This is a genomic window from Dactylosporangium sp. CA-233914 (assembly GCF_050942935.1).
In the GTDB taxonomy this organism is placed as follows: Bacteria; Actinomycetota; Actinomycetes; order Mycobacteriales; family Micromonosporaceae; genus Dactylosporangium.
The window spans coordinates 56,798-287,483 of record NZ_CP192030.1 but is presented as its reverse complement, the minus strand read 5'-3'; the positions used below and the strand labels follow the sequence as shown (position 1 = coordinate 287,483).

The following is a 230,686-nucleotide window of genomic DNA, read 5'->3' as shown; positions in this document are numbered from 1 at the left end:
CCGTTGGGGTCGCGGTACGGCGACCAGCGGCCGTACGTCGTGGTGGCGAACCTGGTGGAGCTTCGTGGTCCGACGAGTGGCGAGGTGCGGCTCGATCGGCGGTTGAACTGGTCCGGACGGGGCGTCTACGACCTCGGTAATCCGCGCCGGTTGGCCAGCATGTACGAGACGGTGCTGCGGGAGGCGGTACGAGCCGAGCAACTGCGGATGTGGCTGGACGGCCCGACGCTGGTGCGACTTTGGTCGTCGTTGGTGCTGCCGCCGCAGGTCAGGCAGCTGTGGGAGCATCGGTTCCCGCAGTTGGCACGTGAGAGTCGACCTGCTGCCTAGTGATGCGCGACCAGGCACCGATGATCTCTTCGCCGACTGGCAGCAGCGGGCAGATTTTCCGGCCGCCGTCGATGAGGTGATCGCCGCCTACATGGCAGCGGACTATGCAGTCGAGATCGACCACCGTGCCGAGACGTTCGCGCGGCTGTACCTTACCGATCCGGCCACCCCGACCGAACAGCATCGTGTCGAGCTGGTGGCGAACTGGCGCCTGCTGCCGCCGATCCAGATGGACATCGGTCCGGTTCTACACCCGGACGATGTCATGGCCGGCAAGGTGGATGCCTTGTACAACCGGGCCGCCGCTCGTGACTTCCTGGACATCGATGCTGCGATCACCGCAGGCCGGTACACGCTGGAACGCTTATGTCAGCTCGCCGAGGCGGTCGACGCGGGATTCGATCGCTCGATGTTCGAGCAGATGCTGCGCCATCTCCAACGCTTCGACGACGAAGACTTCGCTGAATACGGCATCAGTTCCGACCAGGTCGCGGCTCTGCGCGTCCGTGTCGACGGATGGCGAGACCAGTTGGTGACCGGTGGAGATGCTGGACCATTAGCGGGCCATTAGCCCAGGCAACCGCTGGCCGTTCAAGGCCGCTCGTAGCCCCGCCTGACCTGGTGGTCGGCGCGTGTGGCGAGCGAGACTTGTACGGTTCCCAAGTTGACAGTGAGGGTTCGATTCCCTTCACCCGCTCCAAGCCTTCCAAGGCCGTTGACCTGCTCATACAGGGTTGACGGCCTTGATCATTTCTCGGCCAGAGCGCATCTGCGGGAACACCGCGGGAACACTGGATGATCTTGGTGCCTGGCATGTGGCACTGGTTGTCCTCTCCCGCCGCCTCCCGCGGAGGCGTGATCTGGATCCCAGGAAGATCATCGTCGTCCTGGGCGGGAGGAACGCTCGTGGCATCTATCGAGCCGAGAAAGCTGAAGAGCAATCGGACCAGCTACCGCGTGAAGTGGCGCAAGGGCGGCACTCGTGATGGTAAATGGGATGGTGAAACGTTCCCGGACCTGACCGAAGCAAAGCGCTTCAAGGGCCTGGTCGATGCTAACGGGGATTGGTATCCGTCGGAGGACCAACTGCGCGACTACCGGTTCGAGTACCTTCTGCCAAACTCCGTGTCGGCTGAAGCGGATTCGAGTAGCGCGCTCTCCGTTGCGCTCGAACAGCCCGCCGACGTTCTGCTGCAGCCGCACGCTGTCCAATACGTCGAGAATCTAATCAAGCCAAACCGCGAGACGAAGCGCTTCTACCTGCAACGCCTCGAGAATCATGTCTTTCCGATTCTCGGTCAACTTCCCCTGCCAGTGATCACCCGAGGTCAGATGCGAGCTTGGCAGAGCGGGCTTGTTGAAAAGGGACTGTCCGGCAAAACGATCGCGAATGTACGTGGTGAGGTTCTCGCGCCGATGTTCAACGCGTCATGCTTGCCCGGCGAAAACGGGGAGCCGCCGCTACGGACGTACAACCCGCTGCACGGCCTTGATCTCCCGCCTCACGTGAAGCCTGAGCGCGACATCATCGAACTTGAGCGGGAAGCCCAGATCTTCCTCAGTGCGGCATATGAGATCGACCCGGAGGCAGGGGATTTGTGTGCAACCAAACTCGCAACAGGCCTGCGGTGGGGTGAGATCACCGGCCTGCCCGTGCGCTCGGTTCACACCGAAGCCGGTGAGATCGACATCCGACAGGTTATTCGCCGTGAATACGGGACGTACGTGCTGGTGCCGCGGCCGAAGACAGAGAGCGGGTTCCGGCGAGTGCCGACGGCCGGGCCCATCACGCAACTGCTGGAGCGGCGGTCGGTCGGCAAGGGGCCGAGGGACTTCATCTTCACCGCGCCCGGCGGGAACTTCTGGCGCTACTCGCAGTTCTACGAGCGGCGCTGGGTGCCGATCCGGAAGCTGGCAGAGCAGCGGGGGCTCAACAAGCACCTCACCCCGCACGGCTTGCGGCACTCGCTGCTAACCCTGCTGGCATCAGAGGGAGTCGACTTGGAGGCACTTCGCAATATTGCGGGTCACAAGCGGATCCAGACGACCTATGACCTGTACGTGCACGTCACCCGGAAACACCACCCGGCCGTACGGGCAGCTGTCACGTCATTTGTGCAGGCGCCAGGACGCGGGGGTACGCCGCTAGAGTTGACCGTCGCTTAAGCGACGATGGCCCGGTGCGCTGGCCGGTTGGCGGCACCGGGCCGAGGATCTTGCTTCAACGAGTTCGCCGTCGCGGCGCCCGACGGCGACTCGTCGATCCGTCCGCCGGCATCGCGGGCACAGGCTTGAATGCGGTCCGGAGGTCGTCCTCGGTGAATCGCACCAGGCGACCTCCGGCAACGCGGTGGAAGGACATCTGTCCTCCCGCGACGGCCTTGTGGAGCTTCGACTCGGAAATGCCGAGTAGTGCTGCCGCTTCCTTGTACGTATAGAACTTGAGGCTTTCGGTCACGTTCTCCCCCATCGCTGTCCGCGCCCCGCCGGTCATTGCAATGTATGAACACGCTCGTGTCAGGTGCTACATGACGGAACGTATTGCTACCTGCTGGCCCCTGATGGCACGCGATGGCACCTGTTTCAAGGCACTGTTGTTCGCCCAGAATCGCGAAGTTGGACTGGCCCGCGGCCGAACGTCGTGACCGTGTCGCCATGCGCATTCTGTCGGCGGACATCGAGCCCTTTGGACGGAGGTGCGCTATCCCGTACCTCCATCCGGCTCCGTGCTCGCGGACCTACCTGAGCGGGGTGGCTACAGGTGAGCGAACACGATGAAGCTGCTGCACGACCGCCGCACGCCTGGGGTGCCACGGAGGACGGCCTGGCGCAGGCGCTGGCGCACATCCATGGACATGAGCTGCGGTTCTGTCCCCAGCGCGGCACGTGGTTGCGTTGGACCGGGCACCGATGGGTCTGGGATGAGGCTGAACGGCACCGAGAGCTCATTCGGGCGTTGGCTCGCGAACTGCCGACATCGTCGCGGTGGCGGCAGTTCCGCCAAGGTGCGCTGTCCGCAGGTGGCGTATCCGGTGTGGCACGGCTCGCACGGTCTGATTCACGCCTAGTCGTGGAGCTCGGCCAGCTCGACGCGCATCCATACGAACTAAACACACCCGGCGGCGTCGTCAACCTGCAGACCGGTGACCTCCGCGCGGCGGATCCTCAACGCCTACACACGAGATCTAGCGCCGTGGCACCGGACTTCGAGCGAAGAGCCGAGGCATGGGAAAGATTTCTCGCAGACACCTTCGGCGAAGACGACACGCTGCGTACCTACGTGCAGCGGCTGCTTGGCATCTCCGCGCTGGGCGCGGTCCTCGAGCAGATCCTTCCATTCGCGCTCGGTGCCGGCGCCAACGGCAAGTCGACGCTGCTCGAGGCGTCGATGCATGCGCTCGGCCTGGGTGGCTCCGGCTACGCGATCGCGGCGTCGTCGGACCTGCTCATGCAGCGGCAGTTCACCGATCACCCGACCGAGCTGGCCCAGCTACACGGCTCCCGACTGGTCGTGTGTTCGGAGCTCAACGAGGGCGCGCGGTTCTCCGAGGGCAGGGTGAAGCAACTGACCGGCCGGGATTCGATTCCGGCCCGATACATGCGCGGAAACTGGTTCAGTTTCTCGCCGTCGCACACGTTGTGGCTGCTCGGCAATCACCGGCCTGAAGTGCGGAGCGGCGGCCTGGCGTTCTGGCGCCGGGTTCGGCTGATCCCCTTCACCCGGACGCTGCCAGAGGACCGGCAGGACCGCAGGCTCGGCGAGCGGCTGGCCGAGGAAGCACCAGCGGTCCTGGCGTGGATCATCCGCGGCGCGGTCGACTACCACCGCAACGGCCTGCCGGAACCGCCGACTGTGCGGGCGGCCACGGCGGCGTACGCCCGCGACGAGGACACTGTGGCGAGGTTCGTCGCCGAGTGCTGTCACCTTGCGGCCGACCAGCCGCTGGTCCGGGTCGCGACGACCCGGTTTCGGCGGGCGTATGAGCATTGGTGTCAGCAGACCGGCGACGCGCCGGTCTCGGCGAAGCGCTTGACGCAGGATCTAGAACGGCAAGGTGTCCGCACTGGCCGCGGCACGGGCGGCGCCCGGCACTATGTCGGCGTCAGTCTGCTGCTGACCGAAGATGACGATGAGAACACCGACGACCGCCCCGGGACCGTCTAACATCCGATCGTTCTGCTGCGTCTGCCGGGGTAAGAGCTGCCAACCGTTGATGGCGGGTTGGCCCGCGGTCGTCTCGGGATGGCACGCCGGCATGCGGCGATGAAGTGTTACGGGGTTCGGCGGCGCAGCACGCCGGTGGCGAGCCACTGGACCAGCGTGCCGGCCAGGTGGACGGCTGCTTCGGCTTCGGCCTGGGTCTGCGGACGGGAGGTTGCCGTGCCCGCGTGCCGGGACCGCTGGCCCTCCCAGAGCGCGGTCAGCATCTCGACCATCGGTGTGACCGACCCGGGGTTGCCGTCCTTGCCGGGCAGGACGAGTTCCCACTTCGTGGGGGCGTCACGCAGGTGCGTGCGTACGGTGCCCAGGGTGGCGTTGCCGTTGGTGGGCAAGACCAGCGTGCAGGCAACCGCTTCGACGGCCTTGACCGCCTCGGCGTACGCCTTGTCCGGATCTGGGGCGCGGCCGTACGCAGCGTCCCACGCGGCGGCGAGGTGACGGCTGGACTCGGCCGGCGCGCTGACAATCGTGGTGGTCACGGCGGCGGTGGCGGTGGGATCGATCCGGCGTTCCAACCCTCGCCAGTCGGCGTTGACCCGCCAGGCGAAGTTCGCGGCCGCGAGGATCCGTTCCAGGCTGTCCGGCTCGCCGAACGTAAAGCGCACGCCCGAATAGCCTGGCGAGATCGGCGCCGGCCACGGACGCCAGCGGATCGTGGCGTCCATTGCATCGAGCAGCACCGGGTCGTCAGCCGATAGGAGCCACGGCTGAGTGGAGCTGCGGATCCTGAGCATGATGTTGCGGGTGTCGTCGGTGAGGCCGTGGCCCGGGCGCAGCACCTTGATCGGTTCCTCGGTGCACTGCAGGACGTGGTACAGCCATTCGACGAGTTGCGGGTACAACCAGTCGGGAATGTGCTCCAGTGGCTCGGCCAACAGGTCAGCCGCGCGACGGCTAAGTGGCGCCCAGGCGGTGTCGGTCACGGCGGAACGGTACGCCTCTAGGGGCCGACGCCCTATCTCAATATTCCGCACGATCGGGTCCATCGTGGCTTCGGACGGCACCCGCCAGCGGTTGCCGCCAGTGGTAGCGGCGGTGCCGGCGGGGTCCCGGCCGCCGCGGCGTCGACCAGCTCGCGGAGCACTGTGAGCCATCGGGCTCTTGGGATGGGTTCGGGAGTAGTATGTGGTACTCGACCACGACCATGCCGATTGCAGGAGCTAGTCCGGAACGCATACCAGGTGAACACGCCTCGCGGAGCACGATGGTCGACCGTTGACGAACTGGCGCTGGTCGCCCGGCGGTCCATCCGCCGTTTCGAGCCGAGCAGCTGCATCAATGCCCTGTACGACGTGTCATGGGCTTCAGCGCGGCTGCTTCCGAGCCTTTCGTTTCTCCTCGGGCAGGCCCTTGCCGGGGAGGCGGCCGGCGAGTGTGACGCCCAGCCCAGTGATGTTGCCGACTGGCTTCAGGCCATTCGGCGTCGGGTCCCGATCGTCGAGGAGTATCAGCAAGCGGAACGACTCGACCCGGACCTACCCGTGCACGTCTTGTGGGACGACCGAATGTGGCCGCTGCATCCTGGCATGCTGGACGATCCGGAGCAGGTGATCGAGCAGCTTCGCCGCTATGCCGTTGCGGCTGACCCTGTGCTCGTGCGTATGCTCGGGTTCGGCATCGCTGATGTGGTGATGATCGGTCTGCGTGCCGTGGCGGTGCAGCGAGCCTTCCGGCGTGGTTGGCGCGACGGTCCGTCGAACGGCCAGGACGGAGCGCGTGCCCAGCCTTCGTCGGGGTCGTTGATCGAGTTCTATCGGCAGGTCGATGCGGAAGGCGTGCCAGCCTGGCTGCGGTCTCCGGGGGATCTGCCGGTCGATGAACGGCTGCGAGCAGCGGTAGCGTGGTGCACCCGGGACGCGAGCGATGTCGCCCGCAGCACGTGGCTGCTGGACGGCGTGTTGCTCGTCCGTGCTGAGGACGCGGTGTTCCCGGTCCCGGCGGCGCTGGTGCTCGATGCGCTGGCCACCATAGGTGTACAGCTGCTGGGCCTCGCGGGCAGGACGAGCGGAGCTACGGCGTCGAACCTGCTGGATGCGGCTGAGCAGGCCTTCGCGACCAGCGTGCGTGGCCTGGCAACGCATTTCGCCGGACCGGTGCGGTGCGCCCCGTCGGGCCGGCTGACTGGGGCGATGTTTCCTGCAGGGCGGCGGCTCATTGCCGTCCAGGTCGTCGTCGGCACGAACGAGCGGGAAACCGCGCGTGAGGCCGACCGGGCGCGGCGCCGGTTGGCCGCTGTCAAGGTCGGCCAAGCCCTGACGATGGACATCAGCGCCGCGAACGCCGAGCGGCTGGCCCCCTTGGTGGGTCCCGACGGCCCGCTCACGCCCGGAACGGCGGCGACGACCGCGGTGATCGCCGAGAGTACGGTGATTCGCCGGGTGGTCATCGTCGACGGACCATGGAACGCCCCGGACAAGGTCCGACCCGGCACGCTCTTTATCACGCTGGATGCCTGGCGGCAGATCGCCGCCATCGCTGCAGACGATCACGAAGAGTTCTGGGCGTTCCTGGACGAGCTCGCGGAGCTGCCCGGGCTCCGAATGATCGAAGGCGCAACGCCCCTGACGCTCTGGGACACATTCCAGCGCCAAGGCGTGCTGTTCAAACCCGCGATGAGCCTGAACCAGCCCGGACCCGACCCCGCCGGCCGGTGGGCACACCGCGCAGCATGCGACCCTTACGAGATCGTGCTGCGGTACGTCGGCCTTCCGGGACTACGTGATTGGCCATTTGCGGCGACCCCGACTGACGGTTGCTTAACTGTCGGCCAGACCACCCCCTACGAGCACGCGGTCATCAACGCCGATCCGCCCCTCGTGTTCGTAGTGAATGCGGACCGCGCCGAGGATCGCCAGTGGACCCAGCTGCTCGGCGACGCGATTCGCGCCGGGCTGACCGGGCTGGCCTCCGCGGCAACTGGCGACCTTGCCGCCGGGTGGCTGGCCTGGAACAGCGCAATCCCCGAACCGATCTGCATCACCTTCTACGCCTTGCCGGCGGGGGCGGAGGAGGCGGTGAAGCTGCTCGCGTTCGACGGGAACACCATGCATCTCGGCTACACACCTCCCGCACATCTGACCGCCACCCCGTCGATGCTGCACCGGCAGCTCGGCGACGCGTTCTGGTGCCTGCTCGTCACCACGCTCGCCGCCCGGGACGAGCAGACCACCGGCAGCCGCATCGTCAACGCCGTCACGGCGGCGGCCGACAACGACGGCGCTCGTCAGGCCGGCGAGGCGTTCCAGCAGGCGTGGGGGCAGCTGCCCCTCACCGTGACGTTCCGCAGAACATCGTCCGCGCCACGCCCGCCCACCCAGGCCGCCGGTGCCACGCTGAGCGAAGGCGCCCGCGCACGGGTGCAGCGGTCCATCACCAAACACCTGGCCACCCGCATCAGCCTGAACACACCGGTTGTCGACCTCGACCAGGCCCTCCGCGACCAGGTAGCCGCCGGAGCCGTGGAGCTCCTGCACAGGGAGGTCGCGCAGTTCGGCGCTGCCTCGGCGCTGCGTACGGCAGCGGTTGCCGTCGAGCGCATCTGGGCGACCAGGATCCGGACCGACGACGACCGGGTTCTGCGACGTGCCTTGGGCTATCCCACGGATGTTGCCGTTGACGACGTCGCGTTCACGAACGTCGTGGCCAGTCGCGCGGCCGACCTGCTGACCGAGGCGATCGCCGGGCACTGCCCCGAAGTCGGACTGCCCATGGATCACCGTGACTGGCACCGGCTTTTCAACCTCGCGGCCGCGCTGGTCCACCTGGTTGGCAGCCGGGACCAGGCACGGGCCGGCGTCAGTTCCGACGGCCACGCTGACGCCTCGGACCGCGACCTGCCGTTCTACGCCGAGCGCTACACCGCCGACATCCGCCTCACCCTTGACGCTCACCATGGCCGAACGCTGCTCAGCACGTCTGAGCTAAGCGTGGCACCCCTGACGGAGCATGATGACGGGCGCTTTGTGTCGTGGACCGACATCATGCGTGAGCGTTTGCGGGCGTCGCGGAGGTCGCCGTTGCACCAGCAGGCGGCCCGAGCAGCGCTGGCCGCCGATGCCACGCTCACCGCCGCGTTCGGGATTGGCTTCGATGACGTCTTCGCCGTTCTCGCCATCGCGGCTGACTGGGAAACCGGGAGTGAAGTCGCCGAAGTCCGCGTTGTGGAGCTCGTCGAGGCTGTTCGCAGCTGGTCCGGCCTGCAGCCTGATCGGCTCCGCCGGGCGGTCGACCTGCTGACCCTGCATACCGGCATCGCCGCCCGGATCACGATCGGCGGACCGCCGCCCCCGCTCGGCGAGCGTCTTTCCGGCAGACCCCTTCTCCCCGTACTCGGCAGGCCAGCCGTGCTGGTGATGCCCCGGCGCGTCGCCCGTGCAGGCGAGCTCTTCCTCGCGCGCGTCCAGGCGGCCGACCTGCCCTGGCCGGACGCACCCACCGAGGTGGTCCGGGCCTTTAAGGACTGGGAGCAGTGCGAGCAGAAGGCGTTCGAAGCAGACGTCGAACGCGAAGCCACCGCACCCAGCCGAATCCTGATTCCTCGGCTCAGGAAAGAACGTGCAGCGAAGTTCGGCATGGCCATCCCCGGCGAAATCGACCTCATCGTGATCGACGCCGACCACCGGCGCGTCTTCATCCTGGAGGCGAAGGCCGGACACGTCCCCACCGACATCGAACGGGTGCTGTACGACATCATCGACTATCACGGCGCGCCCGACTCGGGCCATGCACGCTGGGATGGCTTCCGCCCCAAGCGGAGTACTCCGTACCTCCCCAAGCTCCTCGCGAAGGCCAATGCCGTCAGAGGCCAGCTTGATGTACTCCTCCGCGAGCACGGCGTGGACGCCGAGCCGGACGGCTGGTGCGTGATCGAGATGTTCGTGACCCCCTCACCAGTCCCAGCCGCGTACGTGCCGAACCCACAAGTCCCGTTCGCCACCATCGACCGCCTGTCGCAGATCCTGGCCAGTCCAGCTCTGCCACGTCCCGGACCGCAGCTCCAATACGAACCGCCTATACAACAGGACGACGCCCGCTGAACCTGTGAAAGGAAACGCTGACCCTGGCGGCCACCGGTATGGCGAACTGCTGACAGGGCCGTGGCGAATCGCGGCCAGCAAGTGACAAGTGACAGATGTCGCCGACTTCCAGGTTTCGCTTCCACACGCGATACCTTGCATCGGCATCACCGTCAAGAGTCAAAACCGGGTTGTGGCGATCACCAGGTGGGCTGGAGCCTGGCGGTGGGGCCGCAGGCACGGTGAGCGCCACTGCCGGCCGCTGTACGCGCGTCACGCGCGCGAAGCACGCTAACCCGGTTGCGGAGTGAATCCGTCACCTGCCACCGCTCGCCCCACATTTGGCTGTTGGCCGATCGAGGTCACTGCGGCACGCCCCTGCTGCCGTGCCAGGTTGGTACGTGCCGGAACGTTTTCGTGTTGGTTGATGTCTGGCCGGTTTGCCTGTGACGGCCCGGATGCCTTGGTGCTTGCCGAGCCTCGGTGCCATGTTGGCGCGTTGTACCTGCTGACCGTTGGTGCCGCTCCGCAGAGGTGCCCCGCACTTCGAACGAGGACCGTAGATATCGCGCTCCCGCGGTCGACAGCGACGGCGTGCTGGGCCGTACCCATCGTTCGTCATTGATCTTGACGCTAGTTGGCTCCTCGTGGTTACGTCCGGCGAAGGGCGACTCGTGGGCGGATGATCACTGTCCGCAAACCCGTTGCCGCCTGTACAAGGTCAACAGGAAGCGATGTGCGGGGGCATCGCAGACGCTGCCGGAGCTGGGTCAATCACCGTGCCGTGCGGTGGCCACGGTAGGGGTGCGCGCCGATGGGCGACGGCATGATCCACGTGATGGGCGTCAGGGTGTTTCCCGTCCACCAACGGGGAGGGGCGCAGACCGGTGCTGCGTAAGGCAGGTAAAGATCGGGCAACCCAGAGACGGCGACGTGCCGGGATGCCAGCGGCGAGGACCAGGACCAGTGGCGTCCGGTCTTGTCCGCGATCGAGCGCCGCGGAGGTGCCGTGTGAGTGAGCTGCCGGATCGTCTGCCAACGGCCGAGGACATTGCCCGGATGACTCCTGGTGAGCGGATCTTCCACTACCGAAATGTACTGAACTACTCGCAGTCTGACCTGGTCGGCCACATGCGGTTGATCGCCGCGAATTACCGCGGGACCGGTGTGGATCGTCGGCAGATCTCACGCTGGGAGACCGGTCGGCACACCCCGGATCCGTACAGCCGGCACCTGTTGGCGATGGCGTTGCGCGTGACGGTTGCGGACCTCGGTCTGCCACCGAATCCGTATTTCAGGTAGCCCCCGGGTGGCCTCGTATCGGTGCGGAGCGCAGACGGTTGTGCGGCACTGCTGGGCGCGCGGGACCACTCACATCGGAGTCCGGACGCCGTGTAGGCCTTCGCCGGGCGCGCGGACCAGGTGGATGAGATCCGCGGCGTAGGCGTGCAACGCCGCAGCCAGGTCGGTCGGGCGTTCGATCTCGTACACCGCACCCGGCTCCGTGAACACGTTGCCGGGCGCCTCGGGATCACTGGGCGGCTCTTCGACGTGTTTGGCGTCGGGATCGTCGTACCCGTCGAGGCGCTCACGCCCGGTCCGATATTCATCGACAGCATCGAGGACTGCCTGGTACGCCGCTCGTGGCAGCCGGTCCTGCGGTGGGCCGGCATCCCGGATGTCGGCGAGGTACGCCGTGGGGTCCGTCAGGAACTGCTCCACCGTCGGCAGGGGCCGCACCGCGGCGGGACTGGTGTGCTCTGGCCGTGAGCGTGGCGTGATCGCCGCGTCGGCCTGGACGGCGTACTGCAACGCGACGCGGGTATACAGCACCGTCAACCGGTCCGCGTGCACGGCGGCGGCGCCGGCCAGCTGCTGGTACACGTGCAGTTCAGCCGGCCCGGGCTGCACGCCGCGGCCGAATTGCAGCCGGTGCGAGCGATAGTCGGCGGTGTGCTCGTCAGCGGCGGCCGTGAACAGCGCCGCAGCTGCTTCGTTGGCCGCGTGACCGAGGTCAGTCAGTAGGCGTTCGTGTTCTGCCGGCAGGGTGCTGCGGCCCAGCACCTCGTGCCAATGCTGACTCGACCTCACGTGCCGTGGCCCCCTCGTTCTGCCTGCCGCTCGCGGTGCGGCCGGTTCAATCGTCGCGGTTCGGTGAGGCCGTGCATACCCATCACTGCCCCGCTTGGCACCCCTTGGCACGTTCCGCTCGCCTGAGCGAACGGCCAGTGTCGTTGGCGTGACCAGCTCAACCAGACCACGACGCACGCATCCCGCAGCCACGCCGCCGGTCATCGGCGGCGCGCAGCGAGATGCATGTGGCTGACGCATCACGGTTCCAGGCGTCGGTTGCGGACCGGCGTCCGGAAACCGGCTGGAGCGCCGCCGTCCTTGGCGGACACCTGCCCAGCGGTCAGCCGGAGGTTTGGTGCAGCACCACGAGCTGGTCGTCCATGACCACCGTCGCGGCATCGGCCGAGCCGGCGCACCGGTGACCTGAGCGTCACCGTATCAGCCCCTCTGCGCCCTCTCGCCGACAACCCGATGGCGGTGTCGTCGATCCCTGCGGCGTAAGCCAGTAAGGAGAACAACCCCTCATGCGCCTTGCACGCATCGTGCTGGCCGTCACCGGCAGCGCGCTCGCCACGCTGCTGATCGCGGCCGGTCCCGCGCACGGCACACCCATCCCGCCTGGCGGCGGCGGTGCCCTCGCCGCCGACCAGCCGGTAACGGTCACCCTGACGTTGGCCGCCGCGGACCCCTCCGCTGTCCAGGCGTACGCCGCGGCCGTCACCTCACCCGGCAGCGCCGCCTTCGGCAAGCACCTCACCCGCCAGCAGCTGCGTGAGCAGCTCGGCGCCGACCGGGCCCGGATCGCCCGCGTCACCGCCTGGGCCAACCGGTCCGGGTTCACCGTGCAGGGCCTCGACGACACCGGGACCCGACTCACCCTCACCGGGACCGCCCGCGCGGCCCGGGCCGCGTTCGGCGTCCAGCTGTCCACGCAGACCCGGCACGGGGTCCGGGCGCTGACCGCGTCGGGTCCGGCGCGGCTGCCGGCGAAGGTGGCGCCCGACGTGCAGGCCGTGACCGGTCTGACGCAGCGGGTCGCGCAGCCGCTGTCGGTGCGCCCGGCGGCCAGCGTCAAGCCGCTCGCCGACGGCCAGTATTGCTCGACGTACTTCGGCGAGTGGAACAAGGGCTCGGTGCCGCAGAAGTATCCGGCCGGCCGGCAGTCGAACCCGATCTGCGGCTACAACGGCGCCCAGCTGCGTGGTCTCTACGGCCTCGGCGGCAGCGACCGCGGCGCCGGGCAGACGATCGTCATCGTCGGTGCCTACCACCAGGCGTCGACCCTGGTCGACGCGAACCGGACGTTCGCGGCCAACGGCATCCCGGCACTGCCGGCGGACCGGTTCGTGGTCAAGTCCTACGCGCCGCCGTCGACCGTGCAGGGCTGCAACGTGCCGCTGTGGAACATCGAAGAGGCCCTCGATGTGCAGGCGGCACACACCATCGCCCCCGACGCGAAGATCGTCTACGCGGCCGCACCCGACTGCACCCAGCTGGACGAGACCGTCGCCAAGGTGATCGCTGACAGCACCATCGACACGACGATCATCTCCGCGTCGTGGGGCATCGCCGGTGAACCTAACGACCCGAGCTACCTGCAGGCGGTCAACGCCATCCTGGCCCGGGCCGCGATCCTCGGCGTCGGCGTCTACGCCGCGTCCGGAGACACCGGCGACAACAGCGCCGTCGAAGGCGCCAACGGCACCAGCGTGCTGTTCCCGGCGGCCAGCCCCTGGGTGACCGCGGTCGGTGGCACCTCCACCGGCATCGGCGCGAACAACAAGCCGACCTTCCAGACCGGCTGGGAGTCCGCCGCGAACCGGCTGCAGGGCACCACCTGGCAGCGGCTCAGCCCGCCCTTCATCGGCGGCGCCGGCGGCGGCACGTCGAGCTACTTCGACAAGCCATCATGGCAGGCTGGCCTCCCCGGCACCCGCCGGTCCGTCCCGGACGTGGCCGCGCTCGCCGACCCCTACACCGGCTTCCTGATCGGGTGGAGCTCCGGCGGGCAGTACCGCACCAGCCCGATCGGCGGCACCTCCCTGGCCGCGCCGATCGTGGCGTCCCTCGCCGCGGTCGCGCAGAGCCGCGCCGGCGGCGACACCGTCATCGGCCTGGCCGCACCGATCCTCTACGCCCGGGCCGGCACCGGCGCCATCACCGACGTCGGGCACGTCGACGCCGGCATCTGGACGCCGGCGATCAACGACAGCCTGCCGGCCGGTGACTACCTCATCGACCTCGACGGCGGGCCGCAGAGCCTGCGCACCGGGCCCGGATACGACCACGTCACCGGCCTCGGCACCCCCGGCCCGAACTACCTGACCGCCCTGGTCTCATGACCCGCCACGACAGCGACCCCAACGGTCGCCCCGACACCGCGAGGCGCCGGGCCAAGCACTCGGTATGGCCCACGACCGCCGTCGTCGCTGTCGTGGCCGGCCTGCTCACCGCCGCGACGGTGCTGGCCACCCACGGGCAACGCCCACCGGCGGGCACCTCGACGACGTCGCCACAGCCCGCGCGCAGCGAGGTCCTCGAGGACACCACCGGGCCGGTCATCCAGCCGACCGCGGTGCCACACATCACCCCGGTCGTGCTCGCGCAACTGCCCGAGGCGACCACCGACACCGCCATCCCGGCCGCACCTTTGGACACCGACCGGACGGCCGGCACCGACGGTGCCGTCGTGCACAACCGCGCACCCATCGCGGTCTTCGACGCACCCGGCGGCAAACCGATCGCACGGCTGCCAGCCGTCCAGGCGGGCAGCAGCACCTGGTTGCCGGTCGTCGACCGGCAACCAGGCTGGGTCCGGGTCCTGCTCCCCAGCCGGCCCAACGGCGCCAGCGGCTGGCTCGACGCCACCGCCGTCGACGTGGCCCGCACCCCGTACGAAGTCCAGGCCAGCATCCGCACCAGGACCCTGACGCTGATCCGTGACGGAGCAGAGATCGGCCGGTGGAGCGTCGCGGTCGGCGCAACGGCCACACCGACACCGACCGGGCGGACGTTCCTGCTCGCCCAGATCACCGACCCGACCCAGACCTTCTCCCCGGTGATTCTGGCCCTCGGCACACACAGTCCCGTGCTGGCCACCTACCACGGCGGACCAGCAACAACGGCCCTGCACACCTGGCCGGACCGCACCGTGTACGGCCACGCCGTCAGCAACGGCTGCCTGCGGGTGCCCACCGCGGCGCTGCATGCCCTGACCCAGGTTCCGCTCGGCACCCTCGTCCGCATCGACCCGTGATCACACGGGTCGGCGCGGGCTGCACCACCGCAAGGGTCGGCCTGCGCCGGCCACGTCGACCGGCCGACCGGCCCGGTTCCGCGACACACCCATTCACCGACAGGAGCAACTGCTCGTGCAGACCAGAACCGTTCGACGTCTTGCCGCGCTCGGCGTCACCATTGCCGGAGGAACGCTGGGGTTGGCCATGTGGGCAACTTCAGCCGGTGCCGCCGCCACCTACCACGACGCCGCGTACGGCATCTCGGCCAGCGGCGCCGCACCGATCGGCGCCAAGCCGTCGGTGTCGTCCACCGACGGCACCACACACAGCGCCAGCGGCGGTGCACGCTCCTCCGACGGCACCATCACCCTGAGCGCCGCCACCGTGAAGGCCGGCGGCGGCAAGGCCAGCGCCACCGTCACCGGCTTCTCCGCCTTTGACGGTCTCGTCTCGGCGTCCTCGGCGTCGGCGTCCTGCACCAACGGCGAGACCACGTCCAGCGTCAGCGGCACCGCCGCCGGCCCACTGGGCAAGAAGGGATCGGTCGCACACGGCGTCAAGATCCGCAACGGTGACGGGTCGGTGACCATCATCGCGATGCAGGTCACCATCAAGGCCGGCGCCGGGACCGAAGCGGCCACCATCAACCTCGCGGTTGCCACGTGCGGCGCCACCGGTAGCAACCCCACGCCTTCCGCGACCACCGGCAAGCCGAGTTCGGCGCCGCCGAGCAGCAGCCCGACCACGTCGCCCACGGTGAGGCCGACGACCGGTGGCCCCAGCACCGGTCCGAGCACCGCGCCGCCCACGACCGGTCCCACCGGCAGCCCGACCACGAACCCCACGGTCGCGCCGCCGGGCGGTGGAGCTCCGACCTCGGCGGCGCCGGTGCCGACCCCCGGCCAGACGCACGCCCCCGTCACCGGGTAGCCGGGACCGTTCCCTGTCAACACCGCGGCGGCCGAGTCACCGGCTCGGCCGCCGCGACACGTACCGGCCGACGATGTTGTGTGACGCCGCGGCCCCGCCAGACCCCGGCCAGGGCAACCGCACCCCGGCTGAGGCGGAGCGGCGTCGAACCTCGTCGGCGCAGTACACGACCCGGCCAGCGCCCGGTCGTGGGCCACCACGCACCGCCGCGGTGGCGCAGGTAAGCCCCTCCACGAGCCGCGCACCGTCCGCCGTGCGCGGCGTTTCCATGCCCTCCTGCTGGCGGCTCATGTGCCACCAGACCGCACGACCGTCCCTTGTGGACGATGGCACCGGACGGCACCGGTTGTCCCGTTCCGGCGGCCGACCGTGGCGGGCAGGGTCGAACCGTGATCGTGGTGCGTTCGTCCGTGGCGCGGCAGCCGCCCGGCTGTTACGGGGGTTCGCGGCCGAGCGGCCACCACGACACGGCGGCGCACGCCTGCGTGCGTCGTGGCAATCGCTCCACGCCGATGTCCGGCCGGAGCGCCGCTGCTTCTGCGGGCCGTGCTTCCCCGGCGGCTCACGGGGGCGGCTGACCGGCGCGACCTGTTTCCACCGCCCCGGGCAGGTCAGCGCCCCACTGTGCGGCCGCGGCGAGCACTCACCCCGATCGCCGCGGCCCCACCCCACGAACCCTGCCGAGGCTGCGGCATCCCGGGCGGGGACCGCACCCGGTCGCGTTGACCGCCCCACGAAGACCTGCTGCCCGACAAAGGAGGAACCGGTGCCAGATGTCGTTGCCCACGCCGGCGCAACCGGCCGTCTCGGCGCGCACCCCGCGCCGTCCGGCGCCGACGCCCGACGGCATCCCGGCATGGTGCTGGCGGGGCGGCGCACGACCGCCGTCCCGCCAGCCGGGGTCATCGCACCGGTGGTGCCCCGCGAGTTCGGCGGCGGCCCCATCGTGGAACGACTGTGGCAGGCGGCGGCACGCCTCCCGGTGGGCGGCGCGTTGATCGGCGTCTCCTCCGCCGACGGCGGGGTCGGCCGGTCCACCACCACCGCAGCGCTCGGCGGCGTCCTGGCCTGCGCTGTTTCCGGTCTGGTCCTCGCGGTCGACGCGACCGGACGCAGCTGGGGCGGTCTGACCGAACGCGTCGCCGACGGCGACGGCACCGTCTGGGATGCCGTTGCCGGCCTCAACGCTGCCGACACCAACGACGGGCAAAACCGGCCGCGGGTGCACACCGACCTGGACATCGACCTGGACACGGTGCTTGGCTGGACGCGGCGCACCCCGGCCGGGTTGCACGCACTGGTCGCCGAGCCGCAGCGAACCGCGCAGCGACGCCCGCCCGTGCTGCGCGAGACCCGCACCGCCGTGGACCGGCTGCACCAGCACTTTTCCGTCGCACTGCTGGACCTGCCGGCAGCTGACACCCGGCCAGCATGGCAGTCCTTGCGGGACGTGACCGTGCCGATCCTGGTGGCCCGCGCCGCAGCGGACAGTCTCCGGCACACCCAGCGCCTGCTGGCGCAACTGCGCGCCGCCGGACTCGGCGACGTCGTCGACCGCACGTTGCTCGCGGTCGTAGCGACGGTGCCGAACCCGCCACGTGAAGCCACGGCGCTGGGCCGGCAGACCGCCGAGCTGGTCCGACGTGTCGTCGAGGTGCCGTATGACCCGCATCTGGCCCGGCCCGAGCCGGTCGATCCGCGCCGTACCCGCCGCGCCACCCGACAAGCACTGCTGGAGCTGGCCGCCGCGTGCCTGACGCGCAGCAAGCCCAGCGCGGGCCCGTCACGGGCCAGCGCCGACGCCACCGACGCCGACGCGCCGCCCGCCTCAGCGGCCGGCCGCACAGCGACGGCGTAGCCGACAAAGGAGTCCACCTGATGTTGTCCTACGCGGGGGCGTGGATCACTACAACGCTGACCCACACCGGTCCACAACTCCTGCTCGCCCCCACACCAACCCCGACCGGCGCCGACCCCGGCGGCGGATTCGAATGGAACAAGGTCCACCCCGACCCCGCCGCCGTTCCCAAGAGCGACCTGTTCTACCAACTGTGCAACGCCGCGCTGTTCCTGGGCATCGTCGCCGCGGTGTGCGGCATCGCCGCCGGCGCCATCGCGTTCTCCGTCGGACCGATCTTCGGGTCACACATCATCAGCGACCGCGGCAAGTCCATGATGTGGAAGGCCGGTCTCGTCGCCCTCATCGTCGGGTCCGCGACCAGCGTCATCGCCTGGTTGCTCACGGCGGCGGCGTGATGGGCGCCGCCTACAAACCGGCCCATGCCGGCCCGTCGACCGGCCGCCGGTTCGGCGCCGCGCTGCTGCTGATCGTGCTGATGTTCGGCCTCGGCGCCGCGACCGACCGGTTGATCCTGGCTCCAGGCGCGGCAGGCGGCGACGGCCCGGCAGCAGGCGCCGGAGGACCTGGCGTACGGCTGGTCGACGGCGTCCCCGTCGGCTATCCGATGACCGCACGCGGCGCGGGCGAGGCCGCCGCACGGTTCGAGACCGTGCTGAGCGCCGCCGGAGCGCTCGAACACGGTGCGGCTCTCGCGCTCGCCGGTCGCCTGTGCACCGCCGACGCGGCTGGCCTCGCCGACCAGCTCGTCCCGTCGGTGCCCCGCGACGCCGTGAGCGCGATCCAGCAGAGCACGACCGTCCGGGTCTGGGCCGCGCACGCCGCCGACGCCACAGCATTGCCGGTCGGTGCGAAGGTCGACGTGCAGACGTACGTGCTGGTCCTGCTCGGGACCGCCCCCGACGTGGACGGGAAACCCGGTGGCGGCACCGGAACCGAGACGCCACCGATCACGACGCCTGGCGCTACCCTGCCGCCGAGCCCGACCGGCAAACCCAACCCGGGCCCTACCAGCGCCGGCAACGCATCCGGGCCGGTGCTCGCCCCAGGGTGGATGCTGCACGACCTGACCATGCAGCTCACCGCCGATGGATGGCGCATCGCGGACATCGCCGCTCCCGTGCCAGCCTCCCCGCCCGGCGCACTGGACACCGCCGCGACCCAGCAGGACGCGCGACTGCTCGCGAAGGTCTTCGGCCCGGACAGCTGGGTCCCGCTGTCATGACCGCGTCCAGCCGACCGGCTCCGGTGCGTCACTGGACGTCGACCGCCGGCCCGCGGTCGCACGGCTTCGTCGTGGTGGTTGCAGCTGTCGTCGCGGTCGCGGTGCTGGCCATGGTGATGATCCACCACGGCGCCAGCCGCTGGCCCACGCGACCGGTTACGGCGAGCAGGGACTCGGCAACGCCGCAGGCACAACACCGCACCCGGGACCATCTGCCGACCCGAGCCCGGGTTCGGCTGGCCCGGACCCGTCGCCGCCCGGCGATGCCGAGCCGGCAGCGGCCGCCGGCAAAGGCCGATGCGTCTGGCGACCCGGCACCGCCAGTCACACCGCCGGTCAAGGCTGCGGCATCGCATGTCCGCACGAGCGACCGTCCGCAACCCGCACGCCGCACCACCCGCCGCGCAGCACGAGGCGGAGCCAGCTGGGCCAGGCTGCTGAGCATCCTCACCGGCGGAGCGCTCTCCGCGGCGGTGCTGCTCGCGCTGCTCACCCCTGGCGTGGCGGCGGCCGAACCGTCCAGTCCGGCCGCCCCACCCACAACGTCGCCGACCGTATCGCCGTCCGCGCCCGGCCAGGCACCGGACACGTCGGACTGCATCGGTGAGGCGCCGGTCGGCGAGCAGCGCTGGTGCCTGCGATGGGTCCGCTACACGGCCACACCCCCACAGGGGTCGCCGTCACACTGGACGACCGCCTGCAGCGTCACCCGCACCGCCGACGAATACGCCGTCTGCCAGGCCGTCACCCTGACCCTCAACACCAGGCCGCCCACTGGGACACCATCCGTCCTGGCCGACGTCCCGAGCGGCGCTGCGCCCAGCGCCGATCTGGTGCGATGTGCCCTGTTCACCGACCAGGCAACCGCGCACCCAGACCAGGCCGACGCATGGACCGCCCTGCACGACCGGTGCGTCGCCGCCGCGCCAAGTCTGCTGCAGGCGCTGCGCCCGCAGAAGATCGTCGGTGCCGCCGGCGACAGCTGCGACTCCCTGGACCAGCAGTGCCGCATCGAGAAGGCGCTCAAAGACGCGGTCGCCGCCGGGATCCGCACCGGCATCTCCGGCCTCACCGACTTCTTCGTCCAAGCCGTCGGCTACATGCTGTCGCTGCTGGCGAAACTGGTCCTGACCAAGACCAGCATCGGCTCACCGGACGAGGCGTTCTTCTTCAGCTACAACGCCGCCGCCGGCATCCTCATCGTCCTGGTCTTCATCTACTTCATCTGGGCCACGATCATCAACGGGCTGCGGGTGCAGGGACCCGGCCCGGTCGCCACCCTCGGCGGGCTCGTGCGGGCCATCCTGGGCATCACCCTCGCCGGAGGGATCGCCTGGACCGTCGTCGCCGCATGGGACGAGGCAACCAACGCCCTGATCGACTACAACGCCGACACGGGCTGGGACGCGTCCCTGTGGCTGACGGCGTTCACCGCGCTGTCCGGGCAGGCGGGCGCCGGCGCGCTGGTGCTCGTCGTGGCGATCTTCGCACTGATCGGGCTCGCGCTGCTGTTCATCATGATGACCTTCCGCGGGCTGCTCACCACAGGCGCAGCCCTGCTCGGTGCGATGGCCATGTCAGGCCAGGTCAAGGAAGAGACCCGGCCGTGGGCCCGCACCTGGTTCTGGACCGTCAACGCCCTCGCGGCGAGCAAGTTCTTCATCACCCTGTTCTGGATCTACGGCACGCGCGCCGCCTACGGCAGCGACGACTTCACCACCGTGCTGCAGGCTGTCCTGCTGATCTGGCTGATGGTCCTGTGCCCCGGCATCATGCTGCGCCTGACGTCGATCTTCGACGCGTACCTGTCCGACGTGAACAGCCGCGGCCTGGTCGCGGCCGCCGCGGCCGGGATCGGGGACCTGGCAACCCGCGGAGCCGACGCCGCCATGCAGCGCCTCGGCGGCCGCGACGGCGGCGGCGACGCGACGGAGCTCATGGACGCCAACATCGCCGAGATGCCCACCGACCCCAGCCAGACGGGCGGCGACGGAGGCGGCGATGAGGATCCGGGCAGCGGGCTCAAGCAGGTAGCTGGCCTCGAGGACGGGCCGGTCGACGATGCCACCAAGGCCGTGGAGACCGGCCAGGACGGCGGCCGTCCTGGTGATCCGAGCCAGGCCGGCGGCCCGGCGACCGGCAGCACGTCGGGCGGCACCGACGGTGGGGAGCCCGAGACTGCCGAGACGGCCGGCCAGCCGCACGCCGGGGAGGCCGCAGACGTCGAAGACGCCGCCCGCAGCGCCCGGCGCGACCTCGGCTCCGGTGAGCTCACTGCACCGGGGCAGACCGGAGACAGCGGCGCCGTGCCGCTGCGCCCGGACGCCATGGCCGCGTCAGCGAACGGCACCGGCGCTGACCCGACGGGTGTCGACCCCGCAGCGGCAGACCGGTCCGGCGCCGGATCGACCGGCGCCAACCAGGCTGACGGCGATCAGACCGGTGCTGCCACGCAGTCGGGCGGGGACAGCGCCGCCGACTCAGGCGCACTGCCGGGCGGCCCGGACTCGGTCGGGCTTGGCCCCGCCGGTGGGCCGCCCGGCGGACCGGACACCGGCGGTGACCCAGGCCAATCCAACGGTGGAGACCCACCACCCGACCCTCCTGAGCCTGGCCCCGGCGGTGGCGCCCCGTCCGGCGGCGGCGGTCCCAGCCCGGGCCCGTCCGGCGGAGGCGGCGGCGCGGCGGCCGGTTCAGCGGAGGAACTCGCGGCGGTCGCGGTGTAGCCGCCGTCGAGTCACGGGCGTTGGGGCCGCAGGCCCGCGGCGCCTCCCAGCGATCCACGACAGCAGTTTCGGTACGGCCTTGAGACGACGGGGGATCGATGTCAGCGAGGTTCACGTTTCCGCCCCGCAGCACCCGCGGTGCGGTGCTCGGGTTCACCTGGTCGCAGATCGGCGGCGTCGTCGTCGGCCTGATCTGCGCCATGATCGGCATCAACCTGCTCGCCGCCGGGCACACATGGCCGGCCATCGCCATGTTCGGCGCGGCGGTGCTGCTCATCGTCCTGGCGCTGCTGCGGCTGAAAGGCCGCAGGGTCACTGAGTGGCTGCCGGTCATCGCCGGTGCCCTGGTGCAGAAGGCGACCCGGCAGGACCGCTACCGCGGCGGGATCTTCGCCGCGAACGGCGGTGACCTGCTCGACCTGCCCGGCGCGGCAGCCGGGTACCGATGGCTGACCGCCGTCGCCGCCGACGGTGTGACCCAGGTCGGGTTGCTGCACCACCGGACGGAGAAGACCGTCACCGCGGCCCTGGCGTGCACCGGCGGCAACTTCGTCCTCGCCGATCCGGACGACCAGACCCGCCGCCTCACCGACTGGGCTCAGGCGCTGAACATCCTGGGCTCGGAATACGCCGACTCCGGGCTGGTGCGGTGGTCGCTGTCGACTCGCACGGTGCCCGACACCGGCAACCGCGCCCAGCGCTACCTCGCCACCCGGGCCGTCGAGACGGGCAGCACCGCCTACCGGTCCCTCGCCGAACTGACCGCGGCCGCGGCGCCGAGCGGGCAGCGGCACGACACGTTCCTCGTCGTCGTGTTCGACATCGCCCGGATTTCCGGGGAGATCGAGGCAGCCGGCGGCACCGACACCGCGATCGGCGTGGTGATCCTGGAACGCCTTGCCGGGATAGCCGCCACCGTCGAAGAGGCCGGGGTGAGCACCCACGGCTGGCTCAGCCCTCGCCGGTATGCGGCAGTGTTGCGCACCCAGTGGGATCCGGCCGATCAGGAGGCCGTCGACCTGCGGGGCGGCACCACGACCGGCCACGCCGGGACGCCCGCCGAGACTGGCGTTGCGCCTGGCGCCGAACCGCGGCTTGCCGGGCCGCTCGCCGCGGAGACGGTCGGCTGGGACGCCTACCGGCACGACTCCGGACTGTCCCGCACGCTGTGGGTGGCGCAGATGCCCCGGCAGCCGGTCGGCGGGACCTGGCTCACCCCGCTCTACACCCGTGGCAGTGGCCGGCGGACCGTCACCCTGACCGCCCAGCCCGTCCCCGCCGCCCTCGCGCAGCTCGCCGCCCGCCGCGACCAGGTCGCCACCGCCGGCGACGAGGTCACCAAACGGAAATTGCGGCTCGTGCGTACCGCGCGGGAGGACGAAGAGGCGAAGGCGGTGCTCCAGATCGACCGGGAGCAGGCCGCCGGTCACGTCCGCTACCGCTACCAGCTGTTGATCACCGTGACCGCCGACAGCCCCGACGAGCTCGACCGGCACACCCGGGCCGCGAAACGCGTGCTGTCCCGCGCCGGCTGCGAAGCCGTCACCCTGTATGGCGAGCAGGACCAGGCCTTCGCCGCGGGTGCGCTGCCGCTCGGCCGAGGGCTGAAGCCGCTGCGCGGGTGGTCGGCATGACCCGCCACCGGCAGGAACGCCCACGGGTGCGCCGGGAGGGTTCGCTGCGCGACCTTATCGCCGATGGGGCCCGCAGCCGGGACGCCGCCCGCGCCCTCGCCGCCCTGCGCCGGGAACAGGAGACGCTCGCCGCGCAAGAGGCCAAGCTGACCGGCCCGCCGCCGGTCGGGCGCCGCGGCGGTTACGGACCTGCGGCCGGGCGGCCCGGATCACTGCTGCGGCTGCCGCCCTTGGTCACGACCTCGGCGCAGCTCTGCAGCGTGTTTCCGTTCGTCACCGACGGCGGCCTGCCCGTCGACGGCCCCCTCATCGGCACCGAGGTCTACTCCCGCTCCGGGTTCACCTTCTCGTTGCACGAGCTGTACCGGGCGAAACTGCTCAGCGCCCCGAACATGGTCGTCACCGGCCGGATCGGCACCGCGAAGTCCTCGCTGCTCAAGACCCTCGCCTTCAGAGGGGTGCCGTTCGGGCAGCGGTTCTACGTCACCGACATCCGCTCCGAGTACGCCGAGCTCGCGAAACTGTGCGGGATCACCCCGCTGCGAATCGGGCCCGGCAGCGGAGTCGTCATGAACCCCCTCGCCGGCATCGGCCGCGACCCGGGCATGTCGGTGCCGCAGTGGCTGCAGGTCCAACGCACCCGCCGGCTGCTGCTGCTGGAAGGGCTGCTGGAGATCCAGCTCGGCGGGCCGCTGAGCGAGGCGGAACGCTCCCTCGTCGAGTACGCCGTCGACACCGTCGTGCGCGCCGACGACGGCACCAGCCCGGACCGGCAGGGCACACCGACCCTGTCCCGGGTCCTCGCCGCGATGGGCGAACCCGAGCATTGGCAGCACCGCCTCCAGGACCTCGCCTACCCCCTCGACACGTTCATCGCCGACTCAAGGCGGGTCCGGCTCGCCCTGGAACGGCTCATCCGCGGTGCGATCGGCGGCGTCTTCGACGGCGACGACACCACCGCCTTCACCCGCCTGGACTTCAACGAGCCCGGCGCCGTGCTCGACCTGCGCGACATCCGCGCCTCCGACCAGCTCACCGCCATGGCCATGACCTGCGCCCAGAGCTGGCTGGAAGCCGAACTGTCCCGCCCCGACGCCGGACCCAGACTGTGCATCTACGACGAATTTGCCCTGATCGCGCGCCACTTGCCGCTGATCCGGCGGATGCGTGAGCAGCTCAAACTCGCCCGCGCCTTGGGCATCGGCAACGTCCTGGCGTTCCATCGTTTCTCCGACCTTGCCGCGATCGGCGACGGTGACAGCGAGGCCGTGCGCATCGCCCGTGGCCTGATCGAGGACTCCGGTGTCCGAATCTCCTACGGGCAGGAACCCGGCTCCCTGGAGCCGGCCCGCGAGTTCCTCGGGGCGACCAACGTCGAAACTGATGTGCTGCGGTTCCTGCGCCAAGGCGTGGGGCTGTGGAAGATCGGCACCCGCTCCTACGTCGTGCGACACCAACTGTCCTCCATCGAACGCGGCATGGTGCACACCGACAGCCAGATGGAAGCAATCGCCGACACCGATGAGCGCACCGACGACGCCGAAGCTCGCATCGAGGCCGCGTTCACCGGTCACGTCTCCCCGAAGGCCGACCGCGAGCCGGCAAGCCGGACCACTGGCGCAGCGCAGCTGCCGACGGCGGGGCGGGGGTCCGACTGATGCAACGCCCACCGCTGTCCGCACCCGGGCACGGGATGCCCCGCCAGGGCCTGCCCCGCGCCGACCTCGTGGTCCGGCTCGGCATGCTCGCCTTCCTCGCCGTGGTCACCGGCACCACCATGTGGACGCTGTGGCTGGCCGGGCAGATCGGCGGCGTCCTCACCCACGCCACCTGGCCAGACAGTACCCCCGCCGACGCGCCGGGCATCGCGCTGCGCCTCGCCGGCCATCTGCACCACCCGGCCGACGCGTGGCCCGTCCGGGCCCGGCTCGACCAGCCGCCACCGTGGGCGCTCTACCCGATCTGGATGGTGCTGCTCGCGCACCATCTGTCGAGCCTCGCCGGCGTGACATGGCTGCTGCTGCGGCATCGCCGCCGTCCCGGATTCGCCCGCAACAGCGACGCCCGCAAACTCCTGTCCGCCAGCGCGGTCCTCGCCCGGACCGACATCGTCCGGCCCGGCCTGACCATCCGCGAGCGCGACACCGCAGCTGCTGCCGCTGCCAAGACCGCCCGCAGGCAAGACCCGCTCGAGGTCGGGCGGTTCCTCGGCAACGACGCCGTCGACGGAAGCCCGCTCTATCTCGCCAACGAGTACACGTTGCTCGCCACGGCGGTCGCGAGATTCGGGAACAAGACCACAAGGTTCGTCATCCCCAGGGTGCTCGACGCGCGCGGCGCGGTCATCTCTACCAGCACCCGCCTCGACGTCGCCGCCGTCACCTTCGAACACCGGGCCCGGATCGGCCCGACGCACATCTTCGAACCGCAGGGCGAGATCCCCGGCGTGCCGAGGATCCGCTGGTCACCGATCGAAGGCGCCGACGACCCGATCGTCGCGATGCTCCGCGCGCAGGGCTTTGCCAGCGGCTCCGGCGTCGGCGCCGACAACGTCGAAAACGGCAAATACTTCCAGGACCAGGCTGCAAGTCTCATCCGCGCGTTCCTGCGCGCCGCAGCCCTCGACGAACACGCGACCATGGTCGACGTCCTGGCCTGGAGCCAGAACCCGTCCAACGCACGGCCCGAACGGATCCTGCGCCACCACGGCATCCACAGCTGGGCCGACCGCCTCGCCCGGCACCGCGAAACCACCGGCCGGGCCCGCGACACGATCCAAAGCGTCGTCTCCGGCGCCCTCGACGCGTTCAACGACCCGCGGGTACTCGCCGCGTGCAGCCCACCGCGCGGGCAACAGTTCCACGCCGCCGACTGGCTCGCCCAATCCGGCACGCTCTACCTGGTCGGCACCCGCGACGCGCAGGCCCTCATCGCGCCGCTGCTGACCGCCGTCACAGAAGATCTCCTCTACCAGGCCAAACGCATCGCGCTCACCTCCCCCGGCGGGCGTATCGAACCGTGCCTGTACTTCGTCGGTGACGAGATCGCGAACGTGGCCCCCCTCGGATCGCTGCCGTCGCTGATGACCGAAGGCGGCGGCTCCGGCATCGCCGTGGACATCTACAGCCAGAACACCCAGCAGCTCATCGAACGCTGGGGCGACAAGGCCGGCCGGTCCATCGACGCGTCCGCGAACGCCCGCCTGCTGATCGGCGGATCCACCGACGTGCAGGGCCTCCGCGACGCCCAAGCCCTCGCCGGGCAGGTCCAGGAAGTCTCCTCTTCCCACTCGTGGGGCGGTGGACGCGCGTCGGTCTCGGAGAGCGTCCGCCGCGAAAACCTCGTCGACCTCGCCGAACTGCGCAGCCTGCCCGAAGGCCGGGCCCTCGCCCTCGTCGGCAACCTCCGCCCGGTCGAACTTGCCGTACCGGCCTGGTACGAGCGCCCCGACGCCGCTGAACGCACCGCCGACCGCGACGCGTTCCAAGCCCGACTCGCCAAGGCGGCCACACCATGACCACACCCTCGACCAACCCGGGCAACCCGGGCCAGCCACAGTCCAACGAACGCGTGGCCTCGGATCCGATGGACGACGCACTGCAGACCGTCGCGCTGCTCACCGGCGGCCTCGCCGAGCTCCACGACACCGTGGCAGCACTGGCCGAAGACCACTTCAAACTCCGCGAAGAGGTCCGCGCCGCCGGGGGCCCGGCCAGCCGGTCCGGCGCCCCGGCCGACCTGCGCTGGCAGCTGCTCGACCGTCCCACCGCCGCCAACGTCTGGGTCTGGCTGATCGACTGGGTCGCCTGGATCAGCGACCGCTACCAGCTGACCGAAGAACTCCCCGCCTGCTGGCACCGCCACCCGGCACTCGTCGACGAACTCGCCGCGCTCGCCTCCGCCTGGTATGTCGCCTACGACCCACGCGCCACCGGCGACGCCCCGCTGCGCTGGCTCGAAGCGTTCGCCCGCGCCCGCACCCGCATCCGCGACTGGGACGAACCCACCCGCTGCCGCAACGGCGAACACACCGACCGGCGGGTCGACCTGCACTGGCCACCCGGCTGGCGCGACACCGCACTCGACACCGCCGAAGCAGACGGCCGCGAACGCCCACTCCCGCCCGACCCGGCCGACGCCGTCCCCGCGGCCGGCGCCAGCGGCGAAGCGGACCCAGACCGACCCGAGACCCCACCCGCCGGAGGTGATCAGCGGTGACCCGGCCCGCCCTCGTCACCACAGAGTCCGGATGGGCAGCCCTTGAGCACGACGTCCGCGATCTCAGCAACGGAATCACAGATACCAGGAAGTGGGTCAACAACCGGATCGAGACCTACCGCGACGCCCGCGATGAAGCCGAGCTGCGCAGCGACAACCAACCCGACCAACGGAAGGACACCGCCTTGAGCGAAGAGGAACTGCGCGAGCAACGGGACAACGCGCTCATCGAACAACTCGCAGCCGACGACCGCGAGCTCGAAGAAGAGTACGCGGCGCGAGAGCGTGACCGCGCCGCAGAGCTGGACACCTGATGGGCCACGCCACGGTTGCACGAGCACAGCTGCGCTACCCAGATGGCCCGGTGACGCATGTCGCGACGGCGCGCAACGACGAGCCGGCTATCGATCTCCGCGCGCTGGCCGACCAGGTCGACCCGCTCGCTGCGGACATCACTCAGCAGATACGGCGCATCCGCACCATCGGATCGCACCAGCAGGACACCGCGCTCACCGACCTGCAACGTGCCGTCTACCAACTGGGTCGCATCGTCGATCAGGCGGCAGGCGGCTGGCCGCCGGCCGCAGCGCCGGACGAGGCACCATGAGGAGCGCACGCGGGGTAGCGCTGCTGCTTGCACTCGCCGTCACGGCTGTCGCAGGGTGCAGCCCGACCGCGCCCAACGGCCGGACCCCCGCTCCGGGAGCTTCCGGCCAGCGCACCGACCTGACTCGCTCTGCCAGCGCCACCACCTCGGCTCCCGCAGCACCGGTCGATCCGGCGGCCATCGACGCGGCGGTCCGCTTCATTCAGCTCTGGGGCCGGCCGACTATCGACCCCCGCACGTGGCTGGCTGACGTCGTCCCGCTCGCAACTCCACGCTATGGACAGGCCCTTGCCACCGTCGATCCCGCACGTGTGCCGGCTGCTCTTCCGGACACGCCGCCCGGCACGGCGACCTCGATCGGATCGACGGCGCCGAGAGCGCTCTCCGCGACACCGGACGGTGCCGTCGTGCTCGTGTCCATCACCGGCGGCACCGTCAAGGTCACCGTCCTTCACACCAGCAGCAGCTGGCTCGTCGACGACGTCGAACCCGGAACCACACCATGAAGCGCCGCACCAGCACCCGATGGGTCCTTGTCGTCCTCGGCGTCGTTGCGGCCGTGGTCATCGGCTGCGGCGCGCTCGCGGCCATCCTGACCCCGGACAACGCCTACGCCTGCACCACCAACGCGGCAGCCACCATCTCCATCCAAGACCCGAACCCCACCACCGACACGTCCGGTGCCCCGACCGGCGCCGCCGGCAGCGGCCGACAGGTCGGCCGGTGGAACGCTGAACAAGTCCGCAATGCCGCCGTCATCGTCGCGGTCGGCGCCGAACGCAATATCCCGACCCGCGGCAAAGTCATCGCCGTCGCCACGGCGATGACGGAATCCTCGCTGGTCAACACCTCGAAGGTCACCGACCACGACTCGGTCGGGTTGTTCCAGCAACGCCCAAGTCAGGGCTGGGGCACCACCGCGCAACTGCTCGATCCCCGCTACGCGGCCGGCAAGTTCTACGACAAACTCCTCACGATCCCGAACTGGGAACAGCTGCCCCTCGCGGAAGCCGCGCAGGCCGTCCAGCGCTCCGCCTACCCCGACCGATACGCCCAATTCGAAGACGATGCCGTCCAGGTCGTCGCCGCAGTCGGCGGCGATCCCGGCGGCCAACTCGGCGTCACCGACCTCAACTGCCCCATCGACGGCGGCGACGGCAGTATCGACGTCGACGGCGCCGGTCTCCCCGACGGGTTCACCCTCCCGGCCGGCACCCCGGCGGCAGTGGTCACCGCGATCGGCTGGGCCCTGCAGCAACTCGGCACCCCATACCACTACGGCGGTGACTGCACCGCCGCCCACTCAGGAATCCCGGCCCACCAATGCGACTGCTCTTCCCTGATGCAGGGCGCCTACCGGGCGGCCGGGATCAGCATCCCCCGCACCACCGGCGGCCAGGTCAGCGCAGGCACCGTCGTGGCATCCCTCAACGACATCCGCGCCGGCGACCTCGTCCTCATCCCCGGCAGCCAAGGCACTCGGACCCGCCCTGGCCACGTCGGCATGTACATCGGACAAGGGCTCATCGTCCAGGCGCCCCACACCGGCGACGTCGTCAAGATCAGCAAGCTCAGTTCGTGGAGTTCTCAGGTGGCGGCCGTTCGTCGCATCGTTACGTGACTGTGAGTGACCGGGCTCGCCGCAACCGACAAGGGGCTGCGCTTGTGGGACGAGTGGAGGCATCGCGCCCCGAAGCCTGCCTGCACGCCTGCAACGCGCCGGATCTGGCCGGTGCTGCGGTGACCTGCAACGGCGGGGATCGTAGTGGCGGCGTCCTGGCCGGAGACGCCACCGCCTGGGGAGGGCATCGAGCTGCCGATGCGCACGCCGCCTTCACTGCTGCGGGCTCTGGACTATCCGGGCGATGCGCAATTCGTCGCCTTGTATCAGGACGGACGGGTGGGCAGAGCCACCGACGGCGTTGATGCGGTCGACGCCGAACCGTACGGCTGGCAGCTGTTCCGGGACCACGCCATGACCCAGCGGCTGATCGCGCCATACGACATCGGCGATCGCGGCGGCGGCGCGCAGCACTGGCTCGTGGTCGATCGCGGCAGCGGCAAGATCGCGGTCATGCGACCGGACGACGCAGCGCAGCTGCTCAACGCCCAGCCGCGTACCCGTGATGCGCAGCTGGACGGCCTCAATCCGGAAGAGCGTGCCATCTACCTCGACGCCGTGCAGCGCAGAGCGATCGCACGACCCGACACCGACGCCGGGTGGTTTGGAGCGTGGATGGAATACGCACGGCCACTCGCCGGCGCCCAGCGCGAACTCGTGCGCGACCTCAACGGCCAGGCAGGTCGAAGCCTGCTCCATCGCATCCACGGCCTGAACGCCTCAGTTCACCAGACCGTCAGCGACCTCACGGACCCCGAGCGGTCGGAACCCGCAGATCGGCCAAGTCGTCCTCTGCAACCCGACCGAGATGCCTCGCCTCCGTCGGCGGCGCGGGCCCCTGACGACCTGTCGGCCGACAAGCCGCCCGACGCTGCGCACGGTGACCTGAGCCTCGACTAGCTACCGGCTACGCCGTGCGCTCGAACGTTTGTGTTTTCCACAGCTCGGCAAGGCGTGGCTGTCTGGCTCGGCGAAGGTCCGCATCGAGCCACTCGGGCTCGTTCCCGTAGGCGTGGCTCCACCAAGCCCTTCGTTCGTCTACGCCGGCCCGCAACGGCACGATGAAGGACTCCCGGATGAGGTTCGGAGCGATGACGCGGCGAAGGAACGTGCAAGCTGACGTTGTGATCGTGGTAGCGGCCATCGCCGGATCATCGCCGCCGGTGAAGACGGCTGGCCCGCTAGAGAGCACGATGCCCTCGGCGTTGTCGGACCAGGCCACTCGGTCCCGAATTTCCGCGGCGATGGCGTCGAGGCGGCTCTCTGCCTCCATCCTGGCCCAGCCGGTGAACTGAAACAGGCCGTCCAAGCAGTCAACCCGGATCCAGGCCGGCAGGGGACCGGCAACCTGCTGCGACTTGGCGGCGAGCGTACGGCCCAGGCGATGCCATTCGTCCCGCTCCTGGACCGCACCAGCAAACAGTGCGGTACCTGCCGGGATCAGACCGCGACAGATCGTGATCGTGCCGATTTCACTTGGAACCACTTGGTTTCCGGGCTCGCCGTCGGTGTGTGCCGCGATGAGCCTGACGGCGTCCAGCCACGCTTGCGTCTCGTCTTCGACCATGTGACTCGTGAGGTCGATCAGGCAGGTGACGTCAAACTCGAGCTCGATCCGTCGTACCGCTGCCCGCAATGCTTCTTCGTACTCCTCCCACGCCGTATCGATCGCGGCACGAGGGATCGTTGTCGTCTCCACCACTGCTGGTCGTCGTCGCCGGAGATGAGCAGGTCTGCCTTTCGCGCCGATCCGGGTATCGTCGGCTCGAACGTCGCAGCTGAGCCGAGATCCACGGCTGCTCGGGCCACTCCCTGGGCGGCGCACCGGGCGTGAACCGCGGGTCTCCGGGCACCATTGCGCGGACGACAGTGCTGGCGCAGACAGGAGTCTGGTGGCACGGGGTGGCACTGGCTGCCGCCTACACTCTGCCGGCGCTTCACGCCAACGATCGGATGGTGAGTGACCTTCCGCGATCGTGGGCCGGCCGGTGACCGCGCGCATCGGTCCCGTCCAGGCAACCGCCCTCTACGTTGGTGCGCTGCTTGGTCCGGGCGTGCTCACGCTGCCGGCCCTCGCCGCCGCAGTGGCCGGCGCTGGGTCCTTGATTGCCTGGGCGGCGCTCGTCGCTGCGAGCGTGCCGCTGGCAGCAACGTTCACCGCGCTGGCGGTGCGGTACCGGCAGGCCGGTGGCATTGCGGGACTGGCAGAGCTGGCGTTCGGGACTCGCATGTTCGCTGTCATTGGGTGGTGCTTTTACTGCGCGGCGCCGCTTGCTGCCTGCGCTGCGGCCTTGATCGGCGGCCAGTACGCGGCGGCGGCGCTTGGCGCCGGTCATGGCACTGCACTCGGCGTCGCCAGCGGCATCCTGGTCGTGGTCTTCACCGCCAACGCCTTCGGTCTGCACGCTTCGGGACGGCTGCAGTTGGGTCTGGTCGGTGCGCTGGTGGTGCTGTTGACCGTGGCGGTCGTCAGCGCTGCCCCGCATGTGAACCCCGCGAACTTCCACCCTCTGCTGCCGGGCAGCCCGGTGCCGGTCGGTCGGGCGATGGCGGTGTTGTTCATCGCGTTTTCCGGCTGGGAGGCGTGCGGGCACCTGACCGACGGCGTGGCACGGCCGGAGCGGACCCTGCCGAAGGTCGCCGCCGCCGCTGTCGCCATCGTCGGCGTGCTCTACCTCGCGCTGGCCACGGTCACCATCGGCGTGCTGGGCCCAGACGCCGCGAACACCCCTGCACCGTTCATCGCTCTCTTGCATCGGGGAATCGGTGATGCTGCCGGACCTGCGGCCGCGCTCGTCGCGCTCCTGCTGACCTGCGGGGCCGGGATCACGTTCGTCGCCGGCGCGGTACGGCTCGGGGACGCCCTGGCACGCCGCGGCGCACTGCCCGCGCTCCTGACTCATCCCGGTGATCCGGCTGGCCGGCCGCGGCGCAATCTGCTGATCCAGGCCGGGTTCACCCTCTCCGCGGCGGCCATCTGCGTCAGCACCAACATCGGTGTCGGCCCGCTGCTGCGTGTACTGTCCGTGCTCCTCGCCGCCGTAACCCTGGCCGGCACCATGGCCGGCGTGGTGCTGCTGCCCACCTGGCGGCGCACAGCACCGGCTGTGATCTCGACGGCCGTCACCGCCGTCGTGCTCGGGGCAGCCGGCCCGCTCCTGGTCGCGCCCGCCGTGCTCGGCGCGGGAGGCGCCACATTTGCAGCCCTTCGTCGCGCTCGGCCGGCACGCGACGCCGCGCACCGCCCGTCATACCCCGCACCCGCGGAGCACTGGCGGCGCCGGCCAGCGCATCGATCCAGGCGACGGCGACCCCTGCCGCCGCGGCGGTCGGCGGCTACGCCGGTGAGCGCGTCCCCGGCTGCCCGACCGGGCCGGTCTCGGTGATGGCGCCGTTCAGCGTGCCCGCGCCTGTGCCCGGTGAGCCGGTCGTCCTGCCCGCCGAGGCTCCGCCGGTGCTCGGCGATTTCCTCGGCTACCGCGGCGGCGACCGGTACGTGGCGATCTACTTCGAGCAGGGTCTGCTGCGCCTGGACGACGGCGGCGTGCGTGATCAGGCCGACCAGACCGCGTGGCGCCACTACGCTGCAAGCCCGATCGCGCAACTGATGCTGGCGGCGATTCGTCTGGGCAGCCCAGCGGAGGATGCGACGCACTGGCTGCTGCTCGATCGGCAGACCGACCGGCTCACCGCAGGGCGTGCCGCCGACATTGCCGCTGTCATTGCCGCGCAGCCACACACTCGGGATCGTTTCAATCCCCTCGTGGCGCCGGGCGCGGACGTCGTGCGCCGGACCGATCCGGAGCTGCTGGCCGCCAACCGGCCGACCGATGGGCCGTTCTGGCGCAGGTCCCTGCAGCGCGAGCGCGCGCTGTACACCGCCCTGGATCGACACGTGGAACGGCAGCACGCCGCCGTCGTCCGTGACGGCATCGCTGGTCTGCGCGCCGAGGTCGCAGACCGCACGGCAGCGGTGGGCACGGGCCCCGCTGATGCAGCCCCGCCGCGGCCGTTCACCGACGCCGGATGGCTCACGTCGCCGTCCCGCGCCCAGGAGGCGGCGCCGGCGGATCCCGCAACGGCTGCGGTGGAACTCGCCTGACACAGCCGCCCACTGCGAAGAAGGAGTCTGCAGATGCACGGTGCTCAGGTCGTTGACGGCAAGACACGCCCTCCCGCGTGGCGCTGGCTGCGCGGTTCGCTGGTCGTCCTGCCGCTGCTCGTCGCCGCAATGCTGGTGTGCATACCCGACGCAGCGCAGGCGCACGGTACGGCTTGCCAGCGGCGCGACTCGTGGGTGGCGCTCACCCCAGATGCTGACGTCCAATACCGGGTGGCGGGCTGGCTCTGCCGGCCGTCGCGGCCCACTGCCACGGTGCAGGTGCTGCTGTCCGGGTTCACCTACGACCACACCTACTGGGACGGCCTGCCGAGCGATGGCCGCTCGTACCTGCGCGCCGCATTGACGGCCGGCATCGCCGTCTACAACGTCGACCGGGTCGGCGTCGGGCGCAGCGACCGGCCACCGGCCGAGCAGGGAGCAGGTCACCGCCGAGACCGAGGCGTACGTGGCGCACCAGCTGGTGCAGCGACTGCGGCAGCAACCCTTCGGATACACGCACATCGTCGGCGTCGGGCATTCCTATGGCTCCGCCGTGTGGATGGTCGAGGCAGCCACGCAGCACGACGTCGACGCCCTGGTCCTGACCGGGTATCTGCATGAGCCCAACACAACGCAGCAGGCCGTCATCGCCGCCGGGCTCCACGCCGCCGGCGACGATCCGGCGCTCGCCGGCGACCCGATGCCCGTCGGATACGTCACGACGAAGCCCGGAACACGTGGCCTCGACTTCTACCATCTGCCCGGCGCCGACCGCTCCACCATCGATCGTGACGAGCGGACCAAGGCGACCGGAACCACGGGTGAGCGAGCCACGATGGGCCTCGCCCGTGACCCGTTCTACAGCCAGCACATCACCGCCCCGGTCCTGCTGATCGTCGGGGAACACGACGCGCTGTCGTGCGACGACGACGATCTTCCCTGCCACACCGAGGCGCAGGTATGCGCCCGAGAACGGCCGTACTATCCGGCGATCAGCCGAGTGTCCGCGGTGGTCATCCCCGGCGCCGGCCATTCGATTCACGGCCATCGAACGGCACCGATGGAGTTAGCGGTGAGCAACGCGTGGAGCCAGACGGCAACCTCCGCACCCGACCGCGCCGCGCACTGGGCCAGCCGCTGCGGCTGAGTGGTTGTGACGGAGTAAACCGGTTCTTGTCCGCCATCGCCAGCTGAGCGCTACTCCCGAAGCGGTCAGCTCGGGTCGGGCTCGTGGTCTCCCAGCCGCGATGCGCTGGCCGCTCGTCCACGGACTCCTTCGTGAGCGTGTCGGAGATTACCCAAGGCGAATGCCCACGGCAGGCCGCCGCCTGCGCCAGGCGGTCCCTCTGTGGTCACGGGAAGATACCGCCGCGGCCTGCCTCGGAGTGACCGGCAAGGGGCAACAGCTCACCGACCCTACACCGAACCGGGCCCGGTGGGTTCGGCGTCGGCACCGAACCCACCAACGACTACAGCCGAAATCAACTAAAAGTCGTCCTCGTCCTCAACTTTTACCACGGCACCTGGCACTGATTTGGCCTTGTCCGCCAACTGCTGCGTCTCGCCCGAACGAGTCGTGATTGTAATGTCGAATCCGAGCATTTGAATGTCGACGTTAACCTTGGCCGGATCGATAAGTGACGCCAACTCACGGATGACGCCCCAAACCGCTTCTCGCTTAGCGTCATCCGTCATGGACGAGAGTGGCATTCGAACACTAGCTACTTCGTACGTAGTGTCGCCAGCAGAGTCTTTGCCGGCAGAATCGGTACCGCCGGCGCCGGCGCCCTCAGGCTTGGTTGCTGCCTGGCCGCCGGCTGTTTGGCCATTCCCGGCGCTGCCGTTGCCTGAACTATCGCCGCTTCCGCCGGACGGACCGGGTTCCGGCTGCGCCTCGACCGTGGGGCGTGGCCGCAGGACTTGCTGTACGGATGCCGGCTGGATCTGCCCGGCATCGGCTGGGCGAATCTCATTGCCGTCGCTGTCGGCAAGCATCCAGTCCTCGCCGGTCGCGAGTTGGAAGAGTGCTTGACGCAAGTCGTCGACGGTTGCGATCAACGGCCACGTTGGATTGCTGTAAGGAAGCGCGAACAGTTCCTTCGGCGTCAGGTTGCGTCCGTAGTTGCCGCTGGTGATGAGTTGACCGACATAGTGCGGCGAAAGGTTGCCGGAGGCGACAGCCCGGCGTGCCGCGACGAGGTCGAGCCAAACATCCTGGCCGGCCAACGAGGTCTTGCCGTCTGGCACAGTCTTGTACTGCGCCGCGAGTCCTGCATTCGTCCGAAGCAGGTATACGTAGTGCTGGTATGCCCAGCGGGTGTCGTCGTCGAGGTTCTTGCGGGCGGCGTCTCGGCGGGATCGGGCCTCGGCGTACTCCTCGTCGGCGGGATCGAGATGGTCGACGACGATCTCCCACGCGAGGAAGTCCTTGGCGCGGTCTCTGGCTCGGGTCCGACGCTGCGTGTTGACGAGTGCGATCACCATGGATGCGGCGTAGGTGGTGGTGATGCCTGGTGTAATGCCGAACGCGACGTCGAGATCGGCCCGGGTAGCGGCGTCTTTACCGTTCAGCAGGGTCCATCGGCGGGGGTCGAGCAGCACCAGCCGGTTTTCTTGTCCATCGACACGGTCAAAGCATTCCGCTGCGGTTGCCTTCGCGTAGGGTGGCTCCACCGGGTGAGGCGCGCTGAAGGGACCCCTGCTCGCCAGTTCCTGGGCGCGCTTCCACACCTGTTCCAACGCCTGGTCGTTGCTGACCATGGTCATGGCGTTGGCGTGGTACATGTTGAGCGTTTGCTTGATTGATAGGTAGAAGCGTTCGGCGCCTTTGCTGTTGGCCGGCCGGGTCCGCTCCAGCGCCCCGAGGCCACCTTGAACGGGTCCCGCTACGAGCGCGTTGAAGATCTCCTCGGCCGCGGCGTATGGAACACCGGGTCCGGCGATGGCGGCGAGGAGTTCCATTTTTGTGGCGCCACGTGCGGCTTGCGCTCGTGGTACGAGGCTGTACGCGAAGCATGCGGTTGCCATCCGCTGCGCTGGCGTCGGTTGGCCGGCGGTAACCCCGCTAGCTCGCAGCGTGGCGTCCAGATTGAAGGCGGTGCCGCCACCACCGCCCGAGCGGATGATGTCGGTGTTGGCGACGGCGCGGAATCCCTGGATGGCGCGGTCGTTGCCGGCCAGCACGCCGGAGGAGAGCAGTGCCTCAAGCGCATCGGTGTGCAGCGGGATATCGCCGGGACCGATGAGATCAGGAGCCCAGCGGCTCGCTTCGCGCTCACGCACCCAGTACAGGACGGAGCGGGCGAAGATGGCGACGGTTGATCGGACGCGCTGAAACGCTTGTACAACCGACCATTCCTTCGACACGAGCTCGAACAGATCCGGATGGAAGGGATACGTTTCGATGATGCGATCGGCGAGTCGTGCGAGGGTGCGACCTGATCCGAGCTTGGCGTATACCTGCGTGGCCCAGGCATCGTTCATGGCCAGGTAGGCGTCTGCGAGAGCTTTCGCGGTGTCGTCAACCTCGGCGTGATTGAACAGTCGTCGTCGGATGATCTGGGCGAAGTCCGCAGGGTCGGTGACGGTGACCGTCTCGCCGTTGCGTTGCAGGCGAGCAGCGAGGTACTCACGCATCTCCTCGGCGGCCGGGTGGTAGCCGGAGTGGTCTTCGTCGCTGCGGATCATCACGATGATCAGTGCTACCTGTGGTTGGTCGTCCACAGCGTCGGTCAAGGCGTTCAGGAACGCCTGTTCACCTGGCAGGCCGCCAATGGCGCTCTGGTCGGTGAGCGCCATTGCGTAGTCCATCAGCTCGTCGATGACGACGAGCACCGGTCGGTCGAGCTCGGCGAAGGCGGCCTGCAGGGTGGCCTTGTTCGCGCCCAGGCTGGTGTAGTGCTGCCAACGCCCGATCCGATCCTGATGATCTTGGAAAAGCATCCACAGGAATCGGCCGAATAGATCTGTGGCGGGCCCGAATCTCGGATCGGTCTTGCCTGGCGACATGGAATCGCCGATGAGTACCACGGGTGCGACATCGCTGAGGTCCAGCTTATGTCCACCGGCCCCTGCTTCGGCTGCGACAGCACGGCCGAGGTCCGAGGCGAAAAACGCATCCGGACTGTTGATCATGTGCCAGATGCCGACCAGGGCATGGCTCTTGCCGCCGCCCATGCCCTGGTCGAGGTGAAAGCACGCTTGCGCATCGACGCCATCGATGCCCAGGCGGCGGGCCACTCGGCCGAGGAAGCCGACGAGCAATGGCGTCGGCTGCGTGATGTCGGTGTAGTAGTCGCACTTCGCGTACGGCACGAGCACGGTTTGGTAGACGGCTTTTGCCAGGCTCATTTGCAGCTCGCCGACAGATCCGTCCGTGAGACGAACCTCGTCGCGAAGCGCCAATGCGGTGGTCCAGTGGCTTCCGTACAGGGGTGCGGTCACGAGGTCTCCTTGAACAGGCTGGGTTGAGCTCCTTCAGCGCCAACGTTGCGGGTCGCCGCGGTTGCTTGCACCGACCCCCGGTTCCGCTTGACCGCTGCGAGAGCCAGTGCGACTGGGTCTGGCGTCGGCAGCTTGGTGGTGAGCCAGTCGACGAGCGCCCAGATGTGCGCGTCGGTCGGTGACCGGTCTGCTGTCACCAGGCAGGCTGCGACGGCGTCCGTGCCGGCCGGCCATGCCGCCGCCATGCCGCGCACAATCTCGTAGACGCTCGATGCGGGTGTAAGCCGTTCGGGGGCGTCATGCCGCAGACGGAAACCGGCCTTGGTCTCGGCGAGGATCGGTCCGCGTAGCTCTTCGATGCGCAGCCCGTCTGACTGGGCGAAAAACCGGGCCTCACCCTTGGGGACGTCGATGCGGCCGTAGACCTCGTGCCAGAAGATTGCGAGTCGGGTACGCGGGTCGAAGGTCTCCAACGGCAGCTCGTCCAACCGCAGAGCGACCGCGTCGCGAACAGCGCGTCGCGCTAGCTCCATGTAGTGCTGGAGCGCTACGGTGCCGCCGTCGGGGGTGATGACAGTGCGGTACCGGCCGACGATCTGCAAGGCTGCGCCGTACGAGGCCATGAGCTGGTCCTCGAGCGCCAGTCCGTCGGCGTCCCATCCGCGGCTGCGTCCCTTCACCTCGGCGACGACCTCGGCGTCGACTTGCGCCGCGATGCCGATCGGCCGGTTGGCAGGTGCGACCCTGGCGCCGATCGACACCGTCACCGAGATGGTGGCCACACCGGTGACGGCGGTCTCCGTGCGCGAAGGCCATGACGATGTCACAACGAAGCCGGCGTCAGTCAGCGCGGCCAGCAGCCGCCGCCACGCAGTTGGGTCGGCGTGACCGAAGATGACGGTCAGGTGCCCGTCGACTTTCAGGACGCGTCGAGCCTCACCGAATGCACGCTCGAGCATCGTCTCGTAGAACTCTTCGGTTCGGTGGTCGCCGTGTCCTTTGGCGCCGCGACCCTTGACGATGATCTCCTCGGTCTTGTCCTGAAGTCCATCCTTGTCGTCGGAGTTGCCGTCGAAGAGTTCTGGTACCGCCTTGTGTAGAGCGCGTTTGAACCATACGTGGAAGAGGTCAGACGAGTCGGCGTAGGCGATCATCTGGTAGTACGGCGGGTCGCAGACCAAGACATCGATGGTTGCGTCCCGGAAGGGCAGCGCGACAGCTGAGGCTCGACGGAATCGTGCCGGGCGTGCGTCGGCTCGACTCTCGGCCAGCACCTTCCGCAGCGCAGCGAGAAGGCTGATCGAGACGGAACGCCACGTTCCCGGCCCAGCGCCGGGTCCTGCCTCCAGATAGTCGAAGGCATGCGTGATGGTGCTTTGATTGGTGAAGATGTCTCCGGAGTAGACCCGGTTCTGCTCCGTGCCGTCCGGCTTCCCCCGGCTTTCCTTGCGGGAACCGCGGGTCGCCCGGCGTAGCTGTCGGGTGATGTTCGCGCCCGCATAGGCACACAGGGCCGATGCGTAGTCGGGGCTCACAACGCCGACGAGCTCGTCGTAGATGTCGGAGATGGCGCGGGCTGTTGTTGCGAACAGCAGCAGCTGCCTGGGATTCATCAGCGACCCGTAGGTCAGGTAGCCATATTGCCGGGCGTCGACACCGGCGGTTTTCGGGATGGCTTCATCTGGGACCGTTGAAACGTTGGGAGCTGTACTCCCGGGTGACCAGTGTTGGGCATCGTCAGCCGCGGCAACCTCGTCGCCTCGGGGCACACGGAACTCTTTGCGGTTGTTCTCCGGGTCGATCTCTGCGACGGCCAGCATGGCGTCGGCGTACTGGTTGGCGTTGCCCTTGGCCTTCACGACGTCGAGGCTGTGCGGATGGCCGCAGCCGGGAAACGGACAGCGCGCTGACTTGCCGCGCTTGCCAGTGGGGGCGGTAAACGTCGGTGGTTGCGTCGGCGGCCCGTCGTGCACCTTGGTCCGCCACGCGTCGCCATCGAAGACAAGCTTCAGCGACTGTCCCACGTCACGGGTCCGCTTGTAGGGGTAGCGCAGCACCATCGACCCGATGAGCGGGAAACGTCGCTGGCAGCCGTCGCACGGAATCGTGACGGCCCAGAGGTAGGCCCAGGGAACCTGTCCGGCACGGAACGGGTTCCCCGGATACAGTGGTGCCACTTGGGTCTCGACCCGCCGACCAACCTCGGCCAGTACGATCCGAACATCGGCGAGTAGGCGGGGCTCAGCGTCCTCGAACCCATCCAGGGTCGTCTGTGTGGCTTCGAGCTGATCTTTTCCGCTCCGTCCTTGTGCCGAGTCCGTCGGATCGTTGTCACGGTCGCCGGCTGGTGCGTAGGGCAGCGTCGGCTCGGCGGACCAGTCACGCAACGGGTAGTCGGCCAGCAGCCTGCCCGCGAGAGTGGCGACCGGTGATAAGTCTGTGCCGATGGCCGAGGCGCCCGATCGCGCAGCTTCCAGCGGGATGATTCCTCGGCCGGAGAACATGTCCAGGACCACGGGCCCCTTCGGGCCGTACTGGGCGGCGATTCTGGTTCGGAGCCGCTTCATGACGACCTCGTCGCCGTCGAGGACGGCGGCCTTGATGTCAGCCCGGTTCGCGGGCGTGTCCGGCAGCAACGAGCACAAGACCGCCGCGCGGGCCTGCGCGATCGGCCGCGATGCGAACCAGCTGAACAACGCTTTTTCGCTCAGCCCGGATCCGGCCGGCGTCCCGACGGCAATATCTACCTCGGGGCAAGGGAACCATGTGTCGATTAATCGGCTGGCTGCGTCTGCCTGCGGAGACCGGTGGGTGCCTGGGTCTGGCATGGCCGCCGTGGCGTTGGATCGCGACGTCACTGTTGGCCTCCAATAAGGCGTTTGAGTTCAGACAACTGAATCTGGAATCGTTCGATGCGGCGTGGGCCGCCGAGGACTGCGGCGGGGTTCTGCTGTCGCAGCCGCACTGTCGGCGTAGTGGCGCAGGAGTCGACGATGTACAGCCAGTAGTCGGTGCCGCGTTGCTGGGCCTGCGCCCACTCGTTTTGCTCCAGCCATACCGCACGCAACGGCCCTTGCAGCCCCTTGACTTCAACGAGTCGCTGCTCACGCGTCGTCCGATGACGGGCGAACAGGTCGTAGCCGACGCCTGCGGTCTGTCGATCGTCGACGTCGAATCCCAGCTTCTCCAGCTCGGCCACCACGGTGCTGATGGCGACCTGTTCCGAGTCGGGGTCGTAGCCGAGGCGATCCGCCCTGGCTCCGCCGGTTACCGACACCCAACCGACCAGGCGAACGGCGCTCGCGTTGACCTGGGCGATGTCGTTGAGGACGGCCAGGCGCTGAGACTTGGCGACGTTGAACTGATCGAGGAGCGCAATGCGTTCCTCGACGGCCCGATCGGCGATGGACTCCTCAAACCGATACTGCGTGGCGTCGAGCTGCACGCGGGCGGCCTTAATCCATGCTTGCCGTTCGTCGATCAGGCTTGTCACCTGGGCACGCAGTGTGGTGCGCGCGGCCTCCGTCGCGTCGTGTCGTGTGGCAGGGGCCAGGGAGGTGGGCCCGGACGGCGACGGGTCGCCTGCCGCGTGGGCACGCAGAACCATCAACGATTCCCAGGCCACTGGCAGCGCCTGCCCAGCCGAGCATCGGATAAGCAGTGGCGCTTTGCGGGTGGTACGTGAGGCACCGTCGTGCAGCTGGATGTCGGCGTCGAAGAGCACGAGCAGGTAGGAGGTGAGGGAGGCGTTGTCGATGAGGGCTGCACCACGCACAAGGTCTTCTTCACCGACGGTCAGCGCGTAGGAGACCAGTTGCTGAAAGGCTTCCTCAGTAGGCCCGAGCACGATGACGTCATCAAGCCCGGTCGCCCCATCATTGATCGCTTGTCGGACCGACGAGCCATCCGCGGCGACATAGACGGCGTCACGCCCACCGAGTGCAGCGGGTAGCCGTTCGCCACCTGCCGCCCGCAGCATACGAATACCCCTCGCAGGGCCAGGGCCGGTCGACCAACCACCGCTTCGCGCAAGCTGGTCGATCATCGCATCAACGATGACCGGGTTGATTGCCTCCAGGCGATCCGCAGCGAACCGTTCCAATGCCGCAGACACGTTGGCCGCACTACTGAGGGCGCGCTCGTCGGCGACAAGGGTGCGGGCGGTTTCTAGCAGCGCGGAGGGCTCAGGAATCGTGACATGGCGCCCCGCCTGCGCATCCACCATGGCCCTTCCCCAGTCGAAACCGGCTCGCGAAGCCGTGGCGTCGAGAAGGTCGTACAGCTTCCCCTCGAGCGACTGGGCTGCGCTCTCCAAGTTGCCCAGCATCACTTCCTGCACTCGGCCTTCCCGGGTGTGCGGGGCAACCAGGTGGTAGACGTGCACCGGTTTGCGCTGCCCGACTCGGTGCAGGCGTCCCATCCGCTGCTCCAGCCGCACCATGGACCACGGCAGATCCCAGTCGATCATGACTTGGGCCGACTGAAGGTCGATGCCCTCACCGCCGGCGTCCGTTGAAACCAGCACCTGGAAGGCTCCGTTGAGGAACCGCTCCTGCAGGGTGTCACGGCTGCGTTGGTCGACTGAGCCTTCGAGGACATCGGTGCTGAACTTGGCATTGTCGAACCGGGTCCGCAGCCAATGCGCGGTATCCGCGAACTCGGTGAAGACGAGCAGCTGCCCGGCGCCGGGACGAATCTCATGCCGCTCAAGGATCCGCAGCATCGCCTCCCACTTGGCCGGCGTAGCAGCACCCGCAGCCTGATCCAGTGTGCGCAGGACTGTGGCAACTCGCGCCAACTCTGCCTGCTTGTCCTTTGTCCGAGAGGAGACCAGTGCGGTCTCCGCTCGGGCCCATGCATCGTCATCATCTGCCGCCGGGCCCAGGCCATCGGCCGTCAGCAGATCATCGGGAACGAGGACGGCGCCACGCTCGTGGGCGGCACCCTTCAACGCAGCTTCGCGACGCCTGATCGTCGCCGCAGCGGCGTGCAGCCCCGATGCTGCCCGTTTGCCGTAGATGGACCGAGCGAGCGTGGCGTTGTCGGCATAGAACGCGTCGACGTAGTCCATCACTGCGTCGTAGGCAGCTGCCTCGTACGGGTTCAGGTTGACTGCAATGGTCTCCGAGAACCTGGGTGGGAAGAGGTCGTTACCGTCGTGGTCGACGAGCTGCTCCTTCATCCGCCGCAAGAAGGACAGTTTGCTTGGCACCAACGCCGACTCGTAGTCGCTCTGGCGGGGATCCCACGGATACAGCGTCGGATCCAGCAGGTTCATCAGGCCCCGAAAATAGTGTTCCTTGCCCCGGTGCGGGGTAGCCGTCAGCAGCAGCAGGTGGTGCGTCCGCTCGGCCAGCGCTCGCCCTGCGGCCAAATACTGGCTCGTGGGCGTGAGTCGATGCGCTTCATCGACGATCGCCAACGACCAGGAAGCCCGCTGACCGGCAACCTTCCTGCGCACGTCGGCGTTGTGCGTGAACAAGTCGACCGAGACGACCCAGGTGTCATACCGTGGATCGAGGTCGGCCGGATCAGCGGCGATCAGATTGGTGATGCGACGAGCCTCGACCCCAAAGAGCCGCTGGAGGTCACGCTCCCATTTCGTCACGAGGTGAGCAGGGACGACGACCACGACCCGTCCCTGGATCAGGCCCTGTCGGCGGCCCTCCGTCAGGTACATCCCGGCCATGATCGTTTTTCCAGTGCCGGGTTCATCGCCGAGCAGGAACCGCAGTCGAGGCTGAGTCAGCATGTGGCCATGAACTGCATCATCTTGATGGGCATACGGCTTCAATGGGCGGGTCGCGAGGACGGCCGATCGGATTCGCGGCACGGCGTGCTGCATCCAACGGCCCCACAAGCCCGTCAACGCACGTTCCGGCTGGCCTCCACGATCATTGACAGGAACCAGCCCAGCGGTCAGTTGGTCCTCGGACAACAGGATCCTTCGAGGCTGACCGCCACCGTCGAGCACCAGCAACTCGATGGCCCCGTCACCGGCCCAGTCGGCGTCTCGCACGGTCACGAGGTCGCCGTCGACACGTACCTGCCGGCCCTTCGCTGGTAGCTCGACTGTCATCTAGCCCCCCGCCTGCCTGCCGGTGGCGCACTTTCGATCGACGGTCGAGGCGACACCACAGGCGCCGTCATGGTCATCGCCGGATGCATTCTTCCACCCGCAAGTGATCATGACGCAAGGTACGTCCCACGACACGGCCGGAAGTGATGCTCACGTACGTAAGGCATCGAACACGGAAGGTGAGCATTGTGCGATGGTGCTGCCAACGTCAGGTATCAGCCCAGGTCAAACCTGGTTGGCGTTAACAGCGCCGACTGCATCACGTAGTTGACGCTGCGCACCGGACCGGCCCCAGCCGGCGGTTAACGACGCCAACGTGGGTCAGCACGTCGCGCGCCTGGGCGGCGAAGTCCGCGGCTTCCGCTTGGTCTCCAGCAGGAGTGAAGGGCGTCGAAAGTGTCGGCGAGCCGCTCGGTGAGGTGTTCTTCGGTACCAGCGATGATCCGGCAGCACTGGTCGAATTCGCGCTACGTGCTGTTGCCGCCCGCAGTCCCAGCGATGCGGGACCGCCGCTGTGCGGCTCGCGGACTACAGCCAGCACATCACCGTCCCAGTGCTGATCGTCGGCGAGTGTCCGCGGTGGTCATCCCCGGCGCCGGCCATTCAATTCACCGCCACCGAACGGCACCGACGGAGTTCGCGGTGAGCAACGCGTGAAGCCGGACGGCAACCTCAGCGCACGGCCGCGCGGCGTACGGGCCCGGCCGCTGCGGCTGAAGGGGTCCGGGTGCGCTCAGCTCAGGTCGGGCTCGTGGTGTCCCGGACGATGCGCTGACCGCTCGTCCACCGGTTCGTGTGTGACCCGTCCGTGGTCCTCCCCAGCAGCGGTGATGCCGCCGCTGGCGGTCACGACTCGGGTCAGCCGGTCGATCTGGGCGCGCAGCTGCTGCACCTCGCGTACCAGGCCGGCCGCCTGGACCCGGGAAGACACGGCAGCCACCTGACGCAGGACCGAGGCCATGTACCGGCCGACGGGCTGTGGGGAGGTGCTGGCCGCAGGCGCGCGGTACTCTGGCGGAGACGACAACATGGGCTGGGCGGAGATCGCATCTCGCTGGGCCCACCTGTGGGGGCCGCGATCACCATCGGGCAGAGCGGCCCCGTCGTCGCTGATCGTCAACACGACACCGGTCTGCGCGTGCAGCACCGTCGTAGCGTCGATGACCTGGTAGAGCCACTGCGGCTCGCTCGACGCGAGCGCCCGTCGGGTGGACCACGCGACCGCGTCGGCCATCCACAGGCCGGGTTCGGTGACGTCGTCCCGGTGGACCAGTCGCATCCGGTTGGAGATCTCCCCGCCGCGCACCAGATGCCGGAACGTGCGCAGATCGCGGTGCTCCGGGTCGGCGAGCCGCTGGCCGCTGCGCTGGGCGGCGACTGCCTGTGCAGGGTCGGCCCGCCGATCGAGCACGACGTCGCTGACCTTCTGCCCGTCCAGGTACCGCAACAGTCGCTGCAGCGCACTCTGCCGGGCCGCCTCACGATGCTGCTCGATCGGCGTGTGCGCGACGACCACGGTCCAGCCCGCCCACTGCGCGACGGTGCCGAGCATCGCCTCTACGACGCCCATGTGCCCGAGGCGGTGCAGGCGGGTCGCGTGGAACTCGTGTCCGGCGGCCGCGGCTCGGGCGGCCTCTACCGCGTCGTTCAGGTCGCCGCCTTCGACCAGGACCGCGGCCAGGAGGTAGATGCCAGGGTGGCCCTGCCGGTGGATGAACGACTCGTCGACGAACGCGGTGAGCGCGCTGGGCCGGGTCACACGCAACCTCGACAGGTCCCCGCCAGCTCCCGGCGGGTGTGGACGCCAGCGAGAGTGCTGGTCGATGGACGCCGCATCGTCGCGGCGCTATCGGGCAGCGCGGTGTGTCGCGAGCTGCGCGGGTGTGCGGTCCGGCCGGCGCTTCTGGACGAAGTTGCGGCGGCGTAGGTCAAACTGCTGGCGGTCGTCGAACTTGTCCCGGGCCATCTCGGCGAGCTCCAGCTGTGCCCAGTACGCCAGCGGGCGCGGCTCCGCAGCGGCGGCCTCACGCTTGTCCTGCAGCGCCAGCTTCCATCGCCGGTCCTGGGCCTGCTCGCGGGCCAGGTCGAGCAGCCAGTCGCGGTACTCCTCCTCGCGCCGCGGCCCGACCTCGTCGACCGGCCCGATTCGAGTTGCCTGGTCAGCGTCGATCGGGAGCCGCTCGGTGAGCAGGCGGCGTGCGGTGTCGGCGCCCACGCGCCGCGTCAGGGTCCGGGTGTGCAGCTCGGAGCCGTACAGACCCATGTCGGCGTAGAAGGGGTTGAGGATCATGCCGTCCCGGGCGGCGACGAGGTCCGCACCCAGCGGCAGCATGACCCCACCGGCGCCGGCGTTGCCGGACACGCCGGCGACGATGACCTGGCCGGTGTGCTGGACGATCAGTCGGCATACTGCGTTGATGGCGCGGATACTCGCCCACGCCGCCATCGCCGGGTCGTCGGAGGCCTCGATCGCGTTCAGGTCGATGCCGTTGCACCACGTATCCAACGCGCCCCGCAGGATGAGCACCCTGGTGTCCTGCGCGAGTGCCTTGCGCAGCGCGCCGGCGAGCCGCCGCGACCAGGCGACGTCCACCGCGCCGTTGTACGGCGCGAACACCAGCTCGCCGACGTGCTGGCCGTGGCGCAGGTACCGGATCCGTGCCCGGTCACGTAGCCACGGAACCCCGACCGCCGTATCCGGCAGGACCTGGACGGCCGGCCGCTTGATGCCTACCGTGCCGTCAGCTGCGACCCGCTTCGCCCGGCCGATCCACAGTCCGGTCCGATCCCCGGTCGCCACCAGCACCGCCTCGTCGTCCCGGCCGACAATGGTGCCGGGCCGGCCGGCCACCGGCCGCTGCGCGAGGTCGGCGTCGAAGATGTGCACCACCCTGCCGTCCAGGCTCGTGCGGACACCCGGACTGCCGTCGGCTGCCCGGATGCGACGCAGGATCGATCCGCCCGGCTCGTCCCAGCTGAACGCCCGGTCGGCCTGCCGCATCAGCGGCCGCAGCGTGGCCGACGGCACCGCCCTCGGCGCGCCGTCGAGCTCGACCGGCCGGAAGCCGGGCCTCTCGGCCTTCATGACGACCTCGTCCAGGCACTCCATCGCGGCGTCGGACACCAGCCCGCCGTAGAGGGACGACTTGCGGGGCGGGTCGTCCGGAAGCCGGAACGCACGGTCCGCCCAGATCGGACCCGCGTCCATCTCCTCGACCGCCTGCAGCGCCGTGACACCCCAGACCGGCGCGGCGTCGCTGATCGCCCAGTCCAGCGAGGAAGGGCCTCGATCGCCGACCGGACCCGGATGGATCACCACCGTGGGCCACCGAGTCCACACCGCCGCTGGAACACGATCCTTGAGGAACGTGCCGATGATGATGTCCGGCTGCGCCAAGTGCGCAGCAGCGATCATCGTCGGTTCGTCGAGTGCGAACTCGACCGCGACGTCGTGCCCGCTCGCCCGGAGGCGGCACCAAGCACGCTGGGTCAGCGAATTGAACGACGAGACGAGCAGCAGGACTCTCATGCCTGCACCACCGCGACGGCGTCGTGTCGTCGATCGGCGGGTCGGGGCAGCAACGGCGATGGCGGTATCACACTCGTGAGGCTTCCTCCGTCCATCGGCGCCGACGACGGGTCAACCCGTGCGAACGGGTGCCATCGCGTGCCACGAAGCGACCCGAGTAACAGGCCCTGGCGAAGCTGTCATGAAGTGGAGTCCCTGCTGCGAGGTGGGCCGGTGTCACCCGGCAGTCGGGTTCAGTCTAGGTCGGGCTCGTCGACCGGATCTGCCGTGAGCGTGTCAGCCGCACTGGCAAGATCGGCGACACGCTTCGCCCCAGCGCCAAACGCATCATCGATCCGCGGCAGCATCGGGCGCTCGTGCGGCGACGGCCGCGTGGCGTCCACAGCCCGCACCCGCGCGGTGGTGACGCGAACGCGATCCACGACGTCTTTGGCATTGCCCATTACGCGCTGCATGCGGCGGGCGCGTTCGGCATTGGCGAGGTAGCCGGCGTACCGGGCGGGCAGCGTGTCGGTGTACCAGCTGAGCCACGTCGCGTGCTGCCGCTCGAGGTCCTTGACCCGGGTCGCGAGCTGTCCGACGCGTGCCTCAGCGGTGCCCAGGGCCGCCCGGAGCCGGTCGACGCGTTGCTGTGCCACAGTGCCTGGAACGGCTGCGGTAGTCGCCGTGGTGGTCGCCGGCGGGGGTGGTCCAGTTCGCCACCAGCGTCGTACGGATGACGGCCGCTGTGGCCGATCGCGGTCGTGTTCGGCGACGGCGATTTCCGTGCGGAGGTCGCTGACGGTGTCGCGGGCGTCGAGGAGGTCGAGGTGGGCGGTACGCAGGTCGTCGGCGACGTAGCCGGGCTCGCGGGCCTCGGCGTCGCGGAACGCGGCGAGGAACTGGCGCATGCGGACGACACCGGCCGCGTGGATTTCACCGGCGAGGGTCGTGGGTCCGAGGACGAGTTGGGCGCGGTGCCAGGCGGTCGAGCGGGTGATATCCCGTTCGAGGGGCTCCGCGCGGATCGGCTCGTCGCTGGTGTGCTGGTAGCGGTCGCGGTACGCGATGACGACCTCAGCCCGGTCCAGCCAGACGCGCCGCCCGGCGGCGTCGGACGGGACCGGTCCGAGCGGTGCCGTCCACGACGGCGGCTGCTCGGCTGCGAGCTCGGCGAGCGCGGTGACGCGCTGGTCGGCGATGGCGGCGACCTGACGCAGCGCCTCGGCAACGTCTGGGTGGACGCCGGTGAGGTCGGGCACCCGGGACGTGTATGTGTGGGACGGGTTGGCGGCCAGCGCCCGGCGGGGGTCGTAGACGAGGTTGTGGAAGATGTCGTCGAGGCGGTAGGCGAGGACCTGGGCGACGCTGGCGGCGCTGTGCAGTTCCCGCCGGTTGACGGCGGCGGTGAGGATCCGCGCATCGTCGTAGCCGGCGTCGGCGAGCGTCCGCAGTTTGTACGCCACGACGCTCATCGCCGGGTCGTGACGCAGCCGGGTGCCGGCGTCCGGGTCGAGGCGGGCGACGATGGCGATGTATCGGGCGGCGTGCGCGCGGCCGAGGAGGTCTTCGAACGTGGGCCCCCAGGTGTGCAGGGCGTCGTGTTCGGCGAGGAGCGTCTGCTCCGTCTCGGTCGCGGTGCGGTCGGCGTCGTCGGTGCGCAGGACTTCGGCGAGCAGACCGGTCCCGGACAGTGGTGGTTCGGCCCCGTACGGTTCGGGTGGTTCCGGGTTGGTCAGCACGTACAAGAGGTTGAGCCACCTGCCGCGGGTGGCCATGACGTACAGCTTGGCGCGGGTGATGCCGTCGCGGATGAGCGCGCGGGCGGTGTCCACGGTGCGGCCCTGCGCAGAGTCGACCGTCGCGGCGTAGGCGAGCTGCACGTGTTCGGCGACGTAGTCGGCGGGCAGGAGGATGTCGTCGCCGGTGCGGACGTTGCGTACCTGCAGCGTGCCGTGCCGGCCGACGTGCAGGACCTGCCAGCGGTCGCGGTTGGCGACGAACTTTCCCGCCCGACGGTCGCCCAGTCCGAGGGCGGAGGCGATGCTGAAGTCGGCGTCGGTGTCGGTGGTCAGGCGCCGATCGTTGTGCCGGGTGACGACGATGTCCCCGGCGGAGGCTTTGGTGCCGTCGCGGAGCTCGACCCGGCGCCCCCGGCCGACGACCCCGGCGCGGATGAGCATCGCGCGGGCCTGCGCGGCGAGGTCAGCGGCTTCGGCTTCGGTCTCGACCAGGATGAGCGCGTCGCGGCCGTCGAGGGTATCGGCGAGCCAGCCGGCGAGGAGCCGTTCGGTGAGGTGTTCGTCGGTGCCGGCAATGATCCGGCCGCGCTGGTCGTACTCGCGCAGCACGGTGGTGTCCCCGGCCCGCAGCCGCAACGACGCCGGTCCTTCCCACGGTTCGCGGAACCGGTTGATGTCGCGCAGCTCGACGGTGCGGCCGATCCCAGCGAGATGGCGCAGCAGCCCGCCGGGGCCGATCGCGGAGATCTGCGCCGGGTCGCCGACCGGGATGAGCTTCCCGCCGACCGCGTCGAGGAGCCGGACGAGTTCGGCGAGGTCGGTGGAGGAGACCTGGGACGCCTCGTCGATGATCAGCCACTGTCCGGCTTTGAAGTCCCACTGCCCGGGCCGGCTGTCCTTCGGCGGGGTGTGCTGCGCGTGCAGCCACATCGCGATATTTTCGGTCCGGAACCCGGGCGCACCGTCCTTGCGAGCCTCCGTGGCGAGCACCTCGGCCGCGTTCTGCGACACGGTCAGGCCGAGCACGGGAATGCCGGCGCGTGCGGCGACGATGCCGACGGCGCGCTGCAGGTAGGTCTTCCCGGTCCCGGCGGGACCGACGACCCCGGCAACGCGGTGGTCGTCGCCGAGCACGTGGAACAGGGCGGCGCGTTTGTCCTCGGACAGGCTCAGTTCCTCGGCGACGGCGGTAAGCAGGTCCGGTGGGGCGGGAGTGGCGCCGAGCCGGGCGGCGTAGCTGAGGACCTGCCGTTCGACGTCGAGGACCGCCTCGGTGGTGAGGCGCAGCTGCCGGTGCCGGGTGTAGATGGACTGCCGGTCGCTGGTGCGCAGCAGCGTCGGCCCCCACTGCACGAGCGCGGGCGGGGTGAGGACCCGCAGGCCACCCCAGCCCTGGTTGGTGGCGTGCACGGCGAGGCGATGCACCCGCGACCAGTCCGTCCGGGTGTTCTCGCCTGGGGTGATGTGCAGGACTCGGCCGATCGCCAGCTCGAGGTGATCCAAACCGAACACGGCCCGGTCGGCGGACAGGTCCCGCAACGCCCGCGTCACCGCCAGCTGCGGGTCACGGCGGACCGCCTCGGCCAGGATTTCCGCCCGTCGTTCCTCGTCGCTGACCCCGAGCCGGACGACGGCGGCGTCGACGTCAACCTCCGTTAGCACCGCACCCGGCCGCAGACTGCGCCGGGCTCGGGCGACCGCGCGGGCAGCGAGTTCGGCGGTGACGTCGCGGACCCGGCCGGCGACGATCGCCCGCACCTCCGCGGCGGTGTCCAAGCCGTGCCGGGAATCCTCAGCCCGCCACCGCTGCACCGCCTCCGCCGTCGACTCGGCGCCATCTCTGCGCAGCCGCGTTCGCAGCGTCGCGACCTGCGCGATGCGCCGCCACCGCCGCATCGACATACCCGCCGAACCGGCCGACGGTTCGGCCGCCAGCTCCGACTCGATCGCGGTCCGCCGCTTGGAGTACACCTGGATCGCCCGCGGAGAGATCCCGACGATCTCCCGGATCGTCGAGCCAGGACGGGCAACGTAACGGGCGCCGAGCCGCCGACCGAGCTCCACCTCCACGGCCCGCTCGTAGACGATCCGGGTACTCACCGAAGCCTGATAGACCGCCTTGCCGTCTAGCGCGTACCAGCGCCGTTCACCGTCCTCGCCGGTCACCGCGACCTTGGCCGAGACCACGATGTGCGAGTGCACCTGCGGGTCCTTATCCCGCGACATCCGGTGGTCGTACACGGCAACGGCCAGGCCGTCGGTGTCCACCTGCGCGACCCCGTTCGTGCCCAGCCTGGTGAACGCGGCGTGCCTGCGCAGGTGCTCCACGGCAGCCCGGATCCCGGCGTGGTGCGCGGCCATCACCTGCGCCTTGACGTGGCCGTTGCCGAACGCCCACAGCAGCGACTCGGACTTGCGCATGGACACGGTGACGTCGAAGCCGGCCACCGGCCGCCGCTCCGGCGCCGTCCACACGTCTAGCCAGACCTTGAACCGCTGCTCGTGCGTCGCGCCGTCAGGCAACGCAGCGAGCGCCTGCTCGGCGAGCTCCTCGCGGCGGGCATCGGTCAGCGGCTCGAACCGCCGCCACAGCCGGCCCAACTGCTTCCCGGTGATGGGGTGCTTGCCCTCCCCAATAAGGAGTTGCAATTCGCTCGGTTGCACGATTGGGCCGACGCCGAACAATTCTTGGGCCTGCCCAGTCCACCATCCGGGCGCCTCGCCGTGCGCAGTTGAGTCCGCATAGTAGGCCAGCCCGGAATTGTTCGGCGCCGGTCGAAAGTCATGCTTTCCAGGGGCCACCTGCGTGAGGAGATAGTTCACTCCGGCACCGGGATGAATCTTGGTGACGGAGAGCATGAGCCGAGCGTACGGCTCCGCCGCACGGACCAGCGACATTGTGAATGCAAGGTTGTGTGCCAGAGAGGAGGGTGACCAGGGGCGTGGGGCGAGAAACGCCACGTCAACCACCTTGGGCATGCCTGGCGAGGGCAAGAGAAGTGTTCTTAGATCGACCACGAACCATTCTTATAGGTGGCGTGTAGGGGCTCTTTGGACGTAGCGTGAGTGCATGGCGAGACAGGGCACGAATGATTACGTGGAGCGGCTGCGCCAGCGTCACGCGACTGAGTTGGCGGCGGTGCGGCGGGTCGCGGACGCGACCGATCGGTTGGCGGCGGCGGGCGTCGCGGCGGACGTCGCGATTGCGGCGGCGGTCACCGTGTTCGGTGGCGTGGAGCGGACGGCGGATTCGGTCGGGATGACGGTGGACGCGGTGCGGGCGGCGCAGGGCCGGGCTCCGTCAGGGGCGGTACGGGCGGCGGTTGCCGGGCGGCGGGGCGCCTCGGGCGGCGGTCGGGCGGCGCGGGGTGAGCGGTCAGCGGTAGCGGAACGCCAGGACGAACGCGACGACAGCGGCGACGGCAGCGACTAGACCGACAGCGGCGGTGGCGTAGCCGATGACGGCGACGGTCCTGCCGATCATGTCGCGGGCCGGTTCGGGCGGCGGGGACATGGGGCGGTCTCCCCTGGTGGGGTGTGGTCGGCGGACGCCGTGCGGGAGATTGTCCCGCACGGCGCCTTCATTTTCCTGTGAGGCCCGGCCAGGCGGCGGCAGAGGCTCGCGGCACCGCCCGGCCGGGGGCTTAGCGGCGGTGGGCGCCGGGAGCGGTGCGGAGGCCGAGGTGGTGTTCGAGGGCGCGGGCGGCATCACGCGCGTTGCGCTGCTCGCCTCGGGCGAGGAGGGCGCGGACGTGGGCGAGGTAGGGGGCGATGATGACGGTTTCGTCGTTGGCGGCGGCGGCGCGGTCGATGGCCTCGAGACGTGCCTCCCATCGCGGGGGGCGCTCTGCCGGGGCGACAGTGAACGACTCGGCGTGGACGTTGTCCAGGAGCGGCCCGACGCTGTCGGACAGTTCGTAGCGGGTGCGGCCGGTGGTGGTGTCGGCTCGGGTGATGGTGAAGCGGCGGCCGGTGAGTTCGGCGACGGTGCCGTGATAGGTCACGGTGGCGCCGACCGGCGCGGCGTTGTGGCGTCTGCGCAGCATCGTGGGTGCCCTTTCGCGGGTGGCTGGCCGTTGGGTGCCGGGCGGCGCCGGGCTGGTGGCCCGGCGCCGTGAGGTCGGCTAGAACGGCGGCTCGCCGTGGTAGGTGCGCAGGTCGTCGGCGGTGACGGTGACGGGTCCGGCGTAGTACTCGGGGAACTCGTCGGGGTTGGGCGGGGTGTCGCCGTTGAGGATGGCGGGGATCAGCTCGGCGTAGCGGCCCCAGCCGAGGTCGTGCATGCGGTCGAGGGCGGCGGCGTAGATCTCGGGTTCGCCGAGATGGTGGGCGATGATTGCGACGTCGCCGAGGGCGGTGAGGTCGGGGGTGGTGAGTGCGAGGGTCACGCTGGGTCTCCTTTGCGTGCGGTGCGGGTTTCTGGAGTCGGCCGGTGCTAAACGACCTACATAAATGATACATCATACGGGTGCTGTTGACTAGGATGGATGTAGTGTTTGTGCTGGTGGGGCGGTGTTTGTTCTGCCGCGCAGCGGCAGGGCGCATGAACGTTGAGCCTCGTGTGGAGGTCCATCCCGTCGCCTGATCTTTGATCTGTCGCGCCGGGTGGTCGGGTGCAAACGAGTGCTCTTTTTGCTCGTTTGCACCCGGCCGCACGGTGTGACATACCCCTTGGGGTCAGGTGGCGGGATGGACCGGAGCGCGAGGCGCCACCCTCGGACCGTGCGGGCCGGTCGGGGTTTTGGGCCATCCTGTTGTCTGCCCCGCCGGCGAGGCGAAGTTTTCGTTCGGGGCGGAGCCCCGAGTACCCGCGGCGGCAGCGGGGCGCCGGCGGGCGGATGCCCGGCGGTGGCGGTGCGTGCGTGACGAACCGCGTAGTCGCAGGGCCAGGGCCAGCGGATGCTGGGCCCCGGCCCGAGTCCCGCGGGAGCTGCGGACAGCGAGCCCGGCGGGCCGGGGTCCACGGGATGCTGCACCGGTTCGGTGATGGCGTTCGCCGGCGGCGTCTTTGCGCCCCCCGGTTCGCGGGCGGCGACGGGGGTGCGTCGGCCGACGGGCAGGGCCGGCTACGGCTGGGCTGGCGGTGCTACCGGCCGCAGCTGCCGGGGCTGGCTGGTGGAGCCGCGGCGATGCTGGATGAAAGCGGCGGCGGTGGCGCCGAGCCAGCGGCGCCTGATGCCGCGTTTGCCGGGCTCCCGGTCGTCGGGTGGCGGGAGGTAGAAGTCATTGCCGGCGAGGAGGCTGTGCAGGGCTTCAGCGGCCGGGGCTGGGAAGGCGTAGCCGGGCAGTTGGGGTTGCCAGGTGCCGCCGTAGCCGGCGAAGACTCCGTGGAGTTTGGCGCCGAGTTCGATCTCTTCGCAATCGTCGACGATGAGCCATCGGCCGTGGTCGGCGGTGGCTTTCGCGATGAGGCGGTGGCCGTCGAGGGTGGCGTGGCGGGTTGCGATGGCGTAGGCGTGCCAGACCGGTTTGCTGTTGTCGACGTAGCGGCTGAACGCGCCGCGAGTGATGTGCAGCAGGTTCGCGAATGCGTTGACGTCGTACAGCGTGTCGGGGTCGATGGCGAGGGGCATGTCGTGGCTACGTGCCTGGCCGGTTTCGGCGACTCGGGCGAGGTAGCCGGGTTTGAAGGCGGTGATGTCGGTGATGCGGTACCACTCGCGGCCGGTTTTGCTGCCGTCGGATCGGGTGCGCACACCGCGTCCGGTCGTGTCGGTGTGCCACGGCTCGGGGAAGCCGGTGGCCGCCCGGTCGGCGGCGAGGTTGACAACGGTCTGCCCGGTGCGGTTAAGGAGCTCGGCGACGCCAGGGCGGTCGGTGCACTCGTGACCGCGGATGATCCTGATCTGCACGGCAGAAGGTTCCTGTCGGTGAGGGCTGTCCGCCGTGCTGGCGGCGGCCGGGGATCACTCCGTGGAGTGTTAGCACACCCCGGCCGCCATTTCCAGAAACCAGCCCCGCCCGAAGGCGCGTGGCCGACAACTGCTCAGTCTAGCTGTCGTGTCTGGCATGGTCGAGCCGCCGGCGCTCACGCGTAGCAGTGTGGCTGGGGACGGGGCTGGGGCTGTGCTGAGCAGGGTTCGGTCGGCTGGGGCCCTTGTGAGCGGGCTGGCCTCCGGGGACGTGGAGGCCGGCCCGGGACCGCGTCAGTCGCGGGTCGGCTTCGGGTCGCGGTAGCCGTTGATGATGCGCAGTTCGGCGAGGTCGTCGGCGCGGTCGAGGCGGTAGTCCTGTTTGGCGCCGTAGGGCACGTGCGGGGTGGTGCTGCGGCCGCGGTGGATGTCGGGCTGCTCGGCCTGCTGGGCGATGTCGAGGTGGTGGAGCACGGCGGTGACCTCCTGGTCGGTGTGTGGGGTGCGGCGGGCCCGGTGGTGCGGGGCGGTGCCGCGCTGGCGGTCCTAGGTGGGACCGGTCGGCCGGTGCCTGGGCAGGCAGGCCGTAGGCCAGGCCGCGACGGGTCGGCAGCGAAGCGGCCGGCGCCGCGGAGCAAGCCGGGCCGGGCCGGCGGGGGCGGTGCTTGCCAGGTGCCGGTCTGGCCGGTCAACCCTTGGGGCTGCCGGGCGTGGTTCCGGTCCGCGCCCGGCCTGCGGTGCCCCACGCCGACCGGGCGGCGCCGTGCTGCACATCGGCGGCGCCGGCTGGACGGCAGCTCGTCCGCCGCGGCAGGCAGCTCGACGCCGGCGCTGCTGCTCGTTCGGCGGCGGCAGGTCACGTCGCCGTGTCCGTTGCGGCGGGTCGGGGGGCCGGGCAGGAGGCGCTGGCCGCGGCCGGTGCCCAGGCCGATGCCGTGGTCGATGAAGCAGCGCGCGCACATGTAGGCCCAGGGCCCGTATACGGTCTTGCCGTCGTAGGCGGCTTCGACCACGACCTTGTGCAGTTCCCAGTGCAGCGAGCATGGCGGCATCGGGCCGTTGATGTAGGTGACCTGGAGGTCCGGCTCTGCCAGGCGCTCGGGCCGGTCGGCGGTTGACATGGACAGAACTCCCTTGCACAGGTTGCAGCCCCGGCGGATGCCGGGGCTGCCGGGTACGGGGTGCGGCGCGTGTGGTGGTGCTGCGCCGTCGGGAGGTGCGGCGCCGCCGCGCCGAACCGCGGGGGACGGCTCGGCGCGACGGTGCACACAGGTGGATCGTCAGTCGCGTTCACGGTGCACAGCGGGCGGTTCGCCGGCGCGCCGGTAGCCGTTCGGGCTGGCTACCACGAGTCCGAGCTCGGCCAGCAGCGGCAGGGTTCGCTTGGCGTCGCGGTCGCTGACCCCGGCTGCCGCGGCGATCTGCTCCGCCGAGGTGGCGCGGTGTGGCTGCACCGCGTCGAGGATGCGCGCCTGGAGCGCGTCGAGAACTTCGTCGGGACGGTGTCCGGTTGGGGCCGGCTGGGCGACGCTGCCGATCTCCTCGATGATCTCCTCGACCCGGGTCACCAGGACGGTGTCCGGCTGGCGGAGCTCGATGTGAGAACCGACGGACATCGCCGAGGTGATCGGGCCCGGCACGACCATGGCTGCGCGCTGGAGCAGCCGGGCGTACCCGAGGGCGTTGCGCGCCCCGCTCCGTGAGCCGGCCTCGACCATGACGGTGCCCTTGGTCGCGGCGGCGATAATGCGGTTGCGGGCCAGGAACTGGGCCTTCTGCGGCTGGGTGCCGGGCGCCCACTCGGTGACCAGCAGCCCTTCGTCGCCGATCTGCTGCAGGACCGCGGCGTTAGCCGCCGGGTACGCCTTGTCGATCCCGCACGCCAGCACGGCGATTGTCGCCCCTGCCGCGGCCAGCGCACTGCGGTGCGCGGTCACGTCCACACCGAGCGCTCCGCCCGACACGATCGTCCAGCCGCGCTCCGCGAGCCCGTAGGCGAACTCGGAGGTGACGTACGCGCCGTATGCGGTGGCCGCTCGTGCTCCGACGACGGACACGGACTGCTGCAGGGTCTCGGCGAGCCGCAGTGGTCCGCGCAGCCAGAGGCATAGCGGCGGGTGGGTGTCGCGGTGGACGGGGTCGTGGTTGATGGTGGCGAGGTCGGCGAGGGCTGGCGGCCATTCGTCGTCGGCCGGGGTGATGATCCGGGCGCCGAGCCGGTCGGCGCGGCGCAGCATGTCGTCGGCGATGTGGTCCACGACGGCGGGATTGCGGTCGTTCGGCTTGAGCGATGCGTCGAGGGCCGCCGTGAGTTGCGGGCTGACACCTGTGCCGTGCAGCACCTGGTCGAGGGCTTGCGCCGGGCCGCTGCGGCGGATCAGGCTGCCGACTTCGCGGCTGCCAGGCGTGGTGAGGGATGCCAGGACGAGGTAGGCGGTGCGGTCGGTGGTCATGGGTGCCTCCAAGGGGGCGAGTCGATGGATTGACGGGGCCGGCCCGCGACGCCGGTTGCAGCGGGTGCTGGCAGCGCGGGTCGCGGGCCGGCCGGATCGGGGTTGGCTCAGACCGTGCCGAGGCCGTACTGCCGACCGAGTTCGGGTCCGAGCTGGACGGCGGCGACGGCAGCGGGCAGGTGGCGGTGCTGCCACCCGTCGAGGGCGGTCGTCAGGTCGGCGTGGTATTTGCGGTGCTGGGTGAGCGCGGCCGCGAGGCCCCAGGCCTGTTCGATGCCGTTGTTGGCGCCGCGGGCGGTGTGCGGCCGGACCGGGGCGAGGGCGTCGCCGATGAGCACGGCGTGGCCGGCGCCGACAGGCCACACCATCTGGGTCGGGGGTTCGATGTCCATGACCGGGGCGGCCATCCTGGTGGTGGTGGCGTGCACCAGGGCGGCCTGTTCGTCGGGCAGGTACTGTTCGGCGCTGGCGTCGACCTCGGTGCGGGCCGCTGCGGTGATGTGGTGCGGCAGGGCGAAGACCCGCCGGGTGGGTGGGGCGCCGAAGAAGTCTTCGTATTGGGCGGGTGTGGCGCTGAGGTAGAACGTCCAGTCCGCGCCGTCGGGGATGGGCGCGACGTTGAACTGCATCCCGCTGTGCTCGGCGGGTTCGTAGCGCAGGAAGTCGTGCAGGTCCGGCTGGGTGCTGGTCGTCTGGCCGCGGTGGGCGACGTAGCCGGCGTAGTGCAGTCGCCGCTGCGGGTCCAGCAGGCGGCGCCCGGTCGAGGAGCGTCCGTCTGCGAAGACCACCAGGTCGGCGGGGGCGGTGTTGCCGTCGGCGAAGTGCAGCAGCGGCTGGTCGTGCTCGGCGGACAGGCCGGTGACCCGGGCGCCGGTGCGCAGGACGTCGGTGGGCAGGCGGCGGGACAGTGCCGTGTGCAGCAGCGTCCAGGTGGTGTTGCGGCCGGCGTAGAGGTGGCGCCGGACCTGCCCGGGCTGGCGCTGGCAGACGGTGATCTGCATGACGGCCTCGGAGTCGTGGCGGACGAATTCGTCCTGGGGGATGCCGAGGTGGTCGAGCACGTCGAGGGAGGAGTGCTCGAGGCCGATCAGGCCGCCGCCTTGCGGGGCGCTGGCCGGGACGGCCTCGTAGACGGTGACGTCGTCGATGCCGGCCTGCAGGAGCAGCAGTGCGGTGGTGGGGCCGCTCAGCGATCCGCCGACGACCGCGACCCGCGGGCGCGCGGTGGTTCGCGTCGTCGACCTGGCCGGCGTAGCGGCGGGCCGGTTGGCCGGGGCCGTGGTCGAGGTGCCGCGGTCGGGCGGCGTGCTGGATTGCGGCTGGCTGTCGCGCTCGCTGCCTGCGGTGGAGAACATGCGGTGGGCTCCCATCGGGCGTTCCGGGTGCGGCTCACCTGGTGTGTGCGCCGGATCGGGCGATCCCGGCGCGTCGGTGTGCCGCGCTGACGGGCCTGGTCAGAGGCCGCCCTGGGCCGGGGCCGCAAGCCCCCAGAAAGAAGATCTTGGCGTCGAGCGGAGCGAGACATGGGTGCCAAGATGTTCTGCGCTGGGGGCTTGGCTGTCCCCGGTTCGGGTGGCCTGACCTTTGGGTCCTCAGCAGCGGCGTCTCCGCCGCCGCTGGGATGCCCGGCCCCGGCAGCGCGGCAGGTCAGCCCCGGACAGACGCCAGATGTCCTTTGCCAACGAAGCTTGTCCGTGCCAGCAACGAACGTGCGACGTGGGTTCCTGCCAGTGAACTCAGTCCGTGGCGGTGCGCGACCAGCGGCAGCACGTTTGGTTCGCGCCGCCGGGCCAGCAGTTTGTACTCGGTGCTCGCCGCCCGCGGCAGGTACGGCCCGTCGTGCTCGCCGCGCAGACACCGACCGATGCGGTCCAAGGCGCGGCAGTTCGGCGCGAAACTTCGGCAGCAGTCGGGCCGCCAGGTCGACGCATCGGTCTCGCTCAACATCGGCGACCTCTCTCCGTGCGATCACGCTGTCGAGGCGCGACGAGGGACACGAGGGTCGATAGACTCGCAAGCATGAGTGGTCCGCTACGCCTTCCCAAGTTGCGTCAGGCAATTGCCGACGCGCTGTGGCAAGCGAGTGCAACCGATCTGCCGGACATCTGCTCGTCCTACGGGCTGGATTCCGGCGAGGAAAGCGAAGCAATGTTCAGTAAGCGTGCATATGTAAAGTCCCGGATTAAGCATTTCACGCTTCCCCGGCTGGTGGACCTAGCGCAGAAGGTCCTCGAGGAATACGAGCATCAGCCGCTAACGGAGATGCTGCAAATGGTCGGTGCCCAGGGAGTCGACGGCGACTTTCGCAATCTCATATTTGCAGCCAATGGCCCGAAGCCAAAGATCATCTTTACCGACGCGATTAACAATGTAATACGGATCGTCGACAACGAAGAGTACTGCCTCTCTTACGACAAGCCGCTTGAGCCTCATGGGCTCACCTGGTCAGAGCTGAACTCTTGGTGGGCTGGCGTCACAGGCTTGGGAAGTGGTGACGAAAGGGTTGCCGCAAGCAGCTTGTATCAGAGGCTCATCGAGTCACTTGATCGAGGTCTGCCCGAATCGGAACGCCCTGGACCCGAGTACCTAATGTTTCATGAATACTGTGCGCTCTGTGCGGAACGCGGGTTTGACATGCCTGCGTTAATACCCCAGGTGTATCTTCACTACGATCCGTATGTTCGACGCAAATTCATGGTCGAATCCGGGCAGCCAAAGCGGCAGCGCATGGACTTCTTGCTTCTATTGCCGAATCGAAATCGGGTCGTTATTGAGATCGATGGCGTTCAGCATTACTCCCATGATGGCGTTCCGAGCCCTCGGCTCTACGCCGACATGGTTGCCGAGGATCGAAGACTGCGGCTCGCAGGTTACGAAATCCACCGTTTTGGCGGATACGAACTTCGGAAAAACAGCCCTTCCGCGCGCCCGCTAGTTCGGCAATTCTTCGTTGATCTACTTGAGCGCTACAAGTTGGAACCGGGCCGGCAGCGCTAGAACGCCCAGACCTCGCCGGTGCGGGTGGCGCGGTCGGTGACCCCGGTGGCGAGCGCGTCCTGCCGCGCCATCCGGCCCCCGGGAGCCCGACACGAGAGCGTCGATGGACCGGGTCGACTCGCGCGGTGCTCCTTGCCGACCGAGATGCCCCACCGGTTCGGGCGGCGACGGGCGTTGAGGCGTGCCGGCGAAGCACCCGGTGCCCGGTGTGCCGCAACGTCCGGTCGGTGATCGCCGACGCGGTCGCTTCGGCGCCGCGCGGGTGGACTCGCCGGTGCGGGCGCGCATGTCCCACCCGACCGCGGATCGCCGGGAAGCCCTAATGCGCAACCCATCGCGGTACTCGACGCGGAGTGGAGGCGTCACGCACAGACCCACGGAGTCGCAATGGATGGCTCTCTGCTGGGTTCGGCCCGGTTCGCTGGCAGTGGTCGGCGAGCCGTCACTCGTTCGGTGCACCGGGAGACAGAGTTCATTGGCATACGGACAGACTTCGTTGGCAACGGACACCAGAAGAAGCCAGCCGCCACGGTCGCTGCGGCTGGTGATGCTGAGGCTGGTGCGGCCTGCACGCGCCGGCGACCTACGGTCAGCGAGGCGTCGCCTCGCGCCGAACCTCCGGGGCGAGTTCGGCGCGGCGGCGCAGTTCCCGCAGCGGCAGGGGCCGGCTGACGCCGTTGCGCCGTTCCCGCAGGATCGCCACGTCGCCCAGGGTCGAACGCAGGCGTTCCTCCTCGGCCTCCGCCGCGGCGAACCGGTCGGGCGCGATGTCGAGCAGGTGCCGCCACTGCCGCTGGCCGGCCCGGACACACGCGCCGAAACAGTTGTAATGTTCTCCAGAATTCGGATGTCTCATGAGACGTCGCCGGCAAGGTGGTGAGACGGCTTCCAGCGCTGCTGGAACCTCGACCGGCCCTGTATCCGCGCCGCATGGCCATGAGACACCCCGGTAATGTGTGCCGCATCGGCTGCCTGGCTCCGGAGGCTCCTGCATGCGTTGGTTCAGACGGAACAGCTGGGTCCTTGCGGCCGCGTCGCTGCTCGCCGGTATCGGTCTGCTCCTCTGGTCCTGGACGGTTCGGGATGACGGATGGCTTTCGGGGACGCTGGTCAATGTAGGAACCGCACTTCTCCTTTTCGTCCCGCTGCTCATCGCCGGGCGAGTCATAGAGAAACGTTTGGACGAGGTCAGGGCCAGTCAAAACCAAATCGAACAACGGCAAGAGAAGACCGCGGAAAGCATTGCGACTCTGGCTGAAGAGGTTGCGCACACGCAGGAGGATCTGCGCCGCACGCGTGACCGCCTAACCGAAGCTGTTTCGAGTCGGCTCGCAGCAAGCAGGCAGCAGGACCGTCAAGCCTTCGAAAACGTCGAGGAAGGCCCGTCGCATGAGGTTGTTTTCGAGGCGCTCATGCGTGCGGCGGCACTCCACTTAACAACGGAATCTGGATGTCGAGTTCCGATTCGCAATACCCGCCTGTATCTTTGGTTCGAGACGCCGACTACTCACGATAGGTTCCAAGACGAGCCCGACCCTGGTGAGGACCTGTACCTGCGTTTGGAATCGGCGGGCCGCGGTCGGGTCGACCGGCTCTACTGGCCTGCGGAGATGTCTGCGGAGGACTTTCTAGTCACGCTGGCCGAGGCAGTAACACGTTCGGGCGAGTATCCCGGCGACGCTTCGTTTGAGGCAGGCCGAATTTTTAGCGACTTGCGCGAGTTGTTGGAGGTAGTTCACGAGTCTGCCACGTCGGGAAGCGCCACTCCCGTTGTTGGGGCTATTCAGTTCTTTTCGCCTCAGTGGGTTATCACTGAGGCGGGCTTGATCAGCGTCGGCAGGCCGGGTGGCGGCTACTCAATTCCCTTTACGCGCATTCAAGAACCAAGCTGGCCAGCCCAGATGGCGGGCAAAACGTGGCTTGATGTGAACTCCTTCGACAATGCTTATGCGGTAGCCTGCGAAATCGCCGCACGGCAGCCGAAAGTTGAGGAGATGCCCTTCTAGGTGAAGGGTGAGAGCGCGACGAGCTATCCGCCTACTTGGATTGGTGTGACGGTCGAGCCATTGCAGCGAGCGAGTTCCTCGAGATAGCGCAGGTAGAGGTAGGTCGTAGCCGGACTGGCGTGTCCCATCCGCCGCTGCACCATCAGTAACGGATTGAACGCCACGTGCTCCGGCAGGCTCGGCAGACCGCGCGGCCGCTGCCCCTCGCGGTCGATCGCGAGGCGCATCAGATACTTCAACAGCTGCAGGCAGAACGAATGCCGCAGGTCGTGGAACCGCCACGGCCGCGCCGGCAGGACCGGCGCGAGCGGGTCGTCCACGGCGTGCCGCTGCATGCGCCGCCACGCATCCAGCCGAATCCGATCCCACGACGACGGCCCCAACATCAGGCCGCCATGCCCGAGGAACACGGCCAGCGCCTCCAACCCGTCGCCCGTCTCGCGCACCGTGATGCGCCGCAGCGCCGGGCTCATCGCCTCCATCACGAAGTTGCGCCGGACCCCGTCGAGGACGCCGCCAAGACGGCCCGTGTCGTGATCGACGCGGTCGCCACGAACAGATCCGCGCGCCGCGCCGTCAGTGCCCGCGCCCATCGGCGGACAAGGTCCGGGCGCTCCAGCAACAGGAAGGCATCCAGCATGCGCAGCGCCGCGATCGGCACGTAGACAACGCGCCGGCGCCGGTACTTCGCGCACGCCTGCAACACAAGATCCACTGGGTCGGCCGGGCGACGCCAGCCCTCACCCAACTCGGGCAGCAGCAGCGTTGACCACTCCTGCTTGCGCATCCCGGTCAGCAGCGCCAACTCCACCGCGGCGCGATGCCGGTGCGGAGCCCACCCCCGAAACTCCGGATCGACCTCGGTATCCGGCAGGTGACCACCCATTCCCACGTCGCGCCAGTATCGGTACTGCGGCAACGTGAGGTGCCGGATCTGCATATCCTTGGCCGGCGCGCCGCCCAGCGGACTACCGCGCCGCGGCACACGGAACGGCCGCCGCCGCAGCCGGCCCTGCTCCACCAGCCAGGAGAACAACGCGTTGAGCACCGCGGCCTCGCGCCGCCAGGTCGCGTCGTCTACCGGCTGCTCTTGAAGCTCGGTGCGGGCCGCACGGTACGCGATCAGATCTACCTCGGTCGCGGAGAGAACGTCACTGCCGCGCTCGGCCAGGAACACCACCAGCGGCCGCGCGATGTACGCGTAGCAACGCAGCGTCTCCGGCTCCAGAAACGCGTACGCCAAATGCCGAAACCACGAGCAGGCAGGCTCGACTGGGCGCATCTGCGCATCGAGCAGGACCGGCATCCCGTCGGGTAGGGCGCGATGATCCAGGATCTGCCGCACCGCCTCGCCGGACGGGCCATCAGGCACGGCTGGCTGCTCAGCCAGCCGTCGGCATACGAAGTACAACTCCACGCGCCACCCGCATCGTCACCGTGAATACCAACACCATGATCAACGGCGATCGGCGTATCGAGGATGCGGTCGGGTACGGCGGTCGGACTACCCCCGACATGGTCCGAAGCCGGCTAGCCCTAGCCTGGGCTCGGACCCGGCCCACGTGAGAAAAGGAAACGTCATGATTTCTATTGAAATCGTCGAGAAGGATCCGCGGCGTGGGATCCTTGCCCGTTGGGACTCCGCCAACGTCGTGCCTGCCATCGGGGACGCCGTCGTGCTCGATGAGGGGCAATACCGCGTCGTCGAGCGCGTGTGGCACGGATCACTAGATGTGCTACTCGTGGCGACGAAGGAGTTTCCGGTCGAGTGATTCGCTGTCTCACTGAGACAGCGACGAACTGTGGAGAGAAGTTATGGCTGAAGCCATCGGCGTAGGCGCGGGGCGGTTCGATGCCTTCTGCGCGGGCCCAGTCGAGCATCTCGGTCTTGGTGAGGTGCGGCGGGTCGCACATCGGGAACCGGACGGTCCACGGCTTCCAGCCCCGTTCGATGGCTGGCGTGCGGTGCTGCTCGGCCCAGTCGATGCCGACGTGGAGCACGGTTGTGGCTGGGTCGGCGTTGGCGGTGAGCCACGCCCGGCACGGCTTCTGCTTCAGATGGTGCGAGCACGGGGCGATGCGACTGTTGCCGATAAAGCGTTGGTCGGCGAAGACCTGCCATGGGGTTCGGCCGTCGGCGACAACGACAGGGGTAACGCCGAAGCGTGAGGCGCTATCGTCGACGAATCGCCATAGGTCGGGATCCTCGGCTCGGGTGTCGGCGATGAGCAGGACGAGCCGGTCGGCGCCATGCTCGGCGGCCACACGCATCGCGGCCGCCCAGGACCCGATACCGCCGCTGTACTGTACGACGTGCAGGATGCCCGGCCCTCGCGGGCGCGGTGCAAAGGGCAGGTTTGTGGGCATGCACTTGGTCTCCCAGGTGTGGTTGTGGCGGCGGCGCCGCGCAGAACGCAGCAGCCACCTGGTGCCTCGGTTCGGGCGGACTGGTCGTTGCTGGCGTGGCAGCGTTTGCTAGCGGCGGAGATCGGCGGACCGTCCAGCGCTCGCGACTGCCGATGGCACCTGCCTCGGAGCTGGTCTGATCGGCGGAAGCGAACGGTGCGTTACGCGAGGTCGTTGCAGGGCCCATGCCAGCTGGTTGGCCGGTCCGACGATGGCGGGCGGGATTCGTCGGCATGCGCGGAGCCGATCGGCTGGTCGGCCGCGGATGTGGTGAGCAGGTCGGCCGGACCGGAGAGGGAACGTGTCGGTGCTGCTGACGCGTTTCGGGATCAGTCGCCCGGCGCGGTGTCGATGACGACGAAGATGTCTTCACCATTGACGAGGCCGAGCTGGATGCCGTTGTCCCAGCGGACGTGGGTCGTGCCGGCGCTGTCGACGAGCGTGACGGTGCCGAGCGTGCCGGGCTTGATGGCGGTGTATGGGTCGGAGCAGCGGATCAGCGTGACTCGGTCGCCGGCTTTCGCCAGTGGCGTGGGCATGATCATCACCTCGAGGTCGGGGTTGCGTGGGCACATGGGTGAGTACGGTGTCGGGCCAGGGCTCAGGGATGCTGTGCCTGGTTCATGGCCATGGGGTGGGGACGGGCGGCTCGTGGTGGGCGATCCAGGAACGCATGCCGTCGGCGTCGAGCCAGATCCAGTGGGTGCCGTCCGCGCGCAGCTGCTGGCTGTAGACGGCGTAGCTGGTGATGCCGAGTGCGGTGGCGAATCGGGTGAGGTAGTCGGCGAATGTGGCGGGGCGGCCGAACTGCGCGTCGAGGGAGTCGAGCTGCCGGCCGATGCGGCGCAGCATGGTGGTCATGGACTCGGCTCTGGGCAGGTCGACGGCCAGCGGCCGGTATTCGTAACGCCAGCCCCAGCAGCGTCGGTCGTCGGTGATGCCGCCGGTGTCGATGCTGGCGCGGACACACAGGTCGGCGTAGCGGTCGTAGACGCCGTCGGCGTTTTCGAAGTGCGGGTTGAGCAGGTCGCCGGGCGCGGCGTACCTGAAACCTTGCGAGTCCAGCCTTCGCGCGGATCGTCGCCCCCGAGGAGGAGCTGTGGCATCGATGTTGGGGGTGTACCGGTAGCAGATGGTGCCGACGAGTTCGGCGATGCCGTGCTGTTCGGTGCGGGCGAGCACGAGCACGAGGTCGGTTCGGGGCGCTGACGGTTTCACTGGCGGGCTCCAAGCCGGTGCTGTAGGGCGACGGTGCAGGATGGTCCGGTGCGCAGGTCGTGGCGGTGGGCCGCGTGTTGCGCCGTGATGCAGCGGCGACCGGCCGGTGTGGACTGCTGGGCACGGGTGCGGAACTGCGTCAGGTGCAGTCCAGGCCGCATGAGACGCAGACGAGGACCTGTTCGTCCGGGCGGTCGGGCGCGCCGATCCACACGCCGTAGGGCCGGTCGTCGTCACAGACCTCGGGTGACGGGTGGTGCCAGGCGCCGGCGACGGCCCTGCGCCAGGGGGCGACGTACTGGCCGCCGTGATGGGCGACCGGCGTCTCGCAGTAGGTGATCGCCGCTGGAGGCGCAATGTCGCGGGCGTGGCCGCCCGGTCGTGTCCTGCGGGTGGTGGCTATGGCGGGAACTGCTGAGGTCGGGACGAGGGCTGCGGTGGGCATGGCGTCTCCGTTTCGGGACGGCGCGGTGTGACGCGGGCGTGACGGTCAGCGCTTCGCGGCGCGTTCGAGGAGGCTGGCCTGGTCGGCGGCCAGCTGCGCGAAGCCGGCAGCGACGAGCGCGAGGACGGAGGGCAGGACGTCCTCGTGCGGCACGAAGGTGAATGTGACCATCTCGTCGTCGTCGCCGACGGCGTGGATGGTCAGGGTCCGTCCGTCGATCGTGATGTCGTCGAGCGTGAATTCGGGCATCTTGTGGGACATCCGAAGCTCCTCGGGCGGGTCGGCTGCGGTGGCGGCGGCCGGGCCGGCCCAGCCAAGGCGCCCTGGGGGCGCATGGCCGGGCCGTGGCCCAGGCGTGCTCAGTTGTGGACGCGTTCGCGGTCGGTGACCGTGTCGGGGTAGGCGTCGGCGGTGTACTGCTCACCGTCGCCGGTGGTGATGAGGTCGGCGCGCCGGGCGGGCCGTGCGGGGCCGGGGTGAGCGTCGCGGCGGCGCATACTGATGGAAAGGTTGCGGGCGAAGAGTTTGAGAGCGGGCAGGTCGTCGTCGTTGGTGTAGGCGAGCAGTTGCCCGGCCTCGACGATGACGTCGTCGCCGCGGCTGAGGCTGCGGGCCCGGGTGGCGACATCGCCCCAGCACAGGACGTCGAAGTACATGGGTTTGGCGTCGGCCTGCTTGCCCGTGTCGTCGCGGTACTGGCGGCGGTGGACGATCTCGAACTGGACGTATTCGCGGGCGTCGCGAGTGACGCCGGCCGTCGGCGACGTGCGCAGGGTGCCTTCGATGAGGACGCTGAACAGCGGCTGCATGATGGGTGCTCCACGGTCGAAGTGACAGACGAGGCAATCCGTGCGAGGGGCCAGCCAGCAGCCGGCCCCTCGCGGTGCGGTGTGCTAGAACGAGGGCTCCAGCTCGCGGGTCTCGGCCTCGGTGGGCCACTGGTCCTCGAACGCGGAGGTCCGGGCGGAGGTCTTGTCGGCGCGGGTCGACGTGGCCCCGTCGAACCGGGCGGAAAGGCTGAGGTTCTCGGCGGTGACCTGCAGCTGGCCGCCGGGCTTCTCATTGGCCTGGTTGAGGTAGGCCCAGACGGAGAGGTCATCGCGGGCGTTGACGACCACGGTGTCGCCCTTGCGCCACTCGGCGACGCGTTCGGCGAGGCCCTCCCAGGCGGTGACGGTGACCCACATGGTCGGCCCGTTCGCCCACTCACCCGAGGCGGTGCGGCGGCGGGTGTTGTGCCCGACGCGCAGCTTGGCGACGGACTTGCCGCCGGGGGTGAAGCGCAGCTCGGGGTCCTCGGCCAGGTTGCCCTCGAAGATGAAGGTGAACTGCATGTCGGTGCTCCTATCCGGTGTGCTGGGTGCGGCTGCCGGGTGCTGACCGGATCGGGGGTGATCCGGGTGCTGGGGTGCCGCGCTGACGGGGCTGGTCAGAGCCCGCCCGTGGGCCGGGGGTGCAAGCCCGGACGGGGAAAAGATCTTGGCGTCGAGCGGAGCGAGACACGCTCGCCAAGATGTTTTCCACGTGGGCTAGCGCCCTTGGCCCGGGTGGGCTGACCTGGGTCCGTTCAGCAGAGGCGCCACCGGCATCTCGGGTCGCCCACTGGTGCAGCATTCGGAGCCGCGCCCGTACTGGTGGGTGCTTGGCACGGTTCGCCGTGGCGAGGGCTGGGTGAGGCAGTTGCGGTTCGCCCGGGGCGAGCGGCGCGGTGTTGGCGTGCCGGGCCGGCATGTTTTCGCACCGGGGTTGGTGGTGGCGGTCTATGTGGTGCTGTTCGGCGGGGGCGGCGGGTCGTGGGCTGCGTCGACGGTGGCGCGTTCGGCGGCGAGGTCGGTGTCGCTGACCGCGATCCAGATGGTGCGGGCGAGCTGCCAGGCCACGTCGCGGTAGGAGGCCAGCTCGAACGGGATCCGCTGTGCGTCGATGCTGATGGTGTAGCCGGTGACCGGCCCGCGCGACAGCGGCCGGGTCACCTCGAACATGGTGACGAGCACGGTGTGGGTGGTGTGCGTGGCGATGGTCAGCTCGAACGTGGACGCGTGCGGTACCGGCCGCTGATGCCAGCGGTTCTCCCGGTAGATCGGCGGGTCGACGTGGACGCGGAGCAGCCGGGCGACGCAGGCGGAGATTTCGCGGCCGAAGGTGTGCACGCCGTACTCGCTTGGGGTCGGCAGCGCGGAGATCGGCATGGTGTAGGCGTCGGGTTCCAGGTCGGGCGGGTCGGGAGTGGACAGCACTAGGGGTTCCTCCAAGGGGACGGATGAGGGCTGTGCCTGCCTCGGCAAGGCGGGCACAGCCCTCGGGGGGTGCCGCGTCGGTTGACGCGGCGGTGGGTTCGGTCGGCACCGTTGGCGGCGTTGACCGGAGCGGCCGGGTCACCGGATGCCGCGGCGGGCGGCTGGTCAGCGGCGGGGCCGGCGTCGGCCGGCCCGCCAGCCGGAGGCGATGGTGCGGCGGGTTTCGGCCGGGGTGAGTCCGACGTCGAGCGCGGCGTCGGTCAGCCGGGCCCAGATGGTGGCCTCGTCGAGGCCACCGCGGTCGGCGAGTTGCCCGAGCCGGAACGCGGCCAGGTGCAGGGCGTTGTTACGGCCGCCGGCGATGATGCGCTGGCCGTGGCGGATGACCGGCCGAGGTGCGGCCCGGACCCGGGCGAGTTCCCCGTCGAGCGCGGCCCGGGTGTAGCGGTCCAGGTCCGTGATGCCGTCCACCACGATGGTGGTTGGTGCAGGCGTGGGGGGCAGGACGAGGCGGCGCAGCGGCGGCGGGCACTCCGGTAGCGGGGCACTGGTCCACGGCTGCTGGAAGGTGTAGCGGCGGCCGATGACGTGCAGCGATGGTGGTGCGACCACGCCGCCGCCGTGGCCGCGCCAGTCGACGCCCGGCAGCATCCCGACCCGGCAGGGTAGCTGCGAGGCGGCGAACCACAGGTGCCAGCCGAGCCCGGTGCGCACCAGCGGCCCGGCCGGGCGGACGACGTCGAGCAGGTCCAGGACGGCGCGCAGCCCGTCGTTGGTGTCGATGTCGCACACGTCGAGGACGGTGCCGGTGGCCAGGCCCACGTTCGCGTCGGGCCAGCGCCGCCACCAGGCCCGCAGCAGGTCGGGGTTGGTGGTGGCGTCGCGGATGCCATGTTCCAGCCGCGGGTGTTTGCCGGGCGAACCGCACTCGGCCCCGTCGCGGCAACTGCATCCGTCCGCCTGGTGCGGCGTGTGCAGCGGCACGACGGCGATGCCGGCCGCCGCGTAGCGCAGCGCCGCGCGGAGCAGCGCTGCCCGTGATGTGGGCATCGGGCTCGGCGCGGTCGCTGGGCTGAGCGCCTGTCCGGCGGCCACCGTTTCGGCAGGACGGACCATGGCGGGTCACCGTCCCGCACCGGTCGGCCCGGCGATCGCCGGGAGCTGCGCGGCACGGTCGACGTCGGTGCCCGGGGCGCGCGGCGGCTGGGCTGGGTCGCAGCTGAACCGCTTGCCGGCGGCGCAAGTGTGTGCTGGCATTTCGAGGTACCTCCAGAGTGGGTACAGGACCGCCCGCGGCCCGCCAAGGGTCTGGTGGGCCCCGCGGGCGGTCAGCGGGTTTGGCGCCGTATTTCAGGTGGCGGCGCTGGGCGCCGGGTCTTCGGCGCAGGCAGCGCCGCTGGGCTCGGCCGGCGGTCGGGCCGCCGGTTCGCTGGAGTGAGGGCAGTGCACGGCGAGCCACTGGTGGGTCTGGAACTCGCGGCTGCTGGTGTCGGTGAGGGTGACGGTGACCCAGTCGCCGCGTTCGCGTCGGTGCTCGACGTCGCTGACGTTGCCGACGGGCCCGGCGAAGTACGGCCAGAGCGTCCGCCCGCTCGGCCCGTGGTCCCAGACACCGGCGATGATGTCGCCTTCGTGCAGGTGCTGGGGGTGGCGGTCGACCGGGTCACCGGCTGGCATCCGCCACTCCGGCTCGTGCTCGTCGACGTCGAGCGACGCGACGATGTCCGGCACGCGCTCGCCGGCCTCGAGGCGTTCGAGGACGCCGAGGTAGGCGGCGGCGAGACGGCGCCGGTCGGCGACGGTTCGTGGGTCGTCCTCGGCCGGGGTGAAGGCCCGGGCCTCGGCGTCGGACGCGGTCAGGTCGAGGCCGTGCACGAGGCGCTGCGCCCACCGCACGTGCATCGCGTGGACCTGGGCCTCGGCGTCGTAGCCGGCCGCGGCCGCACGGCGCACATGCTGGGCCCATCGGGCGACCTTGACCGCGAGGTCGACGGGCCACGGTTCGCCGTTCGGGGCGTCCCATTGTAGGCCGTCGCGGCGGCGGCCGAAGATCTCGTCGAATGTGATCCGCTGCGGCCACCGGTCGCTGTCCAGGCTGACGCTCTTGCGGTTGACCCGGGTGACCCGGTACCAGCCGAACTGGCCGACCCGCACCGCGTCACCCTTGGCGAGATTGTCCGGTCCCCACGCCACGAACTCGCCGGTCGCGGCCCGCTGGGCGAGCTTGGCCTGCTGATGGGTGATGTCCTCGGTGATGCGGTCGAGGTCGCGCTGGACGCGTTCGCGGTAGCTGTCGCGGCCAGGCCGGTCCTGGATGTCGGTGAGGGTGCGCTGCAGTTGCCGCTGTTCGGCCTGCAGCCGCTCGATGCGGCGCATGATCGCCCGCGGGTTGTCTTTGGCGGCGTCGTTGGCGCGCACGCCCGCGGCGCGGCCGGCGAGGTGCCCGGCGTGGCGGTCTTCCTGCAGGGCCCGGTCCATGTTGTTCCAGGCGCGTTCGCGGCGGTTGCGGTCGGCCTTGTAGGAGTGGTGGCCGGGCATCATGGGCTGCCCGAGCGGGATGCCGTCGAGGGTGCGGTTCGCGGCGGCCTGCCGGGCGTCGCGGCGCCCGGCGGCGAGGCCGGCGCGTTCGTCGAGCCGGTCGGCGCGCTCCTCGGCACGGTCGCTGCGGGCGGCTTCGCGTTCGGCGGCCGGCCGCCACGTGTCGTCGATGTCGACGATGACCTCGCGGCCGCGCTCGCGCAGCGCGTTGGCGGCGGCGTCGATCCGCCACCGTTGCGCGTCCTGGTCGCGGCTGCCGCGGATGTAGATGCCGACGTCTCGGGAGTACCGGAAGCCGTGGTTCTTGACGATCTCCCAGACGCCGTCGCCCTTGCGGGAACCGGTCAGGATCGTGCCGTCGGCGTGGGTATGGGTGATGGTGATCGGCATGTGCTGTCGCTCCTTCGGGAAATAGGCCGGAAACGCGAATCGCCCGGCTCCGCGTGCGCGCGGGCCGGGCGATTGGCCGGGTGTTGCAGAGGTGGTGGGCGATGCGGCTGCAGTGGGTGCCGACGGACGCTGACCGGGGTCAGGACGGTGGCGCGCCGCAGCGGTGCGTGGCGTGGGCCTGGAGGAGTCCCACGAGGCTCATGCCAGGCTCGATGAGCACGGTGCGGGTGGCGCAGCCGGTGCAGGTCAGCCAGTCGCCGTCGTCGGTGGCGGTGACCAGCGTTTCCGGGTCCACGGCCGGCAGCCGGCAGCACCGCTGCGGCGCCGGTTCGGGCAGCAGCCGCAACGGGGACAGCTCCTGCAGCTGGCTGGCGAGTTCGTGTGCGGCGGTGCACTCGGCGGTGATCTCGGCGAGCAGCCGGGCGGCGGGCAGGATGGTGCCGTGCGTGTGGCGGCGCAGTCGCGCTGCCGCGCTGGCGCGGGCTGCGGCCATGGCAAGGGCGTCGAGGTCGAGCTGCCGGTGCCGCTGCAGGACCCCATCGAGGACGGCGAGCAGGTAGCGGTGGGCCGGCACTGGCAGCGCGGCAGGGCGCAGCGCCCCACCGACGGTGGCGGCGGCACGGAGGACCAGGTTCGGCTGGGCGTCGGGGTGGTGCGGGTTGCAGTAGCCGCCGCCGTAGACGGTGATCCCGTCGACGACCGGCAGGTCGTCGCGGTGGGTGGCGAGCGGGTGGTCGCCGTCGCCGAACCGGACGACCAGGTCGCGGGGGACGGGCTCCTCGTCGGTGACGTGCGGCGTGACGACGATCGTGCCGCGGACGCGCGGCGCCGCGAGCCGGTAGGCAACGACACCAGCCGGTCGATACAGGATGTCGACATTGACAGCGTCAGTGTCGGGGTCGTGGCCGGGAATCGGCCAGCTCTCGGAGGTGGTCATGACGGCTCCTGGGAGGATCAAGTCGGCACCGCGACTGCGGTCCGGGCCCGAGCAGCCACGGCCGCGCGGCTGCTGGGGAGGAGATGTTTCGGTGCGAATCCGTGGCGTCGGCTCAGAACATGCCTTCGGTGGTGTCGACCAGCGGGTCGGCCAGGATCGCGAGGCGGAACACCCGCCAGACGAGGTCGCGGGCGGGTTCCCAGTCGGCGTCCCAGCTGCCCTCGCTGCCGATGTGGAAGCTGCTGGGCAGTAGCAGGTGGGCACGTAGCAAAACAGCGGTCACGGCCAGGTCATAGGGCTCCGCGTCGGTTTTGCAGAAGCGCCACTGCGGCCGGTCGGGGCCGGGGCTGTCGAGGCGGAACGTGTCGCAGGCCTGGCCGACGACGCCGTTGAAGGCGACGCCAGTGGCCGGGTCGAGCCACGGCGTGCCGGTGCCGTCGGGTCCGGTCAGGCGCGTCCCGGCCGCGGTGACGGTATCCAGGATGCTGCGGGTGTCGGCGAACAGCTGCGGCCAGATTGCGGCGTACCAGCCGCTGCCGGGCTGGCAGCGCCACGAGTGTGTGTAGCCCATGTGTGCCTCCACGAAGGTCGTGTTGTGTCAGGACCGGCTGTCAGGGCCGGGATGGCGGGACCGGCGGGGTTAGGAGTGCAGGGACCAGGTGCCGGGCTGCGGTGCGTCCAGCGGGTAGCTGGGGATGTGTGGGTGGTCGAGGACGGTCGCGCCGTCGTAGCGGGGCTGCCACACGACGGGGTCGTCCGTGCTGGTGCGGCCGGATGTTTCGGCGTGGCAGCCGGGGGCGAGGCAGGTGCGGCGCTCGCCGTGGAAGATGACGCCGAACACGAGGCCGCTGCCGGTGGTCACGTGCAGCGACAGTGGTCCGTCGCGGTGCACGACGCTGGTGGCGCCGAGGCTGGTGGCGAACAGGGCGGCGAGCTGGCGGTGCCAGCTGGACAGCGCCTGCTGGTAGGTGCCGGAGCTGGGCCCGTAGAACGTGGCGAGACGCTGCAGGTGGGTTTCGCAGGCAGCGATCTCGTCGGCGGCCTCGCGGCTGACCTCCAGCCGGTACACCTGGGGGCGGTGGTCCTGGTCGCTCAGTTGCGGTGCCGGGACGGTGGGGTCGTCGTAGGCGGAGGGCATGAGGTTGACCAGGTCCAGTCCGATGGCGATGCCGCCACCCCAGGCGTGGGCGCGGTTGGTGACCGCGTCGGCGATCGCGGTCCATTGCATCTGCGGTATCGCGTACTGGCTGGGATCGATCCGCTGCTGCGGGGTGGTGCCGGTGCCGGGGTAGCTCTGGCCGAGGTCGGCCAGCAGCGCGTCGAACACGCCGATGACGCTGGCCGCGAGCAGGGTGGTGGTGTCGGTGGCGGCGTCGATGCGGCCCCGGATGGTGTCGAGCTCGGCGGCGGTGAGCGGTCGCCGCACGCGGTAGGCGGTGTCGGTCGGGACGGGCATGGCGTTCTCCTGGCAGCACGTGGGGTCGCGCAGCGTCGGTGCGGCGCTGGGCTCACCGGGGATGTGACCGGTCGCAGCCGGTCGGGGACTCGCCGAACGTCGGCCGGGGGCCGAAGCGAACAGGCTGTGGAGGCCGGGTCAGGGTCGGCGGAAGACGGCGATGCGGCCGTCGCGGAGGCGGACCTCGTGCACGTCGGCGCCAAACAGATCGTTGGTGAACGCGTCGAGGTGGAAGAAGCGGGCGGGGATCCCGGCGGTGTCAAGGGCGGTGGTCCACCCGCGCCGGTCGCGTTCGGCTTCGGCGAAGCCGCGGCGGGTGTCGTGGATCCCGGCGAACGCGTCGGCGAACGCGGCCTCGATCTGCTCCGGGCTGGGGTTGCCGCGGGAAGCGCCGGCGAGGTCGAGCCAGTCGCCGATCACGTCGGCCGGCAGGTGCTGCTTGGCGGCGAGCCGTTCGATCGTGCACAGCACCGGCAGGTCGAACACCTCGCGGTGACGGCCGTAGTCGCCGTAGCCGAAGGCGTCCACGACGAGCGGCTCGACCCCGGCGGGTACGCCGGTGAGCTCGGCGAGGTGCGTGCGGGACGTGTCCAGGTCGGCGCTGATGGGCGTCCAGAACGTCAGCGTCGGGTCCGCGGGGTCGGCGGCCAGCACACGCGTGTCGAACGGGTCCAGCGGGCTGGGGACCGGGTAGGGCGACTGGTCGTGAACGCGTCCCTCGCGCACGTCGCGCAGCACGGCGAGTTCCTGCAGCGCGCGGCGGGTCAGCCGGGACAGCGCTGCGACGGCCTTGGTCTGGTGGTCCAGCTGGTAGCTGGTCAGGTCGGCCGGTGGGGTGATGACGGTGGCGTTCCGGGTGAGCCAGGCGACCGGCGTGGCGTCGCTGGACACGACGTACCAGATGCTGTCCGGCCCGGCCGGTGTGTCGCCGGTGCGGTAGATATTGTCGCGCAGCTGGCGGGCGGCATCCGGGGCGAGAGCGCCGGGTGGGATCGGCGCCGGGTAGACGGCGCGCAGGCAGCGGCCAGTCAGCCGGCCGGCGGTGACGTCGGCGCAGGCGCGGATCAGCCGCCACGCGTCGGTCTGGGTGCTGCGGGTCATCGGCGGGTCTCCTCGGTGAGTTGGAGGTCGGGTGGGACGGTGCTGCGCCAGGTGCAGGTCATCGGGTCGAGGACGGGCCGGTCGTCGACGGTGACCGCGAGGCCCCAGTCATCGCGTTCGGCGTCGGTGGCGGCGCTGGTGATGGCGACGTGCAGGTCGCCGGTGCCGGTGATCGGCTGCGTGACGCGGATGGTGTAGGGCCCGGCGGTGACGGTGCCGGTGAGCAGCCCGTGCCGGTCCTCGCTCACCTCGGCGGTGAAGTCCCACGTCTCGTTGAGCAGGGGACGGCCGCTGCCGGTGATGAGCTGGGACAGCAGTGCGGCCACGTCGGCGCCGGACGGGTCGGTGGTGCTGTTGAGGTAGGCGGTGAGCTCGTCGACGATGCAGGTGTCGGGATGACGCCCGCCCTGCGGGTCCTCGGATGCAGTGCTGGTCATGCGGTCGCTCCAACGAGGTCGCGGCTGTGGTCGTGGATCTGCGGGGTCTGGCCGGTGATGGTTTCGACAAGTGCGGCGATGAGGTCCCGGGCGGCCGGTGGGGTAACCGCATTGCCGGCCTGGCGGACCTGTTCGCGGCGGGTGCCGAGGATGACGTACTCGGGTGCGAACGCCATCCCGAGCTGGATCTCGTGCAGGGCGAGCATCCGGAAGAAGCAGTCCAGCGGTGACAGCGACGCCGCCGCACCGCCGGTGAGCACTCCGAAACGGTCCACTGTGGACAGGGTGCCCATCGGGTGATCGGCGGGCCGGGCCACGCCGGTGCCGTAGTACGGGACGAGCAGCTCGGGCCACGTGAGCAGGCCGTGATGGTTGCCGGCGGCGGTGACCGTCGGCAGGGCAGCGCTGCTGGCCGGGCGGGCGACGCCGTGGTTGCGCATCGGGATCACGAGGGCGTCCTGGTGCCGGCCGGTCTGCGCACGCAGCGGCCGGTCGACGGGCCGCACGTGCGCGACGGTGGCCCGGCCCTCGAGGCCGACCACCAGCGGCGGCACCGCCACGCCCAGTGATTGCTGGCCGGGGATTGGCGGGATGGCCACGGCGTCGTTGTCGCGGGTGGTGCGGGTGGGCATCGGGCTGTCCACCGGTGCGGCGGTGGTGCGCCATGTGCCCCCGGTGGGCACCATGAGCGGCCGGGCATATCGGGCGAGCCCGGCCTCGATGCGGGCCATCGTCTTGACTGCGAGGGGGGTGGTGCGGTCGGCGATGCGGGTGCCGGTGAGGCTCCAGTCGATCGCGGCCGCTGCGGGCAGCACCTGCGGGTAGACGCGGTGGCCGCGGCAGCCGGGTGTGGGGCAGGCCCACACGTACTGGCCGTGGCTGCCGTAGCGGCCCCAGGGCCGGTCGGGATGCTTCCACGCCTGGATCGGCTTCTGGGTGATCCCGCACCGTTCGCAGGTGGCGTCCGGGCGGGTCCAGCGGCGCAGGTCCGGGCAACGGCCGAGGCTGGCCAGGTGCCCAATCGTGTACCAGCGATCCCTCGACTGCGGTGCGCCGGGCCCGCCGGCCTGCGCGAACATCGAGTTGAGGTAGACGGTGTGCAGGCAGTAGCCGAGGTCTTCCAGGGCGATGCGCCACGCCCGGTAGGGCAGCCATTTGACGACCTCGACGACGTTTTCGACGACGAAGCCAAGGTAGGGCCGGCGGGCCAGGAGCTTGGCCTCCACGAACCGCACGGCGTCCCACATGGTGGCCCGGGAGCGCTCGGCGGCGTCGGCGGGCAGGGTCTGGCCGAACAGGTCGGGGATGCGGTCGGCGGCCCGGATGCCTTTCGCCTGGGAGTGGTTCGTGCATTCCGGGGACACCCACAGCAGGTCAGTGGCCGGGTAGCGGCGCGGGTCGACCTGAGAGATGTCGGCGCAGTCGTGGCCGGCGTGCGGCAGGTTGTGCTGATGGGTGTCGATGGCACGCTGCCAGTGGTTGGCGGCCATCACGGTCAGCACCCCGTGCACCAGCTCCGCACCCGACGACGAGCCGCCAGCACCGCAGAACAGGTCAGTCAGCGTGAGAGTCATGTCAGGCTCCGCGAAGACGCAGCGACGGCGGGAGCTCCTGCTGTGTGCAGGTGCTCCCGCCGTCGCCGGTCGGCAGCGAATCGGACGTCAGCCGACGCCGACCAGCGCCGCGCCCGCCAGCTCTCCGTCCTGTTCGTCGAGGCCGTCGAGGTCTGCCGGGATGTCCTCGTCGGCACCCTCGTCGGCCATGGTGTCGAGGTCGGGCGCCTCGTCCGGGACTTCCGGCTGGCCGGAGCTGGCGGCGGTCATCTCCAGTGCGATGTCGCCGGCGGCGTCGGCGAGGTCCTCGTCCTCGTCGGCCGTGGAGCCGTCGCCGCCCTCGCCCTCGTCGTCCGCCCCGTCGCCGACGTCGTCGATGCCCTCGGCGTCGGGGTCTTCGTCCTCGTCCTCGTCGTCGGGGTCCTCCTCCTGGGTGAGGGACTCCAGCAGCGTGGTCTCGGCCTCGGCGAGGGGGTAGCCGTCGGCGACGAGCTGTGCGTACCACTCCGTGATCGCTGCACGGTCCAAGCCCCACGCGCCGTCCGTGGCGGCCAGTCCGACGTTGCGCTCCTGGCCGCAGATCCACTTCGCGACCAGGCACCGGCGCAGCCGGTCCTCACCGGCGGTGGCCAGCACGTCGTCGCCGACCCCGCCCAGCGCGCCGTAGAGCCCGTCGACGTCGCCGAGCCTGATGCGCCGCGCCCCGGTCACGGCCTGGCGCAACGCGGCGACGAACAGCCGCTTCGCCGCCTTCGCCGGCCCATAGGTGGTCGTGATGAACTCCCGGCGCACGCCCTTGGCGACATCGAGCGCAGCGAGGTACTCGGCCTGGACGCGCTCACGCTCCAGCTTTTCGGCGACTTCCTCGTCGGACAGCTGCCGGCCGTACGTGCGCTCCACCTTCCTGTAGCCGTAGGCGTCGGGGTCCTTGCAGTACACCACCGTGTTGGCGGTGTTGCCGACCTTCTCCACGAACGCGGCGAACCCCGGCAGGGTCCGCGCCACCTGCGGGTCGATCCGCTTGCCGTCGCCGTCGACGAGCTGCCGGGCGTCGACGGCGGTGCCGGTGTAGCCGAACCCGGCCGGTTTGGCGGTGACCTTCACCCCGTCGACCACCAGCTGCGCCTTGGCCAGTTCCTTGGCCCGGTCGGCCGCGCGCCTGGCCAGCTCGCCGGCCAGCGCCTGGCGGAACTTCCAGCCCGACTCGGCCATGAGTACCCGCTCGGTGGCCTTCGGGTCGTCGGCGAGCTGCTCGAGATCGGCCGCCTCGGCCAGGGTGAGCTGGCCGGCGTCGACCTTGGCGGTCACGGCCGCGGGCAGGTTGCGCAGCTTGAGCGTGTGCACCACCGTCTTCTCCGGCACACCGCGCAGCTTGGCGATCCGCTCGGTCGACCAGGCCAGCAGCGTGAGCTGCTCGAAGGCTTCCGCCTCCTCGGAGGCGGTGAGGCCGACGCGGTGGACGTTCTCCACCAGCTGGGCCACGATCCGCTTCGCCTCGTCATAGTCGGTGGCCAGCAGGCACGGTACCTGGAACTTCTTCACCAGGATCGACGCGTACTTGCGCCGGTGACCGATGACGATCTGCCAGGCGCCGTCGCGGCCGGGTGCCGGGATCACCACCAACGGCTGGAGCACGCCGACCTCCTCGATCGACGCCTTGAGCTCGGCCAGCTGCCGCACACCGGCCGGCAACTGCTCCAGGTCGCCGTCGACGAGCGTGCGCAGTTCGTCGAAGTCGGGGTCGTCGTCGGACAGCGGCTCCGGGGTGAGACCGAGGCTTTCGCGCAGGTTCTTGCGCAGGTTGTTGGGGTCGTCGAGCAGCTCACGCGCGTCGAGGTACTCCGCGACGAGCTTCGGCAGTACGGAGGCGCCGCCACGGGGTTCCTCGCCGGCCCGGCTGTCCTCGGTCTGCTCCAGGTTCTCCGTCGGCTCGAACTCCTCGATGTCGGCGGCGGTCTCGGACGGCTCGCCGATCTCGAGCAGGTCGGCGGTGGGCGGCGCGTCGACGTCGCTGTTGTCCAGCGGCGGGGCGGGCAGGACTGCTGTGCTCACGATGCTTCCTCCAAAAGAAGGGGAGCTGGAAAATGTGGTCACCGCCCGTGCCGCGGGGTGCGCGGCCGGTGGGCGGTGCTGGCCCGATCCGCCCGGGCCGGCCGATCGGCGCCGGCCCGTCAAGACCCACCCGCCGTCGCGGCTGCACAACCGGCGGCGGGTGACCGGGTGGGTCTTGCGGGACCAGCCGCGGTCGGCCAGGATCGGCGGCCAGCAACCGCACCCGGCCGGCACCGCAGGCCGGGATCAGCTCTGGTCGGTCGCTACGGTTTCGGGGTGCTCCAGTGCTGGCGGGCGCGCCGATAGGCGGAGCGGTAGCGTTCGCCGGTGCTGGCGCAGCCGGGGCACAGCCCGATCTCGGGCCCGGCCAGCCCGCACTCGCCCGGGTCGAGGCTGAGCCCCGCGCTGAATGGGCCGAGCACACCGCGGGGGTCGTTGTCGCCGTCGTCGAAGCCCCACAGCAGCCACCGGCACTGCGCGCATCGGCCCTGGTAGCGCAGGATGCGGTCCCGCCCGGTCCAGCTGTCGTAGCGCACCTGCACCGGCATCGACACGGCCGCCGCGGCGGTGAACTGGGGTGTGTCGACCGGCACTGGCGGCTGTTGCGGCACTGTCAGCAGGTATTCGGGTGCGTCGGTGCGCATCGGCTTGGTCAGCCGCACGACGCGGCACGCGAAGTCGGACCCGGATTCGGCGAACGCGTCGGCGGGCAGCGGTTCGTGGCTGCCGTGGTGGTCGATGAAGAGCCGGGCGTCGCGGTGCAGCGTGTCGCCGCGGTAGGCGAGGCTGGCCGGCACGACAGCGACGAGCCAGCCACCGCGGCGCAGCAGGTGCCAGGCCTGCCGCAGGTGCTCGAACCACAGGTTCGGCGAGTCGGGCAGCGCGAACGGCGGGTTCATCACGATGGCGTCGAACAGGGTGTGCTGCGTGGCGGCGGTGGCCGCGTACTGCTCGAACGTGGACTGGTGCAGTTCCACCGGCGAGTCGGGTCCCGGGTGGTCGGCGGCGCAGACCGCGGCCCGGACCGGGTTCGGCTCGATCGCGACCACCCGCACGCGCGGGTTGGCGCGCAGGATCGCCGCGACGAGCGCGCCGTCGCCAGCGGACGGTTCCAGCACCCGCGCGCCGGCGGGCAGGAACCGCAGGTCGGTGTAGGGCACGTTGCACAGCTCGTCGGCCAGGTCCTGTGGGGTGCGCACGTAGCCTTCGCTGCTGCGGTCCGGCGTCGGGGTGCCGCCGTTGCGCAGCGCGTCAGCGACGAGCCGGTCCACGAGGCGGTCACGGGCGGCTGGGTCGACGCGGAACTCGGCGTTGCCGGAGGGGGTCGTGACCGTGGTGGCGCGGGAGCGTCGGCGGACGGTCGGTCTGCTGGGCATGATGCGGGTTCCTTTCCGCTGGTCTGGCTGGAGCGATGGGAGGAATGCCGTGACCCGGGCCCGGGCGGCGGACGGCTGCGATGGGTCGGGGGCCGCGCGCACGTCTCGGCGGTTGGGCTGCCTGGACGGCCGCCGACGCGGGGCTTTAGCGACGTGCCCGTTGCCCGGCAGGGCTGCTACCTCAGGGCGTGCCAGTGACGGCCGAGCGGTATTCAGCGCCGGCAAGGCAGAAGCGGCGCCGGCAGGTGCGCGGCCCGCCGCAATGGATGCGAGTGCTGGACGAAGGTGATGCTGAGATTCGACGGGCAGGCCGACGGCGACCCTCGCCGACGGCTTGAACCGGAAGACCGCCGCCGGATCGGTGGTGACGGCGACAACGAGCGTTGCTGCGGCGATACGCGCGGCAGGCCCGCTTGGGCGGGGCCCGGAGGGGGCTGGCCTGTGCCGCAGCACACCGGCCCGCCGAACGCGGCCGGAAGCCGGGTCGCATCGTCGCTGTGTGCGTTTCGGCGCGGCCGCCGCTACGACGTGGCCGGGGCGAGTCGGGGGCCGGGCGTTGTCCGCAGCCTGGTCGAGCGGTGATGGACCCAGGCGGCGAAACAGGCCGCGTGGCGGTCATCCGTCACCGCGACTACCGACCCGGTGCAGATGACCCGCCAGCGGGCTTGCCCGCGGCCGCGCTCGCTGGCCTGGTCGATCGCGTACTGGCGGTTCGGCAGGCGGGTGCGTCGGCGGGCGGACAACAGCGCGGCGGCGAACGCCGGAACGAGGCGGTCGTAGTCCCAGCGGACCTGGTGTCCGTCGTGGTCGGGCCAGGCGCCGGTGCCGCGGACGACGGCCCACCACAGTCGGTCAACGGTGCGGCTGTCGAGGCCGTCGCACACCTGTCGGCTGGTGCCGCCGAGCATCCGGTACACGTCGACGCGGGCCGTCTGCCGCCACGATGCGCGCACGTCGCGCCGCTCGAGGTCGGCGAGGTCGGCCTCGTCGAGTACTGGGTGGTCCTGGCGCAGCGTGCAGAGCAGGTCGACGATCTCGGGTGGCAGGTCGGTGACGAACGCGCCCAGCGCGGTGCCGTCGGCGGAGCGGAGGTCTGTCCACAGGTTGGGGTAGCGCCGGCGCAGCGTCCGGTAGTTGCTTCGGTCCACTGTGGACGTGTCTCCGGCCGTTTCTGCGTCGCGGGCGACGGATTCGAGGCTGACATGGACGGCCTGCCGTTTGTGCTGACGCCACCGGCTCACCTCGATGCCGGGCAGGTGACCGAAGCGGCGGCCGAGGTCGTGGTCGGTGTATCCGATCCGGAACCCGGCACCGGTCAGTCTGTCGAGGACGGCAGCCGCGGCCGTCCGCAGCTGGTCGCTCAGCCACGCGACGTCGCCCGAGCGCAGGGAGATCAGGGTGGCGTGCAGCGCTGCCGCAGCGGCGAACGCGTCGTCGTCGGCCCGGCGTGGCGCGATGACCACGGTCCGGCCGGTCGGCGACGAGGCGTGGCTGGCGGCCGTGGCGGCCAGGTCGGCGCCGAGCAGCAGCAGCGCTGTGTGCTGTGCGTGCCGGACGGGGCCGATGTCGTGATAGTCGGCCAGGTAGACGCCGGCCTCGGCGGCGCACCGGCGGACCCGGGTCCGGATGGTGTCGTCGGCGGTGGCCAGCACGACGGCGCCGCCGAAGCCGGCCGGGGAGCCGGCAGCTGCAGCGATCGCACCGCCGTGGCGGCGGGGCGTGTTCGCAGCGCGGGTCATGCCGGGCGTCCGCTGCGCGACTCGTCGGTCAGCTGCCACACCGGGACCACCTGGTCCGCGGGGATGTTCGCCCGGATCGAGGCGACGATGATCCGCAGCATCGGGTTGTTCAGGTTGACCGTGGCGGCGCGGCGGGCCGAGGCCAGGGCTAGGGTGGTCTCGCCGCGCATCCAGGCGCACCACGCCGCGAGCGCGGCCGGGGCGCTCACGTAGGCGTCGGGAACACGGCGGGTCAGGTCCAGCCACAGGTTGCGCTGCCACATCTGGTGGCTGGTCGCGTTCCAGGCCGCATCGCGCAGCGGTACCTGCTGCAGCAGCCAGGCCATGCGGGCGGCCCCGTCGTCGGTGAGCCGCTGGTCGAGCATCGCCCGTTCCAGCAGCGCGTCGAGCTCGGCGCGGGTCGGCTGGTCGCCGACCGGGATCCGGGCGATGGCCGCCGCGACACCGGCCTGGGCGGCGGGGTCGGGCTCGGCCAGGGCCAGCAGGTCGGCGCGCGACGGCAACGCCACGTCGCCGCGGAGCGTCGCCGCGGCAGCGATCGCGGTCGAGCGTGGGTCGAACGGGACTCCGGTGACCGCGTCGCAGTCGCAGCCGGGCGTGAGGCAGTAGAACGCTTCGCCGCAGACGATGCCGGCGGCGCCGACCAGCACGTGGCGGTCGACCGCTTCGGCGATCGCGGCGACGTCATCGGCGGCGGTCACCGGCCCATACCCGATGATCATGACGGTGGCGGTGGGCGTGTGGGCGAGCGCCTGCTGGACGCTGTCGGCGACGATGGCCGGTGGGGTGCCCAGTGCGACATCGGCGTAGGTGGCCACCCGGCCCGACGCGGTGAGATGGACGAGGACGACGCTGTCGGACGGGTGGTACTGCAGCAGGTAGGGCAGCATGCCCAGGAAGTCCTCGCGGCTGCGCAGCCGCAGCGGCGTGGTTGCCTTGTGCATTACAGGTGCTCCTCTGGATGAGGCCCGGGCGGGCAGCGACGGCGAGCCGGTCGTCCGGCGGGCAGTGCATTGGGCGGCCCGTGCTTGGTCGTGTCGGTGGGCCGCGCTGACCCGAGGCGTGGACCGTCCCCACGAGCGCAGCCAGGCAGGGCCGCCCGGCCGGCCCGCCGGATGTGACGCCCGTGGGCTCGTGTGGTGTGCGCCTGGCGGTGTGCCGGCGCGCCTTGCCCGGCAAGGGCGGGACGGTACAAGCGCGGCAGGGCAGCGACGGCCTGCACCGCCGCGCCCGAACCGGCCCCGCCTGGCGTCGGGGCTCACCATGCCGCACCGGGCTGGCGACGGTCGCCGGCCGCAGCATCGGGCAGCCGCGACGGGTCAGGACTCGGCCGTGACGAGCCGCACCTGCGCGGTCGCGTGCCCCTTGGGCGTGTCGATGTGCATGGGCGTCGCGGCGAGTTGGTCGACCAGGGCCTGGAAGACCCCGTAGCGGGCGAACGGGTCGCGCAGGTCGAAGGCGGCGTCCACGGTGACGGTGGCGGTTACCCGGAAGGTGCGCCGCACTGCGGGAGGGCTGGCGGCCGGCGCGGGGGCGTGGTCGGTTGCCTGGGTGCGGGTGTGCGCTGCCAGCTCGTGCGTGGGCTGCGATGCGTCATCCGCGCCGGACGGTGTCGGCCGTGCGGTCATGAGCGACGGCGCCGTCTGGGCTGGTGGACGCCGACCTGTACTGCGTCCGGGTTCGGTGGGCAGATGCTGAGCCCGCCGGCGGTCGTCGTGTAGTCCACGGACACCCAGGCGCCGCCGATGCAGAGGATGGGGGTGCCGCAGCGGCGGCACTCGTGCTCGGCGGTGGCGGCGTAGGCCTCGCGGTCGGCTCGCCACCGGCCGCCGTCGACGGCGAGGTCGAGCCGGGCGAACGGTTCACCGACGTGGTGCAGGGTCCTCGACCCGTCCGGGTTGGGCGCGCAGCGGGCCAGATGCGCGGGCTCGCCGTGGACGGTGTAGGCGACGTAGGACGATCCGGCGATGACGACGAACGTTCCCCGATCGTCATGGGGCGGCACGGTCGGCGTCAGGCTCGGCAATGTGGGTGATGCCATCGTGGTTCCTCGCTTCCTGCATGCCCCCTTCCGGCGGATTGAGAATCATGAGGGTGATCCCCCGGCCATCCGTCGCGGCTGGGCCTGCGACGGATGGCGGGTCCGGCCGCCAGCAGGGGGTGCGAATGTCGGTTGGATCAGACCCGGCGGGTTCGCCGATACGGCACGAGAACGTCCAGCCTCGGCACCGGCTGGTGCAGCCGGCTCACGCCTGATCGGCGTCGTGCGGCTCGTGGGGCATCGGCCACACCGGGACGAGCTGTGAGGGGGGAATGTTGGACAGGATCGACGTGACGACCAGCTGCAGCATCGAGTACGACGGGTCCGCTCGGCGGGCGCGGCGGGCTGCGGCGAGCGCGAGCGGGTTCTCGCCGCGCATCCACGCGCACCACGCCGCCAGCGCCGCGGGGGCCGGCACATACCGTTGCGGCAGTCGGCGGGTCAGGTCCAGCCAGAGATTCCGCTGCCACATTTCCCGGCTGGTGGCTTCCCAGGCGGCGTCGCGCAGCGGGATGTGCTGCAACAGCAGTCCCATGCGGGCGGCCTCGTTGTCGGTGAGGCGCTGGTCGAGCATCGCCCGTTCCAGCAGCTCGTTGAGGTCGGCCGCAGTCCAGCTGTGCAGGGTGGGCATGCGCTGGATGGCTTGGTCGACGGCGGCCTGCGCGGTGGGGTCAGGGTCGACCAGGGCCAGCAGGTCGTCACGGGAGGGCAAGGCCACCTCGCCGCGTACGGCGGCTTGGGCGGCGACCTCGGTGGCCCGGGGGTCGAACGGGACGCCGCCCAGCGCGCCGCAGCCGCAGCCGCGGACCAGGCAGTGGTAGTAGCCGGCGGATACCAGCCAGGTCACCCCGACCGGGACGTGCCGGTCCACCTCGTCGGCGACCGCGGTGACGGCGCATGCCTCGGTCAGCGGACCGTAGCCGACGATGAACACGAGTTCGGCGTCCGCGCGGCTGGCGAAGTCGCGGATCTTGTCGACGGCGTCGGATGTCGGGACGTGCAAAGCGATGTTGGTGCACGCCAGCACCCGCCCGGACGATGCCACGTAGAGGGTCACGATGCTGTCGGCGGGGTGATAGCCGAGCAGATACGGCACGGTGCCCAGCACGTCGTGCGGGCTGCGCAGCTGCGGCTTGGAAGCGTTCGTCATGATCGGGCACTCCCTCATCAACGTTGACACTGATCGATTGCCTGGAGGTGTTGGTGGTGAGCTGCGGCCCGCCTGTGGCCGGTCGGCCACAGGCGTCCGGGCAGCGGCAGCCCGTCACGGCCGCCTGGAACGGCTGCTTGGCTGCGTCACCGGGCAGGGACCCGGCGCGGCACACGAGCGAACCGCGGCCGGCGCCGACGGCGGCCGGCGTGCGGCGGCGAGGCGTGCCCCGCGCTCGGCAGGCCGGGAAAGCCGGCATCGCCCGTGCGCATCGGCGCGCACCCGCCGTCGGATGCCGCCCGACCGGGCCCGGCCACCGCGGCGGCCGGGCCCTCGAGCGCATGGAGGGGCGCTACCGCACCGACGAGAGCAGGTGGTCGTGGCCGGCGGCGGGCGGCCATTCAGCCACGACGGTCGGGGGCAGTTTGGCGTGGATCGCGGTGCAGATCATGGCGGCCAGCCGGTTGCCCGGGTCGGCTTCAAGGGACCGCCGGGCGGCGGCGAAGGCGAGGTGGGCCTCGCCGCGCCGCCAGGCGCACCACGCCGCCAGCGCGGCCGGCACGGCAACATAGCGGTCCGGAACGCGGCGGGTGAGATCCAGCCACAGGTTGCGCTGCCACATCTCCTGATCGGTGCCGTACCAGGCCGCGCGGTGCACCGTGCAGTCGTCGAGCAGCACCGCGAGGCGGGCCACCTGCCCGTCGGTGAGGCGCCGGTCCGCCCGGGCCAGGTCCAGCAACTCGTGGAGGCGCAGGTCGGCATCGGCAGGACCGGGCCGTGTGTCGTCGGCCAGCGCCTGCCGCAGCGTGCGGCGGATCGCCATACGCACCACGATGTGGGCCGCAGGATCGGGTGCGGTCAGCGCCAGCATCGCCTCCCGGGAGGGCAAGGCCACGTCGCCGCGGACAGCAGCGGCAGCAGCGACCGCAGTGGCCCGCGGGTCGAACGGAATCCCGGTGACCGCCATGCAGCCACAGCCGGGCTTCAGGCAGTAGTAGCGGCCGTCGGCGACGAAACACGAATAGCCGACCGGCACCGATGCGGTGACACCCGCGATGAGCGCCTTGACCGTGCTCGCGGCCGGCAGCGGCCCGTACCCGACGACCAGGACGCACTCGGCCCCCGTCCGCCGGGCGGCGTCGAGCACCTCGTCGACGGCGCGCACAGCCGGGGCGGCCAACGACAAGACGTGGACCGCCCGGACCCGGCTGCCCGACTGCACGTACAGCACGACGATGCTGTCGGCGGGGTGGTAGCCGACCAGGTAGGGCACCATGCCCAACAGGTCCTCCGGGCCGCGCAAGACCTGTGGTGCGGAAACATCGGACATCGACGGAACACTCCTTCGCAACGACAGATGCGCGAGCGGCTGGCGACGTGGCGTCCACGGGCCGCTCGGCACGGGACGACCGGGCCCGCGGTGATCGCGCCGGGCCGGGCCGTGCTGACCCGATGCGCGGACCGGCCCGACGGCCATGGCCAGGCAAGGCCGTCGGCCGTGGTGCTGACCGGCCACGCGTCCGCCGCTACCGTGATGCCGGTGGGTGGCTGGCCGGCGTGCCTTGCCGGGCGAGGCCCGGGACGGTACAAGCGCGGCAGGGCAGCGACGGCCCGCAACGGGGCGCACCCGCGGGACCGTGGCCACGTGTCTGCGGCATCCCCGACAGACACCGTCCGAATACACCGGTAATGCAGCACTACGCCCTGCGGCGGCTCTGCCGATGCCGCTGTCAGGCGTGCTCCGGCATTGCCAGCGCCACGGCTTCGGCGATGTCGCTACGGTCCGGATGGTCGTGGCCGGCCAGGTCGGCCATCGTCCACGCCAGCCGAACGACGCGCGTTGCCCCGCGGACGCTCACCGTGCCCGTCTCAAGCGCCGCGTGCAGCATGGTGCGGCTGGCCGGGGCCAGCCAGGCGATGCTGCGGCGGACGACGTCGTCGGGCACGGTGTGGTTGGTGACGGCGGGCGCGGTGGCAGCGGAGCGTTCGGCCCATCGGGCGGCTGCGGCGGCCCGCGCGGCGGCGACACGGGCAGCGACGATCGTCGACGGCTCTGGGCGCCAGGCCGTGGTTGCGGGTTCGTATGGTGTCGGTGGGAGGCTCGCCCGGATCTCGACCCGGGCCAGCAGCGGGCGCAGCCGGCTGAGATACCGGCGCCGTCGCGCCGGCGTGCAGGCACAGAAGCCGGGTTTGTTGCAGGGGCAGTGACGCGCGGCCAGGATGAGCTGTGCCGCGGCGGGATAGGTCACGGTCCTGGACATGCCGGTCAGCGCGATCTGGCGTGTGTCCAGTGGCTGGCGCAGGGCCTCCAGGGTCCGCGTGCCGAGGCGGGCGGCGTCGTCCAGGAACAGCAACCCGTGATGGGCGAGGCTGACCGCCCCCGGCCGTCGTGGGCTGCCGATCAGTGCGGGGATGGTCGCGGTCGCGTGCGGCGCCTGCCACGGCGGCCGGCGCAGCGCCTCCACGTGATCGGGAATGAGCCCGGCCATCCGGTACAGCTCGGCGACCTCCCGCCCGGCGTCCACGCCAAGGTCCGGCAGCAGGCTGGGCAGGCACCGCGCCAATACGTCTGCCCCCATGCCCGCCGGGCCGATCATCGCCAGATGATGCCCGCCCGCGGCGGCCACCTCCAGCAGGCGGACCTGCCGCTGGTCAGCGGACACATCGGCCAGCTCACCGATCGGCACACCCGGGCTCGGCCACCCGCTGCAACTGCCAGGTGCTGCGGCATGCAGCGCCGTGACCAGCTCCCGCAGATGATGGACCAGCCGAGCAGCGACAGCGGGTTCAGCGACTGCCAGCTCGCGACTCCCGGCGGGGACCCAGGCGAGCCGGCACCCCGCGGCGGCGACGGCGGCCAGCCGCTGCGACATGGCCCGCGGCGTGCGGACGCTGCCGTCCAGCCCGAGCTCACCGACCACCACCGACTCCCGGAGGACCTCGGCCGGCGCCTGACCGGTGACGGCCAGCAGCGCGACGGCGAGGGCCAGGTCGACACCGCTGTCGCCGGACAGCAGACCGGCGGGCAGCACCTCGAGCCGGACCGATTGTGTCGGCCATGACAGCCCCGCGTTGACCGTGGCGGCATACAGCCGATCGCGGGTCAGGTGAACGCTGTTTGCCGGTAGTCCAGTGATCGTGACTGAGCCGGCGCCAGGATCGACGGTGGCGCGGACGCGAATCAGACGGGCGTCGGCACCCCGGCCGGTGGGTATGGATTGTTCCACTGTCGCGGCGGTCACTTCGACAGATGCATACACGGTGAGCTCCTTCGTGAGACGACGATTTGCTGGCGGGCCTTCGGTTGGCCGTCAGGTCGCGAGGCCGATCGGATGGCGCACGAGGTCCGTGACCTGGCGGTACGGGTCCAGTGGTGAATCTGGTGGCCGATACGGCGCGCGCGGCCGTCTGCCGTCGGCAGTGGCCGTACACAGCGCGCAGTGGCAACAGCGGTCGCGGTGACCGTGCTGATAGCGCGGCCGGGTGGCCGTTGACCGGGCGCCGCACGTAGGTACGCGTCAGCGGGGTAGCCGCGGCCCGGTTCGATGCCGGTTCGTCGGCTGGGAAACGCATGCCGAGGCCTTCGTAGGTCCTGCATGCGGTGTGTCGGTTGTCAGGGAGCGAAGCAGTGTGCAGCTTGCTGGTCGCCGGTGAGCGAGGACCAGGTGGCCTCGAACGACCGACGTTGCTTGGCCGCGATCTCGCCCGGTGCGGCGACCAGCAGGTGCTCGGCCCTCGGGAAGCCTGTGCCACCCTGGCGCAGCCAGACGCGCCGGATCCCGAACTCGTCGGGGCGCAACGGCCCAGGACTGAGCCGCAGCAGGGCAGCATGCATCTGGTCCCGGGAGCCGCTGGCCAGGGGGCGCACGGCGCGCATCGCAGCGTTGGGTGCGGTGAACGTGCGACGCACGTCGTAAACCGACCACGGCTGCGCCTGTAGCTGTGCCCGAGCCCTGGCCAGGACTGTGGTCAGATCGTGTTTCGCCGCGAGGCCCCACCCGCTGTTCGCACCGAACAGCCGCATTCGCGGGTTGAGGGCCAGCGCCGTGTACTCGATGCGTAGGGCCAGCGCGCCAGCGTCTGGATGGGTACGCCAGCGCTGCGCCCACACGGCCTGACCGCCTGCCGATGCCTGAACGGACAGTGCGAGCAACAGCTCCGGTTCCACCACCGCCCCGTCAGGTCGTACAGGAATTGGCGGGTCGTGTCGCGGGTCCAGCCCCACCGCAGTAACGGATAGTCGGGCTGGCGCCCATGGCGGACAATGCCTGCGTCCCGGTCGGCGCGGCGGCGCTCAGCGGCGTCGTAGCCCAAGACGTGGACGAAGCCCGGCGGCATGTTGTCGGCCAGCCACGCGTCGAGCACCTCGCCCTTCCAGCGCAGGCTGCACCGCCGGTTTGACACCTGCGCCACAGTGCCGTTGCGGGCGAGCTCGTCCGACAGCCGCACAGGACCGGACCGCACCAACCGTGCCGGGCTGGTGCTGTCATCGAGCACGACGTACCGCTGACCGCCACGCCCGATCGTCAACGCCGGGCGGGCCACCTGCACCACTCTGACCCGGTGTGCCCGGACCATCGGCAGGACTGCCTCTTCAAGGTCGCGATACGTGTCGGGATACTCGTCACCTACCTGGCTGACCAATACCGTGAGCGCGGACAGGGGAAAGTCCCGGCTCGTCGGATCGGTCAGCCAGCGCACCAAGATCCCGGTTGAATCGACCCCCATCCCGAGGCTCAGTACGACATTGCGTTGCACGACCACGACCTCCTTGCGATGCGGCTGTCCCGGGTCCACGTGATGACGCGCCGCCTCAAGCGCCCGGTCGGGCAGTGGTGCGGCAAGACCGCCGCGCAGGTACGTAGCAGGGGGTCAGCGGGGGCCTCGGCGGCACCTGCACGCTCATTCGGTCGCCTCCGCCGGGAGCTGCCAGCCGGGCACGCAGCCGCGGGCGAATTCGGCCGCCCACGCCGGTGCGGCGACACCAGCCAGGTGATGATCCGGCCGGACCTCTTCGGCGCCGTGCCGCCGTCGTCCGGCAGCCAGGGGCCGCTGATCTCGATCCGCTCGATGACCCACCCGTAGCCGACGTGGGTGCGCCAGCGGATGTGGGCCGTGACCCGGATCGGGCTGAACTGCCGGCCGCCGGCCTCGATCGGCTCCGCGCCGCTCACGTCGGCGTCGGCGGTGTGCGCGACCTCGGTGTACGCCTGCTGTTGTGCGAACTGCACGCTCACGGCGTCCCTCCCTGCTCCTCGGTGTAGGCCGCCCGGCAGCTGTCGTGCCACCGGGTGCGCGGATACTGGACCGGCCACTCGTCGCGCTGGATCGTGTCGCCGGTGTTCGGGTTGGGGCCCCGCCCGCACCAGGGGCAGAGCACGCCGCTGCCCGACGGCTCCGGCAGTGCTGTCGACGCCCGGGTGAGCAGCTGCTCCCGCACCGCCGCGCGCCGCTGGTCCGGCGTACCGGGCAGCGCGATGCCCACGGCAGTGCTGAGCATCCGGTGAGCCGCGGCCCAGTGCGCGAACGCCTGGACCCCGCCGCCGGTGTCGCGCAGCCGTTCCCCGTCGGCCTTGGCCGCGGCCTCGGCGCGTAGCCAGCCGCGCCGGTACTCAGCCGCGTGCTGCGCCAGCCCCACAGGATCAACCCCACGTCCACGGACACGCCCAACCCCGAAGCGCCCAATGTGTAGCTCACGGCTGCACCACGCCGGCCTCGGCGGCGCGCCGGTGGTCGTCGGCCGGGCCGCCGTGGACCCGCACCCACGTGCCCGCCGACACCTCCCACGTGACCGGCTGCGAGCCTGAGTCAAGGGGCGGCAGCAGCCGCACCCGGGCATTGCCGTGCACGTCCGCCTTGGCCGTGTCGATCGTCCACATGTCGGCCCCCCGCTGTACGCCGAACCCGGTGTACTGCGGCAGGGCGGTCGCGCTGACCCGCTGCCCCGGTCGGCAATCGATGACCGTGTGGCCGTCCCCGGTCAGGCTCGGCCACACGGCCTCGTCGAAGCTGATCTCCGGAATGGTGAACTGCTCCACGTCGAGATTGGCCGCTACGCACACGGTTGCCTGAGCACCGATCCGGGCATCTCCGGCCGGGAACACATAGACGTCGTTACCGGCCGTGAGCACGGTTACCGGTTGGACTGTCGACTTGTCGCGCATGTGAGCACTCCTGGTTAGGATGCCGACCCCACCGGTTGGACGGCGATGGTCGAGCGGTGTCGGACTCGGCAGGCGCCGGGCCCGATCGGCATGTCCCGGACCGGTGGTGGCGTCGTGGGGCATGCTGACCCGATGCGCGTACCGTCCCGACGGCCGCGGCCAGGCAAGGCCACGGACTTCGGGGGCGATTCGCGTCGCGGCGGGTGTCCGCGTCGGAGCGGTGTTACACGGTTGCTGCGCTTGCAGCGGGCAGCGGCCGAATCGGGCCCGTCCGCAGGACGGTCGGTCGTGCTGCGGCGTCACCTTCACGCCGCGGCGGCGGGCACCGGCTCGGCTGGGTGCTGCGCCGGGCCGGTGTCGGCCGGCTCGGTGTCGGTGTCGCCGGCGAGGTCTTGCAGGATCGTTTTGGCCACCCGCAGGACGGTGTCCGCGGTCTGCTTGACCAGGTCGATGTCGCCGCCGGCCCAGTCCAGGACGTAGGCGTCGGAGTAGGCGGACGTGTCGAGGCCCAGGGCGGCGCAGACGATGTGCGCGACCGACTCGGCCTCGGTCTCACACCGGCCGCGGTGCTGGACCACGGCTTGCGGGTCGTTGCCGAGATGGCCGCAGCGGATGTGCGCCAGTTCGTGCACGGTGGTCTTGACCCGGTGGGCCGCGTCGACGTCATCGCGGATCTGGACGCGCATCACGGGACTGCCGACGGTGACGCCGTTGGCTGCACCCAGATGCGGGCTGCCCGGTGGGGCGAGGTCGAACCCGTAGCCCTCGTGTTTGATCAGTTGGACCAGGTCGTCGAACGCGCCGGTCGGGTCGTCGCCGGTCAGCAGGTGCGGCAGGCCAGCGCCGCTGAGCCGCTGCCGGCGCACCTGCTGCACGGTCGGCACCGTGAACGGCGCCCCGTCGGTCTGGGAGATGTCGAACGTCGACTCGAGCCGGAATCCGACGATTTGGACGGCGGGACGGCCGTCCGGGTCGCGGCGGACCGGCCGCCCGGCTGCCTGCATCTCGGCGGCCTGTTCCTCGCTGGGCTGGCGCCGGATCGCCGCCCACACCCGGAACGCGGTCTCGCCTTTGCGGACCTGCCGGCCGTGCTTGAGCCAGCCGCTGCTGCCGTCCTTCTTGCCGTAGGACAGGAAGAACCGGGGCTGCATCCCGCGCTGCGCTGCCTGCATCATCAGCAGCAACTGGTTGCGGGCGCTGTAGCGGGCTCCCCACAAGGCGACGGTCTCGATGAACTCGACCCACTGCGCCGGTTGCGCGGCCATCCGGGCGAGCCGGGCCTCGAAGTCAGCCGTGGCCTGCTCGAGGAACGCCTCGCGTTCAGCTGCGTTGCGGTGTCTGGCCACGATGTGGCCCTCCTGTTCTCCGCCCGTGCGGCGGCGGACCGGCTGGGGCCATCCCGGGCCCAGCCGGCCCGTTGACCCACGGACCGACACCAAGTCGCGGGCACGCCGAAGCGCCCGGGACCGTCCGCGAACGGACCCGGGCCCGGCGTATGCCGGCAGGTGCGCTGCGCCTAGACCGCCGTGCAGGCGCGCAGCAGGGGTTCAGCTGCGTCCTCGGCACTGGCACGGCCGAAGTAGCCCCAGCACGACTCGACAGCGGTCCACATCGCCGGCGTTGTCTGTCCACAGTGGGTGCAGCTGACCGCAGGGATGTGCTGCTGGACGACGACGCCGTAGACGTCACCGTCCAGCCACGCCTGCCACTCGGCCTGCTCGGCGGACAGGTCCGCCACGCCGGTGATGCCCGCGTGAGCCCGGTAGGCGGTGGTGTCGAAGATGAGCGCGGTGGTGTCCTGGCTGCTGGCCGTGGCGATGCTGGTGGTGCCGTGGCACAGCCGCAGGTAGCGGCAGAATAGGTCGTGGTCGCAGAAGTACTGCCAGGCGTGCGCCAACCGTCCGGTGTGGGCTGGCTGGTACACCTCGGCCGCGGCGCGGACCCTGCCGCCGCGACCGATCAGCAGCGCGGGGGCCAGGGCATCACCCCATGGCTCGCCGGCATCGGCGTCCGCGACCAGCAGCGCCCGCCAGCCCGGGAGCCCGGCAACGGTCACGACGTCGTCCCTGGACATGGTCATGGCCGCAGTCCTGTCCCAGCTGCCGGCGCCGCAGCGTGCAGCGCGTCGGCGATGGCCGGACTTGGCTGGTGGCGTTTCGGATAGCGCCACGCCGGCAGGCCGACGATGGTGCGGCGGCGCTGCCGGCGGCTGCCCAGCCGGATGAGGTAGCGGTGGTTGCCAGGATGGCGCACCGAGGTCGCGCCGATCGCGGCGAGCGCGGCATGCAGCCATGCCCGCGGGGGCTGGCTGCCGTCCGGCGGTGGCGCGCCGAGCGCGACGAGCCGCGCGATGACCCCGCGGGCGCCCCGCTCGCCGGTGCAGACCTTCGCCATCGCTCTGGCGGTCAGCGCGGTCGCGTCGGGCAGCAGGGTCAGCGATCGGGGCGTGGCCAGCCCGGTGTAGATCGCCGAGCACGCCTGGTAGACACAGCCGGCGTGACCGGGCGTGACCAGGACAGGACCGGACGCGTCGCGCCGCACCCTGGGGATCGGGTCCGCAAACGCGACGACGCCCCGCAGCCCGTGATCGGCCGCCGCCATCCGCAGCGCGGTCATCGTGAAGTGCGACTCGCCGTTGGCCGGCACCGCCGGGGCCAGCACCAGGCGCTGCAATTCCAGGGACTGCCGGTACGGCTCGAGGCCGGGGAACGGGCGGGTGAGCACCGCCGGGTGCATCGGTACCCCGAGCACGAGCACGCCGCAGAGCCGCCCGTCGGCCCGGGTCCGCAGCCCGTAGCGCAGCCGTGCGGCCGGCCAGCTCGCCGTGTAGTGGTGCGCCACGGTGTACTGCCGTGCTTCGGCCTCGGCCAGCTCATCGATCGTGTAACGGCGGGTATCCAGGCCGCCGTCGCGGCGGGGAACCCATCGGTGCCGCCCGGACGCCCACCGCTGGCACCGAGCTGACCGGTGCGGCAGCGCGGTCACCACCGGGCTCCGTTCGGCGTCGCGCTGCCGTCCGAGCCGACGGGCAGCGGGACCGCCGGGGGCGGCGCGGTCGGGCGGACCTGGTCGGGCGCCAGGTGGTGCACGACGGTCCACTCGCGGTTGTCGGGGTCCTGGCCGGTCCAGACGCCGACCGTGCCGGCGTTGAAATCGACGCCGACGATGTCGGTCTGGTAGCCGTGCGGGTCGCCGACGGCCACGACCACGAGCGCGTCGGGCAGGTCCGGGTCGACATGCACCGTTGCGGTCGCCCACCCGGTGACCAGGTTGACCGGGACACCGGTCACCTGATCCCCTTCAGCGGTGCGGCCGAGGGCTGCGGCGAACGCGTCGATGGTGGCGTTGATCCGGGCGGCGACGGCGGCGAGCGCCATAGCGGCAGCGTCGTGCCCGGTCGCCCACACGGTGCCGCTGCGATGCCGGTAGCGCTGCGGGACGAGATCCGCGGCGGCCAGGTGGCCCGCACTGAGCTCGACGCCGCGGACGCGGACGGTGACGATCCCGCCGCCGTCACCGGTGGCGGCGCCCTCGGGGTCGGTGGTGGGCCAGATCGCCACGCCGGACACCCCGGCGCCGAGCCGCCAGACGTCGTCGGGCAGTGCGCTGGTGAGCAGTGCCTGCACCCGCAGCGCGGCGCTGTCGTCGGGGTCGCCGCTGTCATAGCGGCCGGTGGCGAGCCCGGCAAGCGCCTGCTGGGTTGCCGGTTCGAGGAACCAGGTGGTGAACGCGTCGGGGTCGAAGTGCACGCCGGGCCCGGTGACCGGCTCGACGGTGACCAGCCGCGTGGCGGTGCGCTCGTGCACCGGCAGCCACACCACGGGCTCGGCGTCGTCGGGGTTGTCGCTGCCGCTGACGTAGAGGTGCGCGTCGGCGACGTCACCGTCGCCGTCGACCGACGGGAAGAGATACACGTACCGGGTGGTGTGCAGCCCGTCGATGCGCCAGCCGACGCTGTGCCCGTCGGTCCAGGGTGCCGGCGTGGCCGGGCCGACGAGGTCGATCGCGGTCGTTGTGGTGCACGCGTCGTCGGGGTCGTGCTCGTCGGCATCGGCGGGCCGGCTGTGCGCGGTAACGGTGAGGGGCCGGTTGTTGCCGGCATCGACGGGCGCGGCCAGGTACACCAGGTCGATGAGGCCGGCGCGTTCGGCGCGGAACCCTACCCGGCCGTCGGGATCGTGGAACGGGGTGAAGGTGACGCCCCATCCGGTGGTGATGTGCTGGTCGGCGGGGAACGGCCCGCCAGCGTTCATGGTCATGGTGGTGTCCTTTGTCGTGAATCGACGAGGGCGTGTGCCCTAGACGGGCGGTGGTGGCGGCGCGGGCCGCCGCGCTGCGGGCAGCTGCCCGGCCGGCGAGGGCTGCGGTACGACCGGTCGGCCGTACCGCAGCGATCCGCATCTGGTCGGGTTTCGCTTCGCCGCGGTGGGCGGGGGCGCCCGGGGTCAGGTGGTGGTAGAGACCTCGACGGCTTGGTAGGTGCCGTCCGGGCCGTACACGCCGGCGGTGAGGGTCGCGCCGGGCTTCGGCGCGGTGAACAGCACCTGGAACGCCTGGTCGGCGGCATTGTGGTGGGAGTCGGCGGCCACGTAGAACGGCGGGACGGTCTTGGCGTGCCACCACCCGTCGTCCCATCCGGCCGTACCGGAGACCCGGTACAGCTCGCCGCTGTCGAAGCCGGCCGGGCGGCCGGGGCTCGGCGCGGTGAGCGCGGCCAGCACCAACGCGGCATCGGTGACCAGATGCGCCGCGCCGGCGGCGAGCAGGTCGTGGCAACCGGCCGACAGCATCGACCCGACGTGCCCGGGCACCGCGCACACCGGCCGCCCGGACGCGGCCGCGGCTGCGGCACAGGCCAGGACGGGGTCGCCGCGGCGGGCCTCGACCACCACAGTCGCGGCCGTCAACGTGCCCAGCAGCGAGGCGACGACCGCCGAGCGGGCGTCGCTGGGCGGGCAGCCGGGCGGGAACGGACTGATCAAGGCCCCGCGGCGGGCTGCCGTGTCCGCGATGCGCTCGTAGACGTAGGGCAGGTCGCCATCGAGACCGGCACCGCTGACCAGGACCGGCCGGACGACGGCCGCTGTGCGCAGCGCGGAGGTAACCGCGTAGTCCGCGCCGAGCCGCACACCGGTCACCGCGGTCCACCCGGCGGCCGCGAGGCCCGTCGTGAGCTGCTCGGCGACGAACAGCCCGTACTCGCTGGGCGCGGAGCTCCCGGTCAGCGTCACGGCCCGCTGCACCAGCCGGGCGACCTGCGGGTCACCCCGCACCCACAGGCACGGCAGCACATCGCAGCCGGTCCCGGCCGGCCAGCCCTGGTCACCCCGGACCAGCAGGTGCAGCCCGGTCTGCTCGGCGCGGCCGCGCAGCGACTGGCCGAACGCGGCCAGGTCGCCCACGCTCGAGCCGTCGCCGATCGGGAACGGCTGGTCCTCGGGAAATGCCCAGGCGGTAACGGGCAGGTCATGCGCCTGCAGCACGCCCGCAGCGTCCGGCGGCGGGGTGTAGCCGACGAACCAGGACAGCGCGGCGAGCACGTTGCGCACATCCTCATCGATGATCATGCGTGCCGGACCTCCACAGTGCAGTGCGGGCCCCGGCGCCGTGCTCAGCGGCTCGCCGGGGCGGGGACGGCACGCAAGGCCCGTCCGGGCGCAGCCGGTGTCAAGCCGGCCGCCGCAGCAGTGCGCCCATGGCGCTGGCCGGTCCGGCCGGCTTGACGACGGCCAGACCGGGCGGGACCGTGACCGGCCACCGCACCGCGAGCCAGCCGTGCACGGCCGACGGTGTGCACCGACCTTGACTTGGCGTGCTGCCGAAGCCCACCGACACAGCCCGCCATGCGTACGGTTCAGCTGGCCCTAATGCGACGCCGGGTGGTTGACGTACGGCCCACCCTGACGGCGTTGCTGGCAGACAGCGACGCGAACGCGCGCGATCGGTCGGGCGGTGGTGTCAGTAACCGAGTTCGTGTTCGTCGGCGTGGACGGCACTCGATGGCTCGCCCGCAGCGAAGCGGTCGTACAGATGTGCCGGGTCGCTATGGTGGCGGCTTCGGCTGCCGGCCTGCGGCGCCGGAAGGGTTGTGCCGAGAGCCGGGCCGCTGGAGTGGTCCGCCCTCGTGGCGATCGTGTCGGCGAGCTGCCGTACGTCGCGCCGGGTGGCGGCCGTGGCGTCGGCGAGCAGCTGGGCGAGGTCGGGGCGTAACTCGTCGGGCAGGGTCGGGGCGAGTACCGCGGCACGAGTGAACAGGTCGGTCGTGCCGGTGCTGGCGAGGCTGGCGGCGCGGCCCTGCTCGACGGCCGTACGGGTGGCTGGTGGTTGCTGCCATAGGCCGTCGATGAGCTGGTTGCGGTAGAGCTCGTGGCCGTTGCGCTGATACACGTGGACGACGTCGGCCAGGCGGTGCTGGTCAATCCGGTCGGCGGTGGCGAGCAGGCCGGCGTAGGCGGTGCGCTGGTAGTCGGGCGGGGTGTAGCGGCCGTAGCCGAGTAGGACCCGGTCGGCCTGATAGCGGTCCAGCACGCCGAGGCGGCTGTGCAGCTCGTGGACGGCGAGGATGGCCACCTGCGGTGCGTAGGCGAGGGCGCGGAAGCGGTTGATGAGGGCTTCGGCGTGGCCGGGGTCGGCGAACGTGGTGGACAGCACGATGTCGTAGCGGCGGCTGGTGGCTTCGGCGATGGACATGCGCAGCCAGCGTTGGGCGTCGCGTTGGGTGTAGGCGGCGGCGGTGCGGTCGTCGGCGAGCGCCAGTTCTTCGTAGCGGGGGTGGTAGGTGCGCAGATCGTCAACGTCGATCGCGACGGCGTCGGTACGTCCGAGCCGGGCGAGGACGGCGGCTTGCGCGACGGATTTCCCGGCGCCGGGCTGGCCGACGACGAACACCGCGACCGGCTGCTGCTGCGGGGTACCGGTGAGCCGTTCGGGAACGATGTCGTCGGTGAAAATCCGTTCGGCCTCGTCGAGCGGCAGCACGTAGCGGTCGCGATCGAGGTCGGCCGTCATGGCCGCGGGGACCGCAGGTCGCGCAGCAGCGCCGGACTCTCCGCGAGGATCCGGGCGATCGCAGCGTGGTCGCCTGGGGCAAGCTCGCGTTGCTGCGCAACGACCTGGGCTCGTGCGGCGCGCAGCTGGGTGATGTCATCGGACGGTCCGGCTCGGGCGATCCGGGCGTTGTAGGCCGCGGCGAGGGCACGCAACGCACCGATGGCGCGGTCGTACTCCGCGCCCTGGTCAGTGCCCCAGGGCTGGAGGTCACCGTCGAAGCGTCCGGCGTTCATCGCCACCTCCCTGCATGGTCGATGGTAGATCGTCGCAGCGGCTGGGCGGGGCGCTCGCCCGCCCGCTGCCACTCCGGCTGGAGGGCTGGCTGGTTGGCCAGGAACACCTGGTGACACCCCAGGTCGGCTGGCTTGGCCGGCAAGGGCATCGACAACCACGATCGGGTCCGTCGGGCTGGCTGCACGGTTCGGCCGCGGCAGGCCTAGAGGCAAGCGCCGGATGGTCGGCCCGGATCGGTGCTATCAGGCGGCTGTGGTGCCGATCTCTGACAGCGTTGCCACATCGACGCCGGCGACGGTGAGCAGCTGCAGGGCCTGATCCATGTCAAGGTCGTCGACAACGTCGGCGCCGTGCACGAGCCGGCACCATCCGCGATGTGCCTGGCGGATCACCTCGATGCGCCAGGCGCCGTCGGGCGTGCTCATCGCGCCGATCACCTCGAGCGGCGCCGGCAGCCGGCCGGCCGAGTGCTGGCGCGGGCCGGGAACGGTGAGGTCGGTGCGGACGCCGCGCCAGACCGGATGCCGGAGCCGGCCGTCGTCCGTGGTGGTCTTGAACGCGATCTCAGCGGTGACGACCGGCTCCACCCAAGTTGCGGCGGCGGCCTCGCCGTGGGGCACGTCGACGACGGCGGGGGTAGCGCGGCGCAGCGGGCCGAGCAGCTGAACGAGGTGCCGCAGCTCGCCGTTGGACAGGCCACTGCCGACGCTGCCGATGTAGCGCAACCGGCCGTCGGACTCTTCGGCGGCGAGCAGCAACGCGCCGATCATGCCGCCGCGGCGGCCGGTGCCGGGCCGGAACCCGACGACCCGCGCGTCGCAGGTGCTGACGAAGACGTGTTTGCGCCAGTTCGACGAGCGCCGACCGGGCAGATAGCGCCCGTCGTTGGCTTTGGCCACGATCCCTTCGAAGCCGCGACGGGCCATGTCGAGAGCGTGGGCGGCGTCGTCGAACACGGGCGGAACCCACACCCGGTCCCCGTCGAGGCCGAGCTGCTCAAGCAGTGCCCGCCGCTCGTGGTACGGCAGTTGGATCGTCGGGTGCCCATTGAGGTGCAGCACGTCGAAGACCGCGAGCCGGACCGGGACCGCGGCCAGCAGGGCCGGGCGGGGCGATCCGACGTGCACGCGGCGCTGCAGCCGGGAGAAGGATGGCAGCGACGTGTCCGGGTCGACGGCGACGAGCTCGCCGTCGAGCACCGCGCGCTGGCCGCGCAGCGCGAAGACGACTTCCCGGACCTCCGGGAACCCGTTCGTGATGTCATGTCCCGCCCGCGAATGCACGACCAGATCGGTTCCCGCCGTCCGAGTGATCGCTCGGATGCCGTCGAACTTCAGCTCGTATGACCAGCCGCCGCCGGTCGGCGGCGGGCCTGGGGTGGCCAGCATCGCGGCCACGCGGGCCGGTAGCCCGGTGTGGTCGGACGACGTCATTCGCAGGCGTCGTCCGGGTCGGTGATGCGCGGGGGCGCTGATGCGAGGGTGAGGTCACCAATGTCGAGTCCGTGGCGGTGCAGCAGTTCCTGCAGTCCGCTGGTGGTGTGCCAGTACTCGACGCCATCCGAGTCGATAGCACGGTTCCAGGTACGCTCGCCGGTGCCGTCGCGATCGAAGACGGCAGATTCGACCCGCCAGCCTGGCGCGTACAGGACCGTGGTTCCCATCAACCTACTGTTGCCGGTTCTTTTGCCTGGGCAAGGCCAGGATGGTCAAGGTCACCGAACTACACCAGCGGCATTCAGACAGCAGGGCGCAGACAAGGCGCGCGGCCGCCTGATCCGCGGACCGCTGTGCCTACATGGAGCCGCCGTGCCAGACCGGCTGGGCGTGTGCAATGTCGCGTGCTCGCGACCTCAAGGTGTCCGCACCTGCAGGCCACCGCCAGGCGGCTCCGCGATGTTGAAGTCAACCCGCGAGCTGATCATTCCCGGCGGCTGACCCTGGGCTCAGTCCGCAGTCCAGTGTCCTGGCAGGGACTGGACGCTGCTCGGCGACGAGCTCATACACTGAGTACCGTCAATGCCCACATGGTTATCCACAGCCCGGCCGCACGGTTTGTGGATAACCTTGTCGCCGCCGTCCCGCCGCTGTTGGTACATTCGTACGAAAAGGCGGCTGCGGTGATGTCTTCCCCCTCCATCGTGCCGCTGTGCTCGTGCGCGTGGTGAGGGGGAGTGTGTCTACGTCAGCGCTGGCCGAGGAGGCCGATCGGGGCGCGTCCGTGCCTGGCGGAGGCCGGGCGCGGCTGCGGCAGGTCTGGTCGGGTGGTGGCCGGATCGACCGTCCGGATGATGTTGCGGCGGTGCTTGCCGATGTGCGGCGTGTGGCCGCGACCCGGTCGTCGACTGCGGAGTCGCTGGCGGTGCTTGAGCGCGGTGCGGAGGTGCCCCGCGGGGGCACGGTCGATCCTCAGCATGCGTTGCCGGTCCCGGTCGAACTGGAGCCGGTGCTGGGTGGCGGGTTGCGCTGTGGCAGTGTGGTGGCGGCGGCCGGGTCTGGATCGCTGCTGCTGAGCGTGCTCGGCGCGGCGCATGGCGCTGGCGCGTGGGCCGCGATTGTGGGGCAACGCACGACCTTCGGGGCGGCGGCGGCGCTTGAGTTTGCGGTGGATCTGGGGCGGGTGGCGTTGATCCCAGATCCTGGCAACGACTGGGCGCGGGTCGCTGCGGCGCTGATCGGGGGTGTGGATCTGCTGGTGGTGTACCCGCCGGCGGTGGTGCCGGATGCGATGGCGAGCCGGCTGCAGGCGCGGGCTCGGAAGGCGGGCTGCGTGCTTGTCGTGGTCGGGCCGGCTGTCGGGGTGAGTGTGTGGCCGGGGCCGGACCTGGTGGTGGAGGCGATCGGGCACCGGTTTCAGGGGCTCGGGGCGGGGCGCGGCCGGTTGCGTCGGCACGAGGTCCAGGTGAGCGTGACCCGGCGGCGGGGCGGTGGGCAAGCGCCGATGTGGGTTCCGATGCCGCCGCCGTCGCTCGCGGCGAGCGCCGGCCCGCAGCCCGGCGCGGTGCCGGACTTCGGCCTGCCGGACGGCTGGCCGGCGGTGCAGCGCACGCACGGCACCGGCCAGCGCAATCTTCGCCCGGTGTCCCCGCGGCCAGCAGTGGACGATCCGTGGGCGGCGTATCTGGTGACGGACGATGCATGGGCCGCACGCCGGGCCAAGACGGCATAGGTGGCACGTCTGGGCGTGGCCCGGCCGGTGCGGATGTGTCATGATGCGGGTGCCGGCGCATGTCGAGCGTCCGGCGGCTCCGCTGTAGGAGCGTGTTCCCCGCGCAGGCGGGGTTGCGTCGCCAGCCCGGTCCACGGGTGTGGCGTGCACCCGAGCTGCGATCGAAGGGAACCGTCATGCCTGATCCTGCTGACCGTTCGGCGACCGTTACGGCTGGACCGTCGTTGTATGACCTGGTCGGCACTGTTCCGCCCGGCGATGTGTTGCGGCGGTCGCTGCCCGCGTGGGCGTTGCCGCCCAACTACGGCCATCGAGAGGGGTTGGCGGTGGTTTCGGGAGCCTTGGATGGCCATTCGGATCGTGACGCCGCGGCGAGGGTCCTGGGTGGCTGGCCCGTCGGGTACGGCGCCACGGCGGCGGGACAGCGCGCAGGAGCCGGTGATGGCGTGCGCGGGGGTCTGGCAGCTGGCTGCCCACCTGGCGGCCACGGCGGTGGTCGAGCATGTGCGTGCCGATGTCGACGAGGCGCTCGCCGACCAAGTCGCTGAGGCGATCCGTGCCGTGTGGCCGGGCTGGGGGCGGGTCGCTGCCCCGACGCGGGAGCGGCTGTCGGTCGGGTTGGCCCTGCACCGTCACGTCAGCACCTGGTATCGGGGTCTGACGCCGGACGCCGGGCTGACCGAGGTGGCGGCGTGTGCGATCAAGACTGGCGCTGAGCTCCCGGCCGCGCAACACCGGCTCATCCGCCTGGTGCTCCAGCGCCCGGCCCGGCTGCGTGAGGCTGCGCTTGGCCTTGATCTGGAGCGCCGGCCGTGACGCACACTCCAGCACCGGCAGTGTCGTCGTCGTCGGTGGGGGCAGGCGCCCGTGAGCGGGAACGTGACGTCCCACTTCGCATGGTGTCGGCCGTGAGGATGGTCGGGTGATCGCGGCGGCGGACAAGGCGGTGGCGCGGGACGCGTTCCGGCACGCCGATGCGCTGGAACGCGAAGTGCTGCAGCGGTTCCCGGACGCGTGGCGGCAGATGGACGCGTGGCGGCAGCAGCCGCCGGTGGTCTGGCCGCAGTGGTGTCTGCTGCCGATGGCTGCGAGCACGGCGGTGGCGCTGCAGGGACGGAGCTCCGTCGGGTTCGGGGTGGCGGCGCGGGCGCCGGTCGCGCAGGTGGCGGCGTTGTACGCGTGGCGGTACTCCCGGGCGGTCTACCTGGTCGAGCCCGGACTGCTGCACCGGCTGCTGTCCACAGTGCCTGACGCGCTGACGCTGGACGACGTCGTGGGCTTGCCGTCGTGGTGTGTCTATGTGCCTGGCGGGCATCCTGAGTTTCCGGGCCAGGGCTTGTGGGCGCACCTGGAGCATGACGCCAAGACTGGCCGGCCGGAGCTGCGGCTGATCCTCGACGCGGGCGGCGGGCTCGAGGCGATGCTGCCGATCCCGGTCTATCTGGACCGGCCGTCGGTGACGGAGGCCCTCGCCGACTTCCGCGCCACCGCCCTCGCCACCGCCGACGGGCAACGGCCGACCCTGGACGGGGCGGACGTCCGCGGCGCTGCCGCAGACGCGACTGTCGAGGCTGACATCGTCGACGCCATTCGTCCGGGAGTAGGCCCGGGACCCCGTCGGACCCGAATCGCGCGTGACCGTCAGGTGTGGGCCGTCGGCTACAGCACCCGCACCTGACCGGCCTAGCTTCGCGATGCATCCGACCGCGCCGCCGGGCAACGAAGACAAGAGACCGGCATCCACGGGGGAAGATGCCGGTCTCGGCAACCAGAATGCCAGGCGGATCCCCTCCCCGCCAAGGGGCGCCGTCTGCGAAGGGCTCCGCGCAGGGCCGGCGCGGAGGCGACACCAACCGCGTCGCGGAGTTCCACCGGAGTGTTGTGCCGGTCAGGGGTGTAGTGACGGCAGGGGCGCGATCAGTTCGACCTGGTCGGCTGGGTGTCGCTCGGTGGTGTCGCCCGCCCCGGTCACCACGATGACGGGCATTTCGGGGCGGGAGCGCAGTGCCGCAGCCTCGGGCAGGGTGGGCATCCATGCCGTGACGCGATCGCCTGGCGCCAGTGCGATGGCCACCCGGTCGGGCGGTGCGCACACCACGGCGCGGTAGCCGCGACGCTTGGCGATGAGCAGTTCCCGGCTCAGCACCGCGAGGGCGTCGCGGATGGTGTCCAGGCCGCAGCCGACGATGTGGCACAGGTCCTTCTCCGACGGCAGTTGGGTCCCCGGCGGGTACTCGCCGCTGAGGACCTTTCCGCGCAGCAGGCCGGCGGCGGCCACGAAACCGATCTGATCGGAACGACCGAACTCCATGCCCTGATATTAGGGCCATGTGGCAATAATAGGGAACTACCTGCGTCGACTTCGGGCATCACCCCTCGTTGGCGAGCGTGAAACGCTGCTGCGCAGCCCGCTTCCCGGGGGTCGATCGGAGTCCGTTCGATCGGCCCGTGCATGCTTGCTCGTTCGTGCTTCCGGGGCACAGTCGTCCGGTCGGCGTGTCGTTCCGGTTCCCCGGCGTGTCGTACGCGTGTGCGATTTTGGGTCGTTTCGGTGCTGTGTCCGTCGGGTGTGGCGGCCTAAGGTGCTGTGGCGTCGGCGCGTTCGGCGGCCGACGGTTGCGGATCGGGGGTGGGTGATGTCGAGCAGGGTTCCTAATCCGCGTCAGCGGGCAATGGCCGGGTACACGGCGGAGGTCCGGGTCGGCGGGACACCGGGGGCGATCACCACGGGCTATACGCCGGCCGGCCGGTTGTGCCGGGTAGATCTGCGGGTCGGTGGGCACGGTTCCCAGCTGGCGGGGCTGGCCGAAGCGCTGTCCACGGCGATCACGGAGGGGCTGCGGCATGGAGCCCCCGCCGAGGAGTACCGGCGCGTATTGGCGCTGGCGCTCGATCCCGTGCCCGATGGCCAGGACGAGCACGGCGAACTACTGATTACCGCGGTCAACGGCACTGTCAGCCGCCCATCAACCGCAGCCCAGCCAGCCACCGATCCGACCTTGTCGAACGCTGAGGAACTGCACTGATGCCCGAGACCACGACCGATACACAGACCCGCTCCGGCGGCTGCCTGTGCGGGAGGATCCGGTTCACCGTCACCGGCTCACCCGACTATCCGCATGTGTGCAGCTGTGTGCACTGCCAGAAGCGCGCCGGTGGACCAATGCAGTCATGGGTTGGGTTCCCCCTCGAAGGGCTGCGCTGGACCGGCGACGGCGGCGAGCCGACCTGGTACGACACCTTCCCCGGCCAGACCAGGCGCGGCTTCTGCGCCACCTGCGGCAGCCACCTCGCCGCGTTCGACTATGGCGACACCATCATCGGCATCAACGTGACCGCCCTCGACGAGCGGACCGGCGAGGACCTCATTCCAGTCAACCAGTCCTTCCGCGGCGACGCGGTCGCCTGGCTGCCGCACGTGCCCGACACGAGCAGAGGGCCGGTTCGCGCCGAGCAGTGACTCGACATCGCAGGTGCGCTGCCGGCACACCTGGCGCCCTATCCGGGGAAGCAGCGTCGCCGGCCGAGCCGGTGCTGGCGCGGGGGCGGGCTTCGCCTTGCGCAGGAACGTCTCGATGACCGGGCCGAAACTGGCCCTGGAACCCTGCAGAATCCACGTACCACCGCGGAGGGGTGGACCGAGGCGGCCGCTGACACCCTCGATGCCGCCGGCGACAGCCGCCTGGTCCAAGCCGCGCAGGACCAGCTGTTGCGCGCGTGCTGGGATCAGTTGTCTCGGACCGCGTTTCCGCGGGTCGTATTGGGTACGAGGCGCCGGACGGCTGGATCAGGTACGGGTGGCCTTGGACGGAGCCGGTCACGCAGCGCGGACCAGACCCGTCCGGCGTGCGGGGTGTGGCGGATCTGTTCGCCGACGCGTTGCGCCCCAGCGCGGTACGACACGTCGGTGAGCACGGCGCGGACAGCCGAGCCCGCCCGGGCGGGGTCGTCGACGACGATGCCGGCCCCGGCGGCGGCAACCCGCTGGGCGTTCATCGGCTTCTCGGCTCCCTTGGGACACAGCACCATCGGGATGCCGTGGCTCATCGCGGCCAGGACGGTGCCGGCACCGCCCGCCGCCACCACTGCGGTTACGCCGACGGCGAGCAGCTGCGCCATCGGCGTGAACTCAGCGAAGCGGACGTTGCCCCGGGCGTCACCGTGCGGGCGGGTGCAGCCGGGCGGGATGAGCGCCAGCACGTCAACGTCGCCGAGGGCGGCGACGGCGTCGACGAGGGTGTCGAGCATGCCGAGGTCGAGCAGGACGGTGCCCAGGGTGACCAGCACCCGCGGCCGCCCGGGCGTGGACGGTGGCAGGTCCGGCGCCTGGTCTGGGGTTGGTCCGGCGTAGGGGCGGGCGCGGATCGGCAGCCGGTCGGCTGGCGGTGACCATGCCGGGCTGTGCAGTGCGGCCGGCCACGGGTCGACGAGCGCCACCCGCCCGGGCCGGGCCAGGCCCTGCTGCGCGTAGCGGGGGGCGAGGAGGATGTCCATGGCGGGCGCGAGGGGTGGCGGCGCGATCGGCAGCCCGATCGCGTGCTGGACCAGGGGCAGTCCCAGCGTGGCGGCCACCATCGGCCCGGCCGCGTCGTACTCGTCCGCGACGATCGCGTCGGCGCCGAACGCCCCCGCCGTGCGCAGGATCGCGTCGAAGGACAGGTCCACTCGAGTACCGGCGAAGAACGACGCGACGGGGAAGATGTCGCGCGGGTCGGCCATGTCGGCGCCGCCGGTGCGCCGGTCGTTCTCGGCCAGCAGTTCAGCCGGCTCCGGGCCGCCCGGCCACACCGGCAGCTCGCCGACGAGATGTGCCATCGACGGTGGGACGGCGACGGCGGCCTCGTCACCGGCTGCGGCTGCGGCTTCGGCGAGGGGCAGCAGCGGCAGGAGATGGCCGTAGATCGGGACCGCGGTGAACAGCACGCGCACGCGGATCATTGTCGCTGCCGCGCCCGCGAGAGCGCCTCGGCGGTTCGTGGGAGGCATTCCGGCGTGGTACCCGCGCCGCACCCGGCCCAGGCGCTGGTTCCCGGCCGAGTGCGGTAGCGCATGGGAACCTATTCGCGCGGGCTTCCGAGCGTGTGCGACGCGTGTCTGGGTGAGTCGCACCACGCCTGCTGGGGAACGAAGACGACCCCCGTCAGCGCTGGCCACGATCGGCGGCATTGCCACGGGATGATCCAGGTGCCGCACTCATGCGGCCTCCTCACCTGCCAGCCCGTCGTGGCGCCCGGCTGTGGCTGGCGTGGCGCTGCCGCCGTCGGCCCGCTTCTGCTCGCAGCGCGCGCACCGGGTCGGGCACGGGGCCGTGGGCGCAGTGCCGACCAGGCCGCTGGTGTCCAAGATCGTGTCCACGGTCTGCTCAGGCGGCGAAGACTCCGGGATGACATGCTCCCCGGATACACCCAGCGCATCGAGCGGCACGTACCAGCTGCGCATCTCCTCGGCGCTGACCGGGATCGGCTCGGCCCGGTTGCGGTGGCGGCGGATGGTCTCCTTGAAACTGACGTCGAGGTAGTAGACGTGGCTCGGGCCGGAATGTTCAGCGATCAGCTGCCGCAACACGGTGCTGTAGCTGCGGGTATCGAGGATGCACTCGACGATGACGTGATAGCCGGCGTTGAGCAGATACCGGGCGGACATGCCGATGAACCCGGGCGCGACCGCCTCGTGGCCGAGACCGCCGTGTTCCCGCAACACCACCCGCCTGAACTGGTCCTGCGCGATCCTACCGAACGCTGCCAGTGCCAAGTTCCCCGTAAACTGGGACGACACGTTGTGGACGTGATCGAAACGCCGCGCACCGGACACGCGATAGCTCCTAGATGCGGGGAACTTTCGGAATCCACGCTTGATCGAGGACAACCCGCTCCAACATGTCTTCTTTTCTCGCTGTCGATTGAGCCCACTCAGCAATCTCGACCCACCGACCGGGATACAGGGCGGGTTCGGCAAGGATTGCCGAGAGAACTTCCAGGACGGCCGGGTGGACATGCTCGCTTTGCGGGTTGACCTGGGACTGCGGTCCGAGTGCGGCCAGTCCACGGAGTAGCACGTCATTCGGGCGCTCCAGAAGACGGGCCGTCACGGCTCGAGCGATAGGCCATGAGGCGGCTTGAGGACTCGCGAGCTCGATAAGTGTGGAGTCGCTCAAGGGAGCGAGTGGATCGAGGCTGCGCAAACTGCTCGCGAAATGCGTCGTCAGCAGTGTGGTGCGTGGTGAGCACCCCGCAACTGATTGAAAGGTTCGGCGCCCAAGGCGACGCGGTATTGGAGTGGCGCCGAGTCGGCTTGAGGATGCTGCAAGGGCAAGGAAATCGTCATCGGTCGTGCGCTCCATGATCGCGTCTATCCGATCAAGGTTGTCGATCACGATGCCTTCGTCGGCGGTGGCGAGCAGCCCAAGAGTCCATGTGCGGCGTGAAAGAGCATCACTGTAGGCGTCGTGAGTAGCCTTCCACCAGTCGGCGTTGGGCAGGCGACGAAGGGCGAGGACGAACGAGCCATAGTCAATATCGTCACCGAGTAGCTGTCCAGACGGATCGAAGGACCCTGACGCGATGGTATCTCGTATGGCGGCACCGATGATCGCGATGTCCGCCGCAAGCCAACACGGGCCGTGGAGTCGTGCGAGTTCCCGGGCTGGATTTTGCCAAGGTTCTGTCGTGCCCTTCTGACCCATCGCCCGCGCGTTTGCTGCACGTTTGAGCCGGGCGTAGCTTCCATTGTTGGTGACGAGCCAATTCCAGGCCGCTGCCCGCGATGAGCGATCACGGTCGTTCAGCCAGAGGTGCTCGGTGGGAATTCGTGGGCCGTCGCGGTATCCGTCCTGGAGTTGGAGGAACCACTGGGGTCGCATAGCTCGTAGCAGCGCACCAGCTTCGCAGGTGCTCGATGTGGTGGTGTCGGAACATTGGCCGTCCAGTACCGCTCGAAGCAGGGTTGCGGTGCGGTTGGATGACGGGCTTGGGGAGGCGCCGACGGCGAGCGCTGCTTGGCATGCCTCGGGGGTGTCGAGGGTGACGGTGTCTGCGTCAGGAGGTAGTAGCCGGGGTACACCGTAGTAGGCGCCGATCTTCAGCCATGCAATTTCGTGTGGCGTACCAAGGGCGGACTTTAATTGCGGAGTCCACCATGCCACAAACTCGTTTCGGTCCAACGGTAGGTGACGGCGAAGAATCCGGACCGTCGTCTCTGCGAGCGCACCGTCGGGCGCGGCCTTCAATGATTGCATTAGCGCGGCGGACATATCGTCGCCCCCGACCCTTCTTCCGAGACGAGGAAATGCCGAGGATTCACTGTGGTCGGCAATCAGCCGCAGGCTTAAATCGTCTGTCAGGAGGCGTACCACGTCGCGCTGCACAGCCAGCTTATTTGCGAAGATGCCGTCGCCGAGAAGCGCCCATATCGCAACTCGCTCTTGCAGTGGGTGGCGCCTGTCCGCGAGTGCATCTTCGAGCCCGTAACGCAGGCCGGCCAGTTCATTAGGATTCGCGAAGCCCGCATAGAATCGAGCTGTGTTAAGCCAGTAGGCGCGCTGGATGAGCTGCCGAAGGACATCCTGTTTGGGCAGAGGATCACGGCGGTCCTGACCCGCCCATTCGGCCAAGAATCTGGCAGCAAAGTACTCTCGAACGGGCTGGACAGCAAACTCGAAGGTGCCATCCTCCTTGCTGGTTAATGCCCAGAATCGGTCCGTGACAGCATTAAAGAGAGCGGCTATCTCGTGCTCCGGACCTTGCGTGCGACGAAAATAGATCAAGAGGATAGTCTTGATGTCGTCCAAGATCATGCGCCCTGCGCCGGGCTCGAGCTCCACGCCAGATTGCATGTACCAGCCGAGAAACGATGTCACTTCCTCAACGCGGGGGACCTGCTCTCTTTCGATCTGCTCTCTATTAACCTCGCGGTCGAGGAGGGTTTCCATATATGTGGTATACAGTGGTGTCCGTGCCACTGGCACGGCCTCGCCCTTCCTGCTGATCAGGAACAGTAGGATGGTGAGCTGCATGGGATTGTCGGCGAGTTGGCCGACATGATCGACAGCGGTGCGGCTTTGGAATATTCGGAGAAGTTTACGGCGCTCGGCTCCGTGGATGTCATTGACATCGCACCACTTGTCCATGAAGGCACGCTGAAGCGCGGGTGACAAGGGCTCCAAGCGGAGCGTTTGGAAGATGTCCTTGTCCGGCTCCGGTAGAGAGGATGCATTCGGGCGCGCGGTCACAAGGATCTGAAATCGACGAAGGTTGCCACTAGCTGCCATGCGCGTCGCTGTTATGTCGATCTGATCGACGATGATTCGACGAAGCGCCAGGTCAGCCACTTCGTCGAGGCCGTCGAGGACAAGCAAGGTGGGATACCGCGCCAGCAGGCTTTGGACCTGCTCAATTGTTACGCGGCGACCGCCGCTATTCGCCGAGCAGAATGCAGCGAGGAAAAGCTCGAGGCTTCGTTCGTCTCGCCTGCGCAACTTCGGCCGCCCTTGCGGCTCCTCATCGCCGAACGGATCGTGCCCGGCCAGCCATAAAGCATAGTCCTTCAGATCGATCCGGATCGGAAGTTTTGGGTCGGTTAGGGATTCGTAGTCGACCTTGCGGCTGTCAAGCATGTCACCGGGCAGGATCGCCGCGCGGTGAACCTGCGTAAGGTACTGGCTGAGCGTCGATTTCCCTTGTCCAGGAACGCCGAGCAGGTATGTCAGCGGAACGGTGGTCTTGAGAAGATATTCGACAGCCCCGGACGCCTCTTGTGTTTCGTAGTCTTGGGTACTCAGGAAGCGCTCTTGCGCATTTCGCGGCGCAGCTTGCAGTGTTGCGCGAACGTCGACGAACAGGTCTGTGATACTGATTCTGTCGAGATCAACCTGCGAGAACCTAATCCGTGAGTCATCACGCCATTGGCTCGCCATGACGTGGAGGACTGTTTCCCGCATCGCGGCAGCGTCGCCCTCGACTTGCGACCCATGGATAAGGTACCGCATAGCCTGTGTTCCGGCGAGCATCTCCTGATAGGACCATTTGATTGAGTCCGGAGCTAGGTCCACTTCCGCATCAATATCGGCTTGCCACCAGCACTCAATCGGAACCTTAAGCTCTTTGCTGTACTTCTCAAGATCTTTCTTGAGTTTTTGCACGCTCCCTGTGCCGGTGGCCGTTGTCGTGCCTGCCACCGAGGTCATAAGGATGTATAGCGATATGCGTTTTTCCTTGACCAAGCGCTCAATCTTCTTGCGTTCGCCGGCGATCGCGTCGGCAAGCCAAGTTGCAGGATCTTGCTCGACCTTGCTGCTCCATTTGACCTGATAGATGATGTCGCCATGTGAGATCGCGTCAATGCCTTCGTCCGCCATGCCCACCGGAAAGCACTGGACGTGATCATACTTGTGGCGAAGCAAGGCGGCACACAGTTGTTGAAATTGCTTTTCGCTGAGCCGCCAGTAGAGGTATTTGAAAGAGTTGCCTGGTTGCTCGGTGGCTGGCTTCGGTCCTGCCGACCGACGCGGTTTGCTGGTCGTCATGGCTCGGCTCTCCTGCCATCAGATCTCGCAGTTCGGCAACGCAGGGCTAGGCGCATGACGCGAAGCAGAACGCCTTCAGCAGCAACGCCGCAGTTCCCCGGGTCGCCTTGCCGAACGGGCGTTTTCCTACCCACCATGGCTCTGCCGGCGGCATCCGGACCCCGGCACCCGAGGATACCCATGTACTGCTGAGATCCCGCAGCCGCACCGCGACGAGCTGCAATGTTCCCACACGAGCTATCGCGCATGACCCACCACCAGGTAGGCGGAGGTTCGCTGCGTACCTGGCTCGCCGCGGTGCCGGCACCGGTAGCGATCATCCTCCCCATGTATTGTCTCGCAAGCCACAGAATCGTCGACGACGGGCACCCCGCCGCAGTGGAGGATCCGCTGAGTCCGTATCTACCCGACAACCCGCCTCCGGTCCAAGCGCTCCCACCTCGCTACGTCCCGGACGTAACGATCATGGCAGGTTAGTCGCGTAGAACGATTGGCAGCCGCGGCGGTTGCGGACGTCACGTACACCGATAGTGCGTTCGGAAAGCTCGATCAGGGCACAGCCGCGGCCGTAACGGCGGCGGACTCCCGCGCTGTCGTGGTCTTGCCGCTACCGTAGTTCCCGCGAATGATCAGCAATGCCGTCGGCTGCTACCAGGCCAGGTGATCACGATCTGGGTGTGGCGGCGGGCCACGACCAGCCGGAGCTGCTCCGTGGGAGGCAGTGCGGTGCCAACGGGGTACACGGTTACGGCCGGGCGGACCCCGGCGCGGTGTAGCCGGTCCCAGGCGGCGATCAGGTTGATCAGGTCGCTGGTCAGTGTGGTGGCGTCGGGGCCGAAGCCGTGTGCGCCGCATTGCCACGTCATGTCGTCGTGGCGGCGGGTGGTCAGGTAGGCGAAGCTGCCGTGGGTGAGCAGGGTGGGGCAGAAGAACCGGTCCTGCGGGTCGAGCAGTCCGGCGGTGCGTTCGCGGTCGATGTTGAGTACGCCGTAGGGGCGGGGCTGGCTGGCCAGCCACAGGTGCAGCGCCTCGAACGAGGCGTCCATCGGGAGGGTGACCGGTGACCACACGTCGTGGCGTGGCCCGTTGAGGGCTGCTCGGAGGGCGGCGATGTTGACGTCGGTCGTCGGGTCGTCCAGGACGAGGACGGCGTCCTCGCCGCGCAGCGCGAGCCGCCGGGTCGGATTCTGTCCGTCGCCTTGCATCGGGACGAATCCGCATTGCAGGGACGCGGTCGCGGCCAGGTGGTCGCCGTCGCGTTCGAGGGTGAGGCAGCGGGTGTTGGCTTGCATCCGGACCGGCGCGACCAGGATGCCGTCTGGGGCGAGTTGTTCGGTCCAGGCGGGTGGGATGTCGCTGGTCTCGACGGTGACGAGGATCGCGTCGTACGGGCCGCCGGGGGCGTAGCCGTACTCGCCGTCGGCGTGCACCACGCGGACCTGCCGGTACCCGGCCGAGGCGAGCGTGGCTTGTGCGTGGGCGACGACCTGCGGGTCGATGTCGAGGCTCACCACGGTTCCGTCGGGGCCGACGAGCTCGGCGATCAGCGCGGCGTTGTAGCCGCCGGATCCGATCTCCAGCACGCGGTATGCGGGCCGGATGCGGGCGGTCTCGAGCATGTATGCCTGCAACCACGGTGCTGAGATCGAACTGGTCGTCTTGCCGTCCGGGCCGCGTTTGGTGACCACGATGTTGTTGGCGTAGGCGACAGTCAGGTCCGTGCCGTCCGGAACGAACACCTCGCGCGGTACCCGCCGCACCGCGGCCTCGACCGCGGGTGTGGTGATGAAGCCGGCCGCGATCAACGCGTCGGCGAGGCGTGCGCGGAGGTCGGCGGCGGACACCAGCGGCTGTGCAAGGTCGGTCATGCGGCACCTGCTGGGATGTGGACGATCTCGAGTCGGGAGCCGTCGGGGTCCTCGGCGAAGACGGCGTAGTAGCCGTCCATGTAGTCGTAGAACCGCGGCTCGTGCACGATCGTCCCGACGGCGTCGACCACCGTGCGGAACACGGCGTCGACCAGGCCGGGCTCGTGGACGTGGAGGGCGATGTGCTGCAGCCCGGGCCGGCCGTGCCGGTGTGGTGCGGCATCGGCGCCCTCAACGGCGTAGACCAGTACGTCCGGGCCGTCGCCGGCATATACGAGGGGGCTGCTGAGACCGCCGCGGCGTTGATAGCCGAGTACCGCGAGCACAGCGTCGTAGAACCTGCTGCTGCGGCCGAGATCCGCAGCGGTCAGCGCAATGTGATGCACCGTGATGGGCACAGTCGCTCCTGCGTGGCTCGTGAAGGTGATGCGTGCCGTCGGTTGCGTAACGACGGGCGAAGTGCGTCCGTCGTTGGGTCTGTTCGGCGCTGGTGGCTTCGGCTTGCTTCAGGTGGTCATTGTCGGTGTAGTGGCGCTGGCGCGCTGCCGAAGACGGCTTCTTTTGCGGCTTGCGCCAACGTGGCTTGCGTTTGGGCGGGCAGGCCCATGCGGTTCCAGTGGAAGATCACGTGCAATGCGATCACGTCGCGGAGTCCGCGGGTGAGCTTGCCCGTCTCGCGCAGACGCCTCAGGTCGGTGCCGGCATCTGCGAAGGCGGTATGCCAGTCGTCGCGGGTGCGGGGGTTGCCGAGCAGGAGGCGGCGTGTGTCGCTGGTGAAGTGTTCCCAGGTGTCCTGATCGACGGTGGTGGGTCTGTCAGCGTATCGCGCGCGGTGTTCCAGGGCTTTTGCCCAGACGTCGCCTTGTTCATTGAGGTCCAGCGCTGCCGCTCGCATGAGCGCGGTGCACAGGATCAGTGAGCGTTCCCGCCGGTCGGTTGCGTGTTGGCCGAGGTGAGTCAGGAGGTGGCGGCTGTCGCGGTGGAACAGCCGGTGGGCGGCGGCCATCGCGTCGGTGCCGCCGAAGGCATGGGTTTCGGGTTCGTAGATGTCGGTGGTCCAGGTGACGCCGTTGGTGAGCAGCTGGTGGGCCCGGTCTTGGTGACTGTGGTTGTCGGCGGGCAGGTAGCGGATGCGCCAGGCGCCTTTGCGGATGAACCACCAGCCGGTGATCAGGCCCGCGGTTTCGGCGGCGGGTAGCACCCGGCTGAGGTGGGCGACCGCGTGCTGTTCGCATGCCTCGGGGGTGGGTCCGGGGTAATTGATGTTGACCTGTTGCCACGGGTGTTCGTCCATGGTGGGCCTTTCGTCAGGTGAGCAGGAGGCAGGCGTCCCATGCGGTGGTGGTGGTCGCGGCGGCGGCGAGGTCGGCTCCGGTGGTGCCGTCGAGGAGTCCGGCGGGCTCGCCGGCGGCGGGGACGGTCTGCCGGTGGAGGTGCTCGAGTGGCGCGACGGGGATGGGGGTTCGGGCGTCGGCGTGGATGCGCCGGGCGGTGGCGAGGAGCCCCGCGGTGCCGTGGCACAGACTGCGGTCGACGATCCGCCGAAGCTGCGCCGGGTCGGTGATGCAGCTGGTGAACGCTGTTTCGGCGAGGTGTTGGCGGGGGGCGTCTTGCAGGGCGTGTGCGGCGAGTTGTTGGGCGCGGGCGATGCCGGGGGTGCCGTAGCACCAGGACGGGCGGAGCGGGGTCTGCTGGGTTGGTGTGCCGCGGTGGAGTTCGGTGCGGGTGAGGGTTTGCGGCCACCAGGTGCTGCTGCCAGCGCTGGTCTGCTGCCAGGTGTCGAGCCATCGGCAGATGCGGGTGATCGCCGCGGTGTGGTCGTCGACGGTGATGCCGTCGCGGAGCGTGAGGGCGAGCAGTGCGAGTGGGCCGGTGATGCCGTGCGCGATGCCGAAGTTGGCGTGGCCACCGGCAGGTGGTGGCTGGTTGTGTTCGGGTCCGTTCCAGCACCACCAGCCGGGGAGGCCGTCGATGGGTTCGGTGAGCCGGACGAGGTAGTCCAGGACGTCACGGAGCAGGTCGTGGGCGCGGAGCCGGCGTGCGACGACGCCGAGCCCGGTCAGTCCTCGGATGAGGTCGTATTCGGCGTAGTGCGGCTGCTCGTGGAGGTCGATGCGGCGGTGCGCGGCGTCGAGGCGGCGCCGCGTCACCGTGGCGGTGCCGTCAGCGGCGATCGCTCGTGCTTGCTGGAGTTCTGGGCGGTCGGTGGCGGCGAGGACGAAGGCGAGTGCTGGGGCGCCGTAGAAGAGGCTGGCGCCCCCGCCGGTCGTGACGCCGTCGGCGGTCGCGGCGCGCAGCGCGGCCAACGCGGCCGGCCAGTTGCCGGTTTCCAGGTGCAGCATGGCGATGCCCGTGGCGCCGCCTTCCAGGGACTGTCCGGTCGTCACCGTGGACGCCGGGCGGGGACGGCGCGGGCGATCGCGCGGGCTAGGCGGAGGCAGTGCCGTTCGGAGGCGGTGTCGACGCCGATCATGCGGGCGTGGTGCAGGTGCAGCAGGTCCGCGAGGACCTGGTCGGGGTCGAGCCCGTCTTGGCCGGTCAGGAGCCGGTAGGTGGTGAGCGCTTCGGTGAGCTGGGTGTTGTGGAACGGGGTGCGGGCGGGGGTGAGCTGTGCGGGGTCGAGGCGGGGGCCGGTGTGGTGGGGTGCGTGGTTGGCGAGCCAGGACAGGCCGTGGCCGTCGGTGAAACCGTCGGCGATGGTGATCATGCCGGCGGCGGTGGCGGCCTGCCGGTCGCCGGTCAGCCGGGCGAGTGCGGCGCGGGAGTCGGCGGCGAAGACCGTTTCGGCGGCGGCGAGTGTCGCGCCGCGGCCGTGCCGGGTCTCGGGCCGGTAGGGGTGCAGGCTGTAGTCGGCGAGGATGCCATCGTCGTGGAGTTCGTGGGCCCAGCGAGCGAGCTGGCCGGTGATGTCGGTGAACTGGCCGGCGTCGGGGATCGGGATGCGTAGCCGCAGGTGGGGCTGGGGGTCGGGGTAGCGCAGGTACCACCAGCCCGGCGGTAGGTGGTCGGCGGGACGTTCGGCGAGGTCGAGGAGCATGCTGTCGAGGCGGCCGTACAGGTGCGCCTCAAGCCATGGTGACTGGCCGGGGCGGTGCTCGACGGTGCTGGCGGCGCGGGCCGGACGGGGCGGCTGGGTGGCTGGCGTGGGTTGCGTGAGGGTGAGCAGGATTTCGGCCGGGCGGTTGCCGATCCAACCTGCCGGGCCGGGTGCCTCGGTGACGACGGTGCGGTCGCGTCGGTCGAGGTGGCTGCGTAGCACCGCCAGGTGGGCCTCGTCGTCCAGGTCAAGGCGCAGCTGCACGTCGTCGTCGCCGACCAGGATCTGCTGCGGCAGCCGGTGGCGGTCGCGGTGCCAGGCGTCGCGCCACTGCGGCCACCCAGCGCTGCGGTCGGGCAGTGCGGTGCGGTCGATGATCCAGCGGGCGGGACGCAGGATGGTGCGTCCGCGGCGCAGGCGGGGCAGGAACGGCAGGCTCTCCGCGTGGCCCCAGTCGAACCGGCTGCACGGTGCGGTCCACGCTGCCCAGATCTCGGTCAGGAACCGCAGCAGCGGCTGCTGCAGCCCGGCCAGAAGCACGCTGTTGAACACCAGCGGTTCGACGGGCCGGCCGGTTGTCTGCGACACCAGCCAGAGCCGCCGCCCATCGCCAGCCACCGCTAGGTCGTCCAGGGCCCATCGCGGCTGCGGGTGGAACTCGCCGAGCGGCAGGACCGGCAAGAGTTCGGGTGCCCGCGCGACCGTGGTCAGGCGGGCGTCCAGCGGCGGCCCGGACAGCTGCACGAGATCCGCACCCGGTAGGGCGGTGGGCAGCTGCTGGTAGACCCGCTGAAACGAGGCGAGCTCGGCTGGGTTGAGCAGGTGCAGGAACCGGGCGGCGCCGACGCCGGCGTGGCGGGCGCCGCTGGTCACCGTGAGCGTGAACGCGCCGCGGTCCAGGTCGCGCAGGGTGTCGGCGGCGAGGGTGAACCGCAGTTCGCTGTGCGGGGCAAGTGGCCGGTCGTCGTCGCCGCGGAGCTGGGCGATGAGCGGGTCGTCGAGGACGACCTCGGCGCAGCCGTCCAGCGCGGCCTGCTGGGCGAGGCATCCGAGGAGCCGGTCCCGGGCGGTGAACGTCGCAGGGACGCGGCGGGTCGAGCCTCGGTAGCCGGCTGGGAACCCCAGGACGGTGAGCACGTGGCGGATCGGCACGGCCGCGCCCGGGCCCCACCGCTCGATGAACGCGTGGTGGTATTCGGCCCATCCGGGCAACGGCGGCGTTAGCGCGACGAGCGTCGACGCGGCCCGGCCCGCCTCGTGCAGCACTGCGGGGGGCATCGTCACCGTGGCGTCGACCCGAAGGTCAACCGCGACCCGACTTGCAGGATCCGGCATCGGCTGGGAACGGGAGGTGCGCGGGGCGGGGTCGGTGACGGTCATCGCCGGGCGCAGCGACGACAGCAGCACCCCGGCCCGGACCAGGTCGGCCAGCAGCTGCTCGGCGTGGCGCAGCTGGTCAGGGCCGGCGATCTTCGCGGCGAGTTCGGCGAACCCGACCGGGGCGGTCGCCGCCTGGATCGCGGTCCGGACCGGGCCGGTCAACCGGACCTCGGCATCCCAGCGTCGGCCGTCCTCAGCGCGAGCGCACGGCACCACCCAGGTCCCTCCGCGTTCATACCCGAGCGAGTTCGTCACCACCGCGGCGGTGCGCAAGACAGTGAGGTCCTGTTCGGCGCGTGCGGTGTGCTCGGCGATGGCCTCGCCGTCGGGGCGGGCGACCGCGTGGTGTGCCTCGCCGAGGCGCACGGCCGCGTGGGCACCGAACTGGACCGGAGCGATGCCGGCGAAGGTCCCGAACGGGGTGGCGCGGGTGGTCCAGCGCAGCAGGTAGCGCAACGCGGACTCGGTCAGCCGGCGAAGCCGCTGCTGCGGGAGAGGTTCACCCGTCACCGCCCGGGTGATCCGTCCGGCCAGGTCGGGCGCGGCGACGGTGACGGCCGTGGCGAACCCGGGCAACTGCCACACCTTGCCCAGCCACTGTCGAAGATCCTCGTGCCGGGCGGCAGCGAGGTCGGGCGAGGCGGGCAGGGCCAGGTCGCGCGGATACGCGGCCAATCGGATCAGCGCCGCTCCAGCCGCGGGAATCATGACGCACCACCGAATCCGACGGGCCCGGCGCGCATGGCGCCGGGCCCGTCACCTGAGGTACAGCGGATAGGGGTCAGCTACCGGCGTTGCAGTTCGTCGTGCAGGCGTTGGAGCCCGTGTTGCCCGAGCCGCAGCCGTCGCCGGTGCCGGTGGCGTAGCCGGTCGCCGCGGGACCGGCGTCCACGAGCGTGACGTCCAGCTGGAACTCCTGGTTCTCCGTGTCGTTCACGTGCGTGTCCCTTCCTGTGCGGGGGTGGTGGCGAAGGTGAGGACGATGCGGCTGTGCCGCTTGTCCAGCACCGTCCCGGCCGGCAGGTCGCCGTCGGGAGTCCCAGCGGGCACGACGTGCAGCACCGGCGACGGGCTGCCGGCGTCGACCCACGCGCGCATGTGCTTCACCATCCGGGCGGCGGCCGCGGCGGCGTCGGGCCCGTGCGCGCACGCGCCCAGGTCGAACAGGTCGTCGGTCCAGCGCAGTGCGGAGCGGTAGGCGAACGTGCCGTCGTCCAGGACGGCGGGGGTGCCGAAGCGCCAGGCCGGTGCGACGATCCCGGCGTCGACGGCCTCCTGCTGGGCCGTGAGGAGGAAGAACAGGTCCGTCTCGCCGGCGAGGCGGCCGGCCAGCCACAGGTCCAGATCCGCCAGCACGGTCCTGCCGGGCAGGCTGACGTCGGCCCACGCCTGCTCCCGCGGCTGGGGCAGCAGTCCGCCGATGATGCCCGGGTCGACCTGCTGGCCCTCGTCGAGGCGCAGGTGGACACCGTCTGCGATGTCGACGTAGCGCATCTCGAACGCCCCGGCGCCGCGCATCGACACGAACCCGCACAGCCGCTGGCTGCAGCTGACCAGCCGGTCACCGATCCGGCGCAACGCCCATGACCGGGTCATGCCGAACGTCCGCAACGGCACGACCATGACGCCGTCCGGGGCGAGCTGCCCCGTCCACGCGGGCGGGATGTCCCACGCCCCGACCGTCACGATGATCACGTCGAAGGTGCCGCCCGGGTCGAGTGGCTGCTCCGCGTCCGCGCACACCACGACGACGTCGCTGTAGCCCGCCGCCGCGAGGCACGCCGAGGCCCGGTCGGTCACCTCCGGGTCGATGTCGACGGTCGTGACCGAACCGCTCGGGCCCACCAGCTCACGCAGCAGCGCCGCGTTGTAACCACCGGAGCCGATCTCCAGCACCCGCCGGCCAACCAGGCCGCCGTCGATGGCGTCGGCCGCCTGGCCGAGCATCTCCGCGATTAGCCACGGCGCCGAGACCGAGCTGACCGGCTCATCGCCGATCTGCTTCGTGATCACCGGATCGTTGGCGTTGTACGCCGCCTCTAGCGGCACGCCCGGCGTGAAGAGGTGGCGCGGAACCGCCCGCAGCGCCGCCTCGACCTCGGGCCGCATCGTCAGCCCCTTCGCCGCATGATCAGCAAGCAGCTGATCGACCATCGCAGCGTGGAGACCCTCGCTGCTCACGGTCTCGACACTCATGTCAGCCCCACTCTCCCTTCCATCGGCATCGACCAAACTTGATCGGCTACGGCGCTCACATCGAACTCGAACTGGCCATGCCCGCGTGATCCGCCAACCCACCGCCTTCTCTTCGGCGGTTGGTACCTGAGCCGACGTGGGGCGTAGGCATGCTTCTCGAGCTGAACATTGTGGCCCCGCTGAGCACGCTCCAACGCCTTCGATCAGCGGCAAAGAGTCCAGTGTCGGGCCACGCAGATCATCGCGCGGGCGATCGGCAGCGGCCATGCACAATCGCGCATAGTGATCATGCGTAGGCGCCGCGAGGCCATCGACTACGGAGCCGGCCAACGGAACATGCAGACGCAGTTGATCAACGCTCTGGACAGCCATCCGCGCCAACATCGGTGCACGGCTGTCGGCGCCCAGATGCCGTAGCTGGTCCGACTCGTACGAGTCGAGCACCACACTGTCCCTGAAGCCTGGTCAGCTACCGGGCGAGGAGTAGTGCCCATCCAGCCCTATCCGGGCCCTGTTCTACAGCCAGCCCTTCCCGGGCATCATGACCTCCGAGCACCACTTTCGTGCCGTCGACGCCAGCTACACCGGTGCACCCGCCGACTTCTTCGAACCCGACAAGATCGACTGGATGTCGCTCGACGGAATCCGATCACTCATCGACGAACGGGGAATCGTCGCCGCCACGCTCGACGCGCTGCCGTACCTGCTCGCCGAGCGAGGCGGTACAGGAACAACGTGCCACGGACACCGAAATCGTCGACGCCGTCCTGAACTACCTGACGTCGCGCGCCGCCGTGGTGCGCACCGGCACCTTCACCGCGCGCGCTTGTGGTCCTCGGAGTTGTTCAGTCGCAGGTGAGTTCTTTCAGGCGCGCTGGTAGGTCCTCAAGGGATTCGATCCGAAGGTGCGCTTGTTGCGCCTCCGGCTGGTTGGCGTAGAAGTAGCCCCATGGGCCGCGCCGGATGAACACGGTCACGAGGCCGGCGTTTGCTGCGGGGAGGATGTCGTTGTCGAGCCGGTCGCCGACGTAGGCGATTTCGGATGGTGCGCAGCCGGCCGAGGCGATCAGGGCGTCGAAAAACGCCTGCGAGGGCTTCTCGGCGCCCCAGTCGTCGGAGGTGGCGATGAGATCGGCGTCCAGGTGGAGCTCGCGCAGGAGGCGGCCGGCGCGTGCGGTCTGGTTCCCGGCGATGCCGACGAAGTAGCCTGCTGCCTTGAGGGCGGTGAGGCAGCCGCGGACGTCGGGGTAGAGGTCGCGGCCGTTGAAGTGTTCGGCGAGCCCGGCCTCCTCGCGTCGCCGGCGCTCCGTTGCCAGATCGAAGCCGGGGCGGAAGTGCTGGAACGTTTCGCGGTAGTCGCGTCCCTGGGCGATGGTCTGCCCGAAGACGGCTGAGAAGGTGTGGCGGGGCACGCCGAGCCAGTCGGCCCAGGTGCCGTACTCCGTGGATTCGTCGACCAGGGTCTCGCCGACGTCGAAGTAGACGGCACGGATCGGGCCAGATGGGATGCGGTCGTTCATGCGCTCAGGGCAGCCAATCGCTCGTCGAGAAGTTGTACGGCCGGGTCACTGTCCCAGGGATGCAACCGACTTGTCGCCGTATCGTCTCCGGTTGCCGGACTGGATATTCCGAAATGGGTATCGAGCAGGCTACTGCGTGGACAAGGCAGCGAGGGCGAGATGCCAGGGAAACGCGGCGATCTGCTCGTCGCCGGTGCCAGGTGGATGCGGTTCCCATTGCCCCGGGCCGAGCAGAACGCGCACACCTTCGGTACGCAGTAACCTGACCGCGTTGCTGAACGGCAGGCGTGAAGCTAGAGCCGAGTTGACGAACGGCAGGATGACGACCGGCACCTGTCGGCCGATAGCCTCGGCGACGACGTTGAGCGCGTAGGTGTCGTTGATTCCCAGCGCGAGCTTGTTGATCGTGTTGTAGGTGGCCGGCGCCAGGATGATCGCATCAATGGGTGCCGATCGTGCGGTCCGTGAGCCGCTCGGTTGGAAGTCCCAGCGCACTTCGGTTTTAGTGAGGTCGGCCAAGCGTGCAACGTCGAGGAATCCGACGCCTGCCGGAGTCGCTACAATTCGAACCGTCCAGCCAGCTTCGATGGCCAGTGCAACGAGCCGGCCGACCTGCGGCGCGGGCCCGGCGCCGCAGACAACGATGCACAGTGACCGCTGACGTTCGTTGTCGGTCACGAGTCGATGCCTATCGAACAGGAATAGTCACGAGCGCGGCGCTGCACGGGGGCCGGGGCACGTTGCGCAAGAGTATTGATCAGCGAGTGGGCCGGCCGCCGGCTACGGACCTCCTCCGGGGCATGCCGCTCAGCCGCCTGGATCGCGTCCAACGCTCGTTCGTATTTGCCCCACTGCGTCAGTGCGCGTGCAGTGTCGAGCAGCACCACTGCGCGCCGTTCCGGCGCAGCCAGTTCGCGAAGGTTGATCGTGGACGCGACGTCGACCGCGGCACCGGCGTCACCGAGTTCCACGGCGACCGCTACTCGATGGGCGAGGACGTTGGCTGGACCGAACGCCGTCCAGTTTGCGTTACCGTCGCCGCCGCCGACGCGTTCGGCGGTAGCGGACGCTTCGTCGAGAAGCACGCCGGCACGAGCTCGGTCCTCGGCGTGCGCGGCGGCGACCGCTCCGCGCAGGAGAAGCGCTCCATACACCGCGGCCTCATCGTCTGACGGGGTTCCTACATCCCGCATCATCTGAGTGGCTGCCGTGGAGGCGAGGTTGGCAGCCTGGATGAAGTGTCCTGCCGCCATCAGGCCGTGCACAACGGCGCGCATGCTGCTGGCGATGATGATCGGCGAACCGTGCGCCTGTGCTGCGACGATGCTTCGTTCGGCCGCAACGGCAGCGAGTGTCGGCTGGTCTGACTTGAGCAGGAGACCGCTGGCGACTTGGTATGCCTCGGCGGCAAGACGGTCGACAGGCTTGTCCAGCGCGGGGTTCGCTAGGTCGGACAAGATCGACGGCAGCTCCTGCAACGCCTGCCCGTAGGAGCTGTGCTGATAGGCCGATCGCACTCTTCGGACGCGTGCAGCGAGCACACGCGCATTCGCGGGCGGGTTCGCGGTGGCCGCCACATGCGAGAAGGGTGAGGCAACGACAGTGATCAGCGTTGCAAGCAGGGCGCGCCGTCGCAAGTCGTCGCCCTCCTCTACAGGTCCGCCATTGGATGCAGGCAGTTGGCTCGGTGCTAGTGCACAGCGGGCTGACGTCTGTGGCGTGCCCAATCGCGCATGGTTTTCGGTGCGGTGCCGGACTGATGGCTCCTGGTCGTGTGCTGCATCTTCACCGTAGGTGGATGCAGGTGGCGAAGCCAATCCGTCCGGAAATATTGGGGTATGCCTATCGGTAGCCGTTGGTGCCGTGCGTGATGCGGCGTCTCGACCGTTCGTGATCGGGAGATCGAACCACAGCAGGTGAGCGGGAATACCGAGCAGTCGCGCCCAGAACGCCAAGCGGGCGATGTGGAGCTCGGGTCGGCGAGTCTCGATCTTGCTGATCTGACCTTGAGACATGTTCACCCAATGCCCGACGGTCTCCTGTGAGATCGGGACGCCATGGTGAGGATGGTGACGGTATGCGGCGATCAGTTGCCCCATGTGCTGAGCTGCCGCAGCTGCCTGTATCGCAGGGTGCTCCCAGAAGCTGGCCGGTACCGTCGGCGGCCGTTGACGGAGCTGGCGAACGACAGGCTCGCACGACGCGCAAAAGTCAGCGGTGTTGTCCCGGGCCAGCGAAGCTCGGCACCGCGCGCACCGACGGTGAGCTACCGGCGGCATGGATGACCCCTCACCCCATGTCCATGTGCACGATGCGGTGAGTGTACCTGCGCCTATGCGTGGTGCGGAATGATCCATATGTGTCGCCACCATCCCCGGAAGGCGGCTCGACGGAGCCTGCTCGGCGGTCGGTCGGCGGACAGTTCAAATGGCTCCGGCGCGAAGCGGCAGGAGTAGTGCGTCGTAGTTCGGCGAGTCCGGATATGGCTGGAGTTTGCCAAGCTTGGTCCAGCCCCATTTTGCGTATGCGGTTTGGGCGGCGGTGTTGTCGTCTCGGACGAGGAGGGTTGCGCGATCTTCTGGGCGGTTGCGCAGAAGTTCGTCGTGGATGGCGCGGGCGATTCCCAGGCGTTGTAGCTTGGGGTGCACCATCAGTTCGCAAAGCGCGAACGTGCGGTGCCCGTTCTCAGCGATGGCGTCGGGATCTACCTCTGTGGTCAGCCCCTGCCACCAGCGGGCGCCTGCGGGTAGCGCGTAGCCGAGAGCGAGACCGGCAGGCTCGGACTTGACCGTTGCAGTGACCAGTTCGAACCCCGGCGAGCGCATGTATCCGCGCACGCGTTGCAGAAAGCGGTCCGGGTCGTAGAAGACGCTCGAGATGACGTCTGCGTGTGTGGCCGCATAGATCGGCGCGACGACCGATTCGAGGATCTGTTCGGCGTCATCGGCTGAGAAGTGGGCAAACGTCAGGTTCTGCGAGTCAGTCATGTGAAGCCGCGATCGAAGTGAGCATGTGACGAGCTTCGCAGACGGCGGGGTCGTTCGCCGCCTTCGCGGGTACTGCTTCGACCACGTGTTGAGCTGAGCGGCGGATCAGGGCGTCGTGTCGCAGTGGGGAGGGCAGGCTGGTAAGCGTCCGGGTGGTGTGGCGCGCGCCTTCGATCGGATCGCCGGCCATGACCAGGCACGTGGCTCGATGGAGTTCGATTTGTGCGCGTCCTTGATAGAGCTGCGTGGGGTAGAGCGCAAGCGCGGCCTCTTGGGCCTGGGTTGCGCGGGAGGCGTCGCCAGCATGGGCGTAAACGAAGCTCGCGACGTGCAGCAGGCGCTGCTGACTCCAGCCCCACTGCGATCGCCGATCGTCAACGGTCGCTGCCCCGAGGCGCTCGAACGTCGCCTCGAGGTCGCCGAGGGCTCGGCGGGCTTCGTTGTGCTTTCCCAACTGGGCGAATCCTTGAGCGCGTGCGGCGTAGCCGCTGGCGGCGCCGGCGGTGGCGTGTCCGTCCGAGACGGTCACCGCATCTTCAGCCATCGAGAGCGCAGTCGACACGGGCAGGTCGTCGTACAACGCGAACACCGCACGTCTGCCGCGGATGCGGGCCTGCAACGCGTGGTCCGTCGTCTGGTCGGCGGCGCGTACTGCAGTGCGCCAGAAACGCCGGGCCGGTCCGGGTGAGTCGGAAGCGATGAGTGCGATGGCCGTGAGCGCGCTGAGTTCTGCGCACACCCGCACCAGACGGTTACGGAGTTTGTCGTCGGCCTCGGTCAGTCGTGCGTGCGCCTCATCGAGGTCGACGAGGAGTTCCGGAAGTACCGTTGCCGGAGGCACGACGCCTACCTCGCGGGCGTATTGCCAGGCGGTGCGTTCCCATTCCTCGACATCGCTGGGAGTGACCGGCGCCCGCAATCCCCGATCGACATTCCGGCGCACCGCCTCCATGCGATCGTCCACGGGGAGCGCACCGCGGGCAACGCCGAGCGCCCCGACGATGCCGTACAGGACTGTTCGTCGGTACAACGGCTCCTCCTCGTCATGGGAGCCCGCACGGCCAACACCGTCGGAGGACTTGGCGGCATCGAGGCCGGACGCCAGGCCTGGCGGGTTTGGCTCTACGACGATCGAGGCGTCCAAGGTCGGCTGCGTGAACCAGAGCAGGTGGGTGGGGATGGTGAGGAGTCGTGCCCAGTGGATGAGGCGGTCGATGTTGTGTTCGGGTTGGCCGGTCTCCATGCGGCTGATCTGGCCTTGCGTGACTCCTACCCACCCGCCGACGATCTCTTGGGAGATGGGGATGCCGTGGTGCGGGTGCCGGCGGTACGCCGCGATCAGGCGGCCCATGTGGCGGCGGCGGGCAGCGTCGAGAATGGTCGGGTGGGACCAGAAGTCTGCAGGGACGGCTGGTGGGTGCTGGCGCAGGCGGTCCACGATGCTGTCGCACGGGGCGCAGTAGGCGCCGTGGTTGTCGCTGGCCAGCGTTGATCGGCACCTTCCGCAGCGGCGCCGTTCGTTTGCCACGAGTCGACCTCACCATCCGTCAACGTCGCTGATGCGGTGAGTGTAACTAATTCCAGAAGGCTCCGCGGCAACGCCGATCGCGATCTGTTCGAGACTCGCGCGGTGCGGTGGTCGGCCGCGACAGGCTCAACGTTGTGTGTTTGCCCAGGTAGCGGCGGCGGTCACGAGGTCAGGAAGCTCCGCGGGGGCGGGCAGGCTGGCAAGTTCGGTGAGGGGGACCCAACGGGCGCCGCTGACCTCTTCGAGCTGGGCGGTGACTTCGTTGCTGACGGCGCGGCAGACGTAGACGAAGTCGATGTGGTGGTGCTCGCCGATCTTGCGGTCGCGGACCGGCATCTCGATGATCGCCCACGGCGCGGCATGCGACGTGACGGCTGGGTGCTGGAACGTGGGCGCGCCGAGCACGACCGCTTTGACGCCGGTCTCTTCAAGGACTTCGCGGACGGCGGCCTCGGCGGGGTCCTCGTTGTCGTCGATGTGGCCGCCGGGGTAGAGCCAGAGACCGACCTTGTTGTGGTGTACGAGCAGGACGCGGTCGCGGTCGTCGAGGACGACGGCGGATGCGGTGTTGTGCCGGATTCCGCTCGTGGTGGTCGTGCCGGTGTCGGTCATGAACGCTGCCCTTCGGCGAGGTTCCGGATGCGGTCAGCAACCCACCCTAGTGTCTGGTCGGTCATGGCCGGGTGTACCGGAAGGTGGAATGTCGTGGCGGTGAGCTGTTCGGCGTTCGGGCACGGCGTGGCGTAGGCGGCGAACCGCGGGCGCTGGTAGAGCGGGCCGTAGCCGAACCGGATCGAGTCGGGCGGCAGACCCGCCGCGGTGAAGCCTTCCGCGATACCCGCGGTGTGGTCGGGCGCGGCGGTGAGGACGAGGGCGTAGTAGTTCGGGGCGTCGTCGGCGCCGTAGCCCAGCTCGCGCAGTCGGCCGTCCGGCGGGAGGGCGTTCAGCAGCCGGGCGGCGTTGCGGCGCCGGGTGGTCAGCTGGTCGTTGAGCTGGCCGAGGCGCCGGTGCCCGATCGTGGCCAGGGGTGCGGCGAGCTTGTAGTTGACGCCGTGGTGATCGCCGCGGAGGTGGTCGAGATGGGTGTAGAAGTCGATGCGGTCGGCGAGGTCTTCGTCGTCGGTGAGGATGAAGCCGCCTTCGCCGGTGGGCAGGAGCTTGCGGTCGTGGGTGGAGAAGCAGCCGATGCGGTGCTGGGTGCCGGCGTAGCGGCCGCGGACGCGGGTGCCGTGGGCCTGGCAGGCGTCCTCGATGATCGGCACGCCGGCGGCGGCGAGAATCGCGGCGGCGGCAGTGTCGTCGGCGGGGTAGCCCCACATCGGCAGGGTGAGCGCTGCTCGGGTGCGGTTGGTGACCTTCCGCGCGACGTCCTGCGGATCAACGGCGAGCGAGCCGGGGACGGTATCGACGATGACCGGGGTGGCGTGGCAGGTGAGGATCGGCATGGCGGTGGCGATCGGCGCGGTCGCCGGTACGAGGACCTCGTCGTCGGGGCCGACGCCGACGGCGACGAGGGCGGCGTGCAGGGCGGCGCTGCCGGAGCTGACGGCGATCGCCCGCGCGACGCCGAACCAGGCGGCCAGGGCCTGCTCGTACTCGGCCAGGATCGGCGCGCCGCCGGAGAGCCGGCCGTCGCCGAGCACGGCGGCGAGCGCGTCGAGCTCCCCGTTCGCCGGCGGGGTGTATCGGTCGTCGACCGGGTGAGCGGCGTCGTAGTGCAGGTCAGTGGTCATAGGTGAGCACCACCTTGATCGTGTCCTGGGGCCGGTCGAGCAGCAGTCGGTAGGCGTCCGGCGCGTCGGTGAACGGGATGCGGTGGCTGATCAGCCCGTCAGTGCGGACGCGCCCGTCGGTGATCTGGGCGCGGGCGGTGGCGTCGAGCCGGTCACGCGTCCACAGCGGGTGGGAGCGGGCCGGGCAGTCGTTGATCGTCATCGAGGAGAGGATGGTGATCCGGTTGCGGTGGTACTCCTCGCCGAGCCGGAGGCCGGCCTGGTCACCGTGGTAGGACGCAACGGTCGCGACCCGGCCGCCCTTGCGCAGGCAGCGGATCGCCTCGTGCAGCCCCTGCAGAGAGCCGGACGCCTCGATCGCAGCGTCAGCGCCGTCGGGTCCGACACGATCACGGACCTGCGCGGCGATGTCGGTGCCGTCAGCGAGCAGCGCATGAATGCCGAGTGTTTCGGCGGCCTGGACGCGCAGCGGGTACCGGTCGACGCCGATCACCGCGGCGCCGCCGAGCTGGGCCTGCTGGGCGGCGAGCAGCCCGACCGTGCCCAGGCCCATCACCACGACGGACTCGCCGAGGAGCAGGCTGGCGTCGTGGACGCCGCCGAGCGCGACCCGGGCAAGGATGAAGAACACTGCCTGTTCCGCCGTCACCCCGGCCGGCAGGCGCCCCGCGACGGCGGAGCGTTCGTGCAGGACGTGGCCGCTGGCGTGCGGGCCGTCGACCGCGATCAGCTCGCCGACCCGAACGCCGGAGACGTCCCGGCCGATGGCGGCGACTTCGGCGATCGACTCATACCCGGGCGCCACCGGGTATGCCCGGCCCGGCCCGTCGAGGTAGAGGCGCCGCTGGGGATCCCAGGTCCGGTGCAGGGCGGCGGCGGTACCACGCAACCAGGCGAGCTCGGTGCCGTGGCTGATGCCGGACAGCACCGTGGTCGCGTACACATCATGGTCAAACAGCGGAGGCAGCTCGTCGTCGAGCAGCTCGACGGCGCCGGGCTCGGTGATGAACAGGCGTCGGCAGCGCAGGATGGTCGCCCCGGCGGCCGGGGCGAGGATGGGACGGGTCATCGGGTCTCCACGAGGGTCAGGACGTCGCGGACCTGGTGGGCGAGGTCACGGACGGCGCGGTCGTCGAAGGTGTCGAAGCGGTCGGCCGCGATCGGCAGTTGTCGGCCCGGCCAAGCGGCGAACGCCGCGTCGAAGGCGGCCGAGAGGCCGCTGAGGTAGTCGTCGGTGAGGCCGGCCTCGAACACCCGGCCTCGGGCGCGGATCCGAGTCTGCAGCGTGCCGGTCGGTGCGGACATGCCGATCAGCAGGTCTGGCGTCGGGACGCTGGTGGCCCACACGTCGACGGTCGCCGCGACCCGGACGGTATCGCTCGCGTCGAGTACCGTCGCGGCGAAGATTGTCTGCTTCAGCAACGCCCAGTCGGCGACCACGGCACGCCCCCCGTCCAGGAGGACGGCGATCTGCCGCAGCTGCGCGACGCGCAACGCGACGAACGTCAACTCCACCTGCAGGGCCAGCGCCGGGTTGGGGTCGCCTGCGGCGAGTTCGGGCAGCAGCTGATTCGACTCGTAGGGGTCCAGCACCGCTACGGCGTCAAGCGCGGCGGCCAGCCGCGTGGCAAGGGTGGTCTTGCCCACGCCGGTCGGGCCCTCGACCGCCACAAATCCTCCAGCGAACACGACATCCTCCGGTCAACGAAGTGGTCGACGGGCCTCGATGGAACCGAATCATGTCTCCGCAATGCCGCTGCCGCCATGACAAGTTGCGCATGGTCACTATGCATCGACACGCGTCCCGTTCGGCCGGATCGCGTAACGGCGTCGGTTGAGATCTATGGAACCGAGCGGACCCGAGTTGCAGCAGCGTGCAACCGCTCGGGATCGTGGTCCGCATTCACACAGGGTGCTGCTCGAAGCAGCCCGCGCGGGACTGCCCACCGCCGGGCTCGCCAAGCGGCTCAACCCCCGCCGAATGCCTAGGCACCACCGTTACGCCGAAGACATCGGTGTGCTTCGTGACGTTGCTGGCCGCGAACCGACGCCTAGCGTCGCGGTCGAACGCGCCGCCGGGCTGTGGCCCGCAGGCATCCGCGGCCGCGCCGCCGGACCGCCACTCACCGGGGCGAACGCTGCCGTGCCGGTCTGGCAACGGGCCCGCTCACCCCAACGATGATCATGTCTCCCGGGCAGGGTCGAGCGCGTCGCCGCCATCCGCAGACATCTCGAGGGCGGTCGCTACGACGCCGCGGCCATCGCTACCCGGCTTTCCTGTCTTCCGGGCCGCACGCACGCTCGGCTGGGAGTGGGGCGGCCGGGCGGGGCAGATCGCCGAACGCCGTCCACCGCAAGCTGATGTCGCCGGTGCGGACCGACCGTAGCCGTAGCTGGAACTCTTCAGCCACACCTGGAGCGCTGGCCAACAGTGGTACAGCGGCAGCGATCATCTTCAGTTCGCGTGCTTCTTGGAGCAGGGGCCAGGCTGGGTCCTGGGTGATGTCGTAGCCGTAGGAGGCGGCCAGCTTGCGGTGTCCGCCGGTAGGGCCAAAGCGGATTTCGTTGGCTGGTGGCGGAACGAGGTCGACCTGCCATGGTCCGATGCAGGTCGCGTCGAAGTCGCACAACAGCACCCTGCCGGAGGCATCGCGGAGCAAGTTTCCCTCGTGCGCGTCGCCGTGTACGAGTCCTGGTTTGACGTTTGCCGCGAACTGCTGCAGGCGAGGCTCGAGCCGGTCGCACCAGGCGAGCAGATAGTCCCGGTCGCTTTCGGCGAGTCCCTCCGCGTCGTCAAGTCGGTTTCGGGCGTCGCCGATCGGATCCCACGCCGGTAAATGCAGTGGCGGGGTGCCGAGGTGATGGAACGCACGCAGTGCGACGCCGAGGTCGCCTGCGTTAGGGCGAGGCTCGTGCGGTGCGACGTAGCGCCACACGGTGGCGAGTAATTCCCCGTCGGCAACAGGTTGCTCAACACCTGCGGCGAGCCGGATCGCCGGCGCGTCAACCTCCTCGAACCAGACGCCGAGCGCCGCGACCTTGTGCACACGCGCGTGCAATCGATGGGTGCGGGTGATCCGTACGACCAGACCGGCGGCCGGCAGGGCGAAGACGGCGTTGTTCGTCAGGCGCAGCAGGTGTGCGTCCGCGTCGTGGACGTGGAGCTGGTCGCAAATGTTCGCGAGGGCTTGCCGCATGGCCGTCTCGGTGAAGCGGCCGTCTGTGCCCGTCATCCGACGGAGGTGGGCTGCGGGAGAGCCCGTACGAAATCGGCGACCTCCCGCCGAAACGGGCGAGCGAGCGGTTTGTAGTTGGAAATGGTCATATCAGGCCGAGGTGGTGGGTCGTGTTGGACGGTAGGCTCGGTATGCGTCGCGGAGGTCGTTGGCCTCGGGTATGCCCGCTTGTTCAACGCCGTGGAGTACTTCGGTTGCGCGCCACCAGTTCGAGGGCACGATGCGGCCGGAGGTTACTGCGGTGAGGGCCTCTGCGGTGGCTTCGTCGGGTTTGTTGGCGGCGATGAGGGCCAGGCCGAGGTCGAGGCGTGCTGACGCGATTCGGCGGGGTCTGGGTACGCCGCCCGGATCGTTGACAAGTTCCTTGATTGCGGTGCGTGCGAACTCTTCGGCTGCTGGGTCGCCTACCCATGCAAGCGTTGTTGCTGTGTAGGAGATCGCCTTGGCGGGATCGTAGCGGTAGTGGTGTTCGGGATTCTCTGGCGTCGGCAGGTTGTTGACGAGTTGGGCTACCCGGGTGAGGGCGTCACGCGTTTCGACGGGGCGTTTCATCCGCGCCCATGCACGGCCTTCTTGGGCGGTGGCCTGGATTAGTGCGGAGGAACCGACCGGTGCAATTGCTTGTGCTCGCTGTGACAGTTCCAGTGCATCGCGGTAGCGGCCGATGGTCAGGACGTTCCATGCACGTGTCTCGTAGCACCATGCAGTGATCTCGTCGTAGTTGGCATGTCCGGCCATCTGCTCGGCGGTGACGAGCCATGCGTCGGCGGCGTCGCCTTGGCGCAGGTCGACGTGCAGGGTTGCGGCAAGTAGAGCCAGCCCGCCGCCGGTGATCAGCAGGGTGCGCCGCTGGGAGAGCGTCATACGGGCGTCGGTCAGGCTGGTGACGTAGCCGAGATGTCGCCTCACCCGCGAGAGGAGTTCGGCTGGCGGCGTTGCCGCGTAGGCCATGGCCATGCGATCAGCTACGTGCTGAAGTCGTGTCAGCGTTCCGCTGCTGACGTCGCTCGCTTCGATTCTTCGGGCGAGTTCGATCGCTTCGCTCTCCGCATCGAGGGCCAGCGGCCGTGGGTCGTTTCTGGCATACGCCCGGTCCATATCCTGCTCGTGGTCGGCTGGCTTCGCCGCTGCGTGAGTGAGTACGGGTGGCGTCGTGCCGGGCGCTGGCTCGAACCACAGCAGGTCGTGCGGGATGTGTAGGAGTGTCGCCCAGAACCGCAGTCGGTCGATGTGTTGTTCCGGCGGTCCGGTCTCCATGCGGCTGACCTGCGTCTGCGACATGCCGGCCCATTCGCCGACGATCTCTTGCGCAATGGGAGAGCCGTGATGGGGATTGCGGCGGTAGGCGGCTACGAGGTTTCCCATGTGCTGCCTGTGCGCTGCCGCCTGGATCGGCGGATGATTCCAAAATTCGGGCGGCAGCACCACCGGTGGATGCCGGCGCAATGCGGCGACGAGTGATTCACACGACGTGCAGTAGCCACCCCCGTTGTCCATGGCGAGTGGCGCTCGGCAGCGCGCGCAACGGCGGCGATCCATGGCCGACATGGGACGGCTCCTCACTCTCCGCCTATCCGTGAGATGCGGCGAGTGTACCCTTGGGCGTACGCGAAGGCACGTCGGTCTTCCGGGTTGCCTGTCGGTGAACTCTCCAGACGAACGCAGCGGCGGTGGGTTCCGGCGAAGCAGTTGCTACGGTGTGCCGAGCGGCGTCGTGTGGATGGTTTCCCACTGGTACGCGCGCCCTGGCCGGCGAAGCTCGATCAACTGTACGGCGGTGATCCGCGCCTTCGCAGGTGGTTCGTTTCGTAACGGCTTGATCGCCGCGACTGCCTCAGCTGTAGGCACGTCGGCGCCGCTGTAGGCGACGGTGACGTGCGGCCTGAACCCGGTCCCAGGTTCGGGAACCGTTGGCCACACGGCTGCGATGCCAGCTCGGATGGCCGTGCGAAGTGCCGTGACCGGCGCCCACGGGTCGATCAGCAATCCGACGCCCTCGGCGTCTGGATCGACCGGGCCCAGGCTGAGGTCGAACGGAGCGAGCCGCGCGCATTCACGGGTGACCGCGGCAATGATGGCCGTGAGGTCGCCGTCTGAAATCTCGTCCGTGAATCCGACGCCCTGCGTCGTGAGGTGAAGCCCTTCCAGCGGCACGAGGTCGAGGCCGGGGAGGCGGAGATGCTGCTGGACGGTGTGGACGAGCTGGATGACTTCGTCCTGCCCGGCGAACGTGATGTGCCAGGTGTAGAACTGGCGGTTAGCGTTCCAACCGGGGCGCCAGTACCAGTGATTGCGCAGGGAGCTCAGAGCCTGGTATGCGAGCCACCGTTGCTCGAAGCTTTCTCGCTCCGGTGATGTCATGACGTCGATGGTAAGGCGGGCAGTGCCCGCTGGCCCTGTTGCTGGCCAGCCTCGATCGGCGCCTTCCGCAGCGGCGCCGTTCGTTTGCCACGAGCCGGCGTCACCATGGGCGATGCGGTGAGTGTATCTGGTTCATCTAGGTCTGGTCGGCCCTTGTCAATGCGATCGTGGACTGTTGAAGGCTAAATCTAGCTGCGAGTGGCGGCCGTCGTGGACAACAGGCCAGCCGCTTGGGACGGACGTAGGGTGATAGTGACCTTGGATGCGTGCAGTTGGAGGCTTACGTGCTTGGTGGAAATGCGGCTGCTGCCGGAGCGTCGCAGTCGACCGCGTTCCGGAGCCTTGACGGGCTTCGGCTCGCGGGTACGTTTGTGGCCCCTGGCGGAGCGTTCGGTTCGGTCGCTGTGCTGGTGCATGGTGGCGGTGTGACCCGCGAGGAGGGCGGCTTTTTCGGTCGCTTGGCAGAGGGTCTCGCCGCGAGCGGTGTGGCGTCGTTGCGCTTCGATCTTCGAGGCCACGGTGAAAGCGAGGGCCGTCAGGAGGATCTCACGATCTCCGGTGTGCTCAACGACATCCGCGCTGCGGTCGGTCATGCCAAGACGCTCGCGCGTACAGAACAAGTACGGCTGTTGGGAGCGAGCTTCGGTGGCGGGATCTGCAGCTTCTTCGCGGCCCGGCATCCTGAGGAGCTTGCATCCCTAGTCTTGATCAACCCGCTGATCAACTACAAGCGACGATTCGTGGACGATAAGCCGTACTGGAGCAACGACCAGATCGACGAGAGCGCCGGCCACGAGTTGCTCGTCCAGGGCTTCTTGCCGCATTCGCCCACGTTCAAACTGGGGCGCCCGCTGCTCAACGAGGTCTTCTACCTCCGACCCGATCAAGCCGTCGAAGAGATCGCTACGCCGACACTGGTCCTGCACGGGACCGGGGACACGTTCATCCCGGTCCAGAGTTCGCGAGACCTCGTCGCCAAGATCGGCGCGCATGCACGTCTGATCGAGATCGAAGGCGCGCAGCATGGCATCGCGGTGCACGACGATCCGAAGTATGCCGATCCGCAGACGCAAGCCTGGCAAGCGGCGGCGATTCGGTCGATCGCCGAATGGTTCGTTGACTAGCCTAGGCAGGCTGCAGCAGGCGGAGGAAGTTGTGGACGGGCGGACGCGATCGACGCGGTTCGAGGCTGTCGCCCAATCGGGCGAGTTCGCGGAGCGTGCGTGCGGATCCGGTGGCCAGGGCGCCGGCCAGCGCCGCGGTGCCGGTCGTTGCCGCATCGTCTACCCGGCTTGCTTCGGCCAGCGTCTGCGCCTTCAAGGCAGAGAAGTATGCAAGATCGCGGGCGGAGAACATGTCGGGCGTGAGCGTCGCATCGTAGATCGCAACCGCCTCTTCGGGACGGCCAGACTCGCTGTAACAGATCGCCGTCTGCAGCCGGAACAAGGCGGCGTCATAGTGGGCCGCCAGCTGCGTCTGTTCATGAGCGCTGGCGCTGAGGAGTTCGCCGGCTCGCTCAAGGGCGTCGTCGACGTCCTTCCGTGGGGCGCCGAGCATCGCGAGCCCTCTGGCCTGCTGTTGCACCGCTTCGGCCATGACCCTGGCCGGTAGTTGCCATGGCCCTTCCTGGACGGCTTGGGCCAGACCGAGCATGCGTCCCGCGTCACGCGCATCCCAGGCCGATTGACTCTTCTTGACCAGCACATAGCCCGGCATGGCGAATTCTGCGGCTTCCATTGCCCACTCGGACGCTCGGTCACGCCAGTAGTCCGCCGCGGCTGGCTGGCCACAATCCCGATACAGCCAACCCGCGAACTCGGCGGCCCGCGCGCCTACGGCGAGCAGGGGACGCCGGAAGGCCGGCTTGGCCTGACGCACTGCGTGTTCGACCAGAGCGGCGATACCCAGCACGCCGGGTAGCGCATATCGGGGGCCGCGCAGGCCATCGTCGGTTGCGGATCGACTCAGGCGCCGGTCGAGGTAATCGACGAGGGCGGCATCAGCGTAGCGGCGAGCGTCGCGGGCGACAGCGCCGATCCGGTCCAGGTCGTCAAGCGTCGGCGACGTCAGATCGGCCGCCCGGACGGCGGCGAGCCAGCCACCTCGCGGTGCTGCCGGTCCTTCCCCGGTGCCGGCGATGGCATCGTCGACCGAGGACTCGGCATCGCCGATCGATCGTGCCGAGGATTGCCGGGCTGGCTCGGTGGCGATGTTCGGCGTGGGGTGCGTGAACCAGAGCAGGTGGGCGGGGATGGCGAGGAGTCGTGCCCAGTGGATGAGGCGGTCGATGTTGTGTTCGGGTTGGCCGTTTTCCATGCGGCTGATCTGGCCTTGTGTAACGCCTATCCATGCGCCGGCGATCTCTTGGGAGATGGGGATGCCGTGGTGTGGGTGCCGGCGGTACGCGGCGATGAGGCGGCCCATGTGGCGGCGTTGGGCAGCGTCGCGGATGGTCGGGTGGGACCAGAAGTCTGCGGGGACGGCTGGTGGGTGCTGGCGTAGGCGGTCAACAGTGGCGTCGCATGGCGCGCAGTAGGCGCCGTGGTTGTCGCTGGCCAGCGTTGATCGGCACCTTCCGCATCGGCGCCGTTCGTTTGCCACGAGCCGACCTCACCATCCGTCAACGTTGCCGACGCAGTGAGTGTAGCGGCACTTGAATGCCTGGCTGCCGTCCGATCAAGCGCCGGATCGAGCGCAGGGATACCTCGCCGTCGTAGCGGCTCACGCCGGCATGGACTTGGAGACCAGGAGGTTTCCCAGCTGGAGGTGGGTGAGGTCGGAGTGTTGCAGGACGTGGACGGCGTCGGTGGCGGTTCGGGCGATCGGGTGGCCGTGGAGGTTGAGGGAGGTGTTGAGCAGGACCGGGCGGCCGGTCAGGTGCTGGTATCTGGTGAGGATCGCTGCGAGGCCCGAGGTGTCGTTGTCGTCGATGATCTGGGGTCGGCTGGTCAGGTCGGCGGGATGGAGGGCGGCGATCATGTCCCGTTCGGCGCCGGGGATGGTTTCGAAGCCGAGCATCATGTAGGGGCTCGTCAGGGTCTTCGGGTTGTAGAGGTACTGGTCGGCGGCGCTGGCCAGGATCGCGGGCGCGAAGGGCATCCAGAAGTCGCGGTGTTTGATGGTCCGGTTGAGGCGGCGTGGGATGTCCGCGTCCGCGGGGTCGGCGAGGATGGATCGGTTGCCCAGGGCGCGGGCGCCGTATTCCATGCGGCCGGCGCAGCGGGCGACGATGACGCCGCGAGCGAGGAGTTGTGCCACTGCCTGGTGGACGTCGCTCGGTCGGGTGATGTGCAGGCCGGTGCCGGTGACAGCGGCGAGGGCGGCGTCGTCGGTGATGTCGTCGCCGAGGTAGCAGGATGCGAGCGGTGCGACGTGCTGGTGGCCGTGTTGGTCGGCGAGCTGGAGGTAGAGGGCGCCGAGGGCGAGGCTTTCGTCGCTGCAGGACGGGAACGCGGCGAAGCTGTGCACGGTGTCGAGGGCGGCTATGCGCTGGTTGCTCTTGATGTTCATGAAGACGCCGCCGCCGGCGAGGACGTCGTGGATGCCGGTGGCGGCGATGGCGTTCGCGATCCAGGTGGTGAGCAGCTCGTCGGTGAACATTTGGAGCCCGGCGAAGAGGTCGTCGAATCGGAGGCCTTGGAGTTCGGCGTGGATGCGAGGCCAGGACCGTTCGATGCTCGACTTTGGGTTGGCTCGTTGGAACCGCAGCCCGGTCTCGTCGAGCCGCAGGTGGCGGCGCAGGATGCCGGCGGCGTGGGCGGCCCGGCCGGGGTCGGCGTAGGGGGCCATGCCCATGAGCTTGAACTCGTCTTCGTGGGGGGTGAAGCCGGAGGCGTAGGTGAGCCAGAACCACAGCAGGCCGAGGGAGTTGCGCATGTCGGTGCGGGCGATCTCCACGCGGTGGCCGTGGTGCCAGATGGTGGCGGTGGCGCAGGCGCCGTCGCCGAATCCGTCGCAGGTGACGACCAGGTACGGCTGGTCGGGTGTGGCGCGTAGGCCGTAGTAGGCGGCGGCGCCGTGCGTGGTGTGGTGGTCGTGGAAGGTGACGTTGGCGTTGCGGATGCCGGCCTCGTGCAGCAGTTCGCGGACGCGGCGGTCCATGCCGGCGGGGACAGCCGAGACGAGCTGGGCTTCGGCTTTGGCGAGCATCGGCCGGCGGTGGAAGCCGCGGAGCCGGCGCAGCCACTCATCGCGTGGGCAGTGCTCGACCGGACCGGAGACGCTGCCGTAGGCGACGGCGCCGAGGTCGGCGGGGTCAGCGCCGACGGCGGCCAGGCAGGCGGCGATCGCGCGGTGCGGGAAGCCCATGTAGCCCTTGATCCCGGTGAGGCGTTCCTCCTGCACGCACCAGGCGAGCTCGCCGTCGACGGCGATGGCGGCGGTGCTGTTGGCGCCGCCGTGGATGCCGAGGATGAGCTCAGCCATGGGTGGCCGTCTGGAGCCGGTCGGTGACCTGGCCTGTGAGCCACGCCCACTCGGCGGTCTTGAGCGCGCCGATCTGGTGGAACACCTCGGGCTGCCGTTCGTGGAGCCCGTCGATGACCGGTGCGGCGTTGGTGGTGAACCAGTGCTGCAGGTCGGCGTTGAGGGCGGCGGCGGCCGGGTCGGCGATGCGGAACGCGCGGTGGAAGGGGCGTTCGTCGAGCAGGCCGGCGTTGCGGATCTGCCGTTCGATGACAGTGCCTGGGACGACGTGCAGCCGGCTGCGGGCCATGAACTGCGGCACCCGGTAGCGGCCGAACTCGTCCAGCGCCGCGATCTCGGCGGCCAGGCCCGGCAAGGTCTGCCACGGGTGCCAGAGGATGTAGCTGCCGACCACGGTCACGCCGGCTGCGTCCGCGACGGCGACCACGTGCTGGAGGTGGGCGAGGTCTTGGCGTTTGCCGTACAGCCGGTGCAGGGTGTCCGGGTTGAACGACTCGACACCGATGAGCATCGTGCGGACACCAGCCTCGGCGAGCATCTCGATGCTGGCCGCGGTGAGGGTTTCGGGCCGGACGCTGATCGCGAAGGTCACGGCGCCGGACAGGCCGGCGTCGCGGACGGCGGCGCGCAGTTCGGCTGCGCGGCGGGTGCAGTCGGGCTGGGTGCCGCCGAAGTCGGAGTCGGTGAACGCAAACGCGGTCGCGCCGAGCCGTTGGTGCAGGAAGGCGATGTCGGCGACGGCGGCGCGGATGGGCAGGTCGACCCAGCCGCCGCCGGGCAGGTCGGCGTTGTAGGCACAGAACTTGCACCGTGAGCGGCAGCCGCGGCTGGCCGTGACCGAGACGACGGCGTCGGGCCGGTAGCCGAGGTCGGCTTCGCCCAGGTTGTCCAGCGGGGTGTGCACCGCCAGGTGCCGGCCGAGATGGTCGACCAGTGCCTGGACCGGATCGTCGCTGCGGCGCCTTGCAACGCTGAGCTGGCCCGGCAACGCGGTGGCGTAGGCGGCTGCGGCGACGATCTCGTCGACGGCGCCGTGCGCGGCCAGGTCATCGGCGGCGCTGACCGCGAGCGGCCCGAAGCCGATGACCGTGACCCCGTGCCCGCGGCGGGCATCACGCAGTTCGTCGGCGATGGCGCGCAGCCTGGGGCCGTAGGTGTCAGAGGTGAACAGGTGCGCCACCACGACGTCGAACGGCTCGCCATCGGCGAGGGCGGCGGCCAGCGATGCGGCCGGGCGGCCGCGATAGTAGGCGTCGAGCAGGACGCTGTCGTAGCCGGCTGCCTGCAGCGATGCCTGCACGGCGAGGGCCTCGCCGTCGATGTGGTGCTGTTTGAACCCCAACTCGTACAGGGTCGGCGTCCAGACCAGCACCCGCGGGTACGTCATCGGCATGGCTGCTCGCAGCGCCGGCAGACGGTGCCCACCTCGCCGCGGAACGGGGCGAAGACCGGCGAGCCGAACCACACGGTGTCGAGGTCGTCGGTGCGCAGGTTCCCGGCGACCAGGTCGGGGTTCTCGACGCCGAAGATGCACGGGTGGATGTCGGCGCGCTGGTCGACGGCGAAGCCGATACTGCCGCTGCCACAACTCGCCTTCGGGTCGATCGACTCGATGTCCACCTCGTAGCGTGCGGCGAGTTCCGCGCAGCGCGGCAGCAGGGTCTGCACGATGGTGGTGTCGTCGAGGGTGACGGCCGGGTTGGCCCGGCCGACCGGCTTCTGCGGGAAGAACTTGAACCGGCGCACCCCGAGCCCGATGCCGACCTGCACGACCTGTTCGAGCTCGGCGAGGTTCATCCGGTTCACGACGGTGTTGATCACAACCTTGGCGAACGCGCCGATCGCCCGGATCCCCGCGAGGGTCTTCGGCCAACAGCCCGGGACGCCGCGGATCAGCTCGTGGGTGGCGGCGGTTCCACCGTCGAGGGACACCTGGACCGGGCTGAATTGCAGGGCCTGGAGCCGTTCGAGCCGGCCGCCGCCGAGCACGGTGGCGTTCGTGGACAACCCGAACCCCATGCCTTTGCCCAGGATGTGCTCGGCGAGGTCGAAGAACTCGAGGTAGAGCAGGCTTTCCCCGCCGGTGATGTAGACGTCCAGAACGCCGTACGCGTCGAGCTTGTCGATCATCGACTTCCACTGCTCGACCGGGTGCAGGAACGGGTCCGCTTTCGGGCCGCCGGAGCAGTAGCAGGTGACGCAGTGCTGGTTGCAGCGCGTGAACGGCTGCAGGTGCACCCAGAACGGCTTAAGGACCTTGACCTCGGGCCGGGTGGCGGCCGCCGCGTCGGCGGCGGCGTGCACGTCGATCGGGTCGAGAGGACACGCCGGCGCGTCCGACGCAACAAGGACACCCTGCTGCCACAGCTCCTGCACGGTCGCTGCGACCGCCTCGTCGGTGATCCCGAACCGGAGCCGCACCGCCTCGGACACAACCGCGTCCAACCGCGCATCAAGCGGCTGTGCGTACAGGGTGGTCAGGACGGTCGCGACCGGTCCGAGGTCGTGGATGCGCCGCGGGCGCGTCGTCCAGGCGAGCGCCCCGAAGTGCTCGATCCGTATCCGCAGCCGCGGCGCTGCACGCAAGACGGCAGGCAAGCTGGGCATATGTGCTCCTCGCGGGTTGCCGGCCCGAGGGCGGGTCAAGCCGGGATCGGCGCGGCCTGACCCGCCCTCGGCGACCGGCGGAAGCCGGCGGTCTGGGTGGTGTGCTGTTACTCGGCGTGGACCGGCGGGGCGGTGTCCCCGCCCCCACCGGCGACGGTGCCGGTGTAGGTCTTGCTGCCCAGCGCGAGCGTGGCTGCGGTGACCGACTCGTACGAGCCGACCTGGTCGGCCGTGTCGGCCTCGGCGGGTGTGTTCATGGACGTCTCCTTCGCCGTTCGTTCGGCGGGCCACTCGACAGCCCGCCGCTGTGCTCATTGAGCGGCTCACGTGCGCAGGCGGGCTAGATGGTCGCGTTGGACAACAAGGCGCCCGTGGCTGTTGTCCAAAATGCCGCTCGGCGGCGTTGACGGCATCTGCCCCGGTCGGGACGTGGCGAAGTCGCACAGCGGGCGGGAGGGGCGCCGCGCTGAGTGCGACCCGGACTCGCATCGACGTGGGCAGCACCGCCTCAATGCTGTCGATCAGCGCACGGAGCACCGGGGGATCGCTGCGCGCGGATGCCGGATTGGACGTGTTGGCGGTGGAGGTGCCGCGGCGGTCGTGGGCGAGACGGAGCCGCTCCAGTTCCGGCATCATCGCCGCCAGCACACCCCTGGTGCCCAGCGCCGCGTCGCAGCGCTCGGCGAAGTCTGGACTCGGCCAGCGCAGCGCGCGTTCGATCTTGTGCACCAGCGACAAACTCACGTTCGCTGCGGCGCCCAGCTGGGCCAGCGTCATGCGGTGCGCGCGGCGCCGCTGGCGTAGTTCTTCGGCGAACCGGATCAGCAGGGGCGGCGGGTCGCCGATCACCGCTGGCGCTCTGTGGCTGGTCTGAACGACTCAGGCACACCGCGCCGTTTCGGGTGGGCTGATGGACATGCTGGCACGGTTTCGCCCATGTCGACGGTCCTCCCGCTGCCTGCGTCCTGCCGGTGGTGTCCTGCCTGCCGCCCCTGTTCGTCAGCAGGCGGCAGGCAGGAGGAGCACGGTCGCGCCTGGCGGTACGTGCTCGCCAGGCCGCCACCTGTTCCGAATCATGTCCGGAGGGTTACACGGTCGCCATGACAACCTACGCATGATCGATATGCATGCGGCGCCACTGAACGGCTGACGCGGTCTTCAATGAACCCGGGCAGCATCTCCCCGGCAGTGGCCGGAGCAGGGGGCCGAGGTAGGTGGCCGCCGGGGGGTGGCGAGTGGCGGTGCCGTTCAGGTGCGGATCGACAGTCCGAGGCTTTCGGCGAGGTCGACGGCTTGGTCGGCGGTGATGATCGCCTCGTGCAGGTCGACGGCGCGCGGGTCGAAGGCGGTCAGGACGCTGCCGCGCAGGTCGGCGCGGCGGAAGTCGGCGCTGGCGAGGTTCGCGTTGGCGAAGTCGATGTTGGTGAACACGCCGTCGTGGCCGCGGGCGGCGCTGAGATCGACGTTGTGCATGCGCACGCCTCGGAACTCGGCCGTGGTGAGGTCCGCGCCGGCCAGGCGCGCGCCGGTCCAGTTGCCGCCGGTGACCTCGAGGCCGCTGAACGAGCACCGGTCGAACACGCAGTCCTGGAACGCGCAGTCGTTGATGGTGGCGTCGAAGAAGTTGCAGCCGGCGAAGCGGCACTCGATGAACTCGACGGCGGTCAGTTGCGCGCAGTTGAAGCGGGCGTTGACGAATTCGCACCGGCGGAACACGGAGTTGGTCAGGGCTGTTTCGGTGGCGTCGGCTCCGCTGAACCGGACATCGGTGTGGTCGAGGCCGGCCACCGGTCGGGCGGTCCAGTCGACGGCATGTTCCTGTCGTGACCGCGTCGGCCGGGCCGGCGTCATTCGCCGCCGCCTTCGATGACGATGCTCAGCGCGCCCGCGAGCGCGTCGGCGAGCTCGATCAGGTCGTCGCGGTGTACGACGGCGCCGCTCCAGCTCGCGATCCCGCCGATGCCGTCGAGCTCGCAGGCGCGGAATCGGGCCCCGTGCATGTCGGCGTTGCTGAACTGGGCTGCGGTGAGCCTGCAGCGGGTGAAGGACGCGCCGCGCAGGTCCGCGTTGGTGAAGTCCGCCCCGGTGAGGTTGCACTCGTCGAAGGTCACCGCGTCGAAGTGGGTGAACCGCCAGCTGCTGAGGTCGAGTTTGCAGTCCCGGAACGCCGTGTTGCGCAGCCGGCCGTTGGTGCAGGCCATGCCGGTCAGCCGGGACGTCGCGAACGCGACCCGGTCGATGCCTGCGGCCTCGGCGCGCAGGTTCGACCAGTCCGACGTCTCGATCCGGCAGTCGGTGAGCCGCAGCCGGTCGAGGTGCGAGCCGGCGAACCTGGCCGCCGTGAACTGGCATTCCTCGAACTCGACGGCGACGGCACGCCGGCCGGTGAGGTCGATGTCGGCGAAGACGAGCGCCTCGAAGGACGCATCAGGCTCGAGGTCGTGCTCGTTGAGCGTCGCCGCCTGGAGGGCTTCGCGGATGCGCGGCGGGTGCGGCTGAACGGCGCGGCCCCCGGGCCGCTGACGGGCGGGCGTGGTGCTCCGGCGAGTTGGCACCCGACCACCCTACGAACGCGGCCAGATCCGTAGCCACGCCGACACCCCCGGATTTTTGGACAACTATGAAAGGGGCGCCAGGAAAGGCTGCCTGGGCGCGATGTGACGCCACGTTCGCCGCATTGCCACAGGTTCGCGAACTCGCGGCGCGCCCCGAGGGCGATGCATATCGGTCGCATGGTGATCATGCACCGCTTGTTATGGCCGGCCCGGACATGGCTGTCAATGATGCATGCATTCAGGGCATTGATCGTAGTCACCGCTGCCGGCATCGTCCCGATGCCAGTCGCGAGCACAGCGCGAGACGACCTTTCCGGGAGTACAGATGTCAGTCCTTATCGGCGTCGCAACCGCGCTGTCGCACGCGCTGCGGATGCGCTCCGCGGCACCCGTCGACCTGCCCGGTGACGGGTTCGCGGTCCGGATCGATTGGCCGGCCTGCGGCGGTGATCCGATCGGGCATGACTTCGCGCAGTTCACCCGGAGGTTGGATGTCGCGCGGCGCCGAGCTGCGCGTGCTACGGCCGCTTGGCGACGTGGTCCGCTCCGGCCATTGGCGGTGACGGTGGTGCTGATCGGTCAGGCGGTATTCCGGGCGCATCCGCGCGATTGCGTCTCGTTGACCTGTCCTACTGCGGCGCCGCTGTACGGGATGCGCGCGGACGGCCGCGGATGAACGGCAGGCAGGGCCGCCGCCGACTGACTCGGAGGCGCCGGTGGGCGCCCGAGCACACGTGAGGGTGGATCGCTCGCAGCAGCTGCATCGTGGTGGGCCCGGCCTCGGCGGTGCGCAGCAGAACAGGTCGTTCGAGGAGGCATTGGGGTGAGCATGTCCACGGTTGGTACGGCGTCCGGTCGATCGTCGCTCAGCCTCGCCGAGACTCGGCGCGGGCAGGACCAGGCAGCGGCTGGCACGCAGCCGGGCACCGCCCGCACGAGTGACGTGATGATGCCGGCCGGCGCCGACGACGAGCCGAATGTTGACCGAAAGCTGGTGGGTATCGGCTCGGCGTTGCAGCGGCTGCACCGTCACGACGGCGATGAGCAGCGCTGCGCCGCGGGATGCGACGGACCGCAGCCGTGCCGTGGCCATCGTCTCGGGTCCCATGTGCTGGAAGCCGCGAACGGTCCGTGGCATGCCCGGCTCACCGTGTGGGCGGACCTGGTGTCCAGCGGAGCGCTCACGCCGAGCGGGACGGGCGTGAAGGTTCCGCCCGCCGCCTCGCCCGGCGGTCGGGGGACCAGGAACGCCGCGCGGGTCCGTGCCGGTCGTGTTGCTGGAGTCGATGGGCTGGTGGACGGCGTGTCGCCGGTCCGCCCCGGTGCGGCGATACGTCGTCCGATGTCGATGGCGGTGACCATCTGATGCCGGTGACACGATCGCAGCGGTCCGAGCGTTCGGCGGCTGGGCAGGTGCGTCGCCGCTGGTGGCGGCCGAGCGATGTGCCCATTCGAGTCCAGGCGCTGTGGATCTTGACGGTGCCAGCGTTGGCGCTGGTCGTGGTGGCCGGCGTCGGGTTGTACGCGACAGCGAATGCGGCGGTCCGGGCTGGCGAAACGCGGGCGATGGCCGAGGTCAGCGCCGGCGCGTCGGAGCTGACTGATGCGTTGCAGGCCGAGCGGGTCGCCGTGGCGACGGTGCTGAGCCGTGGTGGGGATGCGGCTGCCCGGACGGCGTATGAGGAGCAGATTGCCCGGACGGCCGCGGCGGCGGATCGGTTCGGGCAGCTGCGGGCGCAGTTGCCGCCGGTGCAGGGCCGCATGCGGGAGGTGCTGGACCGGATCGATGGGGCGTTGCGGGATGTGGCGGGGCAGCGGGTGCGGGTACGAGCGGGGCAGCCGGTGGCGTTGTCGACGTCGACGTTCTCCTACCGGATCGCGATCGCGGCGCTGATCGACTACCGCGAGGCGGTGGCGCAGGGTGCGGTGGCGCCGGATCTGGCGGGGTTGATCAGTGCGGGGGCGGCGTTGTCCCGGGCGAAGGAAGCGGTGGGCCTGGAGCAGGTCGCGGTGTTGCAGGCGTTGGCGTCGGGGGTGATGTCGCCGGCGTTGGCGCAGAACGTGGTGGCCGCGCGGGCGTCGTTCACCGGTGAGGTGGAGACGTTCCAGCAGCTGGCCGACCCGGCGTGGGTGCCGTTGCTGCAGCGCAGTCTCAGCGGCGGCGAGGTCCTCGACGCGACGGTGCTGGCCGGCGGGGTCGCGCGGACGGGCGCGTCCGCTGCGGTGGTGCTCCCGGGCGGGGCGGCGGCGTGGAACCGGGTGATGGGTGGCCGGGTGTCGCGGCTGCGGACGGTGGAGCAGCGTGTCGACGCCGACGTGGTGGCCGCGGCTGCGGCGGCACGCTCTGCTCAACTGCGGCAGGCGGCGGTCCAGGCGGGTCTGGTGCTGCTGGCGTTGCTGCTGGCGCTCGGGGTGACGGCGTTGGTGACCCGGTCGCTTGTGCGGCGGGTCCGGGCCCTGCAGGCCGGGGCGTTGCGGATCGGTCAGCAGCATCTACCGGCGGTCACGTCGAAGCTGCGGACCGTGACGACGCTTGATGAGGCGCAGGAGGTTGCTGCACAGGCGGCGGCGACGGCGATGATCGGGGTGACCGGCCGGGACGAAATCGGGGAATTCGCGGCCGCGTTCGACACGCTCGTCGGTGAGGTGCTGCGGCGCAGTTCGGATCTGGCGGTCGAGCGGATCACCGCCGCGGGCCGGGTGCTGTCGCTGTCGAGGCGGGTGCAGGGCCTCATCGAGCGGCTGCTCGGTCATGTCGACGAGCTCGAACGTGAGACCGTCGACGCGGACGAGCTGGCGCGGATTTTCCTGATCGACAACAACGCGGCGCAGCTGCGGCGGCTGGTCGGCAACCTGCTGGTGTTGTCCGGCGGCGGTCACGGTACCGCGCATCGGCGTGCCGAGCCTTTGCTGGATCTCGTCCGGGGCGCCCAGTCGCAGATCGGAGACTATCAGCGGGTCCAGGTCGGTGAGCTTCCTGACGTGCTGGTGGATCCCCGGGCGGTGCTGGCGGTGGTGCACATCCTGGCGGAGCTGATGGATAACGCCGCCGTGTACTCGGCCCCCGAGCATGAGGTGTACGTGTCCGGGTCCCGGCAGGCGGGGATGCTGTTCCTGCAGGTCCAGGACCGGGGTGTGGGGATGTCGCAGGAGGCCCTGGCCCGGACGAATGCGCTGCTGGGTGAGCCGGCCGGTGACCTCGGCATCCTGCACAAGATGGGCCTGGCCGTGGTCGCACGTCTGGCCGGTCAGCTGGGCATCGAGGTCCGGCTCGAGCCGGCGCCAGCACGGTCGGGGCTGATCGCCCTGGTCCGGGTCCCGGCCATGCTGGTCCGTGACCCGTGGGCGTCCCCGGCGGACCGCGGGGCCACATCCGCTCCTCCGCCGGCTCAGCCCGCGCTGCCCGCTGGTCCGCGGGCGACGGTTGCGAGTACGTCCGCGTCGACCTGGGCACCGGTGCCGGCGCCCCGGTCTGGAGGCGGGCGGCACGCGAAGCCAGACGACGATGAGTACTTCGTTCGGGCAGGCGCACCGAGACGTCCATCTCCGGCGCAGCCTCGCGAAGATGAGACGCCGACAGCGGTCCAGCCGGCGCTGACCGGCATCCGTGAGCAACCATCCCCGTGGATGTCCGGGCAACCGCTGGGCGGTACGAACGCGTCAGGCCCGGACCTTGTCTCGACGACGGTGGAATCCGCCCCCGTGCAATACACCGCGACGGGGTTGCCGCGCCGTCCCCGCGACGCCGAGAGCCGCGGCCCGGCCGCCGCCATAATCCCGGCTCCGAGGACCCCCGAACCGCCGTTGCGGCGTGATCCTGCGGTGGTCGGGGCGCAGGTCACCGCCACCGTCCGGGCGCTGCGCGCGCAACGCTCGCTGACGACCATCAACGGAAGATCCGGAGGAACCGCATGAACGTGCTGCACGGCTACGACGGTGAGAACCTGCGGGCCGGTATCGACGAGAGCCAGGTGTCGATCCTGCTCAACGATCTGCCGCGGCGGATGCCCGGCGTTGTGCACGCGATCGCCTTGGCCGCCGACGGGATGAAGGTGGCCTGGACCGACCTGCTGGATGCCACCCACGCCGACAAACTGTCCGCGGCCGTGTCCAGCCTGAGTACCCTCGCCACGACCGTGAGCTTCGAGCTGGGCACCGGCGCACCGTCCTACACCATGATCGTCATGGAGGGCGGGACCCTGCTGATCATGCCGGTCGGGAACCGGCTATGCCTGGCGGCGCTCGCCCGGCCGGATGCCGATATCGGCGGCGTCGCCGGTGAACTCGCCGCCACGGTCGAGCGCGTCGGCGAGCTCATCACCCCCGCCCAGCGCCAACCGGCGGCCGTCAGCCGCTAACACACCCCGGCCCTCTTCGCTGCCGGCTGCTATCGCCGCGCGGCCAGTCCTCCATGCCCATGTGCAGGCGCCGGCGGCAACCACCGGCACCCCATGGCAGCACCACGCACCCCGCTTCGACCCGCAATCCCTCAACCAAAGGACACACCGATGACTCGACATTCCCTGCGCCGCCTGGCTGCTGCGTCCACCGCGGCGGCCCTGCTCGCGGTGAGCGGGTGCAGCAACTCCAGCATGGACTCGCAACCGGCCACCGGCAGCAGCGGCGGTGAGGTGAAGATCGGGCTGATCATCCCGAAGACGGGCGACTACAAAGCTGTCGGCGATGATCTGCGCGAGGGTTGGCAGCTGTACCTCGACCAGCACGGCGGCATGCTCGGCGGGCGGAAGGTCACCGTCGTGGAGGCCGACGAAGGTGACGGCGGGGAGACCGCGCGGACCGCGGCGAAGAAGATGCTCGAGCAGGACCGGGTCGTGGCGATCGTCGGCGGCGCGACCGCGCCGACCACGGCGACGCTGCAGCCCCTGGTCACCGCGGCGGGGGTGCCGTTCATCGGCACCGGCGGCCGGCCGTCGACGGTCTCCGACGTCTCGCACGTGTGGCACACCTCGTGGTTGTCGGAGGAGACCGGCGCGGCCGCTGCGGACTACGTCCGCACGACGGTGAACGGGCCGGTGTTCGCGATCGGCCCGAACTACATCGGCGGCAAGGACAACATCAACGGCTTCGTGAAGCCGTTCACCGCCGCGGGGGGCAAGCTCGCCAACGCCGGCGGTGAGCCGGAGTGGACGCCGTGGACGCCGCCGACGGCGGAGTTCGCCCCGTACCTGACGAAGATCAAGAACAGTGGCGCGAAAGCGGTCTACGCGTTCTACGGCGGCAAGAGCGCCGCGGAGTTCATCAAGCAGTACAAGGAGTTCGGCCTCACGATCCCGCTGTACGGGCCGGGGTTCCTGACCGAGGGGCTGCTGCCGGTGCTGGGTGATGCCGGGGTCGGGGTGTGGACCTGCCTGAACTACGCCTCCACGTTGGACAACACGGCGAACCGGCAGTTCGTGGCCGCGTTCCAGTCGAAGTATCAGGGCAAGGCCCCGAACCTGTACGACGTTACGGCCTGGGATGCCGCGCTCGTTCTCGACCGGGCCATCGCCGCCGCCACCCAGACCAGCACCGCCAGCCCGTCCGCGACCGCGTCCACCGCGGCGTCGCCGACCGGCACGGTGGGCGCGCCGGCGGTCACGGGTTCGCCGGTGGCCGGTTCCGCGACCCCGACCGGGTCGCCTCGCACCGGCAGCACGGGTGGGGTGGGTGTGGACCCGGCGGCGGTGAACACGGCGATCGGGACGCTCGGGCAGATCGACAGCCCGCGCGGGCCGTGGCAGTTCGGGCAGCGTAACCACACGCCGGTGCAGAAGTGGTACCTGCGGCGAGTCCAGGCCGACGGCACCACCTTCAGCAACGTCGTCGTGCAGGAACTGGCCACCCTCGGCGCCTGAACCTCTCACCCGTCAGCTCGCGGCGGCGGGGTACGCCTCCCTGCCCCGCCGCCGTGCCCCCACCCCTTGAACGGAGACCCGCGATGCCGAAACCGGCGTACATGTTCGACAACACCACCGCCCAGGCCCAGGTCCAGGTGCCGCTGCTGGCCGAGCTCCTCGACGGGCACACATCCGGCGTCCTGGGCGATCTGGCCGAGCCGGGGGACAGCTGGCTGGACCTCGGCGCGGGCGCGTGCACGGTCAGTACCTGGCTCGCCGACCGGGTCGGCTCGGACGGGATGGTGACCGCGGTCGACCTCAACCCGATGCCGGCCGGCCCGGTGCGCAACAACCTCACCATCCACGCCGGCGACCTGCACGAGCTGCACGTGCCGCCGAACTGCCTGCAAGGCGTGCACGCCCGGCTGGTGTTCATGCACCTGCCGGACCGTCTCGACCTGCTCCAGCAGTGCATCGAGGCACTCGCGCCGGGCGGCTGGCTCGTGCTGTCGGACTGGGCGGTCTGGGACCGCATGATCGTAGACAGCCCGTCGGGCGACGCGACGGTGCTGCTGGGCCGGTTCCAGTCGCACCTGCTGCAGCTCGGCGAGGCCGCCGGGATGGACATCGGCTGGGCCGGCGACGCCAACCGCGCGTTCCGGCATGCCGGCCTCGTCGAGGTGCAGACCACCACGTTCGCCCGGACCTGGCAGGGCGGGACCGGGATCTGCCGGCTGCACGACTCCAACTCCCGCCAGAAGGAGGCCGAGCTGATCGCCTCCGGGTTCAGCCTCGACGAGCTCGAGGCGCTGCGCGAGGTGCTCGCCGACCCGCGGCTGGTGCTGTCGGACTACCTGCTGCACACCACCGTGGGCCGCAAACCGCTGCCCGGCCAGGCGTAGACGGGGTTCGCAGCTGTGGAAGGGGTGTGAGCGTGGTGGCGGCGTATCTGCTGCTGGCCGTGGACGGGATTGCGTCCGGGCTGCTGCTGTTCTGCGTGGCGGCGGGCCTGACCGTGCTGTTCGGCGTGTTCGGCGTGTTCAACATGGCGCATGGCACCGGCTGTCTGCTCGGCGCCTATATCGCCGCCATCACCTTCCCTCACGGCCCGGCCGGCATGGCCGCCGGTGTCGCCGCTGCGGTCGCGGGTGGCCTGGTGTTCGGTGGGCTGCTGCAGGTCGTCCTGGCGCCGCTGCGGGACCGGCCGATGCAGCAGAGCCTGGCCACGCTCGGCATCGCCTTCCTTGCTGCCGACCTGCTCACCGAACAGTTCGGGGCGCTGCCGCTGCGGGTCGAGGCCCCGGGCCGCCTCGGTGGGTCGGTGACGGTCGCCGGGCAGGTGTATCCGCTGTGGCGGCTGGTGTTCATCGCCGTCGCCCTGCTGCTGGCTATGACGCTGTTCTGGGTCGTGGCCCGGACCCGGGCGGGGGCGATCGTGCGGGCGGTCGCCGTCGACCCGGCGATGGCCGCCGCGTGCGGGATCAACCCGCGCACCGTGCGGTGGGTCGTGTTCGCGGTCGCCGGGGCGCTGACGGTCGCCGTTGGCGCGCTCGGCGCGCCGATCGTCGGCGCCGCGCCGGGCGTGGATGAGCAGTTGTTGTTGCGGTCGCTGGTCGTGGTCGTCGTCGGTGGCCTCGGCTCGATCCGCGGCGCGTTCATCGCCGCGCTCGGCGTCGGCGTACTCACCCCGTTCGCCGCGATGACCGCCTCCGGCCTGTCCCCGATCGTGCTCACCGTGACGCTGATGCTCGCCCTCGCGCTGCGCCGCACCCAGCCCGGCACCACCGCCACCCCGGCGGCATCCGCTGTCCAGCCCTCGACCACACGCCCCGACCACGTTGCAGGAGCATTCTCGTGACCACCACCGAGCCCCCGATCCCACCGGAGGCTGCCCGCGACGGCGGATCGGCGGACCCGGCCCCGCGTTGGCGGCGTTTCGTGCCGCTGCTGGCCGGGCTCGTGGTGCTGGTCCTGGCCAGCGTCGCTGCCGTCGGCGTCGCCGCGGTGCGGCGCCAGCCGGACACCGCGCCACTGTGGTACCCGGCCGCAACGTCCGCATCCGCCCCCTCGGCCGGCCCGTGCACCAGCGCGGGCACCTCGCCGCCCGACATGCCCGCGGTCGGCGGGGACGCGGCGGGGTGGCGGGCGACGGCCGCCCGGCTCGGCCCCGCCGACGCGGACACCACCACCGGCCGGTACGCCCACATCCGCCGGCATGCCTGGTACGGCGACATGGGTCCGGGCTCGGACGGGCTGGGGCACACGCAGCTGCGGGTGGAGACGGTCGAAGGCTGGTACGCCGAGGACGGCACCGGCGCCACGATCACCACCACCTACCCGCGCGGCAGCACCCAACCTGCCCCGGGCGTGGCCGGCGCCACGGTCGAGCGGGAGGTCACCGACGCCGGGCACGAGCACTACCACCACCTGTCCTTCACCGGCCTGCCCAGCAGCGACCCGCACCAGCTGGCCGGCCAGTTGCACCGGATGCAACCACCCCAGGTCGGCGAACAGGCCATGATCCGGGCGATCGCCCGCCTCGCCCAGGAGTACACGCTGCCGTGCCCGGTCCGCGGCGCGGTGCTGCAGGTCCTGGCCGGCAGCCGGGTGGTGTGGCGGGGCCCGGTGACCGACCGGGCCGGGCGGCCCGCGGTCGCGGTGAGCGTCGACAGCGCGGACGGCGTCGAACGCGACACCCTGCTGCTCGACCCCGGCACCGGCGTGGTCCGCGGCTACGAGGAGCTCATCCTGCGCAACCCCGGCAAGCTCGCCGGTCCGTTCCCGCTGCTGTTCGAGGCCCTGGTCTACCTGACCACCGACTGGCAGCAGGCGATCGGCCCCGCCGCAACCAGCTGATCCCGGCCACCACCACCGACGAGGAAGCAGTCCGATGCCGCACCCGATCCGCTGGCCGAAGCCGCGGACAGCCGCGATGACCGGCCCGGCCCGCCGCTGGGCCACTGTCCTGGTCATAGCTGGCCTGCTCGCCGTGCTCGCCGCGTTGCCGTGGCTGGTCAACGGCTACGTGATCACCGTGGCCACCGCAGCGCTCACCTTCGGCCTGCTCGCCGTGAGCACGCAGTGGCTGGCGGCGACCGCGGGGCTGCACACCATCGGTCAGGGCGCATACCTGGGTATCGGCGCCTACACCGCCGCCGCCTTCGCCCAGCACGTCACTACGTCCGGGCCGGTGCAACTGGCCGCTGCCGCGACAGCGGCGGCGAGTGTCGGGGCGCTGGTCGGCGCGGTCGCCGTGCGGGCCCGCGCCGTCACCTACCTGATGATCACCCTCGCCGTCGGGGAGCTTGCCGGCACGGTCGCGGTCCAGGCCCGGGCGGTGACCGGCGGCAGCGACGGCCTGCCCGTCCCGCCGGTGGTTCCGCTGCCGGGTCTGGGGCCGGTGGTCCGGGACGGCTGGGCCTACCTGTATGTCCTCGTGTGGGCGGTGCTGATCACCGCCGGGGTGGTCGTGGCGCACCGGTCCCGGTTCGGGCTGATCCTGCGCGGGATCGCCGGGCACGAGCTGCGGATGCGCGCGAACGGCCATCCCGTCGCCCGGCAGCTCATCGCCGCTCAGGCATTGGCCGCCGCCGTGGCCGGGTCGGCGGGCGCGCTCGTCGCCGCCGCCCACCACTTTCTGTCCCCGGCCGATCTGGCCTTCGACGTGTCCGCGCTCGCGCTCGTCGCCGCGATCGTCGGCGGCCGGTCCATCATCGTGACGCTGCTCGCCGCCGGCGGTCTGATCGTGGTCCGGGACTGGGCCGCACCGGTCACTGGGGCACACGCGCCGCTGCTGCTCGGCGTGGTGTTCCTGCTGGTGGCGTTCGAACCGCTGCGCCGTGCCCGCCGCCGGGCCCGTGCCGCCGGGACCGGCACCGTAGCTGCGGCGCCGCCGGAACCTGCCGATGCCACGGCGGCAGACGATCCGGCGGCGCCGCGCACCGACCCGGTCCAGGAGCCGGCCCGATGAGCGGCCTGCACGCGCAGGGGCTGACCGTCCGGTACGGCAGCGTGACCGCCCTGCACGACGTCACCCTCACTGCCGGGCCGGGCTGCAGTGCGGTCATCGGCCCCAACGGCGCCGGGAAAAGCACCCTGCTGGCCCTGCTCGCTGGCACCCGGCGCCCTGACGCCGGCACGATCAGCCTCGACGGGCGGGACATCACCAGGCTGCCCGACCACCGCCGCGCCCGGCTGGGCATCGCCCGGACCTTCCAGCACCCGGCCATCGCGGCCGAACTTAGCGTCGCCGACAACCTCGCTCTCACCCACACCGCCGCCCGCACGAGCGGCCGCGGTGCGCAGGCGGTCGACGTGACCGGGCTCGCCGAGGCGGCCGGGCTCCTCACCGCCGCGTACGTCCCGGCGGGGCTGCTGCCCTACGGGCAGCAGCGGCTCCTGGAACTGCTCATCGCCGTCGTGGCCCGGCCGCGGGTGCTGCTGCTGGACGAGCCGACCGCCGGCCTCGACACGACCGGCACCGCGGCGCTCGCCGCCCTCCTGCGCGCCCTGCCCAACGATGTCGCGGTCGTGCTCGTCGACCACGACACCCGCTTCGTGTTCGACCTCGCCGACCACGTCACCGTCCTCGCCCGTGGCACCGTCATCGCCACCGGCCCACCAAGAGCCGTCCAGGCCGACCCGCAGGTCCGCCGCGTCTACCTGGGCGACGAGGCCGCCGCCGGCCTGTCCGGCGGACGGGCCGTGCCAGCAGCAGCGTCGGCGGTCGGTGGCGAGCGGCCCGGTACGGCCGGGGCGCTGCTGGAGGTGCGGGGCCTGCACGTGCGTCGCGGTGCCGCCACCGTCCTGCACGACATCGAACTGACGGTCCGGGCCGGGGCCGTCACGGCGGTCGTCGGCCGCAACGGCGCCGGGAAATCCACCCTGCTCGGCGCCATCGCCTCCGGGGACCTGGAGGCCGGGACCATCACCTTCCACGGCACGCCCGGGCGCGGCAGCGAGATCGTCGACGGCAAGCCGGCCCGGCTTCAGCCGCTCCAGCCGGTGCGGGCAGTCCGCGAGTGGCAGCGCGCGGGGATCGGTCTCGTGCCGCAGGACCGGCGGCTGTTCACCACGCTCACCGTTGCCGAACACCTGGCCGTTACGAGCCGCGGCCGGCCCCTGCGGGGCTGGCGCGTCAGCATGCCCGACCGGATCGCGGTGCTGTTCCCCGAACTGGCCGGCCGGCTGCGGCACCTGCCGCACCAGCTGTCCGGCGGCGAGCAGCAGATGGTCGCCATCGCCCGGGCCCTCGTCGGACACCCCGACGTGCTGCTGCTCGACGAACCCGCCGAAGGGCTCGCCCCCCAAGTCATCAACCGGCTCGCCACGCTCGTGACCGGGCTCGCCGCCGACGGCATCGGCGTGCTGCTCGCCGAGCAGCACCTCGGTCTCGTCACGGCTACCGCCGATGATGTCGTGGCCCTCGACGGCGGCAGGATCGCCGACCGCCTCGACGGTGCGGCGGTGCACGCCGATCCGGACCGGCTGCATCGGCTGCTGCTCGCCTCGACCACCCCCGGCGATCCCGGGCTTGGGGTGCGGCGATGACCCGGCACGGACTACGGCGGTGGCCGCTGTGGCGGCGGGTGCACTGCGCCGATTGCCGCTCCCCCCTCGTCCCCGATGTGATGCCCGACCTTGGCGGTCACGTTCGCGGCTACATGTGCCGGTGCGGGCTGCGCCGCGACGCTGGCGTGCTCGAGCGTCGGGTGCTCGCCGCGTGCCGCGCCGCCGAGACGGCCAGGACGGGCGGCCGGGTCCGGCCGTATGTCATCGCCGCGGCACGGGGCCGCCGCACCGCGGCCGACTTCGCCGGACTGACGGCGCTGGTGTGGAGCTCGGCGTGCACGGCGATCGAGGTGCTGCAGCTGCCCACCGTTGTGCACCCCGGACCCGCCGAAGCGCTGACGGTACCGCGCCGCACCTTCGCGACCCGCCCGATCACCCGACGACAGCAACCCGATGCGTTGCCTAGCCCGAAGGGGACGCCATGCCGATCCGCCAGCCTGCGCACCCCGGCCAGGACATGGCATGACCAGTGACCAACGCCGAGGCCGCCGCGTCAGGCGGCAGCTGCGCCCCGGCACGTCCGCCGGTGTGGTGCCGGACTCGGCGGTGCTGCAACGTATCGCCGACACGCTGATGGACCCCCGACGGCGACGGCCCGCCACCGGCAGCGACGCGCACCACGGCGGCGGCCCGGACCCGCTCATCGTGGACGGCCGGCAGGTCGGCACGGTCCGGGCGGTGCGCCGCAGCCGGCTGCTGGAAGCCGACCGCGTCGAACTCGCTGACGGCGGCACCCTGTTCTGGAAACGGCTCACCGGTCCGCTACGCACCGAGGCTGCTACCCTCGCTGCGCTCCACGCCGCCGCCCCGCCCGGCCCTGCGGCCTCGGCGGTCTCCGGGCAGCGGACCGGCAGCACCGCTCCTGTCGCCGTGCCGGCGATCCTGGCCACGGCACACGAATCCCTGGCTGATGGGCTGCTGCTGCAGGACCTCGGGCCGGCGCCGTTGCCGTTGCCGAGCGATGCCTGGCCCCGCACGGTGCACGCCATCCACACCACCCCGGCACCGGCCTGGCTGCCGGTGCTCGACGCGGCCCACCTGGCGTCGCTGCCGGCGCGGGCCTTGGCGCATCTGGACGCGTTGCGCGCCGAAGGGGTGGGCCGCTGGCCGGACAGTGACCGCATCGCCGCCGATCTGGCCTACCTGCGAAGCCTCGGCCAGCATCGCAGCAGCGGTGCCACCACAGACCCCTACGGCCTGTGCCACAGCCGCCTCGACCCCAGCGCCTTGTTCCCCACCGCGGACGGCACCGTCTATGTCCTCGGCTGGGGCTGGGCCTGCCGAGGCCCCGGCCTGCTCGACCTGCTCGGCTGCCTGCCGCTGGGCGGCGACAGCTATAGCACCGCGTTCGACGCCCACGACGAGGTCCTCGACACCTACCTCGCCGCCGGCGGCGACCGGGCCGCCGAACACGACCGCGGCGGGCTGCCCGCCACCCGATGGGCGGCCGGCTGGCACCGCGTCGTCCAAGCCGAACGCCTGCTGCACATCGTCGCCGCCTGGCTCGACGAACCCGACGACGCCGACGCCCAGCACGAGGTCGGCATCCTGCTGCACGAGGCGATCCAATGTCTGCGCTGAACCCGCCACCACACCGGCACGGCGCGGGCCCGGCCATACGACGGCCGGATGCGCCATCCGCGGCGTCGGGCCCGCTCCTGGCGGGAGCTGCGGGGGTGACTGCTGTCCGCCGGTCGCAGCTGCCGCCACCGACGATTCCGCATCGCTCGCGCATCCGCTGGCTCGCGGCTGCGCACCCGGCCGACGTCGCCGACGTCGCGTCCGTGCTGGCCACGGCGTGCGTTGCGCAGCTGCGCCCACTGCTGGCAGAAGACAGGGACGACGGGCACGCGGTGGCGCTGCACCGCTGGTTCGCCGCGGTGACGGCCCAAGCCGTCGTCCACGGCGCGGTGTACCTCTACGCGGACGATCTCGCAGCGGCCATCTGGCTGCCCGCCGACGCGGCGGCCCTGAACCTGGATGGCGACATTCGAAGCGTTCCCGAACTGGACACGCTCAGCGCGCTGCTGCGCCGAAGCCCCGCGGCCGCGGAGCCGGCGACGGTGCCCGCGTACCTGGTCGCGGTCGGCACGGACCCGGGCAGACGCGGCAGGGGCGCGGCCCGGCAGCTGCTGGAGGCTCATCACCGCAAGCTCGACGCGGCCGGGGAGGCCGCGTACGCGATCGCTGTCGACCCGATCGGCAAGCGGCTGCTGGCCGCAGCCGGGTATCAGCCGGACCACGTCGACCACGCTGGTGTGCTGGCCCTGCAGCGGATGCGGCGGCTGCCGCGTACCAGGCCGGGTGGTGGGGCGTGGTGACCGCGACGGCGCAGCGCGGGGCGGGGGAAGGCCTGACCGGTACGAGCTGGCTCGTCCCCGGCCGGACACCGATCTCGGCGCAGCACATTCTGATCGCCGCCGGTCCGGCCCCGCACACCGCGGCGGACGCTCGATGAGCGTCGCAGCGCGGACGCGCACCACGACGAGGACATCGGCGTTGGGCGCTGGTCGAGGGTTGCCGGGGCTGCGCGGGTATCAGGCTGACGCGGTCGCCGCGATCGTGGCTGGTCTGGCCGGCGGCAGCCGGGGGCAGCTGATCGCGGCGTGTGGCTCGGGCAAAACGCTCGTGGCCGCGCATGCGGCGGTTCGGCTGGTCCCGGCCGGGCTGGTGGTCATCGCCTGCCCGTCGCTGGCGTTGGTCGCGCAGACGCTGGCGGTGTGGAGCACGGGTGGCGCGGCCGGTGATGTGCTGGCGGTGTGCAGCGACGACAGTGTCGCCGACGCCTCGATGCACGCCTCGGAGCTGGATTGCCCGGTCACCACTGATCCGGACGTGATTGCCGCGTGGCTGCGGCAGGGCGTCGGCGGCGGGCTGCGGCTGATGCTGACCACGCATCAGTCGGCCGGTACCGCCGGTCGCGGGCTGGCCGCTGCCAGGGTGATCGCGGAACTGCTGGTCGTCGACGAGGCGCACCGCACTGCCGGGCGGGCGGGGAAACACGGCGCGTTGGTGCACCACGACGCGTCGCTGCCGGCCCGGCGCCGGCTGTACCTCACCGCAACACCCCGGATGCTGTCGCCGCGCCGCAACGCCCGCACCACCGACGACATCGTCTCGATGGACGATGCCACGATCTTCGGCGAGCGCCTCTACAGCTATCCCTTCGCGCGGGCCATCGATGAGGGCTGGCTGGACGACTATCGCGTGCTCGTGGTCGGCGTCACTCGCACCGAGGTCCTGACCCTGCTGCAGGGCATGTCCGGTGACACCGTCGTCGGTTCCCACCAAGCTCCACTGCGCACCGCGGTCGTGCAGACCGCGCTGGCCGGCGCGGCGGTCGAGTTCGGGCTGCGCCGGATCATGGTGTTCTGCCCCCGCGTCGAAGACTCCGCCGAGTTCACCCGGACCCTGCGTGGGACCGTGAGCGCCCTGCCAGAGGACCGGCGTCCGAAAGGGCATCTCACCCCGGTCCACGTCGACGGCACCCAGAACGCGGCGCAGCGCCGCATTGCCCTGGCCGCGCTGGCCGACCCGCCCCAGAGCGGCTGGACGGTCCTGTCGAATGTCCGCTGCCTCGCCGAAGGCGTCGACGTGCCCGCCGTCGACGCGGTCACCTTCACCCACCCCAAACACTCCGAAGCCGACATCATCCAGGCGGTCGGACGGGCGCTGCGCCGCAACCCCGAAGGTTCCGGCATCGCCACGATTCTGGTCCCGGTCCTGCTGCCCGACGACCCGGACCACATCCCCGACAACCTCGACGAGTGGACCACCCTGTGCAAGATCGTGCAGGCGCTACGGGCCCATGACCATGCGCTCGCCGCCGACCTGGACACCCAGCGCACCACCCTGGCGGCCGGCGGTCCTGCGACGCTGCCGCCCCGCGTCGTGATGCGGCTGCCCGACGGATACGACCTGCAGAACGTCCTGCACCACATCACCGTCCGGGTGCTCGAGCACAGCACGTCCGACTGGCTGGTCGGGTACGCCGCGCTGCAGGCGTTCCAGCAGCGCCACGGCCACACCCGGGCCCCCGTCGGACACCGGGAACAGGGCGTCAACGTCGACCGGTGGATCAAACACCAGCGCACGCTGCAGAACAAGGGGCGGCTGCTGCCCGAGCGGTACACGGCGCTGTGCGCGCTCGGGCTTGAGTTCGACGTGTTCGAGGCGGATTGGCAGCGGATGTTCGCGGCCGTGCAGGCGTTCCATGCCGAGCACGGGCATCTCGCCGTCCCGGAAGATTTCCGGCCCGACGGCATCAACGCGTCCGGATGGCTCACCCGGCAGCGGACCCAGCAGAAACGCGGCAAACTCGCCCCCCACCGCGTCGAGCTGCTGGAACGCCTCGGCATCGTGTGGGATCCCAACGCCAGCTGGGACGACGGCCTGGCCGCGACGCGTGTCTTCTACGCCGAGCACGGCCACCTCAACATGGCCCCCGGCACCACCGTCAACGACATCAACGTCTACCACTGGCTTTCGTGCCGACGCATCGAACTGGCGGCTGGCCGGCTTGCCGATTCGACCAAGGCGACCCTCGACGCGATGGGCATGGTCTGGTCCTTGCGGGAGCAGCAGTGGTGGAAACGGTTCGCCGCCGTGCGCCGCTACGCCGAACGGACCGGGAACACGCAACCGCCACGGACGCTGCGGGAAGACGGCGTGAATCTCAGCGTCTTCCTGTCACGGCTCCACAGCGATCACCAGGCGGGCCGGCTGGCCGCGGACCAGATCGCCGCCGCCGAGGCCATCGGCATCCGATGGAACACCACCGGCACCGGCACAGACCCCGAGGATTCGGCATGAGCCTCGAACTCCCACACCGGCGACGGCGGGCGTCGCCCGCGCCCACCGCAACGACGCTCCACGCAGGGGCATCACCTGAGCCGGTCCGTGGACCGGCCACGAGCCCACCGCGAACCCCTCTTGGGCCAGATCTCCAGCCTCTGCCGGCCCCGCGAGGACGAACCCGTCCGTCATCATCGTCAAGCAGCCCGCCACCGGACCCGCAAAGCCCGGCCACCGCCGGAACCCTCATGGCCGATCGTTCGGGTTCGAATGATCTAGTGGACGACGACCGGCAGGTGTTCGCCGGCATCCTGCACGCGCTGCGGCTGATCATCGAGCCGTACGCCGCCGCCAACCCTCGCATCGAGGTGTTCCGGATGGCGTACGCGCTGGTCGACGGCCTGCCGCGAGTGACGTTGCTGGGCCTTGCCGCTGAGGCGACCCGCCAGCGGCAGATGCTGCCCGGCCGCCCCGGTCGCCCTGGGCAGGCGCTCGCCGCCGCTGGGCTGCACGGTCACAGCCCCTGCGGGAATCTCGCCGCGCAGATCGCGCTGCTGTACGTCGAGCGCCTCAACGGACCGTTCCCGTCGCACTCCGTGGGTGCGGGCCGGCGCACCGCGCCGCTGCACGACTACCGCACCGGCGCCGGCGACCCGCATTGCCCTGCCACCGGACACTGCGTCGCTACCGCTACGCAGGTCGGCGTGGTGGAGGTTACCGCCTCGCCCCGGGCCGGCCGATCGCTGTTCAGGAAACCCGGCGCGACCGCGCGCCGGGTCCGCACCACCCCTCGCACGCACCACGACACGCATCACGGAAGGAACCGATGAACCTCGCACCACGACGGCTGGCCCTGGCGACGACCGCGCTCGCCGTCGCCGCCACGATCGGCGCCGTCGCGCCGGCCGCACCCGCCGCGGCGATTGTCGGCGGCGGTGACGCCGCCCGCCCCTACGACGGCGTGGCTGCCGTCCAGATCGTCTTCCCCGGCCTCGGCACCGCGCTGTGCGGCGGGACCCTGATCCGCCCGGACTGGGTCCTCACCGCCGCGCACTGCGTCAGCGACGAGGCCGTCGCGCCGGCCGCGGTCGCGGTCCCGGCCGGCAACGTCACGGTCCGGGTCGGCAGCCTCGACCGCACCAGCGGCGGGGAGCTCGTCACCGGCAAGGCGGTCTACCTGGCGCCGCAGTGGGCCTGGGCGGCGAACTGGCCGGCGTCGCCGGTCGCCGACTACGCGCTCGTCGAGCTCACCCGCCCGGTGTCGACGCCGCCCATGCAGCTGGACGTGCAGCCGGTTCCCGAGGCCGGTGGCGTCCGGCTCGTCGGCTGGGGCCTCACCGCCTACCCGCCCACCGCGGGTCCGCCGGCGATGCTGCAGCAGGAGGACACGGTGCGCCGCCCGGCCGGCGACTGCACCGGCGGGTTCCTCGGCCTCGGTGAGGTCTGCCTCGGCGGCGGCGCCTGCTACGGCGACTCCGGTTCCCCGAGCCTCCACCAGCTCACCTCCGAGCCTGCAAGCACCCCGCCGGGTCAGCGTCCGGTGTGGGCGGCGGTGGGCATGGCGAGCCGGGAGACCAGCGCGGACAGCCCATGCACGGCGCCGACCGTCTACACGGACCTGACCTGGATGCCCTTGCGGCTCTGGGTGTGGACCACGATCCGGGACCGCCGGCAGCAGCTATGCCTGTGCGTGCCGGCCCGGCCGCTCGACACCGCAGCACAGGACCGCATCCGCCGGCTCCGCCCAGCATTCACCCGATGACCGCCTAGCACCACCACCCGGCGCACGCTGAGGCAGGCCGGGCCCGCCCGCCTCAGCGTGCGACTGTCGCTCGTGCACGACCAGCCGCAGGAGACCCCCGATGACGCTGCTCCCCAACCAGGACCCGACTCGGGCACACCCACGGTCGGGACCACACGTCGCGGCCGGACGTGACCAACGCGCGGGCGCACCCCGTGGATCAGCGGCCGTGGCCGGTGCCGGTGCGGGCGGGGCAGTGCCGACCGGCACCGGCGGGTGGCGCAGTGCGCAGTTGCAGCAGCTGCGGGATCAGGTCCTGGCCATGCTGCCAGGACCTGATCAGCCGCCCGCATCGACAACCGACCTCGCCGCCGCGTTGCGGCTCACCCCGTACGAGCAGAGCGTGCGGCTGTGGCCCGTCCTGGATCGGCTCGTCAAAGACGGGGTCGCCGAACGGATCGTCCGCGAGGGGCACAACGTCCGGTACTGGCGCTGCACCGCCACGACCGGCGAGCCGTGCGCCGCAACCGCCGCGGCCGGGGGCCTACCACCCTCGTCCACCACAACGACCTTTGACGCGGCGGCACCACCTGACCAGGTCCCGGCTCCGCTCGGTCCCAACACCTTATGACCCAATCACAGCGCTTCCGCCGCCGCGCAGATCGGGGGATACGACGCTGTCGCCGGCACCCCGCGGCGCCCACTACGACACGACGCGCCAGCAGCACCGAGCCAGAGTGGAGGAAGAACGCATGTTTACCGCACCGCTGAGCAGCACACTGCGGGCCCTGCCCGGCGTGGGCGAGCACGCGACGGTACTGGTGCTGCCGCTGCTGGAACCGTTCCTCGACCGGTGCCTGACGTCGCTGGCCGCGCGGACGGTGAAGATCGCCCGCCATGGTGGGCGGGATCATCTGCACCTGGCGGTGTGCGGCGCCTGCACCGGCTGCGACACCTATGCCGCCTCGGTCCGCATCGCGGCCCGGACGGCCGGCATGGACCTCACGATCTTCCTGCCCACCGGCACCGAGCCGACCAGCGCCGGACCGTCCGGCCCGGCCGATCCGTCGACTGGCCTGGTGCCGGGCAACCCGGAGATGCTGGCGTTTCCGGAGTCCGGCGAGACGATCGTGACCGGCACCTACGCCGACGCCGTCGCAGCCAGCAAACGCCACGCGGCCCGGATCGGCGCCGCCGACGTCACCCCGCCCGGCCCACACGGCAACCACGGGCACTTCGCCGTCGCGACCCTGCTCGTCGAAGTCCTCGACACGCTGCCGGGCCCGCCGGCGCAGTTGTGGATGCCGCTAGGCGACCTGTGTGTCGGCGTCGACACCGCGCTGCGGCTGCTGGGCTGGCCCACCGCCCTGACCGCCGTCACCGGCCCGCCCTCCAGCGGATGGCCAACTAACCGCGACCCCGGCCGTAGCCCCGCCACCGGCCCAGCCGCCAGCGACGCGCTGCCCGACCCAGCCGCCGCATTCCCGGACCTGGCCCTGCCCGCGAACGCCGTCCTGCCCCGCGGCCACCGTCACGTCGTCCGCGCCGGCACGGCACACATCGATCAGGCCCGCCACCAACTCGCCGCGCTCGGGGTGACCGCCACCGCCCGAGCCGCGTTCGGCCTCGCCGGACTCCTGCACCACAACCACACCCCGGCCGACGCCACACGCACCCCGACCAGCACGCACGGCGGCCACGTCGTGCTCACCGTGGCAGCGCCCACACCACAACGGGACGAACGCCGCTGACCACGCCATCCCCGAAACACCAGGGCCGGCCGCCCACACCCGGTACACCCATCAACCGCAGCTTCCCCCGGACCCACGAGGAACAATGATGGCCGTCAAAATCGCCGACCAGCTCGACAGCGAACACCGCGAGACCGCCTGGACGCTCTACAGCGCAGCGTTCGCCGAACTCAACGCCCTCGCCGTGCAGCGCCACCTCATGTACCGCCACGAGTTCGACGACGTGATGGACGACCCACGGGTCAGCAAATACCTGTACCTGGACGACGACGGCACCATCCGCGGGCTGTCGACCTACACCAACGACCTGGACGCGGTGCCGCTGATCTCACCGCCCTACTTCGCCCGGCGCTGGCCGCTCCACTACGCCGAACGGCGCATCTGGTACTGCGGGTTCGTCGCCGCCCAAGCCGACGCCCGGGCGGCCACCGCCTTCGGCGAGCTCGTCACCGCGATGTACCACACCGCCGCGACGCAGAACGGCCTCATCGCGCTGGACTTCTGCGCCCGCACCGACGAGGTACGGCACATGGCCCGCGTGGTCCGGCTCATGCTGCACCGCCTCTCCGGCGACGTACACGCACAGCGCATCGACGAACAGCAGTACTGGCTGTACGAGTTCCCGGCCACCGCGGACAAGACCGGATGAAGCCCGCAACGACTGGACCCGCCACGCGGGCCTCATCGCGGTTGTCGCCGGGGCCGGCTGACGATCCGACGCCGCTGGCTGCTGCGACGCCGTTCCAGCAGCCAGCGTCACCGCGGCCGCCACAACCCCGGCCCGCGGCAGTCCAGAGCCCTGATCGCGACAAGCCCAGCCGCAGGAGATCCACCAGATGATGCAGCCCCCGAACCGAGCCGCGGCTCAGACGCCGCCGTCGTCGAGGCCGTCCCTGACGGCCGGGCACGACCAAGGCGGTCGTCCGCCACACCGGACCGACCCGGTACCGCGAACGGTCGACCGGCACACCACGCTGGCTCCCCAGGGCAGCCAGCGCCGTACCGACCAGACCGCCGAGGTGGTCAAACGCTATGTCGACAGGCAGCTGCCGATCCGGACGGTCGCCGCCGAGCTCGGCCTGTCGTACGGCAAGGTCCATGCGCTCCTCGTCGAGTCCGCAACGCCGAGACGGCCAGTTGGCGGATCCCGCATCCGCGTCCAGCGGGCCGCCGACCTCTGCATCGCCTGACTGACCATCGCACGCGCTTGCCGCCGGTGGCGGCATGGCCAGCGCCGATCAAACCCGCGTGGCTGGCTGAAGGTGACCAGCCCACTCGCGGTGATAAACCACCGCACCCTTGGGCGCCAGCTCAGCCACACCAGCTGATGCCTTCACCGCACGACCTGCTCGCGGAACCACCAGCTGAACCGTCAATCCCATCGTCTCGAAGGAGCCGCACCCCTCATGACCGTGTCCCGCACACGCCGATGGCTCACCCCGGCCGCAGCCGCTGTGCTCGTCGTCGCGCTCCTGGCTGCCGGGATCGCCCTACGCTGGCAGGCCGCCGACACCCGCCCCACACCGCAGGCGGCCAATCGGCCCCAACCGGCCGGGACACCCGCGTCGAGTCCGCCACCGGGCTCCGCCAGCCCGTCAGCGGCGGCGCCGGTCGCAGACTCGCGGAGCTTCTTGACCGGGTGGGCCGGTCGGCTCCAGGCTGCGGCCACCGACGGGCAGCACGGCGCCTACGAGTACATCGCCACCCGATCCGCCGAGCGTGACGGCGACCTCACCCCGACCGGGCCTGCCGGTCCGCTCGTGCACCGGCTGCTGACCACGTGGACGAAGCCGAGCAGCGGCCGGGCAATGCTGCACACGCTCACCGGCGCCGAGCCGCTCTGCCCGGCCCTGTCCGACCAGACCTGGGACGAACCCGGCCGGTGGGACGGCCCGCTCGGCACCGACCCGGCAGCGGAACTGCACCGCCTCACCGGCACGGGCGCAACCCTGGCAACCCGCACCGACCCCTACGGCATCGATCTGTTCGGCCAGATCGGCGAGGAAGCCATCAACCGGATCCTCTCCCGCGCCGCACGCGCCGCGCTGCTGCGGATGCTCGCCGACCAGCCCGACATCGAGGTCCGCACCGGCGTCCGCGACCCGCTCGGCCGGCCCGGCATCGCGGTCAGCACCGTGCTGCTCACCCCGCTCGGCCCGAACCTGCTGCGCCGCACCCTCATCTTCAACCCCGACACCGGCGAACTCCTCGCCACGCAACGACAGTTCCAGACCGCCACAGGCGTGCCGGCGCCAGATCCGACAGCCGCACCCGACGAAGGAGTGCTGTTCTTCGCCCGCGCCTACACCGCCGACATCCGCACCCCCGCACCGCCGTGTACCGGCCCGGCCTAGCCGGCATTGGCCCGCTGTCGCCGCAGCACCTCGGGCCGCATCCGTCTCGGACGCATCGGCGTGCCGCACAACACCGGCCGACGCAGACCTGGCCGGCTGTCCGCCGCGACCGGGCTTGCTGGACCGCGGTCACGCCGCCGTCGGCGCGGGTCGCTGCCGCCGTCGCCGACCACAGCCACGCAAACCCTTCCGCCGGTACGCAGCCGGCTCGGCCCTGTCCCGATGACCGGCGCGCGAAAGGCTGACGCATGAGCCCAACGACCATCCTCGCCGCTGCCCGGACGGTGTTGGCGAACCAGTTCAGCGTTCGCGTTGCACGGATGCGATGCCCGGCGCCGTCAGCAGCGGTCGGCGACGACGATGACCTGGGCGAGGTCGTCGCCGCATACACCGCCGCCTCTGTCGACGAGGCTATGCAGCTGCTGCGGCTCGATCCCGCCACGGCAGCTGACGATGCACAGGTCGTCCGCTTGGCGGTGCGGCTTGGCCGCGCCTACCTGGTCGGCGTGTACGGTACGGCCGCCAGCCCGCCCGACCTGGACCCGGTTCTGGCCTGGGCCGGCTGGGCCGTCGCTGCGAGCGAACGGCTGTACGGGCCCGGCAGCACCGCCGCGCTCGACGCGGCGAGCCTCCTCGTGCGGCTGCTGCGCCGCGGCCGCCGGGTCGCTGAGGCCGCCGATCTGCAGCGTGGCATCGCAGCAAGCACATTCGCCCGCGCCGGCTTCCGCATCGCCGGATCGGACCTGCTCGCCTACGCGGACCTGCTCCAAGACGCCCGACAGTGCGCGGAGGCCGCCGACCAACTGGACCGCTACGCGCGCCGATGGCAGCGGCAATGGCGCACACGCCGTGCCGACCGATTGCACGTCGCCATGTCGCTGGCCGTCCGCCACGCCGTGTGCGGCCGTGCCGGCACCGCCCGGCAGCACCTCGCCGCCGCAGCGCCGTACCGGCCCAGGAACCGCGACCGTGACTACGTCGAGGTCCAGCTGTACTACGGCGTGCTCTTCGCCGACCGCCGGGGAGCGCATCGCACCGACTGCACCTGGCCCGCTCCCGATCACGACTTCGACTTCAACGCCGCGATGCGCCGATGAGCCAGCCCCAGCGACCGCAGCCCGGTCTGGTACTGCCGGAATGGGTGCCGGATGGCATCGACGTCACCACACCCACCGTCGCCTGCGTCTACGACTCCGCTCTCGGCGGATTCCACAACTTCGTCGTGGACCGGGAACTCGCCGAACAAGCCGGCCGAATCTGGCCGGACTTCACCCAGGCGGCGCATGAGCATCGAGCCTTTCTCGGACGGGCCGTGCAGTGGCTGCTCGACCGCGGCATACGCCAGTTCCTCGACATCGGCTCAGGGCTGTCGGCCCGGGGCGGCGTCCCCGAACTGCTGCAGCACACCGCGCACAGCACCCGGGCCGTCCACGTCGACCTGGACCCGGTCGTGGTCGCGCACAACGCCCACCTGTTCGACCGCACGCCGGGGGTCCGGGTCATTCGCGGGGATCTTCGCGATCCGCAGACGATCCTGTGCCATCCGGCTGTCGCCGAGGTGCTCGACTTCGCCAGCCCGGTCGCGGTCGTGGTCACCGGCGTGCTGCACTTCGTCGCCGACGAAGACGACCCCGCCGGGATCCTCCAGCAGCTCGCCGACGCCACCGTCACCGGCAGCTACCTCATGCTGTCCCACGCAACCGCCCTCGCCGGCGACGCCACCCGGCTGGGACTGGTTCGGAAACTCTTCGACCGCACCCCAACCCCGATGCACTGCCGCACCCCCGAACAGATCGCCCGGCTCCTCGAAGGCTGGGACCTGCTCGAACCGGGCCTCGTGCCGGTCACCGCCTGGCACCCCGATCCGGACGACGAAGACGTGCCGGCCCAACCCGCCCTGCTCGCCGCCGTCGCCGACAAGCCGCCGCTTCGGCCCGGCGGACGCCATGGCGGCGGACCTGGCGAAGGACCGCACCGTGAAGGCCAGCGCGATCCAGACCGCGGCTCGTAACAGCCCACGGCATCGAGTCCGGGCCGCAGGGCGAGACCGGCCGCGGCATCGAGCAAATCCGCTCGCCACACCCCTCAGGCATCCGACGATCGCAGCATCGAAATGCGCCACCGCACTCGGCTCACGACAGCGGCACCACCGCGACCGCCTCCTACCAGTCGTAGCACCAGCATCGCGTCTCGAACCGATCGACACCACCGAACGTCACTCCCTGAAGAATGCGAGGCACACGTATGCGTATTCGTGTCGTGGTGCAGAACCTATGCCGGGGTGGCCTGCGCGACGGCGACGGCAACCCCCAGGACCGGTGGCCGGCCCTCGCCGCCCGGATCCGCGCCGCCCAGCCGGATGTGCTGCTGCTCAACGAGGCGAATGAGTGGGACCTGCACGGCCACCGGCAGCTCGGCCGGGCCATGGCCGACCTCGACCTGGACGTAGCCCCGCTGCCACCCTCCAAGAGCGGCTGCCGCTCAGCCATCCTGTACCGCACCGCCACCCTCGGCCGCTGGACCCACACCAGCTTCGACCTGGCCCAGGAGACCACCCACGGCTTCGTCGTCACCGCGTTCACCGTGCCCGGACTACCAGCACCGCTGACGTTCGCCGCCGGGCACCTCGACCCCTACAGCGGCGACCGCGCGATCTACGAAGCGAAACTCCTGGCGACTCGCGCCTACCGGTACGGCCCCTTCGCCGTGGTCGGCGGCGACATGAACTACCCACCCGAAGCCGGCCCCGACCCCGACTACAGCCGGATGCGCCCGTACAACCTCGCCGCCCGCACCCTCCTGCACGACCCCGCCGACACCGACGCCGACATCCAACCGGACCGGCGCTCGGCATGGATGCTCCGCAAAGCGGGCTACCACGACGTCGCCTGGCATCTCTCCCAACGCCTCGGCGATGAGACACTGCTGCGCCGCACCGCCAGCGACGACCGCATCGACCGCATCCACGTCACCGGCCCCCTCGCCGACGCGGTCAGCAACTACCAGGTGCTCGAGGAACCCGCCGACGCCAGCGACCACCACGGCATCGCCGCCGACCTCGACACCGACGTGATCGACCACACGAACCTGTGGACCTACCGCACGGGCTCGCCCTGCCGCCGACGTACGTGACTGGAACCCCTATCTCGCCGGCCGCGCTTCCCGGCGGCCGGTTGCCGCGCCGGGAGCCGAGCGGCCCTCTTGGTCTGACGGTTTCCCGAGACCGTGCGGCGAGGGACTCCGTTGCCATCGAGGCGTGCCCGCGTGCTGCCCGAAGCTTGTCCTCGGTCGTCCGAAAAGGTGAACATCCAGGCGATCGACGGGCCTCTTTCGGCCGGACTTTTGCGGAGCGTGACGAGCATGCCCCCGATAAACTGCCCTCCGCAGAGATCTCTACTGGAAAGGCAGGCCGCTTCATGGACATCGGTGGCGAGGACGAGGCCAAGCGGCTACTGGGCGTTACCGACCGGCGCGGACTTTCCAGGAAGAAGTTCCTCCAGTTCGTCGCGATGATGCCGGACATGGACAAGGAAACGCGGATCAAACTGATCGAGCAGCTTCCCGAAGTCATGCGGTTCGCCGCCGAGGCCGTGGCCGGTATGACCAAGGTGCATGATGCGACCCTCGTAGCCAATGAGCAGAGCCAGGCCCGCGTTCAGCAGACCTGGGACGAGATCAGGGCGACGATCAGTGCTCAGCTCGACCGCGACGACCTCGACCCGACCGGGCGCGTTGCCTTGGTCGACCGGCTCATCCTGACTGGTGAGCGGCAAGCTGCGGCCGACGCCAGGAACAAGACGTATCTGGACCGGTGGGACAGCAAGAGGACGTTCGGGATCCTCGCTGCTGCCGTCGTCCTGACGACCCTCGCCGCCAGCGGCAAAACAGCACTTCAGAACGGCTCACTGCTGCGCCGGTAATACGGAGACCGCGCGGGCGTGCGGCGTCCCCACGTCCCCACAATCTTGGAGGGTGTGTCCTGACCGCCCCGCAGGTGCACCAGCGAGGCCGCGCAATCCCTGAACGGAGCACGGTTGCCCAGTGATGGGCAGACCGGAAATGTCAAGCATGGCAACTCTAGTGGCCCATGCTGATGCCGCCGTCGACGGGGAGAATTGCACCGGTGATGTATGCGGCGTCGTCGCTGGCGAGGAATGCGATGGCAGCGGCAACCTCTTCTGGCCGGCCGATGCGGGGGACCGGCACTTCGGCGGCCTTGGCGGCGGCCTTTTCGGCACCGATGGTTTCGTTGAGCATCTTAGTGTCGGTCAGGCCGGGCGCCACGACATTGACCGTGATGCCTCGCGAGCCGAGTTCCCTCGCCATGGATCGTGCTGCGCCGGTGAGCCCGGACTTGGATGCGGCGTAGTTGACCTGGCCTGCCTCGCCGCGCATCCCAACTGCGGAGCTTACGAAGATGATTCGGCCGAACTGCTTCATCATCATCTTTCGTGCGGCAAGCCGGGCCGCCAGGATGGGCGCGACGAGATTTGTGGTGAGAGTGCGCTCAACCAGATCTGGTGTGAGCCGGATGAGGAGTTTGTCCGCGGTGATGCCGGCGCTGCACACCAGCACTTCCACGGGTCCGTGGGCTGCTTCGGCTTCGGCGAAGGCCGCTTCCAGCGACTCGGGTTGCGTCACGTCGCACTTGACCCCCAGGATGCCCTCCGGCGGGGTCGAAGTGTGGAAGGTCACAGCAACACGATGACCCGCGTCTGCGAGCCGCAACGCCGTAGCGCGGCCGATACCAGAACTTCCACCTGTGATCAATACCGATCGCTCGTTCATCTGACTCACCCTCTTGAATGTAGCTGTTTCGCCGGATGTCGTCCGTTTTGGGTGTCCGGATTGCGGGTGCTCGCATTGATTCGCACCCTGCGCGCAGCCGGACCGGCGGACCAGTAGAGCGTGGGGGACGCGAACCCGAGGGCGCCAGGAACGCTGCACTTCATGAACGGATCACTTCCGGAACTCGCATCGCCGAGTGGGTCCAAATTGTGCTGTTTGTACCTTACGCATAGTGATCTTGATTGACAAGCTGGAATGCGACGACTAGAACCGTTGACCTGGGAGGTGAATGGTTCTCTGCTTTGTGGCTGAGGTGCCACGGAAGTGAACGGGCATGCGAGCGTCAGGCTCGCGGGGTCCAGTTAACGCGGCATATTCGCCGCGCTTGTCCAACACACGTCGGGGGAATGTGTGGATACAGCGACAGAGTCCGCGGCCCAGCTCACGGCCGGGGAACAACTACGAAGGCTGCTGCCAACCTGGCGCAGGCGACTCGATCCGAGTGCGATTCCTGGTCTGCTGTACAGCAGGAACAGCCCGCAGAAGAAGAATGTCAGCCAGGAAGATGTAGCGCATCTGGTCGGCGTTTCAACCCGCTGGTACGCCAACCTTGAACGCGGCGGTCCCGGGCCCTATTCGGCAGATTTCCTGGACCAAGTCACGGTCGCCCTGCGCCTGTCGCAGGAAGAGCGTGCGGTCCTGTATTTGCTGGCGACCGGGCAGGAGCCCGATCCGCCCCGGGCCGTACCGGTCGGCGAGAACTTCGTCGCGCTGCGGGCCATCGTGAACGCGCAGCCGTGGCCGGCCTACGTCTCCGATGACGCCTGGGATTGTCTGTTCAGCAACGAGCACCATCGGAGCTGGTTCCCACACTTGAAGTATGAGCCGAACATCATGTTGTGGCCGTTCCTGTACGCCGAGAGCCGACTCCAGCTCATCAACTGGGAGAGAGACTGGGCGCGCCCGATGCTGGCGCAGCTTCGGGCGGCCAGTGCCCGCCATCCGGACAACGCCCGGCTGCAGGGGATCATTCAGCGCATCCTGAACGGAAGTGCAGACGCCCGCCGGATCTGGGAGGAGAAAGCGGAGGTTCATCTGCACCCAGACGGCGACCGGCGACTCATGCATGTTCCGCACTTTGACGGACCTCGAGTCGTCGAGATCGTGGCCCTGACCACGCTCCGGGCGGTCGGATTCCGGGTCATGATGCTCATCCCGGTCGATGAGATCGATGCCCGTGTCTAGGGCGGTGGCTGCCTCAGGCCGTGTCGAAGTGCGCTTGAGCCATGCGTTCGAGTACCTCGGCCGCCGGGACCGGCGGGTTGCCGAGGTGCCGGTAGGTGGCCGCTGCAGTCGCCACGAGCCGCTCGCGCATGGGAAGGTGCCGAAAGGGGCCAAGCGGGATGTCCATCGCGGCTTCCCAGTACGGCATTCCCTCGTACAGACGCGGGGTCAGCTCGTCGCGGACGAGCGCGAGGTACTGCTGGAACTCCCTGACTCCGTCCGGGTCGACGATCGGCCCATGGCCAGGCACGATCCGTGTGGCGCCGGTTTGCAGGATCTCATCGCAGGCGCTGATCCAGTTGTCGAGTGGACCGGTCCACATGACTGGGTGGTCGCCGAACAGGATGTCGCCGGCGAAGACGACTCCGGCGTCTGGGATGTGGACGATGACGTCGCCGTCGGAGTGTGCGGGTCCCACCTCGTGCAGGACAACGCGCCGCCCGCCGACGGTCAGGGTGGTGGTGCCGGAGAACGTCGTGGTCGGTGGCGTCACGACGACGCCGTCGAAGTCAAACGCGCCGAAGTGCAGTTTCGTGTATCGACCCGCGGCAGACCCGGCGAGCTCCGGGCTGAGCAGCCTGCGCATCAGCGCCGGGGGGAAGTCGTGCGGCATCGACGCGGCCGTGGCCGCCGACGCGACGATGTTGGCATTGGGGAACAACTGGTTGCCCCAGCAGTGATCGCCGTTGGCGTGGGTGTTGACAACGGTCGTTACCGCGGGCAGCCCGGCCTGCCGGAGGGTCTCGATCAGCTGCTGGGTCATTGGCAGCGTGTACTGCGTGTCGATGAGGAGCGTCTTGCCGTCGGCGTAGACCGCGCCGGCGTTGCTGTGTCCCCAGCCGCTGTCGGAGTGCAGGAAGGCGTAAATGCCTTGCCCGAGCTCTGCCAGCGACGTACATCCCCCGTCGCTCAATTGCATGACGGCATGGTGTCAGCCCGACAGTGCAGTGACAACCGCCAATCAGATGAGTGTGGAGGGCATCGGTCTGCCGGCCGACAACGTTCGGGGCACTCATTCCGCACACCCGTCAACGATGGTCACCAAAGTCTCTTATAGATCAACAGAAGTCAACGGGGAGATCGATGAAGCAGACACGTAAGCCCGTTCTGGCCGCGGCCGCGGCCATGTTCATCGCCGCCGTGCTCGCAGGCTGCTCGGGCTCGAGCCTCGGACAGGACGAGCCCGCCGCGGCTACGCACGAGCTGGTCATCGGAGTGGTCGTTCCGAAGTCAGGGCCGTACCAACCCATCGGCCAGGACATGCTGCGAGGCTGGACCCACTATCTCGCCGAGCACGGAGGCAAACTTGGCGGCCGACCGGTGCGGGTTGTCGAGGCCGATGAAGGCGATGGCGGCCCCACCGCTCGCGCCACCGCCGACAAACTCATTGCCGCCGACCACGTCGACGCGATCGTCGGTGTCGCCAACGCCGATGCGGTCGTCAACATCGCCGCGCCGGCGACCGCCGCCCACGTGCCGTTCATCGGGACCGGCGGCAGGCCCAGCAGCCTGACAGACCTCTCGTACACCTGGCATACGTCGTTCGCGTCCACCGACTACGGCACAGCAGCAGGCCCCTACCTCAAGTCAGCCGTTGACGGCCCGGTGTACGTACTCGGACCGGACTACCAGGGCGGCAAGGACCAGATCGGCGGGTTCGTCGCCGCATACACCGCTGCCGGGGGCAAACTGGCGAACCCAGGTGGGCAACCGGTCTTCACTCCGTGGCCGGGCGACGGGAACTTCGGACCGTGGCTGGCCAAAATCAAGGAATCCGGCGCAAAGGCGGTCTACGCCTTCTACGCCGGAGCTCCGGCGGTCTCGTTCGTGAAGCAGTACGCCCAGTTCGGCGTCGGTCTGCCGCTGTATGCGCCGGCGTTCCTCACCGAAGGGTCGGCGCTGGCCGCGCAGGGCCAGGCCGCAACCGGCATCACCACGATCGCCACCTACGATCCGACTCTGACCAGCCCCGGCAACGCCGAGTTCGTCGCGGCATACAAGGCCAAACACGACGGCGCCGTACCGAACCTGTACGTCGAGACCATGTACGCCGCCGGAGCGCTACTCGACAAGGCCGTGACCGGCGCCGAGGGCAATGCCACACCCGAGGCGATCAACGCCGCCATCGGCAAGCTCGGTGAGGTCGCCAGCCCGCGCGGCACGTGGAAGCTCAGCCCGACCACCCACACGCCGGTCCAACGCTGGTGCGTCCGACGCGTACAGACATCCGAGGGTGGCCTCGCCAACACGGTCATCGCCGCAGACCTGGCCACGGTTGGCGGCTGAGCAGGATGCGGCGCGGCGGAGGAGCCGCTGATGGGCGGTGACCTGATCGTGGCGCTGGACGGCGTCGCGTTCGGATTGCTGCTGTACTGCGTCGCAGCCGGGCTGAGTTTGTCTCTGGGCGTAGCCGGGGTCTTCCAGCTGAGCCACGGAGCTCTGTACCTCACGGGTACCTGCGTGGCCTGGTGGCTCGCGGCCGACGGCACCTGGATCGGCTTTACTGCGGCACTGCTCATAGGGCTCGTCACCGGCGCGGCTGCCGGTGGCGGGCTCGCCGAGCTCCTCCGCCACCTCCCTGACCATCTGGACCAGGCGTTGGCCACCATCGGCATCGGCCTGATCTTCGTCGACGCCCTCACCGCGGGCTACGGCGCGCAGCCGAGGTCGGTCACGGCACCGCCGGGTCTCGCCGGGTCGCTCACGATCTTCGGACAGTCGTATCCGACGTACCGGCTGGCCCTGATCGCCGCGGCCACGGCCGTGGCCGTGACGCTGTACATGACCGTGGAACGCAGCCGGTCCGGGATCCTCGTCCGTGCGGTCGCCGCCGACCCCCGGTACGTCGCCACGCTCGGTGTCGAACCGCGCCGGGTCCGCCTCGCGGTCATGATGGCCGGGGGTGCGCTCGCTGCCGTCGCCGGCGTCCTCGGAGCTCCCGTCCTCGGTCCCGCCGCAGGGCTCGACACGACGATGCTGACGCTGTCGCTGATCATCATCGTGGCCGGCGGTCTCGGCTCCATGCGCGGCACGCTGGTCGCGGCCCTCGTCGTCGGGCAGATCCAGACCACCGTCGTCGTCGCCTGGCCGGCCGCCGCACCGTTCCTGCTGGCCGTGCTGCTGCTGGTCGGGCTCTCGTGGCGAGCCGGTCGGCAGCGGGCAAAGGCGCGGATCACATGACCGTCGCACAAGCCGGAGCCCGGACCAGCACCACGACCTCCGTGACGGCCCGCCGGGCGGCGCTGCCGCTCATCGTGGTGGGCGCGATCGCCGCCCCATGGCTGCTGGACGCATACACCATCTCGCTCGGCTCCTACGCCCTTGTGCTCGGCCTGCTCGCCACCTCCACCCACCTGCTCACGACCGTGGCGGGTTTGCCGACCCTCGGCCAGGGTGCCTACCTGAGCATCGGCGGCTACGCGGCCGCCACCGTCAGCCGCACCCTTACCACCAACGGCCCGGCGCAACTCCTGGTCGCCGCGACCGTCGCCGCGGCCGCTGCGGCCATTGTCGGCGTGTTCGCCACTCGTACCCGAGGCACCACATTCCTGATCACCACCGTGGCCGTCGGGGTGCTCACCCAGACCCTCGCCAGCCGTGCAGCGCCGATCACCGGCGGCGACGCCGGGCGCTCGGTCAGCCCGGTCACCCTGTGGCCAGACACCGAACCCGTCACCCGCAACGGCTACCTCTACCTGTACGCGCTCACCTGCACCGTTGCCGTCACCGCCGCCATCGCGCTTCTCCTGCGGACCCGCTTCGGCCTCGCGCTGCGAGGCGCCGCCGAGCACGAACCACGAACCCGCGCCACCGGCCACCCGACCGGCCGGCACCTCATGCTCGCCTACGTCATCGCGGCCGCGATCGCCGGTGCCGCCGGGGCGCTCCTCGTCGCGACCCGCCACACCATCGCCCCCAGCGACGGTGGCTTCGTCGTTTCCGCCCTCGCGCTGCTCGCCGCGCTGCTCACCACCCGAACCCAGACCGGCGCCATACTCGGCGCAGCGGTCATCGTCGCCACCCGAGACCTCCTCGCCCCGGCCGTCCTCGCCGGGCACGCCGCGACACTGCTCGGCTGCCTCTTTCTGACGGCCGCTGTCGGCCGAGCTGCGATCCGCCACCGTCGGACGGCTCGACCAGGTGCCGGCGCTGCGGTCGGGACGCGGCAGTGAACGGCATCACCGTCGATGTGCGCGGCGTGACGCACCGGTACGGTCGCGCGGCCGTGCTCGACGACGTCGACCTGCACATCGCCGCTGGCTCCAGACACGGCATCGTCGGCGCGAACGGTGCCGGCAAAACCACACTGCTCGGCCTCGTCGCCGGCACCGGACGGCCCACCGCCGGGCAAATCCTCTTCGACGGCCGCGACGTCACCCACCTGCCGTTGCACCGTCGCGCGAAGCTCGGCATGAGCCGCACGTGGCAATATCCCGCCGTCATCGACTCGCTCACCGCAGCGGACAACATCGCACTCGCGCTGCACGGTGTACGCCTCAGCACCGCCCGGACGGTAGCGGCCGATCTGCTCGACGATGCCGGCATCGCCGGGCAGCACCTCGCCGGTCAACTGCCGTACGGGCGGCGTCGCATCCTAGAACTGCTGATCGCGCTCGCACCCGGCCCGCGCCTGATCGTCCTGGACGAGCCGAGCGCCGGCCTCGACGATCGGGAGACGACAGACCTCCTGCAGCGGCTGCTTGGTATGGCCGCCGACACGACGGTCGTCTTCACCGACCACAGCGACAGACTCGTGACCGCCATCGCCGACACGGTCACCGTCCTGGACCGGGGCAGTCACATGGTCACGAGCCCGCCGGCCGCGGTGATGGCCGCGACGACAGCTGCCCAGCACGCCGTGCCCGCGACCGCATCGTGGGCTGGCGTGCCAGTTCCGCCCACCGCGCACGAGCCCCTCGACAAACCGGCTGGTAAGCCGGCCCTACGCCTCGTGGACCTGCACGCCGGTTACCAAAACCATCCCGTGCTCCATGGTCTGAACCTCCGCGTCTTCGCTGGTGAGGTCGTCGCCGTGTCAGGCGTCGACGGTGCCGGGCGTACCACGCTCATCGATGCGGTAGCCGGCACCCTGCGCGCATGGCCGCCGTCAGGGATTCAGCTGGCCGGCGACGACATCACCGCATCGACCGCAGCCAAGCGCGCCCGCGCGGGACTCGGCACGGTACCCCAGGGGCGGATGCCGATACCGTCGATCACGGTCGCTGACCAGCTCCGCCTTGCCGGCGCTGAACCATCGCAGCTCACGGCCGACGTCGCCATGCTGGCGCCATGGCTGCACCACCGCGCGCACCAACGCGTTGACACCCTGTCCGGCGGCGAGCGACAGATCCTCGCAGTGGCCTGTGCCGCAGCTCGGCATCCGCGAGTGCTGCTGCTGGACGAGTGCACTGAGGGGATGGCACCTTCGGTCATCGCGACGGTTCGGCAGCTGATTCGGGCACTCGCCGCAACGGGCACCGCGGTCTTGTTCACCGACAGCCCGGATGGGCCCTTGCTCGACACCGCAGATCGGGTGCTGCGCCTACGGCACGGTCACATCGAACCGACACCGTGACGACCGCACGTCCGTGCCACCAGACTTGAACGGTCTCGGGTCGGCACCCGGCGGAGGTCGACACGGATCCGACCCTGCGTCGCCAGCGGCTCAACATCTGGCGCAGCCGTCCACTCCAGGCCGACCGCTCATGGCCGAGGCGTACGGCACGCTATCTGAAGTAGGGGTTCGGCGAGAGGCCCAGATCGGTGACAGTGACGCCCAATGCCTCTGCGAGCAGATGACGGCTGTACGGATCCGGGGTGTGGGTACCGTTCTCCCACCGGGAAATCTGCCGCCGGTCGACGCCGCATCTGCGATGCCGCGCGGCGACCAGCCGCATGCGGCCCACCAGGTCGGCTTGGGAGTATCCGCGCAGACTGCGGAAGTGAAAGATCCGTTGCCCAGGTGTCATCGCGCCGACCTCCTCGAGAGTCGGCAACCGCTCGGGCAGCTGGCGGCCGGTCATGCGGCACCACCATCCGAACCCGGCGCTTCGTGCACTGCCATGAGACGCACCCCCCGATCTGCTCCTCCACGCGCGATGCGACGCGTGTCTTTCCCGCGCTTCCTCACAACTCGTTGCGCCCCATGTGGAGGAGCGGCTGCCAGCGTTGCGAGTGGCCCTCCCACCGGCGTCGTTGCTGCTGGTGGGGTAAGCATCAGTCTCAAGAGAGATCATGCGTCATCTACATGCATGTCCACCATGAACAGACCTGTTCATGAACCATGGGGTACCGGCACACAGAGTGCCGATCATGCTCAATCATCAGGGGCTGCGCTTGACGTGCCGCAACCGTGCAGCGGCGCAGCTCTGACAGCGCTTGGCAGTTTCAACCGCCTCCGCATGCGTCACCGGCTGCAGAGCACCAGAACCGCGTGCAGCAGCATGAAGCTGGCCACGATCCGCGCTCGTCGACCCGATCGACGTCGGGCATGGTTCTGGCTTTACGGGTTCCCGATGATTCGGCGCGGGTGAAGGTTTCGTTGACGAGCGACACGGAGGCCCGCGCCGACATCCACACTTCAAGCGCTCACGGGCGTGTTCTGCGACGCGCCTCGTACCGGGGGTGGACCGGTTCGTCAATACGGCGTCACCGCGCGGATCGCCGCCGCCCGCGGTCGTCCTGGGACGGACCCCGTCCGAGCAGGTCGGCGAAGATGTGGATGACTCGCTCTACGTGGTGTTCCGTGACGTCGAGATGCGTGACCAGCCGTACCCGGCGAGGGGCGATGGCGACGCCGAGGACGCCTTGTGCGGCGGCTGCGGCGACGAGGGTAGCTGCGGTCCACCGGGTTTCGTGGAGGTCGAGCACGACGATGTTGCTGTGTACTTGGTCGGGCTCGACCACGCCGGTGTGCGCGAGTTCCGCGGCGAGGTGTTGTGCGCGGCGGTGGTCGTCGCTGAGCCGGCCGACGTGGTGGTCGAGAGCGTACAGCCCCGCCGCGGCGAGGACACCGGCTTGACGCATGGCTCCGCCGGCGCGTTGCCGGAGGCGCCGGGCTTCGGCGACGAGCCAGCTGGAGCCGACCATGACGGAGCCGACGGGAGCGCCAAGTCCTTTGGACAGGCAGACCGAGAGGGTGTCGAACAGCCGTCCGTAGGCAGGCAGGGGCGTGCCGGTCGCGATGTGGGCGTGCCAGAGCCGGGCGCCGTCGCAGTGCAGGGCGATGCCGGTGCTGGTGGCGAGCTGGTGCAGGGCGGTGAGCCGTGGCAGCGGGTGGATGAGCCCGCCGGGCAGGTTCGCGGTCTGCTCGACGACGACTGCGGACGTCTGGTTCGCGAAGGACCCGGCCAGGTGGATCATGCCCGTGATGGTGTCGACGTCGATGAGGCCGTCGTGGGTGGTCCAGGTGCGGGTGGAGATGCCGCCGTGTGCGGCGGCGGCTCCGGCCTCGTAGCTGACGAAGTGGGCGTCGGCGGCGCACAGGACCTCGCCACCGCGGGGGACGAGGGCCTGGACGGCGACCTGGTTGGCCATGGTGCCGCTGGGCAGGAACAGGCCGGCTTCGTGGCCGAGCATGCCGGCGACGCGTTCCTCCAAGGCCCGGACGGTGCGGTCTTCGCCGTAGACGTCGTCGCCGACGTCCGCCCGGGCCATCGCAGCGCGCATGCCGCGGGTCGGCTTGGTGACGGTGTCGCTGCGCAGGTCCGCGACGGTGCCGGGTCCGCTGCGCTTCGCGGTGCTCATGCGGACATCCGAGCGCCCACGGCCGGTACAGCAAGCGTGGCGTGTTCGAGGAGGTCGAGGATCGCGTCGGCGACCCGGTGCGGTTGTTCGAGCGGCAGGTCATGCCCTCCGTCGATCCACCGTTCGGTGACGGTGCGCCCGGCGCCGTCGAGGGTATGGTGCAGCGCCCGGCGTCGGACAGCCGCCGCGGCCCGGTCGGCGGTGCGGGCCAGCACGGCCGTGACCGGGACGTCGACGCGGGCGAGCAGGTCGGCGGGCCGCTGCGACCATAGGCTGTAGGCGAGCGGCCCCTCGTGCTCGGCGGGCAGCCTCAGCCGGACCCGGCGTGGATCGCTCGGGTCGGGTTGGTAGTTGGCGAGCAGTGCGGGGACCGCTGCGGCCGGCAGGCCGATGCCGTGCGCCCAGGCGGTCAGCATGGCCTCGGTGGGCGCGATGCGCCGGTCGAGGCGCATCGCCGGTTGGGCGTCCCACCAGCTGCGGCCGAACATGGTCTGCGGGTCGTAGAGCCCTCCGTCGACACAGCACAGCGCGGCGACCAGGTCGGGCCGGTCGGCGGCGAGCCGGAGTCCGACGGCGGCGCCGAGACTGTGTCCGGCAACGATGCACTGCTGCAGCCCGGCGGCGTCGAGGACGGCCGCAGCGTCGCGGGCTAGGTCCTCGACGCTGTGACGGCCGGTGGGGATGGTGGACAGGCCGTGGCCGCGGTGGTCCCAGCGGACCACCCGCCGCCCGGGCAGGAGCTCGGTGACGAGGTCCCACCAGTGGTGGGTGCTGGCCAGCCCGTGCAGGAGCACCGTGGCGGGTTCCTGCCCTGGACTCTCCTGCACCGCGAGGCGGACACCAGGCGCCACGGGCAACGACGTGGTCGGGTCTGCTAGCCGCGTGTCGATGACGCACCTCCGATGGCCGGGTGGGGGTGGACGGGGCCGGTCGTCGCGTCGATCGCGGCCGCCAAGGCGGCCGGCGTCCGGTTCATCGCGACGGTCAGGTAGGGCACTTCCCGGCCGAAGGTCTCGCTGAGCGCGACACACAACTGCGCCACGAGCAGCGAATGGCCACCGGCGTCGATGAAGTCGGTGCCGGGGCCCACGGGCAGGCCCAGCACATCGGAGACGACCTGCAGCACCATGCGCAGCGTGGCCTCCGCTGCCGGGGCGGCGTCGGCCGCGACAGCGGACGGGGCGGCGATGCGGGCGGCGGCCCAGGCGGTCAGCGCGTCGCGGTCGAGCTTGCCGTTGCCGGTGAGCGGCAGCGCCGGCACCACGATCGCGGTGCTCGGCACGGCGAATGCGGCCAGCTGGGTCCGCGCGTGCGCCAGCACGAGGTCCGGCAGGTGATCGGGATCGGCTGCCGGACCAGTTGACAGTCCCGCAACCGGGTCTGCGCCGGCGGCGACGACGAACGCGACGAGCTGGTCGGCGACGGTCGTGACGGCGCAGGAACGGACCGCCGGAAGCTCGGCGATCACGTGTTCGATCTCGCCGAACTCGATCCGGTGCCCGCGGATCTTGATCTGGTCGTCGGACCGCCCGACGTAGTCGAGCGCGCCGTCCGGGCGGCGCGCGACGAGGTCGCCGGTGTGGTACCAGCGGCGGCCGAGTCCATCGGTGGTGAACCGGGCGGCCGTCGCCGCGACGCTTCCGGCGTAGCCACGGGCGACGCCGATCCCACCGATCAGCAGCTCACCGGCCTTCCCGGCCACGAGCTCGTGACCGTGCTCGTCGACGACCCGCGTCGTGACGTTGGGCAGCGGGGTGCCGATGTGGACATCCGCGCCGGGCGTGCAGGCCGCGACCGTCGCAGCCACGGTGGTCTCGGTCGGGCCGTACCCGTTGAACACCTGGCGGTCCGGGGTGCTCCAGCGGGCGACGAGCGCGGGGTGGCACGGCTCGCCGACGGCCACCACCGTCCGCAGGGCCGGCAGGTCCGCTGTGGGAAGCGCGTCGAGGACGGAGGGGGTGAGTGTGACGACGTTGACGGCGTGCCGGCGGAGCAGGGCGGCCAGGCCGGGGCCGCCGCCCCGGACCGCTGGTGGGGCGAGCATCAGCGTGCCGCCGGCGGTGAGGGTCATCAGGATCTCGCACATCGCCGCGTCCCAGGACCAGTTCGCGAACTGCAGCACGGTGGTGCCGGGTCCGATCCGGAAGATCCGGGCGAGTTCAACCGCCATGTTGAGCACGCCGGGGTGTTCGACGAGGACCCCTTTCGGGGTGCCGGTCGAGCCGGAGGTGAACACGGCGTAGCACAGCGGCCCGTGCACCATCGGCAGGACCGCGGCCGCGGGCGGCTGCTGGACATCGAGGACGCGCAGGCCGTACCAGCGGTCGAGCACCAGCTGCACCGTGCAGGCGGCCGTCATGTGGCGAAGGCGCTGCTCCGGCCAGTCGGGGTCCAGGTAGAGCAGCGCGGCGCCAGCGCGCAGGACGCCGAGCACCCGGACCAGGCCGTCGACCGACCGGGGCCAACAGACCCCGACGACCTGCTCGGTGGCGACGTCGAGCCATCCCAGGTCCCGGGCCACGGCATCGGCGCGGTCGGTCAGCTCCCGGTAGGTGAGCGCGGCGCCGTCGTCATCAACGACCGCGACCGCGTCCGGTGCACGCTGCGCCTGCTGCCAGATCCGGTGGTGGACCGTGCCGGACACCGTGGAGGACTGTGGCGGCGGGGTCATCGGCCGGCTCCTGACCGCGTGGGGGTGAGCGTGATCGGCAGGCTGGCGAGGCCGCGGAGGTTCGCGTTCAGCCGCCAATGCCTCCCTGACACCGGGCTCAGCTGCTCGTACCCGGCCGTCAGGTGATGTAGCACGGCGACGACCTCCTGCTGGGCGAGCGGCGCACCGAGGCAATGGTGCGGGCCGTGGCCGAAGGTGACCGGCCGGGCCCTGGCTCGGTCCAGTTGCAGCTGGTCGGGCGCATCGAATGCGGCGGGGTCGCGGTTGGCCGCGGCCAGCATGAGCGCGACGCTCGCGCCGGCTGGCAGCACGTCGCCGGTGGATAACTCGACCGGTTCCAGGAGCCGGCGGGCCGTGTACTGCGTCGGTGGATGGAGCCGGCCGAGTTCCTCGACGACGTCGCGGATTCGGTCAGGTTCGTCCTTGAGCATGTACCAGAGGCCCGGGTCGTCGGCGAGCGCCATCACTGCGGCGGAGATCAGGTTGGTGGTGGTCTCGTTTCCGGCAGTGATCAACATGAGTACGTTGGCGAGCAGCTCGTCGCGGCTGAGCTCACCGCCGTGGACTGCTGCGATGAGCGCGTCGATCATCGTGTCGCCCGGGCGCTGCTTGCGCATGGTGACCAGCCGCTGCAGGTGTTCCATGAGCTCGGCGACGGTGCGCAGGACGGTGTCGCGGTCGCGGGTGGGCACGTGGCCGGGGGCGGCGACGATGTCGCCCCAGGCGAGGGACCATCGGCGGATGGTGGCGGTGTCCACGTCGTCGGGGATGCCGAGCAGCTGCCGGGTGACGTCGATGGGCACCCGGGCGGCGATCGCCGGCACGACGTCGATCAGCTCGAGGCCGGCGAGGTCAGTGAAGGCGGCGCCGACCGCGCGGTCGATGAGGCCTGCGAGGTGGGTGCGGACGTGGCGGACCTGGACGGGCTCGCTCAGGGTCCGGCGGATACGGCTGTGCTGGGCGCCGTCGACGAACGACACGTGCAGGTCAAGGGCGGCGAACGCTGCCTCCAATCCGGTACCGGGGAATCGGGCCAGGGCTGCGGTGTGGTCCATCCGCACCGACGCCGCCGGGTGTGCGAGGAGGAGCTGGACGTCGGTGTGCCGGGATACCAGCCACGTGTGGGCGACCGGGTCGAACAGCACCGGCTGCTCAGCCACGAGCTGTGCGTAGAAGCCGGTGGGATCGGCGATGATCTCCGGTCGGTGCAAGTGGAACAGGCCGGGTTGACGGCTGGCGATGCCTGACAATGGTGTCCTCCGGTGGGAGTGCGCGTGATCAGGTGGAAGTGGTCAGTGACGGGGGAGGTCGGTGGCCCAGGGTCGGCGCCGTTCGATGGCGTAGGCGAGGTTGAGCAGTGCGGCGTCGTGGCCGCGGCGACCGATGAGCTGCATCCCGACCGGGAAGTGCCCGTGCTGCCCGGCGGGGATGGAGATTGCCGGGTGGCCGGAGAAGTTCGCCGGGTACGTCAGGCACCAGCCGATCTGCGGGTCGACCGCGACACCGCCGATGTCCGCTGGGCCGAGGGTGCCGCCGTCGGCGGCGTTGGGGACGGCGAGCGTGGCGACGGTCGGGGAGAGGATCGCGTCGTAGCGGGCCAGGGTCCGTTCGAAGGCGGCGTGGACCGCGATGCGCAGGAAGTCGCCGTGCCGGTATGCCGCGGCGCTGGTGGCGTCACCGCGGCGGATCATCTCGGCGAACTCTGGCGCGAGCTGCTCGGCGATGTCGTCGGCGAGCAGGTCGACGCCGACGCCTTCGACGAGGAACAGGTCGCGGCCGTGGGCGTAGAGCACCGACTGTTGCATGAGCCACAGGTCGGCCAGGTCCCGCTGCGTCGCCGGGCGGCCGGTGCCGGAGTGCAGCGGATGGACCTGCAGTTGGTCCAGTCCGAGAGAGACGGTGTCGATGTGGACGCCGGCGGAGCGGATGGTGTCGAGCGCGGCGTCGACCGTCTGCCGGACCCGCGGATCGAGCGGGAACACGTCGAGATCGGGGCAGTAGGCGATGCGGACGTTGCGGACCCGGCCGGTGAGCGCGCGCAGGTACTGCTCGGCGTCCAGGAGGCTGAACGCATCCAGCGGGCTCGGGCCGGCCATCACCTGCATCAGCAACGCGGTGTCGGTGATGGTCCGGGCGATCGGCCCGGGGGTGAGCATCGGGGTGTGCGGCAGCGGCGGCGCGTCCTGCGGTATGCGCCCCTGGCTGGGCTTGAACCCCACGACGCCGCACAGTGCGGCGGGGATGCGGACGCTGCCGCCGGCGTCGGACCCCTGCGCCAGCGGGACCAGGTACGCGGCGACCGCGGCGGCGGAGCCGCCGCTGGACCCGCCCGCGTTGTAGTTCAGGTCCCACGGCGTGGAGGTGGGCCCGTACGCCAGGCTGTCGGTCGTGCCTTTGTGCCCGAACTCCGCGGTTGCGGTCTTGCCGACCACGATCGCGCCTGCGTCGAGCAGCCGCTGCACGTAGACGCTGGTAACCGGTGGGATGAACGCGAGATCGCGGAACGGTTTGGACCCGAACGAGTTCGGCATGCCGGCGACGTAGTCGAACAGGTCCTTGATCCCGATCAGCAGCCCTTCCAGGGGGCGCTGCGTGCCGCGCCGGTAGCGCTGGTCGGCGGCGGCCGCAGCCGCGAGGACCTGCTCGGCGGGCACGAGGTAGACGAACGCGTTGATGGCCGGGTTGATCCGGGTGATCCTGGCCAGGTGTGCCCGGGTGAGCTCGACGGCGCTGACCTTGCGCCGGCGCAGCAGCTCCAGCTGGACCGTTGCGGGCAGGAAGCACAGGTCCTCACCGGCTGGCGGCTGCCCGGTGTACGGCAACGGCGGATCAATGGGCGGTGGTACCGCGTACGCCGGCGTGGCGGACAGCCCGAGCAGGCTTGGCGCGGTGCCCAACAGCCCGCCAGGAACGGCAGCGGTTAGGGCGGCGGCACCGCTTGAGACGAGAAGTTGGCGTCTGGACATGAGCATGTGAACATCCCCCCGTGGACGGTTTCGGTGTACTGGGACCGCCGCGCTGCGTGCCACGGCCGGTCAGGGCATGGACTACCGGGCCCGCCGGGCGTCGGCCGGCCGGCCGGGATCGACGGATGAGCCGGGCGGAGCGGTGGCGCGCTGCTGCGGCGGCTGGTCCCGGGCGAGTTCTGCGAGGAACTGGTCGATGTGGGCCTCGGTGCGGCCGGGCATGCACACGATCCGGGCCCAGCCGTCATCGACCGGCATTGACCATCGCTGCCGCAGTGCCGCTGACGGTGGCTGCAACAGCACCGTCACCGCGTCCGGGTGTGCCCACGCCGACCACTTGGTCTCCTGGAGCCGGCGCAGCGTGTACCGGGCCAAGGCGCGGGCGCGACGGGCCCGCGATGCGTGCCCGTCGACACCGATGACGTTGATGGCGTGCCACAGCTGCACGACGGCCGCTGCCCCGTCCGTCCCGACCGAGGTGCCGAGCCGACTGGGCGCTGCATCGACTCCACGGGCGCGCCGGTCCGAGTGGGTTTCGTTGGTGAAGGTGAGCTGCGCGCGGTGCAGCAGGATGGCCGAGGGCCGTGGGGTGCCGAGGAACTGCCCGGCGAGGACGACGCTGTCAGCGCCGTCGATCAGGTCGAACCGCGCCCGGGTCGCCGCCTCTGCGTCGAGGAGCCCTCGATGCCAACCGGCGAGCGGCGCGTCGGCATGGACGTGCACCGCCGCCGGGTGCGTGGCCGTGGCAGCGCGGACCTCGACGACGTCGTCGACGGCTTCGGTCGCCGGGGTGCCGACGGACGCGACGATCATGGCGGGTGCCGTGGTCCTGGCGTTTCGGCGTAGCGTCGCCGTCAGGTGCAGCAGGTTCATCGCGCCGCTCGTGCTGTGCCGGACGATCTGCACCGGCAGGCCGAGCGTCGTCACGGCCTGCCGCACGTGACCGTGACCCGTCCGGGTCAGATACACCACGAGGTCTGGATGGCGCGCACGGACCTGCGCCAGCATGTCCACCGTTGCGGCAAGCGGACCACCGTGCACCGCACCCGCCCAGCCGTGCATCGGTGCACGCATCACCCCAGCCACCACCGACAGGACGTGCCGTGCCAACCGGGCCACCGAGGCGGTCTGCGGTGCATCCGGGCCGGGTGTGTCGAGTTGGTGGTGCAGCAGCGGGTCGAGCGCGGCGAAGTCCATGTCGGTCGCGGCCGGCTGACCGAGCGCCGTCTGCGCGATGCCGTCGTACTCGGCGAGGAGGTCGCGCAGCGGCCCGGTCAAGACTGTCCGGCCGGTCACCGCGGTCGCTCCGGTGGAGACAGGGTCGCGGCAGCCGAGGCGCCGCGGGCGGGGCCGGCATGATCGATCGCGCCAGCGGCGTCTACGGGCGTGGTGCCTGGGCCGTCATTGACGACGTCGTCGCGTGTGTCGGCGATCAGCGCGTCTACCGATACGACCAGCCGGCGCAGCTCGGCGGGAATCGCCGACCGGGTCAGCAGGGTCGCCTCAGCCGCAGCCGCCTCGCGGCGCAGCTGCCGCAGCACCGCGCGTCCGTCCGGCGTGACGCCGAGCTGGACGACGCGCTTGTCCTGAGCCGGGCGCCGCGCGATGAGCCCACGGGCCTCGAGCCGGCCGACGATACCGTTGAGCGTCGCCTTCGCCATCCCCGCCCGGCGGCCGACGTCCAACGTCCTTGCCCCCGGAGCGGCGCCCACCAGTTGCAGGACGACGTAATCCGGCAGGCTCAGCCCGGCGGGACCGAGCACCGTGCGCTCCAGGTGGCGGCGCACCACTCGGGTGATCTGCCACAACGACACCGTCACCGGCACTGTCGTGCTGTCGGCTTGAACGTTAACGACAGCGGCGCGACCCGATTGCGACACCGTCGTCATCGGTGGCCACCGGCAAACGGCCACCCGAACCGCCACAGGCGGCGGCGTGGCCGCCGGTGCCTGCCCCGGCCAGCTTCGGCACTGCGATGCCTCGACATCGCCGCCTCCCCCGAGTGGTGAACCGGCGTCTCATCAGTAGGCGGTGTCGCCTCGGTCGCCTTGTGCTCCATCGTTCCCCCGTCGCGTCGAACAGACCTCGCCCTCGACTGCGTCTGCGCGCAGCCCTGCCGGCGGCGCCGGCAGGCGATACACCGCGAACGAACCAGCGGTGATCACCTGCTCGACCCTGCCGTGGCCGCACCACGACGTGAACGCGCCAACCGGTGCCAACCGGTGCCAAGCCGCAGCGTCCTGACGCACACGAGCGCTGGAAACGCGACCGTGTCGCGGCTGCTGCCGGCGGCGACGCCCGATGCCAGCGCATGACGGTGGTGATCACGCCATCGTCGTGAAGGGAACGGCCGGGCCGATACCGTCTGCGGTGCCGCTGATGGTCATCGCGCATTGTTCGCGCCCGGCTCTGCAGCTGGCGTACACGACCGACGCCGGCGATGCCGTGACCGCGTTAACGGTGCGCCAGCCCGAACAACTGTCGAGGTCCGGGGCCGTGTGGCGCGATGCCGTTCGTGACGCTGTCGTCAACGCCTACAGTCGATCCGCGCTTCAGCGTGACGGGGGTGTGGACCCTTCGATCACAACTGAGCGCCTCGGGCCTGGCGGCCACCGGGCCCACCTATCGGGCAGCCGAAGGTCCTATGCCACCTCGGCCAAGTTGAGCCGAAGGTTCACTCGGGATGCGGCGTCGCGTGTAGCGCTATGCACGCGGTGTCGACGACCCGCTCTGCGACGGCAGGCCTGCCGCCGAACGGCAGGCGCTACCGGCGAGATGAAGCAACGGCCGGAGGCACGAACTGGACCCCGCACCGCTGGCAGTAGAACTGCCGCTCCCAGGCGGCACGGCGGCGCGACCACGCCGGAAGCGCCGCCCGCTGACTCCGGTACAGCGCGAGGGTGGCAACGCCAGCACCGCCCAACGCGCAGATGAGCACGACGAACAGCAACAGCAGGGCAGGGATCGGTGCCGTGGACAGATCGGCGGTCAACAGCAGCCCAGCACTGCACAGCAGCGTCAGCCCCAGTAGACCGGCCGCTGCCGCCGTCACGGCGAACCAGGGAAGCGGCTTCGGCGGCGGCGCGAGCTTCGCCGTGAGGTGCGTGGTCGTGGTTGCCCGGCCACTGATCACGCCGGCGTCTCGGGAGTCCCTGTACCGAGCATGGACCGTCGTCGTCGTCCTGCTCGCAGCGTAAAGCTCGGCGGTCCTGCCGACGGCGTCTGTTTCCTGGCATGTCGGGCACCGCAGGTCCAGGCGTGCGGCGGTCGGAGCTGAGCGACGCATCTGCGGAGCACCGGTCATGGCATTAACCCCCGTTTCACCAACGATATTGATGCACATGTACGCGGTTGTCCACCTCGATGCGCGGCCAGCCGACGCCTCGGACCTCGATCACGCGGCTGGTTGACGCTGGCGAGGCCGCTTCCGCCCGCTCACGGCAGCCTGATACTGCTCCACCGTGATCCGCTCGGCGTCCAGCCACTTCTTCAGCACCTTGCTGGCGTAGTTGACAGGTTTGTCGTGGCGTACCGCCCGATCCAGTTCGGCTGCGATAGGCACTGGACCCCCCTCGTTGAGCCGTCGTTGCCAGAAGGCCCACATCACATCCTGCACCTGCAACGCTGCCGGCAGTTCGTCAGCCTGCGGCGACGACTCCGCCACCGCGTCGCAGTGCACTGGCGAACCGCTGCCCACCGGTGAGTCACCGCATCTCTCGACGTCGGCCGTTACCTGTGGCCCGGCGCCAACGAGCCGCGCAACGGCCAGGTCGGCGTCGATGAGGGCGGTGAGACCGTCGTAGTCGGCGCCGTCGGCGAGGCGGACGGCGATCTCGTCCAGGTCGTACACGGCGACCGCGATGTCGGCCGTCGTCGGGTCGACCGCCGCGCGGATCTTGCGGTGCAGCACCTTGGCGATCGCCTTGGTGCGCACCTCCTTGCGCTTCTCGGCGCGGGCCGCGGCGAGGGAGCTGTAGAGGCCGAGGCGGGCGTCGGCCTTCGCCAGATTCTTCGCGCGCAGGGTGATCCACGGATGCCGGATCCAGTGCCCGACCACCTCGTAGGCCGGGGTGGTCGGCGGCAGGTCGCCGGTGGCCCGCAGCCGGTCGCGGCGCTGGTTCTCCGTGTGCATCAGCCACACCAGGTAGCCCAGCGCGGACATGCCGGCGAAGAAGCCGGCGAGGAGCTTGTTGTCATGCGCCATCCAGTTGAACGTGACCGCGAACGCGGCGATGGCGGCCGAGAGCACCCGCGACGCGGTCGCCCGCTCACCCAGGCTGCGCCGCACGTCGGCGTTGGCGAGCACGACGACGCCGCCGAGCTCCAGCGCGCCGACCGCCGGCACCGCCCAGAGCAGCGGGATACCGAGCGCCTCGACCGCGCCGGACACCTGCCCGGCCAAGGCCACGAGCAGGACCACCACATAGAACAGCTGCCGCATGACCGCGGTGTTGCGCATAGCCCGCGCGAGGTCCGCGTCCAGCCCGGCTACCGCAACTAAGCCTCCGTCGTGACGCGCGTCGGCGATCTTCGCGCCGGTATCGCCAGCGCTCGGGCCGGGATCGAAAGCAGGCCCGGTCGGTGGGGGCAAGACGGCAGCGCGCCTGGTCGGCCAGTCCGCGGCCGGTGGCCAGCTGGCCACCGGCGCGGAACTCGTCGTGTGCATGCCACCAGAATTTCATAGGTTTCATAGTTTTCATAGTTTTTACTGTGCGGTGCCGTGTTGGCACAATGGGTAACTCTCGGGCTGGCCATAGCGGCTGGCTGTCTTCTTCCGGCAGCCTGCGAAAATGACTGCGCCGGTGACGAAAGCGACGTAGAGGTGGACTGTGACCCAGGATGACGAGCCGCGGTGGCTGAAGCTCGGCGAGGCATTCGAGCGGCTCAAGGTCATGGGGATCACGGACCAGACCGTGCGGGCATGGGGCGACGCGGGGCGGCACGGCCTCGTGATCCAGCGAGTCGGGAGCCATCGCGTCTTCCGCGAGGACACGGTTGACGAGGTAGTCCGGCGCTTCCACGCGGGCGAGTTGCAGGACGACTGACGGCTGCCACGGCAACCGCTGGACACGGTCGAGTCAGCACCTCGTGGCGCGTCGTTCGTCCAGGTCGTCGGCCTGCAGCCCGGAGGTGCCGAACATAAGCAGAATTATGTTCGGCATCGCCTCGATGGGCCGTTACGGTCCCGGTCACGCCCACCACCGGGCGCCATAGCCGAGGAGCGTCTCCATGAACCGCCCGTACAGCGTGACCCTGACCTGCCGTGCCGCCGCTCACCGCGTCGGACGGCACCTGACCGCCGTCCACACCGCCGCCGCCCGCCACGCACGCATCGCCAGCCGACTGGTCATCACCAACGACCACCACACTCTGGCCGAAGCCGCCCGCTCGGCCACCGACCTGCTGATCATGGACGGACACGGCTACAACCACCCGGAGCCCCGCATCGGCATGCTGCCCCTTGCCGGACTCCGCAGCCCCACCACCGGCCTTCGCGCCGCCGGCGTCGTACTCGGCTGCTGCGACGGCGCCACCGAGCCGTTCCCCGCAGCCCTCCGCGCGGCGCTCGACCGACCTGCCGCAGTCCTGGCCTGCACAGGCCGGGCCGACTACGACGACGCCGAGATGCTCTACCCCACCGTGCTCGACACCCTGCAAACCATCGCACCGGCCGACGTCGCACCGTCGGCGATGGCGGAAATCCTGGAACTGGCGCTCAACACCGTCGCAGCGCGCTGGCCGGGGCACAACTGGCGCCGCTGGTCCGTACTCCCCCCAGCGGAAGCATGCCGCCCGGTTGCGTGGACGCGACGCTGAAACCAGTGCCCGTGGTTGGCACACTACGATGCAGCTCGATGACTGGCACGGCAACCGGTGAGCGGTCCGACCTCGCAGTGAACAACGGCCGCATCCCGACCACGGACTTCTTCGCCGACCCGCGGCTGAACACGCTGACCGACGCCTGGCTACGCAGCCAACGCTCGCCGAACACCGCATCGGCGTACCGCACTGACGTGCGCCACTGGGCGGCGTGGTGCGCCCAGCGACAGATCGACCCGACCGCGGCAAGCCGGACCCACGCAGATGACTACCTGCACGACCTGTTGCACACGCCCAGGCCCGCGACGCGAGCACAGCGCCGCAATGAGGCTCGCGCCGCCGAGCTGGAGCATCGACAACCCCGTATGGTCGTCGGTCGACCGCTCGCCCCGTCGACCGTCGCCCGCCGTGCAGCGGCCCTGTCGAACTGGTACGAATACCTCCAGGACGCACGTCCACTAGCAAGCCCTGACGACCCGTTCCGGCGCGCGCGCCGACCGGCGGTCGAGCGGCGCTTCACCGTGACGGTTAGCCCAGCTCACGAGGACGTCAACGAGCTCCTTCTAGCCGCGCGGCACGACACCAGAAACGACGATGCTGGGCTCGGACCCGCCGACGGGGACGAGTTTCTCGGCCCGTGCGCGTATCCCGTGATCCTCATGCTGGTCATCCTGGGCGCACGCGCGTCGGAGGTCTGCCAGCTGGACCAGACGGACCGTGAACAGAACCGACACGGTGCAACCGTCGTCCTGCACGCGAAGGGGAATCAACGCCGCCGCCGGGCAGTCCCGCCAGTGGTCGACGAAGCGATCAACGAGTATCTGCAGCATCGGCGGCTAACTGAACGACGAGAGCGTCGAGCTTCCAGCGCCGCGCTCTTCGTCGGCCGCGACGGGAAACGACTCAACCGCCTGCAGATCTACCGGCTCGTGCGCCGCGTCGCGCGGCGCGCTGGCCTACCATCCAGCGACAAAGTCACCCCGCACTCCCTGCGCCACGCCTTCAACACCGTCGCGAAGGAGGCTGGCGTCTCCCTGGAGGACCGCCAGGATGCCCTCGGACACGCCGACCCGCGTACCACTCAGCTCTACGACCACGCCCGGATGAGCGTGCTGACCGACCCGTCACTGCGTATCGAACACGCACTCGGCCTCGCCCGATCACGCACCTCATCAGGGGCGTGAGATTTCACTGCGCCAGCCAAAAACGACAGAGTGTCGGTGATAGCGCTCGGCATGCTCGATCAAGGCGCGATCAGGACGGGTTCGCGCTCGGCACCTCGGTGATCTCGCCAGTGCAACCCGAGAGACATCCGTCTGTCCGCGCCGGGTGCACGACGGACGGCAACGAGGGACGTTGACGACAACACCGCGCTCGGTGAGTACAGGATCGCCGGACCGGCGCGGCACCGTCTCCAGCATCGGTCGCACCGGTACTGTCGGCGTGTGGATCAGGTCAGCTGGACTGCGCCCCGTGGGCACGCGGCGCTGCATGACCTGGCCATGTTTCAGGTCGGGTCGTACGGACCAGGCCTTACCGACATTGGCCAAGATGCGCTCCACGTGCATGACCTGGTCATATTTCACGTCGGGTCGTACGGACCAGGTCGCGGCCAAAATGCGTTCCACGTGATCGACGGTCAGCAGCGACTGGTAGTGCTCACCGAGTCGAAGCATGAGTTGGCCCACTTCTCCGCCTCTGCGCGCGAACTCACCCGCGCGGCCGCGCGGCGCGCCAGCCGACAACGTTTCACAGCGGTTCACGAACTGGGACAGCCGCTCCTGACTTTGGACGCGTCTGCGTCGGTGGCCGTTGGCGAGTCTTGGACGAGCGCAGATCCGTTCTGTTTCGCTGCGACCGAATCGGAATCGACCTACGCCGGCCCCCGTCCAGTGCTCGGCACTTATGTGGGCGGCCTGTATGACACCACAACGGCGTACGCCCGTATAAGCACGACTCGACTCGCAATTCGGCGCCAGGCCGAACGAGCCCAGATTCTCGTACGGCAGGTGCTGCATGCACTAGCCATGGTTGCACAGTCGCGCACCGGCGTCGCAACGATGCCGTCGCCTACTCAGCCGCCAGGAGAAATAGTTCGATCACATCCGCGGGTTCCGCGTGGGCCTGGTCGCGGCGTGAGCTTCGACCTTTGGCCGACCGGCGGGAAGTGGACTGTGGTGTAGCTATACGCGCCCAGCGCTCCCGCTGACGTTCTTTCGTTGGATGGGAGACAGGACTTGTCTGTGCGCATTCTTTGGATGGCGATTTTCCTCATTGTCGGTGTTATTGCAGGCGGAATTGCTGGAATCCTGACGTGGTTGGCGGGAGCAAAGCCGGCAGCAGCTATGGTGGCCGGTGGTGGCGGTCTGGTTGCCACCGTCACGCTTCTGATAATCGCCGCTGGTTTCGTGGCCGGCTAGCGGTCATTGTTTCTGGCGCCCCCTAGATCGGCAGGAGTCCTTGCGGGCGGGCCGGGTACGCCCAGATTGTGCGTTACCGGCCGCTGCAGGGGCCCTATCCGGGAAGGTCAAGATCGTCGGTGTTCCCGCGGGAACACCGACGGGATCACCGGTGGAGCTAGGTGTCACTAGATGAGTCTGTAGACAAGGACAAACCAGGGCAGTTAGTCTTTGGGCAGGTCAACAGGGGTGGTGGAGGACGGGTTCGATTCCCTTCACCCGCTCCACTCCGAAACACCTGGTCACGGCAGATGGCCTGGCCAGGCGTTTGTTGTTCCGGGACTGTCAGCTGCCCAGCGTGCCACTAGCTGATGTCCGGATGCATACAAGCTGCGAGTGTTGCCGCGGGCTGCAGCGGGACAGCGGTGCCGGGTGGATCCTTATAGCATCGATGCTATGTCGTGGGGTACCGTCGAGTTGGAGCCCGAAGTTCAGGAGTGGCTCAAAGAGCTGGGGACTGCGCAGTTCGCGCGGGTGGCCTTCTACATCGACCTGCTGGCCGATGAGGGTCCGCTGCTGGGCGAACCGTACACGAAGCAGCTCGACGGCAAGCTTCGTGAGCTGCGGTTTCATCTGGAGCGTGACGCGGTGCGGATCATGTACTGGATCGCTTCTGGAGAGCGGATCGTTCTCCTGACGGTGTTCCGGAAGACCCGCGACCGCGAGACCCGCGAGGTTGACCGGGCACGGCGAGCATTCGCGCGGTGCATTGCTGAGATGCACACCGTTGACGAAGGGATGGAGCAATGACCAGTCGCGGCGATTGGACCGAACTGCGCAGCCGGCGCATGGCCGAACCCGGGGCTGCCGAGGCCTACGAGTCGACGAAGCTGGCCTTCGAGTTGGGTCGGGCGGTTCGGGAACTCCGTGAACGCCGTGGTTGGAGCCAGAGCGAGCTCGCCGAGGCGGCTTCGATGACGCAGTCGGCGGTCGCGCGCTTCGAGGCGGGCGGAACGGTGCCGACGCTGCCGGTCCTGGAGCGGTTGGCGCGCGCACTTGATGTTGAGTTGGCGGTCGGGTTCAACGCAAGGCCGGACGCGGCGTGACCACATCGGCGTGCCATTAGCGTGCCATTACGACAGGCTCAGGGAGGGCACTACAGGCCACTCAGTGCGAAGCTGTAGAGCACTTCACCTGGGAGCCTTGGCCTGACTTGTACGGTTCCCAAGCTGACATTGAGGGTTCGATTCCCTTCACCCGCTCCATGATGAAAGGCCCTGGTCAGGACAGATGTCCCGCCAGGGCCGTTCGGTCGTCAGGGCACTCGTGTGGGCTGGGGTGTCGATGACCGAGACGGTGCCGTTGCCGTTGTTGGCGACGTAGGCGGTGAACCGCACCGGGGCCGGTGATCGTGTTCAGGTTGGCCCGGTCGCCGCGTCGAGGGCCACCCCGTTCGTCATAGCTGCGGCAGCCACGATGGCCAGCAATCTATTCGTTGATCCTCACCGCCGTGCGCCGCCCTGCTTGCATCAATCCGGCGTCAGTACATCAAATAGAACTGCTCCCACGCCCCCATGGTTGTGCGGTTGGCGATCAGCGGCTGGGTGCCGCCCGCCTCGGCCGTAACGTACCTGCCGTTGGCGCCCGCCAGCAGCGAGTTCGTGCCCATGTTCGACAGCTTGGAGTCGAGCTTGAACCGCTCCCAGTCGCCGACGGTGGTGCGGTTGGCGATCAGCGGCTGGGTGCCGCCGGCCTCCGCCGTAACGAAGCGGAAGTTGGCATGCGAGAACAGCGCCAGCCAGCCATCACCGGCGTCGATGACGTCGAAGGTCTCCCAGGAGCCGATCGCGTCGCCTGTGGCGATGAGCGGCTTAGAGCCGCCCGGGTCCGCCGTGACGAAGCGGTTGTTGGCCGTGGCGCGCAGGAAGGTGTTCGCGCTGTGCTCGTAGTACGCCAGCTGGTAGAAGCGTTCCCATGAGCCGATCGCGGCGCGGTCGGCGGTGAGCGGGCCGGCGCCGTCGTTGCCGCTGAGGTACTTGCCGGTGCGCCGGGACCGCAGCGCGAAGGCGCCGTGGTCGATGGCCACGAGCTCGAACGCGTCGGCGACGGTGCCGTTGGCCGTCAGCCGCCCGGTGCCCGGGTCGACCGTCACGTACTTGCCGTTGGCGAGCGAGCGCAGGCCCACGTCACCACCGACGTCGACCAGGTCGAACCGCTCCCAGGTGCCACCGACGCCAGTGCGGTTGGCGACGAGCGGCTGGTTGCCGCCGTCCTCCGCGGTGACGTACCGCATATTGCTCCCCAGCAGCGAGATCGGCTTGAGCTTCGGGTAGGCCGAAATCTGCCGGCTGGTGGAGCTGGTCGCCCCGTAATTGTCGGTGATGGTGAGCGTCACGGTGTAGGTGCCGCCGTGCTGGTAGGCGTGGCCGTTGTTCGGCCCGGAGACGGTCTCGACGATGCCGTCGCCGAAGTCCCATGTGTACTTGCCGAAGCCGCCGGTGCCGGGCAGCGAGGCCGACGTGTCGCTGTTGAAGCCGCCGAGGACCGGGTTCAGGGTGAAGCTCGCGACGGGCGCGACCGGCTCCACGGTGCCGACCGCGAGGCCGATCCCGAGCCCGCCACCCCAGGCGAGGAACGAGGACGCCACAGTGCCGGTGGTCGTGTCGATAACCGAGACGGTGTGATCGGTTGAGTTGGTGACGTAGGCCCGCACGCCATCCGGGGTGGTGGCCACGGACAGCGGCCCGCCGCCCACGGTGACGGTTGCGACCGCGTTCGTCGCGGTGTTGATGACCGAGACCGTGTTCCCGCCACGGTTGGCGACGTAGGCGTACTCGCCGTCCGGCGTGATCGCCATGCCGCCCGGGTTCTGACCGACGGTGACTGCCCCGGTGACCGTGTTGGTCGCGGTGTCCAGCTCGTTGACCCCGTCGACCGTCGTGACATAGAGGCGCCGGCCGTCCGGGGTCACCGCGACGTCTTGCGGGCCGCGGCCGACGGTGACGGTCGCCGCGATGGTGAAGGTGGTGAGGTCGATGACCGAGACTGAGTTACCGCCGTAGTTGGCGACGTAGGCATGCCGGCGGTCCGCCGCGATCGCGACGCCGCGCGGGGACATGCCGACGGGGATGCGGAACGTGTCAAGGGATTGAGGCCAACGGGAGTTATGCGGCTTGTGGTGCGGGCTCGGTTTGCTGGTCGGGCTGGTTGATCCAGACCTGTTCGGGCAGGTCGAGGATCTTGGGGAGGGATCGGGCTGCGCTGAATCGTTCCGGGTGCGCGGCGCGGGCCCCGGCCAGAGTGTCCAGGCGGCCGGCGCGTACTTGGTGGTGGTGGCCGTGGTGGACGTTGGGGGGGTGTGCAGGCCGATCCCGGAGTGCCGGTGGGCGTGGTTGTACCAGGTGACGAAGTCGTTCATGAACGTCCGTGCGTGAGTGAGGGACGCGAACCGGTCCGGGAAGACCGGCGCGTACTTGAGCGTCTTGAACCAGGCTTCGCTGTACGGGTTGTCGTTGGAGGTCTTCGGCCGCGAGTGTGAGCGGGTCACGTTCAGGTCTTCGAGCAGGTCGGCGACGGATTTCGAGGTCATCGAGGTGCCCCGGTCGGCGTGCACCACGTGCGGCACGCCGTGGGCGTCGAACACCTCGCGCATCATGCTCTCAGCGAGGGGCCCGGACTCGCGGGCGTGCACCCGGACGCCGACGATGTACCGGGAGTAGATGTCGATCATCACGTAGGCGTCGTAGTAGACCCCCTTGGCCGGGCCTGCCAGCTTCGTGATGTCCCAGGTGTAGACCTGCAGCGGCGCGTCGGCGACCAGCTCGGGGCGCTGACGGGCCGGGTGCCGGGCCTGCCGGCGCCGTTCCCGGACCTGCTCATGCTCACGCAGCAGCCGATACATGGTGGCGATCGAGCCGACGTACACGCCCTGGTCCAGCAGCGCTGCATAGATCTGCGCCGGGGCGGCGTCGACGAACTCGGGGCTGTTGAGCAGACGCAGGACCTGCTCGCGTTCGGTGCCGGTGAGCGCGTTCGCCGGCACCCGCCGCGCCGGGCGTGCCGGCGTCGGCCGGCGCCGGTCCCGCTCGGCGCTGGCCCGGGCGATCCCGGTCAGCCGCTTCGCGTCCCGCGTCGTGATTTTTGCGCCGGTCAGCTCGTGGTAGGCGGCCATCAGCGCCTGCCGAGCCCGAACACGTCCGGATCGTCCGGCTCGCTCCCGGAGATGTCCTCCAAGAGCTCTCGCGCTGATCCGAAAATGAAGGGTGAGTGGGCAGGCGGCAGCATCCCGGCGGAGCCGGGATGGGTTTTGGCTGCGGATCGGTCAGGCGGCTTGAGTGAGGGTGACGGTGTAGCCGAGGGCTTCGAGCTGGCGGATGTGGTTGCGTTTGCGGCGTTCGGGGTTGACGCGGGTGTCGTAGAAGTCGGCTCCGAGGTCGGTGAATCGGGTGGCCGGGTCGGACAGCAGGTGCCACACGATGGTCAGAATGGACCGGCCGACCGCGACGATGGCGCGCCGGTTCCCGCGGCGTCTGGCGATGCGTCGATATCGTTCACCTAGAAAGGTGTCGGTCTTGCCGGCGGCGACCGCGGCCTCGCCGAGGACTCTGGCCAGGTAGGAGTTGCCGTGACCGGTGGAGCCGGAGCCTTTGCTCTTGCCGGCTGACTCCTTGACTCCTGGAGCGAACCGCGCCCAGGAGGCCAGATGCGCGGGCGTGGGGAACCTGCTCATGTCCACACCGACCTCGGCGATGATCACGTGGGCGGTGGCCGGTCCGACGCCGGGGACCTCGTCCAGGCGCTGCGCCGCAGCGAGGAACGGGCCGATCTGCTCCTCGATACGCTGGTGCACCTCAGCGATGTCCGCGGTGATCGCGTCGACGCGGGCCAGCATCTTGGCCAGCAGGAACCCGTGATGCTCGCTGAACCGTCCGACGAACGCGTCTTCCAGCTGTGTGAGTTTCAGACGCAGCCGGCTGCGGGCCATCTGCGCCAGTACCTTCGGGTCCCGTGTCCCGGCGATCAGCGCGGCCATCATGTCCCGCCCGGAGGTGCCGAAGATGTCACTGGCGACCACGCTCAGCTTGATCTGGGCGTCTTCGAGAAGTTTCTCGACCCGGCTGCGTTCCGCGGTCCGGGCAGCGATCAGATCGACCCGGTAACGGGTCAGGTCCCGCAACTCACGGATCGGCGGCGGCGGCACGAAACTCGGCCGGATCATCTGCCGTTCAGCGACCTTGCACAACCAGACCGCGTCGAGCCGGTCGGTTTTCGGACGGCCAGGCAGATGTCCTTGGCATTGACCAGCCACGCATCCATACCAGCAGCCTCAAGCAGGTAGAACACCGGTTTCCAGTAGTCGGAGGTCGACTCCATCACAACCCGGGTGACGCCCAGCTCCCGAAGCCGGTCCACCATCGTCAGCAACGACCGCGTCATCGTGGAGTACGTCGCCACCTCCTGCCGCCGACGGCCCCCAGGCCCTTGACCTGGGACGCGCACGCAACACACCAGGGTGGCCTTGCCGATGTCGAGCGCGGCGACCCGCTCGATGATCTCCTCGTTGTCCTGGCTCGACTCCAGCACTGCGGTCCTTCCACCCGAACGGTCACAGGGCGGCCGCCCGCGGGAGCTGCTGGAGACGAAAGCGAAGCTGATCCGCGTGCTCGAAGCAACAATGAAGGGCCCATGACGCAGCTCCCCACACCCGACTTTTCCACGGCCTCGAAGACCAAGCGCACACGGCGTCAGCGAGCGGCCGTGATCATTTTCAGCCCGGAACGGGCCCGCTCAAAAGAGCAGCGAAGGAACTTTTCCCATGATCGTCAACGCCGTCTCGGTCCGCGCCAGCTTCGCCTGCGCCTGTTGCAGCTCACGGCGTAACCGGGCGATCTCGGCCTGCTCGGCACTGGGCCGCCCGACCGTCTCCCCGGCCGGCTTGCCCTGCAACAGCCCGGCGTCACGAGCCCGACGCCACTCCGACATCAACGACGAGTACAAGCCCTCCCGCCGCAGGAACGCCCCGCCCTCACCGGCCGTGACGGCCCGCTCATACGCGGCCAGCAGTTCCAGTTTCTGCCCCGGCGTGAACGACCGGCGTGCCCGCGGACCGCCCGAACGCGGACCCTTCTTGCGACTCATGACCCCATCCTGGGCCGTCACGACGTCAACAGCAGTATTCAACGACTCTCGATCCTGAACTCGCCCCGTCCGGCGGACTTGCTATGAACCGCTGGCCTCAACTCACCCTGACAGACAGGGATGCGCCGCTGGACGGTGCCCCGGCTGAGGCTGGCCACGACTACCGCGTCGTGGTTCGAGTCTGCGATGAGGGCGAGCCCGGCGTCGGGGGCGACGGCCACCTCGCCAGTCCCGCTACCAGCCTCAGCGGCGTTGACGTACCTGCCGAAGGCTGGGTCGACGACAAATGTGGTGGGGCTGTTGGCGGCCGCAACGTAGAGGAGCTCGATGGGGGCTGCCGCGGCGGCGGCGGGATAAACGCCGGACAGCAGTACGAGGCCGGCAGCCACGAACGTCGTCGTAAGGCCGGCCACGATTCGAATGCGCACGGCGCGCATTATGCGTGACCGACAGAGCTCATCGCAGCCCCGCGAACTCCTCCGAGGGCCGGTGAACGCCCGCTGGCTCTGGGCCCCTGGGTTCTGCCGAGGGTCCGGGCTGCGGTTGATTCGCGAGCCTGGGCAACTCGACGTGTGTGGCGGGTTACCTTTCGAGGCCCACGGCAACAAGACGTTGAGGGAGAGCGCGCGCACTACTGTGCTACACCGACTTCCACCTCGTCTCCAGTACGACCTGGTTTCGCCGTTTCGTCTCCGTAGGAATCGCATCGAGACGGCCGAGCCGGAGGCGACCGGTGTAGGCGCGGACGGCACGGCTTTTGCGTGTGGCCGCAGATCAGCAACGGTCACCGATGACCGCATCGGTGCCAGCACCGGTCAGCCCGTTGCATTGGTGGCTCACTCTGATGTGGAACGGTGTCTGAGGACGCCGGCCTGTGACCCGCCGAAGCTCGAACGCCGGCGGCCGTCGTGGCGGCTTACCACGACGGCCGCCGGCGGTGCTTACAGGTAGCCGAACAGCTCCCAGGCACCGACCTGGGTGCGGTTGGCGATCAGCGGCTGGGTGCCGGCCGCCTCGGCGCTGACGTAGCGGTTGTTGGCGCCGGCCAGCAGGGATCGCGTGCCGTCGGCGTTGGTGGTCAGCTTGAACCGCTCCCAGCCGCCCACCGTCGTGCGGTTGGCGATCAGGGGCCGGTTGCCGCCGTCCTCCGCCGTTACGAAGCGGTAGTTGGCGTGGGAGAGCAGGGCGATCCAGCCGTCGCCGGCGTCGATGACGTCGAAGGTCTCCCAGGGGCCGAAGGAGTAGCGGTTGGCGATCAGCGGCTGCGCGCCGCCCGCCTCAGCAGTGATGTAGTTATACGTACGGATCTTCGCGGTGAACGGGCGGTTCGTGGACACGGCGCCGGCGAACTGCTCCCACGGGCCGGCCGCAGTACGGTCGGCGGTGAGCGGGCCGGCGCCGTTGTTGGTGCTCACGTATCTGCCCTGGTAGCGCAGGCTGAAGACGCCGTTCGCGCCGGGGACCAGGTCGAACGCCACCGGCTCGTAGCTGGTGGCGGCCAGGCGCGCGCTGCCGTCCACGGTTACGTAGCGGTTGTTGGCCCGGGCCCGGAGGGCCACCTGGCCCGCGCCGTAGTCGAGCAGGTCGTAGCTCTCCCAGGAGCCGCCGGACGCACGGTTCGCGACGAGCGGCTGCTCGCCCTGGGCTTCGGCGCTGACGTACCGCATATTGGACAGCGACAGCAGCGAGAACGTCTTCAGGAACGGGTGGACGAAGGCGGTCTTGCTGGCGGTTCTCGTCACGCCGGCGGCGTCAGTCAGGGTGACGGACACGGTGTAGCGGCCGCCGTGGGCGTAGACGTGCTGGGTGACGGGCTCCGGCGACGTACGGGTCTCCGTCGTGCCGTCGCCGTAGTCATAGGTGTACGAGACGGCGCGGGCCAGGCCGGGCGTCGATCCGCGGGCATCCACGCCGATCGAGTTCTGGTCGGTTTGCTCCGGGACCCACAGGCTCACGTACGGCGCCGACGGGCTCACCACGACGCCGACAGCGATGCCGAGCGCGCCGTGGCCGATCGGGATGGGGGTCGCTGCGGTGTTCGTGGTCAGGTCGATCGGGCGTACGTTGTTGTCGGCGAGGCCGGTGACGTAGGCGTGCTTGCCATCCGGCGCGATGTCGATGCCGCACGGGTGTGCGCCGGCCGGGATGGTCGCGATAACCGCGTTCGTGGCCGTGTCGACGGCGACGACCGCGCCCAGGGTGTTGCTGGTGACGTAGACGTACTTGCCATCCGGCGTGACGGCCACGTCGTAGGGCTTGCCACCGACGGTGACCGTCGCGGTCACTGTGTTCGTCGCGAGGTCGAGCACCGACACCGAGTCCGCGCCCCAGTTGGTGACGTAGGCGCGCTTGCCGTCGGGGGCGATGGTGATGCCGTACGGCCGGGTGCCGACCGCGACGGTCGTGGAGACCTTGTTTGCCGCCGTGTCGATGACCTGCACGCCGGCCTCGGTGGTGACGTACACGTGCTTGCCGTCGGGCGCGACCGCGACGCCGTGCGGGTTGTGGGCGACGGAGATGGTCGCGGCCACCGCGTTGGTGTCGTTGATGAACGACACGGTGTCGGAGCCCCAGTTGGCGACGTAGAGCGCGGTGGCGTCGGGCAGGAAGACCAGGCCGTGCGGCTGGTGTCCGACGGCGATGGCGTCACCGCGCCGGCTGTTGTAGGTGCCGATCGGGATCACCCGGTCGAAGGCCTCGTCGCTGATGAAGGCTCCGTCCCAGGAGCCGGGCGTGAAGGCGATCTCGCCCGCGCCGCCGCCGGCCTCGATGGTGTTGAGGTCCTTGCCGGTGGCCTCGTCGAGGACCGTCGTGGTGCTCGGCGTGACGCCGGCAACGTAGATGACCGTCCGCGGAATCATCGCCGCGGCGCCGGGCTGCGCGCCGACCGTCAGAGCCGCGCCGACCGTCACCACCGTGGTCGTGACGGCGGTCAGGATTCGATTGTGCACGATGGGCATTCTGGCCGATCAAGACAGGCCTTCGCTGCCCCGAATCGGCGCCGCAAGGGTCTGTCAACCTTGACGGTTCTGGCACACAGAGACGCGGCGAGTCTGTTGATCGATGAGGTTGAGCAGGATTCGGTACTGCTGGTGCGGGCCCGGGGTATGGTCGTTGAGGCGCGGGTCGACTCGGGGTATCGATCTCCCCGTTACGCGGCAACAACCTCCTCAACGGCCCTGGTTGCGCAAGCAAGCAGGCGCCGTCGGGCGGTAGTTGACTCTGCAACTACCGTTCGTGGTTACCATTCGCCGACATGCCTACCCGGACACCTGAACGACGTCGCGGGATTCACCGACATTCGACGTCGTCGCAGTCCACCGTGGACCGCGCGCCAGTTCGGCGTCGAAACAACCGGCGGAGGGCAACCACAGTTGGCAATGCCTGGCATAGTGCCAGCCATGGCCGTGACCTCCCGTCATCGCATCGCACTCGGCCTGGCGCTCGCTGCGCCAGCGCCTTTCGCCATCGGCCTTTTTGCCTCAGTGAATTCGGGCGGCTACATCAGCCTCGAGAAGCTTGCGCATCCAGGGCTGGCCTTCGCCTTGTCCATGGGCCTGCTCGGCGCGGCCGGAACGCTAAGCCTCCGACGCCGATGGTTACGCATCACCACCTCCAGCCCGCCCGCAACGAGATCATCGCGTCATCCGCCGACTACCGCGTGGTGACGTACACGGGAGGCGTGAGCGAGCTGTTAACCCTGCGCGTGCAGACCAGAGCCGGTCTTCTAAGCCGCGAGGCCACCAAGGACCTGGCCTGCTTCTGGTCGTCAGGCTCCTCATCAAACCCACCAGCAAGCCGCATCTTCGCCAACGCAACCTTCGTAGCGACCAACGAGCTGGAGATAATCACCCAGGACACCCAAAGATGGCGAGTCCGCTTCAGCAGCACGACGCTGGCCCCAGAGACCAAGCTGGACAAATGCACCTTCACCTGACCCGCACGACGGGTCCGCGACAAGAGCCGCCAAGGGCCTACGGGCAAAGGACAAAGGATGCGGTTGGAGGGCGCCCACCCACCGTGGGGTCCAGGAGAAGTGATGCCATCCCTTGGTCTGCGCACTCAGCGGACAGAGGGATGGCACGCCGAATCGATCATGTTCGACATCGAGGGCTCGCGCCAGACGCTCCAGAACCGGCAATGTCGGTACGGTGGCGCCGGCCTCGAAGCGCGCGACTGCGGACTGCGTCATCGTGGCCGCCTCGGCCAGCTCGGTTTGGCTCCAGCCGTGGCGTTCGCGAAGCTCCCGAACCGCCCGCCCCAGCTCGAACGCGAGCTTGGTCGCAGGTTTTCCGGAACACCGTCGCGATCCAGCAAGTGATCCGTACCGCGTCACACTCAAGGTGAAACCGCAGCTCACGGAACTTGCCGTCGAGCTGTTTGTGTACGGCTCGCCGTATGGACCTCCCACAGGCTCCGGCGTGCCGCGATCCCGGAGGGTTGACCGCGCAGCGGGTTGAGCGCGGCGGCGTCGTAGGCGTTGATCGCCTTCCAGCAGGCATGAGACAAGCGGTTATGGGAAATGCCCGCTGGCCTGGCCGGGTTGGAGTTGTCTACGCTTCCGCCGCTCTTTGGTAGCGGAAGTGGGAGACCAGGGCCCGGAGATTGCCAGACATGGCGGCCAGCTCCGCGGTCGCCTGTTGGGACTGGCTGACGCCCTCGGTGGTCTGCTGAGCGGCCAGCGCGACCATAGATACGTTGGCGGCGATCTGTTCGGCGTTCTGGGCCGTGTCGGCGACGCTGCGGTTGATCTCTGCCGTGGTGGCGGTCTGCTCTTCGACCGCCGAGGCGATCGTGGTCTGATAGTCGTTGACCCGGCCGATGATCGCGGCGATCTGGGCGATGGCCGCTACCGCGCTACTCGTGCCGGTCTGGATCGCGTCGACCCGGCGAACGATGTCGTCGGTCGCTCGGGCCGTCTCTTGCGCCAGTTCCTTCACCTCACCGGCCACGACGGCGAAGCCCTTGCCGGCCTCGCCGGCCCGGGCCGACTCGATGGTCGCATTGAGCGCCAGCAGGTTGGTCTGCTCGGCGATCGCGGTGATCACCTTGACGACCTCGCTGATCTGGCGCGACGACTCGCCGAGCGAGGCGACCGTGGCGTTGGCTGTCTCAGCGGCCTGCACGGCCGTGCCCGCGACGGCGGCGGCATCGTTGGTCGAGCGTGCGATCTCGCGGATTGCCGTTCCCATCTGCTCGCTGCCCGCCGAGACCGTCTGCACGTTGGTCGACACCTGGCTGGCCGCGTCAGCCACTGCCTGCGCCTGGGCGGCCGACTCCTCGGCCGAGGTCGCGATCTGGGTGGAGGTGGCCGACATTTCCTCGGCCGCCGCGGCCAGCGAGGCCGACGACTCATCGATCGTGCGCATCACCGTGCCGAGCGAATCCAGGCTCCGGCCGAGCGCGCCCGCCATGGCCGCCACCTCGTCGCGGCCGCTCACCTCGACCGGCGTGGCCAGGTCGCCGTCGGCGAGCAGCATCAGCCGTTTACGCACGAGCTCGACCGGTCGGGTCACCGAGCGCGTGACCAGCAGGGCCAGCAGTACGGCGAGGACCGCTGCCCCGGCACCCACACCCCACACCAGGTTGGAGCCGGCCCGGTGCGCTGCCGCGGCGTCGCGTTGAGCTGCGGCGAATTCGTTGTCGGCCGTGTTCGATGCCGAATCCAGCAGGTGCCCGATCTGCTGGAACAGGGCAATTTCCTTGCCCATCACGAGCGAGTTGGCGTCGTTGTCGGAGCCGATGACGTAGAGCTGAGCGACCTGCCGGTCAACCGTCATGAACTCATCGAGCACCGCGGTGATCTGCTGCAGGTCCCGCCGGGCGGACCCATCCGGGGCCAGCTGGACCCCCGCCTGCACCCGCGTCCGGAACGTCTGAACAGAGTTCAGGAACGCCTTCCGTGATGATCCGCTGTCCTGGGCGGCGCCCGCCACTCCGCGCAGGGCGTCGAAGGCATACGCCGTCTGCCAGCCGTTGAAGTCGGCAGCGGAGAACTTCGCGTCCTTCACCGTCGCGACGAACTGCTGCGCCTGCTCCATCCGGCCGGCCGCGGTCTGCTGACGCGACGACGTCGTCAGGGCCACCACCATCACCACCAGCAGAAGCCCGACGACGACAGCGAAGACCACGGCCAGACGCACACCAAGACGCATACGGGTCAAAATCGTCACACCGACGTCATCGGCCCACCGACCATCCACTTGAGCCCGCGCAAAGCTCGTACCGGCGTCACCCTTGTCCCGGCGTCCCGTCCTCTCGCGAGCGGCGGACCGGCTGCGTGACCGAGCGCTGGCCGCTTCGGCGCGCGTCTGTGGCGGCAAGGATGGGCTTGCCGCGGCTAACGCCGAGACATTCGGGACACCAGAGCAGCTGTCCCCGAGCAGCCTTCGAGGCACTTCAACGCACGCCGGGTGTCCCAGGGGCCAAGGTTCTGCCCGACCAGCACCTTGTCGTCGCTGACGTCAAGGCCGTCGACCAAAGCCTGGTGCCACGTTCCGGATGCGGGCGGCAGTCCGGGATAGATCGTGGTCGTCAGGTTAGGCGAGGGTCTGGATCGGGTTGAGGGTGACGGTGTAGCCGAGTTTGTTCAGGGCGGTGATGGCGCGGCGGCGTTCGCGGCGTAGGAAGTCGCCGGCGAGGCCAGCGGTCAGCCCGTGGTTGCCTTTGCGGGTCTTCCCAGACTTGCGGCGTCCGCCGGACTCGTGGTTGCCGGGACAGACGCCAGCCCAGGATGCCAGATGTCCGGGGTGGGGAACCGGGACAGGTCGGCGCCTGTCTCGGCGATGATGACTTCGGCGACCTGTTGGTTGGCGTCTTACGACGTCGTGAAACGGGGCCCTCAGCCCCCCGATTCGGGTGGACAGGGTGGTGATGTCGCGGGTCATCGGCGCGAGCAACGCCGCGACCAGTTCGCTGGACGGCACGTCGATGGCGAGGCTACAACCCACACCCGTAACCGCACGACCCAACGGTGCTGACGACGAGCGGTTCAAGCGGCGTTTGGGCCGTGCGGGCGCGCGCATCGAGCCGGCATCCGAAGGGGTGTGGTCCGCGGTACCCCGCCTAAATCCGGCCGGGCGTCGGGACCGGCGCTTCGGGTGCGAATCCGGCGGAATATCACAAAAGCGCTCATACTTGATCTACGTTCGGGGAGAACGAGCGACACAAGGTGCCGCTCCAACACCTGTACGGGGGGAAAGTGTTCGCAACGACGAACATCCGCAGGGGACCGGCATCCCGCGGACGAACCTGGGCCGGCACGGCGCTGGCCCTCGCCCTCACCGCGGCGACTGTCGCGGTGGCCACGCCGGCATACGCAGCAGTACCAACCGTGACGGATGTGTCACCGGCGGCCGGCCCGCTGGCCGGCGGTACCGAGGTGACCATCACCGGCACCAACCTGGCCGGTGCCACCGGGGTTACCTTCGACGGCACGGCCGGCACCAACCCGACGGTGGTCAGCGCCACCAGCCTCAAGGTGACCACCCCGGCGCACGCCGCCGGCAACGCCGCGATCGTGGTGACGACGACGTCGGACGGCTCGTCCGACGGCACTCTGGAGTACACCTATGTGGCCGCGCCGACGGTGACGGCCGTGTCACCGGCGGACGGCCCGGTGGCCGGTGGTACCGAGGTGACCATCACCGGCACCGATCTGACCGGTGCCACCAAGGTCACCTTCGACGGCACGGCCGGCACCGGCCTGACGGTGGTCAGCGCCACCAGCCTCAAGGTGACCACCCCGGCGCACGCCGCCGGCGACGCCCCGATCGTGGTCACCGCACCGGGTGGCACGTCCAACAACACCGAGGAGTTCGCCTACCAGGCGGCTCCGGCGGTAACAACGCAGCCGCTCGCGCAGTCGCGCAGCGTCGGCGCCACCGCCTCGTTCACGGCGGCGGCCTCGGGCTACCCGGCCCCGACGGTCAAGTGGCAGGAGAAGCTCCTGGGCGGCAGCTGGACGGACATCAACGCCCAGACGAACACGACGCTGTCGTTCGCCGCGACGGCACAGCAGAACGGCGCACAGTACCGTGCGGTGTTCCAGAACTCGCTGGGCAGCGCGACCACCGGCCCGGCGACGCTGACCGTGACCCCCGCGCCGGGGACCGCCCCGAACGCACCGGCGGCACCGACGGTGACGGCCGGCGTGTCGTCGATCGCGGTGACGTGGACGGCACCGACCGAGAACGGCTCGCCGGTCACCGGGTACACGGTGACGGCGAACCCGGGCCCGGCCACCTGCTCCACAACGGCCAAGACCGAGGTCAGCTGCGTCCTCGGCGCGAACGCGGGCGTTTCCTACACCGTCACGGTGGTGGCCCACTCGGCCGCCGGCGACTCGGCGGCGAGCTCGGCGTCCAGCCCTGTCACGCCCACGGCACCGACGACGCCGGCGACGGCACCGACGGCGGACGCGTCGCTCACCACCGACGCCGGCCCGATCAACGCCGCCGAACCGGGACAGCAGATCACGATCGAGGGGTCCGGCTACGCGCCGTACTCCACGGTGATCATCGCGCTGTACTCGAACCCGATCCAACTGGGCAGCGTCATCACCGATGGCAGCGGTGACTTCACCCAGACGGTCACCATCCCGAGTGATCTCGACGCGACAAGCCACGCGCTGGTCGCGGCGGGTGTGGCCCCGGGCGGCACCGCCCGGAACCTGCGTCTCGACCTTTATGTTGCGCCGGGCGCGACGACGAAGATGTCGGGTCCGATCGTGCGTAACGGCGACAGCCGCCCGCAGATGTTCGCGCGCGGCGCGGACAACAACCTGTACACCAGCGTCCAGGCCGTCGACGGCACCTGGAGCGCCTGGACGAACCTGGGCGGACTCATCTACAGCGAGCCGGTCGCCGTTCTGGACAACAACGGCCGGCTGCAGGTGTTCGTCGTCGGCGGTGACCACTCGATCTGGTACCGCCTGCAGAAGAGCGACGGCTCGTTCGCCTGGTGGGTCCCGGTGGGCTCGCCGAAGTACCTGCACTCGCTGGCGCTGACCCAGAACGACGACGGCACGGTCGTCATCATGGGCCGCGGCCAGGACGACAACCTGTGGTCGATCAAGCAGTCCTCGACGTCCGACCCGGGCTCGTGGACCGCATGGGAGAACCTGAGCGGCCTCATCTACAGCAACCCGACGCTCTTCAAGCGCGAGGACGGGCTGATCGAGGTCTTTGCCATCGGTGGCGACGGCCAGATCTGGCACCGAGTCCAGACCACCAAAAACACAAACAACTTCGAATGGTGGTCCCGTGTCGGGATGTCGGTGACCAACCGGATCGGCCTGTGACCGCACCGGCCTGAACACCACAACCAAACAACGGGCGCCCCGGGAACCTCCCGGGGCGCTCGCGTTCCATCGGCCCGACCTGGTCGAGGCGACCCGCCGAAGCACGGCCTGTCCGGTCCACAGGTCGCGCAGGGTCCGGCTGGGCGGGATCCCGCACCGCCGTCCATGATGCGGGATCCCCGGTGACCGGGCTCAGCTGACGTTGACGGTGATGTCCGAGGTGACCGCCGGCGCCGTGGTCACAGACCAGAACCGCTGGCCCTTGGGCGACACCCAACCATTCGCGCTGCGGCTGCGGACCTCGATCTGGAACGATCCGGCCCGATCGGCCGTGACCTCGACGGACGCCGTGCCGTTGGGGGTCGCCGGGACCGTCTGCTCGGCGCCGCCGTTCACCGTGTAGACGTAGTCGGTGATGGCGCCCGTGTTCGGCCCGGGCGTGAAGTCGACCTGGAACGGTACGCCGATGACCGGATCGGCCGGGCCGTTCACCGACGGTGCGGTGTTGGCGATGATCAGCCGATATGACGTGACCGGCGAGAGGTTGAACGCCCGGTCGAAGCTGCGCACACTGAGAATCACGAACCCGCTGTTCGGCGGCGACACGGTAAGCGTCGCCCCGCCGCCGGCCTGGTCGGCGTGCACGACGCCCGGCGTCGAGAACGGGTCGGCGAACTCGGGCACGCCGTAGGGCCCGATGTAGGCGCCGAACACCGAGAACACGCCGTTCCAGCTGTACTGGTAGCCGTACACGTCATCGACGCCGTTCGGGCCCAGGTTGTAGACGATCGGATCGCCGCCCGGGTAGCGCGTGGTGTTGCTGGGATAATTGGGCGAGTTCACCGTGGGCGCGTTGGCCGGCGCCGTGGCATCGGTGGTGAAGTAGCACGTCTGCGACCACGGCGAGTCGTCGGTGCCGTCGTTGACCCGCGCCTGCCACGCGTAGGTCGTGTTGTCGGCGAGCGCGTCGGCCGGCGGGGTGACCGATTCGACATGGCCGTTCTGCATGGACTGCTGGGTGACCGTCGTCCGCTGGTCGGGACGGTCGACCGGCCAGATCGCGAATTCGCCGGTGAGCCGCGCATCGTCCGGGTCGGCGTCGTGCACCTGGGCTCCCAGCACCGGCGTGAGGCTGTTCAGGTACGGGTAGGGCGCGCCGGTCGCGCACGGCCGCAAGCCGTTGAACAGCGGGCCCGGCGCGGGTGGCCGCGTGTTGTAGCCGAGATACAGGATCGGCGCGTCGATGCGCCGGCCGAGCGATACCTGATGCTCGAACGCCCCGGGCAGCCGCACCTCGAACGAGACGTGCGACGGCAGCTTGATGCCCGCCGCGACAGCCCGGTTGACCAGGTCGACGAGGTCGAGCAGCGGGTAGTTGGCCGGGCACTGGCCGACCGGGCCGAGGGTGCCCAGCTTGACCAGCTCGCGCGGCGGGTTGCGCCACGTCGGCTGGGCCTTCTCGGCGGTCGCCCAGACCTCGATCTGACGGTGCGCGCAGTCGGTGGCCTGGGTCTCCGGCACGGCGAGCTTCGCCGAGAGGATGTGCTTGCTCAATACCGCCGCCACGTCGAAGGTGGCGTATACGCGCGACACGTGCAGCCGGTTGTTGGCGTCCCGCCAGGCGCCGAGCGGCGCGTTGCCGGTGGGGTTGAGGTAGGTGGTGTCGGGATGCGCCGAATCCGTATAGGCCCACGAGATTCGGGGCGCGTCGAGGTTGGTTTGGCCGGCTCGCGCCGGCGTAGCGGTGCCGAACAAACCGGCAACCGCGGACAGCACCACGGTGGACAACAACACACCGAGGCGCGGACGCCGTAACACAGGACCACGTCCTCCCGTTACCGCAGGCGGTGGACTCCGCCCGTGGATAGTGGTGACGATAAATCGATCTGCCGATCCCACGCCGTCCCGTTGCGCGTTACCGACGTTCGGCGTGAATCGGGTACAGACCGACCAAACGAACAGTCCTGGGCATGTCGGCGTCGTAGTGCAGCACGGTCGCTCCGTGCAGTTCGGCGGTGGCCGCGATGATCCCGCGGCATCGCGGTGAACAGATTTCATTTCTGGGCGATACATTGCCGCCATGCCGAAACCGAGCCCCGACAGATACGTGCTCGTCACCGCCGCTCGGGACGAGGCCGCTCGGTTGCCGCAGACCGTCAGCGGGATGCTGGCGCAGACCGTCAAGCCCGTTCGGTGGGTCGTCGTCGACGACGGGTCCGTCGATGACACGGCCTCGGTCGTACGGCGGCTCGTCGAGGGCGTCGAGTGGGTCACCCTCGTGCGGCGGGACGACGCCGCGCCGGCCGACTTCGCGTCCAAGGTGCATGCCGTGCGGGCCGGCATTGAGCAACTCGACGGGCTGCAGTACGACTTCATCGGGACCCTCGACGCGGACATCGTGCTCGAAACCGACTATTTCGAGCGGCTGCTGCGCGTCTTCGACGGCTCGCCGCGGCTCGGACTGGCCGGGGGGCAGATCGTCGAGGAGTACGGCGGGCGGGCCGTTCGGCAGCGGATCAGCGCCAACAGCGTGTCCGGGGCCGTGCAGCTCTTCCGGCGCGAGGTGTTCGAGGCCATCGGAGGGCTGCGGCCGGCCCGGCTCGGCGGGGAGGACTCGGCGGCGGAGATCATGGCGCGAATGCTCGGGTGGGACGTGCAGACGCGGTTCGAGCTGCCCGTGCGGCATCAGGGGCGGGTGCTCTCGCGAAATCGGGGGGCGCTCCGGGCCTGGTTCGCCCGGGGGCAGGTCAGCCGCAGTCTCGGGTACGACCCGGTCTTCCTGCTCGCCATGAGCGCCTATCGCAGCCTCGTCCAGCCGCCGTACCTCGTCAGCGGGGCGCTCATGTTCGCGGGATACCTCGCCGGGGCCGAGGCCGTGCTCGAGCCGGATGCCGTCGCGTTTCTGCGGCGGGAGCAGCGGCAGCGGCTGTGGGGCATGTTCGGCCACCGCGGCTGGCGCGCCCAGCTGGCCTGGCGGGCGGGGCGGTAGGCGTGGACGACTGGCTCGCGGACACCCGCACCTCGTACGACACCGTCGCCGAAAGCTACGCCGACGTCGTCCGCGACGCGCTCGGCCACGACCCCTACCTCGCCGGCAGCCTCCGGCTCTTCGCCGGACTCGTCCAGGGCGGCCCGGCGAAGAGCGGGAGGCCCCTCGCCCAGGGCGGCCCAGCGGAGAGCGGGAGGCCCCTTGTCCAGGGCGGCCCGGTCGCGGACGTCGGCTGCGGTCCGGGCCACGTCACGGCGTTTCTGGACGGGCTGGGGCTGGACGCGTTCGGGCTCGATCTGTCGCCGGGCATGATCGAGGTGGCCCGGCGCGAGCATCCCGGCCTGCGCTTCGAGGTCGGGTCGATGACCGACCTGCCGCTGCCGGACGCCTCGCTCGGCGGGCTGGTCGCGTTCTGGTCGTTGATTCACATCCCGGACGACGAGCTGGGCGGCGTGCTCGGCCACTTCCGGCGGGTGCTGCGGCCCGGCGCGCCGCTGCTGGCCGGGTTTCACGTCGGGGACACGGACACGCTCAAGACACAGGGGTACGGCGGGCACCCGATGCGCGTCCGCGTCCGCCGGCGCGAGCCCGAGCGGATGGCGGAGCATCTGCGCTCGGCCGGCTTCGCGGTCGAGGCGTGCCTGCTGATGGACGTGGACACGCCGACGCCGGGCGCCGCGATGTTCGGCCGAAGGCCCTAGACGGGCTGGGGCACCGGCTCGCCGACGACCGCGGTCAGGACGTCGTCCAGCGTCACCACGCCCAGGGGGGTCCGGCCGTCGCTGACCAGGACGATGTGCTGGCGTTCGCGGCGCATGGCCAGCAGCAGCTCGGCCAGCGTGCGGGTGGGTGGCACGATGCCCAGCGGGCGGATCAGCTCGGCCGGGATCGGGGCGCGGCGCTGCGGGCCGACGAAGCCCAGCACGTCCTTGACGTGGACGAAGCCCAGGACCCGGCGGCTCGCGCGCTCGACGACCGGGAAGCGGGAACGGTTCGTCCGGGTGGCCAGGACCTCCAGCGACGCCGGGGAGACGTCCTCGGCGATCGTCGTCACTTCCGACCAGGGGCGGAGGGCGTCGCGGGCCGTGCGGTGGGACAGGGCCAGCGCGCCGGCGATGCGGGCGTGCTCCTCCGGGGCCAGCAGGCCCTCCGTCGTGGCCTGGGCGGCGAGGCCGGCCAGCTCCTCGGCGGTGAACACGGTCTTGACCGAGCCGGTGGCCTCGATGCGCCAGAGCGACAGGATGGTGCGCGACGCCCACTTCATGGCGACCAGGACCGGCTTGGTGGCCATGCAGAAGGCGTACATCGGCGGGCCGAGCCACAGCACCGCGCGCTCGGGGTTGGCCAGGGTCAGGTTCTTCGGCACCATCTCGCCGACGACCGTGTGGGCGAAGACCACCACCGCGAGGGCCAGGGCGAAGGCGACCGGGTGGACCAGGTTCTGCGGCAGGTGCAGCAGCTCGAACGGGTGGTGCAGGCCGTGGGCGAGGGCCGGCTCGGCCAGGGCGCCCAGGCCGAGCGTGCAGATCGTGACGCCCAGCTGGGCGCCGGCGATCATCAGCGGGATCTCGTTCATGGCGCGCATGGCGGTGCGGGCGCGGCGGGACGTGTGCGCCATCGGCTCGATGACCGTGCGGCGGGAGGCGATCAGCGAGAACTCGCCCGCCACGAAGAAGCCGTTGCCGAGCAGCAGCAGGACGGTGATGAGCAGCTCAGTCATCTTCGGGGACCTCCGGGCGCACCACGCGCACCTGCTCGATGCGGCGGCGGTCGACCTCGACCACGGTGAACTCCCAGCCGTTCTCGTTCCACGTCTCGCCGACCGCCGGGATGTGGCCCAGGCGCGCCATCAGGAAGCCCGCCAGCGTCTCGTAGGGCCCCGGGGGCACGTGGAACCCGGTCAGCTCGGCCAGCTCGTCCTCGCGCAGCACGCCGTCGACGAGCACGGTGCGCTCGGCGCCGGGGGCGGTCAGGTCGGGCATGCCGTGGGCGGTGGTCGGCTCCTCCTCGACGTCGTGCTCGTCGGCGATCTCGCCGACCAACTCCTCGACGAGGTCCTCGACGGTGACGACGCCGTCGGTGCCGCCGTATTCGTCCACGACGATCGCCACGTCCGAGTTGCCCTTGCGCAGGGCCTCGAGGACGCCGTCGAGGTCGAGGCTCTCCGGCACGAAGACGGGCTCGCGGGCGACCGCGGAGACCTTGGTGGTGGGGCGGCGCACCGGGGGGACGCTCAGCGCGTCGGTAACCGTGACGACGCCTGTGACCTGGTCGAGGGTCTGCTCGTAGATCGGGAAGCGGCTGTAGCCGGTCTGGACCGAGGTGGCGAGCAGGTCGGCGACGGTGGCGTCGGCGCGCAGGGAGACGACGTCGACGCGCGGGGTCATCGCCTCCGCGGCACGCTTGTCGCCGAAGCGGATCGTGCGCTGCAGCAGGACCGCGGTCTCCTTCGGCAGTGCGCCGGCCTGGGCCGAGATCGCGGCGAGCAGGCCGAGCTCCTCGGGCGAGCGGGCGCTGGCCAGCTCCTCCTGGGGCTCGATGCCGAAGCGCCGGACGACCCAGTTGGCGGTGCCGTTGAGCAGCGTGATCAGCCAGGAGAAGAACCTGGAGAAGCCGCGCTGCGGTCCGGCGGTGGCGCGGGCCAGCGGCATCGGCTTGGCCAGTGCGGCGTTCTTCGGCACGAGCTCACCGAAGAGCATCGACAGCAGGGTGGCGACGATGAGGCCGCAGACGTGCGCGGCGGTGTCGGTCACCGAGCCGAAGATCGGGTGCAGGACCGGCTCGAGCAACCGCGAGATCGCCGGCTCGGCGAGGTAGCCGGTCAGCAGACCCGCGAGAGTGATGCCGAGCTGAGCGCCGGAGAGCTGGAACGACAGCTCGCGCAGTGCCTGGCGGACGGTGCGGGCCTTGCGGTCGCCCGCGTTGGCGCGCTGCTCGATCTCCGCGCGGTCGACGGTGACGAGCGAGAACTCAGCGGCGACGAAGCCTGCGTTCGCGGCGGTGAGCAGCACGAACGCCAGCAGGGGCAACAGTGTGGTCAACACGCTCGCGCGACGATCCCTTCAGGTGTGACCCGATTGTTCCACGTGAACCCAAGCCGCGCCGAAGCCGCCCTTGAGGCCCTGTCAAACGAGCCACCTGAAGATCGAGATACGTAGATCACCTTCCCTCTTTCGAGGGCTTTGCCCCGCGCTGAACAGCGCCGATGCTGATGCCAGCGGGGTCAGGGCAAGCATCGAGGGGGACTTGATGGGCGCGGCGATGATCGGCGCTTGTATCGCGCTCGCGGCCGGCGTGGCCATGGGCAACGCCGGCGCGAAGGCGAAGCGGGCCCGCATGGACTACATGCGTACGAAGGCGCTGGTCCCGGGCGCCCGCAAGACGGCCTGGGCCGAGGGCCTCAAGGGGCTACGCGTCATCGCGACCTGCACCGCCGTGCTGATCGCGCTGGGCCTGGCCATGAACGTCATTGGGCAGCGATAGCTGCCCAACCAAACGCGGACCTGGAGTCTGACGGGAGCAGCGGTCGTGCCCACGACGGACCGGAGCAAGAAGCTTTTATTTCTGTACGGCCCTGAGCAGGACCGACGCCACATCCACGACCTCGACGTCCTCCGGCGCGGCCCCCGCGGACTTCTTCCCGGTCACGCCGTCGCCGAGCATGGTCAGGCAGAACGGGCACGCCACCGCGACCGTCTTCGCGCCGGTCGACAGCGCCTCCTCCACCCGCTCCACGTTGATCCGCTTGCCGATGCGCTCCTCCATCCACATGCGCGCGCCGCCGGCGCCGCAGCAGAAGGAGCGCTCCGCGAACCGGTCCATCTCCACCAGGCCCTTGTCCTCGCCCGCCGGGCCCGCGACCGCGCCCAGCACCTCGCGGGGCGGGGTGAAGACGCGGTTGTGCCGGCCCAGGTAGCAGGGGTCGTGGTAGGTGACCGCGCCGTCGAGCGGCTGGACCGGGGTCAGCTTGCCGGCCGCGACGAGCTGGGCGAGCAGCTGCGTGTGGTGCATGACCTCGTAGTGCCCGCCGAGCTGGCCATACTCGTTCGACAGCGTGTTGAAGCAGTGCGGGCAGGTCGCGACGATCTTCTTGACGCCGGCCTCGTTGAGCGTCTCGACGTTCTGCTGGGCGAGCATCTGGAAGACGAACTCGTTGCCGATGCGGCGGGCCGGGTCGCCGGTGCAGGTCTCGCCCTGGCCGAGGATCGCGAACTTGACGCCGGCCTCGTGCAGCAGCGTGGCCACGGCGCGGGTGGTCTTCTTGGCGCGGTCCTCGAAGGCGCCGGCGCAGCCTACCCAGAAGAGGTACTCGAAGTCGCCCTCCTCCAGCTCGGCGACGTTGGGGACCTCGAAGCCCAGCCCCTTGGTCCAGTCGTCGCGGGTGGACTGCGCCGCGCCCCACGGGTTGCCCTTGTTCTCCAGGTTGCGCAGCATGACGCCGGCCTCGGTCGGGAAGTTCGACTCGATGAGGACCTGGTAGCGGCGCATGTCGACGATGTGGTCGACGTGCTCGATGTCGACCGGGCACTGCTCGACGCACGCGCCGCAGGTGGTGCACGACCACAGCACGTCGGGGTCGATGATGCCGTTCTCCTCGGCGGTGCCGATGAGCGGGCGCTCCTTCTCGGCGAGCGCGAGGACGTCGACCTTCGCCAGCGCCTCCTCGGCGGCGGTGTCGCCGCCGGCGAGCAGGTAGGGCGCCTTGGCGTAGGCGTGGTCGCGCAGGTTGAGGATCAGCAGCTTCGGCGAGAGCGGCTTGCCGGTGTTCCAGGCCGGGCACTGCGACTGGCACCGCCCGCACTCGGTGCAGGTGGTGAAGTCCAGCATGCCCTTCCAGCTGAACTGCTCGACGGTGGCCACGCCGAACTGGTCCTTTTCCGGGTCGGCCTCCTCGAAGTCCAGCGGCTTGCCCTGGCTGGTCATCGGGCGCAGCGCGCCGAGGCCGGAGCCGGTGCGCCTCGGCGCGCGCTTGAAGAAGATGTTGAAGAACGCGAGGAAGCGGTGCCAGGCCACGCCCATGGTCACGTTGCTGGCGATCACGATGACCCAGGCCATCGAGACGATGATCTTCGCCATCGCGATCAGGCTGACCGCGGCCGGCCAGGCCGGCAGGATCGAGCCGAGCGCGTGGCTGACCGGGGCGGCCCACGCGGGCCACTCCAGCTCGTCGTTGGCGGCCTTGAAGCCGCGGATGAAGAAGCCGCAGAGCAGGACCGCGAGGATCGTGTACTCGACGTAGTACGCCTGCCACATGGTCGAGCCGGTGAAGCGGGACCGGCGCTCCGGTTTGCCCGGCAGGTTGCGCAGCCGGATGCCCATCAGCACCAGGATGCCGATGAAGCCGAAGACGCCGATCCACTCGGTGACCAGGCCGTAGAGGTTCCAGGCGCCGATCAGCGGCAGGCCCAGGCCGGGCTTGACGACCTCGAAGTAGGCCTCGACGACCAGCAGCGAGAGCGCGATGAACGCGATCATGACGAACCAGTGCGCGGCGCCGACGACGGTCCAGCGCAGCATGCGGGTGTGGCCGAGGGTCTCGGCGAGCATGTTGCGCAGGCGCAGGCCCTTGTCGCCGCTGCGGGTCGGATCGGGCTGGCCCAGCCGGATCACCGCGAGCATGCGCCGGATGGTGCGCACGACAAGGACCGCCGCGACGATCGTGATCGCCGCGGCGACGCAGGTCGTCACGATCTGCACTGCACCCATGCCGAAGCCTCCCAGGGGTCCTCGCCGGAACCGTATACCTCAGAAGGACCTTAGTCCTCCTTGTTACCCGTGGGTAACGTGAAGTAGGTCGCAGCACACGCTAGGACACCGGGAGGCAAAGATGACCTCCGACACCGCAGGTTGTGACGCATTCGCCCCCTCGGCGGGCCGAGGGGGCGACAGTTCAATCGATCAACGCCACTTGGAGAAGACCGCGAGCGATGCGACGAGGAAGCCGAAGCCGATGGCCAGGTTCCAGTACTTGAGGTCCGCCAGCGTCGAGAGCCAGTCGACGTCGAAGAACCCCTGGGTCAGGTAATACGACACCAGCCACGCGATGCCGATCACCACCAGCGCCACGGCGAGTGCGGGCACCCACACCGGGCTCGGGCGGCGCTTCACCGCGGCGGTTTCCTGCGGCCGCAGCTCCGCCGGGGCGGTGTAGACCTTCTTCTTGCGAACTGTCGACTTCGGCACGGCGCTCTCCTGGAGGGGTCGTCTGGCCAACACTATCCACGTGACGCCGCCACCTCCGCCAGCGTCGGCCGGAATAATGTTCTGTGACTAGCGTAGTCAAGTCGGCACGCTCGCGCGGGGAGGGGTCGTGGTGGAGTACACATCCGGCGGCTCCTCGTGGACCGCGGCCCTGCGTCGGCTGGGCCGCGCTATGCTGCCGCGCCGCCGCCCAAAACGGACTTTCGGCTGGTCAGTGCTGACGCCCGTGGTGCTCGCGGTGGCCGGGATGCTGTTCTCCCTCAGCGCCGCGACCGCCCAGGGCACCGATCTTCGCGACGACCGCCGCCCGGAATTGACCAACCTCATCGCCGAACGCAAGCAGGAGATCGCGAGCTCGCGGGAGCGGGCCGCGCGGCTGCGCGCCGAGATCGACGCCCAGCAGCAGCGCCAGGCCGGCACCGACGGGCAGGTCGACAGCCAGCGCCGGCGCGGCGACGCCGAGCAGGCCGCCGCCGGGCTGACCGCCGTGCACGGGCCCGGGCTGGTGGTCTCCCTCGACGATGCCCCGCGGCGCGCCGACGGCACCCGCCCGACCGGCGCCACCCCCGACGACCTGGTCGTTCACCAGCAGGACGTGCAGGCGGTCGTCAATGCCCTGTGGGCCGGCGGGGCCGAGGCGATGACGTTGATGGGCGTCCGGGTGATCGCCACGAGCGCGGTACGCTGCGTGGGTAACACGCTGCTGCTCGACGGTCAGGTCTACTCGCCGCCGTTCGTGGTCGCGGCCATCGGTGATCAGGCAAGACTGCAGCGGGCGCTCAACGCCTCCGAGGGGGTCCGGTTGTTCAGCGAGGCCGCCGAGACCTTCGGGCTTGGCTACGAGGTGAGGATGGAGGCGGACGTGCAGGCCAAGGCCTACGACGGCTCCACGGCGCTGCGCGCGGCCCAGGCCGGGTCCTAGCCCGCCATGGAGAACCGTCCCCGTCACCGCGCACTGGACCAGGACGACATCGCGACCACGGTCCTGCCGCGCCTCCCCGAGCGGGATCCGGGCGACGCGACCGCGGTAATCGCGAAATTCGCCCCGGACGCGTCCGAAACCGCCTATATTCCTAGACTCAGCGACGCTTCTGCGGCCAACCCCACCGCCGAGGCCAAGAAACTTCCACCGACGCCCACCCCCGAGGAACCGCCGGTCGCAGCCGAGGCGCCGCCGAGAGGCGCCATCGTGGTACCGCTGCGCCCGATCCGTACCGAGGAAGGGTACCGGAGCGTGTACTCCGAATACACCAGGACCACGTTCGGCTCGGTGGCCCGCGCCATCAGCCGCGCGACGGGCGAGGTGCTGATCACGTTCGGCCTCATCGTGCTGCTGTTCGCCGGCTACGAGGTCTGGGGCAAGTCCGCGATCGTCGACGCGCACCAGGACGAGCTCAACCGCCGGCTCGAGCAGCAGTGGGCCCAGCAGCCGACCGTCGGCCCGAGCGCCGGGCCGTCACCGGCGGTGGTGAAGCCGGCCAACGGCGCCGTCATCGCCTCCGTGCACATCCCGCGGCTGAACAAGAAGTGGGCGGTCGTGCAGGGCGTGACCCCGGCCGACATCCGCTACGCGCCCGGGCACTACCCGGACACCGCGCTGCCGGGGCAGATCGGCAACTTCTCCATGGCCGGGCACCGCACCCCGGCCATCTGGTGGGACCTCGACCAGCTCAAGCCCGGCGACCCGGTGCTGGTCAAGACCGCCGACACCTGGTATGTCTACACCGTCACCGGCCACGAGATCGTGCTGCCGACCGCCGTGCAGGTGGTGGCGCCCGTGCCGGACAAGCCCGGCGAGGTGCCGACCAGGGCGGTGCTCACCATGACCACCTGCAACCCGAAGTTCAACAACTACCAGCGGCTCGTGGTCCACGCCGATCTCACCCGCTCCCAGCCCGTCGCCGACGGCGACCCCGCCGAGCTGAAGGGCTGAGCGCGTGTACTCCTGGATCTGGCGGCACATCCCGTTCAAGCAGTGGCAGCTCAAGGCGCTCTTCTCCGCGGTGCTGGTCCTCGGCGTCGGCGCGGTGCTGTGGTACGAGGTCTTCCCGGCTGTCGAGCCGATCCTGCCGTTCGACGACGTGCAGGTCGAGAGCAACGACCCCGGCGCGGACATCACCGTCGAGAGCCCCGCCCCCTCGGCACCGGCGCCGGGACCGACCAAGACCAGCAGCCCCGCCCCCCAGGTGGTCCTCCCCAGTTAGGAGCGCCGTGCGCGTCCTCGTCATCGACAACTACGACTCCTTCGTCTTCAACCTGGTCCAGTACCTGGGCCAGCTCGGCGTGGAGTGCGACGTCCGCCGCAACGACGAGATCACGGTCGACGAGGTCGGCCAGGCCGCACCCGCCGGCGTACTGCTCTCCCCGGGGCCGGGCACGCCGCAGCGCGCGGGGATCTGCATGGCGGTCATCGAGCAATACGCGGGCAAGCTGCCCATCTTCGGCGTCTGCCTGGGCCACCAGGCGTTCGGCGCGGCCTTCGGCGCCACGGTGACCCGCGCGCCGGAGCTGCTGCACGGCAAGACCTCGCTGGTCTCCCACACCGGCCAGGGCGTGCTGGCCGGGCTGCCGGACCCGTTCATCGCGACGAGGTACCACTCCCTCGCCGTGGTCGAGTCGACGCTCCCCCCGGAGATCGAGGTGACCGGCCGGACCGAGTCGGGCGTGGTGATGGCGATGCGCCACCGGGAGCTCATGATCGAGGGCGTGCAGTTCCACCCCGAGTCGGTGCTCACCCAGGGCGGGCACCTGATGCTCGCCAACTGGCTCGCCGTCTGCGGGCTGCCGGACGCGCTGGAGCGCGCGCCGGAGCTGGTGGCCGAGGTCGAGGCGCGGCGGATCGCCGCATTTGCCTAGGCAAGCTGTGGATAACCCTGTGGATAACTAGCCAGTTATCCACAGGGTGCGCACGCTGATACGGGCGGGTGACCCGGCGGCCGCCGAGCGGCTGCTCCCCTCGGTGCTCGGCACGGCGCCGAGGGCTCGCGGGCCGGCAAGGTGGCCAAAGATCAACCAACCGCTCGAGCGGTTCCATACACCTCGATCAGGCGACCACCGCACATGCCTCGTCGGGCTGGGGCAAGGCCCCGTCAGTTGTTGGGCGAGGCACTGCCGCTCGGCTTGACCGACCCCGACGGGTTCGCGGTCGGCCCGCCGTCGTCGAATTGGCCGATGCGCAGCACGATCGAAACGCTCTTGGGGCAGATCTGGTTGGTCTGCTTGTTCGCCCCGACCACGAGCCCGTCCTTCGACTGGTCGGTGATCGTGACGGTCTGCGTGCTGACGTTGGTGAAACCGGCCTGCCCGAGCAGCGTCTGGGCCGCCGCCGGGGTCTTGTCCAGCACGTTGGGCATGACCGCCTGGTTGAACTTCGACACGAAGATGGTGACCGTCGAGCCGGGCCTGACCGGGGTGCCGGCCGCCGGGTCGGTGGCCACGACCTCGTCCTTGGCCTCGACGCCGTCGCGCTCCTCGACCTTCACCTGCAGCTTGAGCTGCCCGAGCTGCAGGCTGGCAGCATCCTTGCTCTGCCGGGTCAGCGCCGGAACGTTGACCAGGCTCGGCGCGCCGCAGACCTCGTAGTCGATCTGGGAGCCCTGCTTGACCTGGGTGCCGGGCTTCGGGTCCTGCACGGTCACCACGCCCTCCTGGCAGCCGTCGGTCGAGCCGGTGCGGGGATCGCCGGTCAGGCCCAGCTGGCGCAGCGCGGCGTCGGCCTCGCTCGACTTGCGCCCGGTGATGGTGGGCACCCGGACCAGCGGGTCCTTGTTGGCCAGGTAGAAGCCGATCGACAGGGCGGCCACGGCCAGCAGGCTCAGGATCGTCAGCGAGACGATGACGCCGGTGGAGCTCTTGCGCTTCTGCCGCTGGTTGGCCCGGGCGGGCTGGCGGGAGGCCGGCGGCGGGCGGTAGGCGGTCGTCTGCGCCGCCATGACCGAGGCCATCTCCTCCTCGGTCATCACCGGCGGCGCGGAGACCGGACGGCCGGCGGCGGCGCGCATGACGTCCGCGCGCATCTCGCCGGCCGACTGGTAGCGGTTGAGCGGGTTCTTGGCCAGCGCCTTGAGCACCACCGCGTCGATATCGGGCGTGACGTCGCGGTTGCTGCTGCTCGGCGGGCGCGGGTCCTCCCGGACATGCTGATACGCCACCGACACCGGGTTGTCCCCGACGAACGGCGGGTGGCCACAGACCAGCTCGAAGAGCACGCAGCCGGTCGCGTAGACGTCGCTGCGGGCGTCGACGGGCTCGCCGCGGGCCTGCTCGGGCGAGAGATACTGCGCGGTGCCGATGACCGCCGACGTCTGCGTCATCGTCGTGGCCCCGCTGGCCAGGGCCCGGGCGATGCCGAAGTCCATCACCTTGACCTGGCCGGTCTGCGTGAGCATCACGTTGCCCGGCTTGATGTCGCGGTGGATGATCCCGTGCCGGTGGCTGAACTCGAGGGCGGCGCAGATGTCCGCCGTGATCTCCAGAGCCCGCCGGGGCATGAGCCGCCCCTCGGCCGCGAGCACCTCCTTGAGGGTGCGGCCGTTGACGAACTCCATGACGATGTAGGGCAGTTCCTCGCCCGCCGGCCCGCGCTCCTCGCCGGTGTCATAGACGGCGACGATCGCGGGGTGGTTGAGGGAGGCGGCGTTCTGCGCCTCCCGGCGGAACCGCAGCTGGAAGGTCGCGTCACGAGCAAGGTCGGTGCGCAGCGTCTTGATCGCGACATCGCGGCCGAGCCGCAGGTCGCGACCCCGATGGACCTCGGCCATGCCGCCATAGCCGAGCAGCTCCCCGACCTGGTATCGGCCGCCGAGGAGTCGCGGCTGCGCGGTCATGTCGTGCCGTCCTTCGGTCATCGGCTATTACCTTGCCACGTCTTGCGACGAGAACCCATTCGGGCGGGTGCGACCGTTGCCCCGGTCACGGCTCGCGGCACACGCCGTTCACGATGATCTTCGGAAGCCCGCACGTCGGGCTCGCCCCCGGCCCTGCGGCCGACTTCGACGAGCCCGGGTTGGCGGGCGCGTCGCTCGTCGGGGCGGTGGTCGTCGGCTCGTCGTCGATGGTGCCGCGGTTGACGTACAGGGTGATGGTGCTGCCCTCCGCGACCTCGCCGCACGGCTCGATCTTGACGATCCCGTTCAGAGCCACGCCCTTGGTCGGCTGGTCGACCTGATTCACCGTCATGTGCTTGCGCTCGAGGTCGCGGGCGACGAATTCGGCGGGCAGGATCGACTTGCAGTCCACCTTGACCGGCCGGCCGGTCCCCTTCGGCGGCGTGGGCGACGGGGCCGACGACGGTGGCGCGGCCGAGGCGGGGTTGTCGCCCTGCTGGGTCTTGTTGTCGTCGCCGCTCTGGGAGGCCAGGTAGATGCCGCCGATGCCGACCAGCACCAGCAGCACGACCGCGGCCACGCCGACGAGGAGCAGGTTGTTGTTCCGGCGGCCGCCCGAGGACGAGCCCCCGCCGGAGCCGGACATGGCGGGCGGCGGCGGCTGGTAGCCGCCGGTCGAGCCCAGGAAGGTCGCGGTTTCGTTCGACGGCGGCGGGGGCACGCCGGCCGCGCCGCGCGCCTGGTGGCCGCCGAGGCCCGCGGCCGCGCCGCCGGCCCCGCCGGGGACGGCTCCGGGCATGATCCGCGTGCCGGCGGCGCCCGAGGTGGGCGGGCCGGACATCGGCGAACCAGAGGTCGGCTGGCCGCCGTAGCCGGGCGAGACGGGGCCGCCGGAGACCGGGCCGCCGGAGACGGGGTTGCGCCCCATCGGCGAGCCGGGCGGGCCTATCGGGGCGCCCATGGGCGCGCCCATCGGCGGAACCGCCGGGCCGGTGGCCGTGCCGCCGGAGAGCTGGGCGGAGACGCGTCGGGCGGCCTGGGCCAGCGCTGCGGCGCTCGGCCAGCGGGCGGCCGGGTCCTTGGCCATGGCCCGCTCGACGAGCTGGGCCACCGGCGGCGGGATGTCGCTCGGCAGCGGCGGCGGCATGTCCCGGACGTGCCGCATCGCGATCTCGAGCGGGTTCTCCCCCTCGAACGGCCGTACGCCGGAGAGGCACTGGTAGGCCACGACGCCGAGCGCGTAGACGTCCGACAGGGGCGTGGCCTGGGCGCCCGAGGCCTGCTCGGGCGAGATGTAGGAGGCGGTGCCGAGCACCGAGCCGGCCGCGGTGAGCTGCGCGACCGCCGCGGAGCGGGCGATGCCGAAGTCGGTGAGCACCAGCGTGCCGTTGGGGCGCACGAGCAGGTTGCCGGGCTTCACGTCGCGGTGGACGATGCCCTTCTCGTGCGCCGCGTGCAGCGCGTCCGCGGCCTGGGCGATGAGCGCCATGGCGCGGGCCGGGGTGAGCCGGCCGACCCGGGACAGGGTGCGGGAGAGCGCGTCGCCCTCCACGTACTCCATGATCAGGAAGGCGGTGCCGTTCTCGCTGCCGTAGTCGTAGATGTCGACGACGCCCGGGTGGTTGATCGTGGCCATCGTGCGGGCCTCGCCGCGGAAGCGCTCGGCGAAGCCGGGCTCCTCCAGCAGCGCCGGGAGCAGGACCTTGATCGCGACCGTGCGGCCCAGCACCTCGTCGGTGCCGCGCCAGACGTCGCCCATGCCGCCGCCGGCGATGCGTTCGTCCAGGCGGTAGCGTCCGCCCAGGGTGGTGCCCGGGCTCAACATGTCGCGCACCTCATTTTATCTGATGCCCTTTTCGTCCGCGTATGCCTTCATGATCAGGCCGGCGATCCGAGCCGCCTCGCCGCTGCCGCCCTTGCCAGCGTTCTCGAGGAAGACCGCGACCGAGATGATCGGCTTGCCGTCCTTGAGCGCGAAGCCGATGAACCAGCCGTGGTCCTCCTGCTCCTCGCCGTTCTCCGCCGTTCCGGTCTTACCACCCACCTGCAAACCCGAGATGCGGGCGCTGCGACCCGTGCCGTCGTTGGACGTCACGACGCTGAACATCATGTCCTGCAGTTCGTGCGCCACATCGGCGGTGATCGGGGTGCGCAGCTCCTTCGGGTCCGTGCGGTTGGCGTTGGACAGATCGGCGTTCTGCAGACGGTCGACAATGTAGGGGCGCATCTGCTTGCCGTTGTTGGCAACCGTCGCCGCAATCATGGCGCCTTGCAGCGGCGACATCTTCACCTCGCGCTGTCCGATGCTCGACTGAGCGACGGCGGGCGGGTCGACGCGGTTGTCCGTCCCGGCGGTCATCGGGCCCGTGTGGCTGGCCACGATGCCGCAGTAGTTGCGGTCCTGGTCCTCGATCAGGCGCGGCTCCTGCTCGAAGCCGAAGGCCTGGGCCATCGACTTGAGCTTGTCGGCACCCACGCGCTCGACGCCCATGCGGGCGAAGACCGTGTTGCAGGAGACCGTCAGCGCCTGCTTCATCGTGATGCTGTCGGGGCAGATGCCTTCGTGCGCGTTCTTGATGCGGAACGAGGAGGTCTCCGGCGGCTGGTAGAACTCGCCGCCCTGGACCACCGAGTCGGGGGTCAGCGACGAGTCGGCGGACATGGCCGCCGCCGAAGTGATGACCTTGAAGGTCGAGCCGGGCGGGTACACCTCGGAGGTCGCCCGGTTCAGCAGCGGCTTGTTCGGGTCGTTGTTGAGCGTGTTGTAGTTCGCCTGGGCCGCTTTGGTGTCGTGGGTGCTGAGCAGGTTGGGGTCGTAGCTGGGCAGCGAGACCTCGGCGAGGATCGCTCCGGTGGCCGGGTCGAGCGCGATGGCCGCGCCCTTCTTGATGCCGAGCTTGTTGTTCCCGAGCGCCTGGTAGGCGGTGTCCTGCGCGCCCTTGGACAGGGTCAGCAGCACGTTGCCGCCGGCCGGCTTCTTGCCGGTGAAGAGCCCGGTGATCCGGTCGGCCGCCTGCTTGTCCGAGGTGCCGGTGAGGAAGTCGTTGTTGAGCTTCTCGAGCTTGGTCGAGCTCAGGTTGACCGGCTTGTAGCCCAGGACCGCGGCGTACTCCTCCTTGAGCGGGTACGTCCGCTGGTACTTCAGCGAGTCCCCGGGGGTCGCCGTGGAGTCGGCCAGCACCGTGCCCTTGGCGTCGGCGATCTTGCCGCGCGGCCGCTCGTACTCCGTCGACTGCACCCGCGCGTTGTGCGCGTCGGTGCGGTAGGCGTCGGCCTTGACCACCTGCCGGTAGTTCAGGTTGAGAAACAGCAGGGCGAACAGGACCATCACCACGACGCCGACCCGGCGCAGCGGGGCGTTCATCGCACGACCTCCGTGGGCATCTCTTTGATCTGGACCGGCGCGCCGCCGCCTCCGCCGGGCGCGGTGCCCCCGAGGCCGGCCGACGGAGCACCACCGGCGGGCCGGCGGGCCGCGTCGGAGATGCGCAGCAGCAGGCCGATCAGCAGCCAGTTGGCCACCAGCGACGAGCCGCCCGCCGAGAGGAACGGCGTGGTCTGCCCGGTCAGCGGGATGAGCTGGCTGATGCCACCCACGATGACGAACACCTGCAACCCCAGCGTGAACGCGAGGCCGCCGGCGAACAGCTTGCCGAAGGAGTCCCGGACGTTGATCGCGGCCCGCAGGCCCCGCTCGACGAGCAGCAGATAGGTCACGAGCAGCGCGGTCAGGCCGAAGAGCCCGATCTCCTCGCCCATGCCGGAGAAGATGAAGTCCGTCCAGACCTCGGGCACCTTGGTCGGCTGCCCGGCGCCGGGGCCGGTGCCGGTGAGCCCGCCGGTGCCGAGCCCGAGCAGCGACTGGACCAGCTGGTAGCCCTTGTCGTTGGCGTCGCCGAACGGGTCGAGCCAGGTCGTCGCGCGCTCCGAGAAGTTCAGGAACGGCCCGCCGACGCTCTTGCCGAGGAAGTACGCGAGGAACGCGCCGCCGAGGAACAGCCCGAGACCGATGATCAGCCAGCTGACCCGCTCGGTGGCGACGTAGAGCGTCACGACGAAGAGGCCGAAGTACATCAGCGAGGTGCCGAGGTCCTTCTCGAAGATGAGCACCATCAGCGACATCAGCCAGACGAGCACGACCGGCCCGAGGTCGCGGCCGCGCGGGAAGTCGATGCCGAGGAAGCGCTTGCTCGCCAGGGACAGCACCTCGCGCTTGCGCACCAGGTAGTAGGCGAAGAAGACCAGCAGCGCGATCTTGGCGAACTCGCCCGGCTGGATCGTGAAGCCCGGCAGCTTGATCCACAGCTTGGCGCCGTGGATCGCCGAGTACTTCGACGGCAGCACCGCCGGGATGAGCACCAGCACGATGCCGGCGAGGCCGAGCGTGTAGGCGTAGCGCGACAGCGACCGGTGGTCCCGCACGACCGCCATGAGCACGATCGCGCCGACCACCGCGGCGGCGGTCCAGCCCAGCTGGCGGAAGCCGTCACCACCGAAGACGCTGAGGTCGGCCCGGTCGGCCGCCTTCGTGGTGGCGTAGTCCAGCCGGCGCAGGAACGCCACGCCGAGGCCGTTGATCAGGGCCACGCAGGGCAGGAACACCGGGTCGGCGTAGGGCGCCAGGAACCGGATCGCGACGTGCGCGGCGCCGAAGATCGCCGCGATGATCGCCGTCTGGACCCAGAAGTCGCTCGTGACCTCCTTGACGGCGTTGCCCTCGACCACCGCCGCGTAGATCGTCAGGATGCCGATCACGAACAGCAGCAGCCCCAGCTCGACGTTGCGCCGGTTTCTGGGGCGGGCGGGCGCGGGCGCGCCCGCCCCGCCGCCCGCAGGCGACGGAGCCGGGATGGCGGTGGCTGTCACGACTGGCTTCCTTTACGCCTCGGCACGTCAGCAGCTGGTCCCGGGTTCCGGGGTCGGCGTGGCGGACACGGTCGGCTCGGTGCTCGGCGACGGCGGAACGGCCGGGTCACCGGCCGGCGCCGAGGCGCCGATGCTGGCCGCGGCGGAGTCGGTCACCGTGGGAGACGCCGAGCCTGGGTCGGAAGGTTGCCCCGTCGGACACGTCTGCTTGCGCGAGGGGTTGGTCGGGTCCTCCAGCTGCGTCAGCTTGTCCTGGGCCTGCTGGAGGGTGTCGACCTGGATGCCGGCCTTGACGCTGCCCTGCGCGGTCGGGGTCAGGTCGTCGAGGGTCAGCGTGGAGCTTTCGAGGTAGACGTCGTTGAGCTTCAGCCAGGCGATCTTGCCGGGAACACCCTTGAAGATCGCGATGCGGCCGCTGTCCGTGACGCCGACGAAGTACTTCGACTGGGTGACGTTCCAGCCGTACCAGAGCCCGCCGCCGAGCAGGCCGAGCAGCACCACGAGGAGGATCGCGGTGCGCACCGGGTGGCGGCGGGAGCGCGGCTCCCCGTCGTCCTCGGACTGCTGCGCCGCGGCGGAGCCGCGCGGGTCGGCGTCCCCGTCCGGCACCGGCGGGCGCGGCGCGGCCAGCGCGGCGCCCCGGGCCGAGGACATGGACTGGTCGGCCGAGGTCGCCATGCCCCGGTCCTGCGCCGCCGCGCCGCCCACGATCGGCCGCTCCTCGACGATGTCCTCGTCGGTCACGTCGGCGACGATCACGGTGATGTTGTCGGGCCCGCCGCCGCGCAGCGCCAGCTCGATGAGCCGGCCGGCGCACTGGTTGGGATCGACGTACTCACGCAGCGTGGCCTCGATCGTCTCCGCGCTCACCACGCCGGAGAGCCCGTCGCTGCACAGCAGGTAACGGTCACCGGGCTTGACCTGGCGGACGGAGTACTCCGGGTCGGCGTCGCGGCCGTCCAGCGCCCTGGTCAGCAGCGAGCGCTGGGGATGGCTGTTGGCCTCCTCAAGGCTGATGCGGCCCTCGTCGACGAGCATCTGGACGTAGGTGTCGTCCTTGGTGACCTGGGCGAACTCGCCGTCACGGACGAGATACGCCCGCGAGTCGCCGATGTGCACCATGCCCATCTTGGATCCGGAGAACAGCATGGCGGTCAGGGTCGTGCCCATGCCCTCCATGGCCGGGTTCTCCTCGACCGCATCCCGGATCTGCTGGTTGGCCAGGTCGACGGCGCCCCGGAGGGTGTCGATCATGGCGTTGCCGGGCACGTCTTCGTCGAGCGGCGCCATGGTGGCGATGACGATGTTGCTGGCGACGTCACCGGCGGCCATGCCGCCCATGCCGTCGGCCACAGCCAGCAGCCGCGGTCCGGCGTAGACGGAGTCCTGGTTCCCACTCCGGATCAGACCGCGGTCACTGCGGGCCGCATAGCGCAAGGTGAGGGTCATGGCCGTAACTCGAGAGAAGTGCGGCCGATGCGAATCGGCACGCCGAGGGGGACGGGGGTAGGTGCGCCGACCTTGGTCTTGTCGAGGTAGGTCCCGTTGGTCGAGCCCAGGTCCTCGAGATACCACTGGCTGGCGCGCGGCACGAGTCGAGCGTGCCGTGACGAGGCGTAGTCATCGGTGATTACCAGCGTCGAGTCTTCGGCGCGACCGATGGTGATGGGTGCGTCGCCGAGCGTGATGCGAGTGCCGGCCAGCGCCCCTGCGGTGACGAAGAGCTGGTTGGCGGTCTTGCCCCGCTTCACCTTCGCCGGACGGCCGGGAGCCGTCACCGCACCAACCCCCCGAGGTGCGGCGACGATCCGGCTCGAACGCGAGCCCGCGAACAGGTCCCGGCGGATCACCCCCACCACCGTGAACACGAAGATCCACAGCAGCACGAGCAGCCCGTATCGGGCAACCGTGATGACGAATTCCATCTACGACGCGCTCATTCAGATCCGCCTACGTGAAGTACGGTCATCCATCCACGCGGTAGGTCAGCGTGGTCGTGCCGAGCTGGATCATGTCACCCGGGTTCAACGCGACGGCAGAGACGCGTTGACCGTTGACCATCGTGCCGTTGGTGGAGCCGAGATCGGTCAGCACGACCTGGGCGCCGTCGAAGTCGAGCCGCGCGTGGCGACGCGAGATCCCGACGTCCGGGAGTCGCATGTTGGCCTGATCGCCCCGGCCGATCACGGTCGAACCGATCGACAGAGGGTAGCTTCGCCCGTCGCCGGACACCAGTCGGACATTGCGAGCCGGACCACCGGGCCCGCCGGGCGGGGGGCCGTAACCGCCGGCCGCCTGCTGGTTGTAGCCGCCATACGGGTCCGGGGTCGGCGGCGGCGCGACCTCGGCGCCGGTGTAGACCTCCGCGGTCACCCGGAACATGCCGGTGTCGAGCCCGTCACCGCGTTCGATCTCCACGATGACGTCGCCGTAGACCGTCCAGCCCTGCTCGCCGATGAACTCGGCCTGCGACTGGGCCAGCTCCTGCGCGAGCGCGGCGGCATAGGGCGCCAGCCGGCTGTGATCGTAGGGCGACAGGTCGATCACGTAGCGATTCGGCACGAGCGTGCGCCCGCCAGCCAGAATCGCCTTGTGGGCTTCCGCCTCCCGTTGCATGGCGTTGAGGATCTCCACGGGGTGGACGACCCCCTTGAAGACCTTGGCGAAGGCCCCCTCGACCAGGCCCTCAAGGCGCTTCTCGAAGCGCTGCAGCACACTCACCGGTTCCTCCTCGGGTTCCGAGGTCATGATGGTATCCGGACGTCGCACGCCCGTATGCAGGCTGACCGGTCGGCCCGTGCTACTCTTCCGTGGCGCCCAGGGAAGCCTAGTGCCTACCCGGTGATTCTGCCGAGTGGGACCTAGGTTATGCTCTAGCGCGCAAGGCCACGGGGAAGTGGCGGAATGGCAGACGCGCACGGTTCAGGTCCGTGTGCCCGAAAGGGCGTGGGGGTTCAACTCCCCCCTTCCCCACCGGTCGAAGGCGGCCCCTGCTCAGCGGCGGGGCCGCTTTCGCGTATTCGCCGGTGGATCCTTCGCGCTCGCTTCGCTCGCTCCCCAGTGGGGGGCTTCGCCCACCCACAACCCCCCTATCCTGGGTTGCGGTTCGTCGGGTCCT

Annotated in this window: 203 protein-coding genes, 1 tRNA gene and 4 pseudogenes (1 of these 208 only partly in view); 83 read left to right on the top strand and 125 right to left on the bottom strand. The window is 70.1% G+C overall.

Going from position 1 to position 230,686, the window contains the following annotated elements; all coding sequences use genetic code 11:
• The 3 genes from ACQPY0_RS01290 to ACQPY0_RS01280 all read left to right on the top strand — a co-directional run.
• Positions 1-330: the 3' portion of a hypothetical protein gene (locus tag ACQPY0_RS01290; RefSeq protein ID WP_432983333.1), read on the top strand. 24 nt of this gene lie to the left of the window's left edge; the window shows 330 of its 354 coding nt (coding positions 25-354); its start codon lies beyond the left edge, outside the window; it ends in the stop codon at positions 328-330.
• Positions 308-901 (top strand): nucleotidyl transferase AbiEii/AbiGii toxin family protein, encoded by a 594-nt coding sequence (locus ACQPY0_RS01285; RefSeq protein ID WP_432983330.1) that lies wholly within the window; start codon positions 308-310, stop codon positions 899-901. The genes ACQPY0_RS01290 and ACQPY0_RS01285 overlap by 23 nt, the downstream gene beginning before the upstream one ends.
• A gap of 335 nt (positions 902-1,236) precedes the next feature.
• The gene (locus tag ACQPY0_RS01280) at positions 1,237-2,496 is read left to right on the top strand and encodes a tyrosine-type recombinase/integrase (protein ID WP_432983327.1); all 1,260 of its coding nucleotides are present in this window, start codon (positions 1,237-1,239) and stop codon (positions 2,494-2,496) included.
• Between the two features lie 55 nt (positions 2,497-2,551).
• Here ACQPY0_RS01280 and ACQPY0_RS01275 read toward each other — a convergent pair whose 3' ends face one another.
• Positions 2,552-2,800, bottom strand: coding sequence for a helix-turn-helix domain-containing protein (locus ACQPY0_RS01275; protein WP_432983324.1), 249 nt, complete (start codon positions 2,798-2,800; stop codon positions 2,552-2,554).
• A gap of 291 nt (positions 2,801-3,091) precedes the next feature.
• On the opposite strand from ACQPY0_RS01275, the gene ACQPY0_RS01270 reads away from it, so the two are divergent.
• Positions 3,092-4,495 carry a DNA primase family protein gene (locus tag ACQPY0_RS01270; RefSeq protein ID WP_432983321.1) on the top strand — a complete coding sequence of 468 codons (1,404 nt, stop codon included), beginning with the start codon at positions 3,092-3,094 and terminating at the stop codon, positions 4,493-4,495.
• 107 nt (positions 4,496-4,602) lie between these two features.
• Here ACQPY0_RS01270 and ACQPY0_RS01265 read toward each other — a convergent pair whose 3' ends face one another.
• On the bottom strand, positions 4,603-5,538 hold the full coding sequence (locus ACQPY0_RS01265) for a hypothetical protein (RefSeq protein ID WP_432983318.1): 936 nt from the start codon (positions 5,536-5,538) through the stop codon (positions 4,603-4,605).
• A gap of 195 nt (positions 5,539-5,733) precedes the next feature.
• Here ACQPY0_RS01265 and ACQPY0_RS01260 point away from each other — a divergent pair, with 195 nt between their 5' ends.
• Positions 5,734-9,588 (top strand): hypothetical protein, encoded by a 3,855-nt coding sequence (locus tag ACQPY0_RS01260; RefSeq protein WP_432983315.1) that lies wholly within the window; start codon positions 5,734-5,736, stop codon positions 9,586-9,588.
• 990 nt (positions 9,589-10,578) lie between these two features.
• Positions 10,579-10,869, top strand: a complete 291-nt coding sequence (locus ACQPY0_RS01255) for a helix-turn-helix transcriptional regulator (protein ID WP_432983312.1) — start codon at positions 10,579-10,581, stop codon at positions 10,867-10,869.
• Between the two features lie 69 nt (positions 10,870-10,938).
• Here the strand turns inward: ACQPY0_RS01255 and ACQPY0_RS01250 are convergent, their stop codons facing one another.
• Positions 10,939-11,658 carry a hypothetical protein gene (locus tag ACQPY0_RS01250; protein WP_432983309.1) on the bottom strand — a complete coding sequence of 240 codons (720 nt, stop codon included), beginning with the start codon at positions 11,656-11,658 and terminating at the stop codon, positions 10,939-10,941.
• Between the two features lie 506 nt (positions 11,659-12,164).
• On the opposite strand from ACQPY0_RS01250, the gene ACQPY0_RS01245 reads away from it, so the two are divergent.
• Positions 12,165-13,982: a S53 family peptidase gene (locus ACQPY0_RS01245; protein WP_432983306.1), complete on the top strand. Its 1,818-nt coding sequence runs from the start codon at positions 12,165-12,167 to the stop codon at positions 13,980-13,982.
• Positions 13,979-14,896: a L,D-transpeptidase gene (locus ACQPY0_RS01240; RefSeq protein ID WP_432983303.1), complete on the top strand. Its 918-nt coding sequence runs from the start codon at positions 13,979-13,981 to the stop codon at positions 14,894-14,896. The genes ACQPY0_RS01245 and ACQPY0_RS01240 overlap by 4 nt, the downstream gene beginning before the upstream one ends.
• A gap of 219 nt (positions 14,897-15,115) precedes the next feature.
• Here ACQPY0_RS01240 and ACQPY0_RS01235 read toward each other — a convergent pair whose 3' ends face one another.
• Positions 15,116-15,715, bottom strand: a complete 600-nt coding sequence (locus ACQPY0_RS01235) for a hypothetical protein (protein WP_432983300.1) — start codon at positions 15,713-15,715, stop codon at positions 15,116-15,118.
• A gap of 860 nt (positions 15,716-16,575) precedes the next feature.
• Here ACQPY0_RS01235 and ACQPY0_RS01230 point away from each other — a divergent pair.
• The 13 genes from ACQPY0_RS01230 to ACQPY0_RS01170 all read left to right on the top strand — a co-directional run bounded on the left by ACQPY0_RS01230 (position 16,576) and on the right by ACQPY0_RS01170 (position 30,598).
• Positions 16,576-17,667 (top strand): hypothetical protein, encoded by a 1,092-nt coding sequence (locus ACQPY0_RS01230; protein WP_432983297.1) that lies wholly within the window; start codon positions 16,576-16,578, stop codon positions 17,665-17,667.
• A gap of 20 nt (positions 17,668-17,687) precedes the next feature.
• Positions 17,688-18,065, top strand: a complete 378-nt coding sequence (locus ACQPY0_RS01225; RefSeq protein WP_432983294.1) for a hypothetical protein — start codon at positions 17,688-17,690, stop codon at positions 18,063-18,065.
• Positions 18,062-18,892 carry a hypothetical protein gene (locus tag ACQPY0_RS01220; RefSeq protein ID WP_432983291.1) on the top strand — a complete coding sequence of 277 codons (831 nt, stop codon included), beginning with the start codon at positions 18,062-18,064 and terminating at the stop codon, positions 18,890-18,892. The genes ACQPY0_RS01225 and ACQPY0_RS01220 overlap by 4 nt, the downstream gene beginning before the upstream one ends.
• A gap of 473 nt (positions 18,893-19,365) precedes the next feature.
• The gene (locus tag ACQPY0_RS01215) at positions 19,366-21,618 is read left to right on the top strand and encodes a hypothetical protein (protein WP_432983288.1); all 2,253 of its coding nucleotides are present in this window, start codon (positions 19,366-19,368) and stop codon (positions 21,616-21,618) included.
• 98 nt (positions 21,619-21,716) lie between these two features.
• A complete protein-coding gene (locus ACQPY0_RS01210) occupies positions 21,717-23,252 on the top strand; it encodes an SCO6880 family protein (RefSeq protein WP_432983285.1) in 1,536 nt (511 codons plus the stop codon).
• Positions 23,249-24,910, top strand: coding sequence for a hypothetical protein (locus ACQPY0_RS01205; RefSeq protein WP_432983282.1), 1,662 nt, complete (start codon positions 23,249-23,251; stop codon positions 24,908-24,910). The genes ACQPY0_RS01210 and ACQPY0_RS01205 overlap by 4 nt, the downstream gene beginning before the upstream one ends.
• Positions 24,910-26,769, top strand: a complete 1,860-nt coding sequence (locus tag ACQPY0_RS01200; protein WP_432983279.1) for a type IV secretory system conjugative DNA transfer family protein — start codon at positions 24,910-24,912, stop codon at positions 26,767-26,769. The genes ACQPY0_RS01205 and ACQPY0_RS01200 overlap by 1 nt, the downstream gene beginning before the upstream one ends.
• Positions 26,766-27,470, top strand: a complete 705-nt coding sequence (locus tag ACQPY0_RS01195; RefSeq protein ID WP_432983276.1) for a hypothetical protein — start codon at positions 26,766-26,768, stop codon at positions 27,468-27,470. The genes ACQPY0_RS01200 and ACQPY0_RS01195 overlap by 4 nt, the downstream gene beginning before the upstream one ends.
• Positions 27,467-27,784 (top strand): hypothetical protein, encoded by a 318-nt coding sequence (locus ACQPY0_RS01190; RefSeq protein WP_432983273.1) that lies wholly within the window; start codon positions 27,467-27,469, stop codon positions 27,782-27,784. The genes ACQPY0_RS01195 and ACQPY0_RS01190 overlap by 4 nt, the downstream gene beginning before the upstream one ends.
• A 50-nt stretch (positions 27,785-27,834) precedes the next feature.
• Positions 27,835-28,077, top strand: coding sequence for a hypothetical protein (locus ACQPY0_RS01185; RefSeq protein ID WP_432983270.1), 243 nt, complete (start codon positions 27,835-27,837; stop codon positions 28,075-28,077).
• Complete coding sequence (locus ACQPY0_RS01180; RefSeq protein WP_432983267.1) at positions 28,074-28,583, top strand: hypothetical protein; 510 nt, start codon at positions 28,074-28,076, stop codon at positions 28,581-28,583. The genes ACQPY0_RS01185 and ACQPY0_RS01180 overlap by 4 nt, the downstream gene beginning before the upstream one ends.
• Positions 28,580-29,698 (top strand): C40 family peptidase, encoded by a 1,119-nt coding sequence (locus ACQPY0_RS01175; RefSeq protein WP_432983264.1) that lies wholly within the window; start codon positions 28,580-28,582, stop codon positions 29,696-29,698. Before ACQPY0_RS01180 ends, ACQPY0_RS01175 begins: the two co-directional genes overlap by 4 nt.
• Positions 29,699-29,896: 198 nt before the next feature.
• Complete coding sequence (locus ACQPY0_RS01170) at positions 29,897-30,598, top strand: hypothetical protein (protein WP_432983261.1); 702 nt, start codon at positions 29,897-29,899, stop codon at positions 30,596-30,598.
• Positions 30,599-30,605: 7 nt separating this feature from the next.
• Here the strand turns inward: ACQPY0_RS01170 and ACQPY0_RS01165 are convergent, their stop codons facing one another.
• Positions 30,606-31,400: a hypothetical protein gene (locus ACQPY0_RS01165; protein WP_432983258.1), complete on the bottom strand. Its 795-nt coding sequence runs from the start codon at positions 31,398-31,400 to the stop codon at positions 30,606-30,608.
• A 286-nt stretch (positions 31,401-31,686) separates the two neighbouring features.
• Here ACQPY0_RS01165 and ACQPY0_RS01160 point away from each other — a divergent pair, with 286 nt between their 5' ends.
• The 3 genes from ACQPY0_RS01160 to ACQPY0_RS01150 all read left to right on the top strand — a co-directional run bounded on the left by ACQPY0_RS01160 (position 31,687) and on the right by ACQPY0_RS01150 (position 34,947).
• A complete protein-coding gene (locus ACQPY0_RS01160) occupies positions 31,687-33,084 on the top strand; it encodes an APC family permease (protein ID WP_432983255.1) in 1,398 nt (465 codons plus the stop codon).
• Positions 33,084-33,800 carry a hypothetical protein gene (locus tag ACQPY0_RS01155; protein ID WP_432983252.1) on the top strand — a complete coding sequence of 239 codons (717 nt, stop codon included), beginning with the start codon at positions 33,084-33,086 and terminating at the stop codon, positions 33,798-33,800. Before ACQPY0_RS01160 ends, ACQPY0_RS01155 begins: the two co-directional genes overlap by 1 nt.
• A 466-nt stretch (positions 33,801-34,266) precedes the next feature.
• On the top strand, positions 34,267-34,947 hold the full coding sequence (locus tag ACQPY0_RS01150; protein WP_432983249.1) for an alpha/beta fold hydrolase: 681 nt from the start codon (positions 34,267-34,269) through the stop codon (positions 34,945-34,947).
• Positions 34,948-35,285: 338 nt separating this feature from the next.
• Here the strand turns inward: ACQPY0_RS01150 and ACQPY0_RS01145 are convergent, their stop codons facing one another.
• The 6 genes from ACQPY0_RS01145 to mobF all read right to left on the bottom strand — a co-directional run bounded on the left by ACQPY0_RS01145 (position 35,286) and on the right by mobF (position 52,431).
• The gene (locus tag ACQPY0_RS01145) at positions 35,286-38,243 is read right to left on the bottom strand and encodes a DUF499 domain-containing protein (protein WP_432983246.1); all 2,958 of its coding nucleotides are present in this window, start codon (positions 38,241-38,243) and stop codon (positions 35,286-35,288) included.
• Entirely contained in the window at positions 38,240-40,939 is a 2,700-nt protein-coding gene (locus ACQPY0_RS01140) for a hypothetical protein (protein ID WP_432983243.1), read from the bottom strand. Before ACQPY0_RS01140 ends, ACQPY0_RS01145 begins: the two co-directional genes overlap by 4 nt.
• Before the next feature lie 158 nt (positions 40,940-41,097).
• Positions 41,098-44,322 carry a helicase-related protein gene (locus tag ACQPY0_RS01135; protein ID WP_432983240.1) on the bottom strand — a complete coding sequence of 1,075 codons (3,225 nt, stop codon included), beginning with the start codon at positions 44,320-44,322 and terminating at the stop codon, positions 41,098-41,100.
• A 733-nt stretch (positions 44,323-45,055) separates the two neighbouring features.
• Positions 45,056-46,081: a hypothetical protein gene (locus ACQPY0_RS01130; RefSeq protein ID WP_432983237.1), complete on the bottom strand. Its 1,026-nt coding sequence runs from the start codon at positions 46,079-46,081 to the stop codon at positions 45,056-45,058.
• A gap of 87 nt (positions 46,082-46,168) precedes the next feature.
• Entirely contained in the window at positions 46,169-47,851 is a 1,683-nt protein-coding gene (locus tag ACQPY0_RS01125) for an enoyl-CoA hydratase-related protein (protein ID WP_432983234.1), read from the bottom strand.
• 233 nt (positions 47,852-48,084) lie between these two features.
• A complete protein-coding gene (mobF, locus tag ACQPY0_RS01120) occupies positions 48,085-52,431 on the bottom strand; it encodes a MobF family relaxase (RefSeq protein ID WP_432983231.1) in 4,347 nt (1,448 codons plus the stop codon).
• A gap of 238 nt (positions 52,432-52,669) precedes the next feature.
• Here mobF and ACQPY0_RS01115 point away from each other — a divergent pair, with 238 nt between their 5' ends.
• Positions 52,670-53,005 (top strand): hypothetical protein, encoded by a 336-nt coding sequence (locus ACQPY0_RS01115; RefSeq protein ID WP_432983228.1) that lies wholly within the window; start codon positions 52,670-52,672, stop codon positions 53,003-53,005.
• Positions 53,006-53,216: 211 nt separating this feature from the next.
• Here the strand turns inward: ACQPY0_RS01115 and ACQPY0_RS01110 are convergent, their stop codons facing one another.
• From ACQPY0_RS01110 to ACQPY0_RS01080, 7 genes are all read right to left on the bottom strand, one after another.
• Positions 53,217-53,618: a hypothetical protein gene (locus ACQPY0_RS01110; RefSeq protein WP_432983225.1), complete on the bottom strand. Its 402-nt coding sequence runs from the start codon at positions 53,616-53,618 to the stop codon at positions 53,217-53,219.
• Positions 53,619-53,696: 78 nt separating this feature from the next.
• Entirely contained in the window at positions 53,697-53,960 is a 264-nt protein-coding gene (locus ACQPY0_RS01105; RefSeq protein WP_432983222.1) for a hypothetical protein, read from the bottom strand.
• Positions 53,961-54,638: 678 nt separating this feature from the next.
• Positions 54,639-55,424 carry a hypothetical protein gene (locus ACQPY0_RS01100; protein WP_432983219.1) on the bottom strand — a complete coding sequence of 262 codons (786 nt, stop codon included), beginning with the start codon at positions 55,422-55,424 and terminating at the stop codon, positions 54,639-54,641.
• A gap of 294 nt (positions 55,425-55,718) precedes the next feature.
• On the bottom strand, positions 55,719-55,898 hold the full coding sequence (locus ACQPY0_RS01095; RefSeq protein ID WP_432983216.1) for a hypothetical protein: 180 nt from the start codon (positions 55,896-55,898) through the stop codon (positions 55,719-55,721).
• An 806-nt stretch (positions 55,899-56,704) separates the two neighbouring features.
• A complete protein-coding gene (dprA, locus tag ACQPY0_RS01090; protein ID WP_432983213.1) occupies positions 56,705-57,877 on the bottom strand; it encodes a DNA-processing protein DprA in 1,173 nt (390 codons plus the stop codon).
• Positions 57,878-57,984: 107 nt separating this feature from the next.
• The gene (locus ACQPY0_RS01085; protein WP_432983210.1) at positions 57,985-59,232 is read right to left on the bottom strand and encodes an FAD-dependent monooxygenase; all 1,248 of its coding nucleotides are present in this window, start codon (positions 59,230-59,232) and stop codon (positions 57,985-57,987) included.
• A 292-nt stretch (positions 59,233-59,524) separates the two neighbouring features.
• Complete coding sequence (locus tag ACQPY0_RS01080; protein ID WP_432983207.1) at positions 59,525-59,824, bottom strand: hypothetical protein; 300 nt, start codon at positions 59,822-59,824, stop codon at positions 59,525-59,527.
• Between the two features lie 72 nt (positions 59,825-59,896).
• Between ACQPY0_RS01080 and ACQPY0_RS01075 the strand changes: the two genes are divergently transcribed.
• The gene (locus ACQPY0_RS01075; RefSeq protein WP_432983204.1) at positions 59,897-60,874 is read left to right on the top strand and encodes a hypothetical protein; all 978 of its coding nucleotides are present in this window, start codon (positions 59,897-59,899) and stop codon (positions 60,872-60,874) included.
• 589 nt (positions 60,875-61,463) lie between these two features.
• Here ACQPY0_RS01075 and ACQPY0_RS01070 read toward each other — a convergent pair.
• Complete coding sequence (locus ACQPY0_RS01070; protein WP_432983201.1) at positions 61,464-61,730, bottom strand: hypothetical protein; 267 nt, start codon at positions 61,728-61,730, stop codon at positions 61,464-61,466.
• A gap of 136 nt (positions 61,731-61,866) precedes the next feature.
• Between ACQPY0_RS01070 and ACQPY0_RS01065 the strand changes: the two genes are divergently transcribed.
• Positions 61,867-62,880, top strand: a complete 1,014-nt coding sequence (locus ACQPY0_RS01065; protein ID WP_432983198.1) for a hypothetical protein — start codon at positions 61,867-61,869, stop codon at positions 62,878-62,880.
• Between the two features lie 23 nt (positions 62,881-62,903).
• On the opposite strand, the gene ACQPY0_RS01060 is transcribed toward ACQPY0_RS01065, so the two are convergent.
• Positions 62,904-63,353, bottom strand: a complete 450-nt coding sequence (locus ACQPY0_RS01060; protein ID WP_432983195.1) for a hypothetical protein — start codon at positions 63,351-63,353, stop codon at positions 62,904-62,906.
• Positions 63,354-63,361: 8 nt separating this feature from the next.
• Complete coding sequence (locus tag ACQPY0_RS01055) at positions 63,362-64,297, bottom strand: hypothetical protein (protein WP_432983192.1); 936 nt, start codon at positions 64,295-64,297, stop codon at positions 63,362-63,364.
• Positions 64,298-64,460: 163 nt separating this feature from the next.
• On the opposite strand from ACQPY0_RS01055, the gene ACQPY0_RS01050 reads away from it, so the two are divergent.
• The gene (locus ACQPY0_RS01050) at positions 64,461-64,652 is read left to right on the top strand and encodes a hypothetical protein (protein WP_432983189.1); all 192 of its coding nucleotides are present in this window, start codon (positions 64,461-64,463) and stop codon (positions 64,650-64,652) included.
• Positions 64,653-64,695: 43 nt separating this feature from the next.
• Positions 64,696-65,049 (top strand): hypothetical protein, encoded by a 354-nt coding sequence (locus ACQPY0_RS01045; protein WP_432983187.1) that lies wholly within the window; start codon positions 64,696-64,698, stop codon positions 65,047-65,049.
• A gap of 566 nt (positions 65,050-65,615) precedes the next feature.
• On the opposite strand, the gene ACQPY0_RS01040 is transcribed toward ACQPY0_RS01045, so the two are convergent.
• The 38 genes from ACQPY0_RS01040 to ACQPY0_RS00855 form a co-directional block, all read right to left on the bottom strand.
• Positions 65,616-65,825: a DUF4314 domain-containing protein gene (locus tag ACQPY0_RS01040; RefSeq protein ID WP_432983184.1), complete on the bottom strand. Its 210-nt coding sequence runs from the start codon at positions 65,823-65,825 to the stop codon at positions 65,616-65,618.
• A gap of 82 nt (positions 65,826-65,907) precedes the next feature.
• Positions 65,908-66,504, bottom strand: coding sequence for a hypothetical protein (locus ACQPY0_RS01035; protein WP_432983181.1), 597 nt, complete (start codon positions 66,502-66,504; stop codon positions 65,908-65,910).
• A 139-nt stretch (positions 66,505-66,643) separates the two neighbouring features.
• A complete protein-coding gene (locus ACQPY0_RS01030) occupies positions 66,644-66,949 on the bottom strand; it encodes a hypothetical protein (RefSeq protein WP_432983178.1) in 306 nt (101 codons plus the stop codon).
• Between the two features lie 45 nt (positions 66,950-66,994).
• Positions 66,995-67,210, bottom strand: coding sequence for a hypothetical protein (locus tag ACQPY0_RS01025; protein WP_432983175.1), 216 nt, complete (start codon positions 67,208-67,210; stop codon positions 66,995-66,997).
• A gap of 98 nt (positions 67,211-67,308) precedes the next feature.
• Complete coding sequence (locus ACQPY0_RS01020; RefSeq protein ID WP_432983172.1) at positions 67,309-67,758, bottom strand: single-stranded DNA-binding protein; 450 nt, start codon at positions 67,756-67,758, stop codon at positions 67,309-67,311.
• Between the two features lie 84 nt (positions 67,759-67,842).
• Positions 67,843-68,283: a single-stranded DNA-binding protein gene (locus ACQPY0_RS01015; protein ID WP_432983169.1), complete on the bottom strand. Its 441-nt coding sequence runs from the start codon at positions 68,281-68,283 to the stop codon at positions 67,843-67,845.
• Between the two features lie 426 nt (positions 68,284-68,709).
• Positions 68,710-69,186: a hypothetical protein gene (locus tag ACQPY0_RS01010; RefSeq protein ID WP_432983166.1), complete on the bottom strand. Its 477-nt coding sequence runs from the start codon at positions 69,184-69,186 to the stop codon at positions 68,710-68,712.
• A 165-nt stretch (positions 69,187-69,351) separates the two neighbouring features.
• Positions 69,352-70,302, bottom strand: a complete 951-nt coding sequence (locus ACQPY0_RS01005) for a bifunctional DNA primase/polymerase (RefSeq protein ID WP_432983163.1) — start codon at positions 70,300-70,302, stop codon at positions 69,352-69,354.
• 234 nt (positions 70,303-70,536) lie between these two features.
• A complete protein-coding gene (locus tag ACQPY0_RS01000; RefSeq protein ID WP_432983160.1) occupies positions 70,537-72,114 on the bottom strand; it encodes a DUF3560 domain-containing protein in 1,578 nt (525 codons plus the stop codon).
• 139 nt (positions 72,115-72,253) lie between these two features.
• On the bottom strand, positions 72,254-73,051 hold the full coding sequence (locus tag ACQPY0_RS00995; RefSeq protein ID WP_432983157.1) for a hypothetical protein: 798 nt from the start codon (positions 73,049-73,051) through the stop codon (positions 72,254-72,256).
• A 112-nt stretch (positions 73,052-73,163) separates the two neighbouring features.
• On the bottom strand, positions 73,164-73,622 hold the full coding sequence (locus tag ACQPY0_RS00990; RefSeq protein ID WP_432983154.1) for a hypothetical protein: 459 nt from the start codon (positions 73,620-73,622) through the stop codon (positions 73,164-73,166).
• Positions 73,623-73,691: 69 nt separating this feature from the next.
• Positions 73,692-74,507, bottom strand: a complete 816-nt coding sequence (locus ACQPY0_RS00985; RefSeq protein ID WP_432983151.1) for a hypothetical protein — start codon at positions 74,505-74,507, stop codon at positions 73,692-73,694.
• A 138-nt stretch (positions 74,508-74,645) separates the two neighbouring features.
• Entirely contained in the window at positions 74,646-75,608 is a 963-nt protein-coding gene (locus ACQPY0_RS00980) for a hypothetical protein (RefSeq protein WP_432983148.1), read from the bottom strand.
• Entirely contained in the window at positions 75,605-76,045 is a 441-nt protein-coding gene (locus ACQPY0_RS00975) for a hypothetical protein (RefSeq protein WP_432983145.1), read from the bottom strand. Before ACQPY0_RS00975 ends, ACQPY0_RS00980 begins: the two co-directional genes overlap by 4 nt.
• Positions 76,042-77,619, bottom strand: a complete 1,578-nt coding sequence (locus tag ACQPY0_RS00970) for a DNA cytosine methyltransferase (protein WP_432983142.1) — start codon at positions 77,617-77,619, stop codon at positions 76,042-76,044. The genes ACQPY0_RS00975 and ACQPY0_RS00970 overlap by 4 nt, the downstream gene beginning before the upstream one ends.
• Before the next feature lie 87 nt (positions 77,620-77,706).
• Positions 77,707-79,650 carry a ParB/RepB/Spo0J family partition protein gene (locus tag ACQPY0_RS00965; RefSeq protein ID WP_432983139.1) on the bottom strand — a complete coding sequence of 648 codons (1,944 nt, stop codon included), beginning with the start codon at positions 79,648-79,650 and terminating at the stop codon, positions 77,707-77,709.
• Between the two features lie 263 nt (positions 79,651-79,913).
• Entirely contained in the window at positions 79,914-81,026 is a 1,113-nt protein-coding gene (locus ACQPY0_RS00960) for a class I SAM-dependent methyltransferase (protein ID WP_432983136.1), read from the bottom strand.
• A gap of 521 nt (positions 81,027-81,547) precedes the next feature.
• Positions 81,548-82,765, bottom strand: coding sequence for a hypothetical protein (locus ACQPY0_RS00955; protein WP_432983133.1), 1,218 nt, complete (start codon positions 82,763-82,765; stop codon positions 81,548-81,550).
• Positions 82,762-83,709 carry a DUF4192 domain-containing protein gene (locus tag ACQPY0_RS00950; protein ID WP_432983130.1) on the bottom strand — a complete coding sequence of 316 codons (948 nt, stop codon included), beginning with the start codon at positions 83,707-83,709 and terminating at the stop codon, positions 82,762-82,764. The genes ACQPY0_RS00955 and ACQPY0_RS00950 overlap by 4 nt, the downstream gene beginning before the upstream one ends.
• A gap of 375 nt (positions 83,710-84,084) precedes the next feature.
• Positions 84,085-84,393, bottom strand: a complete 309-nt coding sequence (locus ACQPY0_RS00945; RefSeq protein ID WP_432983127.1) for a hypothetical protein — start codon at positions 84,391-84,393, stop codon at positions 84,085-84,087.
• Positions 84,390-84,806 carry a hypothetical protein gene (locus ACQPY0_RS00940; RefSeq protein ID WP_432983124.1) on the bottom strand — a complete coding sequence of 139 codons (417 nt, stop codon included), beginning with the start codon at positions 84,804-84,806 and terminating at the stop codon, positions 84,390-84,392. The genes ACQPY0_RS00945 and ACQPY0_RS00940 overlap by 4 nt, the downstream gene beginning before the upstream one ends.
• A 205-nt stretch (positions 84,807-85,011) precedes the next feature.
• The gene (locus tag ACQPY0_RS00935; protein WP_432983121.1) at positions 85,012-85,956 is read right to left on the bottom strand and encodes a DUF4192 domain-containing protein; all 945 of its coding nucleotides are present in this window, start codon (positions 85,954-85,956) and stop codon (positions 85,012-85,014) included.
• Between the two features lie 352 nt (positions 85,957-86,308).
• Positions 86,309-87,286: a DUF4192 domain-containing protein gene (locus tag ACQPY0_RS00930; RefSeq protein ID WP_432983118.1), complete on the bottom strand. Its 978-nt coding sequence runs from the start codon at positions 87,284-87,286 to the stop codon at positions 86,309-86,311.
• A 400-nt stretch (positions 87,287-87,686) separates the two neighbouring features.
• A complete protein-coding gene (locus ACQPY0_RS00925; protein ID WP_432995906.1) occupies positions 87,687-89,183 on the bottom strand; it encodes an ATP-binding protein in 1,497 nt (498 codons plus the stop codon).
• Between the two features lie 386 nt (positions 89,184-89,569).
• Complete coding sequence (locus ACQPY0_RS00920) at positions 89,570-89,866, bottom strand: hypothetical protein (RefSeq protein WP_432983115.1); 297 nt, start codon at positions 89,864-89,866, stop codon at positions 89,570-89,572.
• A 59-nt stretch (positions 89,867-89,925) separates the two neighbouring features.
• Entirely contained in the window at positions 89,926-90,714 is a 789-nt protein-coding gene (locus ACQPY0_RS00915) for a hypothetical protein (protein WP_432983112.1), read from the bottom strand.
• Entirely contained in the window at positions 90,693-91,193 is a 501-nt protein-coding gene (locus tag ACQPY0_RS00910) for a hypothetical protein (RefSeq protein ID WP_432983109.1), read from the bottom strand. Before ACQPY0_RS00910 ends, ACQPY0_RS00915 begins: the two co-directional genes overlap by 22 nt.
• Positions 91,190-91,594 (bottom strand): hypothetical protein, encoded by a 405-nt coding sequence (locus tag ACQPY0_RS00905; RefSeq protein ID WP_432983107.1) that lies wholly within the window; start codon positions 91,592-91,594, stop codon positions 91,190-91,192. Before ACQPY0_RS00905 ends, ACQPY0_RS00910 begins: the two co-directional genes overlap by 4 nt.
• Positions 91,595-91,649: 55 nt before the next feature.
• Complete coding sequence (locus tag ACQPY0_RS00900) at positions 91,650-92,120, bottom strand: hypothetical protein (RefSeq protein ID WP_432983104.1); 471 nt, start codon at positions 92,118-92,120, stop codon at positions 91,650-91,652.
• Positions 92,121-92,425: 305 nt separating this feature from the next.
• Positions 92,426-93,466 carry an ArdC family protein gene (locus tag ACQPY0_RS00895; protein ID WP_432983102.1) on the bottom strand — a complete coding sequence of 347 codons (1,041 nt, stop codon included), beginning with the start codon at positions 93,464-93,466 and terminating at the stop codon, positions 92,426-92,428.
• Between the two features lie 170 nt (positions 93,467-93,636).
• Complete coding sequence (locus tag ACQPY0_RS00890) at positions 93,637-94,200, bottom strand: hypothetical protein (RefSeq protein ID WP_432983099.1); 564 nt, start codon at positions 94,198-94,200, stop codon at positions 93,637-93,639.
• Positions 94,197-95,105: a hypothetical protein gene (locus ACQPY0_RS00885; protein ID WP_432983096.1), complete on the bottom strand. Its 909-nt coding sequence runs from the start codon at positions 95,103-95,105 to the stop codon at positions 94,197-94,199. The genes ACQPY0_RS00890 and ACQPY0_RS00885 overlap by 4 nt, the downstream gene beginning before the upstream one ends.
• The gene (locus ACQPY0_RS00880; protein ID WP_432983093.1) at positions 95,102-96,379 is read right to left on the bottom strand and encodes a hypothetical protein; all 1,278 of its coding nucleotides are present in this window, start codon (positions 96,377-96,379) and stop codon (positions 95,102-95,104) included. Before ACQPY0_RS00880 ends, ACQPY0_RS00885 begins: the two co-directional genes overlap by 4 nt.
• 186 nt (positions 96,380-96,565) lie before the next feature.
• Complete coding sequence (locus tag ACQPY0_RS00875) at positions 96,566-97,687, bottom strand: DNA-processing protein DprA (protein WP_432983090.1); 1,122 nt, start codon at positions 97,685-97,687, stop codon at positions 96,566-96,568.
• Between the two features lie 391 nt (positions 97,688-98,078).
• The gene (locus tag ACQPY0_RS00870) at positions 98,079-99,128 is read right to left on the bottom strand and encodes a zeta toxin family protein (RefSeq protein ID WP_432983087.1); all 1,050 of its coding nucleotides are present in this window, start codon (positions 99,126-99,128) and stop codon (positions 98,079-98,081) included.
• Positions 99,125-99,403, bottom strand: a complete 279-nt coding sequence (locus ACQPY0_RS00865; protein ID WP_432983084.1) for a hypothetical protein — start codon at positions 99,401-99,403, stop codon at positions 99,125-99,127. The genes ACQPY0_RS00870 and ACQPY0_RS00865 overlap by 4 nt, the downstream gene beginning before the upstream one ends.
• A 243-nt stretch (positions 99,404-99,646) precedes the next feature.
• Positions 99,647-100,837 carry an ATP-dependent DNA ligase gene (locus ACQPY0_RS00860; protein ID WP_432983081.1) on the bottom strand — a complete coding sequence of 397 codons (1,191 nt, stop codon included), beginning with the start codon at positions 100,835-100,837 and terminating at the stop codon, positions 99,647-99,649.
• Positions 100,834-101,067 carry a hypothetical protein gene (locus ACQPY0_RS00855; RefSeq protein WP_432983078.1) on the bottom strand — a complete coding sequence of 78 codons (234 nt, stop codon included), beginning with the start codon at positions 101,065-101,067 and terminating at the stop codon, positions 100,834-100,836. Before ACQPY0_RS00855 ends, ACQPY0_RS00860 begins: the two co-directional genes overlap by 4 nt.
• A 485-nt stretch (positions 101,068-101,552) precedes the next feature.
• On the opposite strand from ACQPY0_RS00855, the gene ACQPY0_RS00850 reads away from it, so the two are divergent.
• From ACQPY0_RS00850 to ACQPY0_RS00840, 3 genes are all read left to right on the top strand, one after another.
• The gene (locus tag ACQPY0_RS00850) at positions 101,553-102,572 is read left to right on the top strand and encodes a hypothetical protein (RefSeq protein ID WP_432983075.1); all 1,020 of its coding nucleotides are present in this window, start codon (positions 101,553-101,555) and stop codon (positions 102,570-102,572) included.
• Between the two features lie 441 nt (positions 102,573-103,013).
• Positions 103,014-103,388 (top strand): hypothetical protein, encoded by a 375-nt coding sequence (locus ACQPY0_RS00845; RefSeq protein WP_432983072.1) that lies wholly within the window; start codon positions 103,014-103,016, stop codon positions 103,386-103,388.
• A 106-nt stretch (positions 103,389-103,494) separates the two neighbouring features.
• A complete protein-coding gene (locus tag ACQPY0_RS00840; RefSeq protein WP_432983069.1) occupies positions 103,495-104,250 on the top strand; it encodes a hypothetical protein in 756 nt (251 codons plus the stop codon).
• 210 nt (positions 104,251-104,460) lie between these two features.
• On the opposite strand, the gene ACQPY0_RS00835 is transcribed toward ACQPY0_RS00840, so the two are convergent.
• Positions 104,461-104,883: a GntR family transcriptional regulator gene (locus ACQPY0_RS00835; protein WP_432983066.1), complete on the bottom strand. Its 423-nt coding sequence runs from the start codon at positions 104,881-104,883 to the stop codon at positions 104,461-104,463.
• A 361-nt stretch (positions 104,884-105,244) separates the two neighbouring features.
• Between ACQPY0_RS00835 and ACQPY0_RS00830 the strand changes: the two genes are divergently transcribed.
• Positions 105,245-105,598 (top strand): hypothetical protein, encoded by a 354-nt coding sequence (locus tag ACQPY0_RS00830; protein WP_432983063.1) that lies wholly within the window; start codon positions 105,245-105,247, stop codon positions 105,596-105,598.
• Positions 105,599-105,735: 137 nt separating this feature from the next.
• Positions 105,736-106,032: a GFA family protein gene (locus ACQPY0_RS00825; protein ID WP_432983060.1), complete on the top strand. Its 297-nt coding sequence runs from the start codon at positions 105,736-105,738 to the stop codon at positions 106,030-106,032.
• 266 nt (positions 106,033-106,298) lie between these two features.
• Here the strand turns inward: ACQPY0_RS00825 and ACQPY0_RS00820 are convergent, their stop codons facing one another.
• The 10 genes from ACQPY0_RS00820 to fxlM (ACQPY0_RS00775) form a co-directional block, all read right to left on the bottom strand.
• Positions 106,299-107,501: a glycosyltransferase gene (locus ACQPY0_RS00820; protein ID WP_432983057.1), complete on the bottom strand. Its 1,203-nt coding sequence runs from the start codon at positions 107,499-107,501 to the stop codon at positions 106,299-106,301.
• Positions 107,502-107,765: 264 nt separating this feature from the next.
• Positions 107,766-108,383 carry an AAA family ATPase gene (locus ACQPY0_RS00815; RefSeq protein WP_432983054.1) on the bottom strand — a complete coding sequence of 206 codons (618 nt, stop codon included), beginning with the start codon at positions 108,381-108,383 and terminating at the stop codon, positions 107,766-107,768.
• 10 nt (positions 108,384-108,393) lie between these two features.
• Positions 108,394-112,092, bottom strand: coding sequence for an NACHT domain-containing protein (locus ACQPY0_RS00810; RefSeq protein ID WP_432983051.1), 3,699 nt, complete (start codon positions 112,090-112,092; stop codon positions 108,394-108,396).
• A 629-nt stretch (positions 112,093-112,721) separates the two neighbouring features.
• Positions 112,722-113,960 (bottom strand): methyltransferase, FxLD system, encoded by a 1,239-nt coding sequence (gene fxlM / locus ACQPY0_RS00805; RefSeq protein WP_432983048.1) that lies wholly within the window; start codon positions 113,958-113,960, stop codon positions 112,722-112,724.
• Complete coding sequence (locus tag ACQPY0_RS00800) at positions 113,957-114,358, bottom strand: VOC family protein (protein WP_432983045.1); 402 nt, start codon at positions 114,356-114,358, stop codon at positions 113,957-113,959. The genes fxlM (ACQPY0_RS00805) and ACQPY0_RS00800 overlap by 4 nt, the downstream gene beginning before the upstream one ends.
• 116 nt (positions 114,359-114,474) lie before the next feature.
• Positions 114,475-115,254: a thiopeptide-type bacteriocin biosynthesis protein gene (locus ACQPY0_RS00795; RefSeq protein ID WP_432983042.1), complete on the bottom strand. Its 780-nt coding sequence runs from the start codon at positions 115,252-115,254 to the stop codon at positions 114,475-114,477.
• 13 nt (positions 115,255-115,267) lie between these two features.
• Entirely contained in the window at positions 115,268-116,347 is a 1,080-nt protein-coding gene (locus ACQPY0_RS00790; RefSeq protein WP_432983039.1) for a lanthionine synthetase C family protein, read from the bottom strand.
• Positions 116,344-119,085 (bottom strand): lantibiotic dehydratase, encoded by a 2,742-nt coding sequence (locus ACQPY0_RS00785; RefSeq protein ID WP_432983036.1) that lies wholly within the window; start codon positions 119,083-119,085, stop codon positions 116,344-116,346. The genes ACQPY0_RS00790 and ACQPY0_RS00785 overlap by 4 nt, the downstream gene beginning before the upstream one ends.
• 73 nt (positions 119,086-119,158) lie before the next feature.
• Entirely contained in the window at positions 119,159-119,314 is a 156-nt protein-coding gene (locus tag ACQPY0_RS00780; protein ID WP_432983033.1) for an FxLD family lanthipeptide, read from the bottom strand.
• Entirely contained in the window at positions 119,311-120,573 is a 1,263-nt protein-coding gene (gene fxlM / locus ACQPY0_RS00775) for a methyltransferase, FxLD system (RefSeq protein WP_432983030.1), read from the bottom strand. Before fxlM (ACQPY0_RS00775) ends, ACQPY0_RS00780 begins: the two co-directional genes overlap by 4 nt.
• Positions 120,574-121,114: 541 nt before the next feature.
• On the opposite strand from fxlM (ACQPY0_RS00775), the gene ACQPY0_RS00770 reads away from it, so the two are divergent.
• Positions 121,115-121,432, top strand: coding sequence for a hypothetical protein (locus ACQPY0_RS00770; protein WP_432983027.1), 318 nt, complete (start codon positions 121,115-121,117; stop codon positions 121,430-121,432).
• On the opposite strand, the gene ACQPY0_RS00765 is transcribed toward ACQPY0_RS00770, so the two are convergent.
• The 12 genes from ACQPY0_RS00765 to ACQPY0_RS00710 form a co-directional block, all read right to left on the bottom strand.
• A complete protein-coding gene (locus ACQPY0_RS00765; RefSeq protein WP_432983024.1) occupies positions 121,419-122,093 on the bottom strand; it encodes an HAD family hydrolase in 675 nt (224 codons plus the stop codon). The two genes, ACQPY0_RS00770 and ACQPY0_RS00765, sit on opposite strands and share 14 nt — an antisense overlap.
• Positions 122,094-122,222: 129 nt before the next feature.
• Complete coding sequence (locus tag ACQPY0_RS00760) at positions 122,223-122,771, bottom strand: flavoprotein (protein ID WP_432983021.1); 549 nt, start codon at positions 122,769-122,771, stop codon at positions 122,223-122,225.
• Positions 122,768-124,192 carry a hypothetical protein gene (locus ACQPY0_RS00755; protein ID WP_432983018.1) on the bottom strand — a complete coding sequence of 475 codons (1,425 nt, stop codon included), beginning with the start codon at positions 124,190-124,192 and terminating at the stop codon, positions 122,768-122,770. Before ACQPY0_RS00755 ends, ACQPY0_RS00760 begins: the two co-directional genes overlap by 4 nt.
• A 324-nt stretch (positions 124,193-124,516) precedes the next feature.
• Entirely contained in the window at positions 124,517-125,080 is a 564-nt protein-coding gene (locus ACQPY0_RS00750; RefSeq protein WP_432983015.1) for a GNAT family N-acetyltransferase, read from the bottom strand.
• Positions 125,073-126,518, bottom strand: coding sequence for a helix-turn-helix domain-containing protein (locus ACQPY0_RS00745; RefSeq protein ID WP_432983012.1), 1,446 nt, complete (start codon positions 126,516-126,518; stop codon positions 125,073-125,075). Before ACQPY0_RS00745 ends, ACQPY0_RS00750 begins: the two co-directional genes overlap by 8 nt.
• A gap of 216 nt (positions 126,519-126,734) precedes the next feature.
• A complete protein-coding gene (locus tag ACQPY0_RS00740; protein WP_432983009.1) occupies positions 126,735-127,220 on the bottom strand; it encodes an NUDIX hydrolase in 486 nt (161 codons plus the stop codon).
• Positions 127,217-128,341 (bottom strand): DegT/DnrJ/EryC1/StrS family aminotransferase, encoded by a 1,125-nt coding sequence (locus ACQPY0_RS00735; protein WP_432983006.1) that lies wholly within the window; start codon positions 128,339-128,341, stop codon positions 127,217-127,219. Before ACQPY0_RS00735 ends, ACQPY0_RS00740 begins: the two co-directional genes overlap by 4 nt.
• Positions 128,331-129,410: a zinc-dependent alcohol dehydrogenase gene (locus ACQPY0_RS00730; RefSeq protein ID WP_432983003.1), complete on the bottom strand. Its 1,080-nt coding sequence runs from the start codon at positions 129,408-129,410 to the stop codon at positions 128,331-128,333. The genes ACQPY0_RS00735 and ACQPY0_RS00730 overlap by 11 nt, the downstream gene beginning before the upstream one ends.
• A complete protein-coding gene (locus tag ACQPY0_RS00725; protein ID WP_432983000.1) occupies positions 129,407-130,012 on the bottom strand; it encodes a deoxynucleoside kinase in 606 nt (201 codons plus the stop codon). The genes ACQPY0_RS00730 and ACQPY0_RS00725 overlap by 4 nt, the downstream gene beginning before the upstream one ends.
• A gap of 593 nt (positions 130,013-130,605) precedes the next feature.
• Complete coding sequence (locus ACQPY0_RS00720) at positions 130,606-131,574, bottom strand: aminoglycoside phosphotransferase family protein (protein ID WP_432982997.1); 969 nt, start codon at positions 131,572-131,574, stop codon at positions 130,606-130,608.
• A 93-nt stretch (positions 131,575-131,667) separates the two neighbouring features.
• A complete protein-coding gene (locus ACQPY0_RS00715; protein WP_432982994.1) occupies positions 131,668-133,125 on the bottom strand; it encodes a transcriptional regulator in 1,458 nt (485 codons plus the stop codon).
• Positions 133,126-133,269: 144 nt separating this feature from the next.
• Positions 133,270-133,938, bottom strand: coding sequence for a 2'-5' RNA ligase family protein (locus tag ACQPY0_RS00710; RefSeq protein ID WP_432982991.1), 669 nt, complete (start codon positions 133,936-133,938; stop codon positions 133,270-133,272).
• Between the two features lie 425 nt (positions 133,939-134,363).
• Between ACQPY0_RS00710 and ACQPY0_RS00705 the strand changes: the two genes are divergently transcribed.
• Complete coding sequence (locus ACQPY0_RS00705; RefSeq protein WP_432982988.1) at positions 134,364-135,062, top strand: alpha/beta hydrolase; 699 nt, start codon at positions 134,364-134,366, stop codon at positions 135,060-135,062.
• A 1-nt stretch (position 135,063) separates the two neighbouring features.
• On the opposite strand, the gene ACQPY0_RS00700 is transcribed toward ACQPY0_RS00705, so the two are convergent.
• From ACQPY0_RS00700 to ACQPY0_RS00665, 8 genes and pseudogenes are all read right to left on the bottom strand, one after another.
• On the bottom strand, positions 135,064-136,362 hold the full coding sequence (locus ACQPY0_RS00700; RefSeq protein WP_432982985.1) for a helix-turn-helix domain-containing protein: 1,299 nt from the start codon (positions 136,360-136,362) through the stop codon (positions 135,064-135,066).
• 297 nt (positions 136,363-136,659) lie between these two features.
• Positions 136,660-138,363: a carbamoyltransferase C-terminal domain-containing protein gene (locus ACQPY0_RS00695; protein WP_432982982.1), complete on the bottom strand. Its 1,704-nt coding sequence runs from the start codon at positions 138,361-138,363 to the stop codon at positions 136,660-136,662.
• Positions 138,356-139,750, bottom strand: a complete 1,395-nt coding sequence (locus tag ACQPY0_RS00690; protein ID WP_432982979.1) for a B12-binding domain-containing radical SAM protein — start codon at positions 139,748-139,750, stop codon at positions 138,356-138,358. The genes ACQPY0_RS00695 and ACQPY0_RS00690 overlap by 8 nt, the downstream gene beginning before the upstream one ends.
• Positions 139,747-140,970, bottom strand: coding sequence for a radical SAM protein (locus tag ACQPY0_RS00685; protein ID WP_432995904.1), 1,224 nt, complete (start codon positions 140,968-140,970; stop codon positions 139,747-139,749). The genes ACQPY0_RS00690 and ACQPY0_RS00685 overlap by 4 nt, the downstream gene beginning before the upstream one ends.
• A 107-nt stretch (positions 140,971-141,077) precedes the next feature.
• Positions 141,078-141,227: a hypothetical protein gene (locus ACQPY0_RS00680; RefSeq protein WP_432995932.1), complete on the bottom strand. Its 150-nt coding sequence runs from the start codon at positions 141,225-141,227 to the stop codon at positions 141,078-141,080.
• A 445-nt stretch (positions 141,228-141,672) separates the two neighbouring features.
• Positions 141,673-141,747: pseudogene (locus ACQPY0_RS00675) on the bottom strand (hypothetical protein); the annotation flags it as partial.
• A 471-nt stretch (positions 141,748-142,218) separates the two neighbouring features.
• Positions 142,219-142,758 (bottom strand): pentapeptide repeat-containing protein, encoded by a 540-nt coding sequence (locus ACQPY0_RS00670; protein WP_432982976.1) that lies wholly within the window; start codon positions 142,756-142,758, stop codon positions 142,219-142,221.
• 59 nt (positions 142,759-142,817) lie between these two features.
• Entirely contained in the window at positions 142,818-143,525 is a 708-nt protein-coding gene (locus ACQPY0_RS00665) for a pentapeptide repeat-containing protein (RefSeq protein WP_432982973.1), read from the bottom strand.
• A 325-nt stretch (positions 143,526-143,850) separates the two neighbouring features.
• Between ACQPY0_RS00665 and ACQPY0_RS00660 the strand changes: the two genes are divergently transcribed.
• From ACQPY0_RS00660 to ACQPY0_RS00535, 26 genes are all read left to right on the top strand, one after another.
• Entirely contained in the window at positions 143,851-144,201 is a 351-nt protein-coding gene (locus ACQPY0_RS00660; protein ID WP_432982970.1) for a hypothetical protein, read from the top strand.
• Positions 144,202-144,468: 267 nt separating this feature from the next.
• Positions 144,469-144,891, top strand: a complete 423-nt coding sequence (locus tag ACQPY0_RS00655; RefSeq protein WP_432982967.1) for a hypothetical protein — start codon at positions 144,469-144,471, stop codon at positions 144,889-144,891.
• A 113-nt stretch (positions 144,892-145,004) separates the two neighbouring features.
• A complete protein-coding gene (locus ACQPY0_RS00650) occupies positions 145,005-147,440 on the top strand; it encodes a nitrate- and nitrite sensing domain-containing protein (RefSeq protein ID WP_432982964.1) in 2,436 nt (811 codons plus the stop codon).
• Complete coding sequence (locus tag ACQPY0_RS00645) at positions 147,437-147,883, top strand: roadblock/LC7 domain-containing protein (RefSeq protein ID WP_432982961.1); 447 nt, start codon at positions 147,437-147,439, stop codon at positions 147,881-147,883. The genes ACQPY0_RS00650 and ACQPY0_RS00645 overlap by 4 nt, the downstream gene beginning before the upstream one ends.
• A 150-nt stretch (positions 147,884-148,033) precedes the next feature.
• On the top strand, positions 148,034-149,380 hold the full coding sequence (locus ACQPY0_RS00640; protein WP_432982958.1) for an ABC transporter substrate-binding protein: 1,347 nt from the start codon (positions 148,034-148,036) through the stop codon (positions 149,378-149,380).
• 83 nt (positions 149,381-149,463) lie between these two features.
• Positions 149,464-150,264, top strand: coding sequence for a class I SAM-dependent methyltransferase (locus ACQPY0_RS00635; RefSeq protein ID WP_432982955.1), 801 nt, complete (start codon positions 149,464-149,466; stop codon positions 150,262-150,264).
• 26 nt (positions 150,265-150,290) lie between these two features.
• Positions 150,291-151,220: a branched-chain amino acid ABC transporter permease gene (locus ACQPY0_RS00630; RefSeq protein ID WP_432982952.1), complete on the top strand. Its 930-nt coding sequence runs from the start codon at positions 150,291-150,293 to the stop codon at positions 151,218-151,220.
• The gene (locus tag ACQPY0_RS00625) at positions 151,217-152,218 is read left to right on the top strand and encodes a hypothetical protein (protein WP_432982949.1); all 1,002 of its coding nucleotides are present in this window, start codon (positions 151,217-151,219) and stop codon (positions 152,216-152,218) included. Before ACQPY0_RS00630 ends, ACQPY0_RS00625 begins: the two co-directional genes overlap by 4 nt.
• 34 nt (positions 152,219-152,252) lie before the next feature.
• On the top strand, positions 152,253-153,332 hold the full coding sequence (locus ACQPY0_RS00620) for a branched-chain amino acid ABC transporter permease (protein WP_432982946.1): 1,080 nt from the start codon (positions 152,253-152,255) through the stop codon (positions 153,330-153,332).
• Positions 153,329-154,912, top strand: coding sequence for an ATP-binding cassette domain-containing protein (locus tag ACQPY0_RS00615; protein WP_432982943.1), 1,584 nt, complete (start codon positions 153,329-153,331; stop codon positions 154,910-154,912). Before ACQPY0_RS00620 ends, ACQPY0_RS00615 begins: the two co-directional genes overlap by 4 nt.
• Complete coding sequence (locus ACQPY0_RS00610; protein WP_432982940.1) at positions 154,909-155,406, top strand: hypothetical protein; 498 nt, start codon at positions 154,909-154,911, stop codon at positions 155,404-155,406. The genes ACQPY0_RS00615 and ACQPY0_RS00610 overlap by 4 nt, the downstream gene beginning before the upstream one ends.
• Positions 155,396-156,514: a hypothetical protein gene (locus tag ACQPY0_RS00605; RefSeq protein ID WP_432982937.1), complete on the top strand. Its 1,119-nt coding sequence runs from the start codon at positions 155,396-155,398 to the stop codon at positions 156,512-156,514. Before ACQPY0_RS00610 ends, ACQPY0_RS00605 begins: the two co-directional genes overlap by 11 nt.
• A 95-nt stretch (positions 156,515-156,609) precedes the next feature.
• Complete coding sequence (locus ACQPY0_RS00600) at positions 156,610-157,254, top strand: hypothetical protein (RefSeq protein ID WP_432982934.1); 645 nt, start codon at positions 156,610-156,612, stop codon at positions 157,252-157,254.
• Positions 157,251-157,391, top strand: coding sequence for a hypothetical protein (locus ACQPY0_RS00595; RefSeq protein ID WP_432982931.1), 141 nt, complete (start codon positions 157,251-157,253; stop codon positions 157,389-157,391). The genes ACQPY0_RS00600 and ACQPY0_RS00595 overlap by 4 nt, the downstream gene beginning before the upstream one ends.
• 41 nt (positions 157,392-157,432) lie before the next feature.
• On the top strand, positions 157,433-159,745 hold the full coding sequence (locus tag ACQPY0_RS00590; RefSeq protein WP_432982928.1) for a Helicase associated domain protein: 2,313 nt from the start codon (positions 157,433-157,435) through the stop codon (positions 159,743-159,745).
• Between the two features lie 260 nt (positions 159,746-160,005).
• The gene (locus ACQPY0_RS00585) at positions 160,006-160,557 is read left to right on the top strand and encodes a hypothetical protein (RefSeq protein WP_432982925.1); all 552 of its coding nucleotides are present in this window, start codon (positions 160,006-160,008) and stop codon (positions 160,555-160,557) included.
• Positions 160,554-161,489, top strand: a complete 936-nt coding sequence (locus ACQPY0_RS00580; RefSeq protein ID WP_432982922.1) for a S1 family peptidase — start codon at positions 160,554-160,556, stop codon at positions 161,487-161,489. Before ACQPY0_RS00585 ends, ACQPY0_RS00580 begins: the two co-directional genes overlap by 4 nt.
• A gap of 208 nt (positions 161,490-161,697) precedes the next feature.
• Entirely contained in the window at positions 161,698-162,099 is a 402-nt protein-coding gene (locus ACQPY0_RS00575; protein WP_432982919.1) for a hypothetical protein, read from the top strand.
• A 121-nt stretch (positions 162,100-162,220) separates the two neighbouring features.
• Complete coding sequence (locus ACQPY0_RS00570; protein ID WP_432982916.1) at positions 162,221-163,219, top strand: hypothetical protein; 999 nt, start codon at positions 162,221-162,223, stop codon at positions 163,217-163,219.
• Between the two features lie 85 nt (positions 163,220-163,304).
• The gene (locus ACQPY0_RS00565; protein ID WP_432982913.1) at positions 163,305-163,868 is read left to right on the top strand and encodes a hypothetical protein; all 564 of its coding nucleotides are present in this window, start codon (positions 163,305-163,307) and stop codon (positions 163,866-163,868) included.
• 187 nt (positions 163,869-164,055) lie between these two features.
• Positions 164,056-164,409 (top strand): helix-turn-helix domain-containing protein, encoded by a 354-nt coding sequence (locus tag ACQPY0_RS00560; RefSeq protein WP_432982910.1) that lies wholly within the window; start codon positions 164,056-164,058, stop codon positions 164,407-164,409.
• A gap of 441 nt (positions 164,410-164,850) precedes the next feature.
• Entirely contained in the window at positions 164,851-165,573 is a 723-nt protein-coding gene (locus tag ACQPY0_RS00555) for a hypothetical protein (protein ID WP_432982907.1), read from the top strand.
• A gap of 248 nt (positions 165,574-165,821) precedes the next feature.
• Complete coding sequence (locus tag ACQPY0_RS00550; RefSeq protein WP_432982904.1) at positions 165,822-166,670, top strand: hypothetical protein; 849 nt, start codon at positions 165,822-165,824, stop codon at positions 166,668-166,670.
• On the top strand, positions 166,667-167,584 hold the full coding sequence (locus ACQPY0_RS00545) for an SAM-dependent methyltransferase (protein ID WP_432982901.1): 918 nt from the start codon (positions 166,667-166,669) through the stop codon (positions 167,582-167,584). Before ACQPY0_RS00550 ends, ACQPY0_RS00545 begins: the two co-directional genes overlap by 4 nt.
• 233 nt (positions 167,585-167,817) lie before the next feature.
• Positions 167,818-168,705, top strand: a complete 888-nt coding sequence (locus tag ACQPY0_RS00540; protein ID WP_432982898.1) for an endonuclease/exonuclease/phosphatase family protein — start codon at positions 167,818-167,820, stop codon at positions 168,703-168,705.
• Between the two features lie 284 nt (positions 168,706-168,989).
• On the top strand, positions 168,990-169,493 hold the full coding sequence (locus ACQPY0_RS00535; RefSeq protein ID WP_432982895.1) for a hypothetical protein: 504 nt from the start codon (positions 168,990-168,992) through the stop codon (positions 169,491-169,493).
• Between the two features lie 157 nt (positions 169,494-169,650).
• Here ACQPY0_RS00535 and fabG read toward each other — a convergent pair whose 3' ends face one another.
• Positions 169,651-170,361, bottom strand: a complete 711-nt coding sequence (gene fabG / locus ACQPY0_RS00530; RefSeq protein WP_432982892.1) for a 3-oxoacyl-ACP reductase FabG — start codon at positions 170,359-170,361, stop codon at positions 169,651-169,653.
• Positions 170,362-170,772: 411 nt separating this feature from the next.
• Between fabG and ACQPY0_RS00525 the strand changes: the two genes are divergently transcribed.
• Positions 170,773-171,606: a helix-turn-helix domain-containing protein gene (locus tag ACQPY0_RS00525; protein WP_432982889.1), complete on the top strand. Its 834-nt coding sequence runs from the start codon at positions 170,773-170,775 to the stop codon at positions 171,604-171,606.
• A 13-nt stretch (positions 171,607-171,619) separates the two neighbouring features.
• On the opposite strand, the gene ACQPY0_RS00520 is transcribed toward ACQPY0_RS00525, so the two are convergent.
• A complete protein-coding gene (locus tag ACQPY0_RS00520) occupies positions 171,620-172,564 on the bottom strand; it encodes an MBL fold metallo-hydrolase (protein ID WP_432982886.1) in 945 nt (314 codons plus the stop codon).
• A 164-nt stretch (positions 172,565-172,728) separates the two neighbouring features.
• Between ACQPY0_RS00520 and ACQPY0_RS00515 the strand changes: the two genes are divergently transcribed.
• The 4 genes from ACQPY0_RS00515 to ACQPY0_RS00500 are packed head-to-tail and all read left to right on the top strand — an operon-like array spanning position 172,729 to position 177,220.
• Positions 172,729-173,931: an ABC transporter substrate-binding protein gene (locus ACQPY0_RS00515; protein ID WP_432982883.1), complete on the top strand. Its 1,203-nt coding sequence runs from the start codon at positions 172,729-172,731 to the stop codon at positions 173,929-173,931.
• Between the two features lie 30 nt (positions 173,932-173,961).
• A complete protein-coding gene (locus ACQPY0_RS00510; protein WP_432982880.1) occupies positions 173,962-174,825 on the top strand; it encodes a branched-chain amino acid ABC transporter permease in 864 nt (287 codons plus the stop codon).
• The gene (locus ACQPY0_RS00505; protein WP_432982877.1) at positions 174,822-175,817 is read left to right on the top strand and encodes a branched-chain amino acid ABC transporter permease; all 996 of its coding nucleotides are present in this window, start codon (positions 174,822-174,824) and stop codon (positions 175,815-175,817) included. The genes ACQPY0_RS00510 and ACQPY0_RS00505 overlap by 4 nt, the downstream gene beginning before the upstream one ends.
• Positions 175,814-177,220 (top strand): ATP-binding cassette domain-containing protein, encoded by a 1,407-nt coding sequence (locus ACQPY0_RS00500; RefSeq protein ID WP_432982874.1) that lies wholly within the window; start codon positions 175,814-175,816, stop codon positions 177,218-177,220. Before ACQPY0_RS00505 ends, ACQPY0_RS00500 begins: the two co-directional genes overlap by 4 nt.
• A 151-nt stretch (positions 177,221-177,371) precedes the next feature.
• Here ACQPY0_RS00500 and ACQPY0_RS00495 read toward each other — a convergent pair whose 3' ends face one another.
• The 10 genes from ACQPY0_RS00495 to ACQPY0_RS00450 all read right to left on the bottom strand — a co-directional run bounded on the left by ACQPY0_RS00495 (position 177,372) and on the right by ACQPY0_RS00450 (position 189,469).
• Entirely contained in the window at positions 177,372-177,668 is a 297-nt protein-coding gene (locus ACQPY0_RS00495) for a helix-turn-helix transcriptional regulator (RefSeq protein WP_432982871.1), read from the bottom strand.
• A 625-nt stretch (positions 177,669-178,293) separates the two neighbouring features.
• Positions 178,294-179,391: a threonine aldolase family protein gene (locus tag ACQPY0_RS00490; RefSeq protein WP_432982868.1), complete on the bottom strand. Its 1,098-nt coding sequence runs from the start codon at positions 179,389-179,391 to the stop codon at positions 178,294-178,296.
• A complete protein-coding gene (locus ACQPY0_RS00485) occupies positions 179,388-180,242 on the bottom strand; it encodes an alpha/beta fold hydrolase (protein ID WP_432982865.1) in 855 nt (284 codons plus the stop codon). Before ACQPY0_RS00485 ends, ACQPY0_RS00490 begins: the two co-directional genes overlap by 4 nt.
• A 23-nt stretch (positions 180,243-180,265) precedes the next feature.
• Positions 180,266-182,062, bottom strand: a complete 1,797-nt coding sequence (locus ACQPY0_RS00480) for a non-ribosomal peptide synthetase (protein WP_432982862.1) — start codon at positions 182,060-182,062, stop codon at positions 180,266-180,268.
• A complete protein-coding gene (locus tag ACQPY0_RS00475; protein WP_432982859.1) occupies positions 182,059-183,273 on the bottom strand; it encodes a cytochrome P450 in 1,215 nt (404 codons plus the stop codon). Before ACQPY0_RS00475 ends, ACQPY0_RS00480 begins: the two co-directional genes overlap by 4 nt.
• Positions 183,274-183,354: 81 nt before the next feature.
• On the bottom strand, positions 183,355-184,959 hold the full coding sequence (locus tag ACQPY0_RS00470) for an amidase (protein WP_432982856.1): 1,605 nt from the start codon (positions 184,957-184,959) through the stop codon (positions 183,355-183,357).
• A 150-nt stretch (positions 184,960-185,109) separates the two neighbouring features.
• Entirely contained in the window at positions 185,110-186,324 is a 1,215-nt protein-coding gene (locus ACQPY0_RS00465) for a hypothetical protein (RefSeq protein ID WP_432982853.1), read from the bottom strand.
• On the bottom strand, positions 186,321-186,917 hold the full coding sequence (locus ACQPY0_RS00460; RefSeq protein WP_432982850.1) for a MarR family winged helix-turn-helix transcriptional regulator: 597 nt from the start codon (positions 186,915-186,917) through the stop codon (positions 186,321-186,323). Before ACQPY0_RS00460 ends, ACQPY0_RS00465 begins: the two co-directional genes overlap by 4 nt.
• 875 nt (positions 186,918-187,792) lie before the next feature.
• Positions 187,793-188,371, bottom strand: coding sequence for a hypothetical protein (locus ACQPY0_RS00455; protein ID WP_432982847.1), 579 nt, complete (start codon positions 188,369-188,371; stop codon positions 187,793-187,795).
• 51 nt (positions 188,372-188,422) lie between these two features.
• Positions 188,423-189,469 carry a hypothetical protein gene (locus tag ACQPY0_RS00450; RefSeq protein ID WP_432982844.1) on the bottom strand — a complete coding sequence of 349 codons (1,047 nt, stop codon included), beginning with the start codon at positions 189,467-189,469 and terminating at the stop codon, positions 188,423-188,425.
• Between the two features lie 388 nt (positions 189,470-189,857).
• Here ACQPY0_RS00450 and ACQPY0_RS00445 point away from each other — a divergent pair, with 388 nt between their 5' ends.
• The 6 genes from ACQPY0_RS00445 (at position 189,858) to ACQPY0_RS00420 (ending at position 194,353) form a co-directional block, all read left to right on the top strand.
• Complete coding sequence (locus ACQPY0_RS00445; RefSeq protein WP_432982841.1) at positions 189,858-190,073, top strand: hypothetical protein; 216 nt, start codon at positions 189,858-189,860, stop codon at positions 190,071-190,073.
• Between the two features lie 184 nt (positions 190,074-190,257).
• A complete protein-coding gene (locus ACQPY0_RS00440; RefSeq protein ID WP_432982838.1) occupies positions 190,258-190,845 on the top strand; it encodes a hypothetical protein in 588 nt (195 codons plus the stop codon).
• Positions 190,846-190,883: 38 nt separating this feature from the next.
• Entirely contained in the window at positions 190,884-192,032 is a 1,149-nt protein-coding gene (locus ACQPY0_RS00435) for a tyrosine-type recombinase/integrase (RefSeq protein ID WP_432982835.1), read from the top strand.
• 1,053 nt (positions 192,033-193,085) lie between these two features.
• Positions 193,086-193,268 (top strand): hypothetical protein, encoded by a 183-nt coding sequence (locus ACQPY0_RS00430; protein WP_432982832.1) that lies wholly within the window; start codon positions 193,086-193,088, stop codon positions 193,266-193,268.
• A gap of 435 nt (positions 193,269-193,703) precedes the next feature.
• A complete protein-coding gene (locus ACQPY0_RS00425) occupies positions 193,704-194,057 on the top strand; it encodes a type II toxin-antitoxin system RelE/ParE family toxin (protein ID WP_432982829.1) in 354 nt (117 codons plus the stop codon).
• Positions 194,054-194,353, top strand: coding sequence for a helix-turn-helix domain-containing protein (locus ACQPY0_RS00420; RefSeq protein ID WP_432982826.1), 300 nt, complete (start codon positions 194,054-194,056; stop codon positions 194,351-194,353). Before ACQPY0_RS00425 ends, ACQPY0_RS00420 begins: the two co-directional genes overlap by 4 nt.
• A gap of 434 nt (positions 194,354-194,787) precedes the next feature.
• Here ACQPY0_RS00420 and ACQPY0_RS00415 read toward each other — a convergent pair whose 3' ends face one another.
• From ACQPY0_RS00415 to ACQPY0_RS00380, 8 genes and pseudogenes are all read right to left on the bottom strand, one after another.
• A complete protein-coding gene (locus ACQPY0_RS00415) occupies positions 194,788-196,104 on the bottom strand; it encodes a PKD domain-containing protein (protein ID WP_432995902.1) in 1,317 nt (438 codons plus the stop codon).
• Between the two features lie 57 nt (positions 196,105-196,161).
• A pseudogene (locus tag ACQPY0_RS00410) lies at positions 196,162-196,287 on the bottom strand (hypothetical protein); the annotation flags it as partial.
• A gap of 124 nt (positions 196,288-196,411) precedes the next feature.
• Positions 196,412-197,385, bottom strand: a pseudogene (locus ACQPY0_RS00405) (IS3 family transposase); the annotation flags it as partial.
• A 183-nt stretch (positions 197,386-197,568) separates the two neighbouring features.
• The gene (locus tag ACQPY0_RS00400; protein WP_432982823.1) at positions 197,569-198,555 is read right to left on the bottom strand and encodes an IS110 family transposase; all 987 of its coding nucleotides are present in this window, start codon (positions 198,553-198,555) and stop codon (positions 197,569-197,571) included.
• On the bottom strand, positions 198,462-198,830 hold the full coding sequence (locus tag ACQPY0_RS00395; protein WP_432982820.1) for an IS110 family transposase: 369 nt from the start codon (positions 198,828-198,830) through the stop codon (positions 198,462-198,464). The genes ACQPY0_RS00400 and ACQPY0_RS00395 overlap by 94 nt, the downstream gene beginning before the upstream one ends.
• Positions 198,831-199,034: 204 nt before the next feature.
• Positions 199,035-199,385, bottom strand: coding sequence for a hypothetical protein (locus tag ACQPY0_RS00390; protein WP_432982817.1), 351 nt, complete (start codon positions 199,383-199,385; stop codon positions 199,035-199,037).
• A 38-nt stretch (positions 199,386-199,423) separates the two neighbouring features.
• Positions 199,424-199,813: a YncE family protein gene (locus tag ACQPY0_RS00385; RefSeq protein WP_432982815.1), complete on the bottom strand. Its 390-nt coding sequence runs from the start codon at positions 199,811-199,813 to the stop codon at positions 199,424-199,426.
• Positions 199,814-200,326: 513 nt separating this feature from the next.
• Positions 200,327-202,336, bottom strand: a complete 2,010-nt coding sequence (locus ACQPY0_RS00380; RefSeq protein ID WP_432982812.1) for a PKD domain-containing protein — start codon at positions 202,334-202,336, stop codon at positions 200,327-200,329.
• A gap of 450 nt (positions 202,337-202,786) precedes the next feature.
• Between ACQPY0_RS00380 and ACQPY0_RS00375 the strand changes: the two genes are divergently transcribed.
• Entirely contained in the window at positions 202,787-203,053 is a 267-nt protein-coding gene (locus ACQPY0_RS00375; protein ID WP_432982809.1) for a hypothetical protein, read from the top strand.
• Positions 203,054-203,166: 113 nt separating this feature from the next.
• Here the strand turns inward: ACQPY0_RS00375 and ACQPY0_RS00370 are convergent, their stop codons facing one another.
• The 3 genes from ACQPY0_RS00370 to ACQPY0_RS00360 form a co-directional block, all read right to left on the bottom strand.
• The gene (locus ACQPY0_RS00370; protein WP_432995900.1) at positions 203,167-203,595 is read right to left on the bottom strand and encodes a helix-turn-helix domain-containing protein; all 429 of its coding nucleotides are present in this window, start codon (positions 203,593-203,595) and stop codon (positions 203,167-203,169) included.
• Between the two features lie 343 nt (positions 203,596-203,938).
• The gene (locus ACQPY0_RS00365) at positions 203,939-205,708 is read right to left on the bottom strand and encodes a methyl-accepting chemotaxis protein (RefSeq protein WP_432982806.1); all 1,770 of its coding nucleotides are present in this window, start codon (positions 205,706-205,708) and stop codon (positions 203,939-203,941) included.
• 216 nt (positions 205,709-205,924) lie between these two features.
• Complete coding sequence (locus tag ACQPY0_RS00360) at positions 205,925-206,272, bottom strand: transposase (RefSeq protein ID WP_432995898.1); 348 nt, start codon at positions 206,270-206,272, stop codon at positions 205,925-205,927.
• 314 nt (positions 206,273-206,586) lie between these two features.
• Here ACQPY0_RS00360 and ACQPY0_RS00355 point away from each other — a divergent pair, with 314 nt between their 5' ends.
• A complete protein-coding gene (locus ACQPY0_RS00355; protein WP_432982803.1) occupies positions 206,587-208,686 on the top strand; it encodes an IPT/TIG domain-containing protein in 2,100 nt (699 codons plus the stop codon).
• Positions 208,687-208,878: 192 nt separating this feature from the next.
• Here ACQPY0_RS00355 and ACQPY0_RS00350 read toward each other — a convergent pair whose 3' ends face one another.
• On the bottom strand, positions 208,879-210,474 hold the full coding sequence (locus ACQPY0_RS00350) for a hypothetical protein (protein ID WP_432982800.1): 1,596 nt from the start codon (positions 210,472-210,474) through the stop codon (positions 208,879-208,881).
• Between the two features lie 292 nt (positions 210,475-210,766).
• Here ACQPY0_RS00350 and ACQPY0_RS00345 point away from each other — a divergent pair, with 292 nt between their 5' ends.
• Together ACQPY0_RS00345 and ACQPY0_RS00340 are read left to right on the top strand one after the other, a co-directional pair.
• Positions 210,767-211,675 (top strand): glycosyltransferase, encoded by a 909-nt coding sequence (locus ACQPY0_RS00345; protein ID WP_432982797.1) that lies wholly within the window; start codon positions 210,767-210,769, stop codon positions 211,673-211,675.
• A 2-nt stretch (positions 211,676-211,677) separates the two neighbouring features.
• Entirely contained in the window at positions 211,678-212,376 is a 699-nt protein-coding gene (locus ACQPY0_RS00340) for a class I SAM-dependent methyltransferase (RefSeq protein WP_432982794.1), read from the top strand.
• On the opposite strand, the gene ACQPY0_RS00335 is transcribed toward ACQPY0_RS00340, so the two are convergent.
• Together ACQPY0_RS00335 and ACQPY0_RS00330 are read right to left on the bottom strand one after the other, a co-directional pair.
• The gene (locus ACQPY0_RS00335; RefSeq protein WP_432982791.1) at positions 212,373-213,395 is read right to left on the bottom strand and encodes a hemolysin family protein; all 1,023 of its coding nucleotides are present in this window, start codon (positions 213,393-213,395) and stop codon (positions 212,373-212,375) included. The two genes, ACQPY0_RS00340 and ACQPY0_RS00335, sit on opposite strands and share 4 nt — an antisense overlap.
• Positions 213,388-214,716 (bottom strand): hemolysin family protein, encoded by a 1,329-nt coding sequence (locus ACQPY0_RS00330; protein ID WP_432995896.1) that lies wholly within the window; start codon positions 214,714-214,716, stop codon positions 213,388-213,390. Before ACQPY0_RS00330 ends, ACQPY0_RS00335 begins: the two co-directional genes overlap by 8 nt.
• A 208-nt stretch (positions 214,717-214,924) precedes the next feature.
• Between ACQPY0_RS00330 and ACQPY0_RS00325 the strand changes: the two genes are divergently transcribed.
• Positions 214,925-215,158 (top strand): hypothetical protein, encoded by a 234-nt coding sequence (locus tag ACQPY0_RS00325; RefSeq protein WP_432982788.1) that lies wholly within the window; start codon positions 214,925-214,927, stop codon positions 215,156-215,158.
• A 75-nt stretch (positions 215,159-215,233) separates the two neighbouring features.
• On the opposite strand, the gene ACQPY0_RS00320 is transcribed toward ACQPY0_RS00325, so the two are convergent.
• Together ACQPY0_RS00320 and ACQPY0_RS00315 are read right to left on the bottom strand one after the other, a co-directional pair.
• The gene (locus ACQPY0_RS00320; protein WP_432982785.1) at positions 215,234-217,381 is read right to left on the bottom strand and encodes a (Fe-S)-binding protein; all 2,148 of its coding nucleotides are present in this window, start codon (positions 217,379-217,381) and stop codon (positions 215,234-215,236) included.
• A gap of 192 nt (positions 217,382-217,573) precedes the next feature.
• Positions 217,574-217,858 (bottom strand): cell division protein CrgA, encoded by a 285-nt coding sequence (locus tag ACQPY0_RS00315; protein ID WP_432982782.1) that lies wholly within the window; start codon positions 217,856-217,858, stop codon positions 217,574-217,576.
• Positions 217,859-217,988: 130 nt separating this feature from the next.
• Between ACQPY0_RS00315 and ACQPY0_RS00310 the strand changes: the two genes are divergently transcribed.
• Genes ACQPY0_RS00310 through ACQPY0_RS00295 form a run of 4 tightly spaced genes read left to right on the top strand, consistent with a single transcriptional unit; the run spans position 217,989 to position 220,732 of the window.
• A complete protein-coding gene (locus tag ACQPY0_RS00310; protein ID WP_432995894.1) occupies positions 217,989-218,798 on the top strand; it encodes a DUF881 domain-containing protein in 810 nt (269 codons plus the stop codon).
• 6 nt (positions 218,799-218,804) lie between these two features.
• Positions 218,805-219,809 (top strand): class E sortase, encoded by a 1,005-nt coding sequence (locus tag ACQPY0_RS00305; RefSeq protein WP_432982779.1) that lies wholly within the window; start codon positions 218,805-218,807, stop codon positions 219,807-219,809.
• Between the two features lie 4 nt (positions 219,810-219,813).
• Positions 219,814-220,080, top strand: coding sequence for a hypothetical protein (locus ACQPY0_RS00300; protein WP_432982777.1), 267 nt, complete (start codon positions 219,814-219,816; stop codon positions 220,078-220,080).
• 7 nt (positions 220,081-220,087) lie between these two features.
• On the top strand, positions 220,088-220,732 hold the full coding sequence (locus tag ACQPY0_RS00295) for an aminodeoxychorismate/anthranilate synthase component II (RefSeq protein ID WP_432982774.1): 645 nt from the start codon (positions 220,088-220,090) through the stop codon (positions 220,730-220,732).
• Between the two features lie 233 nt (positions 220,733-220,965).
• Here the strand turns inward: ACQPY0_RS00295 and pknB are convergent, their stop codons facing one another.
• From pknB to ACQPY0_RS00260, 7 genes and pseudogenes are all read right to left on the bottom strand, one after another.
• Positions 220,966-222,702 carry a Stk1 family PASTA domain-containing Ser/Thr kinase gene (gene pknB / locus ACQPY0_RS00290; RefSeq protein WP_432995892.1) on the bottom strand — a complete coding sequence of 579 codons (1,737 nt, stop codon included), beginning with the start codon at positions 222,700-222,702 and terminating at the stop codon, positions 220,966-220,968.
• A 566-nt stretch (positions 222,703-223,268) separates the two neighbouring features.
• Positions 223,269-224,527, bottom strand: a pseudogene (locus ACQPY0_RS00285) (protein kinase domain-containing protein); the annotation flags it as partial.
• A gap of 15 nt (positions 224,528-224,542) precedes the next feature.
• A complete protein-coding gene (locus ACQPY0_RS00280) occupies positions 224,543-226,066 on the bottom strand; it encodes a peptidoglycan D,D-transpeptidase FtsI family protein (protein ID WP_432982771.1) in 1,524 nt (507 codons plus the stop codon).
• Positions 226,063-227,568: an FtsW/RodA/SpoVE family cell cycle protein gene (locus tag ACQPY0_RS00275; RefSeq protein WP_432982768.1), complete on the bottom strand. Its 1,506-nt coding sequence runs from the start codon at positions 227,566-227,568 to the stop codon at positions 226,063-226,065. The genes ACQPY0_RS00280 and ACQPY0_RS00275 overlap by 4 nt, the downstream gene beginning before the upstream one ends.
• Positions 227,569-227,595: 27 nt before the next feature.
• Complete coding sequence (locus ACQPY0_RS00270; RefSeq protein ID WP_432982765.1) at positions 227,596-229,017, bottom strand: PP2C family protein-serine/threonine phosphatase; 1,422 nt, start codon at positions 229,015-229,017, stop codon at positions 227,596-227,598.
• Entirely contained in the window at positions 229,014-229,493 is a 480-nt protein-coding gene (locus ACQPY0_RS00265) for an FHA domain-containing protein FhaB/FipA (protein WP_432982762.1), read from the bottom strand. The genes ACQPY0_RS00270 and ACQPY0_RS00265 overlap by 4 nt, the downstream gene beginning before the upstream one ends.
• Before the next feature lie 40 nt (positions 229,494-229,533).
• The gene (locus ACQPY0_RS00260) at positions 229,534-230,316 is read right to left on the bottom strand and encodes an FhaA domain-containing protein (RefSeq protein WP_432982759.1); all 783 of its coding nucleotides are present in this window, start codon (positions 230,314-230,316) and stop codon (positions 229,534-229,536) included.
• A gap of 142 nt (positions 230,317-230,458) precedes the next feature.
• On the opposite strand from ACQPY0_RS00260, the gene ACQPY0_RS00255 reads away from it, so the two are divergent.
• A tRNA-Leu gene (locus ACQPY0_RS00255) sits at positions 230,459-230,541 on the top strand.
• Positions 230,542-230,686 lie beyond the last annotated feature (145 nt).

Bases quoted from the DNA above. Each gene is read 5' to 3' on its own strand.
- ACQPY0_RS00620 (WP_432982946.1), top strand. From the start codon at position 152,253: ATGCCGCACCCGATCCGCTGGCCGAAGCCGCGGACAGCCGCGATGACC.
- ACQPY0_RS00750 (WP_432983015.1), bottom strand. From the start codon at position 125,080: ATGACTGACTCGCAGAACCTGACGTTTGCCCACTTCTCAGCCGATGAC.
- ACQPY0_RS01135 (WP_432983240.1), bottom strand. From the start codon at position 44,322: ATGACAGTCGAGCTACCAGCGAAGGGCCGGCAGGTACGTGTCGACGGC.
- ACQPY0_RS00740 (WP_432983009.1), bottom strand. From the start codon at position 127,220: ATGACCGACACCGGCACGACCACCACGAGCGGAATCCGGCACAACACC.
- ACQPY0_RS00540 (WP_432982898.1), top strand. From the start codon at position 167,818: ATGCGTATTCGTGTCGTGGTGCAGAACCTATGCCGGGGTGGCCTGCGC.
- ACQPY0_RS00830 (WP_432983063.1), top strand. From the start codon at position 105,245: ATGGCCGGGTACACGGCGGAGGTCCGGGTCGGCGGGACACCGGGGGCG.
- ACQPY0_RS00490 (WP_432982868.1), bottom strand. From the start codon at position 179,391: ATGAGCACCGCGAAGCGCAGCGGACCCGGCACCGTCGCGGACCTGCGC.
- ACQPY0_RS00515 (WP_432982883.1), top strand. From the start codon at position 172,729: ATGAAGCAGACACGTAAGCCCGTTCTGGCCGCGGCCGCGGCCATGTTC.
- ACQPY0_RS00660 (WP_432982970.1), top strand. From the start codon at position 143,851: ATGTCAGTCCTTATCGGCGTCGCAACCGCGCTGTCGCACGCGCTGCGG.
- ACQPY0_RS00610 (WP_432982940.1), top strand. From the start codon at position 154,909: ATGACCCGGCACGGACTACGGCGGTGGCCGCTGTGGCGGCGGGTGCAC.
- ACQPY0_RS01205 (WP_432983282.1), top strand. From the start codon at position 23,249: ATGACCCGCCACCGGCAGGAACGCCCACGGGTGCGCCGGGAGGGTTCG.
- ACQPY0_RS01065 (WP_432983198.1), top strand. From the start codon at position 61,867: ATGCGTTGGTTCAGACGGAACAGCTGGGTCCTTGCGGCCGCGTCGCTG.
- ACQPY0_RS00970 (WP_432983142.1), bottom strand. From the start codon at position 77,619: ATGACTCTCACGCTGACTGACCTGTTCTGCGGTGCTGGCGGCTCGTCG.
- ACQPY0_RS01265 (WP_432983318.1), bottom strand. From the start codon at position 5,538: ATGGACCCGATCGTGCGGAATATTGAGATAGGGCGTCGGCCCCTAGAG.
- ACQPY0_RS01070 (WP_432983201.1), bottom strand. From the start codon at position 61,730: ATGAGACATCCGAATTCTGGAGAACATTACAACTGTTTCGGCGCGTGT.
- ACQPY0_RS00890 (WP_432983099.1), bottom strand. From the start codon at position 94,200: ATGACCATGTCCAGGGACGACGTCGTGACCGTTGCCGGGCTCCCGGGC.
- ACQPY0_RS00765 (WP_432983024.1), bottom strand. From the start codon at position 122,093: ATGAACGACCGCATCCCATCTGGCCCGATCCGTGCCGTCTACTTCGAC.
- ACQPY0_RS00710 (WP_432982991.1), bottom strand. From the start codon at position 133,938: ATGACATCACCGGAGCGAGAAAGCTTCGAGCAACGGTGGCTCGCATAC.
- ACQPY0_RS00770 (WP_432983027.1), top strand. From the start codon at position 121,115: ATGACCTCCGAGCACCACTTTCGTGCCGTCGACGCCAGCTACACCGGT.
- ACQPY0_RS01110 (WP_432983225.1), bottom strand. From the start codon at position 53,618: ATGCTGCGCAGACGCCACAACGCCGCGCCGGTCGGCGCCACCGTGACC.
- ACQPY0_RS00425 (WP_432982829.1), top strand. From the start codon at position 193,704: ATGTCGTGGGGTACCGTCGAGTTGGAGCCCGAAGTTCAGGAGTGGCTC.
- dprA (WP_432983213.1), bottom strand. From the start codon at position 57,877: ATGACCACCGACCGCACCGCCTACCTCGTCCTGGCATCCCTCACCACG.
- ACQPY0_RS01200 (WP_432983279.1), top strand. From the start codon at position 24,910: ATGCAACGCCCACCGCTGTCCGCACCCGGGCACGGGATGCCCCGCCAG.
- ACQPY0_RS00860 (WP_432983081.1), bottom strand. From the start codon at position 100,837: ATGACGTCGTCCGACCACACCGGGCTACCGGCCCGCGTGGCCGCGATG.
- ACQPY0_RS01000 (WP_432983160.1), bottom strand. From the start codon at position 72,114: ATGCCGATCACCATCACCCATACCCACGCCGACGGCACGATCCTGACC.
- ACQPY0_RS00450 (WP_432982844.1), bottom strand. From the start codon at position 189,469: ATGCGGCAGCTGTTCTATGTGGTGGTCCTGCTCGTGGCCTTGGCCGGG.
- ACQPY0_RS00870 (WP_432983087.1), bottom strand. From the start codon at position 99,128: ATGACGGCCGACCTCGATCGCGACCGCTACGTGCTGCCGCTCGACGAG.
- ACQPY0_RS00865 (WP_432983084.1), bottom strand. From the start codon at position 99,403: ATGAACGCCGGACGCTTCGACGGTGACCTCCAGCCCTGGGGCACTGAC.
- ACQPY0_RS00730 (WP_432983003.1), bottom strand. From the start codon at position 129,410: ATGACCCGTCCCATCCTCGCCCCGGCCGCCGGGGCGACCATCCTGCGC.
- ACQPY0_RS00810 (WP_432983051.1), bottom strand. From the start codon at position 112,092: ATGACGACCAGCAAACCGCGTCGGTCGGCAGGACCGAAGCCAGCCACC.
- ACQPY0_RS01025 (WP_432983175.1), bottom strand. From the start codon at position 67,210: ATGTCCCACAAGATGCCCGAATTCACGCTCGACGACATCACGATCGAC.
- fxlM (WP_432983048.1), bottom strand. From the start codon at position 113,960: ATGACCGACCTTGCACAGCCGCTGGTGTCCGCCGCCGACCTCCGCGCA.
- ACQPY0_RS01030 (WP_432983178.1), bottom strand. From the start codon at position 66,949: ATGCCCACCGCAGCCCTCGTCCCGACCTCAGCAGTTCCCGCCATAGCC.
- ACQPY0_RS00700 (WP_432982985.1), bottom strand. From the start codon at position 136,362: ATGGGCCGCCTCATCGCCGCGTACCGCCGGCACCCACACCACGGCATC.
- ACQPY0_RS00560 (WP_432982910.1), top strand. From the start codon at position 164,056: ATGATGCAGCCCCCGAACCGAGCCGCGGCTCAGACGCCGCCGTCGTCG.
- ACQPY0_RS00980 (WP_432983148.1), bottom strand. From the start codon at position 75,608: ATGACCCGCAGCACCCAGACCGACGCGTGGCGGCTGATCCGCGCCTGC.
- ACQPY0_RS00785 (WP_432983036.1), bottom strand. From the start codon at position 119,085: ATGATTCCCGCGGCTGGAGCGGCGCTGATCCGATTGGCCGCGTATCCG.
- ACQPY0_RS00495 (WP_432982871.1), bottom strand. From the start codon at position 177,668: ATGACCGGCCGCCAGCTGCCCGAGCGGTTGCCGACTCTCGAGGAGGTC.
- ACQPY0_RS00985 (WP_432983151.1), bottom strand. From the start codon at position 74,507: ATGCCCGTCCCGACCGACACCGCCTACCGCGTGCGGCGACCGCTCACC.
- ACQPY0_RS00460 (WP_432982850.1), bottom strand. From the start codon at position 186,917: ATGACGACGGTGTCGCAATCGGGTCGCGCCGCTGTCGTTAACGTTCAA.
- ACQPY0_RS00550 (WP_432982904.1), top strand. From the start codon at position 165,822: ATGAGCCCAACGACCATCCTCGCCGCTGCCCGGACGGTGTTGGCGAAC.
- ACQPY0_RS00755 (WP_432983018.1), bottom strand. From the start codon at position 124,192: ATGGGGCAACTGATCGCCGCATACCGTCACCATCCTCACCATGGCGTC.
- ACQPY0_RS00695 (WP_432982982.1), bottom strand. From the start codon at position 138,363: ATGGCTGAGCTCATCCTCGGCATCCACGGCGGCGCCAACAGCACCGCC.
- ACQPY0_RS00680 (WP_432995932.1), bottom strand. From the start codon at position 141,227: ATGAACACACCCGCCGAGGCCGACACGGCCGACCAGGTCGGCTCGTAC.
- ACQPY0_RS00545 (WP_432982901.1), top strand. From the start codon at position 166,667: ATGAGCCAGCCCCAGCGACCGCAGCCCGGTCTGGTACTGCCGGAATGG.
- ACQPY0_RS00455 (WP_432982847.1), bottom strand. From the start codon at position 188,371: ATGTGCATCAATATCGTTGGTGAAACGGGGGTTAATGCCATGACCGGT.
- ACQPY0_RS00990 (WP_432983154.1), bottom strand. From the start codon at position 73,622: ATGGGCTACACACACTCGTGGCGCTGCCAGCCCGGCAGCGGCTGGTAC.
- ACQPY0_RS00305 (WP_432982779.1), top strand. From the start codon at position 218,805: ATGGAGAACCGTCCCCGTCACCGCGCACTGGACCAGGACGACATCGCG.
- ACQPY0_RS01075 (WP_432983204.1), top strand. From the start codon at position 59,897: ATGAGTGGTCCGCTACGCCTTCCCAAGTTGCGTCAGGCAATTGCCGAC.
- ACQPY0_RS01275 (WP_432983324.1), bottom strand. From the start codon at position 2,800: ATGGGGGAGAACGTGACCGAAAGCCTCAAGTTCTATACGTACAAGGAA.
- ACQPY0_RS00715 (WP_432982994.1), bottom strand. From the start codon at position 133,125: ATGTCGGCCATGGATCGCCGCCGTTGCGCGCGCTGCCGAGCGCCACTC.
- ACQPY0_RS00690 (WP_432982979.1), bottom strand. From the start codon at position 139,750: ATGACGTACCCGCGGGTGCTGGTCTGGACGCCGACCCTGTACGAGTTG.
- ACQPY0_RS00270 (WP_432982765.1), bottom strand. From the start codon at position 229,017: ATGACCCTCACCTTGCGCTATGCGGCCCGCAGTGACCGCGGTCTGATC.
- ACQPY0_RS00325 (WP_432982788.1), top strand. From the start codon at position 214,925: ATGGGCGCGGCGATGATCGGCGCTTGTATCGCGCTCGCGGCCGGCGTG.
- ACQPY0_RS00845 (WP_432983072.1), top strand. From the start codon at position 103,014: ATGGCGTGCGCGGGGGTCTGGCAGCTGGCTGCCCACCTGGCGGCCACG.
- ACQPY0_RS01175 (WP_432983264.1), top strand. From the start codon at position 28,580: ATGAAGCGCCGCACCAGCACCCGATGGGTCCTTGTCGTCCTCGGCGTC.
- ACQPY0_RS00360 (WP_432995898.1), bottom strand. From the start codon at position 206,272: ATGACCCGCGACATCACCACCCTGTCCACCCGAATCGGGGGGCTGAGG.
- ACQPY0_RS00480 (WP_432982862.1), bottom strand. From the start codon at position 182,062: ATGACCCCGCCGCCACAGTCCTCCACGGTGTCCGGCACGGTCCACCAC.
- ACQPY0_RS01080 (WP_432983207.1), bottom strand. From the start codon at position 59,824: ATGTTGAGCGAGACCGATGCGTCGACCTGGCGGCCCGACTGCTGCCGA.
- ACQPY0_RS00510 (WP_432982880.1), top strand. From the start codon at position 173,962: ATGGGCGGTGACCTGATCGTGGCGCTGGACGGCGTCGCGTTCGGATTG.
- ACQPY0_RS00855 (WP_432983078.1), bottom strand. From the start codon at position 101,067: ATGGGAACCACGGTCCTGTACGCGCCAGGCTGGCGGGTCGAATCTGCC.
- ACQPY0_RS00565 (WP_432982913.1), top strand. From the start codon at position 163,305: ATGATGGCCGTCAAAATCGCCGACCAGCTCGACAGCGAACACCGCGAG.
- ACQPY0_RS00390 (WP_432982817.1), bottom strand. From the start codon at position 199,385: ATGAGTCGCAAGAAGGGTCCGCGTTCGGGCGGTCCGCGGGCACGCCGG.
- ACQPY0_RS01180 (WP_432983267.1), top strand. From the start codon at position 28,074: ATGAGGAGCGCACGCGGGGTAGCGCTGCTGCTTGCACTCGCCGTCACG.
- ACQPY0_RS00580 (WP_432982922.1), top strand. From the start codon at position 160,554: ATGAACCTCGCACCACGACGGCTGGCCCTGGCGACGACCGCGCTCGCC.
- ACQPY0_RS01015 (WP_432983169.1), bottom strand. From the start codon at position 68,283: ATGCAGTTCACCTTCATCTTCGAGGGCAACCTGGCCGAGGACCCCGAG.
- ACQPY0_RS01210 (WP_432983285.1), top strand. From the start codon at position 21,717: ATGTCAGCGAGGTTCACGTTTCCGCCCCGCAGCACCCGCGGTGCGGTG.
- ACQPY0_RS01040 (WP_432983184.1), bottom strand. From the start codon at position 65,825: ATGCCCACGCCACTGGCGAAAGCCGGCGACCGAGTCACGCTGATCCGC.
- ACQPY0_RS00635 (WP_432982955.1), top strand. From the start codon at position 149,464: ATGCCGAAACCGGCGTACATGTTCGACAACACCACCGCCCAGGCCCAG.
- fxlM (WP_432983030.1), bottom strand. From the start codon at position 120,573: ATGAGTGTCGAGACCGTGAGCAGCGAGGGTCTCCACGCTGCGATGGTC.
- ACQPY0_RS00415 (WP_432995902.1), bottom strand. From the start codon at position 196,104: ATGGCGATCACGCCGGACGGCGAGTACGCCTACGTCGCCAACCGTGGC.
- ACQPY0_RS00520 (WP_432982886.1), bottom strand. From the start codon at position 172,564: ATGCAATTGAGCGACGGGGGATGTACGTCGCTGGCAGAGCTCGGGCAA.
- ACQPY0_RS00940 (WP_432983124.1), bottom strand. From the start codon at position 84,806: ATGGCATCACCCACATTGCCGAGCCTGACGCCGACCGTGCCGCCCCAT.
- ACQPY0_RS01245 (WP_432983306.1), top strand. From the start codon at position 12,165: ATGCGCCTTGCACGCATCGTGCTGGCCGTCACCGGCAGCGCGCTCGCC.
- ACQPY0_RS00995 (WP_432983157.1), bottom strand. From the start codon at position 73,051: ATGACCACCTCCGAGAGCTGGCCGATTCCCGGCCACGACCCCGACACT.
- ACQPY0_RS00825 (WP_432983060.1), top strand. From the start codon at position 105,736: ATGCAGTCATGGGTTGGGTTCCCCCTCGAAGGGCTGCGCTGGACCGGC.
- ACQPY0_RS00505 (WP_432982877.1), top strand. From the start codon at position 174,822: ATGACCGTCGCACAAGCCGGAGCCCGGACCAGCACCACGACCTCCGTG.
- ACQPY0_RS00440 (WP_432982838.1), top strand. From the start codon at position 190,258: ATGAACCGCCCGTACAGCGTGACCCTGACCTGCCGTGCCGCCGCTCAC.
- ACQPY0_RS00930 (WP_432983118.1), bottom strand. From the start codon at position 87,286: ATGTCCGATGTTTCCGCACCACAGGTCTTGCGCGGCCCGGAGGACCTG.
- ACQPY0_RS00345 (WP_432982797.1), top strand. From the start codon at position 210,767: ATGCCGAAACCGAGCCCCGACAGATACGTGCTCGTCACCGCCGCTCGG.
- ACQPY0_RS00280 (WP_432982771.1), bottom strand. From the start codon at position 226,066: ATGAACGCCCCGCTGCGCCGGGTCGGCGTCGTGGTGATGGTCCTGTTC.
- ACQPY0_RS01060 (WP_432983195.1), bottom strand. From the start codon at position 63,353: ATGAGCCCGGCGCTGCGGCGCATCACGGTGCGCGAGACGGGCGACGGG.
- ACQPY0_RS00685 (WP_432995904.1), bottom strand. From the start codon at position 140,970: ATGCCCAGCTTGCCTGCCGTCTTGCGTGCAGCGCCGCGGCTGCGGATA.
- ACQPY0_RS00875 (WP_432983090.1), bottom strand. From the start codon at position 97,687: ATGATCATCGATGAGGATGTGCGCAACGTGCTCGCCGCGCTGTCCTGG.
- ACQPY0_RS01225 (WP_432983294.1), top strand. From the start codon at position 17,688: ATGTTGTCCTACGCGGGGGCGTGGATCACTACAACGCTGACCCACACC.
- ACQPY0_RS00260 (WP_432982759.1), bottom strand. From the start codon at position 230,316: ATGACCTCGGAACCCGAGGAGGAACCGGTGAGTGTGCTGCAGCGCTTC.
- ACQPY0_RS00645 (WP_432982961.1), top strand. From the start codon at position 147,437: ATGAACGTGCTGCACGGCTACGACGGTGAGAACCTGCGGGCCGGTATC.
- ACQPY0_RS01050 (WP_432983189.1), top strand. From the start codon at position 64,461: ATGATTTCTATTGAAATCGTCGAGAAGGATCCGCGGCGTGGGATCCTT.
- ACQPY0_RS00375 (WP_432982809.1), top strand. From the start codon at position 202,787: ATGGCCGTGACCTCCCGTCATCGCATCGCACTCGGCCTGGCGCTCGCT.
- ACQPY0_RS01085 (WP_432983210.1), bottom strand. From the start codon at position 59,232: ATGTTCTCCACCGCAGGCAGCGAGCGCGACAGCCAGCCGCAATCCAGC.
- fabG (WP_432982892.1), bottom strand. From the start codon at position 170,361: ATGAACGAGCGATCGGTATTGATCACAGGTGGAAGTTCTGGTATCGGC.
- ACQPY0_RS00570 (WP_432982916.1), top strand. From the start codon at position 162,221: ATGTTTACCGCACCGCTGAGCAGCACACTGCGGGCCCTGCCCGGCGTG.
- ACQPY0_RS00955 (WP_432983133.1), bottom strand. From the start codon at position 82,765: ATGACCCGCGCTGCGAACACGCCCCGCCGCCACGGCGGTGCGATCGCT.
- ACQPY0_RS01005 (WP_432983163.1), bottom strand. From the start codon at position 70,302: ATGGTCCGTCCTGCCGAAACGGTGGCCGCCGGACAGGCGCTCAGCCCA.
- ACQPY0_RS00935 (WP_432983121.1), bottom strand. From the start codon at position 85,956: ATGACGAACGCTTCCAAGCCGCAGCTGCGCAGCCCGCACGACGTGCTG.
- ACQPY0_RS00435 (WP_432982835.1), top strand. From the start codon at position 190,884: ATGACTGGCACGGCAACCGGTGAGCGGTCCGACCTCGCAGTGAACAAC.
- ACQPY0_RS01045 (WP_432983187.1), top strand. From the start codon at position 64,696: ATGGCTGAAGCCATCGGCGTAGGCGCGGGGCGGTTCGATGCCTTCTGC.
- ACQPY0_RS01240 (WP_432983303.1), top strand. From the start codon at position 13,979: ATGACCCGCCACGACAGCGACCCCAACGGTCGCCCCGACACCGCGAGG.
- ACQPY0_RS00900 (WP_432983104.1), bottom strand. From the start codon at position 92,120: ATGCGCGACAAGTCGACAGTCCAACCGGTAACCGTGCTCACGGCCGGT.
- ACQPY0_RS00735 (WP_432983006.1), bottom strand. From the start codon at position 128,341: ATGACCACTGACCTGCACTACGACGCCGCTCACCCGGTCGACGACCGA.
- ACQPY0_RS00720 (WP_432982997.1), bottom strand. From the start codon at position 131,574: ATGACGGGCACAGACGGCCGCTTCACCGAGACGGCCATGCGGCAAGCC.
- ACQPY0_RS00615 (WP_432982943.1), top strand. From the start codon at position 153,329: ATGAGCGGCCTGCACGCGCAGGGGCTGACCGTCCGGTACGGCAGCGTG.
- ACQPY0_RS00795 (WP_432983042.1), bottom strand. From the start codon at position 115,254: ATGGACGAACACCCGTGGCAACAGGTCAACATCAATTACCCCGGACCC.
- ACQPY0_RS00640 (WP_432982958.1), top strand. From the start codon at position 148,034: ATGACTCGACATTCCCTGCGCCGCCTGGCTGCTGCGTCCACCGCGGCG.
- ACQPY0_RS01195 (WP_432983276.1), top strand. From the start codon at position 26,766: ATGACCACACCCTCGACCAACCCGGGCAACCCGGGCCAGCCACAGTCC.
- ACQPY0_RS00945 (WP_432983127.1), bottom strand. From the start codon at position 84,393: ATGACCGCACGGCCGACACCGTCCGGCGCGGATGACGCATCGCAGCCC.
- ACQPY0_RS00420 (WP_432982826.1), top strand. From the start codon at position 194,054: ATGACCAGTCGCGGCGATTGGACCGAACTGCGCAGCCGGCGCATGGCC.
- ACQPY0_RS00605 (WP_432982937.1), top strand. From the start codon at position 155,396: ATGACCAGTGACCAACGCCGAGGCCGCCGCGTCAGGCGGCAGCTGCGC.
- ACQPY0_RS01125 (WP_432983234.1), bottom strand. From the start codon at position 47,851: ATGAGAGTCCTGCTGCTCGTCTCGTCGTTCAATTCGCTGACCCAGCGT.
- ACQPY0_RS00335 (WP_432982791.1), bottom strand. From the start codon at position 213,395: ATGACTGAGCTGCTCATCACCGTCCTGCTGCTGCTCGGCAACGGCTTC.
- ACQPY0_RS00950 (WP_432983130.1), bottom strand. From the start codon at position 83,709: ATGCACAAGGCAACCACGCCGCTGCGGCTGCGCAGCCGCGAGGACTTC.
- ACQPY0_RS01155 (WP_432983252.1), top strand. From the start codon at position 33,084: ATGGCGCCGTTCAGCGTGCCCGCGCCTGTGCCCGGTGAGCCGGTCGTC.
- ACQPY0_RS00320 (WP_432982785.1), bottom strand. From the start codon at position 217,381: ATGGGTGCAGTGCAGATCGTGACGACCTGCGTCGCCGCGGCGATCACG.
- ACQPY0_RS00880 (WP_432983093.1), bottom strand. From the start codon at position 96,379: ATGACCATGAACGCTGGCGGGCCGTTCCCCGCCGACCAGCACATCACC.
- mobF (WP_432983231.1), bottom strand. From the start codon at position 52,431: ATGCTCTCCGTCACCAAGATTCATCCCGGTGCCGGAGTGAACTATCTC.
- ACQPY0_RS01170 (WP_432983261.1), top strand. From the start codon at position 29,897: ATGCGCACGCCGCCTTCACTGCTGCGGGCTCTGGACTATCCGGGCGAT.
- ACQPY0_RS00960 (WP_432983136.1), bottom strand. From the start codon at position 81,026: ATGCCCAGCAGACCGACCGTCCGCCGACGCTCCCGCGCCACCACGGTC.
- ACQPY0_RS00975 (WP_432983145.1), bottom strand. From the start codon at position 76,045: ATGACCAGCACTGCATCCGAGGACCCGCAGGGCGGGCGTCATCCCGAC.
- ACQPY0_RS00835 (WP_432983066.1), bottom strand. From the start codon at position 104,883: ATGGAGTTCGGTCGTTCCGATCAGATCGGTTTCGTGGCCGCCGCCGGC.
- pknB (WP_432995892.1), bottom strand. From the start codon at position 222,702: ATGACCGCGCAGCCGCGACTCCTCGGCGGCCGATACCAGGTCGGGGAG.
- ACQPY0_RS00535 (WP_432982895.1), top strand. From the start codon at position 168,990: ATGGACATCGGTGGCGAGGACGAGGCCAAGCGGCTACTGGGCGTTACC.
- ACQPY0_RS00265 (WP_432982762.1), bottom strand. From the start codon at position 229,493: ATGGAATTCGTCATCACGGTTGCCCGATACGGGCTGCTCGTGCTGCTG.
- ACQPY0_RS01020 (WP_432983172.1), bottom strand. From the start codon at position 67,758: ATGCAGCCGCTGTTCAGCGTCCTCATCGAAGGCACCCTGCGCACGTCG.